This window comes from Halomonas sp. DN3 (genome assembly GCF_024137905.1).
GTDB lineage: Bacteria > Pseudomonadota > Gammaproteobacteria > Pseudomonadales > Halomonadaceae > Halomonas > Halomonas litopenaei.
Genome location: NZ_CP099965.1, coordinates 1,093,117 through 1,323,802, shown reverse-complemented (window position 1 = coordinate 1,323,802; position 230,686 = coordinate 1,093,117). Strand labels below are relative to the sequence as shown.

The 230,686-nt window shown below is 64.1% G+C and carries 186 protein-coding genes (2 of these 186 running past the window's edge); 84 read left to right on the top strand and 102 right to left on the bottom strand.

From position 1 onward, the window contains the following. Positions 1-965: the 3' portion of a PLP-dependent aminotransferase family protein gene (locus NKF27_RS05835; RefSeq protein ID WP_253555673.1), read on the top strand. Its footprint begins 529 nt before the window's first position; the window shows 965 of its 1,494 coding nt (coding positions 530-1,494); its start codon lies beyond the left edge, outside the window; it ends in the stop codon at positions 963-965. Between the two features lie 17 nt (positions 966-982). Here the strand turns inward: NKF27_RS05835 and NKF27_RS05830 are convergent, their stop codons facing one another. The 3 genes from NKF27_RS05830 to NKF27_RS05820 are packed head-to-tail and all read right to left on the bottom strand — an operon-like array spanning position 983 to position 5,086. Beyond that, positions 983-1,963: a GTP-binding protein gene (locus NKF27_RS05830; protein WP_253555672.1), complete on the bottom strand. Its 981-nt coding sequence runs from the start codon at positions 1,961-1,963 to the stop codon at positions 983-985. Next, positions 1,953-3,572 (bottom strand): amidohydrolase, encoded by a 1,620-nt coding sequence (locus tag NKF27_RS05825; RefSeq protein WP_253555671.1) that lies wholly within the window; start codon positions 3,570-3,572, stop codon positions 1,953-1,955. The genes NKF27_RS05830 and NKF27_RS05825 overlap by 11 nt, the downstream gene beginning before the upstream one ends. Beyond that, entirely contained in the window at positions 3,572-5,086 is a 1,515-nt protein-coding gene (locus NKF27_RS05820; RefSeq protein WP_253555670.1) for a sodium/glutamate symporter, read from the bottom strand. Before NKF27_RS05820 ends, NKF27_RS05825 begins: the two co-directional genes overlap by 1 nt. Positions 5,087-5,203: 117 nt before the next feature. Between NKF27_RS05820 and NKF27_RS05815 the strand changes: the two genes are divergently transcribed. Next, positions 5,204-6,106: a LysR substrate-binding domain-containing protein gene (locus NKF27_RS05815; RefSeq protein WP_253555669.1), complete on the top strand. Its 903-nt coding sequence runs from the start codon at positions 5,204-5,206 to the stop codon at positions 6,104-6,106. 90 nt (positions 6,107-6,196) lie between these two features. On the opposite strand, the gene NKF27_RS05810 is transcribed toward NKF27_RS05815, so the two are convergent. The 3 genes from NKF27_RS05810 to thiO all read right to left on the bottom strand — a co-directional run bounded on the left by NKF27_RS05810 (position 6,197) and on the right by thiO (position 9,393). Continuing rightward, on the bottom strand, positions 6,197-7,645 hold the full coding sequence (locus tag NKF27_RS05810; protein WP_253555668.1) for an FAD-binding oxidoreductase: 1,449 nt from the start codon (positions 7,643-7,645) through the stop codon (positions 6,197-6,199). Between the two features lie 33 nt (positions 7,646-7,678). Further along, the gene (locus NKF27_RS05805) at positions 7,679-8,071 is read right to left on the bottom strand and encodes a nuclear transport factor 2 family protein (protein WP_045991941.1); all 393 of its coding nucleotides are present in this window, start codon (positions 8,069-8,071) and stop codon (positions 7,679-7,681) included. 119 nt (positions 8,072-8,190) lie between these two features. Next, the gene (thiO, locus tag NKF27_RS05800; protein ID WP_253555667.1) at positions 8,191-9,393 is read right to left on the bottom strand and encodes a glycine oxidase ThiO; all 1,203 of its coding nucleotides are present in this window, start codon (positions 9,391-9,393) and stop codon (positions 8,191-8,193) included. Between the two features lie 213 nt (positions 9,394-9,606). Between thiO and NKF27_RS05795 the strand changes: the two genes are divergently transcribed. Both NKF27_RS05795 and NKF27_RS05790 read left to right on the top strand, forming a co-directional pair. After that, entirely contained in the window at positions 9,607-10,656 is a 1,050-nt protein-coding gene (locus NKF27_RS05795) for a MoxR family ATPase (RefSeq protein ID WP_253555665.1), read from the top strand. Continuing rightward, entirely contained in the window at positions 10,653-12,398 is a 1,746-nt protein-coding gene (locus NKF27_RS05790) for a cobalamin biosynthesis protein CobT (RefSeq protein WP_253555663.1), read from the top strand. The genes NKF27_RS05795 and NKF27_RS05790 overlap by 4 nt, the downstream gene beginning before the upstream one ends. Positions 12,399-12,591: 193 nt before the next feature. Here NKF27_RS05790 and NKF27_RS05785 read toward each other — a convergent pair whose 3' ends face one another. Together NKF27_RS05785 and NKF27_RS05780 are read right to left on the bottom strand one after the other, a co-directional pair. Next, positions 12,592-13,845, bottom strand: a complete 1,254-nt coding sequence (locus NKF27_RS05785) for an FAD-binding oxidoreductase (RefSeq protein WP_045991938.1) — start codon at positions 13,843-13,845, stop codon at positions 12,592-12,594. A gap of 189 nt (positions 13,846-14,034) precedes the next feature. Next, the gene (locus NKF27_RS05780) at positions 14,035-15,447 is read right to left on the bottom strand and encodes a sodium:solute symporter (protein ID WP_045991937.1); all 1,413 of its coding nucleotides are present in this window, start codon (positions 15,445-15,447) and stop codon (positions 14,035-14,037) included. 142 nt (positions 15,448-15,589) lie between these two features. Here NKF27_RS05780 and NKF27_RS05775 point away from each other — a divergent pair, with 142 nt between their 5' ends. After that, on the top strand, positions 15,590-16,522 hold the full coding sequence (locus NKF27_RS05775; protein ID WP_052704284.1) for a LysR family transcriptional regulator: 933 nt from the start codon (positions 15,590-15,592) through the stop codon (positions 16,520-16,522). Here the strand turns inward: NKF27_RS05775 and NKF27_RS05770 are convergent. The 4 genes from NKF27_RS05770 to xsc all read right to left on the bottom strand — a co-directional run bounded on the left by NKF27_RS05770 (position 16,512) and on the right by xsc (position 21,106). After that, complete coding sequence (locus tag NKF27_RS05770) at positions 16,512-17,240, bottom strand: aspartate/glutamate racemase family protein (protein ID WP_124802470.1); 729 nt, start codon at positions 17,238-17,240, stop codon at positions 16,512-16,514. The two genes, NKF27_RS05775 and NKF27_RS05770, sit on opposite strands and share 11 nt — an antisense overlap. A gap of 38 nt (positions 17,241-17,278) precedes the next feature. Next, positions 17,279-18,067, bottom strand: coding sequence for a TSUP family transporter (locus NKF27_RS05765; protein ID WP_205254722.1), 789 nt, complete (start codon positions 18,065-18,067; stop codon positions 17,279-17,281). A 27-nt stretch (positions 18,068-18,094) separates the two neighbouring features. After that, the gene (gene pta, locus NKF27_RS05760; protein ID WP_253555662.1) at positions 18,095-19,102 is read right to left on the bottom strand and encodes a phosphate acetyltransferase; all 1,008 of its coding nucleotides are present in this window, start codon (positions 19,100-19,102) and stop codon (positions 18,095-18,097) included. Positions 19,103-19,285: 183 nt separating this feature from the next. Then, a complete protein-coding gene (gene xsc / locus NKF27_RS05755) occupies positions 19,286-21,106 on the bottom strand; it encodes a sulfoacetaldehyde acetyltransferase (RefSeq protein WP_045991934.1) in 1,821 nt (606 codons plus the stop codon). 613 nt (positions 21,107-21,719) lie between these two features. On the opposite strand from xsc, the gene NKF27_RS05750 reads away from it, so the two are divergent. The 8 genes from NKF27_RS05750 to NKF27_RS05715 all read left to right on the top strand — a co-directional run bounded on the left by NKF27_RS05750 (position 21,720) and on the right by NKF27_RS05715 (position 30,505). Beyond that, positions 21,720-23,270: a tripartite tricarboxylate transporter permease gene (locus tag NKF27_RS05750; protein ID WP_045991933.1), complete on the top strand. Its 1,551-nt coding sequence runs from the start codon at positions 21,720-21,722 to the stop codon at positions 23,268-23,270. After that, positions 23,257-23,703 (top strand): tripartite tricarboxylate transporter TctB family protein, encoded by a 447-nt coding sequence (locus tag NKF27_RS05745; RefSeq protein WP_045991932.1) that lies wholly within the window; start codon positions 23,257-23,259, stop codon positions 23,701-23,703. The genes NKF27_RS05750 and NKF27_RS05745 overlap by 14 nt, the downstream gene beginning before the upstream one ends. 13 nt (positions 23,704-23,716) lie before the next feature. Then, positions 23,717-24,694, top strand: coding sequence for a tripartite tricarboxylate transporter substrate binding protein (locus tag NKF27_RS05740; RefSeq protein ID WP_108131554.1), 978 nt, complete (start codon positions 23,717-23,719; stop codon positions 24,692-24,694). Positions 24,695-24,837: 143 nt separating this feature from the next. Further along, positions 24,838-26,280: an aldehyde dehydrogenase family protein gene (locus NKF27_RS05735; protein WP_253555661.1), complete on the top strand. Its 1,443-nt coding sequence runs from the start codon at positions 24,838-24,840 to the stop codon at positions 26,278-26,280. Between the two features lie 11 nt (positions 26,281-26,291). Then, positions 26,292-27,830, top strand: coding sequence for an AMP-binding protein (locus NKF27_RS05730; protein WP_253555660.1), 1,539 nt, complete (start codon positions 26,292-26,294; stop codon positions 27,828-27,830). A gap of 161 nt (positions 27,831-27,991) precedes the next feature. After that, positions 27,992-28,474, top strand: coding sequence for a universal stress protein (locus NKF27_RS05725; RefSeq protein WP_045991929.1), 483 nt, complete (start codon positions 27,992-27,994; stop codon positions 28,472-28,474). 202 nt (positions 28,475-28,676) lie between these two features. After that, positions 28,677-29,456 carry a GntR family transcriptional regulator gene (locus NKF27_RS05720; protein WP_162197827.1) on the top strand — a complete coding sequence of 260 codons (780 nt, stop codon included), beginning with the start codon at positions 28,677-28,679 and terminating at the stop codon, positions 29,454-29,456. Positions 29,457-29,683: 227 nt separating this feature from the next. Beyond that, positions 29,684-30,505, top strand: a complete 822-nt coding sequence (locus tag NKF27_RS05715; protein WP_045991928.1) for an IclR family transcriptional regulator — start codon at positions 29,684-29,686, stop codon at positions 30,503-30,505. 192 nt (positions 30,506-30,697) lie between these two features. On the opposite strand, the gene NKF27_RS05710 is transcribed toward NKF27_RS05715, so the two are convergent. Further along, positions 30,698-31,648 carry a hypothetical protein gene (locus tag NKF27_RS05710; RefSeq protein WP_213230310.1) on the bottom strand — a complete coding sequence of 317 codons (951 nt, stop codon included), beginning with the start codon at positions 31,646-31,648 and terminating at the stop codon, positions 30,698-30,700. Between the two features lie 463 nt (positions 31,649-32,111). Here NKF27_RS05710 and NKF27_RS05705 point away from each other — a divergent pair, with 463 nt between their 5' ends. Further along, positions 32,112-33,239, top strand: coding sequence for an aminotransferase class V-fold PLP-dependent enzyme (locus tag NKF27_RS05705; protein WP_045991926.1), 1,128 nt, complete (start codon positions 32,112-32,114; stop codon positions 33,237-33,239). A 228-nt stretch (positions 33,240-33,467) separates the two neighbouring features. On the opposite strand, the gene NKF27_RS05700 is transcribed toward NKF27_RS05705, so the two are convergent. The 7 genes from NKF27_RS05700 to NKF27_RS05670 form a co-directional block, all read right to left on the bottom strand. After that, on the bottom strand, positions 33,468-34,073 hold the full coding sequence (locus NKF27_RS05700) for a Yip1 family protein (protein WP_083970270.1): 606 nt from the start codon (positions 34,071-34,073) through the stop codon (positions 33,468-33,470). Between the two features lie 242 nt (positions 34,074-34,315). Then, entirely contained in the window at positions 34,316-35,218 is a 903-nt protein-coding gene (gene cyoE / locus NKF27_RS05695) for a heme o synthase (RefSeq protein WP_239452517.1), read from the bottom strand. Between the two features lie 11 nt (positions 35,219-35,229). Then, positions 35,230-35,556 carry a cytochrome o ubiquinol oxidase subunit IV gene (gene cyoD / locus NKF27_RS05690; protein ID WP_045991965.1) on the bottom strand — a complete coding sequence of 109 codons (327 nt, stop codon included), beginning with the start codon at positions 35,554-35,556 and terminating at the stop codon, positions 35,230-35,232. A gap of 1 nt (position 35,557) precedes the next feature. Then, the gene (locus NKF27_RS05685) at positions 35,558-36,187 is read right to left on the bottom strand and encodes a cytochrome o ubiquinol oxidase subunit III (protein ID WP_045991924.1); all 630 of its coding nucleotides are present in this window, start codon (positions 36,185-36,187) and stop codon (positions 35,558-35,560) included. Positions 36,188-36,189: 2 nt separating this feature from the next. Then, positions 36,190-38,172, bottom strand: a complete 1,983-nt coding sequence (cyoB, locus tag NKF27_RS05680; RefSeq protein WP_045991923.1) for a cytochrome o ubiquinol oxidase subunit I — start codon at positions 38,170-38,172, stop codon at positions 36,190-36,192. Between the two features lie 3 nt (positions 38,173-38,175). Beyond that, entirely contained in the window at positions 38,176-39,153 is a 978-nt protein-coding gene (gene cyoA / locus NKF27_RS05675; RefSeq protein ID WP_253555659.1) for a ubiquinol oxidase subunit II, read from the bottom strand. 882 nt (positions 39,154-40,035) lie between these two features. After that, the gene (locus NKF27_RS05670) at positions 40,036-40,800 is read right to left on the bottom strand and encodes a DeoR/GlpR family DNA-binding transcription regulator (RefSeq protein ID WP_108131548.1); all 765 of its coding nucleotides are present in this window, start codon (positions 40,798-40,800) and stop codon (positions 40,036-40,038) included. Positions 40,801-41,192: 392 nt separating this feature from the next. Between NKF27_RS05670 and NKF27_RS05665 the strand changes: the two genes are divergently transcribed. The 6 genes from NKF27_RS05665 (at position 41,193) to cdd (ending at position 47,104) form a co-directional block, all read left to right on the top strand. Continuing rightward, on the top strand, positions 41,193-42,458 hold the full coding sequence (locus NKF27_RS05665; RefSeq protein ID WP_045991920.1) for a NupC/NupG family nucleoside CNT transporter: 1,266 nt from the start codon (positions 41,193-41,195) through the stop codon (positions 42,456-42,458). Positions 42,459-42,538: 80 nt separating this feature from the next. Beyond that, positions 42,539-43,327: a deoxyribose-phosphate aldolase gene (gene deoC, locus NKF27_RS05660; protein WP_108131547.1), complete on the top strand. Its 789-nt coding sequence runs from the start codon at positions 42,539-42,541 to the stop codon at positions 43,325-43,327. Continuing rightward, a complete protein-coding gene (deoA, locus tag NKF27_RS05655; protein WP_253555658.1) occupies positions 43,327-44,667 on the top strand; it encodes a thymidine phosphorylase in 1,341 nt (446 codons plus the stop codon). Before deoC ends, deoA begins: the two co-directional genes overlap by 1 nt. Continuing rightward, the gene (locus tag NKF27_RS05650; protein ID WP_253555657.1) at positions 44,664-45,920 is read left to right on the top strand and encodes a phosphopentomutase; all 1,257 of its coding nucleotides are present in this window, start codon (positions 44,664-44,666) and stop codon (positions 45,918-45,920) included. The genes deoA and NKF27_RS05650 overlap by 4 nt, the downstream gene beginning before the upstream one ends. Further along, entirely contained in the window at positions 45,921-46,667 is a 747-nt protein-coding gene (deoD, locus tag NKF27_RS05645; protein ID WP_045991916.1) for a purine-nucleoside phosphorylase, read from the top strand. Next, on the top strand, positions 46,664-47,104 hold the full coding sequence (gene cdd / locus NKF27_RS05640) for a cytidine deaminase (RefSeq protein ID WP_222569199.1): 441 nt from the start codon (positions 46,664-46,666) through the stop codon (positions 47,102-47,104). The genes deoD and cdd overlap by 4 nt, the downstream gene beginning before the upstream one ends. Before the next feature lie 110 nt (positions 47,105-47,214). Here the strand turns inward: cdd and NKF27_RS05635 are convergent, their stop codons facing one another. The 3 genes from NKF27_RS05635 to NKF27_RS05625 form a co-directional block, all read right to left on the bottom strand. Beyond that, on the bottom strand, positions 47,215-47,688 hold the full coding sequence (locus tag NKF27_RS05635) for an RES family NAD+ phosphorylase (protein WP_108131542.1): 474 nt from the start codon (positions 47,686-47,688) through the stop codon (positions 47,215-47,217). Further along, positions 47,688-48,134 carry an antitoxin Xre/MbcA/ParS toxin-binding domain-containing protein gene (locus tag NKF27_RS05630; protein ID WP_045991913.1) on the bottom strand — a complete coding sequence of 149 codons (447 nt, stop codon included), beginning with the start codon at positions 48,132-48,134 and terminating at the stop codon, positions 47,688-47,690. The genes NKF27_RS05635 and NKF27_RS05630 overlap by 1 nt, the downstream gene beginning before the upstream one ends. Before the next feature lie 501 nt (positions 48,135-48,635). Then, positions 48,636-50,969: a hypothetical protein gene (locus NKF27_RS05625; RefSeq protein WP_253555656.1), complete on the bottom strand. Its 2,334-nt coding sequence runs from the start codon at positions 50,967-50,969 to the stop codon at positions 48,636-48,638. An 812-nt stretch (positions 50,970-51,781) separates the two neighbouring features. Here NKF27_RS05625 and NKF27_RS05620 point away from each other — a divergent pair. Continuing rightward, positions 51,782-52,162: a VOC family protein gene (locus tag NKF27_RS05620; RefSeq protein WP_253555655.1), complete on the top strand. Its 381-nt coding sequence runs from the start codon at positions 51,782-51,784 to the stop codon at positions 52,160-52,162. Positions 52,163-52,445: 283 nt separating this feature from the next. Here NKF27_RS05620 and NKF27_RS05615 read toward each other — a convergent pair whose 3' ends face one another. Together NKF27_RS05615 and NKF27_RS05610 are read right to left on the bottom strand one after the other, a co-directional pair. Then, on the bottom strand, positions 52,446-52,721 hold the full coding sequence (locus tag NKF27_RS05615) for a glutaredoxin domain-containing protein (RefSeq protein WP_253555653.1): 276 nt from the start codon (positions 52,719-52,721) through the stop codon (positions 52,446-52,448). A 259-nt stretch (positions 52,722-52,980) separates the two neighbouring features. Beyond that, positions 52,981-55,326: a mechanosensitive ion channel family protein gene (locus tag NKF27_RS05610; RefSeq protein WP_253555652.1), complete on the bottom strand. Its 2,346-nt coding sequence runs from the start codon at positions 55,324-55,326 to the stop codon at positions 52,981-52,983. A 105-nt stretch (positions 55,327-55,431) separates the two neighbouring features. Between NKF27_RS05610 and NKF27_RS05605 the strand changes: the two genes are divergently transcribed. Then, a complete protein-coding gene (locus NKF27_RS05605) occupies positions 55,432-56,427 on the top strand; it encodes an amidoligase family protein (RefSeq protein ID WP_253555651.1) in 996 nt (331 codons plus the stop codon). Beyond that, a complete protein-coding gene (locus NKF27_RS05600; RefSeq protein ID WP_045991909.1) occupies positions 56,420-57,148 on the top strand; it encodes a gamma-glutamyl-gamma-aminobutyrate hydrolase family protein in 729 nt (242 codons plus the stop codon). The genes NKF27_RS05605 and NKF27_RS05600 overlap by 8 nt, the downstream gene beginning before the upstream one ends. A gap of 112 nt (positions 57,149-57,260) precedes the next feature. Here NKF27_RS05600 and NKF27_RS05595 read toward each other — a convergent pair whose 3' ends face one another. Further along, complete coding sequence (locus NKF27_RS05595) at positions 57,261-57,689, bottom strand: OsmC family protein (protein WP_045991908.1); 429 nt, start codon at positions 57,687-57,689, stop codon at positions 57,261-57,263. 249 nt (positions 57,690-57,938) lie between these two features. Between NKF27_RS05595 and NKF27_RS05590 the strand changes: the two genes are divergently transcribed. Further along, entirely contained in the window at positions 57,939-58,814 is an 876-nt protein-coding gene (locus NKF27_RS05590) for an aldo/keto reductase (protein ID WP_253555650.1), read from the top strand. A 40-nt stretch (positions 58,815-58,854) separates the two neighbouring features. On the opposite strand, the gene NKF27_RS05585 is transcribed toward NKF27_RS05590, so the two are convergent. Both NKF27_RS05585 and nfi read right to left on the bottom strand, forming a co-directional pair. After that, positions 58,855-59,415, bottom strand: coding sequence for a DUF1415 domain-containing protein (locus NKF27_RS05585; protein ID WP_253555649.1), 561 nt, complete (start codon positions 59,413-59,415; stop codon positions 58,855-58,857). A 33-nt stretch (positions 59,416-59,448) separates the two neighbouring features. Continuing rightward, the gene (gene nfi, locus NKF27_RS05580) at positions 59,449-60,129 is read right to left on the bottom strand and encodes a deoxyribonuclease V (RefSeq protein ID WP_045991905.1); all 681 of its coding nucleotides are present in this window, start codon (positions 60,127-60,129) and stop codon (positions 59,449-59,451) included. 124 nt (positions 60,130-60,253) lie between these two features. On the opposite strand from nfi, the gene NKF27_RS05575 reads away from it, so the two are divergent. From NKF27_RS05575 to NKF27_RS05560, 4 genes are all read left to right on the top strand, one after another. Next, entirely contained in the window at positions 60,254-61,579 is a 1,326-nt protein-coding gene (locus NKF27_RS05575) for an exonuclease SbcCD subunit D C-terminal domain-containing protein (protein WP_253555648.1), read from the top strand. Next, positions 61,576-64,890, top strand: coding sequence for an AAA family ATPase (locus NKF27_RS05570; protein ID WP_253555647.1), 3,315 nt, complete (start codon positions 61,576-61,578; stop codon positions 64,888-64,890). The genes NKF27_RS05575 and NKF27_RS05570 overlap by 4 nt, the downstream gene beginning before the upstream one ends. A 171-nt stretch (positions 64,891-65,061) precedes the next feature. Then, positions 65,062-66,228 (top strand): acetylornithine deacetylase, encoded by a 1,167-nt coding sequence (argE, locus tag NKF27_RS05565; protein ID WP_253555646.1) that lies wholly within the window; start codon positions 65,062-65,064, stop codon positions 66,226-66,228. A 47-nt stretch (positions 66,229-66,275) separates the two neighbouring features. Then, positions 66,276-67,043 (top strand): glutamine amidotransferase, encoded by a 768-nt coding sequence (locus tag NKF27_RS05560; protein WP_253555645.1) that lies wholly within the window; start codon positions 66,276-66,278, stop codon positions 67,041-67,043. On the opposite strand, the gene NKF27_RS05555 is transcribed toward NKF27_RS05560, so the two are convergent. The 4 genes from NKF27_RS05555 to NKF27_RS05540 form a co-directional block, all read right to left on the bottom strand. Beyond that, positions 67,040-69,538, bottom strand: coding sequence for a fimbria/pilus outer membrane usher protein (locus NKF27_RS05555; RefSeq protein ID WP_253555644.1), 2,499 nt, complete (start codon positions 69,536-69,538; stop codon positions 67,040-67,042). The genes NKF27_RS05560 and NKF27_RS05555 overlap by 4 nt on opposite strands. A gap of 62 nt (positions 69,539-69,600) precedes the next feature. Next, positions 69,601-70,335, bottom strand: coding sequence for a molecular chaperone (locus tag NKF27_RS05550; protein ID WP_253555643.1), 735 nt, complete (start codon positions 70,333-70,335; stop codon positions 69,601-69,603). An 88-nt stretch (positions 70,336-70,423) separates the two neighbouring features. Beyond that, entirely contained in the window at positions 70,424-70,960 is a 537-nt protein-coding gene (locus NKF27_RS05545; protein ID WP_052704279.1) for a fimbrial protein, read from the bottom strand. Between the two features lie 378 nt (positions 70,961-71,338). Beyond that, positions 71,339-73,075, bottom strand: coding sequence for a DEAD/DEAH box helicase (locus NKF27_RS05540; protein ID WP_108449702.1), 1,737 nt, complete (start codon positions 73,073-73,075; stop codon positions 71,339-71,341). A gap of 433 nt (positions 73,076-73,508) precedes the next feature. On the opposite strand from NKF27_RS05540, the gene NKF27_RS05535 reads away from it, so the two are divergent. After that, the gene (locus tag NKF27_RS05535) at positions 73,509-73,961 is read left to right on the top strand and encodes a YaiI/YqxD family protein (RefSeq protein WP_045991898.1); all 453 of its coding nucleotides are present in this window, start codon (positions 73,509-73,511) and stop codon (positions 73,959-73,961) included. Positions 73,962-74,043: 82 nt separating this feature from the next. Here NKF27_RS05535 and NKF27_RS05530 read toward each other — a convergent pair whose 3' ends face one another. Continuing rightward, a complete protein-coding gene (locus tag NKF27_RS05530; RefSeq protein ID WP_253555642.1) occupies positions 74,044-75,045 on the bottom strand; it encodes a glutathione S-transferase family protein in 1,002 nt (333 codons plus the stop codon). A 124-nt stretch (positions 75,046-75,169) separates the two neighbouring features. Further along, a complete protein-coding gene (locus NKF27_RS05525) occupies positions 75,170-76,060 on the bottom strand; it encodes a LysR family transcriptional regulator (RefSeq protein WP_045991896.1) in 891 nt (296 codons plus the stop codon). Positions 76,061-76,500: 440 nt separating this feature from the next. On the opposite strand from NKF27_RS05525, the gene NKF27_RS05520 reads away from it, so the two are divergent. Beyond that, positions 76,501-78,270, top strand: a complete 1,770-nt coding sequence (locus NKF27_RS05520) for a peptidoglycan DD-metalloendopeptidase family protein (RefSeq protein ID WP_045991895.1) — start codon at positions 76,501-76,503, stop codon at positions 78,268-78,270. Between the two features lie 196 nt (positions 78,271-78,466). Here the strand turns inward: NKF27_RS05520 and NKF27_RS05515 are convergent, their stop codons facing one another. From NKF27_RS05515 to NKF27_RS05505, 3 genes are all read right to left on the bottom strand, one after another. Beyond that, entirely contained in the window at positions 78,467-79,129 is a 663-nt protein-coding gene (locus tag NKF27_RS05515; RefSeq protein ID WP_253555641.1) for an MOSC domain-containing protein, read from the bottom strand. Between the two features lie 139 nt (positions 79,130-79,268). Then, positions 79,269-79,715 carry a VOC family protein gene (locus tag NKF27_RS05510; RefSeq protein ID WP_253555640.1) on the bottom strand — a complete coding sequence of 149 codons (447 nt, stop codon included), beginning with the start codon at positions 79,713-79,715 and terminating at the stop codon, positions 79,269-79,271. A 71-nt stretch (positions 79,716-79,786) separates the two neighbouring features. Then, positions 79,787-80,509 carry a GntR family transcriptional regulator gene (locus tag NKF27_RS05505; RefSeq protein WP_253555639.1) on the bottom strand — a complete coding sequence of 241 codons (723 nt, stop codon included), beginning with the start codon at positions 80,507-80,509 and terminating at the stop codon, positions 79,787-79,789. A 454-nt stretch (positions 80,510-80,963) separates the two neighbouring features. On the opposite strand from NKF27_RS05505, the gene NKF27_RS05500 reads away from it, so the two are divergent. The 6 genes from NKF27_RS05500 (at position 80,964) to NKF27_RS05475 (ending at position 89,613) form a co-directional block, all read left to right on the top strand. Then, positions 80,964-82,256 carry an FAD-binding oxidoreductase gene (locus NKF27_RS05500; protein WP_253555638.1) on the top strand — a complete coding sequence of 431 codons (1,293 nt, stop codon included), beginning with the start codon at positions 80,964-80,966 and terminating at the stop codon, positions 82,254-82,256. A 190-nt stretch (positions 82,257-82,446) separates the two neighbouring features. Further along, entirely contained in the window at positions 82,447-83,823 is a 1,377-nt protein-coding gene (locus NKF27_RS05495; RefSeq protein ID WP_045991891.1) for a Na+/H+ antiporter NhaC family protein, read from the top strand. Further along, entirely contained in the window at positions 83,823-85,322 is a 1,500-nt protein-coding gene (locus NKF27_RS05490; RefSeq protein WP_253555637.1) for an FAD-binding oxidoreductase, read from the top strand. The genes NKF27_RS05495 and NKF27_RS05490 overlap by 1 nt, the downstream gene beginning before the upstream one ends. 69 nt (positions 85,323-85,391) lie before the next feature. Beyond that, a complete protein-coding gene (locus NKF27_RS05485; protein ID WP_253555635.1) occupies positions 85,392-86,423 on the top strand; it encodes a histone deacetylase family protein in 1,032 nt (343 codons plus the stop codon). 275 nt (positions 86,424-86,698) lie between these two features. Then, on the top strand, positions 86,699-88,063 hold the full coding sequence (locus tag NKF27_RS05480) for an APC family permease (RefSeq protein WP_045991889.1): 1,365 nt from the start codon (positions 86,699-86,701) through the stop codon (positions 88,061-88,063). 287 nt (positions 88,064-88,350) lie between these two features. After that, positions 88,351-89,613: a lactonase family protein gene (locus NKF27_RS05475; protein ID WP_253555634.1), complete on the top strand. Its 1,263-nt coding sequence runs from the start codon at positions 88,351-88,353 to the stop codon at positions 89,611-89,613. 229 nt (positions 89,614-89,842) lie between these two features. Here NKF27_RS05475 and NKF27_RS05470 read toward each other — a convergent pair whose 3' ends face one another. The 7 genes from NKF27_RS05470 to NKF27_RS05440 all read right to left on the bottom strand — a co-directional run bounded on the left by NKF27_RS05470 (position 89,843) and on the right by NKF27_RS05440 (position 97,101). Next, positions 89,843-90,460 (bottom strand): hypothetical protein, encoded by a 618-nt coding sequence (locus NKF27_RS05470; protein ID WP_222515446.1) that lies wholly within the window; start codon positions 90,458-90,460, stop codon positions 89,843-89,845. A 233-nt stretch (positions 90,461-90,693) separates the two neighbouring features. Next, positions 90,694-93,045, bottom strand: coding sequence for a glucose/quinate/shikimate family membrane-bound PQQ-dependent dehydrogenase (locus NKF27_RS05465; RefSeq protein ID WP_253555633.1), 2,352 nt, complete (start codon positions 93,043-93,045; stop codon positions 90,694-90,696). Positions 93,046-93,225: 180 nt separating this feature from the next. Then, on the bottom strand, positions 93,226-93,579 hold the full coding sequence (locus NKF27_RS05460; RefSeq protein WP_253555632.1) for a metalloregulator ArsR/SmtB family transcription factor: 354 nt from the start codon (positions 93,577-93,579) through the stop codon (positions 93,226-93,228). Positions 93,580-93,606: 27 nt separating this feature from the next. Continuing rightward, positions 93,607-94,938 (bottom strand): organoarsenical effux MFS transporter ArsJ, encoded by a 1,332-nt coding sequence (arsJ, locus tag NKF27_RS05455; protein WP_253555631.1) that lies wholly within the window; start codon positions 94,936-94,938, stop codon positions 93,607-93,609. Beyond that, complete coding sequence (locus tag NKF27_RS05450; RefSeq protein WP_108450213.1) at positions 94,931-95,947, bottom strand: ArsJ-associated glyceraldehyde-3-phosphate dehydrogenase; 1,017 nt, start codon at positions 95,945-95,947, stop codon at positions 94,931-94,933. The genes arsJ and NKF27_RS05450 overlap by 8 nt, the downstream gene beginning before the upstream one ends. 72 nt (positions 95,948-96,019) lie before the next feature. After that, entirely contained in the window at positions 96,020-96,475 is a 456-nt protein-coding gene (locus NKF27_RS05445; protein WP_308812402.1) for an arsenate reductase ArsC, read from the bottom strand. A gap of 104 nt (positions 96,476-96,579) precedes the next feature. Then, positions 96,580-97,101 (bottom strand): YgjV family protein, encoded by a 522-nt coding sequence (locus NKF27_RS05440; RefSeq protein WP_253555630.1) that lies wholly within the window; start codon positions 97,099-97,101, stop codon positions 96,580-96,582. 172 nt (positions 97,102-97,273) lie between these two features. Between NKF27_RS05440 and NKF27_RS05435 the strand changes: the two genes are divergently transcribed. The 5 genes from NKF27_RS05435 to NKF27_RS05415 all read left to right on the top strand — a co-directional run bounded on the left by NKF27_RS05435 (position 97,274) and on the right by NKF27_RS05415 (position 103,015). Beyond that, positions 97,274-98,068 carry an arylamine N-acetyltransferase gene (locus tag NKF27_RS05435; RefSeq protein ID WP_253555629.1) on the top strand — a complete coding sequence of 265 codons (795 nt, stop codon included), beginning with the start codon at positions 97,274-97,276 and terminating at the stop codon, positions 98,066-98,068. A 390-nt stretch (positions 98,069-98,458) separates the two neighbouring features. Next, positions 98,459-98,983: an invasion associated locus B family protein gene (locus NKF27_RS05430; protein ID WP_045992593.1), complete on the top strand. Its 525-nt coding sequence runs from the start codon at positions 98,459-98,461 to the stop codon at positions 98,981-98,983. Positions 98,984-99,475: 492 nt separating this feature from the next. Continuing rightward, positions 99,476-99,940 carry a (2Fe-2S)-binding protein gene (locus tag NKF27_RS05425; protein WP_301271182.1) on the top strand — a complete coding sequence of 155 codons (465 nt, stop codon included), beginning with the start codon at positions 99,476-99,478 and terminating at the stop codon, positions 99,938-99,940. After that, positions 99,937-102,276 (top strand): molybdopterin cofactor-binding domain-containing protein, encoded by a 2,340-nt coding sequence (locus tag NKF27_RS05420; protein ID WP_253555628.1) that lies wholly within the window; start codon positions 99,937-99,939, stop codon positions 102,274-102,276. Before NKF27_RS05425 ends, NKF27_RS05420 begins: the two co-directional genes overlap by 4 nt. Positions 102,277-102,400: 124 nt before the next feature. Next, complete coding sequence (locus NKF27_RS05415) at positions 102,401-103,015, top strand: LysE family translocator (protein ID WP_253555627.1); 615 nt, start codon at positions 102,401-102,403, stop codon at positions 103,013-103,015. 206 nt (positions 103,016-103,221) lie between these two features. Here the strand turns inward: NKF27_RS05415 and NKF27_RS05410 are convergent, their stop codons facing one another. From NKF27_RS05410 to NKF27_RS05395, 4 genes are all read right to left on the bottom strand, one after another. Beyond that, positions 103,222-104,280, bottom strand: a complete 1,059-nt coding sequence (locus NKF27_RS05410) for a spermidine/putrescine ABC transporter substrate-binding protein (protein ID WP_253555626.1) — start codon at positions 104,278-104,280, stop codon at positions 103,222-103,224. Positions 104,281-104,706: 426 nt separating this feature from the next. After that, entirely contained in the window at positions 104,707-105,804 is a 1,098-nt protein-coding gene (locus NKF27_RS05405) for a hypothetical protein (RefSeq protein WP_253555624.1), read from the bottom strand. 43 nt (positions 105,805-105,847) lie between these two features. Further along, complete coding sequence (locus NKF27_RS05400; RefSeq protein ID WP_253555622.1) at positions 105,848-106,873, bottom strand: toll/interleukin-1 receptor domain-containing protein; 1,026 nt, start codon at positions 106,871-106,873, stop codon at positions 105,848-105,850. A 357-nt stretch (positions 106,874-107,230) separates the two neighbouring features. After that, positions 107,231-108,937 (bottom strand): murein L,D-transpeptidase, encoded by a 1,707-nt coding sequence (locus tag NKF27_RS05395; RefSeq protein WP_253555620.1) that lies wholly within the window; start codon positions 108,935-108,937, stop codon positions 107,231-107,233. Positions 108,938-109,248: 311 nt separating this feature from the next. On the opposite strand from NKF27_RS05395, the gene NKF27_RS05390 reads away from it, so the two are divergent. Next, positions 109,249-109,908, top strand: a complete 660-nt coding sequence (locus NKF27_RS05390) for a murein L,D-transpeptidase catalytic domain family protein (RefSeq protein WP_342586432.1) — start codon at positions 109,249-109,251, stop codon at positions 109,906-109,908. On the opposite strand, the gene NKF27_RS05385 is transcribed toward NKF27_RS05390, so the two are convergent. Continuing rightward, a complete protein-coding gene (locus tag NKF27_RS05385) occupies positions 109,898-110,251 on the bottom strand; it encodes a hypothetical protein (protein WP_253555618.1) in 354 nt (117 codons plus the stop codon). The genes NKF27_RS05390 and NKF27_RS05385 overlap by 11 nt on opposite strands. Before the next feature lie 214 nt (positions 110,252-110,465). Between NKF27_RS05385 and NKF27_RS05380 the strand changes: the two genes are divergently transcribed. The 4 genes from NKF27_RS05380 (at position 110,466) to NKF27_RS05365 (ending at position 114,033) form a co-directional block, all read left to right on the top strand. Further along, on the top strand, positions 110,466-111,815 hold the full coding sequence (locus NKF27_RS05380) for an MFS transporter (RefSeq protein WP_045992599.1): 1,350 nt from the start codon (positions 110,466-110,468) through the stop codon (positions 111,813-111,815). A 278-nt stretch (positions 111,816-112,093) separates the two neighbouring features. After that, positions 112,094-112,783: an SDR family oxidoreductase gene (locus NKF27_RS05375; RefSeq protein WP_045992600.1), complete on the top strand. Its 690-nt coding sequence runs from the start codon at positions 112,094-112,096 to the stop codon at positions 112,781-112,783. Between the two features lie 63 nt (positions 112,784-112,846). Beyond that, positions 112,847-113,326 carry a peroxiredoxin gene (locus tag NKF27_RS05370; protein ID WP_108450219.1) on the top strand — a complete coding sequence of 160 codons (480 nt, stop codon included), beginning with the start codon at positions 112,847-112,849 and terminating at the stop codon, positions 113,324-113,326. 269 nt (positions 113,327-113,595) lie between these two features. Next, a complete protein-coding gene (locus tag NKF27_RS05365) occupies positions 113,596-114,033 on the top strand; it encodes a GFA family protein (protein ID WP_253555616.1) in 438 nt (145 codons plus the stop codon). 179 nt (positions 114,034-114,212) lie between these two features. Here the strand turns inward: NKF27_RS05365 and NKF27_RS05360 are convergent, their stop codons facing one another. Next, positions 114,213-115,769: a phospholipase D family protein gene (locus NKF27_RS05360; RefSeq protein WP_253555614.1), complete on the bottom strand. Its 1,557-nt coding sequence runs from the start codon at positions 115,767-115,769 to the stop codon at positions 114,213-114,215. Positions 115,770-116,097: 328 nt separating this feature from the next. On the opposite strand from NKF27_RS05360, the gene NKF27_RS05355 reads away from it, so the two are divergent. The 4 genes from NKF27_RS05355 to NKF27_RS05340 are packed head-to-tail and all read left to right on the top strand — an operon-like array spanning position 116,098 to position 121,364. After that, positions 116,098-116,640 (top strand): fimbrial protein, encoded by a 543-nt coding sequence (locus tag NKF27_RS05355; RefSeq protein ID WP_253555613.1) that lies wholly within the window; start codon positions 116,098-116,100, stop codon positions 116,638-116,640. Next, entirely contained in the window at positions 116,637-117,428 is a 792-nt protein-coding gene (locus NKF27_RS05350; RefSeq protein ID WP_253555612.1) for a molecular chaperone, read from the top strand. The genes NKF27_RS05355 and NKF27_RS05350 overlap by 4 nt, the downstream gene beginning before the upstream one ends. Before the next feature lie 9 nt (positions 117,429-117,437). Next, positions 117,438-120,047 carry a fimbria/pilus outer membrane usher protein gene (locus NKF27_RS05345; protein WP_253555611.1) on the top strand — a complete coding sequence of 870 codons (2,610 nt, stop codon included), beginning with the start codon at positions 117,438-117,440 and terminating at the stop codon, positions 120,045-120,047. After that, complete coding sequence (locus NKF27_RS05340) at positions 120,048-121,364, top strand: fimbrial protein (protein WP_253555610.1); 1,317 nt, start codon at positions 120,048-120,050, stop codon at positions 121,362-121,364. It abuts the gene before it with no gap. 18 nt (positions 121,365-121,382) lie between these two features. Here the strand turns inward: NKF27_RS05340 and cobA are convergent, their stop codons facing one another. Continuing rightward, positions 121,383-122,348 (bottom strand): uroporphyrinogen-III C-methyltransferase, encoded by a 966-nt coding sequence (gene cobA / locus NKF27_RS05335; RefSeq protein WP_253555609.1) that lies wholly within the window; start codon positions 122,346-122,348, stop codon positions 121,383-121,385. Then, positions 122,311-125,142: a nitrate reductase gene (locus NKF27_RS05330; RefSeq protein ID WP_253555608.1), complete on the bottom strand. Its 2,832-nt coding sequence runs from the start codon at positions 125,140-125,142 to the stop codon at positions 122,311-122,313. The genes cobA and NKF27_RS05330 overlap by 38 nt, the downstream gene beginning before the upstream one ends. A 747-nt stretch (positions 125,143-125,889) precedes the next feature. On the opposite strand from NKF27_RS05330, the gene NKF27_RS05325 reads away from it, so the two are divergent. The 6 genes from NKF27_RS05325 to NKF27_RS05300 all read left to right on the top strand — a co-directional run bounded on the left by NKF27_RS05325 (position 125,890) and on the right by NKF27_RS05300 (position 134,119). After that, positions 125,890-126,489, top strand: a complete 600-nt coding sequence (locus NKF27_RS05325; protein WP_253555607.1) for an ANTAR domain-containing response regulator — start codon at positions 125,890-125,892, stop codon at positions 126,487-126,489. Continuing rightward, positions 126,486-127,601: a CmpA/NrtA family ABC transporter substrate-binding protein gene (locus NKF27_RS05320; protein WP_253555606.1), complete on the top strand. Its 1,116-nt coding sequence runs from the start codon at positions 126,486-126,488 to the stop codon at positions 127,599-127,601. The genes NKF27_RS05325 and NKF27_RS05320 overlap by 4 nt, the downstream gene beginning before the upstream one ends. 324 nt (positions 127,602-127,925) lie before the next feature. After that, complete coding sequence (locus NKF27_RS05315; RefSeq protein WP_253555604.1) at positions 127,926-129,239, top strand: NAD(P)/FAD-dependent oxidoreductase; 1,314 nt, start codon at positions 127,926-127,928, stop codon at positions 129,237-129,239. Further along, the gene (nirB, locus tag NKF27_RS05310) at positions 129,239-131,806 is read left to right on the top strand and encodes a nitrite reductase large subunit NirB (protein ID WP_301271181.1); all 2,568 of its coding nucleotides are present in this window, start codon (positions 129,239-129,241) and stop codon (positions 131,804-131,806) included. Before NKF27_RS05315 ends, nirB begins: the two co-directional genes overlap by 1 nt. 77 nt (positions 131,807-131,883) lie before the next feature. Further along, positions 131,884-132,249, top strand: coding sequence for a nitrite reductase small subunit NirD (gene nirD, locus NKF27_RS05305; protein WP_253555603.1), 366 nt, complete (start codon positions 131,884-131,886; stop codon positions 132,247-132,249). 466 nt (positions 132,250-132,715) lie between these two features. Further along, complete coding sequence (locus tag NKF27_RS05300; RefSeq protein ID WP_124802560.1) at positions 132,716-134,119, top strand: PhoH family protein; 1,404 nt, start codon at positions 132,716-132,718, stop codon at positions 134,117-134,119. Positions 134,120-134,457: 338 nt separating this feature from the next. Here the strand turns inward: NKF27_RS05300 and NKF27_RS05295 are convergent, their stop codons facing one another. The 4 genes from NKF27_RS05295 to NKF27_RS05280 all read right to left on the bottom strand — a co-directional run bounded on the left by NKF27_RS05295 (position 134,458) and on the right by NKF27_RS05280 (position 139,404). Next, a complete protein-coding gene (locus NKF27_RS05295) occupies positions 134,458-136,023 on the bottom strand; it encodes a sensor domain-containing diguanylate cyclase (RefSeq protein ID WP_253555602.1) in 1,566 nt (521 codons plus the stop codon). A gap of 186 nt (positions 136,024-136,209) precedes the next feature. Continuing rightward, positions 136,210-136,872, bottom strand: coding sequence for an alpha/beta hydrolase (locus NKF27_RS05290; protein ID WP_108131499.1), 663 nt, complete (start codon positions 136,870-136,872; stop codon positions 136,210-136,212). A 273-nt stretch (positions 136,873-137,145) separates the two neighbouring features. Continuing rightward, the gene (locus NKF27_RS05285; protein ID WP_222569209.1) at positions 137,146-138,915 is read right to left on the bottom strand and encodes an SLC13 family permease; all 1,770 of its coding nucleotides are present in this window, start codon (positions 138,913-138,915) and stop codon (positions 137,146-137,148) included. Between the two features lie 282 nt (positions 138,916-139,197). Continuing rightward, on the bottom strand, positions 139,198-139,404 hold the full coding sequence (locus NKF27_RS05280; RefSeq protein WP_045994373.1) for a cold-shock protein: 207 nt from the start codon (positions 139,402-139,404) through the stop codon (positions 139,198-139,200). 401 nt (positions 139,405-139,805) lie between these two features. On the opposite strand from NKF27_RS05280, the gene NKF27_RS05275 reads away from it, so the two are divergent. Further along, positions 139,806-141,455 carry an FMN-binding glutamate synthase family protein gene (locus NKF27_RS05275; RefSeq protein WP_253555601.1) on the top strand — a complete coding sequence of 550 codons (1,650 nt, stop codon included), beginning with the start codon at positions 139,806-139,808 and terminating at the stop codon, positions 141,453-141,455. A gap of 101 nt (positions 141,456-141,556) precedes the next feature. On the opposite strand, the gene NKF27_RS05270 is transcribed toward NKF27_RS05275, so the two are convergent. Then, complete coding sequence (locus tag NKF27_RS05270) at positions 141,557-142,552, bottom strand: cation diffusion facilitator family transporter (RefSeq protein WP_253555600.1); 996 nt, start codon at positions 142,550-142,552, stop codon at positions 141,557-141,559. A gap of 260 nt (positions 142,553-142,812) precedes the next feature. Here NKF27_RS05270 and NKF27_RS05265 point away from each other — a divergent pair, with 260 nt between their 5' ends. Beyond that, positions 142,813-144,747 carry an alkaline phosphatase D family protein gene (locus tag NKF27_RS05265; RefSeq protein ID WP_108131497.1) on the top strand — a complete coding sequence of 645 codons (1,935 nt, stop codon included), beginning with the start codon at positions 142,813-142,815 and terminating at the stop codon, positions 144,745-144,747. A gap of 62 nt (positions 144,748-144,809) precedes the next feature. Here the strand turns inward: NKF27_RS05265 and NKF27_RS05260 are convergent, their stop codons facing one another. Next, a complete protein-coding gene (locus NKF27_RS05260) occupies positions 144,810-145,943 on the bottom strand; it encodes an AI-2E family transporter (RefSeq protein WP_045994370.1) in 1,134 nt (377 codons plus the stop codon). 321 nt (positions 145,944-146,264) lie between these two features. Between NKF27_RS05260 and NKF27_RS05255 the strand changes: the two genes are divergently transcribed. Then, positions 146,265-147,137 carry an SIMPL domain-containing protein gene (locus NKF27_RS05255; RefSeq protein ID WP_253555599.1) on the top strand — a complete coding sequence of 291 codons (873 nt, stop codon included), beginning with the start codon at positions 146,265-146,267 and terminating at the stop codon, positions 147,135-147,137. Between the two features lie 287 nt (positions 147,138-147,424). On the opposite strand, the gene serS is transcribed toward NKF27_RS05255, so the two are convergent. Then, positions 147,425-148,702, bottom strand: coding sequence for a serine--tRNA ligase (serS, locus tag NKF27_RS05250; protein WP_253555598.1), 1,278 nt, complete (start codon positions 148,700-148,702; stop codon positions 147,425-147,427). Positions 148,703-149,043: 341 nt separating this feature from the next. Between serS and NKF27_RS05245 the strand changes: the two genes are divergently transcribed. Together NKF27_RS05245 and NKF27_RS05240 are read left to right on the top strand one after the other, a co-directional pair. Beyond that, positions 149,044-152,190, top strand: coding sequence for an FAD-binding and (Fe-S)-binding domain-containing protein (locus tag NKF27_RS05245; protein ID WP_253555597.1), 3,147 nt, complete (start codon positions 149,044-149,046; stop codon positions 152,188-152,190). A 97-nt stretch (positions 152,191-152,287) separates the two neighbouring features. Continuing rightward, complete coding sequence (locus NKF27_RS05240) at positions 152,288-154,231, top strand: sodium:proton antiporter (protein WP_253555596.1); 1,944 nt, start codon at positions 152,288-152,290, stop codon at positions 154,229-154,231. A gap of 56 nt (positions 154,232-154,287) precedes the next feature. On the opposite strand, the gene trpC is transcribed toward NKF27_RS05240, so the two are convergent. The 5 genes from trpC to NKF27_RS05215 form a co-directional block, all read right to left on the bottom strand. Beyond that, positions 154,288-155,088, bottom strand: coding sequence for an indole-3-glycerol phosphate synthase TrpC (gene trpC / locus NKF27_RS05235; protein WP_108131493.1), 801 nt, complete (start codon positions 155,086-155,088; stop codon positions 154,288-154,290). A gap of 45 nt (positions 155,089-155,133) precedes the next feature. After that, a complete protein-coding gene (gene trpD, locus NKF27_RS05230) occupies positions 155,134-156,153 on the bottom strand; it encodes an anthranilate phosphoribosyltransferase (RefSeq protein WP_045994365.1) in 1,020 nt (339 codons plus the stop codon). A 19-nt stretch (positions 156,154-156,172) separates the two neighbouring features. Next, a complete protein-coding gene (locus NKF27_RS05225; protein WP_045994387.1) occupies positions 156,173-156,754 on the bottom strand; it encodes an aminodeoxychorismate/anthranilate synthase component II in 582 nt (193 codons plus the stop codon). A gap of 266 nt (positions 156,755-157,020) precedes the next feature. Beyond that, positions 157,021-158,502 (bottom strand): anthranilate synthase component I, encoded by a 1,482-nt coding sequence (trpE, locus tag NKF27_RS05220; RefSeq protein ID WP_045993597.1) that lies wholly within the window; start codon positions 158,500-158,502, stop codon positions 157,021-157,023. A 323-nt stretch (positions 158,503-158,825) separates the two neighbouring features. After that, entirely contained in the window at positions 158,826-159,491 is a 666-nt protein-coding gene (locus NKF27_RS05215) for a phosphoglycolate phosphatase (RefSeq protein ID WP_253555594.1), read from the bottom strand. A gap of 127 nt (positions 159,492-159,618) precedes the next feature. On the opposite strand from NKF27_RS05215, the gene NKF27_RS05210 reads away from it, so the two are divergent. After that, positions 159,619-160,917 (top strand): NAD(P)/FAD-dependent oxidoreductase, encoded by a 1,299-nt coding sequence (locus NKF27_RS05210; protein WP_108131491.1) that lies wholly within the window; start codon positions 159,619-159,621, stop codon positions 160,915-160,917. 267 nt (positions 160,918-161,184) lie between these two features. On the opposite strand, the gene NKF27_RS05205 is transcribed toward NKF27_RS05210, so the two are convergent. Genes NKF27_RS05205 through rpe form a run of 3 tightly spaced genes read right to left on the bottom strand, consistent with a single transcriptional unit; the run spans position 161,185 to position 163,190 of the window. Further along, a complete protein-coding gene (locus NKF27_RS05205; protein ID WP_253555593.1) occupies positions 161,185-162,042 on the bottom strand; it encodes a mechanosensitive ion channel family protein in 858 nt (285 codons plus the stop codon). Next, the gene (locus NKF27_RS05200; protein WP_367399251.1) at positions 162,043-162,447 is read right to left on the bottom strand and encodes a GIY-YIG nuclease family protein; all 405 of its coding nucleotides are present in this window, start codon (positions 162,445-162,447) and stop codon (positions 162,043-162,045) included. 53 nt (positions 162,448-162,500) lie between these two features. Further along, complete coding sequence (gene rpe / locus NKF27_RS05195; protein ID WP_083970258.1) at positions 162,501-163,190, bottom strand: ribulose-phosphate 3-epimerase; 690 nt, start codon at positions 163,188-163,190, stop codon at positions 162,501-162,503. Positions 163,191-163,458: 268 nt separating this feature from the next. Between rpe and cysP the strand changes: the two genes are divergently transcribed. The 5 genes from cysP to NKF27_RS05170 all read left to right on the top strand — a co-directional run bounded on the left by cysP (position 163,459) and on the right by NKF27_RS05170 (position 168,160). Next, entirely contained in the window at positions 163,459-164,481 is a 1,023-nt protein-coding gene (cysP, locus tag NKF27_RS05190; protein WP_301271180.1) for a thiosulfate ABC transporter substrate-binding protein CysP, read from the top strand. Positions 164,482-164,505: 24 nt separating this feature from the next. Next, entirely contained in the window at positions 164,506-165,369 is an 864-nt protein-coding gene (gene cysT / locus NKF27_RS05185; protein ID WP_253555592.1) for a sulfate ABC transporter permease subunit CysT, read from the top strand. Then, complete coding sequence (gene cysW, locus NKF27_RS05180) at positions 165,369-166,196, top strand: sulfate ABC transporter permease subunit CysW (protein WP_108449783.1); 828 nt, start codon at positions 165,369-165,371, stop codon at positions 166,194-166,196. Before cysT ends, cysW begins: the two co-directional genes overlap by 1 nt. Beyond that, entirely contained in the window at positions 166,193-167,335 is a 1,143-nt protein-coding gene (locus NKF27_RS05175; protein ID WP_253555591.1) for a sulfate/molybdate ABC transporter ATP-binding protein, read from the top strand. The genes cysW and NKF27_RS05175 overlap by 4 nt, the downstream gene beginning before the upstream one ends. A 237-nt stretch (positions 167,336-167,572) precedes the next feature. Further along, complete coding sequence (locus NKF27_RS05170) at positions 167,573-168,160, top strand: YajG family lipoprotein (protein WP_045991784.1); 588 nt, start codon at positions 167,573-167,575, stop codon at positions 168,158-168,160. A gap of 88 nt (positions 168,161-168,248) precedes the next feature. On the opposite strand, the gene NKF27_RS05165 is transcribed toward NKF27_RS05170, so the two are convergent. Both NKF27_RS05165 and NKF27_RS05160 read right to left on the bottom strand, forming a co-directional pair. Further along, a complete protein-coding gene (locus NKF27_RS05165; RefSeq protein WP_045991785.1) occupies positions 168,249-168,884 on the bottom strand; it encodes a thiopurine S-methyltransferase in 636 nt (211 codons plus the stop codon). Between the two features lie 20 nt (positions 168,885-168,904). Next, the gene (locus NKF27_RS05160; protein WP_108131485.1) at positions 168,905-169,531 is read right to left on the bottom strand and encodes a TIGR04211 family SH3 domain-containing protein; all 627 of its coding nucleotides are present in this window, start codon (positions 169,529-169,531) and stop codon (positions 168,905-168,907) included. Positions 169,532-169,999: 468 nt separating this feature from the next. Between NKF27_RS05160 and miaB the strand changes: the two genes are divergently transcribed. The 5 genes from miaB (at position 170,000) to lnt (ending at position 175,493) form a co-directional block, all read left to right on the top strand. Beyond that, positions 170,000-171,343, top strand: a complete 1,344-nt coding sequence (miaB, locus tag NKF27_RS05155) for a tRNA (N6-isopentenyl adenosine(37)-C2)-methylthiotransferase MiaB (protein WP_045991787.1) — start codon at positions 170,000-170,002, stop codon at positions 171,341-171,343. 141 nt (positions 171,344-171,484) lie between these two features. After that, positions 171,485-172,576 (top strand): PhoH family protein, encoded by a 1,092-nt coding sequence (locus NKF27_RS05150; RefSeq protein WP_045991788.1) that lies wholly within the window; start codon positions 171,485-171,487, stop codon positions 172,574-172,576. Next, complete coding sequence (ybeY, locus tag NKF27_RS05145; RefSeq protein WP_108131484.1) at positions 172,573-173,079, top strand: rRNA maturation RNase YbeY; 507 nt, start codon at positions 172,573-172,575, stop codon at positions 173,077-173,079. Before NKF27_RS05150 ends, ybeY begins: the two co-directional genes overlap by 4 nt. Beyond that, positions 173,076-173,942 carry an HlyC/CorC family transporter gene (locus tag NKF27_RS05140; protein WP_253555590.1) on the top strand — a complete coding sequence of 289 codons (867 nt, stop codon included), beginning with the start codon at positions 173,076-173,078 and terminating at the stop codon, positions 173,940-173,942. Before ybeY ends, NKF27_RS05140 begins: the two co-directional genes overlap by 4 nt. Before the next feature lie 60 nt (positions 173,943-174,002). Beyond that, complete coding sequence (gene lnt / locus NKF27_RS05135; protein ID WP_253555589.1) at positions 174,003-175,493, top strand: apolipoprotein N-acyltransferase; 1,491 nt, start codon at positions 174,003-174,005, stop codon at positions 175,491-175,493. A 216-nt stretch (positions 175,494-175,709) separates the two neighbouring features. Here the strand turns inward: lnt and phaC are convergent, their stop codons facing one another. The 5 genes from phaC to prmB form a co-directional block, all read right to left on the bottom strand. Continuing rightward, a complete protein-coding gene (gene phaC, locus NKF27_RS05130; protein ID WP_253555588.1) occupies positions 175,710-177,548 on the bottom strand; it encodes a class I poly(R)-hydroxyalkanoic acid synthase in 1,839 nt (612 codons plus the stop codon). A 236-nt stretch (positions 177,549-177,784) separates the two neighbouring features. After that, positions 177,785-178,327, bottom strand: a complete 543-nt coding sequence (locus NKF27_RS05125) for a phasin family protein (protein WP_045991793.1) — start codon at positions 178,325-178,327, stop codon at positions 177,785-177,787. Positions 178,328-178,612: 285 nt separating this feature from the next. Next, complete coding sequence (locus NKF27_RS05120; RefSeq protein WP_045991794.1) at positions 178,613-178,993, bottom strand: hypothetical protein; 381 nt, start codon at positions 178,991-178,993, stop codon at positions 178,613-178,615. A gap of 131 nt (positions 178,994-179,124) precedes the next feature. Continuing rightward, complete coding sequence (aroC, locus tag NKF27_RS05115; protein ID WP_253555587.1) at positions 179,125-180,210, bottom strand: chorismate synthase; 1,086 nt, start codon at positions 180,208-180,210, stop codon at positions 179,125-179,127. Positions 180,211-180,220: 10 nt separating this feature from the next. Then, a complete protein-coding gene (gene prmB, locus NKF27_RS05110) occupies positions 180,221-181,192 on the bottom strand; it encodes a 50S ribosomal protein L3 N(5)-glutamine methyltransferase (RefSeq protein WP_253555586.1) in 972 nt (323 codons plus the stop codon). Between the two features lie 264 nt (positions 181,193-181,456). Here prmB and NKF27_RS05105 point away from each other — a divergent pair, with 264 nt between their 5' ends. Further along, positions 181,457-182,044 carry a Smr/MutS family protein gene (locus NKF27_RS05105; RefSeq protein WP_045991797.1) on the top strand — a complete coding sequence of 196 codons (588 nt, stop codon included), beginning with the start codon at positions 181,457-181,459 and terminating at the stop codon, positions 182,042-182,044. 65 nt (positions 182,045-182,109) lie between these two features. Here the strand turns inward: NKF27_RS05105 and NKF27_RS05100 are convergent, their stop codons facing one another. The 3 genes from NKF27_RS05100 to NKF27_RS05090 all read right to left on the bottom strand — a co-directional run bounded on the left by NKF27_RS05100 (position 182,110) and on the right by NKF27_RS05090 (position 184,991). Then, complete coding sequence (locus tag NKF27_RS05100) at positions 182,110-183,138, bottom strand: patatin-like phospholipase family protein (RefSeq protein ID WP_253555584.1); 1,029 nt, start codon at positions 183,136-183,138, stop codon at positions 182,110-182,112. 177 nt (positions 183,139-183,315) lie between these two features. Then, complete coding sequence (locus tag NKF27_RS05095; RefSeq protein WP_253555583.1) at positions 183,316-184,188, bottom strand: alpha/beta fold hydrolase; 873 nt, start codon at positions 184,186-184,188, stop codon at positions 183,316-183,318. Next, positions 184,185-184,991, bottom strand: coding sequence for an alpha/beta fold hydrolase (locus tag NKF27_RS05090; RefSeq protein WP_253555582.1), 807 nt, complete (start codon positions 184,989-184,991; stop codon positions 184,185-184,187). The genes NKF27_RS05095 and NKF27_RS05090 overlap by 4 nt, the downstream gene beginning before the upstream one ends. A gap of 502 nt (positions 184,992-185,493) precedes the next feature. On the opposite strand from NKF27_RS05090, the gene NKF27_RS05085 reads away from it, so the two are divergent. Beyond that, on the top strand, positions 185,494-186,465 hold the full coding sequence (locus NKF27_RS05085; protein ID WP_301271179.1) for an AEC family transporter: 972 nt from the start codon (positions 185,494-185,496) through the stop codon (positions 186,463-186,465). A 66-nt stretch (positions 186,466-186,531) separates the two neighbouring features. On the opposite strand, the gene NKF27_RS05080 is transcribed toward NKF27_RS05085, so the two are convergent. The 8 genes from NKF27_RS05080 to kdgD form a co-directional block, all read right to left on the bottom strand. Beyond that, entirely contained in the window at positions 186,532-186,867 is a 336-nt protein-coding gene (locus NKF27_RS05080) for a type II toxin-antitoxin system HicB family antitoxin (RefSeq protein WP_253555581.1), read from the bottom strand. Between the two features lie 316 nt (positions 186,868-187,183). Then, positions 187,184-188,761, bottom strand: a complete 1,578-nt coding sequence (locus NKF27_RS05075) for an aldehyde dehydrogenase (NADP(+)) (RefSeq protein WP_253555580.1) — start codon at positions 188,759-188,761, stop codon at positions 187,184-187,186. A 102-nt stretch (positions 188,762-188,863) separates the two neighbouring features. After that, positions 188,864-190,189: a glucarate dehydratase family protein gene (locus NKF27_RS05070; RefSeq protein WP_222515519.1), complete on the bottom strand. Its 1,326-nt coding sequence runs from the start codon at positions 190,187-190,189 to the stop codon at positions 188,864-188,866. A 43-nt stretch (positions 190,190-190,232) separates the two neighbouring features. Then, positions 190,233-191,822 carry a galactarate dehydratase gene (gene garD / locus NKF27_RS05065; protein WP_253555579.1) on the bottom strand — a complete coding sequence of 530 codons (1,590 nt, stop codon included), beginning with the start codon at positions 191,820-191,822 and terminating at the stop codon, positions 190,233-190,235. Continuing rightward, positions 191,812-193,377, bottom strand: coding sequence for a tripartite tricarboxylate transporter permease (locus NKF27_RS05060; protein WP_253555578.1), 1,566 nt, complete (start codon positions 193,375-193,377; stop codon positions 191,812-191,814). Before NKF27_RS05060 ends, garD begins: the two co-directional genes overlap by 11 nt. 14 nt (positions 193,378-193,391) lie before the next feature. After that, a complete protein-coding gene (locus NKF27_RS05055; RefSeq protein ID WP_213231548.1) occupies positions 193,392-193,826 on the bottom strand; it encodes a tripartite tricarboxylate transporter TctB family protein in 435 nt (144 codons plus the stop codon). Positions 193,827-193,922: 96 nt separating this feature from the next. Further along, the gene (locus NKF27_RS05050; protein ID WP_213231550.1) at positions 193,923-194,981 is read right to left on the bottom strand and encodes an ABC transporter substrate-binding protein; all 1,059 of its coding nucleotides are present in this window, start codon (positions 194,979-194,981) and stop codon (positions 193,923-193,925) included. A gap of 123 nt (positions 194,982-195,104) precedes the next feature. Continuing rightward, a complete protein-coding gene (kdgD, locus tag NKF27_RS05045; protein WP_253555577.1) occupies positions 195,105-196,022 on the bottom strand; it encodes a 5-dehydro-4-deoxyglucarate dehydratase in 918 nt (305 codons plus the stop codon). A gap of 205 nt (positions 196,023-196,227) precedes the next feature. On the opposite strand from kdgD, the gene NKF27_RS05040 reads away from it, so the two are divergent. Beyond that, a complete protein-coding gene (locus tag NKF27_RS05040; RefSeq protein ID WP_222515523.1) occupies positions 196,228-197,190 on the top strand; it encodes an AEC family transporter in 963 nt (320 codons plus the stop codon). Positions 197,191-197,213: 23 nt separating this feature from the next. Here NKF27_RS05040 and NKF27_RS05035 read toward each other — a convergent pair whose 3' ends face one another. The 5 genes from NKF27_RS05035 to NKF27_RS05015 all read right to left on the bottom strand — a co-directional run bounded on the left by NKF27_RS05035 (position 197,214) and on the right by NKF27_RS05015 (position 202,477). After that, positions 197,214-197,528: an antibiotic biosynthesis monooxygenase gene (locus NKF27_RS05035; RefSeq protein ID WP_045991811.1), complete on the bottom strand. Its 315-nt coding sequence runs from the start codon at positions 197,526-197,528 to the stop codon at positions 197,214-197,216. Between the two features lie 103 nt (positions 197,529-197,631). Next, the gene (gene sixA, locus NKF27_RS05030; protein WP_045991812.1) at positions 197,632-198,120 is read right to left on the bottom strand and encodes a phosphohistidine phosphatase SixA; all 489 of its coding nucleotides are present in this window, start codon (positions 198,118-198,120) and stop codon (positions 197,632-197,634) included. Beyond that, a complete protein-coding gene (locus NKF27_RS05025; protein ID WP_045991813.1) occupies positions 198,110-199,180 on the bottom strand; it encodes an NAD(P)H-dependent glycerol-3-phosphate dehydrogenase in 1,071 nt (356 codons plus the stop codon). The genes sixA and NKF27_RS05025 overlap by 11 nt, the downstream gene beginning before the upstream one ends. A 266-nt stretch (positions 199,181-199,446) precedes the next feature. Further along, positions 199,447-200,889, bottom strand: a complete 1,443-nt coding sequence (locus NKF27_RS05020) for an NAD(P)(+) transhydrogenase (Re/Si-specific) subunit beta (RefSeq protein ID WP_045991814.1) — start codon at positions 200,887-200,889, stop codon at positions 199,447-199,449. Positions 200,890-200,905: 16 nt separating this feature from the next. After that, positions 200,906-202,477, bottom strand: coding sequence for a Re/Si-specific NAD(P)(+) transhydrogenase subunit alpha (locus NKF27_RS05015; RefSeq protein WP_108131474.1), 1,572 nt, complete (start codon positions 202,475-202,477; stop codon positions 200,906-200,908). Between the two features lie 789 nt (positions 202,478-203,266). Between NKF27_RS05015 and NKF27_RS05010 the strand changes: the two genes are divergently transcribed. The 5 genes from NKF27_RS05010 (at position 203,267) to NKF27_RS04990 (ending at position 212,367) form a co-directional block, all read left to right on the top strand. Beyond that, on the top strand, positions 203,267-205,873 hold the full coding sequence (locus NKF27_RS05010) for a type VI secretion system Vgr family protein (RefSeq protein WP_253555576.1): 2,607 nt from the start codon (positions 203,267-203,269) through the stop codon (positions 205,871-205,873). Then, on the top strand, positions 205,873-206,802 hold the full coding sequence (locus NKF27_RS05005; RefSeq protein ID WP_253555575.1) for a DUF4123 domain-containing protein: 930 nt from the start codon (positions 205,873-205,875) through the stop codon (positions 206,800-206,802). The genes NKF27_RS05010 and NKF27_RS05005 overlap by 1 nt, the downstream gene beginning before the upstream one ends. Further along, the gene (locus NKF27_RS05000; RefSeq protein WP_253555573.1) at positions 206,771-210,391 is read left to right on the top strand and encodes a T6SS effector BTH_I2691 family protein; all 3,621 of its coding nucleotides are present in this window, start codon (positions 206,771-206,773) and stop codon (positions 210,389-210,391) included. Before NKF27_RS05005 ends, NKF27_RS05000 begins: the two co-directional genes overlap by 32 nt. A 14-nt stretch (positions 210,392-210,405) precedes the next feature. After that, positions 210,406-211,335 (top strand): tetratricopeptide repeat protein, encoded by a 930-nt coding sequence (locus NKF27_RS04995; protein ID WP_253555572.1) that lies wholly within the window; start codon positions 210,406-210,408, stop codon positions 211,333-211,335. 597 nt (positions 211,336-211,932) lie between these two features. After that, positions 211,933-212,367, top strand: coding sequence for a hypothetical protein (locus NKF27_RS04990; RefSeq protein ID WP_253555571.1), 435 nt, complete (start codon positions 211,933-211,935; stop codon positions 212,365-212,367). Positions 212,368-212,474: 107 nt separating this feature from the next. Here the strand turns inward: NKF27_RS04990 and NKF27_RS04985 are convergent, their stop codons facing one another. The 11 genes from NKF27_RS04985 to NKF27_RS04935 all read right to left on the bottom strand — a co-directional run bounded on the left by NKF27_RS04985 (position 212,475) and on the right by NKF27_RS04935 (position 226,020). Next, positions 212,475-213,770, bottom strand: coding sequence for an adenylosuccinate synthase (locus tag NKF27_RS04985; RefSeq protein WP_045993100.1), 1,296 nt, complete (start codon positions 213,768-213,770; stop codon positions 212,475-212,477). 110 nt (positions 213,771-213,880) lie between these two features. Continuing rightward, positions 213,881-215,062, bottom strand: coding sequence for an ATP phosphoribosyltransferase regulatory subunit (locus NKF27_RS04980; protein WP_045993099.1), 1,182 nt, complete (start codon positions 215,060-215,062; stop codon positions 213,881-213,883). A 273-nt stretch (positions 215,063-215,335) separates the two neighbouring features. Next, positions 215,336-216,238: a protease modulator HflC gene (gene hflC / locus NKF27_RS04975; protein WP_045993098.1), complete on the bottom strand. Its 903-nt coding sequence runs from the start codon at positions 216,236-216,238 to the stop codon at positions 215,336-215,338. Next, a complete protein-coding gene (gene hflK / locus NKF27_RS04970; RefSeq protein WP_108131457.1) occupies positions 216,239-217,483 on the bottom strand; it encodes an FtsH protease activity modulator HflK in 1,245 nt (414 codons plus the stop codon). 253 nt (positions 217,484-217,736) lie between these two features. Then, positions 217,737-219,053 (bottom strand): ribosome rescue GTPase HflX, encoded by a 1,317-nt coding sequence (gene hflX, locus NKF27_RS04965; protein WP_045993096.1) that lies wholly within the window; start codon positions 219,051-219,053, stop codon positions 217,737-217,739. 18 nt (positions 219,054-219,071) lie between these two features. Continuing rightward, positions 219,072-219,317, bottom strand: coding sequence for an RNA chaperone Hfq (hfq, locus tag NKF27_RS04960; RefSeq protein ID WP_045993095.1), 246 nt, complete (start codon positions 219,315-219,317; stop codon positions 219,072-219,074). A gap of 132 nt (positions 219,318-219,449) precedes the next feature. Next, positions 219,450-220,427 (bottom strand): tRNA (adenosine(37)-N6)-dimethylallyltransferase MiaA, encoded by a 978-nt coding sequence (gene miaA / locus NKF27_RS04955; protein WP_253555570.1) that lies wholly within the window; start codon positions 220,425-220,427, stop codon positions 219,450-219,452. Beyond that, a complete protein-coding gene (mutL, locus tag NKF27_RS04950) occupies positions 220,427-222,529 on the bottom strand; it encodes a DNA mismatch repair endonuclease MutL (protein ID WP_253555569.1) in 2,103 nt (700 codons plus the stop codon). The genes miaA and mutL overlap by 1 nt, the downstream gene beginning before the upstream one ends. Next, the gene (locus NKF27_RS04945) at positions 222,526-223,986 is read right to left on the bottom strand and encodes an N-acetylmuramoyl-L-alanine amidase (RefSeq protein ID WP_253555568.1); all 1,461 of its coding nucleotides are present in this window, start codon (positions 223,984-223,986) and stop codon (positions 222,526-222,528) included. The genes mutL and NKF27_RS04945 overlap by 4 nt, the downstream gene beginning before the upstream one ends. Further along, complete coding sequence (gene tsaE, locus NKF27_RS04940; protein WP_253555567.1) at positions 223,983-224,489, bottom strand: tRNA (adenosine(37)-N6)-threonylcarbamoyltransferase complex ATPase subunit type 1 TsaE; 507 nt, start codon at positions 224,487-224,489, stop codon at positions 223,983-223,985. The genes NKF27_RS04945 and tsaE overlap by 4 nt, the downstream gene beginning before the upstream one ends. After that, complete coding sequence (locus NKF27_RS04935) at positions 224,470-226,020, bottom strand: NAD(P)H-hydrate dehydratase (RefSeq protein ID WP_253555565.1); 1,551 nt, start codon at positions 226,018-226,020, stop codon at positions 224,470-224,472. The genes tsaE and NKF27_RS04935 overlap by 20 nt, the downstream gene beginning before the upstream one ends. A 130-nt stretch (positions 226,021-226,150) precedes the next feature. Between NKF27_RS04935 and queG the strand changes: the two genes are divergently transcribed. Beyond that, positions 226,151-227,251: a tRNA epoxyqueuosine(34) reductase QueG gene (gene queG / locus NKF27_RS04930; protein WP_045993091.1), complete on the top strand. Its 1,101-nt coding sequence runs from the start codon at positions 226,151-226,153 to the stop codon at positions 227,249-227,251. Positions 227,252-227,330: 79 nt separating this feature from the next. Here the strand turns inward: queG and orn are convergent, their stop codons facing one another. Then, on the bottom strand, positions 227,331-227,942 hold the full coding sequence (gene orn, locus NKF27_RS04925) for an oligoribonuclease (RefSeq protein WP_301271178.1): 612 nt from the start codon (positions 227,940-227,942) through the stop codon (positions 227,331-227,333). Between the two features lie 92 nt (positions 227,943-228,034). On the opposite strand from orn, the gene rsgA reads away from it, so the two are divergent. From rsgA to asd, 3 genes are all read left to right on the top strand, one after another. Next, the gene (gene rsgA, locus NKF27_RS04920; protein WP_045993090.1) at positions 228,035-229,066 is read left to right on the top strand and encodes a small ribosomal subunit biogenesis GTPase RsgA; all 1,032 of its coding nucleotides are present in this window, start codon (positions 228,035-228,037) and stop codon (positions 229,064-229,066) included. Between the two features lie 90 nt (positions 229,067-229,156). Next, on the top strand, positions 229,157-229,987 hold the full coding sequence (locus tag NKF27_RS04915; protein WP_253555563.1) for a sulfurtransferase: 831 nt from the start codon (positions 229,157-229,159) through the stop codon (positions 229,985-229,987). A gap of 241 nt (positions 229,988-230,228) precedes the next feature. Further along, positions 230,229-230,686 carry the 5' portion of an archaetidylserine decarboxylase gene (gene asd / locus NKF27_RS04910; RefSeq protein WP_253555561.1) on the top strand. 442 nt of this gene lie beyond the right edge of the window, so the window shows 458 of its 900 coding nt (coding positions 1-458); it begins with the start codon at positions 230,229-230,231; its stop codon lies off the right edge, out of view.

The window sequence follows — 230,686 nt, the reverse complement described above, 5'->3', positions numbered from 1 at the left end:
ACGACCCGCTGCTGATCGAACAGATCCACCAGCGACTGCTGCCCCGCCGTGGCGTCTGGGCCCGACCGGAGGAGATCCTGATCACCGTGGGCGCCCAGCAGGCGCTATGGATCACCGCCATGCTGATCCTGGGGGCGGGACGACGCTTCGCCATGGAGAACCCTGGCTACGTCGACATGGTCAATATCGCCCGCACCTTCACCGACGATATCGTCGCGGTGGACGTGGACGACCAGGGCCTGGTGATCGACCAGCGCCTGGCCGATTGCCACCTGGCCTACGTCACCCCGAGCCACCAGTCGCCCACCGGCGTGACTCTGCCGCTGCAGCGCCGCCGCGACTTGCTCGACAGCGCCAGCGCCAACAACTATCTGGTCATCGAAGACGACTACGAGAGCGAGACCAACTTCGTCGACAACCCGACGCCGGCACTCAAGAGCCTGGATAGCGATGGCCGGGTGATCTACGTGGGCAGCCTGTCCAAGACCCTGGCGCCGGGCCTTCGGCTCGGCTACATGGTGGCGCCCCCCGCCTTTATCGCCGAGGCGCGCGCCCTGCGCCGGCTGATGCTGCGCCACCCCGCCACCAACAACCAGCGCAGCGTGGCGCTGTTTCTCGACCGCGGCTACCACGACGCCCTGCTGCGCCAGATTCGCCAGACCTACCAGCGCCGCTGGCTGTTGATGCGTGACGCCCTCGCATCCCACCTGCCCGAGCTGCGTATCCGTTCGACCTTCGGCGGCTCCTGCTTCTGGCTGGAGGCCCCCGCCGACACCGATGTGTCACTGCTGAAGCGGCTGGCCGAGGAGCACAGCATCCTGATCGAGAACGGCGAGGTGCACTTCCTGGCCCCGGCGCCTCGCCCCACCCTGAGGCTCGGCTTCTCGGCCATCGACGAGACCCGCATCGAGCGCGGTATCGAACGCCTGGCGGCCCTGCTGCCCCAGGCACGTCGCACCAACTGAATCCGGGAGGCGCTGGACTAGCGCCCGATCGGTGCCATCGGCGCCGTATCAGTCTCGCTGTCGAGCTGCGCAAGCTCCTCCATCAACCGGGTAAAGCGTTCGCCCCGACGACCGATGCACACCAGCACGGCGCCGGTGGCGGGCGGCCCGTGGCTCTGCCAGGCGAGGCGCTGTCCGCTCAACTGCAGACTTCGCCATTCTTCCCCGTCCGCCAGCCGACAGCGGACAAAACCCTTGGCGCGAAACAGGCAGTCGCGGTAAAGCTCGAGCAGCGCTTGCAGCTCCTCGGCCACCAGGGGGTGGCGAAGATGCAGGGTGGCATCGGTCAGCCCCGAGTGTCGGGCACGCTCGGCGAACGGCTCCGCCGATGCCTTGGCGCCATTCGTTTGCCAAAAGGCCGGGCCAGAGGACGTCGTCCTGGACGACGCGGGAGCCACCTGGACCGGCTCTGTCACCACCGCTGCACCAGGGGAGAGCTGGCCCAGCCACCCCAGCAGCTGGTCGCGATCGCTATCCTCATGGGGCAGGCGATTGACCAGTAGACGATGGGCGGCGTGCACCTGGGCACGCCACAGCTCCCCTACCTGGGCGTCCAGCGCCAGACGGCCAGCCTGGCTTGCGTCCACCAGTACCACGATGTCGGCAAGCTCAAGCCCCGGCGCCAGCCTGGCGATATCGGCGATCCGTTGAGGATTGGCCACGCCGCTGGCCTCGATCAGAATTTCCGTTGGCCTGGCCTTGAGTCGCAGCGCCTGGGACAGCTGCTCGGCCAGGGTGCCCCCCAGGGTGCAGCAGACACAGCCGTTGGACAGCGACAGCACGCGATCGTCGCGGTAGTCGATCGCCGCCACGTCGACGTTCACCTCACCGACGTCATTGACCAGTATCAGGGCATCCTCGATATCCCCCGACGCCAGCCGGCGGTTGAGATAGCTGGTCTTGCCAGCGCCCAGAAAGCCTGCGATCACCGTCACCGGTACCCTGTCATCACACCTCATGCACCTGCCCTCCCGACACCGTGGCGTGTACCCGGATGTGTCGCAGATCCTGTGCTGAAACTTGCAACGGATCCTCATCCAGTACCGCCATGTCGGCAAACTTGCCGACGTCCAGGCTACCCACACGGTCATCCATGCCCAGCGTGATGGCAGCGCCCAGGGTGATCATTTCCAGTGCATCTTCCACGCTCACCGCCTCATGGTGACCCAGCGTCTGGCCACTGGCGCTCTGCCGGTTGACCGCACACCAGGCGGTGAACAGCGGCCCCAGCGGGGTCACCGGCGCATCGCTGTGGATAGCGGTGACGATGCCCAGTCGGCGGGCCGAGGCCAGCGGCTCCAGGCGCTGGCAGCGCGTCGGCCCCAGGGTGCGTTCCAGGTGCACATCGCCCCAGTAGTAGAGATGATTGGCGAACATGTTCAGGCACAGTCCGAGACGCGCGGCGCGACGTAGCTGAGCATGGTCGATGATCTGGCAGTGCTGCAGGGTATGGCGGTGATCGAAGCGCGGCCACAGGGTCAGCGCCTCCTCCAGGGCATCCAGCATCAGTTCCACGGCCTCGTCGCCGTTGGTATGAATGTGCAATTGAAGCCCCGCCTGGTGGTAGGCGTGCACCAGCGCCACCAGTCCCTCTGGCTCGGCGTTCCACAACCCGTTGGGATGACCATCATGGTAGTGGGGCCACTTCAGCCGCGCGGTGTAGCCCTGAATCGAGCCGTCGGTCATCAGCTTGGCCGGGCCGAATACCAGCCGCTCATGGCTGTGGGCCATCGCCGCCTGGAGCCGCGCGATGCCCTCCTCGGCCGACCACGCCAGCACCCCCATGGCCGGCACCAGTCGCACCGGAAAATCCGTCTCACGGGTCACCTCGACCATCGAGGCGATGGCCTCATCGCTCAAGGGGTTGTACAGATCGGTGATGGTAGTGACGCCCTTGGCCGCGGCAATGGCAGCGTAGCGCCGTAGCACCTCGGGCGAGGCCACCGCCTCGAACAGGTTTCTGCCGAGGGCATCGAACACCACGAACATGGCGGCCATTTCCTGAAGCTCGCCATTGGGCTGGCCGTCCTCGTCGAGCATGATGCCCTCGACCCGCGGCCCCTCGCTGATGCCGGACAGTGCCAGCATGGCCGAATTGACGGTCATCACGTGCAGGCTTGCGTGCAGCACCACCAGCGGTCGATCTCCGACCGCCTCGTCGAGCTGGTGGCGACTTAAGCGCTGGCCGGGAAAGTAGACCGGATCAAAGCCCCAGGCGACCAGCGGCTCGCCCGGCGGCAGGCTATCTGCATGCTGGCGCAGCCGTGCCTGCATCTCGGCGACGCTCTTCAGCCCCGGCCACTCCTTGCCCTCGGCATCGACCCGACTGAAATACCCGAGATAGAGGTAGTCCCACATGGCGCCTTCCAGAGCGTGGCTATGGCCTTCGACGAAGCCCGGCAGGATCACCTTGTCGGCGAAGCGATCATCGATGCGGGCGTCGATTGGCATCGCTTGCGCATCCCCCACCGCCAGGATGCGATCTCCCTGCACCGCGACATGGGTCGCCTCGGGCTGGGACGGATTCATGGTCAGGATGCGTCGAGCGGGATAGACGGTGATGCTCATCAGGAGGCAGCTCCCTTGCTGATGGTGGGCGAGGACGCGGAGGCTGAGTCTGACTGGGCGGCGGCATGGCCTTGGGTGGGAACACCCTCGGCCCAGCCCGACGAGGGCGATGAGGCTCTGCCGTGCCGCCCCCACATCAGCATCAGCGGGATGCAGGCGACCAGGGCGATGGCGGTGCCGCCGAACACCAGCAGATAGATCGCCGGCGTCAGCGACGGCACGATAGGAGCGAAGATCATCAGGATGTGCAGGTTGACCACCACGATGGCCAGATTGAAGAAGGCCAGCTCCTTGGGCACCGAGGTGGAAAAGTCGGCGTCCATCATGCGCAACAGCAAGAGCCCGGTACCGGTGGAGCCACAGCAGCAGCCAAAGGAGGTCACGGTACGCTCTGGTCCCAGATTGCCGCTCAACCGCCCGATCAACAGACAGCCCACCAGGGTGGCGATCGTCACCGTCACGGTCACCAGCAGGATCGGCGCCAGCAGCGCATAGAGCACCGCGAACTGGATGCTCATGAGGGTTCCCACCACCATGAAGTCCACCGCGCTGCCGGTGATCCGCTTGAGCGTCTCGTCATCGACACGGTGGGAAAGCCCGAGCCGATCGATCACCATGCGCATCAGCACGCAGACACCCAGCCCGTGCAGAAAGAACAGGTTGTGGCTGAACAGCACCCCGACGTTGATCCCGAACGGCGAGGCATTGCCGATGATGCCCTGCACGAAGGTCAGCCACAGGTGGGTGATCACGTAGGCGATGGCAAGCAGGCCCAGATGGTAGGCCAGCGAATCCAGATTGCCCGGGTGCGACACCATTCGCCCCATCCCGGGGGCCTGCTGGTTGCCCTCGTCATCGCCCGCCCGGGTAAAGAAGCCCAGACGGAAGTTGTCATCCAGACGCGAGGCGCGATTGGCGTTCAACCCCTTGGTCAGGTAGCGCCGGGCAAGGGGCACGCCCAGGGCAAACGCCATCAAGAATCCCAGTGAGGCATAGATCAGCCCCACCTGGGCGGCATTGGCGATGCCGTACTCGGTCTCCCAGATGGTGCCGTAGGTCAGCGCCTGGCCCGGCCCCTGGGTAAAGCCGTGGGTCACGATGGCCCCCAGAAACCCGCTGACGTCGCTGCCGGTCACGGCGTCGTAACCGGTCACCACCAGAAAGCCGATGGCACCTTGCATGCCCAGGCTGATGCTCCAGGCAAGCGTCAGCCAGAGCCCGCCGCGCACGATACTGCCGCCACCACCGGGCGCGTCCTGGCGACCACCTCCGGTCAGGCACAGCGACATGAAGCTCAGGGTGAAGAAATGAAAGGTCAGAGCGGTGAAGTCGGCGGGTGAGTAGCCCGGCAGCAGATCCAGAGAAAGCGCCAGAAAGCCGATCAGGCCACCGACGATGCTGGCCGGCACCAGCGAGGCCCTAAGCCAGCTCAGCCGGCTGCGCAACTGGCTGCCGACCCACAGCATGAGGGCAAGCAGCGCGAAGGCGATCACCCCGTGGAAGGAGTCTTGCATGATGGAGTCACCTCGACGTTGTCGTTGTTGGAAGTGAAGCGAACACTTCCAGCCTAGGCACGCCATCGTTGCGCGTATAATATCATTTAACGTTCACTTGATACCCATGAGGCATCAATGCGCATTGAGCTTCGCCACCTTTACGCCTTTGTCGCCGTGGCCGACAGTCTGCACTTTCGCCGTGCGGCCGAGCGCCTCAACGTCGCCCAGCCGGCGCTAAGCCGCACCATCGCTCAGCTCGAGGACGCCATCGGTGAAGCGCTGTTCGTGCGCAACAATCGCCAGGTCCGCCTCACCGATCCGGGACGCATCATGCTCGAGGAGAGCCGCCAGATTCTGCGCCAGATCGATGATGCAGTGCTCAAGACCCAGCGCGCGGGCCGTGGAGAACTGGGCCGGCTGGCAATCGGCTATACCGACTTCGCCATCACCGGTGAGTTGCCGGCATTGCTGGACGACTTTCGCCGCCAGAATCCGGACATCCACTTCGACCTGAGCTTCGGCTCCACCGCCCAGCAGCTCGACGAGTTGACCGAGGGACGCCTGGACTTCGGCTTCGTCACCGGCCCGGTGCTGACCCCGGGGCTACGCTCCCGTCCCATCCAGCGAGATCGCTTTATCGCCGCGGTCGGCGACAACCACCCGTTGGCCGGGCGCAAGAGCATCCGGCTGGAGGAGTTGGCCCGAGAACCGTTCATTCTTGGCGCCCGCAGCATGTGGCTGCACTTTCGCCAGATGCTCGAGCAGATCTGTCGGCAGGCGGGCTTCGAACCCCATGTCGCCCAGGAGACCTTCAACAGCGAGACCATGTTTGCCTTTGTCGCCTGCGACTTTGGCGTCACCGTGCACCTGGAGTGCGCCACCAACTATGTGCGCAAGGGGGTCACCCTGCTGCCGCTGGAGGGGGTAAAGGAGTGCCTGGTCACCGAGGTGGCCTGGCGGGAAGACAGCGTGACAGCCGTTCAGCAAGCCTTTCTCGACCGCCTCGACAAGATGCTGCCACCGGAGGAAGTGAAGTAGCCGCAGCACCATAGACATTGAAAAGCCGCGACCCCAAGGTCGCGGCATCGTCGTGAGGGTTACCCATATCCAGAACGGGACCGATCAGGTTCAGAGCACCTCATCCTTGAAGTGGTAGTAGCGATAGAGGAAGCGCTGGCCGAATCGGCGGAAGGGGGCGAAGGCCTCCGACTCGATACGCTCGCGCAGGTTGGGAAAGGGCAGCTTCGAGGTGAAGATCGGCAGATCCAGGGACCTGCCCTCACCGGCGATCCACTGGGCCAGGCGCTTGCCGGCCTGGGCCGAGTACATCACCCCGTTGCCGCCGTAGCCCAGGGCGTAGTAGACGCTCTCCTTCGGGTCCGGCTGATGGATGCGCGGCATCATGTCGTGGCTGACGTCCACCCAGCCCCACCAGGAGTAGTCGATCTCGATGCCGGCGAGCGCCGGGAACTTGCGCTCCAGATCGCCCCTGAGTACCGCCGCGTAGCGCTCCCTGGGGGCATCGCGGCCGCTGATGGCGCTGCGACTGCCGATCTGCACGCGGTTGTCCGGCAGCAGCCGATAGTAGTGGCGCAGGATTCGGGTGTCGGTCAGCACCTGTCGGGTGCGGAAACCGGTGGCCTCGATCTCGGCCTCGGTCAGCGGCCGAGTGACCATGGAGTTCGACAGAATCGGCAGCAGCCGGTTCTTGAGGTGGGGGCTCAGCTGGCCGGTGACGTAGCCGCCGGTGGCCATGCCCACCGCCCGCGCCTTGACCACGCCGCCTGGCGTGCGCAGATGGTGCACGTCGCCATGGGTCTCCCAGCCCAGCACCGGGCTCGCCGGGTGGATCTTCACCCCCAGAGCGCGCGCCTTGCGATGGTAGCCGAAGGCCAGCTTGGCGGCGTGGATACCGATGCCCTCGGGCTCGTGCATGGCGCCGGCCGCCTCGCTGTCGCCCACCCACTCGCGCTTGACGGTGTCGCCGTCGATGATGCGAGCGTCGTAGTCGAAGGTTTCGCGCAGAAGCCGCGCCTCCTTCTCCAGGCTCGGCATCACCCTATCCTTGTGGGCGATATACAGGTGCCCGCCGGGCTGCGGGTCGCAGTCGATATCGGCGATCAGCGACTTGAAGGTCTGCATGCCCTCGACACACTCGCGGTGCAACTTGAGCGCCGTATCAAGGCCATAGCGCTGGATCCACTGAGATCGCTTGAGCCGCCCCGAGGCGCATTGGGCCTGGCCGCCATTGCGGGTGCTGCATCCCCAGCTGACGCGGTTGGCCTCGAGCACCGTGGCCTTGATGCCGTAGCGCTCGGCCAGAAAGATCGCCGCCGTAAGGCCAGTGAACCCGGAGCCGATGATCACCACGTCGGCGTCGGTGTCCGCCACGATCGGGCCATCGTCGGCCGGGGGCTCGCCGGCGGTGGCGATCCAGTAGGTCGGCGCATAGTCACAGCCGGTACCGACCTGCCTGGCGGTCAACGGGTCATAGGCGGGATCATAGGGGGCCTGGGCCGGAGTGGCCCGGGCGGCATCGTCCGACGAAGCGGCCAGCGGGGTCTGTAGATCCAGCATGTCGAAGCTCCCGAGTCAGGTATCCGAGGTCGCTCAGCCGTTGTTGACCGGCGTGGCGGGGCGCTGCTTGCGGTAGGCGTTCTTCACCGCGATCTTGCCGTCACGGAAGGTGAAGGCGTCGATCATCCGCGCCTCGGAGCGCATGCCATCGGCGGTGGTGCCGCTATAGGTGCTTTCGCTGTAGCCGCGATCTCCCACGACCTGATGCACGCCGTCGAGCCATTGGGCGTCCGGCGCGTTTTCCCAGGCGGCACGCAAGCCGGCGCGAACCTCCTGCTGACCACGAAAGGTCTTGCCGAGCAGGTCGGGACCTGCGACGGCATGAAATTCGCAGTCGTCGGTCATCATCGACATCACTGCATCGATATCGTGACGGTTGAGGGCGTCGGCGAAGTCGGCGAGAAACTGGGCGTCGGGCTGGCTCATGGTGAGACTCCTTGTTATTGGCAGCGCGGGGGTATCGCCCACGCTGTGTCAGCAAAGTGGTGGCGAGGCGCAGCGCGCCTCGACTCACCTTGAGCCTATAGGGGCCGGTCGTCTGCCACTTAGCACCAGTTGCCCGCCGTCGATTGGGCCAGCCCCGGCTCGGACGTCGAGCCAGGGGTCGACACAGGGGTAGAGAGCAGGCCAGCCGACCCTTCGCGCTGGATGCGATAGGGGGTCGGATCCACGCAAGGGGAGCGCCCCAGCATCAGCTCGACGCCCAGCCGCGCCGCCGCCGGCGCCAGTACCAGGCCATTGCGAAAGTGCCCGGCATTGACGTGCAGTCCACGACATCCCGGCACCTCGCCGATAAAGGGGATTCCCCCGGGGGAGCCGGGACGCAGGCCCGCCCAGTGGTGCTCGATCGACGCCCGGGCGAGCGCCGGCAGCAGACGCACGGCACTGCGATACAGCGACACCCGGGCCTCGCTGGTGGTGCGCTTGTCGAAGCCTTGATGCTCAAGGGTGGACCCGACCAGGATGCGGCCGTCGCGCCGTGGAATCAGGTAGCGCCCATCGGCCAGCACCACCCGCGACAGCGGCCGCGGCACGCCGGGTGCCGGCCGCAGCACCATCATCTGGCCCTTGACCGGAGCCACCGCCATGCCGACCCCGAGGTGCTTGAGCAGGGCACCGCTCCAGGCGCCGCCGCATACCAGCACCCGTGACGCGGTGAGCACACCGGCGGCGGTGACGACCCCCTGGATCTGCCCGGACACGACCTTGAAGCCAGTCACCTCACAGCCCTCGCGCAGCTCGACCCCCGGATGCCGTTCGAGCCGCGCACGCAAGGCACGGCCCAGGCGCGGATTGCGCAGACTACCCAGGGTCGGCATCCATAGCCCGCCCTGGCCCTGGCGGACCCAATGGGTGTCGGCCAACGCCGGCTCCATCCGGCGGATGGCGTCGGCGTCGATGTCCTCGAGCGGCTTGGCCTGGCGCCTGGCCCAGCGACGCGCTGCGTCGGCGTCTTCCACCGCCAGGTACAAAAGCCCGTGTCGGCTGAACTGAGGGTCGACGCCGGTGGTCTCTCTGAGTTCATCGCAGAGCCCCGGATAGACCTCTTCCGATAGTGCCGACAACGCCGACACCGGGGCGCTGTAGCGCCAGGGGTAGAGTGGCGAGACGATACCGCCACCGGCCCAGGAGGCTTCCCGGGCACAGCGCCCGCGCTCCACCAGGGTCACCGAAAGCCCCGCCTCGGCCAACTGCCAGGCGCTTATCAGGCCGATGACCCCGCCGCCTACCACCACTACATCGCTCATGCTCGCCTCCTCGCTCGTCTGCCCATGTCCATTCAGCGCCGCTGTCGCGACCGCTGCCACCGCCGTTATCACCGCTGTTATCACCGCCAAAGGCCAATCGTCGCAGCGACACAAGATCAATCAAATCTCATTTTTCGATACAATTTGCGTTATTTTTTAAAACAGGTCTATAGTGACGACACACCTTTCCACCGCGTTTCAGGATTGACGACCATGGCCGACGCCTCACCCCTGCTCGACGACGCCCTCCCCGCCCAGCGTTGGCACAGCGCCCGGGAAATCTTCGGCATCGACTCCGACCTTCAGGTCCCGGTGTTCGAGACGCGCGACGACCATGTGCCGGCCATCGATGACGCCTATCGCTTCAATCCCGACGTGACCCTGGCGATCCTGGCCGGCTTCACCCGCAACCGCCGGGTGATGGTTCAGGGCCTGCATGGCACCGGCAAGTCGACCCATATCGAGCAGGTAGCCGCCCGCCTCAACTGGCCCTGCGTCAGGGTCAACCTGGACGGCCATATCAGCCGCCTCGACCTGGTCGGCAAGGACGCCATCGTCATTCGCGACGGGGTCCAGGTCACCGAGTTTCAGGAAGGCATCGTGCCCTGGTCGCTGCAGCGCCCGGTGGCGCTGATCTTCGATGAGTACGACGCCGGGCGTCCCGACGTGATGTTCGTGATCCAGCGCATTCTGGAGCGCGACGGCCAGTTCACCCTGGTCGACCAGAACCGGGTCATCAGCCCGCATCCAATGTTTCGCCTGTTCGCCACCGCCAATACCGTGGGGCTGGGCAACCAGGACGGTCTCTACCAGGGCACCCAACTGCTCAACCATGCCCAGGTGGACCGCTGGAACATCGTCGCCAAGCTCGACTACCTGCCCCGCGACGAGGAAGTGAAGATCGTGCTCGCCCGGGTGCCGAGCAAGGACAACGAACGTGGCCGACGCCACATCGACGCCATGGTGGCGGTGGCCGAACTGACCCGTAAGGGCTTCGCCAACGGCGACCTGTCGACGCTGATGTCGCCGCGTACCGTCATCACCTGGGCCGAGAACTGCGAGATCTTCCGCGACCCGGCGCTGGCCTTCCGGCTATCGTTTCTCAACAAGTGCGACGAGCACGAACGGCCATTGGTCGCCGAGTTTTACCAGCGCTGCTTCGATGCCGAACTCAGCGAATCCGTGGCCAGCGCGTCGTCAGACGGCGATTCACAGGCCAGCGATTCACTGGACAAGAAAAAAGACGCCGGGGAGGCGCCATGAGCGCAGCGGGCGAGGCGGCGCTTGCGCTCGCCCGCCAGCGCCACCAGCAGTACCTGGAGGAGTTGGAGGCCGCCGTGCTGCGCGCCCACACCGGCGAGCACGACTGGTTCTACGCCGGTCGCAGGCTCTACCGTGGGGCGTCCCGGGTGGCCCTGCGCGCGCCTCACCTCAAACTCGCCGAGGACTGCCTGTCACTCGCCGACTATCGCGCCGTCAGCGACGCCCTGGCATTGCGCCAGCGCTTCAGTGACGACCGGCTGCACCAGCGCCTGCGCCCCGAGGAACCCGAGCCGCGGCTGATCTACGACTGGCTCGAGCAGTGTCGGGTCGAGGCCCTGCTGGACGGCCCGGCCCCAGGCATGGCGCGCAACCTGAAGGCTCGCTTCGAGCGCTGGTCGCTGGACTATCACCACGCCCAGCTCACCGAGAGCGCGCTGGGCCTGTTGCTGTTCTGCGTGATCCAGATCAGCCGGTCACGGTTGATGGCGGCGCCCATGCTCGAGGAATTCGAGGACTTGCTGGAAGCGACCCGCGCCAATATCGTACCGGCGCTGGGCCACGCCCTGGCGGGACTGCGGCGTGAGCGCCACGACCAGCAAGGATTCCAGCGTCATGCCCGCGACATCGCCGACTGGATCGGTGTCCAGCTCGAAGGCTACGAGCCCCAGGGCGAGCGCGAGGACGAAGCCAAGGACCCACGCCGGGCGCTGGCACTGCTGCTCGACAGCGAGGACGAACTCGACGACGAGGTACCCCTGGCCGCCACCGGCCAGAGCCGCACCCTGGCCGACGGCGCCCATCGTTATCGCGCCTTCACCACCGCCTATGACAGCGAGCGCGAGGCCGACAGCCTGGTGCGACAGGCCCAGTTGGAAGAGTATCGGGCGCGCCTGGACGAGCGCCTGCACGCCCAGAAGGTCAATGTGCGTCGTCTGGCCCGTCAGTTTCGTCGCCACCTGTCGGTGGCCGATCGCGATGGCTGGCAGGACGGCGAGGAAAGCGGCGTCATCGACGGCCGACGGCTGTCCCAGATCGTTTCTTCGCCCCAGGAACGGCGCGTCTTTCGACGCGAGCGCTACCGTCCGGTCAGCGATGCCCAGGTCACCCTGCTGATCGACTGCTCCGGCTCGATGAAGGCCCACGGCGAGTCCATCGCCATGCTGGTCGAGCTCTTGACCCGGGCGCTGGACATGGCCGGCGTCGACAGCGAAGTGCTGGGCTTCACCACCGCCGCCTGGAACGGTGGCCGAGCCCAGCGCGACTGGCTCAAGGCCGGGCGCCCCGCCGCACCGGGACGGCTCAACGAGGCCCGTCACCTGATCTTCAAGGACGCCCAGCAGCCGTGGCGACGCGCGCGAAAGCGCTTCGCCGCCCTGCTCAAGGCCGACCTGTACAAGGAAGGGATAGACGGTGAAGCGGTCGAGTGGGCCTGCCAGCGCCTGATGGCGGCAGACGTCAATCGCCGCCTGCTGGTGGTGATCTCCGACGGCAGCCCCTCGGACAGCGCCACCAACCTGGCCAACGACCGCCACTACCTCGACAACCACCTGCGCTCGGTGGTCGCGACCTTCGGCGGTGGCAACGGCCGTCGCCCCGGCCCCATCGATATCATCGGCCTCGGCGTCGGCCTGGACCTGAGTCCCTACTACGCACGCCACCGGGTCATCGCCCTGGACCAGACCCTCGACAACGCCCTGCTCGACGAAGTGGTGGAGCTAATGTTGTCGAGGCGTCGTTACTAGGGCTTGTCTGAAAAGTGTCTACGCTCGGTAATACGGCGTTAAAAATCGGATCAACATGCTCATTTACACCCCTTAAACTGCGCTGTCTCACCGATTTTTGCCTTGTCTAACCTTCGCTCGCCGACTTTTCGGACTAAGCCTAGCGCTCGTCTATCAGTGCTGATCTCAAAGTGCTCGTCTAGAATCGCCCTTCCTAAAACCGTGCAGGGGACAAGCTGGCGACGTAGTCAGGCAGGGCTTCGCCGTGGATCATGGCCGCGATCAATTCGCCGGTGTGGGCGGACTGGGTCAGCCCCAGGTGGCCGTGGCCGTAGGCCACGAAGAGCCCTTTTCTGCCCGTTACCTGCCCTACCACCGGCAGGCCGTCCGGTGTCGAGTGGCGCACGCCCATCCAGCGCTCCGCCAGGCTCAGGGGCCGTCCGAACAGCGCTTCCCCCCAGCCCTTGAGCCTTTCCCAGCGGCGCTCGTCGGCGGCGCGGTCAGGAGCGGTAAACTCGGTGGTGCCCGCCAGGCGAACGCCGCCATGCATGGGGGTGGCATAGAAGTGGCGGGCCAGCCAGCCCACCGGGCGCGACAGCGAAAGCGGCGTTTCAAGCCGCACGTGGTAGCCGCGCTCGCTCACCACCGGCAGCGACACGCCGAGCGACTTGAGCAGGGCATCATTGGCGATGCCCGCGCACAGCACGACCTGGTCGGCCTGGTACTCACGGGACTCGCCGTTCTCGCCCTTCTCACCGATCAGGCGCCAGCCCCCCGCGGCCAGCGGCACCAACCCCCTGATGCGGGCACCATGCTGCACCACGCCCTCGCCTGCCAGGCGCTGCCACAGGGCTCGGCTCACCGCCAGGGAATCCTTGAGGTGGCGCGTCTCGGGGAAGTACAGGCCGCCGACGAGATCCGCGGGATGGATCGTGGGTTCCAGATCGCGCACCTCCTGCGCCGTAAGCGCCTCACAGGCCACCCCATCGGCCCGCTTGGCACGGGCCGACGCCTCCAGGGTCGCGGCCAGCGGGTCGCCTTGGCGGGCGAGTTGCAGACAGCCGGTGTCGGCGTACAGATCCGGCGCCTCGAGCGACTCCAGCAACGCGTGCTGAGCCTTGACCGCATCCTGAATCAGCGCCACCAGATCCGACTTGTGGCGGGCGAAACGCGACGGCGTCGCCGCCTTGAGAAAGCGCGGACCAAAGCCCGCCAGGCGGGCCAGATAGCGAGGGTCAACAGACAGCGAGGCGTCACGCCGACACAGCTCTCCAGGCAGTTGCCTCAAGGTATCGATACTGGCCATGGGCGAGGTGGCGTAGTTGGCGATCAGGCCGGCGTTGCCGAAGGAGGTGCCCTCCCCCGGCGGGCCCGGGTCAAAAAGCTGTACCCGGTGGCCACGTCCCGCCAGCGAACGCGCCACGGCCAGCCCGACGATGCCGGCACCCACGACGGCGATGGTATTCATGCACAGTCTCCTGTTGGACGAGGGCGGCCGGCCCGTGCTTGGGGCCAGCCGCGTCTTGTGGGCGATATCGTGGGGTTCAGTTGTCGCGGTAGAAGCGCCAGGAGGCGATACCCACCCCCACCGCGGTGAGGATGCTGACGGCACTGACGGTATACAGAGCAAGAGCGTACAAGGTCATGGGAATCTCCTTCACTGAGCCTTGGCGGTGACAGGGGCGTCGGGGACCGAGCGGAACAGTCGGTAGACCAGTACAAACACCAGCACATTGGCGATGACGCCGGCGATCAGCGCGGTCAGACCAGTCGCCGCCTGCAGGTCGAAGGGCCCCCACTTCCACAGGATGGTCACCAGGGCGCCGGCGAGCATGGCGGCGACCGCCGAGCGGGTGCAGCGCAGATCGAACAGCACCGCGAACACGAAGGGCAGCAGAATGGTCGGCGCCCACAGCGCGTAGCTGAGCAGCAGCGCATCGATGATCGAGGTGGCGTAGAGGGCGAAGACCACCGCGCCGAGGCCAATCAGCAGGTTGACCAGTCGCTCGATCCACAGCCGCTTCTTCTCGCTGACGTCAGGCTCGATAAAGGGTTTGTAGATGTCACCGACGAAGATCACCGCCGCCGAGTTGAGGTAGGAGTCGGCGGTGGACATCACCACGGCCAGGAGCGAGGCCAGCACCAGTCCGGTGATGCCCACCGGCAGGGCGTCGCGGATCAGGGTCGGCATCGCCTGGTCGGGCGAGATGGTCGGATAGAGCACCAGCGCGACCAGCCCGATGGTGGCGCTGACCAGATAGAACAGGAAGCCGAAGCCGCCGGCCACCGAATAGCCGATACGAGCGTGGCGCGAGTCAGGGGCCGACAGGGCGCGCTGGGTGTAGGGCGGCACCAGGGTCTCGCCGAGCAGAAAGGCGATGAAGATAGACAGGAACATGCCCACCGAATAGTCGCCCATCAGGCTGAAGTGGCCCTCGGGCAACCGCTCCACCAGCGCCTGGGGGCCGCCCAGATCATGGATGCCGATCAGCATAGTCACCGGCAGGAACACCGCCAGCATCAGAAACTGCACCACGTCGGTCTGGATCACCGCCCACATGCCACCCACGGTGGAATACAACAGCACCACCGCCATGCCGATCAGGATGCCGGTGGAGACCTCGATACCGAGGATGGCGTGGAACACGGTGCCCACCGCCAGGGCCTGGGCGCCGAGGATGCCGATGCAGAACACCAGCGAAAAGATGCCGGTGAACAGTCGCGCGCTGGCACCGAAGTGCTGCGCCATGATGTCGCCTACGGTCTGGGCGTTGACGTAGCGCTTGAGCCGGGGGGCGATGAACAGACCCGCCAGTACCGTGGCCAGGGGGAAGGCCGAGGCGGCGACCATGAAGGCGTAGCCTTCGTCGAAGGACTTGCCGGCACGCCCCATGGAGGCGCCGCCGCCGAGGAAGGAAGCCGCCAGGGTGGCGAACAGCACCGGCCAGATGATCTTGTTGCCGGCCACCGCAAAGTCCGCGCTGCCGGAGACCTTCTTGGCGCTGCGATAGCCGATGTAGATCAGTATCGCGAAATACAGAAGCAGACCGCCGAGGTCGATGGGATTCATGAAACTACCCTCGTTATGGTTGTTGGGGGTGGTTTCAGCATCGACCGCCATTGCCATAAAGACAACTTTGAGATAACTATGAAACCATAAATATAATTTAGAGGCGCTCGCTCACTTCCCGAGGGCGCCCGGAGGGACGCCCATGAAGGTTCGTCACCAGCTTCGCCAGCTCCAGATATTTCGTGAGGTTGTGCACACCGGCAGCCTGTCGAAGGCCGCCCGTCGTCTGGAACTCAGCCAGCCGGCGGTCAGTTCGGCCATCGCCAATCTCGAGCAGGAGGTGGGGTTCTTGCTGTTTCGCCGCAACAACTACGGCACCGAGCTGACCCCCGAGGCCCGCTATCTGATGGAGGGGGTCGACAAGGTACTGGCGTCGGTATCACATCTGGACGAACTCGCCGATGGCCTGCGCCAGGGCCGCGCGGGCAAGCTGATCCTGGGCTGCATGCCGGGGCTCTCGCCCACCGCCATGCCCGGGATCATGGCCGAGTACCTGGCCGACTATCCCGATACCCGGCTGTCGTTGCAGACCTTCAGCTCGCGCAAGATCCGGGACTGGGTGGCCGAGGGCCAGTTCGATGTCGGCGTGATCGAACGCCAGGATGACCTTAACGACCTCGATGCCCGCCACCTGTCCCTGCGCATGCACCTGGCGGTACCGCGCCACAGCCCGCTGGCGGGCCTTGCTCAGGTAGAGGCGGCGGATCTTGACGGCAAGGCCCTGGTGACCCTGGACGAGCACCACCAGAGCACACTCAAGTTGAAGCAGGCGCTCAGACAGGCCGGCGCCGACTGGCAGATCGCCGCCGAAACCCACCTGTTCCCTTCCGCCATCAGCCTGGTCAATGCCGGCATCGGCCATGCCCTGGTGGACCCGGTCTCGGCCTGGAGCTTTCTGATGCGTCGCGACTGCGCCGTGGCGATCCTGCCCTTCGTTCCCGCCATCGACCTCGATATCGCCGTGATCACTTCGCGCTTTCACACCAGTTCGCGCCAGTGCCAGCGGTTTCTGCCCTATCTGGAAAAGGGACTCGACACCTGGCACCGGCGCGCGCTGTCGCCGCTCAGCCCGTGACGAGCGGGTCCGGCGCCGATTGCTGCCTGCCGGCAGCGGAGCGAAGGATCAGCTCGAGTGCCGGCACAATATCGTAGACCGGGCAGCCCGCCTCCCGTCGCACCACCTCCACGAAAGCGCTCAGGTCGGTACACTCCAGCACTACCGCGTCCAGCGGCGCTTGCGCTTTCAGTCTTCGGGTTGCCTGTGCCAGCTCCTGCGCCATGGCGGCGAGATCCAGGTCATCGCGTCGACCTTCCAGGATCACCTGACGAAACTCATCACCGTCTTCGAGCCCCTGCACCACCGGCAGAGGCCCTTGCCAGCCAGCGCCGACGAAGTGGGCGCGCTTGAGCGCCCCCGCGTCTGCGGTCAGCACGCCGATCCGTCCTGTGCCACCGTGCACGCTGGCGAGCCACGGCAGCAGGGTCAGGCTGGACAATACCACCGGCACCGTCACCGCGGCCGCGACCCGTTCCTGATAGCGCGCCATGAAGCCACAGCTCCCGGCGATGGCACACACCCCCTCACGCTCCAGACGCCTGGCGCGGTCCACCAGCAGCGCGCCCAGCTCATCCCCGGGTGCATGCAGCAGGCGGGGAATATCGATGCCCTGCAGCACCTCGTAGCGTATCGGGTGGCGAAAGGTGTCGGGGTTGCGCAGATGACCAAGCGGCTTGGTAAAGGAAGAATCCAGACACAGCACCCCAAGCGGTGCCTCTTCCATGGCGACTCTCACGGGCAAACTCCTGTTCCGTTGTAGTATCTGTGCGAACCTCACGCCCTGGTCCACAGCGCCAGGCTGCCGTCGAGCATCAGCCCCACGCCTATCACCATCAGCGTCAGCATGGCCACTCGTCTCAATAGCACGGCGCTGCAGGGCGGCGGATAGCGGCGTCCGGCCCAGGTGGCCAGCGCCACCGCCGGCAGGGTCCACAACGCCAGCAGCCAGACCTGGGCATCGAGCCCGCCGGCGGCGCCGACATACAGGGTGCGCACCCCCGAGGTCATGGCGAAGCAGGCGATCAGCAATAGCCGGATGGTCTCGGTGGGCAGCGGCTGGCGATAGCAGTGGTAGATGACCGGCGGCCCCGGCATGCCGAACATTCCGGCCAGCAGCCCAGTCATGACGCCGTTCGCGGCGAAGCCTGCCGAGGACGATACGGCCGCGCGTGGGCGCGGCCGCAGGCCCACGCTGAGCCCGCCGTAGAACACCAGCGCCCCCAGCATCAGCATCAACAGCGCCTCGGCGCTGACGCTCAGCCAGTTCAGCGCCCACACCCCGAGGCCGATGGACGGCACGATGCCGAGCCCCAGTGCCAGCAGGTGGCGCCGGTCGAGATGATGCAGCTTGCCGGGCAGGGCCACGGCGCTGTTGACCAGGGTCACCAGACTGACCACCGCCACCAGGGTGGCGACGCTGACCAGCTCGAAGCCACTGGCCACGCCGATGATGATCATGCCGATACCGAACCCGGACACCGTGTGCAGGTAGCCTGCCAGAACGGTGATCAGTATCACCGCCAAAAGGCCAGACAGCTCCATTCCCTCGGGTACCAGTGTCATCTTCCCTCCCGGCCGGCCAGATGAATGTTACGCCACCGACAGGCGCTGGGCCTGGACCGTGGTGACGGCGATCACGTTGACGATATCCTCTTCGCTGCAGCCCCGCGAGAGGTCATTGGCAGGCCGCGCCAGGCCCTGCAGCAGCGGACCGATAGCCTCGGCGCCGCCGATCCGCTCGGCCAGCTTGTAGCCGATATTGCCAGCCTCAAGGTCCGGGAAGATCAGCACATTGGCGTTGCCCTTGACCCTGGAGTCCGGCAGCTTGCGCTCGGCGATCTCGGCGACGATGGCGGCGTCGAGCTGCACGTCCTCGTCGATGGCCAGGCCCGGGCGCGCGTTCTTGACCTTGCGCGCCGCCTCCACGACCTTGTCCACCGAGGCGTGATGAGCGCTGCCGCTGGTGGAGAACGACAGCATCGCCACCCGTGCCGGTTCGTCGAGCAGCGCCTCGGCGCTGTCGGCGGCGGCCATGGCGATCTGCGACAGCGCCTCGGCATCGGGGTCCACCACCAGCCCGCAGTCAGAGAAGATCATGCCTCCCTTCAGGCTATGGAACTCCTTGCACAACATCATCAGAAAGAAGCTCGACACCAGGCTCGCCCCTGGCGCCTTGCCGATCAACTGGATGGCGGCGCGGACGACGTCGGCGGTGGTGTGCACCGCCCCGGCCACACAGCCATCGGCCAGGCCGTCGCGGACCATCAGGTTGGCAAAGATCAGCGGCTCACGTACCCGCTGGGCGGCGTCCTCGGCCGTCATGCCCTTGGGCCCGCGCAGTTCCAGCAGGAGCATTGCCAGGCGATCGGTGTGCTCGGAGTCGGCGGGATCGATCAGCTCGATCGCCCCAATCTCGAGCCCTTCGGCCTCGGCCCGGGCGTCGATCGCCTGACGATCCCCCACCAGCAAGATTCGGGCATAGCCGGCCTGGCTTGCCGCCAGTCCTGCCTTGAGCACCCGCGCATCGTCGCCCTCGCACAGCACGATACGTCTGGGGTCCTGGCGGGCCATGTCGCGTATATGATTGAGCGCTTTCATCGGAACAGCTCTCCCGGGGTCATTGTTATCGGAGACTCCGCCCATCCCTTCACTCGGCCGGGGCTCTTTACCACCCTCTGGCGAATGTAAAAAAGCCCTGGCACCAGGCCAGGGCAATGTCGTCATACCGGACGAGAGAGTCTTGCGTGGCGAGTCAGACAGGGGAGTCCTTCGCCGCCGGTATCAGACGTAGTCCTGGTACTTCTCCAAGAGACGCACCGGCTTCTTCAGGGCGTCACGGCGGAAGGGGTCGCCCAGTTCGCGGGTACACATGATCTCGATGATGCAGGTCTTGCCCTCGTTCATCTGCATGTCCACCGCCTTCTTCAGCGCCGGGCCCACGTCTTCCAGACGGTCCACGGTGATGCCCTCGGCACCCATGGCGCGGCCGATCTCGGCGAAGCTCTCGTTGTCGAGCTCGCCGGCCACGAAGCGACGATTGTAGAAGTCGACCTGGTTCTTCTTCTCGGCGCCCCACTGGCGGTTGTGGAACACCACCGCGGTGACCGGGATGCCATGACGCACGGCGGTCATGGTCTCCATCAGGCTCATGCCCCAGGCACCGTCACCGGCGTAGGCGATGGCCGGACGATGCGGCGCGGCGGTCTTGGCACCGATGATGGTCGGCAAGGCGTAACCACAGTTGCCGAAGCTCATCGGGGCGAAGAAGCTGCGCGGCTTCTCGAAGCGCAGGTAGCTGTGGGCCACCGAGTTGATGTTGCCGATATCGGTGGAGACCATCACGTCTTCCGGCATGGCCTTCTCGAGCTCGCGCAGCACCTGACGCGGGTGCAGGTACTCGCCGCCGGAGAACGGCTTTTCGTCCTTGGCTTCCTCGATGGCGTCGAGGCTGAACGGATCACGCTCGTGGGTCCACTCGTCGAGTTCCTTCTCCCAGGCGTCCTTCTCGGCCTTGATCTTGGCAAGACGCTCGTCCTTGGAGGCGTCGCAGGCCAGGTCGCGGCCCTCGAGGCGTTGGCTCAGCTCGACCGCGGCGGCCTTGGCGTCGCCGCAGATGCCGACAGAGATCTTCTTCACCAGACCGAGCATCTTGTGGTCGGCGTCCACCTGGATGATCTTGGCGTCCTTCGGCCAGTAGTCCATGCCGTGCTGCGGCAGGGTACCGAAGGGCCCGAGACGGGTGCCGAGCGCCAGCACCACGTCGGCCTGGGAGATCAGCTTCATGCCGGCCTTGGAGCCCTGGTAGCCCAGCGGACCACACCACTGCGGATGGCTGGCGGGGAAGGAGTCATTGTGCTGGTAGCTGTTGACCACCGGCGCGCCGAGGCGCTCGGCCAGGGCCTTGCACTCTTCCACCGCGTCGGCCATGACCACGCCACCACCGGACACGATCACCGGGAACTTGGCCTCGGCCAGCAGGGCTGCCGCCTCGTCCAGTGACTGAGCGCCACCGGGGCCGCGATCGATGCGACGCGGCTCGGGAATCTCGGCCTCGATCTCGCCGTAGAAGTAGTCACGCGGAATGTTCAACTGGGTCGGACCGATCTCCGACATGGCCCGCTCGAAGCAGCGACCGGTGTACTCGGCCATGCGCGCCGGGTGGGTGACGTGGCCCTGATACTTGGTGAACTCCTGGAACATCGGCAGCTGGTTGCACTCCTGGAAGCCGCCCAGGCCGATACCGGTGGTGCCGGTTTCCGGGGTGATCATGACCACCGGGCTGTGGGCCCAGTAGGCCGCCGCGATGCCGGTCACGCAGTTGGAGATGCCGGGGCCGTTCTGGCCGATGACCACACCGTGGCGGCCGGAAACGCGGGCATAGCCGTCGGCCATGTGGGCCGCGCCCTGCTCGTGCACCACCGGAATCAGACGAATGCCGGCGGGGGCAAAGATGTCCATGGCGTCCATGAAGGCCGAGCCCATGATGCCGAACATGTCGGTGACGTCATTGGCGACGAGGGTTTCGACGAAGGCCTCGGAGGGCGTCATCTTCTGCTTACCCTTCACGACCTGGCGCTTGTTGGTGTTGTCGTTGTGACTCATGGGGCTCCTCCAGGGAACAAAAGCGGATGCTGGCGGCGTCGGCCATCAGGGCCTCGGGCCTTGTCTTGGCTTGAGCCGCTCCGGATCGGTCGCCTCAAGCTTTTCGATACCATAAGTTCCGATTTGCGAAACTTGACCCAAAGGTAGCGGCCGATTCGTGCCCGGTCAAGACGAATTTCATTATTTGATACGTTACGGTTCGTTTTTTATAAAAACAGACCGTCGTCGTGCCACCCTGTTTGCTCCGCCAAGCCCCTGCAGCGCCTCCCGCCGCTCGCCCGCCCCTCCATCCGCGCCCCTTGCACCCTTGCCTGCAGGATTGATCACGCTCCTTTTGCCGAACACCCGCATCCCGCTGAAAGGCCCGCCATTGCTGCATTGCAGCGGCATTTCGGAGGGAAAAATACGTTGACAGTCCCGCGGGAGACTTCTAGACATACAACTCATATACATCTGTTAAATGACTTGATCCAGACCCTCTACACACTCACCAACCTTGATGCGACCGCCATCAAGCCCGTGAGAGAAAGCACGCCAAAGGCAAACGCGCTTATCCCAACTGAATGACAACGACAACAGACGCCCGCCCCTGTGGCGTCACGGGAGGCTCAAGGTGGAACTACTGCATTACCTTCCGCAGGTTCTCAGCGGCTGGAACCTGCTTATCCTGATCGGCGGCACGATCGTCGGATTGATTCTGGGGGCGACGCCGGGGCTCAGTCCGACGATGGCGGTGGCGCTACTGATCCCCTTCACCTTCAAGATGGACGCTACCTCGGGGCTGATCCTGCTCGGCGTTCTGTATACCTCGACGGTCGCCGGCGGCGCGGTCAGCGCCATCCTGATCAACATCCCCGGGGCGCCCGCCAACATTGCAACGATGCTGGATGGCCACCCCATGGCCAAGGCCGGCAAGGCGACCCAGGCGCTGTACTACTGCTTTATCAGCTCCGCCGTCGGGGGCGTGCTGGGGGTCCTGGTGCTGATCTTCCTGACCCCTTACCTGGTCAATGTGGCGCTGAAGTTTGGCCCCCCGGAGCTGTTCTGGACGGCCATCCTCGGCATCACCGTCATCGGCTCTCTGGGCAGCGCCTCGGTACTCAAGGGCTTGCTCGGCGGCGCGATCGGCGTCTGGATCTCGCTGATCGGCTTCAACCCGGTGACCGGCACCGAACGCTTCGTCTTCAGCGAGCACCTGCAGGGCGGCATCACCATCATCCCGGCCCTGATCGGCCTGTTTGCGATACCCCAGGTGCTGCAGATGGTAGAGGGCGCCAAGGGTGCCAACGGCGGCGAACGCTTCGACATGGCACCCACCTCCGTGATCAAGGCGATCATCTTCAACCTGAAGAAGGTCAAGGCGCTGGTGATCGGCAGCCTGTCCGGCATCATCGTCGGCATCATTCCCGGCGCCGGTGGCCAGATTGCCGGGCTGATTGCCTACGACCAGTGCAAGAAATTCAGTCACAACAAGGACAATTTCGGCAAGGGCGAGCCGGAGGGCATCATCGCTGCAGAAAGTGCCAACAACGCCATGGTCGGGGCGTCACTGGTGCCCATGCTGTCGCTTGGCATACCGGGCAGCCCCACCGCCGCGGTGCTGCTAGGCGGCCTGTTGATTCAAGGCCTCTTTCCCGGACCAGACCTGTTCACCCAGCATGCCTCGGTCGCCTGGACCTTCATGGGAGCACTGCTGATCAGCCAGATTCTGCTGGTGGTGTGTGGGCTGTGGATCAGCGGGATCGGCAAGTACGTCATTCGGATTCCTCGCCACATCATGGCGGCGGCGGTGACCACGCTGGCCATCTTCGGCACCTACAGCGTCCAAAACAGCTTCTCCGACGTCATCATCATGATGTCCATGGGCTCCCTGATGTACTTCGGCATGCAGTACGGCTTCACCCCCGGGCCCATCGTACTCGGCATCATTCTCGGCCCTATTGCCGAAACCAACTTCCTTCAGAGTCAGATGCTGGCCCAGGCCGGCGACGGCATGCTGCGTTACATGTTCGGTGGCTGGCTCAATATCCTGTTGGTCTCGCTGTGCCTGCTGTCGGTGGCCTACAGCCTCTACGCCAGTTGGCAGGCCCGCAAGACCCGCCAGCGTGCGACGCCCGATCATCGAGTCCAGGTACATCCGGAGGCCAACCATGATGCTCACTAAACCGCGTCAGGTGGCCCTCGGCGCACTGATCATTGCACTTGGCCTGGTAGCCGCCTCCTGGGCAGGCGGGGCATACGGCTACAGCTTTCCCCGAGTGGTGTCACTGATCGTACTGACTCTGGCAGTCGTGCTGCTCGCGGTGGAAATCCTGGCCCCAGGCCAGGCCGAGGAAGGCGCGATCTCCATCCCCTGGGGCAGCATCATCCCGGCGCTTGCCATCTTTTTCCTGCTGCTGCTCGCACTACGAATTCTCGGCTTCTACGTCACCACCCTGGTGGGGTTCGTCGTCATCAGTAGCGTCTATATGCCCGGGCTTTCCTCGAGCCGAAAGATCCTTCTCAACATCGTCATCGGTACCGGCTTTCTGGCGGTGCTCTTCGGCGTATTCACTGCCCTGTTAAAGGTGCAGTTTCCCAAAGGCCTACTTCTGTAGAAGGCATAAAACAATGACTATTCACGCCACCTCAGTAAAGCGTCAAACAGCGTCAACCCTCGCGGTCTGTCTGTTGCTTGCTCCCCTCCCCAGCCTGGCGGACTTCCCGGAAAAGCCCTTGAATCTGACGGTCGCCTATTCGGCTGGTGGTGCGACAGACTTCCAGGCCAGGATCGTCACCTCGAAGGGCGATGAGTACCTCGGGCAGCCGGTCACGGTGATCAACCGCCCGGGTGCAGGCGGACAGATCGGCTGGAATCAGTTTGTCAGTACCGGCGCCACCGATGGCTACGATATTGCGGCCTATAACGTGCCGCACTTCATCGCTCAGTCGATCATGTACGACACCGATTACAGCATCGAGAACCTGCAGCCCATTGCAAACTGGGGCGCAGACCCTGCCGTACTCATCGTCGGCAAGGACAGTGAGTTCGATTCCATCGATGACGTGGTGGAGTACGCCAGAGCCAATCCTGGAAAGTTGACGGTCTCGGGCGCCGGGCTCTACGTCGGACACCATATTGCTGCCCTTCAGCTTCAGCAAAGCGCCGAGGTGACCCTGAAGTACCTTCCTACCTCAGGAGGAGTGGACGCCCTCAGGTTTGTTGTCGGTGGTCAGGTGATGGCGGGATTCAACAACTTGTCCGACGCCTTCCGCAACCAGGACCGCATCAAGATCCTCGGCATTGCCGATCTCGAAAGAAGCGAAGATTTCCTGCCGGATGTACCCACCTTTATCGAAGCGGGATACGACGTCGACGACACCAGCCTCAACCTCAGGGGGATCATGGTTCCCAGAGGGGTCGACGCGGAAACGGTCGACTACCTCTCTTCCAACTTCATCGACATGTTCCAGGACGAGGGAATCGCCGAGCAGATGAAAGAAGGCGGATCGACCCTTCGCGTCATGGAAGCGTCCGACCTCGAGGCGCTGTGGAAACAACAGCAAGCGTACCTGACTGAACTCTTCGCTCAGCTCGAGACACCGTGACCTCCGCGGATTTCAGGCCAACGGCAACGAAAGCAAGGGTAGCGACGCGTGGAACACAGGCCTCATTCCCCTGCACCTCAGGGAGCCGCCATCCATACCCTTAGCCGCCCTTGCTTACCCCATCGACACGTCGAGGTAGCAACATGGATACCAACCACAAGCATTCTTCTGACGACAATAGCGCCTACCGGCTGGTAGCCCCCATTGTCGAACGAGCCCGAGAAGCCCAGCGCCGGTTCGAGCAATACGACCAGCAGCAAGTCGATGAAGTCGTGCTGGCCGCCGCCTGGGCATTGATGGAGCCCACGCGAAACGAGGAGCTGTCACAACTCGCGGTGGCCACCACCGGGCTTGGCAAGGTTTCCGACAAGATCGCCAAGAACCACCGCAAGACCCTTGGATTGCTGGCCAACCTCGAGGGCAAGCGCACCGTGGGTATCGTCTCCGAAGACCCGAGCACAGGTATCGTCGAGATATCCCGCCCGATCGGCGTGGTCGGCGCCGTGGTGCCTTCCACCAACCCCGCGGCCACGCCCACCAACAAGACGATCAACGCACTCAAGGGTCGCAACGCCATCGTGCTGGCTCCCTCGCCCAAGGGCTACGCCGTGTGCGAACGGCTGGTGAACTACATGCAGGACGAGCTCGCCCGTATCGGAGCCCCCCGGGATCTGGTGCAACTGCTACCGGACCCGGTGACCAAGGCGAGCACCCATGCCTTGATGCAACTGGTCGACCTGATCGTCGTCACCGGCTCCCAGAACAATGTGCGCTCCGCCTATTCCAGTGGCACCCCGGCCATCGGCGTCGGGGCAGGCAATGTCCCGGTCATCATCGATGAAAGCGCCAATATCGCAGATGCCGCGCGCAAGATTCTTGCCTCCAAGACCTTCGACAATGCGACCAGCTGCAGCTCGGAGAACAGCCTGGTCATCCTCGACAGCGTTTACGACAGCATGGTCTCGGCACTGCGAGATCACGCGGCGGTACTACTGACCGAACAGGAAAAGCGGATTCTCGAAGGTCGCATGTGGACGGATGGCAACCTCAGTCGTGACGTGATCGCCCGGGATGCCGGCAGTATCGCCAGCACCGTGGGGCTCGATCGTCCGGCGTGTCTCGACGCCTCGATCCTGCTGGTGGAAGAAAGCGGCATCGGGGCGGACTACCCCTTTTCGGGCGAAAAGCTGTCACCGGTGCTGACCCTCTACCGGGCCAGAGACTTCGAGGATGCCTTTGCGATCACCAGGGAACTGCTCGAATACCAGGGCAAGGGGCACTCCTGCGGTATCCACAGCACCACCGATGAGCACATCGAGAAGCTGGGACTGGAGATGCCGGTCTGCCGGGTGATCGTCAATCAGGCCCACGCCTTCGGCAATGGTGGCAACTTCGACAACGCCCTTCCGTTTTCCTTGTCGATGGGCTGCGGTAGCTGGGGCAAGAACAGCATTTCCGACAACATGAACTACCGCCACTACCTCAACACGACCCGCATCGTGCGCACCATCGAGGCCTCTCCCCCTCTGCCCCAGGATCTGTTTTCCGGTTTTTTCGACAAGCACGGCATCGCCAATCCCTTCTAGAGGCCGGACAGATGATGACCATTCAAGACACCATCAAGCATCAGTGTGAACGCCAACCCGCCACCTATTTCCTGATCTGTCCCGACACTGGCGAGACGGTCTCGATGTCCCGACTCCAGGAGCGCGTCGAGTGGGTGCATGGCCTTCTTCAGGCGCGCGGCTGCCAGCCCGGCGACCATGTGGCCATGCTGATGGACAACGGACTGTGGACCGCCTCACTGCTGCTGGCGATCATGGCCAGCGGTCGTGTCGCGGTCTCCTTGAACGCCATCGCAGGGGATGCCCAGTTGCGCTACGTGCTGGAGCACTGTGATGCCACCACTGTCATCGTATCGCCCCACTACGAGCAGCGCCTTGATGGCCTGCTCGACGGGAGCGAGAAGGAAATTCTGGTCGCCTGTCCTCGCAACGGGCCACGGCAGCAAGAGCGTATCGCGTCTTCGCCCTTGCCCGTGATAGCGCCCGACGACAAGGCATTGTTGATGTATACCTCGGGCACAACAGGCAAGCCCAAGGGCGTCGTGCTGACCCACGCCAACCTGATCGCGGGGGGAAGGTGCACCATCGAGGCCCACTCGCTGTGCCAGAAGGATCGCGCCCTCTGCGTTCTGCCGCTTTACCATATCAACGCCCAGGTGGTCACCATCATGGCGCCACTGATCAGTGGCGGCAGTGTGGTGCTGCCGGAGAAGCTGAGTGTCTCGGCATTCTGGGACTGGCTGCTCGACAACCAGTGCACCTGGTTCAGTATCGTGCCGACGATTGTCGCCTACCTGCTGGAGCATGCCGAGAAGCCGGAGTCGAAGGACCTGCGCGAGGATCCGCGCATGCGTCAGGTGCGTTTCGGGCGATCTGCCTCTTCGGCACTGCCGGCGGAGAGCCACCGCCGTTTCGAGACCACCTTCGGTGTCAGCCTGGTGGAAACCATGGGACTGACCGAAACCGCGGCCCAGATCCTGTCCAACCCCTTGCCCCCTTTCGAATCTCGCTACGGATCCCCCGGTATCGCCTACCGCAACGAGGTCAGTGTCTTCGACTCGACAGGACAGGTACTGCCCTGCCACCAGACCGGTGAAATCGTGGTCCGCGGCGACAACGTCATGAAGGAGTACTACAAGAATCCCGAGGCCACAGCAGACACCATCGATAACGAGGGTTGGCTGCACACCGGCGACCTTGGCTATCGCGATGAGGAAGGCTTCTTCTTCATCACGGGCCGCATCAAGGAGCTGATCATCAAGGGTGGCGAGAACATCGCCCCGCGCGAGATCGATGACGCCCTGCTGGCCCATGAGGCGGTGCTGGAGGCAGCCGCCTATCCCATGGAAAACCGGCACTACGGGCAGGTCGTAGAGGCCGTCGTGGTGCTCAAGGAAGGCCATCGGGCGACCCAGCAAGAACTTCTCGACTACTGTCGCGAGGAGGTCGGTGACTACAAGGCGCCTGAACATGTTCACATCGTGAAATGGCTGCCCAGAGGGCCCTCCGGCAAGGTCCAGCGCCTCAAGATTGCAGAGATGATCGACCATCTGCATCAAGCACCGGCCTAGCCTGGCGCCCGATGCCCTGGCCTGCGCTCGCGGTACCCAGGGTCCTGCCTGATCGATGTTTCGGGCGGGCCTGGCGCCGGCGAGCCCGGCCTTGGCGTCGAAGGTGCCTCGGCCACGTCGGTTCACCGCCTGCGCCATCCAACCTTTGTGAGGATGAAGCCATGAGCTTCCAGATATCCCGGCTGCTGTATGCCACTGACCTCAGCGCCCACAGCCCCGACGTCTTCCGCAAGGCCATCGGTATCGCCGAACGCTTCGGCGCCGCGGTCCACCTGCTGCACGTCATCGAAGATCCGGCACTGTTGAAAGACAGCCTGGCCAGCCGCTATACCGCCGTTTCCCCGCTGGACAACTATCGCGAACGAGCGACCCGGCAGGCCATCGACGAAATCAAGCGCCGCCTTGAAGACTTCGGCCACTCGACGCTGGCCTCGGAAGACAGCTACCACGCCTCCCTGAAGGAGATTCACGTCCGCATTGGCAAGCCATCCCGAATCATCCTGCAGGAGGCCGACAGAATCGATGCCGATTGCATCGTCATGGGAACACAGCGCCAGTCCGGGCTGGGTCATATGGTGCTTGGCTCGGTGGCGCGCAAGATCAGTCGTCGCACCCGCCGCCCGCTGTTTCTCTTTCCGGTCTGAGGCCAGGGGTCACACGGCCGGAAAGGTGTCTGCACAGGAGCCCCGTGATAGATTGATGAAATACCACTTAAGAATGAAACGGATGAATCAAGGTGTGAAAGGGGCGAGCGCCGTCACGCTGCTGCAGGGCAGCGGCGAGTCAGACAAGCGCCTGACCCGAGCAGCCTCCCCTTCCGACCTTGCCAGCAGCGGGATCTTGCGAATGACCAGTGAAAACGAATCTGATCGCCTTGGCCTCTTCTCCCCCGAGGTGATGGTGGCACAGCCGGGGAAACCGCTGTACCGACTGCTGCAGGACCATATTCGCGGCCTGATCGAACGGGGGGACCTGGCCCCGGGCGACCTCATTCCACCCGAATGGCAGCTCGCCGACCGGCTGCAGATCAGTCAGGGAACGGTCAAGAAGGCCATCTCCAATCTGGTCTGGGAAAAACTGCTGTTCCGCCATCAGGGCAAGGGCACCTATGTCTCGCGGACCGACTTCGAGGAAACCCTGTTTCGCTTTGTCAGCTACGGGGACGCCGACGGCAAGGACGTGCGTATCCACAAGACCACCACCGATCGCGCCATCCGCCAGGCTCCCGATGACGTCTATACCCGCCTCGGCCTGAGCCAGACCAGCCCAGTCACCTATATCGAACGCCTGGGAGTGGTCGATGACGCCCCGACCCTGGTGGAGTACAGCTGGTGGCCAAGCGTACTGGTGCCGGGGCTGGAAGATTCCGAGCTTTATATTCCCGACTACTTCTATGCCTTGATCCTCGACCGATTCGGCATCCCCGTCGTCCGGGCCGACGAAACCCTGACCGCAGAAGCCGCCGATACCCACACCGCCGCCCTGCTGGACATCGCTCCCGGCACCCCGGTGGTGGTGCTCAAGCGGATGACCTACACCAGCCACGACCGTATCGTGGAAGTCCGTACCACCAAGGGTAGGGCCGACCGCTTCAGCTACCGTGCCGAAATCCGCTCGGACTTTTGACTCGGTGCAAGCTCAGACAGGGCAGCCTATGCCGGATACCCCGACAACCGGTTGGCCATGGCCGAGTCCTGGCTCATGGGTGCCTGTCCACTCACGTCCGCCGCCCGGTTCCCGACGCCGACGTGCTTCAGTCAGAGACGACAGTGATCTCGGCGAATTCCGTTTTCCGATACACATTGATTAATTTTTAGATACGTATAGGCTTGTAGTATCGAGGAGACCCCGCCATGAGCACAGCAAGCTTTGACACCCGGATCATCGAGGGCGACACCCCGGCCCAGCGCCTGCTGGCGCTGCTCGAGGTGATCGCGGAGAAGGACCAGTACTTCACCCTGCAGAGCCTGGTGGACGAGACCGGCCTGCCCAAGCCGACGCTGCACCGGATGCTGCAGCAGCTCGAGAACTCCGGCATGCTGCAGCGCGAAGCGGACAACCGCCACTACAGCAAGGGCAGCCGCCTGCGCCGGCTGGCCGAGACCCTGCTGCTCAACGACACCGTTCAGGGCGCACGTCACGGCGTGTTGGCTGAGCTGGTCCGCGAGGTCGGGGAAAGCTGCAATATCACTGCCCTGTCCGGCAGCGAGGTGCTCTATCTGGACCGCGTCGAGACGTCGGCTCCGCTGCGCTTCTATCTACACCCCGGCTCCCGGGTGCCTGCCCATTGCTCCGCCAGCGGCAAGCTCTTTCTGGCGCAGATGAGCGCCTCCCAGCGCCGTCGGCTGCTCGCCGATGCCACCCTGGAGGCCTTCACCCGAAACACGCTTACCGACATCGACGCTCTGGAAGCGGAGATCGAGCAGGTCAAGCGCGACGGCTACGCCTTCGACGACGAGGAATTCCTACCGGGGCTTCTGTGCATCGCGGTGCTGGCCCCCAACCCCACCGGGGTCTCCAACGTCGGCCTGGCGATCCAGGCACCGGTGATGCGCATGGATAAACAGCGCGCACTGGACTGCCTGCCGGCGCTGGAGCGCGCCGCCGCCGCCATCGCGCGGATCAACCAGGGCGCCCTGCCCGAGCCCATCGCAGAGTCCGAAACCTCTGCCTGACGCCCTAGCCGCAGCAACCCCGCATGGCCGGAACCCTCACCAAACCAGACGCCAAACAGCAAGGCGCCACCACCGCGACAACGGTGATGGCGCCGAGATGGTTCGACGAGTCGCTCCCTTGATCGCCGACCCTGTTGCCCTGCCCCCCCTCCTGCAACAAAAGCTGCGAGCGCTGCGCAGATGACACAGGCCTCAGTTGTAGAAGAAGCTGACGCAGCGCACGAAGCTGCTGCCTCCCGCGGTCACACAGCGATGTCGTATCCAGCGGTCTCGCTTGGATAGCCCCTCATACCGGGTCCACTGCCAGTAGCCTGAAGGCAGGTGAAAGGTATGTAGATGCTTCCAGTTGCCAAAGACATTCTTGTAGTAGTGCAGGGTGGCCGCCGGCCCATGGCAGGCAGTGGTGACACCAAGAGAGTTGCGACGCTTGTGGTCAGAGGTCCAGCGATCCCGAAAGGAATAGTGGGCCTCCGGGTCACACCACCACCAGGTGTTGCTCGGGAAGGAGACGGTCTCGCAGTTGTGGTTACGAAACAGATGATAACCATCGCCCGGGACACAGTATTGCTGGCCTGGTCCGCCTCCTGCCGAGGACCCTGCCCTGGCAGTGTCCGGCGTTATGCCCAACTCGTCCAGATCCACCTCGATGGGTTCTTCCACCCGCTCCACGGTGCGATTCTTGAACGCCTTGCGGTCGATGTCGGGATTCAGCTCGAGCAGCATCTTCGGGATGGGCACCTCCTGCGGGGCGAGCATAAGGTAGTGATCCAGCGCGGACTTGCCAACTTCGCTTGCAAAGGTTCGCGAGGTCGCACGATCGCTCACGCCCAACTCCCGCATACCTACCTGGGCCTCCTTGTCGTCGCCTCTAAGCCCGACGAATTCGACGCGGTTGCCGTTGCTGAGATCGAAACGGGCCAGCGGCATGGGCTCCGCAGGACCGCTGACCAACGGCGCCCCGTCCGGCCCCAGTCCCACCGCGGCCAGGTCATCTGGCCTGTCCAGCTCTGCCGGTTCGGCCAGTGTTTGCTGATATCGTGCCGACAGTTCCTGTGCCAATTGCGGGTTTCGCGCCAGCAGCACGTCGAGCTGCTCAGGCGTCAGTCCAGCGGCCTGACACGTACATGATGATGGTTCGTTCATGATCGACGTCCTCCACCTGGGAAGATCGTGCTCCGCCGGCCGGACCTCCCGGCGTCACCGACGGCGTTAGACGAAACACGCTGCGACGCCTTATTGGCAGCGGTCTTCTCAGCATGGTCAAAGTTTGCTTTGCCAGCCATCGGTCATGCCGCGCTGCTTCAGCTACTGAGATGACATCTACGCGAAATGGCTGATAAGTCTCATGAAAATCCTTATTGGCGGGTTAGTCCGTTTTTTACTCGAATCAGTACAAAAACACATATCACGACGGACTCGGATGTAACGACAGTCACACAAGGAAAATGACCGCGCCACGCGCGAGCCGCCGTCCTCTGGCCGCCACCGCCCTTTGACCTTATGCTGTAGAGAATAATGAGCGCCGAGCCCTAGCCGCTCGGCGCCGTCGTCGCTGACGCAGTCCGCGTCTTCGGCTTGTTCAACGCCCACTGTAAGGATGCGCCTCATGCCTGGCTTGCTCCCGGACGTCGATCCCGATGGCCTGCTGGAATACTCCGTGGTCTATACCGACCGCGCCCTGAACCATATGTCGCAGAGCTTTCAAGGCGTAATGCGCGACATCTCCACCACCTTGAAGCAGGTGTACAACGCCCACAGCGCGGTCATCGTGCCCGGGAGCGGCACCTTCGGCATGGAGGCGGTAGCCCGCCAGTTCGCCCAGAACCGCAGCGCCCTGGTCATCCGCAATGGCTGGTTCAGCTACCGCTGGCACCAGATCCTCGAGATGGGCAAGATCCCGGCCGAACTGTGCGTGGAGAAGGCCCGACGTCAGCAGGACAGCGATCCGACCTCAGCGTTCGCCCCGCCCCCCATCGAGGAAGTCGAGCAGGCCATCGAGCGACTGCAGCCGGACATCGTCTTCGCCCCCCACGTAGAAACCTCGTCCGGCATGATCCTGCCGGACGACTACATCCGTCGCGTATCCGATGCGGTGCACGCCCACGGCGGCCTGATGGTGCTGGACTGCATCGCCTCGGGCACCGTCTGGGTGGACATGCAGGACACTGGCGTCGACCTGCTGATCAGCGCCCCCCAGAAGGGCTGGAGCGGCTCACCCTGCTGCGCCATGGTGATGCTCTCGGCCCAGGCGCGAGAGATCATCAAGGAAACCACCAGCACCAGCTTCGCCGCCGATCTCAAGAAGTGGCTCGAGATCATGGAGGCCTACGAGAATGGCGGCCACGCTTACCACGCGACCATGCCCACCGACAGCCTGCGCGAGCTACGCGAGATCATGCGCGAGACCGACGCCTACGGCTTCGACAAGGTGAAACAGGAACAGTGGGCCCTGGGCCAGGGAGTGCGCAGCCTGCTGGCCGAGTACGGCTTCAAGAGCGTCGCCGCCGAGGGTTACGAGGCGCCCGGTGTGGTGGTCTGCTACCACAACGACCCGGGGCTGGTCGGCAAGTTCGCCGCAGCCGGCGTCCAGGTCGCCGCCGGGGTCCCACTGATGTGCGATGAAGGCGACGATTTCCAGACCTTCCGCATTGGCCTGTTCGGCCTGGACAAGCTGCATCAGCCCGAGCGCAGCATCGACCACCTGCGCAAGGCGCTGGACAGTATCAAGGGGTAAACGGGCTGACACCCACCAGATCGGGCCGCACAGAAAGGCCCAGATAGAAAAAGGGGCGACGCATCAGCGTCGCCCCTCTTGTCTTACCCGTGTTGTCGGACTGAACGGCCAAGTCCTGCACGCCTCGAGTTTCAGTGCTCTCGGGTCATCCCCGTCGACTTGTCACTCTTTAGCCGACCTTTAATCGACCTTTAGTCGACCTCTTGTCACCCTCCAGTCACCCTCTAGTCACCCCAGCAGCGACAGAATGATGCGCTCTCCGTAGCCCCACAGCAGGACGGTCATGCCGAGCAGGCCTTCGAGCACCAGTACCCCCACCGCAAGGGTGGTGCTGGAGACGACGAAGCCTTCCTTTTCGCTGATATCGAGAAAGGAGGGAATGCCCAGATACAGCAGGTAGGCGGTGTAACAGAGGCCGATAACGCCGGCCAGCAGGCACAGCCAGATGATCGGGTAGATCGCCACGATGCCGCTCAGGAACATCGGGGTCGCCACATAGCCGGCAAAGATGATGCACTGGCTCTGGCTGGGTGTCTTGGGAAAGCGTTTAGCCGAGTAACGGATGGTCTTGCCGACGATGTAGACCGCCGCCAGGATCACCAGATAGAAGGCGATCCCCGCCCCCAGGGCGTCTAGATAACTGAGCTTGATGGTCGTGCCGCCGCCGAGACTCCAGCCGACCTGGGTGGTACCGATGTACGAGCAGATCACCGGTATGGCGGCCAGCAACAACACGTGATGCGCGTACAGGTGCGTTATCGTCTCCCTTTCCTGCTTGATCTGCTTCCATTCGCGATTCGGGTGGGCCATCAATCCCCAGACGTGTGTCAGCATACTGACTCCCTCCTGCTACCGCTGAAGTAAGTCCCGAGACCGGCACTCGGCGCCCGCGACTCCGTTGTCCTTAACTTGCAGTATAGAAGCGATTTTTCGCTTCGCTACCAACGTTACCGTACATACTATACAAGTCCTGTACAACACTTGATCTCCAGTCACGCTTCACCCATACGACTGATAAACACAAAAAAAACCCCGCATCGGTGAAGATGCGGGGTTTCGGTTTCAGCGCCACCCGATCAGGACATCGAGGTCCACATCGGCGTGCTTGGCATCAGCGTCGCGTCCAGTGACATCATCAGGCTCAGCGCCGTGATGGTGAGGATCGAGATGCCGAATACCTGTCGCGCCCAACGCACGTTGTCGTCGGTACGGTAGCCCTTGGCCGCGATATACAGCCAGTAGACGCCCAGCACCAGGGCAACGATGAAGTAACCGGGTCCAGCGTAGCCGGCCAGACTCAGCGACAGCGTCGCACCGATAAAGGCCAGGATATAGCCCAGGATATGGTGCTTGGCCGTACCGATACCGCGAACCACCGGCAGCACCGGAATGTTGGCGGCGCGGTAATCTTCCATGCGAAAGATCGCGATCGCGTAGGAGTGCGGCATCTGCCACAGGCTGAAGATCACCAGCAGGGTCAAGGCCCCGGTATCGAAGCTGCCGGTCACCGCGCAATAGCCCACCACCGGCGGCACCGCCCCGGAGAGGCTGCCGACCAGAGTGCCGAACTCGGAATTGCGCTTCATGTAGAGGCTGTAGGCCCCCACATAGATGACGAAGCCGAAGGCCGCCAGACCCACCGTCAACGCATTGGTCCCCAGCGCCAGCAGACCGAAGCCGGCGATGCCCAGCAGGGTGGCAAACCGAAGTGTCGCCGCTTCGCTGACCCGCCCCTGCACCAGCGGGCGGTTGCGGGTGCGCTCCATCAGGGCATCGATGTCCTTGTCGATGACGTTGTTGTAGGCGCAGCCCGAGGCGATTACCAGGGCCAGACCCAACAGCGCCGACAGGAACACCACGGCATCGAACTGGCCCTGGGCGGCCAGGAAGTAGCCGCCCAGAACAGAGATCACGTTGCCGCCGATGATGCCCGGCTTGGTGATGGTGAGGTAGTCCCTGAGAGTGTCCCTGAACATCATGCGAGTCGGCGTCAGCCGATCATCATGTTGCGATGCAGGTGGTACATGATCCATAGGGAACCTCCGATGACCAGAACCAGGATCGCCACGGTGAAGACGAAGGACATGAAGTTCCAGCCTTCATCGGCCTTGGTGTTCATGTGCATGAACAGCACGAGCTGCACCAGCACCTGAGCCACCGCGGTACCGACGATCACGATCAACGTCGCGAAGGTGTCGAAGGCGCCGGTCATCACCGCCCCGAAGGGAATGACGGTCAGCACGATGGACAGGATCAGGCCGATCACATAGGACTTGACGCTGCCATGGCTGTGATGGTCGTTGGCGTGTCCGCTCATATCACAGGGCTCCCATCAGGTAGACGAAGGAGAAGACGCAGATCCAGACGATGTCCAGGAAGTGCCAGAACAGGCTCAGACACATGATGCGCGGACGCACCATATCGTCGAGACCACGCTGCTTCACCTGGATCATCATCACCAGGATCCAGATCAGACCGGCGGTCACGTGCAGACCGTGGGTACCGACCAGCAGGAAGAAGGCCGACAGGAAGCCTGAACGATCCGGACCAAAGCCCTCATGGATCAGGTGACGGAACTCATAGAGTTCCAGCGCCACGAAGGCCGCGCCCAGCAGGAAGGTGATCCCGAGCCACTTCATCACCTTGGATGCCTGATTGGCGTTCATGGCGAGCACCGCCATGCCGTAGGTGAAACTCGAGAACAGCAGCAGGAAGGTCCCGACCAGGATGAACGGGAGCTGGAAGATCTCGCCCGGGGTCGGACCATCGGCCGTGCCCCGAAGGAGCACGGCGTAGGTGGCGAACAGTGACCCGAAGATCACCAGGTCGCTCATCAGATAGACCCAGAAACCGAAGACCTTGGTGCCCGCGGCATCATGATGGTCGTGGTCGTGATCATGGTCATGCCCGTGGGCATGACCTTGCTGGTTGAGGGTGTCGGTTGCCATGGTTATGCCTGCATCTCCACACGGTTCTGGTGTTCGCGCTCGATACGCTCGACTTCCGCGGCCGGCACGTAGTAGTCGACGTCATCGTTGAAGATACGCGCGATGAAGGTGGCAAACATGCCCAGTGCGGTCACGATGGCAAGCCACCAGATATGCCACACCAGGGCGAAGCCGAAGACCGCGGAGATCAGACCGATCACCGGACCTTCCCAGGTGTACTTGGGCATGTGAATGTCCTTGTACGGTCCCTTGGACACGCCGGCCTTGCCGCCGTTGGCCTGCTTCTGGTTCCAGAAGTCGTCGATGTCCTTGATCTCGGGCAGATGCGCGAAGTTGTAGAACGGTGCGGGAGACGAGGTCGCCCACTCCAGGGTACGCGCATCCCAGGGATCGCCGGTGACGTCCTGGTTCTTCTTGCGATCACGGATACTGACGTAGAACTGGATCACGGTGCAGGCGATACCACACAGAATCAGCACGGCGCCGATCCAGGCGATGATCATCCACGGCTGCCAGGCGCCGTTGTCATAGGACTGCATGCGACGCACGGCACCGAAGAAGCTGAGAACGTACAGCGGCATGAAGGCCACGTAGAAGCCGGTCAGCCAGAACCAGAAGGAGCGCTTGCCCCACTTCTCGTCGAGGGTGAAGCCGAAGGCCTTCGGGAACCAGTAGGTCAGACCCGCCAGCATGCCGAACACCACGCCGCCGATGATGACGTTGTGGAAGTGGGCGATGACGAACAGGCTGTTGTGCAGCACGAAGTTGGCCGCCGGTACCGCCAGCATCACACCGGTCATGCCACCCAGGGTAAAGGTGATGATGAAGCCGATGGTCCACAGCACCGGAGAGGTGAACTCCAGACGACCGCGGTACATGGTGAACAGCCAGTTGAATACCTTCACCCCGGTGGGGATGGCGATGATCATCGTCATGATGCCGAAGAAGGCATTGACGTTGGCCCCGGCCCCCATGGTGAAGAAGTGGTGCAGCCAGACGATGAACGACAGGAAGGTGATGGCGATGGTCGCCCACACCATGGTGCCGTAGCCGAACAGCCGCTTGCGAGCGAAGGTCGCGATGACCTCGGAGAACACCCCGAATGCCGGCAGGATAAGGATGTACACCTCAGGATGGCCCCAGGCCCAGATGAGGTTGACGTACATCATCATGTTGCCGCCAAAATCGTTGGTGAAGAAGTGAGTCCCCAGGTAACGATCCAGCGTCAGCATCGCGATGGTCGCGGTCAGAATCGGGAAGGACGCGATGATCAGCACGTTGGCGCACAGCGACGTCCAGGTGAAGATGGGCATACGGAACAGGGTCATGCCCTTGGTGCGCATCTTCAGGATGGTGACGAAGAAGTTGATACCGGTCAGGGTCGTACCGATGCCAGATATCTGCAACGCCCATATCCAGTAATCCACCCCGACGCCGGGACTGTACTCTATCCCCGATAGTGGCGCGTAGGCCAGCCAGCCGGTCGCGGCGAACTCACCGACCACCAGCGAGACGTTGACCAGGATGACACCGGCAACGAACAGCCAGAAGCTCAAGTTGTTAAGGAAGGGGAAAGCCACGTCGCGCGCGCCGATCTGCAGCGGCACCACCAGGTTCATCAGACCGATGACCATGGGCATGGCGACAAAGAAGATCATGATCACACCGTGGGCGGTGAAGATCTGATCATAGTGGTCAGGCGGTAGATAGCCCTCGGCTCCGGCCGAGGCCATGGCCTGCTGGGTACGCATCATGATGGCGTCGGCGAAGCCACGGATCAGCATCACCAGCGCGACCAGGAAGTACATGATACCGAGCTTCTTGTGGTCGACGGAGGTGATCCACTCGCGCCACAGATAGCCCCACTTCTTGAAGTAGGTCAGGCCGCCGACCACGGCGATCCCGCCCAGGGCGATACCGATCGCCACCACCATGATGATGGGCTCCTGGATCGGAATCGAGTCTAACGTCAGTTTTCCAAACATGATTTACTCCGCTGCCTCTGCGCTCATGGACTCGCCGTGAGACTCGCTCTCGTCGCCATGGCCGCCTGCGCCGTGCCCGTTGACCACGCCGCCGTAGGTCTCGACGAACTCGGCATGCTTGCCGCCGGCCAGGAAGCTCTTGATGATGCGCTCATAGAGCGCCGGGGTGATCTCGGAGAAGTACTGGACCTCGTTGTCCTCGCTTGGCGTGGCGAGATCGTAGTACTCCTCGGGGAAGGTCAGCGTATCGGACGAGGAACGCACCATCTCCACCCACTCTTCGAAGTCCTCGACGGAACCCACGTGGGCGTCGAAGGTCATCTCGGAGAAGCCTGCACCGCTGTAGTTGGTGGAGCGGCCCGGATAGACGCCCTGCTCTTCGGCGATCAGGTGAACGTCGTTATCCATGCCGGCCATGGCGTAGATCTGGCTACCCAGGCGCGGAATGAAGAAAGAGTTCATCACCGAACCGGAGCTCACCCGGAAGCGCACCGGAGTGTCCTCGGGGAAGGCCAGTTCGTTGACCGTGGCGATGCCCTGCTCCGGGTAGATGAACAGCCACTTCCAGTCCAGCGATACGGCCTGGATTTCCATGGGCTCGTTCTGTCCTTCCTTGGCCTCGAGACTGCGGTGCGGGTCGAGACTGTGGGAGGTGTACCAGGTCAACAGCGCCAGGAAGACGATGATGACGCAGGGAATGAACCAGACGATGGCCTCGATCTTGGTCGAATGGGCCCAGTCGGGTGAATAGGTGGCATCGGTGTTGCCACGGCGATAGCGCCAGGCAAACCACAGGGTGAGCACGATGACCGGCACCACCACGATCTGCATCAGACCGAAGGCGGTGAGGATCAAGGTACGCTGCTCACGGCCGATCTCCCCCTTGGGGTCGAGCAGCGCCGATTCGCAGCCCGCCAGCAACAGGGGCAGCGCCAGCATCAGCACAACGCTGAGCACGCGCAGGTACGACTTTCTTCTCATGTAGCAACCTCGTCAGGGCTTGGAGGCGGAATACCAGAGATTACGAGCTCAGGCTCGCGCGATGTGCAGGGGCCGCTGAGGTGGAACATTGCATGCACCTTTGGCAAAAGTTGCATGAAATGTGCCGAACCACGGACTAGACCCGCAAAATTTCGCATCCCCTACCCTGCCTCGGTACCACGACAAGACGTCGTCACCTGAACAAAAGAAGTAGATGGAATGCGACCGGGGCGTATTGTCGACAGAGCGACCAGACTTGAGAAGCGACGATTTGCCGCAGGGGTGTCGCACCTTTCCTTGATCTGTCGCACCCAGACGTCGCAACAGTGCACAAATGGCCAATTGCCTGGGCTAGCAGAACCTGCCCTGCGACCCAACACCACACCCAGCAAGCACCACCAGGAACCGTATCAGCGAGGCCGGACCCCACCCCCATGGGAAAGGCGATCTGATGGAAAAGAACGATATCCGTCGCCACGCTATCGTCTGACGTTATTTCCCCCGACGCCATCGCCCCAACGCCCCAACGCCAGGACGAAAGCGATGACGATGCCGAGAGGGCCAAACCGTGAAGTGTCAGATAAGGAAGGGACAGATAAGGGAGGATCGATAAGGAAGGGCCGGCTCACCAAGGGCCTGGTCATGAAAGAGCGAATCGGCGACGAGGGCCAGATCAGCAAGGAGGCCAAGGGAAGGCTCGAGCAGAAGGGACAGACCACAACGAGAGGCGCAACCGTGCGCCCAGGGGACCACTATCGAGAAAGGCCGTCAGAGACTGAAAGGCCAATGATCCGCAAGACAAGAAGTCACAAGACAAGGATCCACAAGCCAAGAATCCGAAAGACAAGGATCCACGCTGGGCAAGAAACCGAAACCGGGGAATCAGGGATGAACCAGCCGAGACGCCACTTCCGGCGTGCGTGACAGGCCTGCGGCACCCTCGCCGTGGGTGATGATGACATCGGCGTCGATCAGGGCGCCAAAGAAGGCGGGGCGCAGCACGCCCCACTTGCTGTCGTCGAATACCAGGATCCGCTGGGCGGCGGTTTCGATGGCGGCCTGCTTGGGCGCCACTTCATGAAAGTGAAAGCAGCTCAGGCCCCGTGCGGCATGCACCCCGGCGGCGGAGAGAAAGGCGCGATTGATGCCGAGTCCCCGGACCTGGCGGGCAATATCTTCGCCGTCGAAGGACTGGGAGACGCCCTGATAGACGCCGCCCAGCAGGATCAGTCGGATGCCATCGAAATGGCTGACCGCATTGGCCACGTTCAGGGCGTAGGTCACCACCGTCAGGTCTCGTCGGCTGGCAAGTTCTGCGATCATCGGCACCAGGGTGGTGCCGCAATCGATAAACAGGGTATCGCCGTCTTCCACGTAGCCACTGGCGCGGCGACACAGACGCGCCTTGATATCGGCGCCGCGATCCTGTTGAGTTTCCAGGTCGTAGACTGGCGTGAAGTGGGGGTCGTCGCGGCGAACCAGATGCCCGCCCATCAGCATCAGAGGGCTGTCCTTGGTGGACACGTCGCGCCTCAGGGTCATCTCTGACACACCGCAGAGGATGGCGGCGTCCGCCAGCCTCAGGCTGCCGCCTCCGGCGAGCGCCTGCAAAAGGCGCTCCTGTCGCTGAATACTGCGCTGATTCATGGATTCTCCCCCGCGCCTCGACGGTCATGGCTTGCTGCCGTCGTTTTTCAATAAGCATGCCCTGAACTACCGGGTTCAGCCAGTGCCCGGGCAGGTAAGAAAACGCCACTGCACAAATGTTATTTTTCTCACATCAGGTGTTACTATACACTCATTGACGGATGGGCCCAGCCCGTGCCGGCCAATTCCGCTCGACAACAATCACTCGACACGAGCCGCCGCCATGCCCCATCACCTCTATAATTCCTGTTCTGATACCCCATTCGGCATAAGAGATTTCCGCCCCGTTCGAGGCAATTGCCCGCTATCAACGCGATGCGGGACGCCAGACCAGGCCCGAAGTGCGATGATCTATTCTTCAACGTTCATATTTTGATGAGGCGAAGGAACCTATGACACTCCTGATGAGCCTGGTCGGCATGGCCACCCTGATCGCCATCGCCGTCGCGTTCTCCTACAACCGCCGTGCCATTCGCCTGAGAACCGTGGGGGGCGCCTTCCTGATCCAGGCTGGTCTCGGGGCCTTCGTCCTTTACGTGCCCTTTGGCCAGAAGGTCCTGAAGACCGTATCGGACGCCGTCAGCCAGGTGGTGCTGTACGCCAACGACGGCATCGATTTCCTGTTCGGCGGCCTGGCCAACGCCGACAGCGTCGGCTTCGTGTTCGCGGTCAAGGTGCTGCCGGTCATCATCTTCTTCTCGTCGCTGACGGCGGTGCTCTACTACCTGGGCATCATGCAATGGGTCGTGCGGCTGCTCGGCGGCGCGCTGCAGAAGCTGCTCGGCACCTCACGCACCGAGTCGCTGTCCGCCACCGCCAATATCTTTGTCGGCCAGACCGAGGCGCCGCTGGTCGTGCGGCCCTTTATCGCCCGCATGACCGCCTCCCAGCTATTTGCGGTGATGTGCGGTGGCCTTGCCTCGGTGGCGGGCTCGGTGCTTGCCGGCTACGCCGCACTCGGCATCCCCATGGAATACCTGGTGGCCGCCTCCTTCATGGCGGCCCCCGGCGGCCTGCTGTTCGCCAAGCTGATCATGCCGGAGACCGATCCCGAGGCGGACAAGGCCGACCGCGTCTCCGAGGTCATCGAGGACGAGGACAAGCCGGCCAACGTGCTTGACGCCGCCGCCGGTGGCGCCTCGTCTGGCCTCAAGCTGGCGGCCAACGTGGGCGCCATGCTGCTGGCCTTCATCGGCTTGATCGCCCTGCTCAACGGTATCCTCGGTGGCGTCGGTGGTTGGGTCGGATTCGAGGATCTCAGCCTCGAGCTGATCCTGGGCTGGGTGTTCTCGCCGCTGGCCTTCCTGCTCGGCATTCCCTGGGAAGAGGCGACCCTGGCGGGGTCCTTCATCGGCCAGAAGCTGGTGGTCAACGAGTTCGTCGCCTTCATCAACCTGGCCCCCTATATCGACGGCGAGCAGCTCGTGGCCGCCACCGGCGAGGTGATGAGCGACCATACCGCCGCGGTGCTGTCCTTCGCGCTGTGCGGCTTCGCCAACCTGTCCTCCATCGCCATCCTGCTGGGCGGGCTCGGCAGCATTGCCCCGAGCCGTCGTCACGACATCGCCCGCTATGGCCTCAAGGCGGTACTGGCCGGCACCCTGTCCAACCTGATGTCGGCCTGCATCGCCGGCTTCTTCATGACCCTGGGCGCCTGATCCCACGTCGCGGATCCAGCGCCCGCCCTCATATCTTCGGCCGCCCGAGGCGGCGGCCTGTCCCACTCCAGGAGCCTCCCATGTCCCCCCAGTCGACCAACCCCTCCGTGATCGCTCGCCAGGCACTGTCCTTGATGGATCTGACCAGCCTCAACGATGACGATACCGACCATGTCGTCGAGGCCCTGTGCCAGCGGGCCAAGACGCCGCTGGGCCACACTGCTGCGGTGTGCATCTATCCGCAGTTCGTGGTGCCGGCGCGGCGCGCCCTCACCGCCCACAACCTCAGCGGCCAGGTCAAGATCGCCACCGTGACCAACTTCCCCCACGGCGAAGACGATGTCATGGCAGCCGCCCGCGCTACCCGCGAAGCGGTGGCTTCCGGTGCCGACGAAGTGGACGTGGTCTTCCCCTACCGCGCCTTCATGAATGGCGATGATCAGATCGGCCAGGAGCTGGTCGAGATGTGCAAGGCCGCCGCCAGCGGCCGCACCCTCAAGGTGATCCTGGAAACCGGCGAGTTGAAGGACGCCGAGTTGATCCGCCGAGCCAGCGAGCAGGCCATCGCCGGTGGTGCCGACTTCCTCAAGACGTCCACCGGCAAGGTCGCCGTCAACGCGACGCCCGAGGCCGCCCGAGTGATGCTGGAAGTCATCCGCGACGCGGACCGCCCGGTCGGCTTCAAGGCCGCCGGGGGCGTTCGCAGCGTCGAGGACGCCGCCGTCTATCTGGAGCTTGCCGCCGAGATCATGGGGGCCAACTGGGCCCGTCCCGAGACCTTCCGTTTCGGCGCCTCGGGCCTGCTCGACAACCTGCTGATGACCGCCGGTGTCGGTGTCGACGGCGGGGGCCAGTCCGGAGGCTACTGATGCTGTTGCAGGATATTCTTGCCGCCAAGCGTGACAGCCAGGCGCTGTCCAGCGAGGCCATCCGCCAATTCGTGATGGCCATCGCCGATGACAGCGCCGGTCAGGAGCAGATCGGCGCCTTCGCCATGGCCACCTATCTCAACGGCATGACGCTGGATGAGACGGTGGCGCTGACCGAGGCGACCCGGGACTCCGGCAGCGTGCTGGACTACCGACAGCTGGACCTGCCGGGGCCTATCCTCGACAAGCATTCCACCGGCGGCGTGGGCGACCCGGTATCGCTGATCCTCGGCCCCTGGCTCGCCGCCTGCGGAGCCCACGTGCCGATGATCTCCGGTCGTGGTCTGGGCCACACCGGCGGCACCCTGGACAAGCTCGAGGCCATCGCTGGCTATGACGTCACTCCTCGGCGCACCACCTTCGAGCGCCTGCTCAAGGACGTCGGTGTGGCCATCGTCGGCCAGAGCGGCGATCTGGCGCCGGCGGACAAGCGCCTCTACGCGGTGCGCGACGTCACCGCCACCGTTGCCTCGTTGCCGCTGATCGTTGCCTCGATCCTCGGCAAGAAGCTCGCCGAAAACCTCGATGCCCTGGTCATGGACGTCAAGATCGGCAACGGCGCCTTCATGGCGAACGACGACGAGACCCGAACCCTGGCAGCCACCATCGCCGACGTCGCCCGACGTGCCGGCACCCCGACCACGGCGGTGCTCAGCGACATGAACCAGACCCTGGCCGAAAGCGCCGGCAACGCCATCGAGGTACGCGAGTGCCTGGCGATAATGCGCGGTGAGCGGCGCGATTCGCGGCTGCTGACGCTGACCCGTCGGCTGGCGGTGGAAGCACTGCTGGCCGGCCGACTGGCGGCGACCAGGGAAGACGCCGAAAGCCTGCTCGAGGCACGCCTGGCCAGCGGCGACGTGGCCGAGCGCTTTGAGCGCATGGTGGCAGGTCTTGGCGGACCGACCGACCTGCTGGAAAACGCTGGCGCCCTACCCGCCCCGGCCCCGGTGATCCAGGACGTCCTGGCCGAGCATCCGGGACGGGTGGCACGCCAGGACGTCAAGGCGCTGGGCATGGCGGTGGTCGAGCTGGGCGGCGGGCGCCGCCGTGCCGGCGACGCCATCGACCATCGTGTCGGCCTGGACGCCATCGCCGCCATCGGCCAGACGGTCGACCGTCACACCCCGCTGGCGCGCATTCACGCCGCCAGCCAGGCGGACGCCGACAGACTCGCGGCGCGGGTACGTGAGGCCTTCACCCTCGGCGACGACGGCACGCCCCCGCCACTGGTGCACGAGACCTTGTGCGATCCTTCGATAACGGGAGAGACACCATGAGCCGCGCGATCGTGCTGGTGATGGATTCCTTCGGCATCGGTGCTGCCCCCGACGCCGAGCGCTTCGGCGACGCCGGCGCCGATACCCTGGGCCATATCGCCGAGGCCTGTGCCCGCGGGCAGGCCGACGACCGTGGCCGCCGCGGCCCGCTGCAACTTCCCAACCTGGACCGCCTGGGGCTCTATCACGCCCACCGCGACGCCACCGGCGCCAGCGCCGCAGGCATCCAGCTAGGCGAGGTCGACGGCGCCTACGCACACGCAATGGAGGTGTCCTCGGGCAAGGACACCCCGTCCGGGCACTGGGAAATCGCCGGGGTCCCGGTGCGCTTCGACTGGGGGTACTTCGAGGACAGGGAGCAGAGCTTTCCGCCGCTACTGCTCAGGGCATTGATCGAGGAGGCGGCGCTACCCGGTGTGCTGGGCAACTGCCACGCCTCAGGCACCGAGATCATCGCCCGTCTGGGTGAAGAACACTGCGCCAGCGGCAAGCCCATCGTCTACACCTCCGCCGACAGCGTCTTCCAGATCGCCGCCCATGAGGACAGCTTCGGCCTTGAGCGCCTGCTGTCATTGTGCGAGACCGCCCGGCGGCTGCTCGAGCCCTACAATATCGGTCGGGTGATCGCGCGCCCCTTCGTCGGTGACGACGCCGCGAGCTTCCAGCGCACCGGCAATCGTCGCGACTATAGCGTCGAGCCGCCCTCGCCCACGGTGCTGTCGAAGCTTCACGACGCCGGCGGCGAGGTCGTGGCGATCGGCAAGATCGCCGACATCTATGCCCACTGCGGCATCAGTCGTCTGATCAAGGCGTCGGGCCATGATGCTTTGATGGCGGCGACCCTGGCGGCCATGGATGAACCGGTAGCGAGCGACACCCAGCGCCTGATCATGACCAACTTCGTCGACTTCGACATGGTCTACGGCCATCGCCGCGACGTCTCCGGCTATGCGGCGGCGCTGGAAGCCTTCGACCGACAGTTGCCGGCGCTGCTCGAACGGCTGACCGACGACGATCTGCTGGTGATCACCGCCGACCACGGCTGCGACCCCACCTGGCAAGGCAGCGACCACACCCGCGAGTTCATCCCGGTACTGGCCAGTGGCGCCGGGCTTGCGGCCGGATCGCTGGGGCGTAGGCAGAGCTTCGCCGACATCGGCCAGAGCCTGGCGAGCTATTTCGGTCTTGCCCCCATGGCCGACGGTGAAAGCTTTATCGAGCGCAAACGAGCATTGGATAGACGAGGAGCTTAGATGGCTACCCCCCACATCAAGGCCGAACGTGGTGATTTCGCCGACACCGTGCTGATGCCCGGCGATCCCCTGCGCGCCAGATACATCGCCGAGACCTTTCTCGAGGATGCGCGACTGGTCAACGAGGTGCGCAACATGTACGGCTACACCGGCCGCTACAAGGGACGCGAGATCTCTGTCATGGGCCACGGCATGGGCATCCCCTCGGTATCGATCTACGCCAAGGAACTGATCACCGAATTCGGCGCCAGACGGCTGATCCGCGTGGGTTCCTGCGGCGCCGTGCGCGACGACGTCAAGGTACGTGACCTGATCATCGGCCTCGGCGGCAGCACCGACTCCGGCGTCAACCGCTCGCGCTTTCGCGGCCTCGACTTCGCCGCCATCGCCGATTTCGACCTGACCCGTGCCGCCGTGGACGCCGCCGGCGCCCAGGGCACCCCGGTCAAGGTCGGCAACATCTTCTCTGCCGACCTGTTCTATCACCCGGACCCGGCGCTGATCGACTGCCTGCGCAAGTTCGACATCGTCGGCGTCGAGATGGAGGCCGCCGGGCTCTACGGCGTCGCCGCCGAATTCGGCGCCCGCGCCCTGACCATCTGCACGGTATCGGACCATATCGTCAACGGCGACAGCCTCTCCAGCGACGAGCGCGCCACCAGCTTCGACGAGATGATGACCATCGCCCTCGAGGCCGTGCTCGAGGACGACCGCCAGCAAACCAGCCGCCAGGAGACTACCCGATGAGCGATCCAAGGACGCCAGAGACCGTCGACGCCGATATCGTCAAGGCGCTGATCGAGGTACGCGGTCGCGCCTACGTGCCCTACTCCAGCCATCCTGTAGGCGCCCTGCTGATCAGCGACTCGGGAACCCGCTACGTCGGCGCCAACGTCGAGGTCGCCCACTACAAGGGGCTGTGCGCCGAGGCCTCGGCCATCGCCGCCATGGTCACCAGCGGCGAGACCCGGCTGAAGGAGGTCTACGTCATCGGTCCCGGCGAGCACCTGTGCACCCCCTGCGGTGACTGCCGTCAGCGCCTGCGCGAGTTCTCCTCCCCCGACACCCTGATCCGGGTGGTGGACGCGGACGGCCAACTGCTCAAGCGCTACACCATGGACGAGTTGCTGCCGGACTCCTTCGGGCCGGAAAACCTGGGCAAGGACTCCGCCTTCGCCAGCTAGGCGAGCGAATTCACTTCCTCGGAGTTGTCCGCTCTGGCATTGCCGAATCGGCTCGATTTGCCTGGCAGACCTGCCGGAGCGCCAAACGAACTGACTCGGCAACCGGAGCCCTACTGGATGCCCTGAAACAATCTCGGATTGTAGATCCGTGCCCGGATGTCGATGAGCGAGACTTTATCCATGTCCGGGTGCAGCGGATTCACCACCGCCACCTGATCAATACCCGCAGCAGCGGTACTTGGCACCAGCAGTATCAAGTTGCGGGCCGCCGACAGGAACGCGGTACCGAGTCGCCGCGTGTGTTCAGGAGGGGGAAACAGGTCCCAGCCATCAGGCAATTCATCGACTCCGACCTTCTCGACGGCGCTGCTTTGTACGTCATAGATGCCCAGGCGAAAATCCTTCGGGACCAATCGCGGGTCTGGAATATAGTTACCCATTTCCAGCATGGCGACGGAGGCGCTGGTACCGAAATACAGCACCGGATGGCCGGGGTCATTCCAGCGCGCTCCATCGTGATAGCTGGCACCGCGCCCGGACAGGTTGGCCAGAAAACGCTCAGGAGCGATACGGTACAGCCTCATCAACTGAAGTCGCCGTGACTGATCTTGCGCAGCACCTGTCGTACCAGTTCACGGCCAGCAAAGGTATCCAGGAGTTCGATCGGGCGCGAGCCGGCGAGTGCGGGTACCTCGGCGTGCAGCCATTGATGACCGACCGCTTCGTCAGCGAACACCTCACCTACCTCGACAAACAACTTCAGCGTGTCGAGCACTTCTTCGCTTTGCGCACGCCCCAGCGCCTTGCGCTTGTAGAAGCGATGCAGATTGCCGGAGTCCGTCTCCAGCAGTCGTACAAAGAGATCGCGGTCGGCCGACAGTGCATCAATCGCCTGTTTGAGCACGCTTCCCGGCAGCCCTTGCCTGACGGTTCTGATAAAAGCGGCTGAATCGGTGTACACCTCGCGGGGCAGGTCGATCTGCGCCATCACCCCGCCACCCGCTGCACGGTCCTTTTCGAGAAGCTCCATCGCGGTCTCCCGGCGCTCACTCGCTGGCACGGCGCCAGCAACGTTCCCACCTGTACGCTTCAGCATACCTCAGATCGAAGTTTTACCAACATCAATATGACCTAAGCCCAGCAAGGGTGCCCCCTCGCCGACTCGCCACCGCACAGCTGAACGCGTCACCGCCAGCGGGCAGCACCGGCCCGAGGGATTCAACTCGTTCTGGATCACCAGCCCCTGCAATATCATCCACCTGGTGTCACCCGCCGATGACTCGCCCCCCTACGATATGACAAAGGAAAACTGAGCCAACCGCATGCGGCTGCCACAGCCCACCGGACGCAAAAAAGGCCACCACGGGTGGCCCACAAGGCTTGCTGGACTAGCCTGAGATCGGATCTATCAGATGTGCGGTGGAGTCTTTCGCGTGGCGAGACTGGCAGCGACATCACGCACTTCGGCTTGCGCTCTCTATCACTTGATTGCGTCTTCGCTCACTGGTGTCAGCACCGTCTACCCATCCCGCTACTTTCTCCTACGACGAAGGCGTTCCGACAACCCATTCGAAATCTCTTGCACCTTTCCACGCAACTCGTGCTCCTCTGCCATGCCCTTGGCAGACTGCCATGCTCCTTCGGCAAGGCCTCGGCTTGCATTAGCGACCTCAACAAGTTGCTGCTTGCTCAACCACTCCATCATGCCAGGGCGCACCTTGAGCCTGTCATTTACGGCGTGGAGTTCGGTCTGATAGATCGCCGGGTGTACACCGCACATGGCTATTACTCGCAAAGTGTCGGCTAACCTTTGCTCTGGATACAGCCTACCCGAGCCAGCAAGAAGACTCAGTCGCTGGAGGCACTCACCGCAAAAGGCGTGGTCATCCTCAAGGCGCCAAGCCAAGTAGCCTCCCTCCCGGCTATCAGGCAGACAACCAAGCTTCTGGTTCAACTGAGTTTGTTTATCAGCCAATGCTTTCACGACGCGCTGCTGAAGGGCATCCAGGTCCCGGTGAGCTTGCAACTCCCACTCACGGTGGGCCTTCGCCTTGATCCGCCGCAGTTGCTCGGTCAACTGGGGGGCCGTCATCTGTGCCAGCGCGGGCGACCCTGATCCAAACACCAAAGCGCCGGCAGGGCCGAACAGCAGCATACCCAGGGAAGCACCTGCCACGCTTCCACCAGCGGCTAGTCCCGTACGTACCATACCGTCGAACAGCACCTGCTCCACGGCCTGCTTTCCGGTAAGCTGACCGCGCCGGTAAGCGATGAGGCCCCTTGCGACGCTGATTGTGCCGGCGAGACTGATTACACTGGGGTTGAGCAGTTCCACACCGGCGCCCAAGGAGTCGCGGGTGACCTGATTAACCACCTCGTTGCTCAAGCCTTCGATGAAAAAGACGTTGTCTGCCCACTCCTCGGGTATCTGGGAGGCCAGTTCAGCATTTGCGATAACAGGATAGTCATACCGTTCGAAGTGTTCTCTCAAGCCATCCAAGGTGGCATGAAACTTGACTTGAAATGGCTGACCATCGACCAAGATATCCCAGCCCGGCTGATTGGCGGTCTCCGGTAGGCTGACGGTATGACCTGCGGCCGTCAACTGGGCAGCGACAGCCCGCTCTGCCACGTAGCCCTTGAGCTGGCTGACACCACCCAATACTTCCCTCTCACCGCCAGAAAGCAGTTGAACAGCCATCTCAGCGAAGCTGAGGCTTCCATCAATATCCTCACTGCGCACAAAGTTGGCCGCCTCGAGCACAGTGGGATCAACGGCTGCTACCGAATAGAGCACATCACCCACCGTGAGCGTTGCCATCGCGGCTACTGTCGAGCGCTCGCTTACCTGGTGCGTTTCCCCGCTAATCCGAGGGTCAATGGCGATATCATCATCAGAGATAAACGATGGCAATGGCTGGGCCATGGCCTCAAGTACGTCATCGGGCGGTAATGCGACAGAGTGAGTGGCTACGACAGCTAGGCGCTGCCACTCATCGCGATAGCGCTGGAACTCCTCATCACGGATTCCTACAACGCTGGACAGATGCGGCGCCAGAGCAAAGCAACTCCTGGCGGAGTCGAGGCCGGATGGGCCTTGCAGCTTACCCTGCAGCGTGAGCATAGCGACCACTCTTGCCGCCACCGCAGCCCTGATCTTGTCGCGTGCAGAGCGCAGGAACAACCACCCGCCCCCACCCGCAACGGTCAGAATGGTGATCGGGTTGGACAGCACAGAAACGATCGAGACCAGGAGAGGCCCACTGGCCAGAGGAATAAAGGCTGAGGCCTGAGCGGCCAAGATGTAGGCCGAAAAGCCCGCCGCACTAACGCCGGCACCAAAAGTGCCAAGAGAGCCTCCAAGCAGCAGCGCCTTGCGGAGCGCAGCATCGTTATGACGATTTGCCTGTGTCTCGTCCAAAAGCCGCTGGTGACTTTGTTCATCCAGCGCATCGAGCGAAGCGACAGCGCGTCTAAGCAGTTCACGACGCTGCTCAGCGGTGGGCGGAGCTTCCTCATCCGTAAGCGTCTGCTCAAGCAGTTCGTCCAAGACCGGAAAAACCACATCATCCAGGGTGATGGCGTGCTGCCCCTTCGCCAACCAGCCCCGCTGTTGGAGCCAACGACGCCCCGAGTCAACCAACTTGGGTGGGTCCAACACATGAATCAATCGCGCCGTCAGATCATCCGCCAGGAAACCGCAGCCTCGGAAAGTAGTGGTCAGCCGCGCGGGCAGACCCAACGCATTTCGCAAGCGAACCCATAGCAGCAGCCTAAGCAAATGATCATTGTGCTCGGATTCTAGCCAGTAGCGCTGACGTTCGCTGAGCTCTCTGGCCCCTTCCACTGCCTCAGGCGCGCTCAAGCGTGGCAGCACGTCTTGGGACTGGCTTCCGCGCCTCCGCTTAACCCACTGGCCAAGCTGCCGGCCGATAGCTCCCGCGCGTTCGCTATTCTGTTCAGCGCGCTTAGCCAGACGGCGTTGCCAATGACTGTCATCGAACAATGCTAAGCAGGTAGCGAGAAGCTCACGGTTTGCACTTCCCAGCCCAGACAGAGTGTCTGTAGGCGAGAAAGAAATCTCTGAGGGCAGTTCGCGTCTATCTGCCATAGGCCTCACTCCTGAGTTGAAGCTCGAACGGGCAGCCGTTTCCGTCAGCTTTCATGAAGTTTAGCGTCATCCAACATCCGCTGGAGCTCGTCCACGGACTTTTCCGCCTTCCACCTCATAGTCGTTGACCAAGGCATTGCAGTTACTTGCACGACGACCTGCCCAGCCTGACAGTGCTCGCCGGGCTCGGTCATGCCGGGGAATCACCGACAAAGTCTAGGCTTACAATCGATGCACCAGCGAAGATGAAATTGCGTCCATCGCTACCTTTGCCTACTAGGTAGCGGAAATTATGGGCCAGATTCTCTGCAGCCTCCTTTCCTTTCAAGAACGCTTCTCCGCAAAGACGCCCCGCCGAGTCTCGATGGCCCGACAGGGCTATACTCACCAATGTCCTTGCCTACCGCCTGCAGCAGCTTCATCTGCCCCGACCATCCTGTGGCGATGGGGCGCCGCCGGGCGATCTCTGAAGCACTGCTACCTGGGAGTTCCCCATCGCCACCCGGGTAGGGGCCAGCCGTGTTCAGATCTCACCCACGCCCGCTGCTGGCATCGAGGTCTCACAGATGAATGCCAACTTCTCTCCCGGCGAAAATATCGCCATGAAGATTCCGGCCCACGAGTACGAGGCGACCGTTGCCTTCTACCGCGAGATCCTGAAGTTCGAGGAATTGACGCCCCCCGGTGACCGGGAGACGCCACGCTTTGCCTTCGGCGACAAGATACTGTGGCTGGATCGCGAGCCGCACTTGAGCCAGGCGGAGATCTGGCTTCAGATCTTGGCCAGCGACATCCAGGCCGCCTCGAGCTACCTCGAACAGCGTGGCTGTCAGCGCTGCGACGAGATCGAGCAGCTGCCGAAAGAATTCAACTCGTTCTGGATCACCAGCCCCTGCAATATCATCCACCTGGTGTCACCCGCCGATGACTCGCCCCCGACGATATGACAAAGGAAAACTGAGCCAACGGTATTGCGACTGCCACCGCGCGCCAGACGCAAAAAAGGCCACCACTGGTGGCCCACAAGGCTTGCTGGACTTGCCTGAGATCGGTTCCATCAGATGTGCGGTAGCGTCTTTCACGTGGCGAGACTGGCGGTGACACCACGCGATTCGAAGGCTCGTTTGTCACAAGGGGTGGCCGCGCTGGTTTCAGGGTTCGCTGGCTTCAGGCCACCCTTGCTTCAGGCCGCTTATGGTTCATGAGCCCCACGACGTCAGACGCTTTGCTTCAGGCTACCTTTCCCTCGCTGAAGCGCTTCTTCAGGTAGGCGACGATGTCCATGGATTCGTACATCCAGGTCTCGCTGCCGTCTTCATGGGTGATCAGCAGGCACGGCACCTGAATCTTGCCGCCGCCTTCCTTCAGTGCCTTGCGGTGCGCCGGATTGGCGCCCGCGTCGCGGATATCCACCTCGACGCCGAGCTTGTCGAGTTCACGGCGCACAAAGGCGCAGAACGGGCAGTGGGCGAAATGGTAAAGCGCGAGATCCTTGGCAACGGTCATGGTGACGACTCCCTCGTGGGTGATACCGCTCAATAGCGATGTGGTCGGTGACGCCACTCCATTGGAGAGCCGACGACACCAGAAACAGTTGGTGCAGGCGACGGCACGTTCCAGAGGTTCAACCTTGGCGCTGAGCCTTGGTACCAGACCTTGCCGCCGCCCGACTTGCTAGCTTGGTGTCGACACCTGCGAGTTCCTGACAGCCTTTCCCGACTTTTTTCACCTCAGTACGGTTTATGCGGGGTACAGCACAACGCCATCAGGTTCCCGGGTCGGGCGAGGCGCCGGTAGCACTGGTTTGATGGTGGGGGTCTGCCACCCCGGCCTGACCCCGGCCACGACCACTGGCATCGCGACCCTGATGGTCGGCCTCGCCCTCGCTGGTGGTGCCGTCGAGACGCCCGCCGCCACGACCTTCCATGTTGACGCTGAGGCGCGGCGCGCCCAGTTCGACGCCCATCTCCTCCATGCGCTGCTTGAGCAGCATGTTGAAGGCACGGGCCACGTCCCACTGCATTTCCGGCGAGGTGCGAAAGCGCATCCGCAGGATCGCGCAGCCGTCCTCGAAACGATCGATCCCCTGCATCTCCAGCGGTGACCAGATGTGGTGGCGCATGATCGGGTCCTGACGAAGATCCCGGGCGGTCTCCTGCATCAGGGTGGTGGCGTCGTCGATCTTCATGTCGAAGGGAATACGGATCTTCATCAGCGCCACACCGAACTGCCGCGACATGTTGTGGATGGAGTCGATACGCGAGAAGGTCAGGATATGTACGATGCCGTCCAGGTCGCGCAGGCGTACGGTCCTGAGCGTCAGCCCCTCCACCGTGCCCATGTGACCGTTGATCTGGACGAAGTCGTCCACCGCCAGGGAGTCCTCGATCAGGATAAAGATGCCGGTGATCAGGTCCTGCACCAGGGTCTGGGCACCGAAGCCGATGGCCAGACCGATCACCCCGGCACCGGCCAGCAGCGGCGTCACGTTGACCCCCAGATTGGCCAGGCCGACGATGGAGGCGATGATCACGATGGCTGCGAAGATCACGTTGCGAATCATCGGGGTGATGGTCTGGGCCCGTGCCTGGTTGACCCGGCGCCCCCGCGAGCGCGCCGAGGAGGTCAGCGCCCGCTGGATGGCGGTATCGGCGAAGATCCACACCAGCCAGGCCAGCAACACGGTAAAGGCGATCGCCAGGATCGCCTGGCCGATGCGCACGCTGGCCACCCCTTCGCGGCCGATGCCCACCAGCGAGCCGCCCCACACCTGCAGAGACAGCTCGGCGAACACCAGCCAGGCAAGCACATGCCCCAGGGTATAGGCGAAACGTTCGAGCCGGCGGCGATACTCGCTGTGGTGGCGATGGCGCCCCCGGCTGTGGTCATGACGTTCGTTCTGGCGGCGCAGCAGCGCGGTGACCACCAGCGTCAGCACCAGCAGGGCGGCGTTGATGATCGAACGGGCCAGTGCGGTACCGACATCGCCTCCGGTGACGAAGATCGCCACCAGCGAGGCCCCCACCAGCAGCAGCGCGGGAATATGCCACAGCCGACCGATCACCCGGGTGACCTCGGTGGGACTCGAGCAATCGCTGCGGATGGCATAGGTGCGGTTGCGAATCAGATGCTTGATCGGCCGCTTGAAGCGAACGATGAAGCGGAAGGTCAGCACCGCGGCCAGGATATTGGCCAGCACCGAGGCTAGCGAGGACAGGTCGAAGCCCAGCAGGTCCACCAGACGTTCGGTCTTGAAGGCGTCGCCGAGGGCGATCAGTGCGCCGATGACGAACAGCGGACGCAGGGCCCGCTGCTGCAGCAGCTTGACCGCGGTATAGCGATGCCCGCGGGTGAACACCGAGATGACGATCTCGACCACCACCGACAGGATGCGCCCGCACAGCGCGGCGTAGGCGATCACCGATACGACGGTGCGCCCGGCGCTGCCGGGCACCAGCTGTGACACCCCCAGCACCGCCAGAAAGGCCAGCGCCCAGGGCAGCATGCGGCGCAGAAAGTGAGCCGCCAGCAGCCACGCCTTGGGCTCTCTCGGCAGGTCCATCGGCCAGCCTCGGCGGGACCCGATCAGACGCCCCAGCGCCACCAGGATGATCACCATGCCACCCCAGATCGTCAGCAGGATGCTGAACTCCACGGCGAACTGGGCCAGCTCGCTATGGCTGGTGTCGGCGATCAGGCCATTGATATCGCGCCAGCCCTCCGCCAGCTTGGCGCGCCACTGGGCCATGGGCGAACCGGCGCCTTCGGCCTGCTCGCCAAGCTCGGTGAAGGTGTCGGCAAGCGCCCCCAGCAGTCCCTGGGAGCTGGTGCCGGTTTCCGCTGCGGCCTGGCCCGCGTCGCGCAGTGACCTGAGGCTATCGAGCAACTCCTGACGGCTCTGGTCGCTTTCCAGCGTCTGGATCAGGGTATCCAGGGAGCGCTGCAGCTCTTCGGAGGAGGCTTCCTGGGGGGCCTGTTCACCGCCTGCGGCCAGGGCCTCCAGCGCCAGGCCCTGGGCCGACGCTTGAACGGGCAAAACACATACCCCAATTAGAAAGAGAAGCACAAACCATTGAAATATGTGAAAGATTTTACTTCTATGCAGCAACATTCGTGCTCCCTGCCGGTGAGGACTCGGCGCCGCCGCCGATGAAAAGTGACCGCCTATGGTAGTCTGCGAAGTAACGTCCCACTAATGCCTTATCAGGATGCCGCCATGAAAGCTCAAGCGCCACCCGAGCCCACCACCGCCGACGGAGACATCCGCAAGGTGGGAGTGGAAATCGAGTTCGCCGGCCTGGACCCCATGGCCACCGCAGAGATGGTCCAGTCCCTGTTCGACGGTCGTATCGAGGTCCAGAGCGCCCACCGGATGAAGGTCAGCGACACCCAGTGGGGCGACTTCAAGATCGAACTGGACTCCCACTACGTCCACCCCGAATCCCCCGAGGAGGCGGCCAAGGCACCCGGCGACGACTGGGACCGCATGCGCCGCGACCTCGACCGTCGCTCTCGCGAGCTGCTTGGCGACATGGTCACCGGCCTGGTGCCGACGGAGGTCGTCTGCCCCCCGGTCCCCTGGGATGAGCTCGACAAGCTGGACGCGTTGTTCGACGGACTGCGCGAGCACGGCGCCAAGGGTACCGAGGCCAGCCTGCTGTACGGTTTCGGTCTGCACCTGAATCCGGAGCTCCCGAGCCTCGAGGCCGAGGACATCCTGCGCTATCTGCGCGCCTACCTGCTGTCCGCCGACTGGCTGCGCGAACAGATCCGGGTCGATATCACCCGGGAGGTGCTGCCCCACGCCAACCCCTTCCACAAACGCTACTGCCTCAAGCTGTTCGACGAGGACTATGCGCCCGATATCGACCAGTTGATCGATGACTATCTGGCCGACAACGACACTCGCAACCGCGATCTGGACATGCTGCCGTTGTTCGCCCACCTGAGGCCCGACCATCCCCACGAGCTGTTTCGCAAGGAACTTGTCCAGCCGCGACCCACCTTTCACTACCGTCTGCCCAACGCACAGCTTTCCGAAGCCGACTGGGGCGCGGTGACCGAATGGAACCGCTGGCTCGAGGTAGAACGCCTGGCCTGCGCGCCCGAGACCTTGCATGAGCGTATGGCGGAGTATCGAGCCCGTCACCTCGACAGCTCGCTGTGGCAAAAGATAAAGCACAAGCTCAAGGGAGACTCCAAGGATGGCTGAACGCCCGGTGATCGGTATTTCCACCTCCGACCACAAGAGCCTGCTGGCCTGGTGCTTCGACTGGTTCGCGGTGTGGCGCCATGGAGGCAAACCGCTCAGGCTATCGCCGTCGCGGCCACGACCGGACCGGCTCGATGGCCTGATCGTCGGCGGAGGTGATGACATCCAGGCGCATCTGTACGGCGGCGAGATGCAGCTCGACGTGCGCGTCGATCCAGAACGTGACGAACTGGAACTCGAGCTGCTGGCCCGCGAGATCCCGCGCAATACACCGGTACTCGGTATCTGCCGCGGCTCGCAACTGATCAACGTCCACCTGGGTGGCACCCTGGACAGCGACATCTACACCACCCACGAGGGGCTCAAGCGCCGGCGCACCGTGCTGCCACGCAAGACCGTGGACATCGTCGAGGGTAGCCGACTACATCAGCTGCTGCGGGTCAGCTGGTGTCGCATCAACAGCCTTCATCACCAGGCGGTGGAACACACCGGTCGCGGTGTCGATATCGTGGCACGTGACCGGGACGGCCTGGTTCAGGGGATCGAGTCCCGTGAGCACGACTTCCTGCTGGGGGTTCAGTGGCACCCGGAATTCCTGATCTTCAATCGCCCCCAGCAACGACTCATCCGCGCTCTGGTCGACGCGGCGAGAAAGCCCCACGCCGAGCGCCAGGTGCCACCGGAACCCCGCGCCGAACGTCCCACGCAAAGCGCCTCCTGAGCACGAGCCTTCGAGGGTCAATGCAGCTGCGCGAAAAAGCCCGCCAATCGGCGGGCTTTTCCATGTGGCAACAACATCGTGGCAACGACGTCGCTGACGCGACCCGGCCGGATCAGGCCAGCTTGGCGTCCAGGCTGATCTCGGCGTTCAACAGCTTGGAGATCGGGCAGCCGGCCTTGGCCTTCTCGGCGGCCTCCTGGAACACCGACTCGTCGGCGCCGGGGATGCTGGCGCGAGTGGTCAGATGCACCTTGGTCACGGCGAAGCCACCGTCGACCTCATCGAGGGTCACCTCGGCGCTGGTGTCGATGCTGTCGGCTTCAAGGTCGGACTCGCCCAGAATCATCGACAGTGCCATGGAATAGCAGCTGGCGTGGGCCGCACCGATCAGCTCTTCCGGATTGGTCCCGGCCTGGCCTTCGAAGCGCTGCTTGAAGTCATAGGGAACATCGCTGAGCGCGTCGCTGTTGGTGGACACAACGCCCTTGCCCTGCTTGAGACTGCCCTTCCACTGCGCGGATGCGGTGTTGGTGATACTCATGACGACTCCTTCCAGTTGAGATACACGGGCTGGTAAACACACTACGGTGGCGCCTCTTCCTGAGGCGCTCGCCCCGCCACCTCCCATCGATGGGCGGTACCTGCGGGGCCAATCATCCCTGGCGGGACAACTGATGACTTCACCATGCATCTTGTACCGAGGTCTGTCCAGCCTCGTCTTGCGCGCCGACGGTCATGGCTGCGATAGTCAATCGCATCTCTGGAAAACTATTCCGCAAAGGTGTGCGACATGACGACTGCCAAGGTTCTGCTGGAAACCGGAAGCACCGCCGAGGCCCTGCCTGCCCTGGGCCAGGGCACCTGGTACATGGGTGAAGGGCGTGCGCCCCGGCGACAGGAAATCGCCGCCCTGCAACGTGGGCTGGAGCGAGGTCTGCGGCTGATCGACAGCGCCGAAATGTACGGCGACGGTGCCGCCGAACGCCTGGTCGGCGAGGCCATCCAGGGTCGCCGCGACCAGGCGTTTGTGGTCTCCAAGGTCTACCCCTGGAACGCCGGTCGCGACAGCGCCATCGCCGCCTGCGAAGCGAGCCTTGAGCGCCTGGGCACCGATTACCTGGATCTGTACCTGCTGCACTGGCCGGGGAGCATCCCACTGGACGAAACGCTGGAGGCCTTCGATCGCCTGGTCGCTGCCGGCAAGATTCGTCGCTTCGGTGTGTCGAACTTCGACGTGGACGATATGCAGACGCTGGCTCGCCTGCCCGGTGGCGGCGACTGCGCGGTCAACCAGGTCCTCTACCATCTGGCGTCGCGGGGAATCGAGGTCGCCCTGAGGCCATGGCAACGCCGGCAACGGATGCCGCTGATGGCTTACTGTCCGCTGGCCCAGGCCGGCGCCGTCGGCGCAGATCCCCTGGCCGACCCGCAACTTGGTGAGCTCGCCGCGGACCTCGGCCTGACCCCGGCGCAACTGCTGCTGGCCTGGGCCATCCGACCGGTCGAGGGCCAGCACGAGGTCATCGCGATTCCCAAGGCCGCCTCCCCCGAGCACGTCGACGACAACGCCAGGGCGCTGGAGGTAACCCTGGACGAGGCAACACTTGCGCGACTCGACGCCCTGTATCCGGCGCCACAGCGTAAGGTGCCGCTGGATATCGTCTAGGTGGGTCCAACCTGATGAGAGAGCTGAGTGCGCCTTCGGCTCAGCGAAAGCGCGCTTTCAATTCCGCCAGCCGCTCGGCCAGACTGTCGCTGCCGATCTCCCTCAACCTTTCGATATTGCGCTCGGGGATAGCCTCGGGGTCGGGATAGTGGGCCAGCGCCCTTTCCAGACCCTCTTCACGCAGCAGATGCCAGACCGGCCAGGGAGAACGATTGGTGAAGTTGGCCGGATCATCATCATCCACGCCGTCGAAGACATAGTCAGGGTGGAAGCTCGCCAGCTGGAAGACGCCCTCGTAGCCACGGTCGGCGAGCAATGCCTCGGCCATGGCCAGGGCGTCGAGATAGTCGTCGAAGTCAGCAAGCCCTCGGGTGAACACCAGCAGACTGGTCTCCACCTCGGGTGTCGTCTCGAGATGGTGGCAGGCCTCCATCAGCGCCACCAGTGCGTCCTCGAGCCTGCGCCCATCGACCTCGATATAGCGAATCGACCCTCGTGTGACCTCACGCCCGGCGAAGGGGCAGACGTTGAGGCGAACCACGAATTCCTCGACCCAGGCTGCGGTGGCGGCAACGCCGGGGGATACCTCTGTGTCGGACATGGCGAGTTCTCGGATGCTTGAGTGAAGGCCGGCTCAGCGCCGTGATGCCAGCCTGTCGGCCAGCCTTGTGGGTTCGGGCAACTTGTAGCGGCCGAGGCAGGCCACCGCCCAGGCCCTGGCCGAATCCACCGACAGCCGGTGGCCCGGCGACACGAACACCGGCTTGACGCCGGCGCGCGAGCGTAGCACGACCCCGATGCGCTCGTCGCCGTCCATCAGGTCGGTACTTTCGGCACGCCCCTCGGGGACCTCGCCATGGCGTCCGGTCAGGCGTTTCTTGGCCACGCCCAGGGTGGGCAGATCCAGCCACAGTCCAAGGTGCGCCGCCACCCCGAGACGTCGGGGATGGGCGATGCCGTGGCCGTCCACCATGACCAGGTCCACACGGCTGTCGAGTCGTTCGAAGGCCGCCAGGGCCGCCGGTATCTCACGAAAGGACAGAAGCCCCGGCACGTAGGGCATGCGTGTCGGCTGACGCGCCACCACCTGCTCGATCGGCGCAAGCCCCGGCCAGGACAGCACCACCACCGCGGCGCGGGTGGTGTCGCCTCCATCTTCGAAGCCGATATCCACTCCGGCAATGTGTTCCACTTCACCGAGGGCATCCTCGCGTATCAGGCGTCCTGCCAGGGTACGCTGCAAGGCGATGGCCTCCTTCGGCGCCAGGTCCCAGTCGTGCAGCGCAGTCTCTCGTGTCCTGGGGTGCTGGGTCATGTCACCTCCCTGTTGACGACCAGGGGTGGCTGAAGACGCCACCCGCTCGCGGTAGACTATGCGCCAGTCACGGGGATCAACAAGCCGCCGGCCGCAAGGCCTGGCGCTCCATCAGGGAGGACGGATGAGGATCATCCACACCGCAGACTGGCATCTGGGCCAGAGCTTTCACGGCCAGGAACGTCACGAGGAACATCGCGCCTTCCTCGACTGGCTGGTCGACATCCTCGCCGAACGCCAGGTGGACGCGCTGCTGGTCGCCGGCGACGTCTTCGATGTGGTCAATCCGTCGCTGCGCGCCCAGGAGCTGCTCTATGACTTTATCGTCAGGGTCCACCAGCGCTGCCCTGACCTGACCATTGCACTGATCGCCGGCAATCACGACAGCGGCAGCCGCATCGAGCTGCCCGCCCCGCTGATGCAGCACCTGCGCACCCATGCCCTTGGCCGGGTGCGCTTCGTCGATGACGGCGCGCTGGACAGCGATCGCCTGCTGGTGCCCTTGCGCGATGCCCAGGGTGAGGTCCGCGCCTGGTGCCTGGCGCTGCCCTTCCTGCGTCCGGCGGAGATCACCGGTCGTGGCCGGCAGAGCAGACAAGCGGCGGAAGCAGCAGGAGAAGAGACGAACGCCGGCGACGACTATGTGGCGAGCGTCGAGCGGGTCCATCGCGAACTGATCGCGGCGGCCCGGGAAAAGCGCGAGCCTGGCCAGGCGCTGATCGCCATGAGCCACGCCCACCTGCGTGGCGCCGCCGTCTCCGAGGCCAGCGAACGCCCTATCGTCATCGGCGGCGAGGAATCGCTGTCGGCCTCGCTGTTTCCCGAGGACATCGACTACGTCGCCCTGGGGCACCTGCACCGCGCCCAGCGGGTCGGCGACGAACGCATACGCTACAGCGGCAGCCCGCTGCCGCTGGACTTCAGCGAAGTCGACTACCCCCACCAGGTGCTGATGGCGGACTTCGCCGATGGCGCCCTTGCCCATGTCGAGCCGATCAGCGTGCCGCGGGCGGTGGCCATGCGTCGCCTCGGCCCTGCCCCGCTAGAAGAGATCCTGGGCGCGATCGAGGCGCTGCCGGCCCGCGACGGGGCAGGCCCGGTCGAGCGCTGGGACTGGCTCGAGATCAACGTGCGTCTGGACGCCCCGATGCCGGAGTTGCGCTCGCGTATCGAGCAGGCGCTGGGCGACCGGGCGGTGCGCCTGCTGCGGCTGAAACGCGAACTGCCGGTCACTGAGTCACAGGCACCCGGACGTGGCGAGCGCCTCGAGGACATCGGACCCCGTGAGCTGTTTTCGCGCACCTGGAAAGAGCGCTGGGGCGAGGCACCGGACGACAGCGTGATCGCCGACTTCGACTGGTTGTGCCAGCGCGTCCAGGACGCGGATGCCGAAGACCAGAGCGCGGATGCGCAAGTCCAGCACACCACCGAAGGGGGCACTCAGCCATGAAGATTCTCGCCCTGCGCCTGTCCCAACTGGCCTCCCTGCCCGGTCCGGTCGAGCTGGACTTTACCGCGGCGCCACTGGCCGATGCCGGCCTGTTCGCCATCACCGGCCCCACCGGCGCCGGCAAGAGCACCCTGCTCGACGCCCTGTGCCTGGCGCTGTTCGGCAATACGCCCAGGCTTCGCCACGCCCCGGGGCGCGACTCCCATCTGGACGACCTGGACGGCTCTCGGATCGCCACCGCCGACCCCCGCAGCCTGCTGCGGCGCGGCGCCGCCAGCGGCTACGCCGAGGTCGACTTCATCGGCCGCGACGCTCGCCGTTACCGCGCACGATGGGCCGTGCGGCGCGCCCGGGACAAGGCCGACGGCAAGCTGCAGGCGGTGGAGCAATCGTTGACCGACCTGGACGACGAACGCCTGCTGACCGCCCAGAAGCGCGAATTCGCCGAGCTGATCCCCGAGTGCCTGGGGCTATCGTTCGAGCAGTTCACCCGCGCCGTGCTGCTGGCCCAGAGCGAGTTCGCGGCCTTTCTCAAGGCCGACGACAACGCCCGCTCGGACCTGCTCGAGAAGCTCACCAACACCCAGGAATACTCGCGCATCTCGGTCGAAAGCTACGCCCGGGCCAAGGAGGCCCGCGACGCAGTGGCCCGCCAGCAGGCGCTGCTCGCCGAGGACGCCCCCAGCGACGACACCGCACGCCAGGCCATGGAGCAGGAACTGGCCGAGGCCGAAGGCGAGCTGGACACCTGCCAGCGGCAGATGAAGGCGCTGGACGAAGAGGCCCAGTGGCTCGCCCAGGACGCCCAGTGGCGCCAGCGCTGCGAACAAGCCGACGCCAGCCTGGTCGAGGCAGAGGCCCAGTGGGAGGCACTGAGCGAGCAGCGCCGTGAGTGCGAGATGCTCGAGCGCGTCGCACCCTGGCGCCCCCAGTTGCTGCGCCAGCGTAGCCTTTCTCGACAGTTGCCGGACCAGCGCCACCAGCTCGAACAAGCCAAGTCAGCCCTGGCCCAGGCACGCACCGCCCTGGAACAACAGCACCAGCAAACCAGCCGTCGCCGCCAGACCCTGGAGGACAGCGAGCAGGCGCTCGAGCAGGCCCGGCCCGCCATCGCCCAGGCCCGTGAAATTGCCAGCGAACTCAAGGGCCGCGAGCAACAGCATCGACAGCTGGAGGACGAACACCAGAAGCGCAAGCGCCAGCGCGAGGATCTCGACGGGCAGCAGCGAGCCCTGGCAGAGCGCCATCGCCGCCATCTGGAGCAGCGCGACGCCGCCACCCGCACCCTGTCACGCCATCTTGGCCAGCATCAGCAGGTCGCAACGGCCAGGGCCGAGGCCCAGCAGCACCTCGAGGACGCCGGCCATCGTCTGCTGGCGCTGTCCGAACTGGAGCAGCGCTGGCGTCTACTGCACCAGCTCGATGAGCAGCAGCGCCGGCTCGACGCCGAGCGCCGCCGCGACAGCGCACAGCGCGACGAACTGCTGGACCAAGGCAAGCAGGCGCGGGCGCGCCTGGACCACGCCTCGGCGGAGCATGAGCAGCTCACGCGCTTTATCCAGCGCGCCCGCGCCACCCGAAGCGACAGCGTCGCCGACATGCGCGCCACCCTGGAACCGGACACCGCCTGTCCGGTGTGTGGCAGTCACGAGCACCCCTGGCGCGACTCGCCCCCCGCCACCCCGGAGGCCACCCAGCTCGCCGCCCAGATCGCACTGGAGGATGAACAGCTCGCCGTGTCCGAAAGCCGACTCGGCGAGCTGCGCGAGCAGCGTGACGCCCTGTTCGGGCGCTTTCAGGCGCTGAAGGCCAGCGTCGAACAGGCGGAAGCGAGCCTCCTCGCGCTTGAACCTCGAAGGAACGAGGCTCAGGCCGGTCTCGAAGAAGCCCAAGCCAGGCTCGACGACCCGGCGCTCGCCGAGCAGTGGCGCGCCCTCGACGCTGAGGCCCGCCAAGCCTGGCTCACCGAGCACAGCGACAAGGCCCGCCAGCGCCAGCAACAGGCTCGCGAGCGCCTCCAGGCACTGGACGACGCCGAGCGCCAACTGGCCCCGCTGGCAGAGGCCATCGAAGACGACGAGCGAGAGCGTCAGGCGCTTGCCTTGCGCGCTGCCAACTTCGACGAGGAACTCAAGCGGCTCGACGATCAGCGTCCCGAACTGACCCGCAGCATCGACGAGCACAGACGACGTCTGGCCGAGGCGCTCGGCGATGACCGCTCGGCGGATGCCTGGCTCGAGCGTCTCGAAGCCCAGGTCCGCCAGGCACGTCAGGACCATGAGCAGGCCCGCCAGGCCCATGACCAGGCCCAGCGTCAGGTGCTGAGCCTGACCCAGAGGATCGAGCACGAGGGCAAGGCGCTCTCGGTGCTGGAGGACGAAAAGACCCGCCTGGACGCGGAGCTGGAACGCTGGCGCAGCGAGCACCCGGACATCACCGATGGCGACCTGGAGCGGCTGCTCGACCAGGCCGATGATGCGCTCAAGGCCCTGCGCGCCCGACTGGACGGCGCCCGCGAGGCCTGCCAGACCGCCCGCACCAGTCGCGACGAGCGTCGCCAGGGCTGGCGCGCCTGGCGGGCCCGCCACCTGCCGGAGCAGGACCCGCAGACACTGCTCGACGAGGCCACCCAACGCCAGCTGGATGCACGCCAGGCCGACCTCGACGCCAGACGTGAGGCCAACCGGCCGCGGCTGGAGGCCGCCCAGCAACGCCGCGATGGCGCCCTGCACGCCGTGCGCGACGATGATCGACGCCGGCAGCGCCAACGTGACGGCCTCGAGGCCCTGGAAAGGGCCAGGGCCGAGCATCATCGCTGGGGCCGCATCGCCGAGCTGATCGGCGCCGCCGACGGCAAGACCTTCCGGCGCATCGCCCAGGCCTGGAACCTGGAGCGCCTGATCGACGAGGCAAACGTCCACCTGGCGGGCCTCAGCCGGCGCTACCGTCTGGTGAGAGGAGGCAGCCCGCTGGGGCTCCTGGTGATCGATCAGGACGTCGCCGACGAGCGTCGCTCGGTGCACTCGCTATCCGGCGGCGAGACCTTTCTGGTGTCGCTGGCCATGGCGCTCGGGCTCGCCTCGCTGGCCTCGGGGGAGCTGGCCATCGAGTCGCTGTTCATCGACGAAGGCTTCGGCAGCCTCGACCCCCAGTCGCTGGCGCTGGCCATGGACGCCCTCGACGGTCTCCAGGCCCAGGGCCGACGGGTCGGGGTCATCTCCCACGTCCAGGAGATGCATGAGCGCATTCCGGTGCAGATCCAGGTGCATCCCGCCGGCAATGGCGAGAGTCGGGTCGCGCTGTCCGACTGAGTCCCATCCGCCCCGCACGTCGCTGTCGGGCGGACCTGGTCTTGGGTGACCCAGGCTTGGGCGATCCGGGAGAGCGGCGTGCTCGGGCGGTACCCCGGGGCGATACGCTGGGGCGCGTCGCCTGGCCATGGTACATTGACGCTCCTTGTGACCTCAGTCGACGGAGCCTTCATGACCGCACACGACCTGCTCAAGACTCTGGTGGGCTTTGCCACCGTGTCTCGGGATTCCAACCTGGAATTGATCGCCTTCGTCGAAGAGTGGCTCGACCGCTACGGCGTCGATCACTGGCGGGTCGAGAGCGACGACGGTTCCAGGGCCAACCTGCTGGCGCGCATCGGCCCGGCGGTCGAGGGTGGTGTGGTGCTCTCGGGCCATACCGACGTGGTGCCGGTGGTGGGCCAGCCCTGGACCAGCGATCCCTTCACCCTGACCGCCAGCGAGGGCGACAATGCCGGGCGCCTGTACGGTCGCGGCACCTGTGACATGAAAGGCTTCATCGCCTGCGCCCTGGCCGAGGTACCGCGCTGGAGCGAACTGGAGCTTGAGGTGCCGATCTGGCTGGCGCTGTCCTACGACGAGGAAATCGGCTGCGTCGGCGCCCCGCGCATGATCGAGACGCTGATGGCCGAACACCCCCGCCCTGCCGCCGTGGTGGTCGGCGAGCCGACCCTGATGGAGCCGGTGGTGGCCCACAAGGGGGCCAGCAACTTCCGCACCACGGTGATCGGACGCGAAGCCCACTCGAGCCAGGTGTATCAAGGAGTCTCGGCGATCCACGTCGCCGCTCGCCTGGTCACCCGCATCGAGGACGTGATGGCGGAGCTCAAGGAAGAGGGTCGGGTCGACGAGGCCTTCAGCGTGATCCACTCGAGCCTGCACGTGGGCAAGATCGAGGGTGGCACCGCCATCAACATCATGGCCAGGCGCTGCAGCTTCGAATGGGAAATTCGCCACCTGCCCACCGATGACGCCAAGGAGCTGCTGGCCCGGGTCGAGGCCACCGCCCGCGAACTCGAAGCCCGCATGCGCCAGCGCGCCCCCGAGGCCTCGATCACCACCGAGGCGCTCAACACCACCGTGCCGGCCCTGGCCGATCGTGACAACAGCGAGGCGCTGGGCCTGTGCCGCGAACTGCTCGGAGACAGCCCCGACGGTGCCGCTGTGGCCTACGCCACCGAGGCCGGTCAGTTCCAGCTCGCCGGCCTGCCCACGGTGATCTGCGGCCCCGGCAGCATCAGCCAGGCCCACCAGCCCGACGAATACATCGAGCGCGAACAGCTCGACGCCGGCAGCCGCTTCATGGTCGCCCTCGGTGATCGCCTCAAGCGCGGCTGAATCTACACCTGCAAGCGCCCCTGGATTCCCCTTTTCGAGCCAAGACCGTGACCCACACTGCTTCAAGCCCGGCGAGGCCCGTTGAGCCGCCTCGCCTTGCCATCTTCAAGACCGGCGACAGCTTCGCCGACGTCGTCGCCGAGCACGGCGACTTCGAGGACCTGTTCAGCGCACGTCTCGACGGCTTTCGTCGTCGTGGCGGCGTCATCGAGGTGATCGACGTTCGCCGCCAACCGCTGCCGGCAGTCTCTGATCAGGACGGGGTGATGGTGACCGGGTCCCACGCCATGGTGTCCGACCGGGAAGCCTGGAGCGAAGCGCTGAAACCCTGGCTGAGGGAGGCACTCGACCACGGCCTGCCGATGTTTGGCGTGTGCTATGGCCACCAGCTGATGGCCGAAGCCTTCGGCGGCAGCGCCGGCTACCATCCCCGAGGGCGAGAATGCGGCACGCGTACCCTCACGCTGACCGAGGCCGGTCGCGGGGACCCGCTGTTCGGTGCGCTGCCCGATGCTTTCGCCGCCCAGCTGACCCACGCCCAGAGCGCCCTGTCACGCCCCGAGACCGCCACTGTCCTGGCGGCCAACGACCATGACCCCAACCAGGCCCTGCGCTATGGCCCAGCCCAGTACAGCGTGCAGTTCCACCCGGAATTCACCGTCCAGGTGACCGCGGCCTACCTGGCGCACCAGCGCGATATTCTTGTCGCTCAGGACGAGGACCTCGAGGCACTCGAGCGGTCTGTGGTCGAGACCCCCGAGGCCAGCAGCCTGCTGGACGCCTTCGCCCTGACCCTGTTCGATCGTCGAACCTAGCCAGACGTGACATCTCCAGGCAAGCAGGTCGCCTGGCGCTGGGCGATACGCGGCGCTGCACCCTGGTGCGGCGTCGCCTCGCGTTGCGGCTCCAGTGTCAGGCGGCAGCGCTCCCGCGGGCTCGGCCCCCAGCGAAGCTGATAGCCCCGGTGTGCATCGATTCCCCTGACCACTGCCATGCGCCCCTGACCCAGCACCGCCAGCACGTCTCCATCGGCGTCGATCAACTGCGCGCCGAAAGGTGCCGGCGTGGTCACCCGCACCAGGGTCGGCGCCCCCACCAGGGTGTCGTAGGTCAGCCTGACGATAGCGCCTCGGCGAGGCGCTACCCGCCTGGCATTGCCCTTGAGCTCGACGCCATCGGTCATGCCGGAGGGATCCAGCGCCACCCGGTTGTAGCGGTAAGGTGTCAGTCCGCTGATCGCCCCCTTGCCCCGCCCGTCCAGCAACACCTGGTCATGTTGAGAAATCGCCGCGCCCTTGGCGCCCGGCGCCTCGATGACCGCCATGGTCTCGCCTTGATCCCGCGTCAGCACCAGGCCACCCGCATAGGCAATGGCGGTGCCATCGGCGCTGGCGCTGTAGCTGCGGTAGTCATCTCCGGCGCTGAGGTTGAGGCCAAGACGAACCCGGGAGGTGTCCATCCCCAGGTTGCCGCCATAGCTTGAATCGTGCGACCGGTCATCACGGCTGTGGTTGACGTAGACACCATAGTTCAGCGCGCCGCTGTCGCCGCTGAGGTTCAACTGGCCCGAGCGATGATCGCCCCGATGGGCCAGATTGGAGGTCAGTTGCAGGTGGCCTCCCAGCGGAACGCTGAGATTGAGGTAGAACTCGTTGGTGTAGTCGCCTTCGGTCTCGCTACGGCCTGCGGTGGCGCTCAGGGTGCCCCAGGAGAAGCCACGACTGACACCGACCTGATAGGTGGTCGCGTCCTCGCGATCCCAGTAATCGGCGCTGATGCCAGAGGCAAACAGCCTGGTGCCGCCGGCCAGGGTCTGGGTCAGATTGACCTCGAGACGTTGGCGTTCACGGTCCCGTGGTGAGGATGTCGTTGCATCATCGCGCAGCAGCGCAACGTCCGAAAGGCTCAGATAATGCTGACTGGAAAAACGGTAGTTGACCACCGACAGTTCGGTGTCGGTGGGATCAAAACGGGTGTTGTAGCTCACACGAAAGCTCTCGCCACGCGGGCTCTCCGGCTCACCGCTCAGCGCCTCCAGGTGATTCGCCCGGGTCATGGTGGCATCCAGCGCGAAGGCGCCCAACAGGGTCGACACGGCGCCACCGGCAAGCCCCGCCATATAGTCCTCGGCCAGGATGGCGCCGGAGTAGAGCGTCAGCCGATTGCTGACCCCGCGTCGGTATTCGGCCTGAACGAACCGGGGCAGGTCGACGAGGCCGTCACCCCGATACTCTCCCAGGGTCAGGTGGAAGCGATGGGCGCCGGGTCGCAGCAACTGTGCCACCGAGGTATAGGGCAGCACGAAGGCGCGCTCGCTGCCGTCGGCCTCGGTAATGGTGACCTCAAGGTCATCGGCCACGTTGGTGGCGTAAAGGTCGTCGATGGCAAAGGGGCCGGGCGTCACGCTGGTCTCGTAGATGACGTCCTCCCCCTGACGGATAGTCACCCTGGCGTTGGTGCGAGCGGTGCCTCGCACTACCGGGGCGTAGCCCCGCCGGGAAGGAGGCAGCATGGCATCGTCGCTGGCGAGCTGGACGCCGGTGAAGGGTATCGACTCGAACCCCATCCCGGAGGTCTGATACTCGCCGATGACCAGGTCGGCCTGCCAGGGCGTCACGTCACGGCGCAGATAGGTGTTGGTGACGTGATAGTGGGCGGTCTCGCCACTGGCGTCATCGAGACTGGCATTGTGACGAAGCTGCCAACCGCCAAGGTTCACCCCGGCGTTGATCCCGAGTCGATAGTCCTCACGGGACTCCTGCCCGTCGCGCTCGCCACGGAAGGCATTGCTGTTGTAGCGAACAAAGGCGCCATTGATGCCGTCCTGCCACGCCTCGGCCGGCACCTTTCCCCTGACGCGATGTCGCTGATAGGCCTGGGGCACGCTTAATTCAAGTCGCATGTTCGCCGAGTCGATCGAGCTATCGACATAGGGATAGCGAGCGGCCAGATCGACGCACTCGCGGCCTGAGTCGCCTTCCCCTGCCGCGGGCTTCAGCAGCAGGCGCTTTATCGCATCAAGCGACAGACACAGACGCGTCCCTTCCGGGGCCTCGCCGATCGTCACCGTCTCGCGACCGAACGCCTGGCCATTGACCAGAACGTCGAGTTCATAGCGACCAGGGGGGACCGTCATGCCCTGCTCGAAGCGGGTCAGGTCCATGCCCTGGAGTGATCCTTTCAGCAGCTTGGCGTTGAAGGCGTACTCGACCCGGCGCTCGGACGCATCACCGGTCACCCTGCTACCCTCGTCGGCCCGGGCGGACAGACCGGCGTCGGTGACGAGTGACAGCCCCAGCGCAATGAGCACAGACAGGCCTTCGTGCCGCCGCAACCCCCGAACCTTGCCGGCTGCTGTGCCAGACAGACGTTTCACAGCTCGAATCGGCGCCGCTGCGTCACCCCGTAGTCATTGATCCAATCGAAGAAACCCTGGGAGGTTGCCAGCGGTTCGATGCTGAAACGGCGGGAGCTCAGGGCCGGGATCAGGCTGCCACGAGCCGTGACCTGGTGCTCTTCGTTGCCCAGCCCGACCCGACGAAGCGACACACTGTAGGGGCTCTCATTGCGGGCCACCAGCGTCCAGCGGCCGGGCCCCCGCTCAAGCTCCCAGTGAAGCTGCTCGGCGGCCTGCTCGGGGGAAGCGGCAAGCCCGTCGGGTCGATAGAACAGCTTGATGCGGGTGCGGTAGGCCAGCTGCAGCACGTTGCGCTCCGGCGCCGCCTGGGTGGCGGGCACCTCCAGCACGTTCAGCCAGTAGACGGACTCACGATCGACAGGCGCCACCTCGCCCAGATAGGCGATCCGAATCGCCTGTCCTCCATGGGCATTGATGCGTGTCACCGGCGGTGTCGTCAAAAACGGCACCTCGACACTCTCCGGCGTGGAGTCCGGGTCGCCACGATCGATCCACACCTGCACCAGCGAGGGCGTATCGCCCGCATTGGTCAGCGCGACGCTCACATCCCTGGCATCGGCGGGGTAGATCACCCGGGTGCCCGAGACCACCACACTGGCATCGACACGACTGACAAGGCTGCAAAGCGCCACCAGCGCCACCAGCGCCAACAGCGCCACTCCCCTTCCCCACGACTCCCGTACACGCATGATCCCTATGCCTTTCTGTAGCCTTTATGAAGCCTTGCCAGACGCACTACCTCCGCGCACTTCTGCCAGTGCGGGCGGACTGCGAGATCTATTGGTAGTTCAGGGTATACACCGCTGAGGTACTGACGGTCCCCGCGACGGCGTCCGCGCCACTGGCGTAATAGCGCGCGGTGTAGCGAAGTTGAGTCGCCGTGGTGTCGTCGGCCAGATCCATCGCGGTGGCATCATTGGCGATCAGATTGATCACCTTGTTGGTATGGTCGAGCAGTTGTATCTCGACGTTCTTGGCGCCGCCGGTGCCTGCGGTATTCACCAGATAGCCGGTGGCGGCATCGACATTGGTAGGCTCGAAGTACGGCTTCACATTGTCCACGGCAGCGGAGCAGTTCATGTCGATGGTGAAGGAGGTGTCACCCGCCGTCTCACCGCTCTTCAAGTCGCTGACACTGACCGTGGGAAGCACCACCGTGCCATCCCCGGTTCCCGCATTGTTGACCTTTACCGTACAGGTCGTGGCAAGCACCTTCCCGGATATCGTGATGGTGCCGGTGGCTGCGTATCCATTACCGGCCAGGGTAAAAAGCATGACGCCAAGCAGCCATCCCTTGCCTGTTTTCCGTTCCATGTCCCGTCGCTCTCCATTGTAATCATGCCTTCAGCCCGGCCGGGACAAGAGAGACCCTGTCACCGCACCTGGAAGTTACACTCTGCAACATTATGCAACGCACCGACCATCAGGAGCGGCAGCATCGCGCCAGAGGTTGACGTAGATCAGAGAGGGAAAAAGTCGACATTGAGGGGAATGAGGATCGCATCGGGCCCGATGCCAGGGAGCCAACGCCCAGGAAGCCAACGCCCAGGAAGCCAGCGAAACATGCACACGCAAACGGGCCGGTGGATATCCACCGGCCCGTTCACGAAACTTGCCTTGTCGTGATCCGATACGTCATCGGATCAACAGGGGCCTTGTACCAGCTGTCGGCTCAGACCCCTGGCACCTCGATCAGGCGCGCGACTGGCGACGCACAGGCGCCTCGTCATCGCGACGACGACGGGGAGCACGCTCGCCGCTGCGCTCGCCACCACGCTCAGCGCGATCACCGCCACGGTCTTCGCTGATTTCCAGCGGACGACCGGCCACACGGGCACGTGCCATCTTGGCCAGGATGCTGGCCGGCAGACCATTGGGCAGCTCCACGGTGGAGAAGCCGTTACGGATGTCGATGCGGCCGATACGGGCGCCTTCGATACCACCTTCGTTGGCCAGGGCGCCGACCAGCTGGCCAGGCTTGACGCCATCCTTGTGGCCGACGGAGACGCGGTAGCGGGTCATGCCTTCGCTGGGTCCACGGCTCTCGCGGCGACGCTGCGGCTTGCCGTCACGCGGGGCGCGGTCATTGCGTTCCTTGCGCGGCGCCTGCAGGCGACCGATGGGTGCCTCGTCGGCGCGCGCCATGGCGGAGAAGGCACAGGCCAGCTCGATGGGATCGTAGCCTTCCTCGACCAGACGCTCGACCAGAGCACGCTGCTCTTCGGCACCCTTGGTGACGGCGGCGATCACGCGCTGATGGAAGACGTTGTCGCGGTGGGCACGAATGGCGGCCTCGTCGGGCAGCTCCATGACCGCCATCTTCTGGCCGGTGGCCTGCTCGAGCCAACCTACCTTGCGGCCTTCACGGAAGCCGGCGAAGGTAATCGCCACGCCGTTGCGGCCGGCACGGCCGGTACGGCCGATGCGGTGGGTGTAAGCCTCGGCATCCTGGGGCAGGTCATAGTTGATGACGTGGGTGATGCGCGGCACGTCGAGACCACGAGCGGCCACGTCGGTGGCGATCAGCACATCGACCTTGGCGCGCTTGAGGCGAGTGATGGTGCGCTCGCGCAGGCTCTGGTCCAGATCACCGGACAGGCTGGCGACGTTGACGCCACGCGCAGACAGCTGCTCCATCAGCGTGGTACAGGCGGCACGGGTGCGCACGAACACGATGGCGGCGTCCACCGGCTCGACTTCAAGGATGCGCGACAGCGCTTCCAGCTTGGCGCCACCATCGACGCGCACCAGGCGCTGTTCGATGCTCTCGGCGGTGGTGGTACGCGCCTCGATGGCGACCTTGACCGGATCCACCAGGTAGCGATTGACGATGCGCTCGATCTCGGTGGGCAGGGTCGCCGAGAAGAACACACGCTGGGCGTTCTCGGGTGTATCGGCGACAACACGCTTGACGTCGTCGATGAAGCCCATGCGCAGCATCTCGTCGGCTTCGTCCAGCACCAGAGCGTTGAGGCCGGAAAGCTTGAGGCTGCCACGATCCAGGTGATCGATGACGCGGCCGGGGGTACCGACCACTACCTGGGCGCCACGACGCAGCGCGCTGAGCTGCTCACGGTATTCCTGGCCGCCGCACAGGGTGGCGACTTCCAGACCCTTGAGGTTCTGGCCGTACTTGCTGAAGGAGACGGCTACCTGCTGAGCCAGCTCGCGGGTCGGCGCCAGCACCAGCACCTGGGGCTCACGCCGATCGAGTTCAATACGAGACAAGATGGGGAGCGCGAAGGCAGCGGTCTTGCCGGTGCCGGTCTGGGCCTGGCCCAGCATGTCGCGGCCTTCCAGCAGGGCTGGAATGGTCTGCGCCTGAATGGGCGAGGGAGTCTCGTAGCCCAGGGTCTCGATGGCGGAGAGAACGGCAGGCAGCAGGGCCAGATCACCAAAAGACGGTGAAGCGACAGTCGTCGAGGTCATGAATCACACCTTGGTAGGCCGGGGTTACCGGCAAAATAACGTGGTTGGCGTCCCTGACGCGCCCGTATTCGGGGCGAACAGAAATACGTCGCTCTACTCGAGGTAGAGCAAGGTCAACAAGTCTGTTGTCAACATTCGGAGTCGGGGACGCCGGTCGCACCTGGCATCGGCTCACGCAACTGCGTGGAGCCATCGTGGCGACCGTTTGCACCGCGGGCGTCGGGATCGACGTCGGGTGCTCCATCTTCACAATTCGAACGCGTCTTGCGCGTTGCAGCATCTGTTTGAACTCTCGAGGCCGCTTGGGCGTCGGAGGTCGCTGCGTCATGATGGTGGGGTCAACACATGCGAGGAGGGCGCATGCTACCATCGACTCATGGCTCTGACCAGCCCTTTTATGATCACCCCCCCTTTTTCTGCTCCGGAGACACCAATGCCCCAACTATGGGTCGACGCCGACGCCTGCCCCAGAGTCGCTCGCGACATCATCGTCCGCGCCGCCGAACGCACCACCACCCAGACCTGGTTCGTCGCCAACCACCAGATCCCGTTGCCCAGTTCGAAGTGGGTCAAGGCCATGGCGGTGAGCCATGGCTTCGACGCCGCCGACAACGAGATCGTCAGCCGCATCGCACCCGGTGACCTGCTGGTCACCGCCGATCTACCGCTGGCACTGGAGGCGCTGGACAAGGGGGCCATGGTAATGACCAACAGAGGCGAGACCCTGGATCGCAACAACATCAAGGCACGCGTGCAGATGCGCGACTTCATGGAGACGCTGCGTGCCAGCGGCGAGCACACCGGCGGCCCCAAGGGCTACTCGGACAGTGATCGACGGGAGTTTGCCAACGCCCTCGATCGCTGGCTGGCCAGGCACGCACGCTGATCGAGCCGCCCGGACCGGCTCACGAGCCGGTCCCCTCCCCCACCCACGGCTCACCAGCGGATCCTCTCCGCCAGCGTCTGACTCAGCCCTGGTAGACGCCTTCTGAGGCCAGACGCTCTCTGTCGTGGTCCCGATCCAGTCTCAGCACAGGCCCCAACGGCACGATGGCGTTGGGATTGATGGTGTCGTGGCTCATATAGTAGTGGCGCTGGATATGATCCAGGTCCACGGTCTCGGCGACACCCGGCCACTGGTAGAGCTCGCGCAGGTAGTGCGACAGATTGGGATAGTCCTCGATGCGATAGAGGTTGCACTTGAAGTGGCCATGGTAGACGGCATCGAAACGCACCAGGGTGGTGAACAGACGAATATCGGCCTCGGTCAGCCAGGCTCCGGCCAGATAGCGATGATTGGCAAGCCTCGCCTCGAGCCTGTCGAGACAGGCGAACAGCGCCGAGACGTGACGTTCGTAAACCGCCTGATCGGAGGCAAAGCCCGCCTTGTAGACACCATTGTTGATGTTGTCGTAGACGTCGGCGTTGATCTCGTCGATGGTCTGGCGCAGGAACTCGGGATAGAAGTCGAGACGATTGCCGGTCAGCTCGTCGAAGGCCGAGTTGAACATTCTGACCAGTTCGGCCGACTCGTTGTTGACGATGCGCTTGCGCTGCTTGTCCCACAGCGCCGGGACGGTCACCCGACCGGTGTAGTGAAGGTCGGTCAGGGTGTAGAGCTCATGATGAAAGCTCACGCCGTTGATCGAGTCACCACTGGAGCCTTCGGCCTCGTTGTAGCTCCAGCCCTTGTCGCCCATCAGCGGACTGGTGTGGGAGACGCCGATCAGCGCGTCAAGCCCCTTGAGTCGCCGCATGATCAAGGTGCGATGGGCCCAGGGACAGGCCAGACACACGTACAGGTGAAAACGTCCCGCCTCGGCCTTGATGCCAGGCTGGCCATCGGGGCCCGGCGCGCCATCGGCGCTGACCCAGTCTCGCAACTGGGCGGACTCTCGCACGAACTCGCCGCCGGTACTCTCGGTGTCGTACCACTGGTCGTGCCAGACCCCATCGATTAACAGTCCCATACGGTCTCTCCCGTGAAGCGCCTTGGAGATCCCAGCATACGGTGGAAAGAATCGACTACAAGCGCACATTTTGCCGCCAACCTTTCGATTCTTTCGAACCCAATACCTCCGATGTGCCCAGACCTCAGCAACTGCAGTCCCGGACAGCCTGGCGCAGATGCTCCGCCATGGCCCTGGTGGCGGGTCCCGCCCGGTCGGCGTCGCGATGATACAGCTGGATGGGCACCTCACGCGTACCGCCGGCCTGCAGCGGCAATGGCTTGAGCCGGCCACTGGCCAGTTGGTCGCGAATGCGGGTCTTGGGCAACCAGGCAAACCCCAGCCCGTGCTCGAGCATCTCTACCGAGGTGGCGATATGGCTGACGGTCCAGCGCTGCTCGGCCTTGAGCCAGCCCGAATCGCGCGACGCTCTTTGCGACGAGTCCCTCACCACGACCTGGCGATGGTGCTCCAGATCCCTGAGGTCCAGCGGCCTGCTCATAGCATGTAGAGGGTGGTCCGGGTGAGCGACCGCGATAAAAGGCACGCTGACCAGGGGTTCGCCCAGGTAGCCCGACGTGGTCACCCCTGACACCACCAGGTCGGCTCGGCCATCCTCGAGCATTTCCACACCACCATTGAGTACCGACTCGTGCAATTGCAGCCTGACTTGCGGAAGAGCGCTGGAAAAGGCTTCCATCGCCTTGGCCAGTACGTTCGAGGGAAAGATCTGGTCGATGCTCAGCACCACCTCGGCCTCCAGGCCTTCCCGCAGTCGAGCGGCGATATCCACGAGCGCGTCGGAGCTCTCCAGCAGCTGGCGGGCACGGCGCAGCAGCAAGGCCCCTTCCTCGGTAAGCCGAACCTGGCGCCCCACCGGTTCCAGCACCTTGACCCCCAACTGCTCCTCCAGCTTGTGCACTGCATGGTTGAGGGTCGAAGGGCTCTTGTGAACGGCTTCGGCGGCCCTGGCAAAGCCACCGTGATCGACCACGGCGGCCAGCATCTGCCACTGTGCGAGCGTGACACGCGACATGCTTGAATCCTTTTGACGGTATCCAATGAGCATGCCAGCCGACGGCGCCAATGGCACGACTTGGCATCGATGAAAGTCGCATCGATGAAAGTCACGATACGCCCTTACCCCGCAGGGCCTTGTACGGTGCCTGGCCAGTCATTGGACTTATATCAACAAAATGAGACTTATCGTCCTTCGGGGGGAGTAGAAAGCACTACGACTTACCGGGGGGTTGCATTTGTTCAACGCTAAGGGTCCAATGAAGAACAGTTAATAAACAGCGTTCGAACAAGGTTTTGTCACAGCTTCATCCATTCCTGGCGCCCCCGGTCACATAAACCACCGGGCGATGCGCCATTCGCTGTATGGCCATACAGTCTAGGCATACCATACTTCATGGGGTATGGTGCAATAGCCTATATATTTACCTTCATCAATTTTTCTATGGCCCTTTTACCATGATGCGAATCCTCCATTCGCTGCCCCGCACGCACAAGCTGCTGCTGTTACCCGTTGCCACCATGGTCACCGTGCTGGGCGCCCACAAGATTGTCACCACCTACGAAGACGTTCAGCGAGGCAATGAATCGCTGGAGTCAGTTCTCGTTCCGCTAGGAGAGTCTGCCTCGCCGGAACTGCCATCGCTGAACTTCGAGCGAACCCAGGTCGCCGAAGCCATCGACCTGGCGCTGGATGCCACCAGCCAGCACATCCCGATTTCCCAGCTCAAGGCCAGCGAAATCGTCGACATCGACTTCGTCGACGAGGCCCACGCCGACGTCAAGTTCGAGAACGCCATGCGTTCATCGTCGGGACTACCTCCTCTTACCTTACAATCCTCTCGCACGCTTCCTGGCGCCGCTGATTCATCCACCGCGGCGCCAGTTGCGTTGGACGGCAATCCGCAGCCGCCCGCCTTCAAGCTCGACGAAGGCTCCCTGCATATCGCCGTGGTGCTCGGCACCGTGGCCAGTGGGCTGCTGGAGCAGCAGTCGCTGGACGTCGCCAGCGACGCTACTTCCTATGAGGATGTCAGCGAAGACGAGCTCGAACTGTTCGATGAAGGCCCGATCGTGCTCGAGGAAGAGATTGCGGCCAACGAGCCGTTCGTCCCGACCTGGCAGACCTATCGCGTCCAGCAGGGCGACACCTTCGCCGAAATGGCCGAAAAGACCCTGGGGCTGGGCTACAGCGAGGTCATGGCGCTGCTCGAGGACCTGCCCGACCAGAACGTGCTGACCCGCTGGCGCGTCGGTAACACCTTCGAGTATCAGCTTGGCGAGGACGGTCGACTGCTGGCGCTGCGCATCATGAAGAACGTGCGCGACGGCTACCTGATCGAACGCCAGGATTCAGGCTTTGACGTGGCGACCATCGAGCGTGCCGGCGAAGCCTCACAGCGCCTTTACGCCGGCACCGTGAGCGGCAGCTTCGCTCGCTCCGCCGAGGCCGCAGGCCTGAGCCGTGCCGAAGTCTCGGAGATGGCACGGGTGCTCGAGAAGAAGCTCGACTTTCGCCGCGACACCCGTCGCGGAGACAGCTTCCGGGTACTGGTCGAGTCCGACATCATCGACGGCCAGCGCCTGGACCCCCGCGTGCTGGCGGTGTCCTACGACGGCGAGCGCATGGACCTGACGCTGGTGCGCAATCCCGAGGACAACAACTTCTACACCCCCGAAGGCCAGAGCCTCGACCCGGCCTTCAACCGCTACCCGTTCTCCGGCAGCTACCGCATCAGCTCCAACTTCAACCTCAACCGCCGCCATCCGATCACCGGCCGCGTCAGCCCGCACAAGGGCACAGACTTCGCCATGCCGATCGGCACCGGCATCGAGACCCCGGCCAATGGTCGCGTGGAAAAGGTCGGCAACCACCCGGCGGCGGGTCGCTATATCGTGATTCGTCACGACAATGGCTACAAGACACGCTACCTGCACCTGTCGCGCCCGCTGGTCAGCACCGGACAGCGCGTGACCATGGGCGAACGGATCGCCCTGTCGGGCAACACCGGTCGCAGCACCGGACCTCACCTGCACTACGAGGTCATGGTCAACAACAATCAGGTCAATGCGATGCGCGTGGCCCTTCCGGAAAACCAGAGCCTGTCCGGTCAGGCGCTGGCCTCCTTCCAGCAGGAAACCGGCCCCACCCTGGCCGCGCTTCAGACCGCCAAGCCCGGCTCCGAAGTGGCGCTGGCCAACGACCTGGCCGCCGACAGCGACATCTGATGCTCCGCTGCGGTTGATCACGACAAGGCCCTGCGACAAGCCCCTGCAACAAGGCCCTGCTGCGACACAGCAGGGCCTTGTCGTTTCAGTCCAAGAGACAGGGGCACACAATAGACAGGTGTAGAGAAGACAGGCTCAGTTCGGCGCCAGGCGCAGCAGCACCCTACAGCGCGTGGTATTCACCCGCCTGCCGTCCTCAGGCGCGCCCGCGCCAATAGTCCATGCGCCGGACCAGCTGGTCCTTCCAGTGTTGCGCCAGGGCTTCGACACCGTGCAATTCGGCCATGGTATCCAGGGGCGCCCTGCGGTCTTCCAGCACCCGCCAGCAGGCCTCCACGCTCCACCTTTCATCACCGCGCTCGACCACCTCGATGACAGGCCCCGGCGCAATCCATCCTTCCTCCAGCACGCGGTAGAGCCAGCCCATCCGGGCCTCCTGCATAAAGGCCCGCGCCAGTCCCGGCTGGCCGGTACGGGCATCGACCTTGGCGCAGGGTTGCCTGGGCTGGGTCACCTGCACCAGCGCTTCGCCGATGCGATAGACGTCACCGATACGCACCTCACGCTCATCGGCGCCTTGGCTCGCAATATTCTCACCCAGCACGCCGGCCTCCAGCACCACACCGGCGTCGGGATAGCGCTCGTTCCAGCGGGGATAGTGATCGGCGCAGTAGTGACACAGGGCGCGGTCCACCCCGCCGTGGTCGACCTGATTGGCCTGGCTGTCATTGGAAAGCCCCAGTCGGGACAGCCATTGAGGCTCAGCGGCAGCGACCTTGTAGATACCACTCTTCTCACCGAAGCCCGGCAGCATCTGGGGCTCGCTGATAAAGGGCCCCCTGACATTTGAAAATTCCATCCTTGCCCCCATCCTCCTTCTCTTGTCGCTATTCGCCGCCCATGCTTGAGCGCTTGTCGTGCTCCTTGCCCCCACTTGCGAATACCGCCTGGGAATCCTCCGGCTCCGCTGGACGCCCTGCATCAAGACGCACCGTTATTCAGCCGCCACGTGCGCCTTCATACATGACCATCCAGGCGACGCCGAAGCGATCCTTCACCAGGGCAAAGCGCTCGGCCCAGAAGGTTTCCGACAGGGGCAACATGATCTCTCCACCTTCAGCAAGCCCGGAACAAAGCCGTTCGGCTTCTTCGCGTGAGTCCACTGAAAGCGCCAGAGAAAAGCCCTGAGGCGCCTCCCCAGAGGCGTCCGACCCCATCAGCACATGACCCGCCACCTCGATCTGCATATGCATGATGTGCTCTGGCGACGGTGTGCCCTCTTCCCCGCATCCAGCATCGGGTGTATCGGCGGGCATGTCCCTGTAGCGATGAAGCTCGCTCACTCGGCCGTTCATCAGCTCGGCATAGAACGCCAGGGCCTCTTCACACTGGCCGTCGAAAAACAGGTAAGGGTAGATTTGCATGAGCTTTTCCTGATGACTCAACGACGTTCTTTCGATGCTCGGGTCGGCGGTCCGAAGGACTGGCGCCGGACGTCATCAAGATAGCCCAGAAATCACATCGACGAGGCGTAGTAGTCGTCCAGCAGCCGCATCCCCTGCTCGATGTCGGCGGTCACCGCGCGACAGAAGGCGTCCCTGTCCCCCCGGCGCAGCGCCTGGGTAATCTCACGATGGTGATCGTCGGCGATGGCGGAGCCGCCCCAACGCGTGCAGATAAAGCCCATGCTGGGACCGTATTGCTGCCATAGCTGCTCGACCAGCGGCAGCAATACCGTCGAGCCGCTCAGCCGGTAGATCAGAAAGTGAAAGGCGTGGTTGCCACGCATATAGCTCTTGAGATCAGCGGCTTCGATGGCACGATTGATGCCATCGTCCAACGCCTCCAGGGCGTCGATGTGCTGGTGCTCGATCGCGGTAAAGGCTTGCCGGGCCAACTCGGTTTCCAGCCGCCTGCGGGCGAACAGCACCTCGGTGAAGCGCTCCCGGCTCAAGTGCGGCACGATGATCTTGCGGCTGTCGACAAACTGCAGAGCCCCCTCGCTCACCAGCCAGCGCAGCGCCTCCCGAGCAGGCATGGCGCTGGTGTCATAGCAGGCGGCGATGCCACGGATCGAAAGCACCTCGCCCGGACTGAAGGCCCCTTCGCACAGACGACGCCTCAGGTCCTGGTGAATTCGGGTCGAGGCGGTATCCGGCAGGTAGGGCGGAGGCGATGGTTCCATGCCGATCGGCGCGACCATGGCGTCATCGCTATTGTCAGTATGAACGTCGGTCATTGCGCTTCCTTGTCACTCCTCTGTCCATTCCTCTCTGCCATTCCACTCTCCATTCCCCTCGCCATTCCGCTCTCCATTCATCTCTGCCATTCCGCTCTCTATTCCCCTCGCCATTCCCCTCGCCATTCCTTTCTCCACTTCACTCCTCACGCCAACCCACTATAACTTTTCTATCACTCCCCTTTTGCTTCTTTTGCAGGCCGCCCGTCGACCGCTCGTCTGTCGCCATCGGCGAAAAATCCGACAGGCCGCTGGCCTGCCACCATCACGGCGATATCTACCTGCGTCTGGCGTCAAGACTAGCCCATCGCGATGACGATAGCCCACGCCGAGACGCCGCAGCCTGGGCCGCCCAGGGTCGAATTCGCATCTTGTGCGCATCTGCAAGCCCTGCTAGTGTGATCACAACATGTGATCACACCAATAACAAGCTGTCATCGTTTCGGGAGTCGTCATGAGCGAACCGCGCTGCGCGTCCTACTACGCCGCGACCATCCACGAAGAAGCCGAATATCCCAGGCTCGAGGGCGAGCATCGGGTAGACGTTGCGGTGATCGGAGGCGGCTTCACCGGCGTCAACACTGCGCTGGAACTCGCCGAACGTGGCTACCGGGTAGCCCTGGTCGAGGCCAACCGGATCGGCTGGGGGGCCAGCGGTCGCAATGGCGGTCAGGTCACCGGCAGCCTGTCGGGGCAGGACGCCATGCTCAAGCAGCTCTCCGGCCCGCTAGGGCGAGAGGCAGCCGAGAACTTCGTCTGGGATCTTCGCTGGCGAGGCCACCGCATTCTGCGTCAGCGTGTCGACAAGTACGCCATCGCCTGTGACCTGAAGTTCGGCCACCTGCACGCCGCCTACCGACCGAGCCACATGGCCGAGCTTAAGCGCGACGTCGAGGCGGCCCAGGGCCACGAGATCGCCCAGCACCTGAGTCTGCTGGACGCCGATCAGACGCGCGAACTGGTGGGCACCGAGCTCTACCATGGCGCGGTGCACAACGACTACAACATGCACCTGCACCCGCTGAACCTGTGTCTTGGCGAGGCCCGCGCCCTTGAGGACGTGGGCGGCTTGCTGTTCGAGGACACCCGGGTCACCGAGATCCGCCACGGCGCTACCCCTTGTGTCGTCACCGAGCGTGGCCAGATCCACGCCGACAGCGTGGTGCTGGCCGGCAACGCCTATCACCGGCTGGAGCGCAAGGCGCTCAAGGGCAAGCTGTTCCCCGCCTCTCTCGGCATCGTCACCACCGCCCCGCTGAGCCGGGAGCAGCAGGCCGCGATCAATCCCCAGGACCTGGCGGTCTACGACACCCGCTTCGTGCTCGACTACTACCGCCTGACCGCCGACGGTCGCCTGCTGTTCGGTGGCGGCGCCAACTATTCCGGCCAGGACTCAGCGGATATCGGCGCCGAACTGCGCCCCCGGCTCGAACACACCTTCCCGCAGCTCAAGGGAATCGCTCTCGACTACCAGTGGCAGGGCAAGGCGGGCATCGTGATCAACCGCATCCCTCAGCTCGGCAAGCTGTCACCCAACGTCTTCTACGCCCAGGGCTACTCGGGCCACGGCATCGCCACCTCGCATATCGTTGGCAACATCATGGCCAGGGCGGTCAGCGGTCAGCTGGAGGAGTTCGACCTGTTCGCCGACATGCGCCACTGGCGCATCCCGGTCAGCGAGCGCCTCGGCAACGGCCTGTTGGCCGCGGGCATGTGGTACTACCAGTTGCGCGAAAAACTGCGCTGAGCGTCCGCCGCCGACTCGCCGTCGGCAGCTCGATATCGACCGGACCTTTCACCATCAACGACGCCAACGACAACATCAACGACAACATCAACGACAACCAATAGCTGTCACGCCACGCTCCTGATCGACGCGACCCACGGCCATCGCCAGGTCGCTTCACCAACAACAATGATCGTCCAGGAGGACATCCATGGAAGCGTTTTTCCCCGCAGGCGGCTGGCTGGTGCTGCTGCCCACCGCCGTTGTACTGCTGCTGGCACTGTGGAGCCGTCGCGCGCTCGAGCCGCTGGTGGCCGGCGCCTTCGTCGGCACCCTGTTGATCGAGCCGACCAGCGCCCTGTCCACCCTTTCCGAGAGCCTGCTCAACGTCCTGACCGACGAGGACGTGGCCTGGGTGATCGCGGTATGCGGGCTGATGGGCTCGATCATTGCGCTGCTGCTGAAATCCGGCGCCTCGCGTTCCTTCGCCGAAAGCCTGTTGCGCTACATCACCAGCAAGCCCCGGGCGCTGCTCGGCTGCTGGTTCATGGGCATCGTGCTGTTCGTCGACGACTACCTCAACTCCCTGGCGGTCGGCACCTCGATGCGTCAGGTGACGGACCGCTTCAAGACGTCGCGAGAGATGCTGGCCTACGTCATCGACTCCACCGCCGCACCGATCAGCGTACTGATCCCGATCTCGACCTGGGCGGTGTTCTTCGGCGCGCTGATCGAAAAGAACGGCCTGGCCGCCGACGGCCAGGGAGTCTGGACCTATATCCAGGCCATCCCCTTCATGTTCTATCCGTGGATCGCGGTGGCCATGGTGCCGCTGGTCGCCTACGGCAAGATTCCGCTGTTCGGCCCGATGAAGCGCGCCGAGCAGCGCGCCCAGCTCGAGGGTCGCTGCGTGCCGCCCGGCGCCGAGCACATCGATGAAGAGATCGCCCACCTGGCGGCCAAGGACCAGACACGCAGCAGCGTCTGGATGTTCCTGCTGCCGATGATGTCGCTGGCCTTCTTCACCTGGTACTTCGATCTCGATTTCCTGATGGGCATCTTCGTGACCCTGGCCGGCATGATCGTGGCCTTCATCGGCCTGAAGAAGCTGACCCCCGGCGAGACCTTCGACAACATTCTGGAGGGCTTCAAGTCGATGCTGGATGCCCTGGCGGTGCTGGTGGCGGCCTTCATGTTCAATGACGTCAACACCACCCTGGGACTCAACGAGTACATCATCACCACGGTCGAACCGCTGATCAACGCCCAGATCCTGCCCTTCATCATCTTTGCGCTGATGGGCTTCGTCTCCTTCGCCACCGGTTCCAACTGGGGCGTGTTCGTGATCATCCTGCCCATCGTCACCACCCTGGGCCACAATCTGGGCGCCGACATGACGCTGGTGATCGGTGCCACCCTCTCGGCCAGCACCTTCGGCAGCCACGCCTGCTTCTATTCGGACGCAACGGTGCTGACGGCCCAGGCCAGCGGCTGCACGCCCTTCCAGCACGCCTTTACCCAACTGCCCTACGCGGCCCTGGCCGGCTTGCTGGCCGCCGCCCTCTATCTGGTACTGGGATTCATGTGATGACGAAAGCACCGTCCAACGACGCCATCTTCTGGTCACACCGAGACAACGGGCGAGTCCCACTCGCCCCCCTCTCCATTGCTGAACAGGCCATCGATGAACGGACCACCGATGAACAGGCCATCGGTGAACAGACCGGGGATAAACAGGCTATCGATGAACAGACCGGGGATGAACAGGCAGACGTAGTCATTGTCGGCGGTGGCTTCACCGGCCTGTGGACCGCCTATCACCTCAAGCGTCTGGCCCCGGAGAAGGACATCCGGGTCCTCGAGGCCAGGCGTTTCGGCCACGGCGCCTCCGGGCGAAACGGGGGCTGGGTGGTGGGCAACCTGGCGGGCCTCGAGCGGCACCTGAAGGGCCTGACCCTGGCCCGGCGCCAGGCGCTGTGCGAGCTTTTGTCCGCCAATGTCGACGAGATCGGCACGACCCTCTCGCAGGAAGCCATCGACGCCGACTTCCACAAGGGTGGGGCGCTCTACGCGGCGGCCCGCTACCCGGCTCAGGAGGCGCTCCAGCGGGACTACCTCGCACACCTGCTGGAACTCGGCCATCGCCAGCATGACTGCCTCTGGCTGTCCGCCGACGAACTCAGCGACCGGGCCCGCTTCCGCCGCCCCTTCGGTGGCATCTTTCATCGTCAGGTCGCCACGCTGCACCCCGGCAAGCTGATCGATGGGCTGGTCGAGCGACTCGCGGCCATGCAGGTCAGGCTTTACGAACAAAGCCCGGCGACGAGCATCGACGACGGCAAGGTGACCACGCCCCAGGGCAGCATCCGCGCACCGATGATCGTGATGGCCACCGAAGGCTACAACACCCTGCCCCAGCTGCGTCCCCACCTGGTCCCGGTTTCCAGCCTGGTGATCGCCACCGAGCCCTTGAGTCAGAGCCAGTGGGACGCCATTGGCCTGGCACAGCGACCGACCTTCGCCGACGCCAGCCGGTTGATCAACTACGGCCATCGCAGCCGCGATGGTCGCCTGATCTTCGGCGCCAGAGGACGCTACCGCTTCAACGCCCGTCCGCGTCACCAGGCATCCATCACCCAGGGCGACATCCAGATGCGCAAGGCGCTGCTCCAGGACCTGTTTCCCGACCTCGGCGAGGTCGATATCAGCCACGGCTGGGGCGGCACCCTGGGCCTCTCGCGCAGCTTTCGCCCCCACGCCCTCGTCGATCGGCGATCCGGCATCGCCACCGCCGGCGGCTATGCCGGCGAAGGCGTCGCCGCCAGCCACCTGATGGCGCGCACCCTGGCAGAGATGATCTGTGGACAGGACACTCCGCTGACACGGGCCCCCTGGGCCTTCGATGGCTGTGCACTGGACCAGGTGGTTCGTCGCTGGGAGCCCGAACCCCTGCGCTGGCTGGGCGCCCAGACCATCACCCTGAGCTACGCCACCGAGGAAGCCCTGGCGTCGCGTGAGCGCCACCTGCCGCTGATCGGCCCGGCGCTGAGCCGACTCAACGACCGTTTTGCCGCCGTGATCGAGTAGACAGCGACAGCCGCGATGCAGGCCGCACACTCGTCACCTTGCCCCGGAACTGCCAAAGGAGACACCGCCATGTTGATCGTTCATAGCGACGCCACCCGCGACCGTCGCACTCTCACCGAGCTGTTTGCCGGCCAACTGGTCGCGCCCTTCGAGTGTCCCGAGCGGGTGGACTACATCATCGAACGCGCCAGGACCGAGTCCATTGGCGAGATCCGCGGCCCCGACGAGCATGGACTAGAGCCGGTGCTGGCCATCCATGACGCGGACTACATCGACTTTCTGCGGGTTGCCTGGCGCGACTGGCAGGCGGCCGGTTACGAAGGCGAAGCGATTCCCAATATCTGGCCGACACGGCGGATGCCCGGCGGCCCCATACCCCGCCATATCGAGGGCCGCCTTGGCTACTACGCCCTGGCCGGAGAAACTTCGCTGAACGCCGACACCTTCGAGGCGGCCCTGCTCAGCAAGGACATCGCCCTGACCGCCCTGGACCAGGTGCTCGACAGCGGCGCGCCGGCCTTCGCCCTGTGCCGACCGCCCGGCCATCACGCCGCACGGGACCAGTACGGCGGCTACTGCTTCATCAACAACGTGGCGGTATCCGCCCAGCGGGCACTGGACCGGGGCCACCAGCGGGTCGCCATCCTCGACATCGACTTCCACCACGGCAACGGCACCCAGGACATCTTCTACGAGCGCAGCGACGTGCTCACTCTCTCGCTGCACGGCGACCCCATGGACGAGTTTCCCTACTTTCTCGGCTTCGCCAACGAGACCGGACGAGGTGACGGCGAGGGCTACAACGTCAACTACCCCCTGCCCAGCGGCACCGACTACGCCCGTTGGGCGCAGGCGCTGGATGACGCCATCGCGCGCGTCAGGGACTTCGCCCCGGACATGCTGATCATCGCCCTCGGGGTCGACACCTTCGAGAACGATCCGATCAGCTCCTTCACCCTGCAAAGCGCCGACTATCTGGACATCGGCGCCCGCCTCAAGCGCATCGGACTGCCCACACTATTCGTGATGGAAGGCGGCTACGCGGTGGAAGAGATCGGGGTCAATGCGATCAACGTGCTCAAGGGCTTCGACAACGCCTGAGCCCCGGCACGCGGCACGACCGATTCGACGAAAACGCTCGACGCCCCGTACGACATCAGTAGGTCGCTTGTCCCGGACGGGCGTCGGCGCCACGCGAGCACCGCCGGTTTCCCATACTGATTTGCCACGGGGACCGTGCACGGTTCGGCGAAACGTCTCCCCCGACGCAGCCGCCAGACCGCATCGACGACGGCAACCTGGAACGGGCGGTAGACCACGCCCTGAGCAGCGCTCAGAACAACAACAGCAACAACAGCAACAACAGGAACCGACCCATGACACAACAACGACGTTCCAGCCTCCCCGAGGCCCCCGACGGCCAGGACAGCGGCCTCAAGCGCATCCTGGGCCTGCCCGCCCTGGTGTTCTTCGGCCTCGCCTACATGGTGCCGCTGACCGTATTCACCACCTACGGCGTGGTCACCGAAACCACCGGCGGCCATGTGCCCATGGCCTACGTGATCACCCTGGCGGCGATGTTCTTCACCGCCTACAGCTACGGCAAGATGGTCGAGCACTACCCTACCGCCGGCTCCGCCTACACCTACACACGCCGCGCCTTCGGTGGCCGTGTGGGCTTCATGGTGGGCTGGGCGCTGCTGCTCGACTACATCTTCCTGCCGATGATCAACTACCTGGTGATCGGGATCTACATGAAGGAGGTCTTCCCCGCCATCGATCAGGGCGTCTGGGTGGTAGGAGCCATCGTCGCCGTGACCGCACTGAACATCCTGGGCATCAAGCTGGTGGCCAAGATGAATCTGATCATCATCGGCTTTCAGTTCGTCTTTCTGGCCACTTTCATCGCCATCTCGCTGAAGGTCATCGCCGGTGGCGAAGCCCCCTCGCTGCTGGCGCCCTTCCACAGCGAAGGGCTCCAGTGGACCACCATCGTCGGTGGTGCCGCCATCCTGTGCCTGTCGTTTCTTGGCTTTGACGCCGTCTCGACCCTGTGCGAGGAAACTCGCGAGCCCAAGCGTGACATCCCCCGCGCCATCATGCTGTGCACCCTGATCGGCGGCGGCCTGTTCATTCTGGCCTCCTGGGTCGGGCATCTGGTGTTCCCCGACTATCACAACTTCGGCAGCGCCGACTCGGCCGCGGTGGACGTGATGCGCCGCGCCGGCGGGGGCTTTTTGGTCGCCTTCTTCACCGCTGCATATGTAGCAGGCTGCTTCGCCTCGGCCATGGCCGCCCAGGCCAGCGTCTCCCGCATCCTGTTCGCCATGGGCCGCGACCAGGTCCTGCCCAAGGTTTTCGGCAAGCTCAGCCAGCGCTACGGCACCCCGCTGGGGTCGACGTTGATCGTCGGCGCCATCTCGCTGATGGCACTGGTCATCAGCCTGGAGCTGGCCGCCACCATGATCAGCTTCGGAGCTCTGGTCGCCTTCTCCTTCGTCAATCTCTCGGTGATCAAGCACTACCTGGTGGATGAGCACCTGATGCAGCCCAAGAACCTGCTGCGCTACGGCGTCATGCCAAGCGTCGGCTTCCTGTTGACCATCTGGCTGTGGTCGAGTCTGTCGCTCAACACCTTCCAGGTGGGCCTCACCTGGGTCGCCGTCGGCTTTGCCTACCTGCTCTATCTGACCCGCCTGTTCAAGGTCGAAGTACCGGACCTGGAGCTCAAGGAAAACTGAGCGCTGACCGCGGCGCCTCCGATCATAGTGTCGCGGTTTAGAGCATCCGCCTACAGCCCCTGCCCACAGCCCCTACCTACAGACCCTGCCCACAGCGCCGACATCCCGGGATGTCGGCGCTCTTCTTTGGCGCACCACAAACCTTGCAAGATCGCGCATCGAGGCATCGCATCGACCTTTTTTCCGGCCGTGTTGTGGCAAGGCACAGCCATGAAGAGCACCGCTGCAGGACTGCCCTAAGGTAAGAGACAGCTATCGAGAGTCCCTTCCCATGGAGAGCCCCGCCCATGACGCTACGCCTGCCCACCCTGATGCTGCTGACACTTGCCCCGCTGTCCACCTGCCTGGCGGCAGAAACGATCTACGTGGTCACCAACAAGACCGAAGGCAACTCGGTCGCCGCCTTCCATGCCGACGATGACGGCACGCTTTCCCTAGCCTCCGAGTATCCCACCGGGGGCCTTGGTACCGGTGATCTGGAGATACCGGCTCTGGAGAAGAACCCTGACCACCCGCTGGCCAACGGCGACGACCCCCTGATCTCCGCCAACGCCATCGCGGCCTCCGCAGACGGCGGCTGGATGGTGGCGGTCAACCCGGGCGACGGTACCCTCAGCCTGATGAACCGCGCCCCCGACGGCAGCCTTCAGGCCGTCAACAGCGTGACGGCCTCGGACCGTTTCCCGATTTCTGTCGCCATCCACGGCCACCTGGTCGCCACCGCCAGCGTGGGTGACAGCAATCAGGCCGGCTCCATCGCGCTGTATCGCCACACCCCCGAAGGACTGATCGCGATCCAGGGTAGCCGGCGCGACCTGGGCGCCCGCCCCTCGACCATCGCCTTCTCGCGTTCCGGAGCCTTCGTCATCGTCAACGAGCTGGTGACCGGCAAGATTCACAGCTTTGCGGTCAGTGACGAGGGTCTGTCCGCCGATCCGATCGCCAGCGTGGACAGCCCGCGTGCGCCGGCCGAACGCTTCCACGCCATACCGGTGGGCTTCGCCATCGGCCAGGGGGACGAGGGCGAGACCCTGTTGATGTCGGAGGCACGCTTCCTGACGCCGGAGTTCGGCCTGCGTGAAGAGACCGACAAGGTACCCCAGAGCCCGCTCTACAGCTGGCAGACCAGCTCGGTCTCGAGCTATGTGCTGGATGATCAGGGCGGACTCACCCTGAAGACCGCCGACGCCCTGACCGGCGCCGCCATGGAAGGAGGCGAGATCGCCAACTGCTGGGTCGCGCTGAACACCGACGGCGATACCCTCTACACCGCCAACGCTCTGTCGAGTTCCATCAGCCGCTACAGCGTCAAACCGGACGGCAGCATCGCCCTCGAGGATGCCACCGCCTACAAGGACGACGGCGAATTGCTGTTCTTCTCGGACATGGCGCTGAGCCCCGACGGCGACACCCTCTATCAGCTGGTCGGCAACACCGGTCAGGTGATGGCCTTCGATGTCGCCGAGGATGGTGGTCTATCCCTGCGCACCAGTGCAGGCGGACTGCCGGAGCTCGGCAGCTACGGCCTGGTGGTGCTGGAAGACGGCTAGCGCGTCATGGCGAAAGACGGCAGTTGCGGCGACACCCCAAGGCTCTGCCCAAAGAGTCGACTGGCGCAGGCTCTTGCAAGCGAGCCCTAGGCGCTGTCCGAAAAGTCGACGAGCGAAGGTTAGACAAGGCAAAAATCGGTGAGACAGCGCAGTTTACGGGGTGTAAATGAGCATTTTGATCCGATTTTTAACGCCGTATTACCGAGCGCAGGCACTTTTCAGACAAGCCCTAGCGAAAGTGCGGATTCAGCCTACCGATTTCGTAGAGATCGTGAAGGTAGACGTCCAGCTTGTAGACCAGGTGGGTGGCGACGATCAACAGCGCGATCAACGAAAGCAGGACGGCGGGATCGTTGGCCCAGGCGAACGCCGGTGAGCCCAGTTCATAGCCGATGGTATAGACGCTGAGCCCACCCAGCCCCAGCACCGACAGGCACAGCGCGATGATCACGATGATCAGGGTGCCACGCAGGTCCCGGCTCGGCGGGCGGGTCGTCCAGCTCGCCAGATGGCGGACCATGATGCGCCCATTGGTGACGATCTGGCGACGGCGGCGTAGCAGCATGGCGGCATTGACCGGCTCGTCGTCCCGGGAAAAGGCCGCCAGCGCTACCCTGGGGTCGACGCGGCCATCGAAGCGCTCGTTCACCGCCCGGGCAAAGGCCTCGCGATCACCGGTATTCCTGGCCTGCTCGGCCAGCCGAGACAGCTCCTCCAGCGCCTCGGCGTCCATTCCGGGACGCTTTTCGAAGTCGGCAAAGTGCTGCTCGTAGTAGATGTAGTAGACCTGATAGATCGACAGCAGCACGGCCGCGTAGATCATCACGTAGAGGGCGATATCTGACATGCGTTTCTCCCTGTCCCTGGCGGTAGGCCGCCGGGACACTCGATCCCGAAGCGGCACAAAGATCCCCATTATCTGAATCTTTTATTATGGCCGGTAGCGGGTGTTTTGCCGCACCCTTGTCGGCCACCTTGTGACACAAGCAAGAGCCCCCGACGGGCATCCGACGGGGGCTCTTGCTGCAACGGCGTTGTTTCAGGGCAGGAGCCGAATGTTCGGCTCCCCTCCCTGCTCGCCTATTGTGACGCCTGATCCGGCAGCTTGTAGGCCATCACGTAGTCACCGATGGTGGTGCCGATCGAGCCATGCCCCCCGGCCACCAGCACGACCATCTGCTCGCCCTGGCTGTTGAGGTAGGTCATCGGCGTGGCCTGGCCGCCGGCTGGCAGCCGCGACTCCCACAGCTGCTCGCCGGTGGTCAGGTCGTAGGCACGGAAGTAGTCGTCCACGGACGCCGCCAGGAAGGCTACTCCTCCGTCGGTGATGATCGGGCCGCCGATACCCGGCACCCCCATCTCGAAGGGCAGCGGCAGCGCTGTCATGTCTTCGATGGTGCCGTTCTTGTGCTGCCAGGCGACCTCACCGGTACGCAGGTCGGTGCCGGCCACGTAGCCCCAGGGCGGCTGCTGGCAGGGAATGCCCAGCGGCGACAGGAACGGCTTCATCTCCACCGCGTAGTCGGCACCGGCGTTCTCGTTGAGCCCCTGCTCCCCCTGGTTGGTCTCGCCGAGTTCGGCGCCGTCCTTGGGCACCAGGGTACTGGTGAAGGCCAGGTACAGCGGCATGCCGAACATCACCTGGCGCTTGGGGTCCACCGCCAGGCTGCCCCAGTTAAAGACGCCGAAGTTGCCGGGGAAGACGATGGTGCCCTGCTCGGACGGCGGGGTGTACTGACCCTCGTAGCGCAGCGAGCGGAACTGGATACGGCAGACCATCTGGTCGATCAGGCTGCCTCCCCACATGTCGGCCTCGCGCAGCTTCGGCGGACGGAAGCTCAGGGCAGACCTGGGCTGGGTCGGTGCCGCGTAGTCGCCTTCGATGGTGCCCTGCGGTGCCGGCTCCTCGGTGATCGGGAAGATCGGCTCGCCGGTGGCGCGGTTGAGGACGTAGACATCCCCCTGCTTGGTCGGCACCACCAGCGCGGGCTGCATGCCCTCGTCGGTCTCCAGGTCGACCAGACTCGGCTGGGCCGGGGTGTCCATGTCCCACAGGTCGTGGTGGACGAACTGCTGGACCCACTCCACCTGGCCGCTGTCCAGACGCAGCGCCACCACCGAGGTGGCGAACTTCTCTTCGGCCTCACTGCGGAAGTGGCCGAGCTGGTCCGGGGTCCGGTTGCCCATCGGGAAGTAGATCAGCCCCAGCTCTTCGTCGGCGCTGGCCACCGCCCAGCTGTTGGGGGAACTGGTGGCGTAGGTCTCGTCCTCACCGATCGGCGCGGTCTCGTCCGGGTTGCCGGAATCCCAGTTCCAGCGCAGCTCGCCGGTCCTGGCGTCGTAGGCGCGGATCACGCCGGAGGGTGAATCGACGGCGTAGTTGTCATTGACCGCCCCGGCCACCACCACCAGGCCATTGGCCACCACGGGGGGCGAGGTCGAGTAGTAGAAGCCGGACTGGGTGAACGGCATGTTGTGCATCAGGTCCAGCTCGCCGTTGTCGGCGAAGTTGGCGCAGCGGGCACCGGTGGCCGGATCGACGGCCAGCAGGCGCGCATCGGAGGTCGGCATGAACAGTTGGGCGTCGCACTGGATCGGCTCCAGCGCCTCGGCCGGCTGGCTCGCCGCCGCGACGTCGAGGCTATCGCCATCGCCGGATGCCGGCGGCAGGTAGGAGACGCCACGACAGGTCTGGTGCTGGCGTGAGCTTTCCGCCGGCACCTTGGCGTCATACTGCCAAAGCTTCTCGCCGCTATCGGCGTCCAGCGTCACCAGCCAGTTGTGCGGCGTACACAGAAACAGCGCATTGCCCACCTTCAGCGGCGTGGCCTCGTAGGTGGTCTCCCCGACGTCGTCAGGGCCCTTCCTGTCACCGGTCTGATACTGCCAGGCCAGTTCCAGTTCGCCGACGTTGTCCGGGGTGATCTGGTCCAGCGGCGAATAGCGCTGCCCCAGGTTGCTGCGGCCGTAGGCATGCCAGCTCGCCTCCGGCGAATCGCCAAGCTTGGGTGACTGGACGATCTCGTCCTCGTTGAGTCGCCCCTCGATGCGATGGGCGTCCACCGCCAGACTACCCAGCAGGCCTACACCCAGCACCGCCCAGACCGGCAGCAGCACCGCCGTACCCAGACGCTTGCCGGCACGCGGCGGCCACAGCAGCGGAATCGCAAGCAGCATCAACAGGCCCATGCGGGTGGCCAGCGGCCACCAGTCATAGCCGGATTCCCAGAGGGCCCAGGCGGCCGTGGCGACAAGCAGCCCGGCGTAAAGCAGCTGCGCCGGCACGCGACGGGAGCGCGCCATGGCGCCCACCGCGATCAGCACCAGACCGGCCAGGGCGTAGTACCAGCTTCCACCCAGGGTGGCCAGCCAGGCGCCGCCCCCCAATAGCGAAAGCCCCACCAACAACAAGATGAGGGAGTAGATGATCATGATCCAAGGTCCTTGCGCTGAATCGTTTAAGTGGCCGGCATGTTAATTGATTAGCATGAGAATTAACATGCCGGTGCACAGCTTCAGTGTAGGCCCTCTTCTTGTAATACAGGCAAATTGCCTGCGTCTTTTCAGGGCACGGCCAAGGCGATCAGGGTGACCATGGAAGGCGACAGCGCCTCAGCAAAGGCTCTCGCAGCGCTGCGGACGATCCCCCATCCTGGCCAGTCTTTCGTGCAATGCCTCGAGCTCGGCCCGTCGCCCCCGGGCGCCGGCTTCGAGACAGTCGAGCGCCCAGCCGGGCAGCTCGGCGCTCAGCCGGTAGTGGACCCACTGGCCATCGCGACGATCCTGGAGCAAACCACAGCGACGCAGCTCTGCCAGGTGGCGTGACACCTTGGGTTGCGACACCTCGAGCACCGCGGTCATTTCGCAGACGCAGAGCTCTCCTTCCTGCAGCAGCAACAGCATGATCGACAGGCGCGTCTCTTCCGACAGGCACTTGTAGAGGCGTAACGGGTCCAGCGACATCATCGGCGTTTCCTGTTCATCTTTGCCTGTTCATCTTTTTTCCCTGGGCAGCGGCTTTCTTCGTTCAGCGCCACGGGGTTCCTCCGCGGGCCGACTATCCTGGGCGGGCGTTGCATCGTCGTCAGCGGCTGAGGGCTCAGGCTGACCATCGCCGGGCAAGGCCAGTGCCATCAGGGCGCTGGCCAGCACCAGCGCCGCCGACACCCACAGGCAGGCCGACAGCCCCTCGCTTTGATACAGCCAGCCCGACAGCAAGGTGCCGAGCAGGCGCCCCATGGCGTTGGCCATGTAATAGAAGCCCACGTCCATGGAGGCACCCTCGGCGCGGGCGTAGTGCACGATCAGGTAGCTGTGCCAGCTCGAATTGATGGCGAACAGCACCCCGAACAGCAACAGACCCACCACCAGCCAGCCCACCTGAGCCAGCGGCAGCACCGCCAGCAGGGCTGGCAGCCCCGCCAGGGCCAACGCCCAGAATACCGTCGTGCGTCGCTGGCTTCCTGCCAGCAGCGAGGTCAGCCGGGGCGCCTGGGTCTGGACACCCCCGTAGCCGATCACCCAGATCGCCAGCAGCCCGCCCACCGTCCAGTGGCTCCAGCCATGCTGGTCATAGAGAAACACCGGCAAGGCCACCACGAACCAGACGTCCCGGGAGGCAAACAGACACAGGCGCGCGGCCGACAGGACATTGATCGCGCGGGACTTGGAAAATATCTCGGAGAACTTGGGCTTGCGCTTCGCGCGCCCCAGATCGGCCTTGAGGCGAAGCAGCGAGAGGACCAGCACCGCCAGCAGCATCACCGCCATGACGATGACCGCACCACGAAAGCCGATCAGCGTCAGCAGCAGGCCGCCGAGGAAGAAACCGGCTCCCTTCAGCGCGTTCTTGGAGCCGGTCAGGATCGCCACCCAGCGATACAGGGTGGAGTTTGCCGAGGCACTCTCGGCGGGCACCAGTACCTTGACCGCGCTCTTGGCGCTCATCTTGTTGAGGTCCTTGGCGATGCCCGACAAAGCCTGGGCCGCCATGACCCAGGCCACGCTCAGCACCGAGGACGGCACCATCAGCATGGCCAGTGCCACGATCTGCAGAGCGAGTCCCAGATTCATGGTGCGATTGAGCCCCAGCCGTGCTCCGAGCCAGCCCCCCACCAGGTTGGTGATCACCCCGAAGGCTTCGTAGAACAAGAACAGCATCGCCACTTCGAGGGGCGAATAGCCCAACTGATGGAAGTGCAGCACCACCAGCATGCGCAGGGCGCCATCGGTGACGGTAAAGGCCCAGTAGTTGCCGGTGATCAGCAGGTACTGGCGGATTTCGAAGGGCAGCGCCTTCACCCGCGCCATCAACGATTCAGCCACGACCCACCTTCAGCGCCAGCTCTGCGGTGCGGTTGGCGTAGCCCCACTCGTTGTCGTACCAGGCGTAGAGCTTGAGCTGGGTGGCGTTGACCACCATGGTCGACAGCGCATCGATGATCGAGCTGCGCGGGTCGGTGCGGTAATCGATGGACACCAGCGGGCGCTCCTCGTAGCCGAGAATACCGGCAAGCTCCCCTTCGGCGGCCTCGCGCAGGGCGGCGTTGACCTCATCCACCGTCACCTCGCGCTCAAGTTCGAAGACCATGTCGGTGAGCGAGGCATTGGCCAGCGGCACGCGGATGGCGTGGCCATTGAGCTTGCCCTCGAGCTCGGGAAAGATCGCGGTAATCGCCTTGGCCGACCCGGTCGTGGTCGGGATCAGGCTCATGCCACAGGCCCGCGCCCGACGCAGGTCCTTGTGAGGCGCGTCGAGGATGGTCTGGGTGTTGGTGATGTCATGCACCGTGGTCATGGAGCCATGACGGATTCCGAAACGCTGCTGAATCACCTTGACCACCGGGGCCAGACAGTTGGTGGTGCAACTGGCGGCGGTGACGATGCGGTGACGCTCGGGCTCGTAGAGATCATCGTTGACCCCCATGACCACGTTGAGCACGCCCTCCTCCTTGACCGGCGCGCTGACCACGACGCGCCGCACGCCCTGGTCGAGATAGGCCTGAAGCCTGTCCAGGGTCTTGTGCTTGCCGGAGCATTCGATCACCACGTCGCAGCCGGACCAGTCCGCGTCGGCCGGCACGCTTGCTCCGCTGAAGGCCACCGCGCGACCGTCGAGGTTCAGCTGCTCGCCCTCGCCATTGATCCCGCCCTCGGGCGAAAAATGGCCGTGCACCGAATCGAATTCCAGCAGGTGGGCGAAGGTGGCGGCGTCACCACCGGGATCGTTGACGCGAACCAGGTCGACCTCCCCGGCGGCGATACGCGGCCACAGACTGCGAACCACCAGGCGGCCGATCCGCCCGAAACCATTGATACCGATACGTAGTGTCATGAAAGTCTCGCTTTAGAAAGTGAATCTCGCGCCCCGGCACCCGCCAGGCTCTGCCGACAGAGGGTTGCGCCATCAATCGTCGGCCAGGTGGCGGGCGCGATCACGATCCTTGATCTGCAGCCACAGCATCAGGCGCACGCGGATTTCCTGGAGCGCCTGGGCGTAGGCGTTGTCACGCTCGATACCACGGGGATCGCGGATATCCCAATAGAGATGCTCGTCGCGACTGCCCTCCCAGTCGCGACAGGTTTCCTGGGCCTTGTCGCACAGCACGATGACGGCATCGAAGTGCTGTCCCTCGAAGCTGTCGAGGGACTGACTGGCGAGCCCCTCGGTGCTGATGGACTGCTCCTTGAGCGCGGCCAGCGTCTTCTGATGCGGCTCGTCCGGCTCGGTACCGGCGCTGAAGGCATCGAAGCGATCACCGGCCAGGTGGCGCAGCAGCGCCTCGCCCATCAGCGAGCGAGCGGAATTGGCGTGACACAGAAACAGCACGCGTTGCTTGCGGGACTCTTGTGACATCGTCATCGGGGGCGCCTCAGGATATATGGAATTTCATATATACGAGACAAGGATGTCAATTCCGTGACCGTTTCGCGTCCACCACAAGGAATCGACGACAGCCGCCAGGATCAGTGGGCGGCGGCCGAGGCCTGTCGCCTCAGGCGCACGATGGTGATGATGTTGGTGGCGAAGATCAGCGTCTCGGCCAGAGTGCCACCCAGCGAACCTGCCAGCAGGTTGCTGATGATCCAGCAGAAGGCGGCGCCGGCCAGTACCAGACGCATCGCCACCCCTCTGAGCATGAACATGGCAAAGGTGCCAAGCAGCCCTGCCGCCAGGGCAGGAATATCACGCGCATCACTCCAGGTCAGCGCCGCTACCAGCAAGGTGGCGAGCAACATGCCGAGCATGATCGCCAGATTGCCGGAAAAGCGTCGCGCCAGAGCGATGCGCAGGATGATCAGAGCCGAGATCGACGCGGCTACCCAGCTCCCCAGCAGGGCAAACTGGGTCGCGAAGGCCAGGTTGGCTCCCAGCAGCAATACCAGGAGCTTGTCGTCATGCCGGCTGGCGAAGCCGATCACACAGAGCGTGAGCGCCACCAGGCTGACGGCCTGCCCGGCGAGCCATCGCAGCCCCATCTCCTCCATGCCAAGTCCCCAAGCGATCGAAAAAGGATCGGTCATCCTAGCACGGCTGTTGCGCTGTGCCGGGCAGGCAAGCGACCGCGCCTGTCCGCATGCGTGGTGACGACGCGCGAAGGCTGGCAAGGCCGCTGCCCTCGCACTAGGCTAAACCGAACTTTGCTACGCGTATCCGCCCATGCCCCTCTCGGACTTTCCCTGCGACCAATACCTTGAGCGTATCGGCCTTGTGCAACCCGTCGAGGTGTCTGCCGAGTGCTTGCGCGCGCTGCATCGCGCCCAGCTCACCTCGCTGCCCTTCGAGAACTTCGATATCTGCCTGGGCCGCGGCGTGGATGTCAGTGCTCAGGGCATTCTGGCCAAGCTCATCGGTCAACGCCGGGGCGGCTACTGCTTCGAGCTCAACGGCCTGTTGCTGATGGCACTTGAGGCCTTCGGATTCGAGGCCAGGGCCCTGTTGGGACGTGTGCATCTGTCGGGAACCCCCACCGGGCGCAGTCATCAGGTATCGCTGGTGACGCTGGACAAACGCCAATGGCTGGTCGACGCCGGCTTCGGCACCAATACGCCCCGTGCACCGATCCCGCTGACCCCGGACACCCCGCTCCACATCGGAGACCAGACACTACGACTGGTGGAGAACGCTCGCTACGGGATCATGCTGCAATCATTGATGGGAGCCCAGTGGGTCAACCTCTATAGCGTCGATTTCACCACGGTGTGCGAAGGTGATATTCAGATGGCCAATCACTTCACCTCCACCTGGCCAGGCCTGCACTTCACCACCTCGCGCATGGCCGCGCTGGCCACCCCCGAGGGCCAGATCAGCCTTTCCGACTTCACCCTGAAGATCCGACGCGGGGACACGACAAGCGAACAGCTCCTGCCCCCGGGAGCGGCCTACCTGGCGGCGCTTGAAGAGCACTTCGGGATAGTGCTGGAGGCGAGCTACGAGGATCTCGCCCCACTCTAGGGCTTGTCTGAAAAGTGCCTGCGCTCGGTAATACGGCGTTAAAAATCGTCTGGTGCGCCAGCCCGGTCAAAATGCTCATTTACACCCCGTAAACTGCGCTTTCTCACCGATTTTTGCCTTGTCTAACCTTCGCTCGTCGACTTTTCGGACAGCGCCTAGTCGATCCCGCTGTCGATCTCTCGATCGATCCCGCAGTCGCTCCTGCTTCCACGCTATCCGAGGTCGACCGCGTCTTGTGTAGGGTTGGGCTGGGCAAGAAGAGAAAATCCGACATGGCGCCGTGGTCAGTGCCCTTAACCCCTCGCGACAGTCGCCAACAGGCCCCATTCCGTGTTGAACTATGCCCCGAGCCTTTGTCTGCCAATGGATTTGGAAAGGAGCCTGCCGTTTATGTTCAATCGTCTTGCGTCCGGCCTGCGTGCCGCCGGTGTGCTGAGCCTGCTGGCGCTGTCGCCGCTGACCTTCGCCCAGAGCACCGGTAATGCCGGACCCGCCGTCAACACCGAAACCTTCCAGTCCTGGGAGGTCAACTGCCCGGTCAACCCGTCCGACGGCTCCTGCTCCATGACCCAGCTGGTCAATGGTGCCGATGGCGAGCCGGTCCTTCGGGTCGTGGTCGGCAACCCTGCTCAGCTGGACGGTTCTGCCATGACCTTCCTGGTTCCGCTGGGCGTACGTCTGGCCCCAGGCCTGCAGCTCAAGGTCGATACCAACGAGCCGGTGGGCATGCCCTACCAGGTGTGTGTGCCCCAGGGCTGCCGTGCCGACATCCCGCTGCAGCCGCAACTGCTCAACCAGTTGAAGGCCGGCAGCACCGCCACCGTCAGCATCGTCAACCCGCGCGGCCAGCGTCAGGACCTCAACGTGTCGCTGATGGGCTTCAGCGCCGCCAAGGATCGCGTCGACCAGAACTGATCGATCCTTCACGCCACCCGCCTTCGGGTGGCGTGTCCCTAATCTCTTCCCCCTCCTGTCTCTTCTCCCCACCTGTCGATTTTCTGCCAGTCGCATTGTTACCGATCTTGCGCTCGCGCATTCCTTTGGCCCCCTCTCCCCGCTGGCGTTTTCGGTCGGCAGAGCCGAGGCCGTGCTACGGCACTCGTGCACCTAAGTACGCTTAGCCAAGGGCGCCGACTTCGGCCCAAAGTGGAACAATAAGTTGCAGGTAAATTGCCTATGATCAGCTGCAGGGGCAAAGCCTCGACCGTGACACGCCAAGGCAACGGCAAGCATGGCGACAACGACCAGTGCGGCGCCAGTGAAGAGCGCAGCGATATCGCAAGCGCATCGACACTAAAGAGCACAGCGCCAACAAAGAGCACAGCGCCAACAAAGAGCACAACGCCAACAAAGAGCACAGCGCCAACAAAGAGCGCATCGACAACAACAAGCACCAGGAGGTGAACGGTGATAACCCTGACGATCAACGACCAGCAGCATGAACTGGACGTGCCCGAGCAGATGCCGCTGCTGTGGGCGCTGCGCGATGTGGTGAATCTGACCGGCACCAAGTTTGGCTGCGGCATGGGGCTGTGTGGCGCCTGTACCGTTCACCTGGACGGCGCCGCCGTGCGCTCCTGCGTCACGCCGGTAGCGGCGGCAGCGGGCAAGCGCGTGACCACCATCGAGGCCATGGCCACCGACGCTGTCGGCAGCAAGGTGCAGGAGGCATGGCTGGATGTCGGCGTGGCCCAGTGCGGCTACTGCCAGGCCGGCCAGATCATGAGCGCGACCGCCTTCCTCAAGGACAACGCCACCCCCAGCGACGATGACATCGCCAGCGCCATGGGGGGCAACATCTGCCGCTGCGGCACCTACAACCGGATCCGTACCGCGATCCATCGTGCAGCCGGACAGGAGGAGCAGGCATGAACCGTACCGTCGATACGCTGCTGCTGGCCAACGTCAGCCGCAGACGCTTTCTCCAGGGGCTGGCCGCCGGCAGCGCGCTGGTAGTGGCCGCCCGCTGGGACCTGGCCGCCGCCGCCGAGGACAAGCAGTACGGCGCCGCCGGCATGGCCTACGGCTGGGTCGACAATCCCAACGTGTTCATCCAGATCGACGAGGACGGCAGCGTCACCGTGACCAACCATCGCGCCGAGATGGGCCAGGGCATCCGTACCAGCCTGGTGATGGTGGCCGCCGATGAGCTGGGTGCCGACTGGAGCAAGGTCAAGGCTACCCAGGCACCGGGGGATTCCGAAACGTATGGCAATCAGGACACCGACGGCTCGCGCAGCATGCGCCACTGGTTCGATCCCATGCGGCGGGCCGCCGCGTCGGCCCGTCGGATGCTGGAACAGGCCGCCGCCCAGCGCTGGGACGTACCTGTAGACGAATGCCAGGCCGGCGTCCACGTCATCGTCCACACGCCTAGCGGGCGCGAACTCGGCTTCGGCGAGCTGGCGGCAGCGGCCAGGGAGCTCGATATCCCCTCCCGAGACTCGCTGACACTCAAGCCCGAAAGCGAATGGCGACTGATCGGCAGGTCCCTCGGCCCCAGCCACGACAGTGATACCGGCAACCTCGAGCGCGCCCCCGCGGTGGATGGCGAGGACATCGTCAGCGGCAAGGCCATCTACGGCGGCGACATGCGCCTGCCGGACATGGCCTACGCGGTGATCGCGCGCCCCAATGTGCTGGGTGCAAGCGTCGCCAGCGTCGATGACAGCGAGACACTCAAGATTCCCGGGGTGATCAAGACCGTCAGGCTCGAGGGCACCTCCCAGCCGTCGTCGTTCCACCCGCTCGGCGGCGTGGGGGTGATCGCCGACAACACCTGGGCGGCCATCGAAGGACGCAAGGCGCTCAAGATCCAGTGGAATACCGAAGGGCTCGACGCCAACGCCGGCTACGACACCAAAAGCTACCGCGAGATGCTCGAGCAGCGCGCCGATTCCCCCGGCAAGGTGCTCAGAGCCAGCGGCGATATCGAGGCGGCGCTGGCCGACGCCGAGTCCCGCCACAGCGCCACCTACTACATGCCTCACCTGGCCCATGCCACCATGGAACCACCGGTGGCCATCGCCCGGGTAAGCGCAGACGGTGCCGAGACCTGGGCGCCGGTACAGGACCCGCAGAGCGCCCGCGACCAGATCGCCGAGCAGCTCGGCATCGACGGCGCCAGCGTCAAGGTCAACCAGACGCTGCTGGGCGGCGGCTTCGGGCGCAAGGCCAAGCCGGACTTCGTGGTAGAGGCGGCGCACCTGAGTCGCGCCCTCGACGGCCGCCCGGTGCAGCTTCAGTGGACCCGCGAGGACGACCTTCACCACACCTACTTCCACGCGCTGTCGGTGGACCGCCTGGAAGCCGGTCTTGGCAGCGACGGCAAGGTCCAGGGCTGGCGTCATCGCACCCTGGCGCCGACCATCATGTCTATCTTCCAGGACGACCCCAAATACAAGGCGACCTATGAACTCGGCATGGGCCTGACGCCCCTGCCCTTCGACATTCCCGCGCTATCGCTGGAAAACGGCGAGGCCCCGGCGCACAAGCGCATCGGCTGGTTCCGCTCGGTGGTCAACCTGCCCCACGCCTTTGCCATCCAGAGCTTCGTTGCCGAACTCGCCGCAGCCGCCGGACGCGATCATCGCGACTACCTGCTGGAACTTCTGGGGCCGGCGCGCGAGATCGACCCGCTGGCCGTCGGCGCCACCTGGAACTACGGCGAGGACCCGGAGCGCTATACCATCGATGTCGGTCGCCTGCGTGGCGTCGTCGAGCGAGTGACCGAGGAAGCCGACTGGGGCAAGTCGTTGCCAGAAGGCCGCGGCCAGGGCCTGGCGGTGCATCACAGCTTCTGCTCCTACACCGCCATCGTGCTGGATGTGGAGGTCAACGATCAGGGCAGTGTGATCGTCCACCAGGCGGACGTGGCCTTCGACTGCGGCCCCAGGGTCAACCCCGAGCGCATCCGTGCCCAGATGGAGGGCTCGGTGGTGATGGGCATCGGCATCGGCCTGCTGAACGAGATCAGCGCAAGCGGCGGGCGCATCGAACAGGACAACTTCCACCAGTACCTGCTGCCACGCCAGGCCAACGCCCCGCGTGAGGTGCGTGTCCATCTGGTCGACAATCCCGATGCGCCGATGGGCGGCGTGGGTGAGCCAGGGCTTCCCCCGGTGGCGCCGGCCCTGACCAACGCCATCTTCGCCGCCACCGGCAAGCGCATCCGGGAGCTGCCGGTGGGCAACCAGCTGAAGGGCTGACGTCCACCGAGGTGAGCCCCCTTGCGCGGTGACGTCCACGCAAAAGCGAGCGGCCAGGCTACCCTGAAAGGGTCGCCTGGCCGCTTTTTTACCGCCAGCATCAACCGGATCAAGGAGCGTCACAATGTCGATAGAGTTCCTGCTGACCAGTCTCATCGTGGTACTTGCCCCCGGCACCGGGGTCATCTATACCCTGGCGACAGGACTCGGGCGTGGTGCCAAGGCTAGCCTGGCCGCGTCGCTTGGCTGCACACTTGGCATCGTGCCTTCGCTGATTGCCGCCAGCACCGGCGTCGCCGCCATCCTGCATACCAGCGCCCTGGCCTTTTCCGTGCTCAAGATACTCGGCGTCATCTATCTGCTCTACATGGCCCTTGGCCTGCTGAAGCAGGGTGGAGCCCTGGACCTCCCTGGCCGGCCGGCCCGTCAGGGTTCGCTTGTCAGGATCGGCGTCATCGGTGCCCTGATCAACGTCCTCAATCCCAAGCTGTCGGTCTTCTTCCTGGCCTTTCTGCCGCAGTTCATCACCGCGTCGGGAGCGAGCGCACTCGAACAGATGCTGGGCCTCGGCGGCATCTTCATGCTGATGACCCTGGTGATCTTTTCAGCCTATGGGCTGGGAGCTGCCTGGATCAGGGGCCACGTCGCGGGACGCCCCGGCATCATGACCGCCTTTCGGCGGCTGTTCGCCGGGACCTTCATTGCCTTGGGTGCCAAGCTGGCGCTCGCTGAGAGATAGCGGAGAGATAGGAGAGATAGAGGAAGAACAGCCCCTTGCCGATTTCGTGGCCCAAGCCTCATGCCCTTCGAGACACCAAGGGTATCAAGGTCAAGCGATCGCAAGGTGGGCGTAAAGGGCGCGGCGCACTAGGCACCAACGCCCTCGAGGTCACGTCCGAAAGGTGGACGGGTACGGACACTTTTCAAACAACACCCATGCGCGCTTCAACGTGAGCGCACCTCGGTCCATAGCTGCTGCAGCATGGTCAGCGATTCCCCCTCGATCAGCGGCGTGGTCACCAGGTGACCGCTGGTCTCGGGATCGAGCCTGGAGGCCTCTCGCAGTGCCTCGTCGACCATCGGCAGGGCAGCCTCGTTGGGGGTTCTGTAGTAGGCATAGTTCGCCGCCTTGGCGGCATTTTCCGGACGCATCATAAAGCTGATGAAGTCCTGGGCCAATTGGGGATGGGGGGCTCTCGCCGGCACCACGAAGGTGTCCATGCCGAGCTGGGCGCCTTCCTCCGGGGCGAAGAAAGCCAGATCACCATAGATCTCGGGAGAATCGGCCTTGCGGTAGTCCACGTCGCCGCTGTAGGTCACCGCCACTGCACTGACGCCTCGTGCCACCTGCTCCACCGCCGCGGTACTGTCGACGAAACCGGTGAAGTTGCCCCGTTCCAGGGTCTGGCTGACCAGCTTGGCGGCGTTGATCCAGGCCTCCTGACCGACGCAGTCGAACCCAGCTCCCTGGTAGGCACAGGCCATGCCGAGTGATACCTGGGGATCGCCACCCAGCAGCGCGAAGGGCTGGTCGGGATTGATCTCGGGGTCGAACAGCACGCTCCAGGAGTGCGGCAGCTCGGCGAAGGTGTTGGTGTCGTAGACGATACCGGTAACGCCCCACAGGTAGGGCACGCTGTAGCGCTCTTCGGGGTCATAGGGCGGCTGACGGAAGGCTTCCATCAGATCCTCTCGCCCCTGCTGGATGCGCGGGTCGTCGAGCTCCCTCACCAGGCCGGCGTCGATCAGCCGGGTGACGTAGTAGTCGGTGGGCACCACCACGTCGTATTGAGCGTCGCCACCGGCGGCCAGCTTGGAGAACATCTCGGCGTTTGAGGTGAAGTAGTTCTGCACCACCTCCACCCCGAACTCCTGCTCGAAGGCCTCGACCAGCGCCGGGTCCATGTACTCGGTCCAGTTGAACAGAAACAGCTTGTCGTCATCCTGCGCCCAGACACCGGTACTGACCATGCCCAGTGCTGCCACCGCCATCCATCGTTGCATGACTTCGCCTCATTGTTGTTGGTTCGCAGGCAAATAATGCGCCAGCCGTTCATCGTTGTATACCGTGAAGGCACTTTGCGTCCAAGTCGATTTTCGGGCAGGACATTCCAGCTTGTCCTGTCACTGTCTTCCTGACGATCCGTATAGTTGCCACCACTACTCGATCGAGTCCACGGTGAAAGGCATCGAAAGTGCGGGACTTCATTGGGCGGGCCTTGCGTCGCATCCAGCGGCCTCTAACGTCCCAGCCTTGATCATCCAACGGCGGCTAGATCATGCTACTCACCGCACCCCATCATCACCCTGGGCTGCTGCAAGAACCACGTACCCGGCAGCGGCAAACCCGCATTCGCCATCATCAAGGCGTCCAGCGGGATGCTGGGTATCGAACGACATACCGGGTAACAGTCTTCTCCACGGGGGAGGTCAGCCCCGACCATCAGCGGATCTGAAGGTACCGCCTGCGCTCGGACCGGTGGCTTCTTCGGCCAGCCTGTTCAATTCGTTGACCAGTCGATCGGCGGCGACCTCATCATCCGTGCGGCTGTTTTCCAGAGACAGCTGAGACTCTCTCCCCAGGCTGGGGCTGAACTTCACTGGAACCGTCAACTCGGCGCCGTTGTTCTGCACGATGGTGATGGATGTGCGGGATTCAAAATAGGGCCAGTCTTCCTCCAGCTGCTCTTCATTCATCTTCTTGATGCGTTCAATGACATCATTTTCGTGTCCAAACTCCTCCGCTTTCTGCGCCACCTCATCGGCTGTCAAAGGCTTGCGTCGCCTCTCGCTCCTGGACACAATGCTGGAAATCGACGAGTAAGGGATTCTCTGAATATCCTCCGAACTCTCTTCGGTGATACTGTCGAACTGGAGATCACAGACGACCATCTGCTTGGAGGTCAACAACATCACCACCAGTCTAAATGGAGTAAAAAACATTTCACGATGCGAACCATCAATACGGGTGATTTTCTTTATCGATATTTTTGAAATATTTCCCAAAGAGATGGCCCGGACCGACTTGTTGACAAGATATCCAAGTTTTTCTTCCAGTGTTTCTTCATCAAAAAAGTCACGCTCCCCACCAAAACTGTACTTCTGCTCCAGTGTAACCAGCTCTTCTCTTTCCAACTCGGAATGTTCGAACCCACGGAAGAACATGATCAAGATGTCTCGCGCCACTATGTCACGACTGATTGTGGCAAGCCTTCCGAGCTCCTTGCGATGTGCCGCCAGCTCTTTTTTACGCCTTTCAAGGTCACTCGTCCTTAATAGATAGTCAATCAACAGTGCAGGTGCTAGAGCGATTGCCAGCCCGATTGCCGCCCCCACTGTCAACTCCTCAAGGTTATTCATATTATCAAAGAAGTAAAACACCCAAGCCGCCGCTCCCAGCAGGCTCAGAACGAAAACCAACTTTACGTTGATGGGAATCTTCTTGGGTGTCGAAAAGTTGTACTGATAATTAAAGAATGCCCTGACAGCCCGGCGCCCCTGAAGATCAGTCGTTTTCGGCATAACCATGGCACCTTCCTCCAGTCTGGTCGAAAAATCACTATTGTCGGCCCTATCGTCCCTTGGCTCGCAGCACCAGAAACTCCTTGATTGGGCGTTCGAGGCTGCCTAGCCGACACATTGACGCCGACATCGCCCACAGAAAACGTGCAAATTCTTCTGCAGCCTCCGGCAATTGGACGCACTGCTGTAGCTGTTTCACACTACTGTCAATTCGAGGTCGACCGTCATTAGCACAGCCTAGTCGTACAAGAAGATGAAGCAGCACCACCAGAGGGTGGTCTGGCGCTTTTTCCAGACAACACTCAGTGCTCTCGATGACCTGGCGGGCAAGAACTGGTGGAAGACGATGAAGTGCTCGCGTTCGGGCCATGTGCAAAGCCAGAAAATACCAGCCAGTAAAGCACCGCCGATGTCGAGCAAAGTCCTGAAGCCGAGACAGGCCTTCTTCCCAACGTCCAAGCTGACACAGCATCAAGCCCAGATTCAGGCGCATCAGGCTATCGCTGGCGTAGGTGTCGACGGCCATCTCTGCCACTTTCAAGGCCTGCTCGAAGGAGGGATCGTTCCGATTTTCATAGATAGAGAGAGAGAATCCGGGGTAGATATCACGACACAGTCGCAGCTTGGTCTCTGCAACCGTAAGCCCGTTTGTTCTATCCTCGACAGGCAATGCCTGTGTGCACAAGAGGCGGTGAACGGCCTGTTCCAGCGACTCCAAGGACGAATACAGAATAAAATGCCTGGGATCGACACGGGGCTCCGCTTCCTTCTTGCAGGATTCCAGCACGACCGCCCTCACCACCTTGTGATAGCGGTCAGCCGTGTCCAACTCCTCCTTCACATATGGACTTTGGAGCGCGCTCGGGCAAATCAGTGCCACCACTTCGTCGGCATGGAGAATGCCTCGCTCGATCTCCTCACGCCAATCGTCACCCTCGCAGATGGCATCTCGGTCGAACCACACCGTATTCGCGTAACGCGCAATTTCAGTACGGAGCCTGGCAGCAAAGGGCTGCTCTCTACGCGAATAGGAGAGAAAAACTCTAGGCCGCACATCCTGTCCAATAGCCAACATGGCTGTCACCGAGCCAGGTTCAAGAACGCCTCAATTACGAGAAAACTATAGTAAAACCAAGCCGGACTTTCGAAAGGAAATCCTTCACTCTACCAATACCAAAAAAATGACGATTACGTTTAATGACGTAACCCTGCTCTGGATTCTCCTGTGCCCATGCCGCATCAACTGCCGACTTTATGCCTGGATCCACGCGTCCACCAGGTACCGCGAGGGGGGTAACATCAAGACACCGACTCAGCCATCAGGTAGCAAGGATCGTCACAACAGTCGCTGAAGATCCGTCAGGCATCGCTCCGCTGGCCTGATACATGCCTTGGAGGGATGCCCAGACGACGCCTGCTCACGCCAAGGCAGTCACAGGATGACGGGGGCATCCAGCGCCGTTACCACCGCCTGGTCGCGGTCGTAGATATCGGGACGAAAGGCCAGGTGGCCGTCGGTCTCGGGTTGCACCGTCCAGTAGTTGAGCACCACCGGTATGCGCCGATCCAGACGCACGTTGCGGGTCTTGCCGTCGTTGATCAGGCGGCCGACGTTGGCGGAGGTGCCCGAGTCGTCGAACAACAGCTGGGCCAGCTCCGCCACCCCTTCCACGCGGATACAGCCTGAGCTCAGCGCACGCTGAGTACGGTTGAACAGCCCTCGCGACGGGGTGTCGTGCAGGTAGACCAGGTGGTCATTGGGAAAACGGATCACGACCCTCCCCAAGGGGTTGCGAGGCCCGGCCCCCTGGCGCAGCATCACCCCGCCGGGGCTCGACCAGTTGACCGAATAGGGATCAACGCGCTTCCCGGAGGGTGATAACGCCACCATGTCACGGCTGGCCAGATACCCCGGATCGCGCTTCACTCGAGGCAGAATGTCCTCACGATAGATCGTGGGCGGCACCGTCCAGGTGGGGTTGAGGGTCACGTGGGTAATCTCCGAACGCAATGTCGGCGTGCGCCGGTAGGGTTGGCCGACGACGATACGTGAGCGCCAGACGTCGCCGTCGGGGCGGAAGTAGCTGAGCCGATAACCGGCGATATCGACCAGCACGAAAGACTCCGGCAGGCCATGCAGCAGCCAGCGGGCACGCTCCAGGTTGGCGCGGATCTGATCGATGCGAAAGCCCACAGGAAGATTGAGGGCGGTCTGGGTATTGGGTCCGACCACCCCATCGTCGGCGAGCAGGTGGCGGCGCTGAAAACGGCGTACCGCCTCGGCCAGGGTGCTGTCGTACACCTCAGCTTCGGGGGCCTCGAGCTCAACGTGCGGGTAGTGGCCGGTGTCGGCGGACATCACTTCCAGTTCACCGATCATCGCCAGGCGCTGGCGCAACAGCGCGACGTCGGTGTCCTGATCGCCGGGACGCAGCGGCGTCTCGCGACTCGGCAGCAGTGGCCAGCCCCCCAGACGTTCGATGTTGCGATAGCGTGCCAGGGCGGCCCTTAGCTGACGATACGGCTCGAAAGGAGGCCGTGCCAGCGCCAGCGCAGCCTCGACATCGCCGTCGTCCAGGGCACGCGACAACGCCACCAGGTCGAACGTCGGTGGCGCAATATCGACCTCCCAGTCACTGTCGATGCGGTGTGGATCCACCTTGCCACGTTGCAGATGGGCCATGGCGGTCAGCAGCGTTTCGGTGGCCTCGAGCTCGAAGCCTCCGGGGGTCTCGAGATTGGCCCCTCTGGCCTGGCCAAGCAGCGCGTCGGGCGCATAGTCCGAGGGTGAGAGCCCATCGTCCTCGAGCGTCCTGAGTCCGTCGGCAAGGGCCTCCACGCGGCCCATGTCGGTCCACACCGGACGCTGGCCACGCAGACTGTAGAATCGCTGCGCCATCTCGGAGGCGCCGACCAACTCGTTGGCCAGGGGACCCGGCACGACCCCGTCGAGATCCTGAAGGTTCTGCTCGACGCTGGCATCGCTGGTAAGCCTCTGGTCGTTGGCGACCTCGCCACTGACGTCGCCTCCGTCGCTTGCCGTTGCCCCCCAGACCGGGGCAACCAGCAGACCATAACAAAGCGCTACAGCGACGCCCCTCCTTGGCATGAGTCGCAATAGAACATTTGGGCTAAACATGGCATCTACTCCCTGCAACATGACGTCAATACTGGCCATCCTGGGCGGTATTGTCATAATAGAGTCGTCGGTATCGGGTTCCGCCGAGCCGACCTGATTTTTCTAGCGTGCGCGAAGATCATGTTTCTCCGCTCTGTGTATTAGCGTATCGCGTTATTTGATCTTGCGTAACGCCTGTTCGCGTATCCGCGACATCACCGACAGGAAGCCTAGAGATGTCACGAAGCTCCTCTCATGACAATGCATCACCTCGTCTCTCGATTTTTCGTTACCTCTTATTATTGACCCTAAGTGCCTTTTTTGCGGCGCCTGTGCTCGCTCAGGACTTTCTCAGGACATCCGTCAGGGCGAATGCGCCGTCAGCCACATCGCTCGAACAGACCCTGGCCCGCCTCGCCCCCAAGGCCAACCCGGGGGTACTGCGCCTGGCCGCACGGGCGCTCAACTGCGCCGACCCCGGCGCCGAGCGCCTGGCGGTCATCGACTTTTCCCTGCCTTCAACCGAACGCCGCCTGTGGGTCTTCGACCTGCGCCAGCCCAGGCTGATGTTTCGCGAATGGGTGAGCCACGGCAAGAACTCCGGCGACGCCATGGCCACGCTGTTCTCCAACGTGCCCGAGAGCTACCAGTCGAGCATCGGACTGTTTCGCACCAAGAACAGCTATGTAGGCAGCAACGGCTATTCCCTGCGACTCGAGGGTCTTGAGCCGGGGGTCAACGACAACGCCTTCGATCGCGCCATCGTGATGCACGGTGCGGACTACGTCAGCCAGGAGTTCATCGACCGTACCGGACGCATCGGCCGCAGCCACGGCTGTCCGGCGGTACGTACCGAGGTGGCGGTACCCTTGATCAACAGCATTCGCGACAATCAGTACCTGTTCACCTATTACCCGGACCAGCGTTGGCTCAACAACTCCGCCTTTCTGCGCTGTCCGAACAGTAGTGAGCGCCTGGCCCTCAACGACTGAGTCCATCGCTTGAGGTTCCAGCATCGGCGTCACCCGCCAGCGGCGGGTGACGCCTCCTCCTTGTTCTCTTTTTGTTCGCATCTCTGTTCGCAGTTCTGTTCGCACATCTTCTTGAGTCGTTCTCCTTTCTCTTTCTCTCCCTTCTCTCTCCCTTCTCTCTCCCTCTCCCTTCTCTCTCCCTGTTCCTTCTCTCTTCCTGCTCCTTCTCTCTTCCTGCTCCTTCTCTCTTCCTGCTCCTTCTCTCTTCCTGCTCCTTCTCTCTTCGCTGCGCTCCTCTACCTTCTCCCTTTGGCACCAAGTCGGCGCACTGGGGCGGTGTCGAGTGCACAATGATGCAGCGCAATGATGCGATCCTGCTGAAGTGCCATTCCGCATAAAAACCACAAGGTGTTGATATGTCGAGGTTTCAATAAAAACAGGCATCCCGCTTGCTTGGTAGTGGTTAGCGAGAGCCAGACGTAGACCAGGCCCCAGCGGTACGAGTGCGTCGGACCCGACCTTCAATGGCGAAGGCCACACAAGTTCGAGTGTTCGTCCACCCAGCGAGGGCTGTGTTCATGAATCTGCGCAACAAGGCCAACAGGATTCGCCTGTTTTCCTTCTCGACTCCCCAGATGCGAGCCTTTCACTTCTCCTGGTTCGCCTTCCACCTGTGCTTCTTCGGCTGGTTCGGCATCGCGCCATTGATGGCCGTGGTCAGAGATGACCTCGGACTGACCAAGACCCAGATCGGCAACACCATCATCGCCTCGGTGGCCATCACGGTAATCGTGCGCCTGGCCATCGGCGTCCTGTGTGACCGTATCGGGCCGCGCCTGGCCTACACCTGGCTGCTGTGCCTGGGCGCCATCCCAGTGATGAGCATCGGTTTCGCCGACAGCTTCGAGTCCTTTCTGATGGCCCGCCTGGCCATCGGCGCGATCGGCGCCTCCTTCGTCATCACCCAGTACCACACCTCGGTGATGTTCGCGCCCAATGTGGTGGGTACAGCCAACGCCACCTCCGCCGGCTGGGGCAACCTGGGCGGTGGCACTACCCAGATCCTGATGCCGTTGATCTTTTCCGGCCTGTTGATGCTGGGCGTCAGCGAGACCCTGGGCTGGCGCCTGGCCATGGTGGTCCCAGGTGTGGTGATGTTCATTGCCGGTCTGTGCTACTACCGCTTCACCCAGGACGCGCCCGACGGCAACTTCAAGGACCTGCGCGCACGCGGCGAGCTGCCGGAAGCCTCCGGCGAAGGCTCCATGTCCAGCACCTTCGGCGCCGCCGCCCGGGATATCCGCGTGTGGGCGCTGTTCGTGGTCTATGCCGCCTGTTTCGGCGTCGAACTCACCATCAACAACATCGCCGCCATCTACTTCTTCGACAACTTCGACCTGACCCTGGCCACCGCCGGCATGATCGCCGGACTGTTCGGCCTGATGAACCTGTTCGCTCGCACCATGGGCGGGGTCTTCTCTGACCTGTTCGCCCGCAACGCCGGGCTCAAGGGTCGCGTGCGCTGGCTGTTCATCGCCATGCTGTGTGAGGGCGTGGCGCTGATGTTCTTCTCCCAGATGCACGTACTGGCGCTGGCCATCGGCCTGATGCTGGTGTTCAGTCTGTTCGTGCAGATGGCCGAAGGCGCCACCTTCGGCGTGGTGCCCTTCATCAACCGTCGCGCCCTCGGCGCGGTGGCGGGTATCGTCGGCGCCGGCGGCAACGCCGGTGCGGTGGCGGCGGGATTCCTGTTCCGTTCCGAATCGATCAGCTACCAGCAGGGGCTGTTCTACCTGGGCGCGGCGGTGATCCTGGCCTCGCTGTGCGCGCTGCTGGTGCGCTTCAGCCCCGAGGTCGAAGCCGAAGAAGCCGCCGCCTACGAACAGGCTGCCTCAGGCGAGACAAGGGGCGCGCTGTCGCTGCGCTGAGTCCGCTGTTGCGACCCCTGGCAAGACGACCTGGGCCCGGCATCCTGCCGGGCCTTCTCGTATCGGGCCCAGCCTGACAAGCACCTCCAGTGCAGGTCCGTCCGCCGATATCCGACAGGACTCATCCGTTTATGCTGCCGGATATCCAGGAAAAGATGCCCCTTGAAAGTCGCAGACGCCGCCCGAAGGATTGCAACAAAGGCAATGGACGAGCATGCTGAATCAATCATACAGAGATAGCCCGTCAAGCCCCGTCACCGAGAGACCAGGAGGAAGCGATGCGAGAACGAGTGTTGCTGATCACCGGAGCGTCAAGCGGCATCGGGGCCGCCACGGCCAGGGCGGCCGCTCGAGAGGGCTATCACCTCGTCCTGGCGGCCCGTTCGAAGGACGGACTCGAGGCCCTGGCTCAGGAGCTGGGGCCGGAGAACGTGCTGACGGTCGGCGTTGACGTGACCGACATCGAGGCCCAGAAGACCATGGTGGACGAGACGCTCGAGCGCTTTGGTCGTCTCGACGCGGTGTTCGCCAACGCCGGACGTGGTGGCTCTCCCGGCGGCTTCAGCGAGGCCGACCCGGAAAGCTGGAAGTCGATGCTGATGACCAACGTGTACGGGTTGGGGCTGACCATCCAGGCCTGCCTGCCCGAGCTCAGGCGTAGCCACGGACACATCCTGCTGACCGGCTCGGCAGCGGGGCGTACCACCATCCCCGGCTCCATGTACGGTGCCACCAAGTGGGCGGTCTCCGGCATCGGCTACAACCTGCGCGAGGAACTGCGCGGCAGCGGGATCCGTGTCACGCTCATCGAGCCCGGCATGGTCAACACCCCCTTCTTCGATGAACCACCGGAACATGCTCTGGAAGATCGCGACGTCGCCAACGCCGTGATGTACGCCATCTCCCAGCCTCACCATGTCGACGTCAACGAGATCCTGGTGCGTCCCACGCCACCGCTGGAAGAGTGAGCGTCTCACTCTTCGGACACCACCATCACCGACGCGATTTCACCACACCCTGATGGAGACCTCATGACCATTGCTACCGGCGAACGCCTGCCCGACGTGACCCTCTTTACCAACGGCGACAAGGGTCCAGAGTCACTGACCACCGACGCCTTCTTTTCGGGACGCAAGGTGGTGCTGTTCGCTGTCCCCGGCGCCTTCACTCCGGGCTGTTCCAACACCCATATGCCCGGCTTCGTGGTCAACGCCGACAAGCTGCTGGAAAAGGCCGATGCGGTCGCCTGCCTGGCGGTCAACGACGCCTTCGTCATGGGCGCCTGGCAGAAGGACCAGAACGCCGAAGCGATCACCATGCTGGCCGACGGTAACGCCGATTTCACCCGAGCCATCGGCATGGACAAGGACGCCAGTGCCGCAGGCATGGGCGTGCGCAGCCTGCGCTACGCGATGATCGTCAACGACGGCGTGGTCGAGTATCTGGGCGTCGACACCGAACGCGGCGTGATCGAGGCGTCAAGTGCCGAGACGGTGCTGGCCAGGCTCTAAGGCTTGTACGAAAAGTGCCTGCGCTCGGTAATACGGCGTTAAAAACCGGCTGGTGCGCCAGCCCGGTCAACATGCTCACTTACACCTCGTAAACTGCGCTTTCTCAACGATTATTGCCTTGTTTAACCATCGCTCGCCGGCTTTTCGTATAAAGCCTGGCGCTGCAAACGGGGGCTGACGCCCCCGCCTTCCCCCCCTTCGTCAAGGCGGTCATCCAGCACAGTTCTGCTAGTCTTGGGGAGTAGCCCCCACTGACGAGAGCACGGTCCATGAACGCGACAGCAGACCAGGCCATGCGCCTGAGCGGTACCTGCCTGTGCGGTGCGGTGACACTCAAGGTAGCACTTGAACAGCAGAGCGTCGGCGCCTGCCACTGCCAGATGTGTCGAACCTGGGGCGGCGGCCCGCTGTTGGCACTGGAGTCGGTCAGTCAGCTGACGCTCGAAGGCGAAGAGGCTGTCACCTTCTATTCATCGTCCGACTGGGCCGAGCGTGCCTTCTGTCGCCACTGCGGCACCCACCTGTTCTACCGATTGAAGAACGGCGAGCACACTTCGGTGCCCGTTGGCCTGATCGACAGCGGAGAAGCCTGGCGGTTCGACCTCCAGATCTTCATCGACGAGAAGCCCCACTGGTACCACTTCGGCAACGACACCCGCAATCTGACAGGCCAGGAACTGTTCGAGGAGTTTTCAAAAGACACCTGAGATTGGCTCCTGCCAGGCCCTTGGCCAGCGTTGGTGACTTTCGCCACTTGCGTCAGAGCCCGTCCTGTTCCCCCAGATAACACCAGGACGGCCAGCGCAATGCTGGCCGTCCTGTCTTTGTATCGAGCCGTGTCGAGCCGAGTCTTGTCCGGGCATCTCGGCACTTGCCGCTCGGGACGCTAAAGCATCCACTCCACCGGCAGCACCGAGATCAAGGTTACCGCCGCCCGGCGGAAGATGCCCACGTTGGGCTCGCCGTCGTACTGCACTACCCCTTGCGGCGTGCGCTCCAGCCAGATCATGCTGCCGTCTTCGTCCAGCTTGACCTCATAGGCGTTGTCGAGCACGTCGGTATTGAACACCCGCTGCATTTCCTGAGCGAGCTCCGGACTCTCGATGATAAAGCCGAGTTCGGTATTCAGTCGCGCCGAGCGTGGGTCGAAATTGAACGAGCCGACGAACAGCCGATCGCCGTCCACGGCAAAGGTCTTGGCGTGCAGGCTGGCACCCGAGCTGCCGAAGGGGCCGGCAGACTCGCTGCGCCCCGGCGCGTCTGGCGCGCGCTTGAGCTCGAACAACCGGACGCCAGCCTCCAACAGCTCGCGTCGCCGCTTGGCGTAGCCGGCGTGCACCGCGGCCACATCGGTCGCCTCCAGTGCGTTGGTCAGAATGGTCACCTCCACGCCGCGCGCCTCTAGATCGGCGAACATGCGCGTGCCCTTCTCTACCGGCACAAAATACGGCGACACCAGATGCACGCTGTCGCGGGGCGGCCCCAGCAGGCCACGTATGCGTCCGGTCAGCAGATCTTCATCGGCGGCCAGCCCCAGGCCCTTGGCCGGATCGTCACTGACCATTCTGGTGTTGGCCCAGACCAGCTCAAGGCTACCGTCCTGGATCGACTCGATGAACTGACTTTCGTCCAGCGCCTGCCGGTACTCCAGCGATTCAGGGGTACGGACGATTTCCGCCGAGGCCTGCTCGAAGCGTGCCAGCCCCTGGCGCCCCGCGGAGTCGAGCACCCGACTGGCCGGGTAGGAGGACTGGCTGGCCCAGTACAGATCGAAGTCTTCAGAGACCTGCTCGACCACCGGCCCCACGGCGACGACATCGAGATCGGCGAACATCACGTTGTCGCCGGCGCCGAAATACTCGTCGCCGATATTGCGCCCGCCGATGATGGTGGCCTGGTTGTCCACCGTCAGTGACTTGTTGTGCATGCGCCGATTGGCCCGGGAGAAGTCGGTCAGGTAGCCGATAAACCGCGGTGAGCGCACCACGAAGGGATTGAACAGGCGTATCTCGATATTGGGGTGGGCATCCAGCGCTGCCAGCTTGTCATCGAGCCCTGCAGTGTTGGTGTCATCGAGCAGCATGCGGACGCGCACGCCACGATTGGCGGCGTCCAGCATGGCCTGATACAGCATCGAGCCGGTGATGTCGTCGTGCCAGATGTAATACTGGACATCGAGGGTCCGCTCTGCCGCTTCCGCCAGCAACAGTCGCGCGGCAAAGGCGTCGTGGGGATTGCGCAGTGTATGGATACCACTCTTGCCGGGATGGGCATCCACATAGGGTGCCAGCATCTCGCCGAGCGCCGTGGCGCGGGCCTGCTCCAGCGTCAGATGCTGTGTCTGGCTACGCCCTTCCAGGGAGGGCAGGCCGCTGCATCCAGTTAACAACACGGCCACCGATAGCCACAGGGCAAGCATCAGCGGTTTTCCGATAACGGGCATTCGAGAGTTCCATTCGTCGCAGGGTTGGCCGTTACAGCATAGCGAAGTTGCAGAAGAACCACCGCAAGGCTTTTTCTCATCGTCAGCCCCCTCGGCCGCCCCCTCTATCAACCTCTCGAATGCCCTCTCGCCCCCCCCCCCCACGCGGCCACCGTTGCCACCCGAACGCCATATTGACCACAACGAGCGCTTGCAGCCTTCGTTCGTCGCTGCACTGATTTACGTCAAATCTAATTTTACTTTTTCTAATAGCCTTTCCCCGATCCCCTCACGCAAGCCTTCTCCGCCGCCGTGAAAAGCCGACTGCCCCGAACAAGAGGAAACCACGATGCCCGTCCGTCACTTCTCCATCGCCCGGCTGAGCCTTGTCGCTCTATTGCTTGCCGGTACCTCGGCCCAGGCCGCCGACGGCACCATCAGCTTCACCGGCGAAATCGTCGCGGCCAACTGCACCATACCGACGGCCGCCACTACCGTGACGCTACCCAAGGTGTCCACCAGCGCCTTCGGCGCCTCCGGCACCCGAGCAGGCCAGAAGGCCTTCCAGCTCGTGCTGAAATGCGCAGCGGGCGCCTCCGGCCGCAACAAGGTCTCGGTGCGCTTTACCGGAGATGACACCCAGGTGGATCCGGTCACCGGGTTGTTCCTGCTCTCCAGCGACAGCACCGCCAAGGACGTGGGGATCGCCGTCTACGACGCCAACGACGATTGGGTCAAGGCGGCCGACAACGACAGCACCCCGCCGGTGGACATCGTGGCAGGCGATGACACGACGGTCATTTCCCTGAGCGCCTGGTACCAGTCCACCGCCGCCACGGTAACCGCCGGCACCGTCAAGGCCAGCGGCAATATCGAGATTGTCTACCAATGACCGCGATAGAAGGCCCCGGCGCTTCGCCCTTTGCCATGCGGGCGTGGCAGCGACTGGTGATACACGCCCTCGGCCTGGGTCTGAGTCTGTGTCTGGCGCTCATGATCGCGGCGTTACCAGGCAACAAGGCCGAGGCCAGCATCACCATCAATGGCACCCGCGTCATCTATCAGGAGGCCCAGCGGGAGCAGACGCTCCGGCTGGAAAACCAGGATAGTGTCCCGGTACTGGTCCAGGCCTGGGCCGACCGCCACGCCGGAGGGCGCCCGGCGCGGGACGCCGAGTCGCCATTCCTGGTGACGCCATCGGTATTTCGTCTCGACCCCGGGGAGAGCCAGACCCTGCGCATCCTGCGCATTCGCGACGTGCAAAGGTCCGACCAGGAGTCGCTCTACTGGCTCAACATCAAGGAGGTGCCACCGCTACCCCAGGGGACCGCCAACCGACTGCAGTTAGGCATTCTGACACGCCTGAAACTGTTCTATCGTCCGACGGGCCTCGTCGGTGAACCCGGCGACGCCATCGCCAATCTTCAGTGGCATCTGGCGCCTGGCCCCGACCTGCGCCTGGTGTGCGACAACCCCTCAAACTACCACGTGTCGTTGATTGGCGGTGCCTGGCGGCAGTTCAGCGACCACGATGATCTTTCCCTCGACATGCTGGATCCGCACAGCGAGGCAAGCTGGTCACTGCAGGCAAGGCCTGCGCCAGGGTCATCACTGTGGTACCGGGCGATCAATGACTACGGCGCCGTCGTGGTGCGCGAGGCCATCCCGGACACCGAATGAACCGACGACATGGCACTACCGTCTACCGAGTCGACGCCGCTGGCTACAGCCAGACATCCTCCCCCCTGCCGGTGGTGCTTCACCGCCGGGCGCTACCGGTGGCGAGCGGCATTGGTGGTCGCGGCGGCAGTGGTGGCGACGGTAACAGGGCCACGGCCGGTCCAGGCCGACGAGGTGACCTTCGACCCAGCCTTCCTCGAAGACGCCAGTCTCGACATGCGTCGCTTCTCCCGCCCGGACTACGTGGTACCAGGCGACTATCTGGTCGATCTGACCCTCAACCAGACGCCGCTGGGACGCTATCCGCTACGTGTCGAGGACACCCCGGACGGAACACAGCGACTTACCCTGCCCCTCGACGCCTGGTTGGCCGCACGCCTTGAGCCGGCCCTCGAACAGGAAGTGCGAGACAGCTGCCGGCTGGACGCCAGCTGCTTTCTGGGGGTAGACACTGCCCTGCCCGGCGCCAGCCTGGATCTCGCCATCGGTGACCTGCGCGCCCACCTCAGCGTGCCCCAGGCGTTGCTTCATCGGCTGCCTCGTGGCCAGGTCGACAGCGCGCGCTGGGAGCCCGGCACCACCGCCCTGCTGGCCAACTATCAAGTGAACGGTTATCGCTCGAGCACCGACGAAGGGCACTATCAAAGTGCCTTTCTCGGCACGACGCTCGGCGCCAACCTTGGCCTGTGGCAGTTTCGCAGCAGCCTCAACGTTTCCCGCAGCGATGACGGCGACGTCGACTGGGACAGCCTTCATCACTACGTTCAGCGGCCCCTGCCGGACCAGGGCTTGCTGCTGCGGGCCGGCGAGATCAACACCCGAGGGGACTTCTTCGATTCGCTGGCGCTGCGCGGGGTCACGCTACGCACAGAGACCCGCATGCTGCCCGACAGTCGACGTGGCTACGCTCCCGTGGTCCGCGGCAGCGCCAGAACCCAGGCGCATGTGACCATCTCCCAGCAGGGGCGGCGTCTGCTCGAGACCAGCGTGCCTCCCGGCCCCTTCGAGATCGACGACCTCTATCCCACCGGCTACGGGGGTGATCTTGAGGTGAAAGTCACCGAGGCCGATGGACGCGTCGAGCGTTACAGCGTGCCCTACGCTGCCGTCCCGGGCCTGCTGAGACCGGGGCAATCGCGCCTCTCGCTGGCCGCCGGTCAGTACCATGCCAAAGGCCTCGATGACCCTCCCTCACTGCTGGAGGCCGGCTATCGACGGGGGCTCGGCAACGCCATCACCGCCTACGGCGGCGCCCAGCTCAGCGAACACTACTGGTCTCCACTGATCGGCGCCGCCTTCAATACCCCCGCGGGGGCCATTGCTCTCGATGCCCAGTACGCCCACGCCGACCTTCCCCAGGGAGAGCGCAATGGCTGGAGTCTCGAGGCCTCCTACAGCCGCCACCTGCGATCCACCGATACCGACATCAATCTGGCGGCGTATCGCTACTCGACCACGGGGTTCGTGTCGCTGGCCGACGCCGCCTGGATTGCCGACGCCGACGACGACGGCGCTCAGGCAGACGAAGGATACGTAGACGACAGCACGACCATCGATCAACGCAGTCGTCTGCAGCTCAATCTGAGCCAGCCCCTCGGGCCACGTACACGCATCTCCGCAACCGGCAGCCTGGCGGACTACTGGCATCGCGGCGGCACCGAGTCGTCCTACCAGCTGAGTCTGAGTCACCGCATCGGGCGCGTCAGCCTGGCCCTCAACCTGTCGCGCACCGACAACCGCGAAGGAGAGGCCGAGCACCGGGCGCTGGTATCGCTGACGCTGCCACTGTCCAGCGCGTCCTTCGCCCCACGTCTGGGTGTCTCCGCCAGTCGTGACAGCCGCCATCATGACGATGCCCACCTCGACCTCACCGGCACTCTGGGCGACGAACGCGAGCTGTCCTACGGGCTGTTCGCCAATCAGACCCGCGGCCCGAAGGAGCGCTACCGCTCCTACGGGCTCAACCTGTCGAGCGGCACCTCCGTCGGCCGCTTCACCGCGGCAGGCTCGAAAAGCGACGACTACCGACAACTTTCCATCGGCGCCAGCGGCGCCGTGCTGGTACACCGCCACGGCGTGACCTTCGGCCAGAGCACCGGCGATACCGTAGGCCTGGTCAGCGCCCCGGGGGGCGCCGGCGCCCGCGTCACCAACGCCGCCAACCTGACCCTCGACGATGACGGCGAGGCATTGGTCCCCTATTTGACGGCCTACCACGACAACGCGGTCCAGCTGGACCCGCGCGGCGCCGCCACCTCGGTGGAATTTCAGCGAACTTCGATCGATGTCGCGCCCTATGCCGGCGCGGTGGTGCCACTGCGCTTCGCCACTCGAACCGGGCTGCCGGTGGTGATCGTGCTGGAGCAGAACGGCCGGGGCGTACCGCTGGGCGCCGAAGTCAGCGCCACCGACGGACGCAAGCTGGGGGTGGTCGGCGCCGGCGGCATGCTGCTGCTGCGCGATCTGGCGCCCGGTACCTCGCTCCAGGTGACGCTGGGGGGCGAACGACGCTGCTGGGCACGTCCTGTCTGGACGCCTCCAACGGACAGCGACGAGATACCGATCGTCACCAGCCCCTGCCAGCCGACGCCACTGAAAGACCTGCTGGAGACAACGTGAATGCCCATCATCGGCTTGAAGACCCCCAGCGCGAGCGCTCCGCTGCGTTTCGCCATCAGACTGCTCGGCTTGCTGCTGTCGATCGCCGCGCTGCTGTCGGCGACCGCGGTGGAGGCCAACTGCCGAAGCATCAGAGACCCATGGAATGACAAGTCTCTGACGGTAAATTTTGGCGCCGAGATCGTGCTCGACGAAAACGTGGCCGTCGGCACGCCCATCGCTACGGCGGTCATCCCCGGAAGCCAACTCTATGCGATCAAAGGAGGTTGGGTCGCCACCTGCAACAATCAGGACGACGCGATCAAGTACTGGTGGCTCGAGCAGCACTACTCCCAGTCCAGCGGCTCCCACCCGGTTCCCGGCATCAGCGTGGACAGCGCCGACGGGCGCGTCTACATCATGCAGGACAGCGGTAGCCGCAATCCCTACGGCGGCGGGGGCAGCGGCAGCGTCGGCTATACCACGGAATTGCTGGCCAACGGCAGCGCCCATGCGTTCGCCTGGGTCTCCGCTTCCCCCAACAAGAACATTCCCCCGATCGGCGAGGAGATCCACGGTATCCCCTGCCGCGACGCCCTGCTGGGAACGGGTGAGGCCGAGGGTTATCCCCCCCTGATAAACGTCAACTGCCCCATCGGTGACTACGCCGTCAACTGGCGCCAGCTTCCCCCCTTCCAGATCAAGGTCACGCTCTACCGCATGGCCGGTTCCCCCGGCACCAGCGGTGTACAGCTTCAGAACAACAACAACGCCGGCTTCAGCCTGTTCTCGCTGATGAACCGCCAGAGCACGCCACCTTCAAATAATGGAGAGCTGTTCAATCTGGTCAGGCTGCAGTTGGCCCAGCGCACTCGGGTCCGAATGAATCCCTGCCATGGCATCAACAATGTCTCGGTCTCACTGGGAGAGGTGGGCAGCCATCGCTTCACCACCCTGGGCCAGCCCGCCACGGGCGTCGCCGACACACCGGTACACGTCACCGCCTGGTGTCACTCCGACGGCGACATCAAGTGGGCCGTACTGGGCAAGTCGGCGGCCTACGATCCCGGCGGGAATCAGGGCATTCTGGCCCTGGACAGTGCGGAGCAAAGCGCCAGCGGCGTGGGTATCCAGCTGATCCACACGGGTAGCCTGGCGCCACTGCCGATCACCCCCGAAGGCAGCGCCTTCGATGCCTACCGCTGGATCGACACCAACCTTCATGCGCAGGGCGGCAACATCTTGATGCTCGACTTTCTGGCCCGCTACGTGAAGACCGGCACCGTCACGCCAGGCACCGCCAATGGCCATGCCACTCTGGTGCTGTCGCCTAAATGAGTTTCCACCGTCTTCGCTCTACGACAGGCAGGCAGCCGGTTCAGCAACGCTCGCCCGGCTGCCGGCGACCCGCGACACCACGCCGCCGACGATGATCAGGCAGGGGGATGGCAGGGGGTTCTGCGCCAGGCGCCGATCGATATCGCCAAGGGTGCCCACCAACGCGGCCATCTCGGGAAGACTGGCGTTGGCCACCAGCATCACCGGCCAGTCCTGTGGCAGGCCTGCACCACGCAGGCCGCGAGTAATCGCGCCAAGCTTGTTGAGCCCCATGTAGAACACCAGGGTCTCGTCGCGTCGGGCCAGCGATGCCCAGTCCGGCTCGCCCCCCTCGCGACACTGTTGGGCGGTGATCAGACGAAGACTCTGGGCGTGGCCGCGATCGGTCAGCGGAATCCCCATGGCGGCGCAGGCGCTGGCCGCCGCTGAGATGCCGGGCACGATCTCACGCGCAATGCCGGCCTCGTCGAGGGCGTCGAGTTCTTCCCCGAGGCGCCCGAAGATGCCTGGATCGCCGCCCTTGAGGCGCACCACCGCCTTGCCCTGGCGCGCCAGCGCCACCAGCAGGGTGCCGATCTGCGCCTGATCGACGCTGTGGTGGCCCCTGGCCTTGCCGACATAGTGGCGCTCGACGCCGGCCGGAATCATCGCCAGCACCTCGGGCCCCACCAGGCGGTCGTAGACCACCGCGTCGGCGTGTTCGATCCGATCCAGCGCCTTGAGCGTCAGCAACTCCCCCGCACCGCTGCCCGCCCCCACCAGCGCGACCCGGCCAACGGCGCCGCCTGACCGATGGCCAGCGCCGCTGGCAGCGGACCGGGACGCCAGCCGATCGGCCCAATGCTGGCTTTGCCATGCCAGTCGCCCCAGCAGCATCGACAGCCCTTCCAGACGACGTGCCAGCCAAGGCGTCGTCCCCGCTTCAGCAAGGTGACCCAGCCGGTCTCTAGGCCGACTGGGGTTGTGCGCGCTCGATGCGACCACGGCTCTTCTCCTCTTCCACCAGACTCTTCAATTCGGGAATACAACTGCCGCACTGGGTCCCGCAGGCCAATCGCGCGCCGAGCGCCTCGACACTGTCGTCGCCGGCACGAATCGCCCGCTGGATCGGGGTACGCCCCACCTGATGGCAGCTACACACGATCGGCCCCTGGTCGGCGGCGCCGTCATGACAGGCCGCCAGCACTCGCCGCCGATGCTGCTGACCCATGGCCTCGCCACGTGCGGCCTCGTCGAAGCGCTCGCACAGCCAGCCAAGCCCCGGCAGTTCGCTGACCGGACCAACCATCAGCCACCAGCACAGGCGTCCTTGCTCGAACCCCGCCAGGCGCCAGCGACCGCTGGCCGGGTCCTGGGCCACCGGGCCCAGCTCCCCCGGCAACTGGCGTGCGGCCCAATCGAGCCAGTCGCGTTCGATACCCGATTTCTCGACGCTCCCTTTCTCAACATCCCCTGGCTCGATCGGCTCACCGGCCAGTTGCCATCGCTCCGCCGAGGCAAGCGGGACCCGCGTCCAGTAATTCGTCCCCTCGACCACTCGCGCGGCCAGGCCCGAACCCTCGGGTGGTCCCTGCTGGGCCAGTGCCCGGGAAACCACCAGGGTCGCCTCCCAGGCGTGCTGCAGCGGCGTGACCGCCACCGCGCCATGCTTGGTCTCCGGCTGGCCAGAAAGCGGATCGACGTCCGGGGCGAACAGGCTCCCCGCCAGTGGTGAGTGACTGAAGCGCGGTGTCCAGTGGATGGGCACGAACACTTCCCCACGGCGCTGGGCGGCGGAGACCCTGACGCGGGCGCGCATCTCGCCGCTGCGCGAGCGGATCCTGGCGAGCCCCTGGTCACACAGCCCCAGGGCCTCGGCGTCATCCCGATGGACCTCGACGAAGGGCTCGGAGCGGTGATTCATCAGTCGGCTGGCCCTGGCGGTACGGGTCATGGTGTGCCACTGATCGCGCACCCGCCCCGAATTCAGCCGCAGCGGATAGTCGGCGTCAGGCGCCTGGCGCGGCGCCCGCGCGCTCACCGGCCACAACCGCGCCCGGCCGCTCTCGGTGTAGAAGCGGCCGTTCTCGAACAGCCGCGCGGTGCCTCGTGGTGCGCTTGCCGTCACCGGCCACTGGATCGGTTCGAGATCGTCGTACTCGACCCGGGACAGCCCCGCCAGCCCGGAAATATCGAAGGCCCGCCGTCCCTGGTTGTCGAGGCCCGACAGGCGCGCATGCTCGTCGAAGATCTCGCAGGGGTGGTCATAGGCGAAGGCCTCGCCGAAGCCCAGGCGCTCGGCCACGCGGCACAGGATCCACCAGTCGTGGCGGGCCTCGCCAGGCGGCGGCAGGAGCCCACGCTGGCGCGAGATACGCCGTTCGGAGTTGGTGACGGTACCGTCCTTTTCCGACCAGCCGCTGGCCGGCAGCACGATATCGGCGAGCTCCACCAGGTCGGTGTCGGCCATGCACTCCGACACGATCACCAGCGGACAGCGCTCGATGGCGCGGCGCACCCGGTCGGCATCCGGCAGGCTCACCAGAGGGTTGGTGGCCATGATCCACAGCGCCTGGATGTCGCCGCGCTCGACGGCCTGAAACAGTTCGACGGCCTTGTGGCCGGGCTCCCGGGGCAGCGTCGGCACCAGCGCCTCGGTCGACCAGAAGCGCGTCAGCCGTTCGATGGCGCCCGGGGTGTGGTAGTCCATATGGGCGGCCAGCTGATTGGCCAGTCCGCCGACCTCGCGCCCGCCCATGGCGTTGGGCTGGCCGGTGATGGAAAAGGGGCCGGCGCCGGGCAGGCCAATCTTGCCGCCGGCCAGGTGGCAGTTGAGGATGGCCTGGCACTTGTCGGTGCCGCTGGTCGACTGGTTGACCCCCTGGGAGTAAAGCGTGACCACGTGCAGCTGGGTGGCAAACCAGTAGTAGAAGGTCTCGAGGCGCTCGGCGTCGAGATCGCAGGCCGCCGCCACCGCCTCGATGTCCGAGGCCTCGTCCAGGGCGGCGGCAATCGTCTCTTCGGCGCCGTCCACATGGCGCTTCAGATAGACCTCATCGAGCCGTTGGCGACGGGCCATCCAGGCCAGCAGGCCATTGAACAGCAAAGCGTCGCTGCCGGGACGCAGCCCCAGGTACAGATCGGCGATCTCGCAGCTGTCGGTGACCCGAGGATCGATGACCACGACCCGCATCAGCGGATTGCGGGTCTTGGCCAGACGCAGCCGCTGATACAGCACCGGATGGTTCCAGGCCAGATTGGACCCCACCAGCACCACCAGTTCGGCCTCTTCCAGGTCCTCGTAGTTGCAGGGGACTGCGTCGGCGCCCAGGGTGCGCTTGTAGGCCGCCACCGCCGACGCCATGCACAGCCGCGAGTTGGTATCCAGGTGCGGTGTCCCGAGAAACCCCTTGAACAGCTTGTTGGCGACGTAGTAGTCCTCGGTCAATAGCTGCCCGGACAGGTAGCCGGCAATGGCCTCTGGACCGCTGCCCTCGGCAATCGCTCCCATACGCTCGGCGACGGCGTCCAGCGCGCTGTCCCAGTCGGTTTCGCGACCGTCCACCCTGGGCCGCGTCAAGCGCCCCTGGCCGCCCAGGGTCTCCGCCAGGGCCGAACCCTTGACGCACAGGCGCCCGAAGTTGGCCGGGTGATCCTGGTCGCCCTGGAGGGTGACCGACTCGCCATCGCGACGAAGCTCGACGCCGCAGCCGACCCCGCAGTAGGGACAGGTGGTGCCTGTGGCCTCGCCGCTCACACCGCTGTCGTTCTCCGTGCTGTCGCTATCCGTCCGGGTCATCGCGCTCTCCTGTCGGCCATCTTGCTGCCTTGGCATATCGTCGGCATCTCATCGGCAGATCATCGCTCCGCTATCGGCCGGGCCTTGATCGGTCGGGTCTTGCTGAGGCCCAAACGCACGACGCCCATCCCGTCGAGCGAGGCTCGAGGAGATGGGCGTCGTTGCCGGATGAAATCCCGCGCTGGATTTCGTGTCTGCTAGCGCCCGTCGCGAACGTTCTGTCGGCTCGGCCCACGCCGCCATCAGCGTCGGGTCCCGTCCTGGCTCGGCCTAGTGATCTGGCTCGGCTTAATCATCTGGCTCGGCCTTGCGATCTGGCTCGGCTTAGTGATGCCCATGGCACCAACAACGGCACTAGCTTTGCCAGTAACCAAAGCAAACCCTGTGCCAGAACACCGCAATCGCCCCTTGTCGCGCGAAAAGCCGGTGCCAGCCAATTGAAGCCACGAAGTTTTTTTATGCCGGTTATCCAGGCGATGGTGGCTGGAAGACTTGCGACAGCCCACGAGTTCGCACCACAACGAACGATGATGGATACCGCCTACGCACCCTTTCGGTGCGTGAGCGCCATCCCGGTGTAACGGCAGGCGCTCGGCAGGCACGTTTCATTTGGCTATCTCCATGACAGAAAACGACAAGACGGAAAGTGGAACGCCTTTTGCGCTGGCAGGTACAGAGCACCCAAGGTGCACCCTTCATCACGTCGACTCGAGCCCTATCGAGCGACCGCATCATCGAGCCACGCCCATGCCCGAACACGACACCTTGAAGGTCCTGCTGGTCGACGACGAGATAGTGCGCGCCGCCATGGTCGAAGAGGCGCTTGCGCTGGACGGACACCAGGTGGTCTGCCGGCTGTCCAGCCCAGCCAGCCTCAACGACATGGTGCAGCAGCATCAACCCGACGTGGTCATCATCGACATGGAATCGCCTGACCGGGACACCCTGGAGAGCATGGCGCTGCTGCAGCGGGAGAACCCTCGACCGGTGGTGTTCTTCGCCGACCAGCACGACCCCGAATCGCTCAAGGCGGCGGTGAAGGCCGGCGTCAGCGCCTATGTGGTGGACGGTCTGGCGGCCAACCGCGTCAAGGCGGTCATCGATGTCGCCATCGCCCGCTTCGAAGCCTTTCAGGGAATGCGCCGCGACCTCGACAAGGCACGCAATCAGCTCGCCGACCGCAAGCGCATCGAACAGGCCAAGGGCCTGTTGATGAAGCATCAGAGCTGCGATGAGGAACAGGCCTACCGCATGCTGCGCAAGCTGGCCATGGACCGCGGCCAGCGCATCGCCCTGGTCGCCCAGAACGTCATCGACATCCTCAAGCCACTGGAGAAGGGATCATGAGTCCATCGCTGTCTTCTGACGCGGCCAGCACGTCCAGAACTGGCGCGCCGCATCCACCCGAGCTCGCCAGCCTGACCCTGGGATTCGTGCCACTGCTGGATGCTGCCCTGTTGATCATCGCCCGGGAAGGCGGCTTCTTCGCCGCCCAGGGAGTCGAGGTCAGCCTGTCACGCGAGAACGCCTGGTCCACCCTGCGCGACAAGGTCGCCGCCGGCCTGCTTGACGGCGCCCAGATGCTGGCGCCGATGCCGCTGGCCATGAGCCTGGGGTTGTCCCGCGCGCCTTGTGACACCCTGGCCGCCGCGGTGCTGAGCCGCCAGGGCAATACGCTGGTGCTGTCTCGCCGCCTGGCCGATGCGGTTGGCGCTTCGGTCGACAACGGGGAGGCAGGTGCCTTCGGCGTAGCCAGCGAGCTGGCCCGAGGCTTGAAGGCCTCGCTGAAACAAGGCGAAAGGCCACGCCTTGCCATGGTCTACCCCTACTCCTGCCAGCATCTATTGCTGCGTGACTGGCTCGCCCGCGGCGACATCGATGCCGACCGCGAGGTCGAACTGGTCGCGCTGCCGCCCCCGCGCATGGTAGATGCCCTGCGCGAAGGCGAGATCGATGGCTTCTGCGTCGGCGAACCCTGGGGCAGCCTGGCCCAGCATCGCCAGGTGGGTCGAGTGGTGGCCAGCGGCGCGGAACTGATGCCGGCGCATCCCGAGAAGGTGCTGGGGGTGACGGCCTCCTGGGCGCGGCGCTACCCGAATACCCTGGCCGCCCTGCTGCGCGCCCTCCAGGCCGCCGCCCTGTGGCTGGACAAGGCGCCCGAGGCCAGGCGCCAGACCCTGGCCTGGCTGGCGCTGCCCCCCTACCTCGATGAAGCCGTCGGCCATCTCGATGAGCTGCCACTGGAAGCCGCCCCAGGCTACCCCTGCATCGGTGAGCGACTGCGCCCACTGACGGCAGACTTCGAGGGGTTGATCCAGCGGTTGTCGCCACTGCTCGAGGCTCGCGGGCGGCAGCTCGACGCGGCCACCCTGGAGGAGTGCTACAGCGCTGTGCATTACGACGCCGCCACGCACCAGTACGGTGCCGACGCAGCCGGAACCCTGCCTGGCCGGCGCTGACGCCAGCCCCGAAGACCTCCTCCAACAGTCTGTTTTATCAGCGCAAAACGTAAAACAGGCATGGAACTTGGATAGCATGTAACAAGTGCCGGCGAATGCCGGCGGCGATCAACGGCGATCGCACCGACCCTGGACAAAGACGTCTCTTCACCCTCCGACGCCGGAGGTGTGAGAGACGTCTTTGGCGTTTTTGGAGTCCATGCCATGCCCCGTTCCAACAGGCCCCGTTCCAACAGGTCCCGTTCCATCAGGTCCCGTTCCACTGGACCTTCTGACTCAAGACCACGTTCCGCCAGCCTCTCGGACTTGAAGTCGTGTTCCGAAATGACCAATGCCGCCTCGTCTTCGCCGGCGACCCCTGACGATGCGCGTCTTCCCCATCTGGTGATCGTCGGCAACGGCATGGCCGCGCATCGATTGATCGAGACCCTGGCGGCCCAGGGTGGTGCCCCGCGACACATCACCGTGATCGGCGCCGAACCGCACGCCGCCTACAACCGCATTCTGCTGTCGAGCTGGTTGGCCGGCGATGTCGAGCAGGATGGGTTGACGCTGACACCGCCGCATGACGCGGCCGTCACGGTCGACCGGCGCCTGGGCGCCCGGGTGGAGCGGATCGATCGTACCCGGCGCCTGGTGGAATGCGACGACGGCGAGGTGATCCCCTACGACCACCTGGTCCTGGCGCTGGGTTCGCGCAGCGCCATGCCGCAGATCCCCGGCATCACGCTGACGGGCGTATCAGGCTTTCGCGATCTGGACGATGCGGCGCGCCTGGCCGAAGCAGCAAAGGCTGGCGGCGCGGCGGTGGTGGTCGGTGGTGGCCTGCTGGGCCTGGAGGCCGCCGCCGGCCTCGCCGCCAGAGGCATGCAGGTGTGCGTGCTGCAGCGCTCGCCCCGCCTGATGAACCGGCAGCTGGACGCCACCGCCAGCGCCATGTTGGCAAGCGAAATCGAAGGTCGCGGCATCCATCTGAAGACCGGTGCGAGGCTGACCGAGATCGTTGGCGATGAGCACGGCAAGGTGATCGGCGTGCGCCTGGAAGACGACGAGCACCTGCTGCCGGCGAACTGCGTGGTGATCGCCGCCGGCATCACCCCCAACGCCGAGCTGGGCAGGGCTGCGGGTCTCGATTGCGATCGCGCCATCGTCGTCGATGACACCCTGGCCACCTCGGACCCTGACATTTCCGCCCTCGGCGAATGCTGCCAGTTCGAGGACACCACCTACGGCCTGGTGGAGCCGATCTGGCATCAGATCGAGGTACTGGCCAGTCGCCTGTGCGGCGAGCCGACGGCGCCGTACCACGAACGCGCCTGCGCCACCAAGCTCAAGGTATCCGGCGTCTCGCTGTATGCCTTCGGCCCCACCGAGGCCGAGGACGGCCATGAGGTGCTCAGCTACCGCGATCAGGGGGAATACCGCCGGCTGCTGCTTCGCGACGGCCGGCTCGAGGGCGCCGTACTGTACGGCGACACCCGCATGGGCCCCTGGCTGTTCCGACTCGCCGAGCAACGCCTGCGACTGGACCGAGTGCGCCACTCGCTGTTGCTGGGCCAGGCCGATACCGAGGCCCTGCTGGCGGACGACGCCACCACCGACACCGACCCATCGACCACCGAACAGGATGCCGCCTGATGTCCAGTACAAAGCACAATCTCGCCGCACACAATGCTCCCGACAGCGACGCCACGGATACCCGCCCCACCCTGGTCGTGGTAGGCAACGGCATGGTCGGTCACCACCTGGTCGAGCAGCTGGTCGAACGTGATCAGCACCGCCGCTACCGCATTGTGGTGTTCGGCGAGGAACGTCATCTGGCCTACGACCGAGTGCACCTGTCGGAGTACTTCAGTGGCCGCGACGCCCAGTCCCTGGCGCTCTCCACCGCCGACTACTACGCCGAGCACGGCATCGAGCTCAAGTTGCACCAGGCGGTCACCGCCATCGATCGCGATGCACGGCGCGTTCACACCGACGCTGGCTACCTCGACTTCGACCGTCTGGTGCTGGCCACCGGTTCCTTCCCCTTCGTCCCGCCGATTCCCGGCAATGATCGCGAGGGCTGCCTGGTCTACCGCACCCTGGACGATCTCGACGCCATTCGCGCCGCTGCCGCCACCGCCAATACCGGCGTGGTGGTGGGGGGCGGACTGCTCGGGCTGGAGGCCGCCAACGCCCTGCGCGGCCTCGACCTGGACGCCGCGGTGGTCGAATTTGCCCCGCGCCTGATGCCGATGCAGGTGGACGAGCAAGGCGGTGAACTGCTCAAGGAAAAGATCGAGGGCCTGGGCGTCCAGGTGCTGACCGAAAGAGCGACCCGCGAGATCGTCCCCGGTGAAGCCAGCCGTCTGCGCATGGTATTTCAGGACGACAAGGTGCTGGAGACCGATCTGATCGTGTTCTCCGCCGGTATACGCCCCCGGGACGAGCTGGCCCGCGAGTGCGGGCTCGAGATCGGCGAACGTGGCGGCGTGGTGATCGATGACCACTGCCTGACCAGCGATCCGGCGATCCTCGCGGTGGGCGAGGTCGCGCTGTACAACAACAGCATCTTCGGCCTGGTCGCCCCCGGTTATCAGATGGCCAAGGCCGCGGCCGACACCCTGTGCGGTGGCGATTCGACCTTCACCGGGGCCGACATGAGCACCAAGCTCAAGCTGATGGGGGTCGACGTGGGGGCCATCGGCGACGCCCACGCCAACCGCCATCCCGGCGCCAAGCAGTACCGATACTTCGACCAGATCCAGCAGGTCTATCGCAAGCTGGTGGTCTCCGGTGACGGCAAGCGCCTGCTCGGCGCCATGCTGGTGGGCGACAACTCCGCCTACGACAGCCTGATGCAGTACTACGCCAATGGCCTGGATCTGCCGGCGGACCCCGCCTCGTTGATCGTGCCCTCCAGCGAACCGGCGCCGGCGCTGGGCCCGGACGCCCTGCCGGACAGTGCCACCATCTGCTCGTGCCACAACGTCACCAAGGGCGCCATCAGCGCCGCCATCGACGCCGGCTGCGAGGACCTCGGCGCGGTCAAGGGGACGACCAAGGCCAGTACCGGCTGCGGCGGCTGTGCGGCGCTGCTCAAGAACGTCTTCGACCATGAACTGGCGGCCCGCGGCATGGAGGTCGACACCTCCCTGTGCGAGCACTTCGCCCACACCCGTCAGCAGCTCTTCGATATCGTCCGGGTCGAGGGCATCAAGACCTTCAGCGAATTGATGACCCGACACGGCACCATCCTGGACGACGGGGCGCCGAGTCTCGGCTGTGACGTCTGCAAGCCGGCGGTGGCCTCGATCCTGGCCTCCTGCTTCAACGAGCCGATCACCGACGCGGCGCATATCCCGCTGCAGGATACCAATGACACCTTCATGGCCAACATGCAGAAGAACGGCACCTTTTCCGTGGTGCCGCGTATCGCCGGCGGTGAGATCACCCCGGACAAGCTGATCGTGCTGGGCCAGGTGGGCAAGAAGTACGGCCTCTACACCAAGATCACCGGCGGCCAGCGCATCGACCTGTTCGGCGCGCGGCTGGAAGACCTGCCGGCCATCTGGGAGGAACTGATCGACGCTGGCTTCGAGACCGGACACGCCTACGGCAAGTCGCTGCGCACGGTGAAATCCTGCGTCGGCAGCAGCTGGTGCCGCTACGGCGTCCAGGACAGCGTCGGCATGGCGCTGCGACTCGAGCATCGCTACAAGGGGCTGCGCTCGCCCCACAAGCTCAAGTTTGCGGTGTCCGGCTGCACCCGCGAGTGCGCCGAGGCCCAGAGCAAGGACATCGGCGTCATCGCCACCGAGCATGGCTGGAACCTGTACGTCTGTGGCAACGGCGGCATGCGTCCACGTCATGCAGAGCTGTTCGCCACCGACCTGGATGACCAGGCGCTGATCCAGGCCATCGACCGTCTGCTGATGTTCTACGTGCGCACCGCCGATCGCCTGCAGCGGACTTCTGTATGGCGCGAAAACCTCGAGGGAGGTCTCGACTATCTCAAGGCGGTGGTGCTCGACGACAGTCTGGGCATCGGCGAGGAACTCGAACGCCAGATGCAGCACGTCATCGATACCTACGAGTGCGAGTGGGCAGGCGCCCTGGCCGATCCGGACAAGCTCAAGCGCTTTCGCAGTTACGTCAATGACAGCCGCCCCGACCCGGACATCATCGTCACCGAGGAACGCGGCCAGCTCCGCCCCGCCTGAGCAAGCCCTCGTTTCCGCCCTCGTGACCGATAGCGCGTCACGAGACGGGGCATCGACAACGACACAAGGAGTCTCCCATGACCGCATCTTCCATCAGCCGTTCGCTGGATTGGATACCACTGTGCCAGCGCAGTGACCTGGTGCCCTTTTCCGGAGTCGCCGCCTGGATCGACAGCGCCGAGGGCCCCGCCCAGGTGGCGCTGTTCTACCTGCCCGGGCATAGCCCGGAGCTCTTCGCCATCGACCACCACGACCCCATCGCCAAGGCCAATGTCCTGGCCCGAGGCATCGTCGGCGATATCCAGGGAGAGCCGGTGGTGGCCTCCCCCCTGTACAAGCAGCACTTTCGCCTGAAAGACGGCAGTTGCGTGGAAGACGCTAGCGTCTCGCTGCGTACCTGGGCGGTGGCATTCGATCAGGACAGCGTGATGATCGCGCCCTGAGCGCTGCAGCATTCCGGCACGGGGCTTTCCACCGTAAAAGCTGGCAGGAACCGCCATTTCCGGCGCGCTGGCCTTCGCCGCCGACTCCCTGCTGACCGGCCTCGTGGTGACGGGAAAGTTGATCGAAGAGTTGACCTGATAGCGCAGCGTTGACACTTCGCCCTTGCAGCATTTTTGTCATCGTCCATGCTTGACCCAAGGGCACCGCTGGACCGAATCAGGGTCCAATGGAAAGAAGCGCCGTTCAGCGGCACGTCGTGCGCCACAGCGGGACGTGCTGCGTGGAACGACCAGCAAGCCCAAGGGTTTGAGAATCGGTTGAGAACCGTTTCATGGCCACAGGAGGAGCCTATCGTGTGCAATCCGACACCTTGGCGGCTGTCACATTCCTGACATCGCGCGCTGAGAGTGTCGACATCAAGGCGTCATGTTGACGCCCAAGGTGACAATCAGGAGAGCTGTGCCGATGGTACGCATCGACAAGAAGGCCACCCGACTGTACGTGCTGGACACCAACGTACTGATCCATGATCCCAGCGCCCTCTACCAGTTCGAAGAGCACGAAGTGGTTATCCCCATGACCGTGCTCGAGGAGCTCGACAAGCACAAGAATGGCATCCGCGAAATCGCCCGCACCGCCCGGCAAGTCAGCCGGACCCTCTCTGACCTGACCGCCAACGTCGACATCGACCAGATCCGCCAAGGAATTCCCATCACCCGCGTCAGCGGGCCAGATGGCCGACTACGACTGCTCTGCTACTCCGACCTCACCCTCCCCGACAACCTCGAAGACAGCCCCGACAATCGCCTGCTCGGCGAGACCTGCCGACTGCGTCAGGAACGCCCGGACGCCTCGGTGATCCTGGTCACCAAGGACATCAACCTGCGGGTCAAGGCCGCTGCCCTCGGCGTGCCGGTCGAGGACTACCTGACCGACCGCGCCTTCGATGACTCCGACGCCATGACCGACGGTGTCGCCGTGTATGAGGACGCCGGCCGAGGCCTATGGGACGCCATGGCGCTGGACGTCAAGGTCGAGCGCGACCATGACCGTGTCATCTATCGCCTGAGTGGCGAGATTCCTCAGCACTGGCACCTGGGCATGCTGGTGTCCGACGCCGACAGCGAGGCCAGCTTCGAAGCCATCGTGCGCGAACTCGCCCCCCACCAGGCCACCCTGGAGCTTCTGACCAACTATCGCCACGGCGCCAGCGTCTGGGGGGTACACGCCCACGACAGCCGTCAGAACTTCACCTTGAACCTGCTGATGGATGACGCCGTGGACCTGGTCACGGTGGCCGGCAGCGCCGGCACCGGCAAGACCTTCATGACCCTGGCCGCGGCCTTCCAGCAGACCCTCGATACCAAGCGTTTCGAACGAGTGGTGTTCACCCGAGCGCCGATCTCGATGAGCGAGGACATCGGCTTTCTGCCCGGCACCGAAGAGGAAAAGATGTCGCCCTGGATGGGCGCCTTCCACGACAACATGGATAACCTGCTGCGCGACGAACATGACGGAAGTTCGACGTGGAACCAGGACGCCACGCGCCAGTTGCTCGGCTCACGCGTGCAGATCCGGGCACCGGGCTTTATGCGCGGGCGAACCCTCAACGATACCTTCCTGATCATCGACGAGGCCCAGAACTTTACGCCCAAGCAGCTGAAGAGCTTGATCACCCGAGCAGGACGCAATACCAAGATCGTCTGTCTGGGCAACGTTGGCCAGATCGACACTCCCTACCTCACCGCCAATACCTGCGGCATGGCAGCGGTGGTTCAGAACTTCAAGAATTGGCCGCATGCAGGCCACGTGACCTTGAAGAGCGTCGAGCGCTCACGCCTGGCCCTGGCCGGCGAAGAGCTGTTGTAGCGCCCCCCCCAATAAAACGAAAGCGCCCCTGCCCGAAAAGGCGGGGGCGCTGGCGTCTAGAGAGCCGACATGGCATGCCGACGGTGGCGCGCTCACTACAACAACGTCACTACAACAACGTCACTACAGCACCGTTAAAAAGCTGGCCACATGCCGGCCAGCTCTTCATAAGACACGTTGAAGAGCGTCGAGCGCTCGCGCCTGGCCCTGGCCGGCGAAGAGCTGTTGTAGCGCCCCCCAACGAAACGAAAGTGCCCCCAACGAATCGAAAGCTCCCCCGCCCGAAAAGGCGGAGGCGCTGGCGTTCGGCCCGGAGCTGACACGTTCACTTGTCCCGGTCACTTGTCCCGGTTCATGGCCTTCTCGATCAGTTCCTCGGACTCGCTCTTGGGTGTCTTCTCGATCATCTCCTCCGCTTCGGCGTAAAGGCAGACGTAGGTCTGGCAGGAAGCGCAGTGCACCTTTTCATCGGGATTCTTGGTGCTGGGGACTCGCATGTTGTAGCTGCCGCAGTTCGGGCAGGGCTTGGGGATCCGCAGATCTTCGCTCAACGCCATCTCGATCTCCTTGTAGATGGTGGATGATGCCAGGGCCTTGCCCAACGCGAGGTTATCGCGTTCATACTCAGGAAGGAGGCCCTTCAATTGGTTGCGACCGGCACGCTTGGCATCGTAGAGCGCTCCGTCCACACGCCGCATGGCCATGTCGAGACTTTCGTCCTGCCCGACACAGATGGCTCCCATGCTCACCGTTACCTTGAGGGCACGACGGTCGACCTTCAAGGTCGATGCTTCCACGTTGCTTCGAAGACGCTCCAGTATGTCCCAGGCGTCTTCGGCATGAACGTCACCGAGCAGTACCAGAAATTCTTCGCCCCCGATACGCGCCAGCAGGTCATAGGGGCGCAGGCTCAGACGACAGGTATCGGCGAAAGCCTTCAGCACCATGTCCCCGGCGGCGTGGCCGTAGGCATCGTTCAGTGACTTGAAATGGTCAAGATCCAGCATCGCCAGCACCGCTGGCTCGCCACGGCGCCGCAATCGGGCGAGTACCCGCGCTCCTGCCTCGAGGAAGGCACGGCGATTCATCACGCCGGTGAGGACATCGGTGCTGACCAGCTTGGCGACACGCGACTCCGCCTGCTTGCGCTGGGTCACATCCAGCAGCAGGCCATCCCAGACCACGGTGCCGTCATCGAATCGCTGGGGCGTGCCCCTGGCCTCGAACCAGCGCTGACCTTCCGCGACGGTCTCCTGAGCATCACCCAGGGTGATGTCCAGGTGCCAGGGTGTAAGGCTGACCAGGGACTGGGCAAGCGCCAGCATAAACTGCTCACGCGCATCTTCGTCCAGCCTGGAAAGCACGACCTCGACGTCTTCCAGGGCGCTTTGAGGAGAAAGCCCCGTCTGGGATTCGAAGCCAGGTCCCAGGTAGTCAAACGACAAGCCTCCCCCGGGCGACTGGCGCAGCCGGAACACCACTCCCGGGAGCCTCGCCATGCGGCTTTCAATGGTGCGGCTCAGTCGCTGAGCTGACGCCGCCTGCAGTTGCAGCCGGCTGACGTCGTGCTTCATCAGCATCCAGCGGGCAGCGCACCACGACACCGGGTGGATGCTGGTACCAAGGTGACGTAGACAACCAACCCCGTCACAGGCCACCACGCCTTCCCAGCTCCCGCCCCCCTCGCGACAACGCGCAAGGGCCAGCTCCAGTGTCTCAGCTGCCGTACTGCAATGAACATCGGTCAGGCGCAGCCCCCTGATGTCAGCCAGAGACTTGCCCAGTTCACTGCACTGACGAGCGTTCGCCCAGACGATGGTTCCTTCATGGTCCAGCAACAAGGCGGCCCCCGGCGCGGCGCCCAGCAGGGCCTCGGCCCCCGACTCCCCATCACTGACCGTCATGGTCTGTGGGGGTGTGCCACTCTCAGCCTTTGTCTTGTCGCGACGGAAAAACCTCCATACAGACATCACCCTGCATCCCGTAAGCTTTTTCTTAATTTTTTGTACGAAAAAAGCTTAGAAGAACCAGACTTCCTTCGCAGGATGAAAAGTCTCATGTTCGCAGGCTGAGCAAAGCAGCCTAAGGACTCACTGTCCCAGCAGCTCACTCATCCACTCGCCGATATCCCCGATCTGCTGCGGGCAGACCGCGTGAGCCATGGGATACTGACGATAGACGGTGTGATAGCCAAGCTCCTCCAGACGAGCGAAGGCGGCTCGGCCCAGGGATTCGGGTACCACCGGATCCATGCTGCCGTGATGGATTTCCACCCTCAGGTCGCGATTGGCCTCGTTCAGCTCGATCGAGTTCGCGGTGGCGAAGTAGGTGGACATCGCCAGCAGACCGCCCAGCGGCTTGTCAAAGCTGAAGGCGGCCTCGTAGGCAACGGCCCCACCCTGGGAAAACCCGGCCAGCAGGATACGTCGGCTGTCGATGCCGGCATCGATCTGGGACTGTATGACGCCCTTGATCCGCTCGGCCGACAGCCGCAGCTGCATCTCGTCCACCCGACGGTCCAGGCTCATCTCGAGAATGTCGTACCAGGCGGGCATGACCATGCCACCATTGATGGTGACCGGCAGGCGCGGTGCATGGGGCAGGATAAATCGGATCTGAGCGTAACCGGGCCTTGGCAGCATGGGCACCACCGGCTCGAAGTCACGTCCATCCGCTCCCAGGCCGTGAAGAATGATCATGCAGGCGTCCGCTTCGCCTCGGGGCTCGATGACCAGCTGGTCGTTGTCGCTCATGGGCAGATCTCAGTCTATGTTGCAAAGCACAACCTCCTAGCCTACCGCAATGCGCCAGAGGGGACGAGCCAAACAAGTAAAGCGACCCGGCTACCGAGAAGCACACAAGGGGTCTCAGGCTTAATCTGAAAAATCGACGAGCGAAGGTTAGACAAGGCAAAAATCGGTGAGACAGCGCAGTTTACGGGGTGTAAATGAGTATGTTGACCGGGCTGGCGCACCAGCCGATTTTTAACGCCGTATTACCGAGTGCAGGCACTTTTCAGACAAGCCTCAGAACGGCCAGAAAAAGGGTGTCAGCACCAGCACCACCACCGCGGTCAGTAGATTCAGGGGGCCGCCGAGCTTGAGGTAATCCTGAACCCGGTAGCCACCGGGGCCCATGACCATCAGATTGGTCTGATAGCCAATCGGGGTGAGAAAACTGGCCGATGCGGCAAACATCACCACGACCACGTAGGGCAAGGGATTGACGCCGAGACTCTCGGCCCCAGCCATGGCGATGGGGAAGGTAATGACCGCTGCGGCATTGTTGGTCACCAGCGAGGTCAGCAGCGCTACCACACAGTAGGTGCCCACCAGCAGCGCCCAGGGACTGTCGCCGACGACACTCAGCAGCCCACGGGCCACCACATCTGCTGCCCCGGACGTCTGCAGTGCGGCGCCCAGGCCAAAGGATGCGGCGATGGTCAGTAACACCTGGGTGTCCATGCCGCGACGGGCACTGCGGACGCTGACACAGCCGCTCAACAGGGCTGCCGTGGCGCCCAGCATGGCGGCGTTCATCATGCTCATCAGTCCGGTGGAGGCCAGCACCACCACCGTCGCCAGGATCGCCCAGGCGCGTAGCGCTCGATCGAAGGCTGGCCTGGCCTGACCATTGACCTGGCTGATCAACAGGAAGTCCTGAGACTGTCGATGACGTTCGATAAAGGCCGGGCGCGCCTCGAGCAACAGCACATCGGAGGGTTGCAGACGAATCTGTCCGAGGCTACCCGCCACCCTGCGCCCGCCACGACAGACCGCCAGCACAGCGGCGCCATAGAGCGTGCGAAAATGGCCGTCGCGAATCTTCTGCCCGATGAACTGGCACTGGTCGGAGACTACCGCTTCCACCAGGCGGCGCTCGCGAAACTCCTTCTCAAGATGCGACTCCCCCGGACGGGATGGCCTCAGACCGCGCATCTGCTGCAATTCCACGGCCCCCTCAGTGGTGCCGGCAAAGACCAGGTGATCCCCGCCCTTGAGACGTTCACCCGGCCCCACCACGCTGACCACATTGCCACCGCGTTCGATTTCCACCAGGAAGAGCCCGGAAAGATGCCGCAGCCCGGCCTCTTCGACGGTGCGGTCGACCAGCGGCCCCTGCGGATCCACTTCCATTTCGATGGTGAACTCGCGCAGGTTGGCGAAGGCCTCCTCGCTGCCGGGGCGCCTGGACAGCAGACGAGGCGTTACTACCAGCAGGTAGACGACCCCAACCAGCGCCATGGGCACGCCCACCCAGGCGATTTCGAACAGCCCCAGGTGGAGGTCCGGGAAGCGCTCCTGCATCAGCGAATGCACCACCAGATTGGTGCTGGTACCCATCAGGGTGACGGTGCCGCCGAGGATCGAAGCGAAGCTCAGCGGCATCAGCAACAACTGCGGGGCAATCGAGAAGCGACGCCCCCAGCTGATCACCGCAGGGATGAAGGTGGCCACCACCGGCGTGTTGTTGAGCAGCCCGCTGACGGCGGTGACGGGCCACACCAGGCGTGACAAGGCGTGACGTTCGCCGGAGGGGCGTCCCAGCACGTGACGAATGATCAGATCGATACCACCGGTATCACGCAGACTGGCGACCAGGATGTAGAGGAAGGCGACCGTGAACAGGCCACTGTTGGAAAAACCGCCCAACGCCTGCTCGGCGTCGATGACCCCAAGGCTCAGAAGCACCACAAGAGCCCCCATCAGCACCATGTCGGGGCCGAGACGGGTCAGCGCCATCAACGGGAAGACGGCACAGGCAACGGAAAGGGCGATCCAGGCATCCAGCGACATGAGGTGGCCTTGCTGAAGAGAATCAGCCTATTGTGCCTCCCTCACCTTATTCTAAATAGTTACAATGTATTATTTTTTTATCTCTTTCAGGCATATAAGGCCTTCACCCTATGCCACAGCGCCTTTGCGAGAGATTCACCCCGTTTGCGGGTGTCCTTTACCGGCCCCCACCCGGGGCGCAGAACGACACATCAGAAATGCAAAAAGGCCCGCCGTAGCGAGCCTTTTCCATGCATCAAGTGCGATGCATCATGCCGCCTGAGCGGCCATCAAGCGATCGACTTAGTCGATGACCTTGATGTTGGAAGCCTGGAGGCCTTTCTTGCCCTGAGTCACCTCGAAGGAGACCTTCTGGCCATCCTGCAGGGACTTGAAGCCGTCGGCTTGAATCTCGGAGAAGTGAGCGAACAGGTCGTCACCGTTGTCGTCCGGAGAGATGAAGCCGTAGCCCTTAGTGTCGTTGAACCACTTGACGGTACCAGTTGCCATGATCGAATCCTCGACTAGCGTATATACATTACCGGGAGATACCCGAGTTGCAGTGGGTAAAACAAGAAACCTTCCCCCGGAACATCGTCGCCAGGATGCTTCGATGACCTCTGAGACGTTCAACTTGCTAACCAACTGCGAGCAGCATGCGCCGTCTTGGCGCTCAGGTCAAACACTATTTGCACTTGGTTACGAGACGATGACGCTTTGCAGTCACCTGCTGCTGCACCTCACGACTGGCCGGCGGCCGCCTTGAGCACGGCCTCCCGCCTGAGCCATGCCTCCGCCTTTTGCTCCACTGTGCCTGGTCGTCACCCGGTGCCGCGTGCCCTATGCCGGTGACAGGTAATGTGCTTGCATGAGTAAAGAACACAAGAAAACCGTGACTCAGGGAGAACGACATGGCCTCGTACCTTTCACGCCACGCCTCGACCCGCTTCGGCGCCTACTACATCGCCGTCGCCGGCCTGATCGTCAGCCTGCTCGGGATGCTGGCGTCACTATGGTGGCTGACGGGGGTGCTGGTGTTTGGCGCCCTGACCGCGCTGGGCACCTATGACATCGTCCAGCGTCGCCGCACGGTCAGTCGCAACTACCCGATCCTGGCGCATATACGCTACTTCCTGGAATCCATCGGGCCCGAGTTCCGCCAGTACTTCATCGAGGCGGACACCTTCGAGTCGCCCTTCTCCCGCGAGCAGCGCTCGCTGGTCTATCGACGGGCCAAGAGCACCATCGACAAGAAGCCCTTCGGCTCGCTCAGGGACATGAACGCCCCCGGCTACGAGTGGATGGGGCCATCACTGTCACCGGTGGAGATCACCGATCATGACTTCCGTGTGGTCGTCGGCGAGCATCGCGCCAAGCCCTACAAGGCCAGCGTGCTCAATATTTCCGCCATGAGCTTCGGTGCCCTGTCGCCCAATGCCATCAGCGCCCTCAACGAAGGTGCCAAGCTCGGGGGCTTCTACCACACCACCGGGGAAGGGGCGATATCGCCCTACCACCTGCGCGGCGGCGACCTGGTGTGGCAGATCGGTTCCGGCTACTTCGGCTGTCGTCGCGACGACGGTGGATTCGATCGCGACAAGTTCAAGGAGAATGCCCGTCGTGAAGAAGTGAAGATGATCGAGATCAAGCTGTCCCAGGGCGCCAAGCCTGGCCATGGCGGCATCCTGCCCGGGGCCAAGGTGACCGCCGAGATAGCCTCGACTCGCGGCGTGCCCGAAGGCCAGGACGTACTTTCGCCGTCCAAGCACTCCGCCTTCTCCACCCCCTGCGAGATGATCCACTTCATCCAGGAGCTGCGCACCCTCTCCGGCGACAAGCCGGTGGGCATCAAGCTGGCCCTGGGCCATCCCTGGGAATGGTTCGCCATGGTCAAGGCCATGCTGGAATGCGGCGACCGCCCCGACTATATCGTGGTCGACGGTGGCCAGGGCGGCACCGGCGCCGCTCCGCTGGAATTCATCAACCGCCTCGGCATGCCGCTCAACGACGCCCTGATCCTGGTCCACAACACCCTGGTCGGCGCCGGACTGCGCGACGAGATTCGCATCGGCGCCAGCGGCAAGATCATCAGCGCCTTCGACATCGCCCGTACGCTGGCGCTGGGCGCCGACTGGGTCAACATGGCCCGTGGCTTCATGTTCTCGCTGGGCTGCATCCAGGCCCAGAGCTGCCACAACGACCAGTGTCCCAGCGGGGTCGCCACCCAGGACAAGGCCCGCGGCAACCGCCTGGACGTCGAGGACAAGTCGGTGCGGGTGAAGAACTTCCACGCCAATACCAAGTTCGCCCTGTGCGAGATGCTGGAGGCTGCTGGGCTGCATCACCCCAGCGAACTTGGCCCCGAACACATCATCAGGCGCCTCTCCAATGGCAAGGCGCTACCCTACATCAGCCTGATCGACAGCCTGGCACCCAAGGAGTTGCTGGAGGGCGGTGCCAAGAACCATCCGCTGTATCGTGAGTTCTGGGATCTGGCGGATGCTCACAGCTTCGATGCCCCCTGCGCCCTGCACAGTCTGCGACAGACCAAGCTTCTCTAGTCGCCGACCATCCTCGCCCTCCCTGCCTCCAAGGGGGGCGCCCAGCCGCTCTTCCCTATCGGCTTGCCTTGCGCCTGCCTGACTTCATGCAGTGGTGTTGCTCAGCGATGGTCGACGCAGTCTCCCACCTCTTCCAGTTGCATCGTGACATGCTCGATATCGAACCCTTGGGTCAGCACCTCCCGCACTGCCACCAGAGTTGTCTGGTGGTCTTCTCCCGAGCGCACGCCGACGTGCATCGACACCAGATGCCGTCCGGGTGTCAGCGACCAGGCGTGAACATGATGAACGTCGCATACCGCCGGTACCGTCTCGACGACGGCCCGCTTCATGGCATCGATGTCCAGGGATTCCGGAACGCCTTCCAGCAGGATGTGCCCGCTCTGGCGCGTCAGTGTCCAGGCATTCCTGAGGATCAGCAGCGCCACCAGCACCGACAGCAGCGGGTCGATCGGCGTCCATCCGGTCGCCATGATCACCAGCGAGGCAACGATCGCCGCAACGGAACCGAGCAGATCGCCCAGCACGTGCAGCGCAGCACCGCGAATATTCAGATTGTCGCGATCGCCGCCGTGAAGAATCACGAAGACCACGATATTGACCAGCAGTCCCGCCACCGCCACCGTCAACATGACAGGCCCCAGCACCTCGACCGGACTCAGCAGGCGGCGGACCGCTTCGATCGAGATCCAGACCACGATGGCGATCAGGGTCAAGCCGTTGACGAAGGCGGCGAGGATCTGCACCCGGTCATAGCCAAAACTGCGGGCGTCGTCGGCAGGTCGCTTGCTGAGGCGGGCGGCAAACCAGGCCAGCACCAGGGCAGCGCTGTCGGTGAGCATATGGCCGGCGTCGGCCAGCAGCGCCAGCGATCCGGAGACAACACCTCCGACCACCTCGGCCACCATGAAGGACGCGGTCAGCAGGATGCCCCAAGCCAGCCGACGCTGGCTGTCGGTGTGCACATGGCCAATGCCATGGCCATGGCTGTGCGCGTCATGGCCGTGGGGATCGTGCCGATGCTTGTCCCGCTCAGCGTGCTGGTGAGCAGGGCCGTCCGCTCTGGCGCTTTCGGTCGTTCGATGTTCATGAACCATGGGAGTCTCCCGGGAAGACGCGTTCCTCATCCTTGATGCTAGCATTTGCCAGGTGCTGACCCGGACCACTCGCGCAGCCAGGTCAAGACAAGCGCTACCAGACCAGTCAGCTCAACGGCCACCTCGGGAACAGTCTGCAAGGCATACACCGGCGCTCTGGCCTCCTTGCCGCTTACCGTTGATACTCTTGATGTATTCGCCATGCGCGAGGTCTCCCCCCGGAAAGGGGCTTACCGACAGCGAACCGACACAGGACCGCCATGACCGACACCGGAACGTCTCCCGACGACCTTCCCGCTATCCTCGCCGGCCCCATCCTGCGACGCTTGAGTCCCGAACGTCTGCGCATCTGGCTGGTGGCGAGCCGTCCGCTCAGCTTGACCCTCGAGCTGTCACCCAGCGGCGAGTCGCCTCGCCGACAGCCGCTTGGTGAGGACGATTACCGGCTGGTGCCACTGGGCCGCCATGCCCTGCTCTACCTGATCGATGCACCGCTGGATGAGCCTCTGCCCCAGGACACCCGGATCGACTACGACCTCAAGGTGACGGACGAGCGCGAAACCTCACTCGGCGAGCTGGCGCCCCATCTGTGCCATGAAGGGCACGAGACGCCGGCATTCGTGCTGGCATCGAGCCACCGACGCCTGCTGCACGGCTCCTGCCGTCGTCCTCACTACGATGGCCCGGACGGCCTGGCCCATCTGGACAGCTGGCTCGCCCAGCGTCTCGACTGTCCCGAACAGTGGCCGGCCTGGCTGTTGATGACCGGCGACCAGATCTACGCCGATGACGTCGCCGGCCCCTTGCTGGTGGCGATACACGCGCTGATCGAGCGCCTGGGGCTGTTCGACGAGACCCTCGAGGGCTCGACCATCGACGACAGCCAATCGCTCTACGCAAGCCCCTTCAGCTACTATCGACGCGAAGAGTTGCTGCCCGACGTCAAGAGCTCGGCTGCCCTCAAGGATCGCTTCTTCGGGGGCGTTCGCAAGCCGGTGTTCACGTCGGCCAGCGCCGCCAATCACCTGATGACCTTCGCCGAGATGGTGGCCATGTACCTGCTGGTCTGGTCGCCGACGCCGTGGCGCCTCATCGAGTGCCAGCCTCCTGCGCTTGAAGAAGAGCGACGAGAGACCTACGACGACCAGGCCCGGATCATCGACGACTTCGTCGCTACCCTGCCTGCCGCCGCCCGCGTCATGGCCCAGTTGCCGAGCCTGATGATCTTCGATGACCACGACGTCACCGACGACTGGAACCTTACCGCGCAGTGGGAAAGCACGGCTTACGGCCACCCCTTCTCCAAGCGCATCATCGGCAATGCCTTGCTGGCCTATCTGCTGTGTCAGGGCTGGGGCAACGCCCCCGAGCGGTTGAAGACACCGCTGGACGAAGCCCAGGCGCTGTTGAGCGACGCCAACGATAACCAAGGCTGGCTCGACAAGGATCAGCAGGATGCCTGTCTCGAGCGCCTCTTTCGCTTCGAGGGCTGGGAATTTCAGGTCGAGGGCAGTCCACGCCTGGTGGTGCTGGATACCCGCACCCGACGCTGGCGCAACGGGCGCAAGCCCGAACGGCCTTCCGGCCTGATGGACTGGGAGGCGTTATCGGAATTTCAGCAGGAGTTGATCGACGCGCCGTCGGCGGTCATCGTCTCTCCGGCGCCGATGTTCGGGGTCAAGCTGATCGAGACCATCCAGAAATTGTTCACCCTGGCGGGCAAACCGCTGCTGGTGGATGCCGAGAACTGGATGGCCCATCGTGGCGCCGCCAGCGTGATGCTCAACATCTTCCGCCACTCGCGGACCCCGGGGCACTACGTCATCCTGTCTGGCGACGTGCACTACTCCTTCGTCTACGACGTGCGTATCCGTCACCGGCACCAGGGCCCGATGATCTGGCAGATCACCTCCAGCGGCCTCAAGAACTGCTTTCCCGACACTCTGCTGGATACCTTCGATCGTCTCAATCGCTGGCTTTACTCGCCACGCTCGCCGCTCAACTGGTTTACCCAGCGCCGGCCCATGGCGGTGGAGCCCAGGGACCCGGACCGAGCCAAGGCCGGAGAACGCCTGTGGAACGGGCCCGGCATCGGTCTGGTCACCCTGGCCGAGGACGGTAGCCCCGAGGACATCCGTCAGCTCGACGCCCGTGGCATGGAGGTGGTGTTCCCACCGCCCGAGAAGGCGCCATAACCCCGTCCTTGGCTCGCTTGCGTTCAGGTGGTCCATATCGCTGGCTTATGCGCCCGGTCGGTTTACTTGCGCTGGACCGATTCAACCTTGCGTTTCAGCTTGCTCATGCGAGCACGCTCGGCCAGTGGCCGGCTGGCGTCCTCCACCGGGCCACCCTTGGCCGGTCCCAGCAGGTGGGCCATCCAGCGGGTCTGGGGGTGGCTGTCGAGGGCGATCTTCAACGTCATCGTCAGCACCACCGACAGCAACATGCCGGTGACCCCGAAGATCCAGCCCCACACCACCAGCGACAGAAAGGCGACGAAGGTGGACAATCCCAGCGCCCGCCCCATGACCCGCGGTTCGACCAGATTGCCCATGACGAAGTTGATCGACAGATAGGCAAGGCTCAGCAGCAACGCATCGCCCATGCCCCCGTCCGGAGACACCAGCACCAGCAGCACCGCCGGCACCGCGGCGATGGCCGAACCGATGTTGGGGATATAGTTGAGCGCAAAGGCCAGCACCGCCCACAGCAGCGGGAAGTCGACCCCCACCAGCAGACAGGCCACCCACACCAGGGCCCCGGTGACCAGGCTGATCACGGTCTTGACCGCCAGGTAACGCTTGAGGGTGTGGCTGAACTCGTTGAAGCGCTCGAGGCTCGGGGCGGGGTTGGCCAGCGCCCGGGATATCTTGTCGCGGAAGTTCAGGGTCTCGAACAGCATGAACATCACCAGCAGCGCCACCACGACACTCTGCATCATCAGATTGCCGAGCTGGCTGAGCAGTGCCGGAAGCCATTCGCCAAGCTTCTGGGTGTCGAGAAACCCGGCCAGCCGCTGGGTGTCGATGGCAAGCCCCATGCTGGCCAGTCCATCGAGCAGGCGCAGGTAGTATTCGTAGAGCTTTTCCTCGATCCCGGGCAAGGCCTCGGCAAAGGTACCGACACTATTGGCCAGCAACAGCGCCAACAGGATCAGCATGCCGCCGATCACCACCAGCGTGACCCATACCGATAGTCTCAAGCCCAGCCCCCGCTCGTGCAGCCACTGCACCGGGGCGGTACACACCACCGCGATGAACAGCGACAGCAGCACCGGCACCAGCAGGTCTGCACCCGCACGCATGCCGGCGACGATGACCACCAGTGCAGCCAGGGCCAGCGTCAGGTTCAAGGGGAGCCTGCGCTCCTGCGCCTCGACTTCATCTTCCATGGACGGTAGCTCCTCTCGTTAACCAGCCGTCGGCTCGACGGCGTTATCGGCGCCATCATGCCCCGCCAATCGTTTCAGCACAAAGAATCATGACACATGGCGCAACATTGCCAATGTTCCGTGTATCACTCCGGCGACATTGGCCGGCCCAGCCTCAACCATGCAAGGATCGTGGAGACGCTTGAGATCCGGGAACGTCTCGCCGAGGACACCGTCCCAGTCAGTAGGCCCTGGCCGGTGCGGGTACCTGTCAGACTTGTCTGCGACGCGCCCCCTGTTGTTCGCCCTGTCGTTCATCCCCCACGTTACAAGGAGAATCCGATGTCACTCGTCACTCCCTCCGCCCGGTCACGGGCGATGCCGAGCCTTCGCCTGCGCCACCTCAACCGGCTGGCGACGGTGGGGCTCGGCCTGGCGCTGGCTTCTCTGGCCGCCACGCCCTCCCTGGCCGCCGAGTCACCCACGCCACGCTATCTGGATATCCAGGCCCAGTCCGAGCTCAAGGTCGCTCCGGACGAGGCGACCTTGAACGCCCGACTGTGGGAGCTGACACCGGCCATCGCCCAGGAAAAGGACAGTGGTGACCACGGTCAGGCTCTGGCTGAAGCCCGCCAACGCCTGGAGGATCGTGCCGCCGAGCTGATCTCGGCGCTGGAAGACGCGGGTCTTTCCCGCGAGGCGATCAACGCCGGATCGCTGCGGGTACAGCAGGAGATGCTGCATCAAACACGCCAGGGCAACGACAACCCCATCCCCATGGTACGTACTCGCCTTGAACGTCCGGTAACCCTGGCGATCAGCGATCTCGATAGCCTTCCGACCCTGCTCGACGCCCTGACCGAAGCCGGCGTCAATGCACTGGACGGCGTCAGCTACGATCTTGCCGACCGCGACGCGGCCAGCGACCGCGCTCTGACCCAGGCGCTCGAGCGCGCCAGGGCCAAGGCCGAACTGATGGCGGACGCCCTGGGAGTGGAGCTCGGTGAGGTGATCCATGTCAGCGAGACCAACGCCCCGGTGTTTCAGCCACGCATGATGGCGATGCGCGCCGACATGGCCGAAAGCGGCGGCAACGCCGACTACAGCCCCGGCAGCCTCACCATCGACGCCGGCGTCCAGGTCCGCTGGGGGCTGGCCGAGGCAACCGCGGATATCGATCAGGATCGCCAGCAGGTCCCGGCTGCGCCGCAATGACGATAGCGGCGACGTCAGCCCGACGGCCATGGCATCGGTGGCCAACGAGTCGCACCCGCCCAACGGAAAGCGGCCGGGGTCCGGTGCCATGTCGCCTAAGCCCGTTACGCCCAAGCTCGTTACGCGAAAGCCCGTCACGTAAAACCCCGTGACGTAAAAAGCCCGTGACGTAAAAAGCCCGTGACGCAAAAGCCCCGGTGGTCTTGACCACCGGGGCTTTTGCTTTTGCTTGTGCTTAAGCAAGGGCTTGAGCAAGGGCAAGCGCGCCTGCCCCTCTCAAGGACGGATCAAGCGTTGATGCGCTCGACCCCGCCCATATAGGGACGCAGCACCTCGGGAACGGTGATGGAGCCATCCTCGTTCTGGTGGTTTTCCATCACCGCGATCAGGCAGCGCCCCACCGCCAGACCGGAGCCGTTGAGGGTGTGCAGAAGCTGCGGCTTCTTTTCACCCTTGGCGCGGAAGCGCGCCTGCAGGCGGCGTGCCTGGAAGTCCTCGCAGTTGGACACCGAGGAGATCTCACGGTAAGTGTCCTGGCTCGGCAGCCAGACCTCGAGATCGTAGGTCTTGGCGGCGGAGAAGCCCATGTCACCGGTGCACAGGGTCACCACCCGATAAGGCAGCTCGAGCGCCTGAAGGATCGCCTCGGCGTGGCCGCGCATTTCCTCCAGCGCCTCGTAGCTCTTGGCCGGATCGACCAGCTGGACCATCTCGACCTTGTCGAACTGGTGCTGGCGGATCATCCCGCGGGTATCGCGACCGTGGGAACCTGCCTCGCTGCGAAAGCAGGGAGTATGGGCGGTCAGCTTCAACGGCAAGGCGCCAGCGTCGACGATCTCGCCACGCAGCAGGTTGGTCAGCGGCACCTCGGCGGTGGGGATCAGGTGGAACTCGCGCTCGTCGTCGAGCTTGAACAGGTCCTCGCCGAACTTGGGCAACTGGCCGGTGCCGTAGAGCGAGTCCCGGTTGACCATGTAGGGCACGTAGCACTCTTCGTAGCCGTGCTCCAGGGTCTGCTTGTCGAGCATGAACTGGGTCAGGGCGCGGTGCAGGCGAGCGATCGGCCCGCGCATCACGGCGAAGCGAGCGCCGGTCAGCTTGGCGGCAACCTCGAAGTCCAGATCGCCCTTCTTGGCTCCCAGGTCGACGTGATCCCTGACCTCGAAGGCGTACTCGCCGGGGTTGCCCCAGCGCGACACCTCGACGTTGTCGTCTTCGCTTGCGCCTTCGGGCACGCTGGCGTGGGGCAGGTTGGGAATCCCCGCAGCGATGTCTTCCCACTGGCCCTGCACCTCGGCCAGCGCCACCTTGGCGGCGTCCAAGCGCTCGCCCAGGTCACTGACCTCGTCGAGCAGCGGCTGGATGTCCTCGCCGGCGGCCTTGGCCTTGCCGATCGCCTTGGAGCGAGTGTTGCGCTCGTTCTGCAAACGCTCGGTCTCGGTCTGCAGCTCGCGACGGCGGGATTCCAGCGAGCCAAGCGCCTCGCTGTCGAGAGAGTAACCGCGGGTGGCCAGTCGTTGGGCGAGCGTATCGAGGTCGCCGCGCAGCAGTTTCGGATCGAGCATGGAGTCTGGTCCGTCGCCTGAGTGAAAAGAACATGTCGGATGCGGAAGGCGTCACCTGGGGCCGTGCGTCACCATCGCCAGCGTCGGACGCTGCTCTCGGGCCCCACCGTGAGGACTGCCGAAAAGCGCCCCGCTGGTGTGCCCTGGGACCACCCTCCGCGCAGGCGACACATTGTAGGCAAAAGCGAGAGGCGGCGCCATCGACCGGGGGCGAGCGCCCGCTTCTCTCGCGATCGGGATGCACCCACCCCCCGAGACGCGGTAAAGTGGACGCCCTCCCATTCTCCTGCCCTGTCGATAGCGCCAGCCGCGCCGCCGCGGGGCCTGTATCGACCGAGACCATGATCGCACCACTGCCCCTAGCTGATGCCGCGACCCCACTGGACCAGCACTATGTCGACTTTCTCAAGGCCCTGAAGGCGGAAGGTTTCGAGGGCGAAATCGCCCCGGACTACGCCAGCCGCACGGTACTGGCCACCGACAACTCGCTCTACCAGCGCCTGCCCCAGGCGGCGGTGTTTCCGCGTCACGCAGCTGACCTCGAGCTGCTCGGCCGGCTCGCCGGGCGGGAAACCTTCCGCAAGGTGGCCCTGACACCACGTGGTGGCGGCACCGGCACCAACGGCCAGTCGCTGAGCGACGGCCTGGTGGTGGACGTCTCCCGGCACATGAACCAGATCCTCGAGATCGACGTCGACAACCGCCGGGTACGGGTCCAGGCCGGGGTGGTCAAGGACCAGCTCAACGCCGCCTTGAGGCCCCATGGGCTGTTCTTCGCACCGGAATTGTCCACCTCCAACCGGGCGACCATCGGCGGCATGATCGCCACCGACGCCAGCGGCCAGGGCAGCTGCGAATACGGCAAGACCCGCCACCATGTGCTCGAGCTCGACAGCGTACTGATCGGCGGCGAGCGCCTGATCAGCGCCGCGGTCGACGAGGACGAACTCGAGACCCTGTGCGCCGAGGACTCGGCCCGAGGCCGCGCCTATCGCGCCGCCCGCAAGATCATCGAGCAGGAGCGCGAGCGCATCGAGGAAATCTTCCCGCCGCTCAACCGCTGCCTGACCGGCTACGATCTGGCCCACCTTCGCGACGACGACGGCCGCTTCAACCTCAACAGCGTGCTGTGCGGCGCCGAGGGCTCGCTGGCGCTGACCAACGAGGCGGTACTCAACGTGCTGCCGATCCCGCGCCACTCGATCCTGGTCAATGTGCGCTACCCGAGCTTCATGGCGGCCCTCGCCGACGCCAAGGCGCTGATGGCCGGCGGCTCGTCACCTGAAAAGCCGCAGGCGCTTCGCCCCACCTCCATCGAGACCGTGGACGACAAGGTGTTGAAGCTCGCCATGGAGGACTTCGTGTGGGACTCGGTGGCCGAGTTCTTCCCGGTGGATGACGGCCCGGCCATCGAGGGCATCAACCTGGTGGAGTTCAACGACGACGACCCCGAGCGCCTCGAGGTCCGGGTCGACGCCTTCTGCCGGGGACTCGAAAGCGACACCAGCGTCACCCGCCTGGGCTTCACCCAGGCCGTCGGCCGTGACGCCATCGGTCGGGTCTACGCCATGCGCAAGCGCTCGGTGGGCCTGCTCGGCAACGTCAAGGGCGAGAAGCGCCCGCTGCCCTTCGTCGAGGATACCGCGGTCCCCCCCGAGCACCTGGCCGACTACATCGCCGAGTTCCGCGCCCTGCTCGATGCCCGCGGGCTCGAGTACGGCATGTTCGGCCACGTCGACGCCGGGGTCTTGCATGTGCGCCCGGCGCTGGACATGAAGGACCCGCGCCAGCAGGCGATGATCCGCGAAATCTCCGATGAGGTGGCGGCGCTGACCCAGCGCTACCACGGCCTGTTGTGGGGAGAGCACGGCAAGGGTGTGCGCTCGGAGTACGCGCCAGCTTTCTTCGGGGAGCTCTACCCCAGCCTGCGACGCCTCAAGGGTGCCTTCGACCCGCACAACCAGCTCAATCCCGGCAAGATCGCCACGCCGCTGGTGGAGACCGACGAAGCGGCCAACAGTCAGCCCGAGCCCGGCGCCAGCCTCAGCGACCCAGGCCTGCTGGCCATCGACGCGGTGCCCATGCGCGGCGACTTCGACCGTCAGATCGACGAGCGGGTATGGCAGGCCCACGCCGACGCCGTCTACTGCAACGGCAACGGCGCCTGCTACAACTATGATCCCGACGACGCCATGTGCCCGTCGTGGAAGGCCACCCGGGATCGTGTGCACTCGCCCAAGGGCCGCGCCAGCCTGATGCGCGAATGGCTGCGCCTGCAGGGGAAGGCCGGCATCGACGTGGTCGAGGAGTCACAGCGCAAGAAGGATGAGACCGCGCTCGGCTGGCTCGCCCACCTGCCCCGCCGCGCGCTCAACAGCCTGCGCGGCAAGGACGACTTTTCCCACGAGGTCTACGACGCCATGGCCGGCTGCCTGGCGTGCAAGTCCTGCGCCGGCCAGTGCCCGATCAAGGTCAATGTCCCGGCCTTCCGCTCTCAGTTCCTCGAGGTCTACCACGGACGCTACCTGCGACCGCTGCGCGACTACCTGATCGGCGGGCTCGAATTCCTGCTGCCGGCGCTGGCGCCACTGGCCCCGGCCTACAACGCGGCACTCGACAACCGCCTGGTGGACCGGCTGATGGCCCGCGGCCTCGGCATGGTCGACAGCCCCCGGCTGTCACGCGCCCGGCTCAAGAAGCAGCTCAAGGCCTGGGGCGTGGCCGAGGCCACCCCGCTGACGCTGGGACGCCTCAGCGAGCGCCAGAAGGCGCGCAGCGTGATCCTGGTGCAGGACGCCTTCACCAGCCACTTCGAAGCCAGACTGGTCGCCGACGTGGTGGAGCTGCTGTCGCGCCTCGATATCCGCGTCTTCGTCGCGCCCTACAAGCCCAACGGCAAGCCGCTCAACGTCCAGGGCTTTCTCGGCGCCTTCGAGCGCACCGCCCGCAAGCGTGCCCGAGAGCTCTCCACCCTGGCCGCCAGCGGCGTGCCGCTGGTGGGCATCGACCCGGCGATGACCCTGACCTATCGCCAGGAGTACGTGAAGGCACTGGGTGAGCAGGCGGTGCCTGAGGTGCTGATGCTGCAGGAGTGGCTTTCGAGTCTGGGCGCCTCGCTGGTGCCCTCGGGACTCGACCTGAGCGAGGAAGCCCCCTTCCAGCTGCTGTCCCACTGCACCGAGAAGACCCAGGCGCCGGGCAGCCCCAAGGCCTGGCAGCAATTGTTCGAACGCTTCGGGCTGCGCCTGGCGCCGCTGCCCTCCGGCTGCTGCGGCATGTCCGGCACCTACGGCCACGAGGCACGCAACCTTGCGACCTCGCGTACCATCTACGCCCAGTCCTGGGAACCGGTGGTGCAGGAGCACGGCGGCAGCGGTCGCCTGCTGGCCACCGGCTACTCCTGTCGCAGCCAGGCCCGACGCTTCTCCGACAGCCAGCTGCCGCATCCGCTGCAGGCGCTGCTCGGCGCACTTCGTCGGGCGAGCTGAGTCAGACCATCGTTGACGCCTATGATGGCGATGGTTTGCATGATCGACGCCGCGTCAGTACGCTGCGCGGCTTTTCCCGTTTCGGAGTCGACCGACCATGGAGCATGCCGGACTCACCCTGGCGGCCGTTGGCCTGCTGGCGCTGGGCTCACAGTGGCTGGCCTGGCGCCTCAAGGTCCCCGCCATCCTGACGCTGTTGATCGCCGGCATTGCCGCAGGCCCGGTGACTGGCCTGCTCGACCCCGACGCCCTGTTCGGCGAGCTTCTGTTCCCGCTGGTGTCACTGGCGGTGGCGGTGATCCTGTTCGAGGGCAGCCTCACCCTGAACTTTCGCGAGCTGGGTGGCCATGGCCGCACGGTGCGTCGGCTGGTTACCTGGGGCGCCCTGATCACCGCCCTGTGCGGAGCGCTGGCTGCCCGCTGGCTGCTGGGCCTGAGCTGGGAGATGGCGAGCCTGCTGGGGGCGCTGCTGGTGGTCACCGGCCCGACGGTGATCCTGCCGCTGCTGCAGACCCTGCGCGCCCGCGAGCACCTGACCCAGATCCTGCGCTGGGAGGGCATCCTGATCGACCCGGTGGGCGCCATCGGCGCGGTGCTGGTCTACGAATTTGTCGCTCTGGGCTCCGGCACCCAGGCGCTTCCGCATACCCTGATGCTGTTCGCCCAGACCGCGTTGATCGGCTTCGGCTTCGGCGTCGCCGGCGGCTATCTATGGGGCCAGGTGCTGCGCCAGCACCTGCTGCCTCAACGACTGCACAGCTTCGGCACCCTGATGACCATGCTCGGTCTGTTCACCCTGTCCAACACCCTGTTTCACGAGTCGGGCCTGTTGACGGTGACGGTAATGGGCGCCTGGCTCGCCAATATGCGTGGCGTGCCCACCCGGCCGATCATCGAGTTCAAGGAGACCCTGTCGATCCTTCTGATCTCGGGTCTGTTCATCCTGCTGGCGGCACGCCTGACGGTCGAGCAGCTGGCGCTGCTGGGCTGGCCGGCCTGGGCCTTTCTGGCGGTGCTGCTGTTGCTGGTGCGTCCGTTGGCGGTGTGGCTGTGCACCCTGGGCAGCGGCCTGGACTGGCGCGAGAAGAGCCTGCTGGCGTTCATCTCGCCCCGCGGCATCGTCGCCGCCGCGGTGGCCTCGCTGTTCGCGTTGCGGCTGGAAGAGATCGGTGTGCCCGGCGCTGACCGGCTGGTGCCGGTGACCTTTCTGGTGATCATCGCCACGGTGGTGTCCCAGAGTCTGTTGGCTCGCCCGCTGGGCGACTGGCTGAAGGTGCGCCGTCCCTCGGCCCACGGCGTGCTGATCATCGGCGCCAACCCGGTGGCCCGGCAGATGGCCCACTGTCTGCGCCAGGCCCGACTCGGCGTGCTGCTGACCGACTCGAGCTGGGACGCGGTGCAGGCCGCCCGCGCCGAGGGGCTCTCGGCCTACTACGGTGACCCGCTGTCTGAACACGCTGCCCAGCATATGGAGCTGAGCGGTATCGGCTACCTGATGCCGCTGTCACCCTACCGAGAGCTCAATGATCTGGCCGCGCTGCACTTCGAGCATCTGCTGGGCCAGGGCCAGGTGTTCCGCCTGGCGGTCAACCTGGGGCGCCAGGCCCGGCGCCAGCACGCCACCGCCATCGAGCATGTTCCCTATCTGTTCGGCCGCGAGATGACCTTTGCCCAGCTCTCGAGCCTGGTCGAGCGTGGGGCTCGCTTCGAGGTCGAACGGCTCGACGAAGCACCCCGCTCACGGGCGCTGCTGCGCGCGAGCGGCGACAAGCGTGCAAGTGGAGAAAGGGGAGAAAGGGGAGAAAGACGCCCAGGTCACGCCCACAGCACAGACACCCGGCAAGCGCCCCTCCAGGCCAGGGACGTCGCCAGCGCGAGACGTCAGGGGGCTTTCCCCGGCGATACCGACTCGGCGCCGCTGATCTGTGTCGGCACTTCCGGGCGGCCGCGCATCGCCACCGCCGACGCGCCGCTGACACCACGCAAGGGCGATCATGTGATCCGCCTGGTCATGCCAGACCGGCAAAGTAGTCGGAAATAAAAACACCTCGGGCCGGTCGATGACCGGCCCGAGGTGTCTTCAGGCGAGTACAGGACTCAGAAGAACAGTCGCCGCAGGGCCTCGCCCGGGTCCTCTTCGCGCATGAAGGCCTCGCCCACCAGGAAGCCGTGGACGTCGTTCTCGCGCATGCGCAGCACATCGTCGCGGCTGTGGATGCCGGACTCGGTGATCACCGTGACCTCGGGCGGAATCCGCGGCAGCAGTTCCAGGGTGGTCTCGAGTCGGGTATTGAAGGTATGCAGGTCGCGGTTGTTGATCCCGACCAGATCCAGATCGAGCGCCAGCGCCCGCTCCAGTTCCTGGGCGTCGTGGACCTCCACCAGCACGTCCATGCCAAGCTCGCCGGCCTGCTGGTGCAGGTCGCGCATCTGGGCGTCCTCCAGGGCGGCGACGATCAGCAGGATGCAGTCGGCGCCGATGGCCCGCGCCTCGCTGACCTGGTAGCCGTGGACGATGAAGTCCTTGCGGATCACCGGCAGACTGCACGCCTCGCGGGCGGCAATCAGGTAGTCCTCATGGCCCTGGAAGAAGTCAGCGTCGGTCAGCACCGAGAGGCAGGCCGCCCCACCCCGGGCGTACTGAGCGGCGATCTCGGCCGGGCGAAAATCCTCACGGATCAGCCCCTTCGAGGGTGACGCCTTCTTGACCTCGGCGATCACCGCGGCGTCGCCGTCGCGGATCCGCTCGGCCAGCGAGATGACGAAACCGCGCGGTGCATCCTGCTCTCGCGCACGCGCGAGCAGCGCCTGCTCGCTGACCTGGCGGCGTCGGCTGGCGACCTCCTCGTCCTTGCGCTCGAGGATTCGCTCGAGGATCGTCGGGGTGGCATTGGCCATGTTGTGATTCTCCTTGCGGCCCGTCGGGCTCTTTTCAGAAAGGTCCTACTGAGCGAACACCCGGGTAAAGTGGGCCAGTTCCTTCATCTTTTCCAGCGCCAGCCTGGTTCCCTGGGCGTCCTGGGCCATCAGCACGCCTTCCTTGAGGGAATCGGCCACGTCGGCGGCGTAGAGGGCGGCGCCGGCGTTGAGGGCGACGATATCCGCCGCAGGCCCCTCACCCGAAAGCGCCTTCTCGACCAGACGCAGGCTGTCTTCGGCGGTCTTGACCTTGAGCGGAGCGAGCGACTGACGCTCGATACCGACATCCTCGGGGGTCAGGGTATAGCGGTGGATCTCGCCATCCTTGAGTTCGGCGATGCGGGTCGGCGCCGCCAGCGAGATTTCGTCCAGGCCGTCTTCGGCGTGGGCCACCAGCACATGCCGACTGCCGAGCTGACGCAGCACTTCCACCATCAACTCCAGCAGGTCGGCGTGGTAGACGCCGAGCAGCTGATTGGGCGCACTGGCAGGGTTGGTCAGCGGCCCTAGAATATTGAACAGGGTGCGCACGCCCATCTCGCGGCGCGGACCGATGGCGTGACGCATGGCCGGGTGGTGGTTGGGCGCGAACATGAAGCCGACGCCGACCTCCTCGATGCAGCGGCCCACCTGTTCGGCGTCCAGATCCAGGCCGATGCCGGCCACCTGGAACAGATCGGCACTGCCCGAGGACGACGACACCCCTCGGTTGCCGTGCTTGGCCACATGGGCGCCGGCGGCGGCGGCGACAAAGCTCGAGGCGGTGGATACATTGAACAGGTTGGCGCCGTCCCCACCGGTGCCGACGATATCCACGACGTTGTCGCAGGACAGCGTTACCGGCGTCATCAGGTCGCGCATCACCTGGGCGCAGCCGCTGATTTCCTCGGCGGTCTCGCCCTTCATCGCCATCCCCATCAGAAAGGCAGCGACCTGGGCGTCGCTGGCCTCGCCGGTCATGATGGTGCGCATCACCGCATAGGCCTGCTCTCGGCCCAGGTTCTCCCGGCGCATCACCGCCGCGATGGCATTGGTCATCTGCATGCAAGTCTCCTGATGGTAGTCAGTGGCGCTCGAGGAAGTTGGCCAGCATCTCGTGTCCCTGTCGCGACAGGATCGATTCCGGGTGGAACTGCACCCCTTCGATGGGTAGCTCCTTGTGGCGCAGGCCCATGATCAGGCCGGGGGTGACGTCGTCGTCATCGGTCCAGGCGGTGATCTCGAGACACTCCGGCAGACTCTCGCGCTCCACCACCAGCGAATGGTAGCGGGTCACCGAGAGCGGATCATCGAGGCCCTTGAACACGCCCTGTCCGGCATGGCGAATGTCGGAGGTCTTGCCGTGCATGACCTGGGGCGCACGGACCACCTTGCCGCCGAACACCTGGCCGATGGCCTGGTGGCCGAGGCACACACCGAGCAGCGGCAGCTTGCCGGCGAAGTGGCGAATCAGCTCCAGCGAGATGCCGGCCTCGTTGGGCGTGCAGGGCCCCGGCGACACCACGATGTGGCTGGGCGCCATGGCCTCGATCTCGTCGAGGCTGATGGTGTCGTTGCGTCGGGTTACCACCTCGGCGCCCAGTTCGCCTAGGTACTGGACGATGTTGTAGGTGAAGCTGTCGTAGTTATCGAGCATCAAGATCATGGTGGCTCCAGGATTCAATATTGGGCTTCACCCAGCGAGACGACCCACACACAAAAATGCCGCCTCGCGGGCGGCACTTTCGCTGTCCTGACCGTCGTTGTCCAGACCGTGGTCCGCGACACCCCGGCGCTCAGGGTTCCTCCGCCCGCTTCAGTCGAAGGGGCGCCACCACTGCTGGCGATCACGGGACGGTGCGGAGGTCATATTCATCATGGGCTTATAGTGTGTGTCGTGGTCATGGCTGTCAAGCGGATGTCAGGCCGAACTCAGCGCAGTCCCTGCTCGGCCATGGCCACGGCACGAAACAGCGCACGCCCCTTGTTCAGGGTCTCGTCCCACTCGGACTGGGGCACCGAGTCCGCCACCACGCCGGCGCCACACTGGACGTGCAGTTGACCGTCCTTGATCACCGCGGTGCGGATGGCGATGGCGGTGTCCATGTTGCCATGCCAGGACAGGTAGCCGACGGCCCCGGAGTAGACGCCGCGCTTGACCGGTTCGACCTCGTCGATGATCTCCATCGCGCGGATCTTGGGCGCTCCGGACAGGGTGCCCGCCGGGAAGGTGGCGCGCAGCACGTCCATGGCGCTGTAGCCCGGCTTCAGCTTGCCGGTGACGTTGGAGACGATGTGCATGACGTGGGAGTAGCGCTCGATGGCCATCTGATCGGTCACCTCGACGCTGCCGGTCTCGGAGATGCGGCCGACGTCATTGCGGCCCAGGTCGATCAGCATCAGGTGCTCGGCGACTTCCTTGGGGTCGGCCAGCAGGTCCTCCTCCAGCGCCTTGTCCTCCGCCTCGGTCTTGCCGCGCACCCGGGTGCCGGCGATCGGACGCACCGTCACCATGCCATCCTCCAGGCGGGTCAGGATCTCCGGCGAGGCACCCACCACATGGTGGTCGTCAAGGTTGAAGAAGAACATGTAAGGCGACGGATTGAGGCTGCGAAGAGCCCGATACAGGTCCAGCGGCTCGGCCTGGAACTCGATCGACATGCGCTGGGACGGCACGCACTGCATCACGTCGCCGGCCAGCACGTACTCCTTGATCCTTTCCACCGCCGATTTGAAGCCCTCTTCGGTGAAGCCGGAGGTGAAGTGCCCCTCCTCCACCGCCGGGCGTGCGTCACCGGGCACTCGCGAGGCCACCGACAGCGGGCTGCGCAGGGCGTCTTCCAGGGCGCTCAGCCGGGCCTGGGCGGCGCTGAAGGCCGAGGGCGTGGAAGGATCGGCGTGGGTCCACAGGGTCAGACGCCCATAAAGGTTGTCGAACACCACCAGCTCATCGCACACCATCAACAGGATGTCCGGCACCCCGATGGGGTCGTCCTTCTCCACACCGGCCAGGCGCGGCTCGATATAGCGGATGGTGTCGTAGCCGAAGTATCCCACCAGTCCGCCGTCGAAGATCGGCTGGTTGTCGAGCACCGGCACCTTGAAGCGACGCTGAAACTCCTCGATCCAGGCCAGCGGATCTTCCACTTCGGTGGCGCCGGTCACGTCACCATCGACAATATGCTGAACCTGATAGCCCCGCACCTCGATGCGTTCGCGACAGGGCAGACCGATGATCGAGTAACGCCCCCACTTCTCGCCGCCGGTCACCGACTCGAGCAGAAAGGTCCAGGGCTGATCGGCCAGTTTCAGATAGGTGGACAGCGGCGTGTCCAGGTCGGCCATCATCTCGCGGGTGATGGGAATACGGTTGTAGCCGGCCTGGGCCAGCTCGTCGAAACGCTCGGGGGTCATCATGCCCAGATCCTCAATTCAAGAGACGAAAGTGACAACGACAAGAACGGAGTAACGGTCACCATCGCCAACCGCAGGACGTCGTAGGCAGCGACGCAGACAGATGCGGACAGGACATCGAGGAGAAGCAAGGCTGGGCCATGGGCAGTCCACCAGCGAAACGAATGAATGAAGCCAACGAGTGACAGACCGCTACCGCGAGACCCGTGCGCCGCGCTCGCGGATTCCACACGACGGGATTCCCTGTGACGGGCGCCTGGCAAGACCTGCAATAGCGAGGATTTATCGGCATGACGCTAGCGATAGTGTCATGCCAAAAAACCCTAAACGAGTTGTTCCAGCGATTCAACCACCAGATCCGGCTCGCTCAGACTGATCGGCTCGCCGTGATTGTAGCCGTAAGGCACCGCCACGGTACGGAAACCGGCGGCCTTGCCCGCCGCGACATCGTGACGGGAGTCGCCCACCATAAGACAGTACGAGGGACAGACGTCGAACTGCTGGGACAGGTGTCGAAGCGGCATGGGGTCAGGCTTGCGACGAGGCAGGGTGTCGCCACCGAGGCAGGCGGAAAAGAAGCCATCGATACCCAGATGCTCGAGGATCGGGTGGATGAAGGCCTCGGGCTTGTTGGTGACCAGACACAGGATCAGACCCCGCCCGAACAGCCGCTTCAAGGTCTCCGTCACCCCCGGATAGAGCCTCGTCCTGTCGCAGGGACGGCGATGGTAGTGCTCGAGGAAGCGCTCGTGGGCGGTCTTCAACAGCACCTCGCTGGGGGCCTCGCCCAGTGCATCGGTCAGGGCACGTTCCAGCAGCACCAAGGCACCATTGCCGACCCAGTCGCGCACCCTGGCTTCGCCTGCCGGCGCCAGTTCGACGTCGATCAAGGCGGCATCCACCGCCGCTGCCAGGTCCGGGACCGAATCGATCAGGGTGCCATCCAGATCGAAGGCCACCAACAGCACCCCCTCCAGGGCGTCACCCATAGGCCGTCTCCTCGACTATGCCGAAATTGGAATATCTATGCGCGGCGCACATTCTGGCGCAAGCGCCGTGGTCAGCCAAGCACTTATCTGTCTATGATGGCGCTCCACCTTTTTTCTGGAGCTCATCATGAGCAAACCCACCATCGTGGTTGTCGGCGGCGGCGCCGGCGGCCTTGAGCTGGTCACGCGCCTGGGACGACGGCTCGGCAAGAAGGACAAGGCCGACATCGTGCTGGTCGATCGCAATTCGACCCACATCTGGAAACCGCTGTTGCATGAGGTCGCCACTGGCGTCCTCGACTCGGGCCTCGACGAGATTTCCTATCAGGCCCACTCGGCGGCCAACGGCTACCGCTTCCAGCGCGGCACCCTGTGCGATCTGGATCGCGAGTCCCGCCAACTGACCCTGGCCCCCATCGTCGATGACGAGGGCAACGAGATCCTGCCGGCGCGGCGTCTCGACTACGATCACCTGGTACTGGCGGTCGGCAGCGTCAGCAACGACTTCGGCACGAAAGGCGTGGCGGACCACTGCCACTTCCTCGACAGTCCCGCCCAGGCCGAAGGCTTTCGCCAGGCACTGCTCAATACCTTCATGCGCTACAGCACCCGGCTCGAGGATCAGGATCCCTGCATTACCGTGGGCATCATCGGGGCCGGGGCCACCGGCGTCGAACTGGCCGCCGAGTTGCACGACGCCTCGCGCATGCTCAAGAGCTACGGCTTTACCGCGCTGGGCCGCGAGCACCTGCGGGTCCACCTGATCGAGGCCGCACCCAAGGTGCTGCCGGCGCTGCCGGACCGCATCAGCGGCGCGGTGCACAAGGAACTCGAGAACCTGGGGGTCAAGGTCCATGTGGACACCCGGGTGACCATGGTCGACGAGCGCGCCATCCACACCACCGACGATGACGCCATCGAGATCGACCTGGGGGTGTGGGCCGCCGGCATCAAGGCTCCGGCCTTCCTGGCAGAACTGGGGCTGGAGGTGGAGCGCAACAACAGGGTCAAGGTGGCCGCCACCATGCAGAGCATCGATGACCCGCGCATCTTCGCCTTCGGCGACTGCGCAAGCTGCCCCCAGGAAGACGGCACGGTGGTGCCACCCAGGGCCCAGGCCGCCCACCAACAGGCCGGCGTGCTCTACCGCAACCTGTGTGCCGTGGTCGACGGCAAGCCGCTCAAGGAATTTGTCTTCCGCGACCGAGGCTCGCTGATTTCGCTGGCCCACTTCGACGCCATCGGCAGCCTGATGCGCGCCGCCTCGGCCCGTAGTCTGTTCATCGAGGGTAACCTGGCGCGCTTCTTCTACGCCTCGCTCTACCGCATGCACCAGCGCGCCATCCACGGCACGGTCAAGACCGCGATGATGGTGGTGGTGGATGGGCTTAACCGCTTCCTCAAGCCCAGGCTAAAGCTGCACTAGGGCTTGTCTGAAAAGTGCCTGCGCTCGGTAATACGGCGTTAAAAATCGGATCAAAATGCTCATTTACACCCCGTAAACTGCGCTTTCTCACCGATTTTTTGCCTTGTCTAACCTTCGCTCGTCGACTTTTCGTACAGCGCCTAGGGCTCGTCTGAAACGTGCCTGCCCGCACACCCCTGAAAGACTTCGCACTGTGCGTTTACAGCAAGAGAGGCTGCCCCAGGGCAGCCTCTCTTGCTTGTCGTCATCGACAGCACCACATCCTGCTCAGGCGTTGGCCTGGGACTCGTCCTTGGCGTGGTGATAGAGGTGCACGTCACGCTGGGGAAAGGGAATGCTGATGCCTTCGCGATCGAAGCGACGCTTGATCTCCTCGGTCATCTCCCAGTAGACGTCCCAGTAGTCGGATGCCTGCACCCAGGGCCGCACGATCCAGGTGATGGCGGAGTCGCCCATGGCATTCATGCGGATATTCGGCGCCGGTTCGCTGAGCACGCGAGGGTCGTCGGCGACCACGCTCTCCAGCACCCGACGCACGGTATCGATGTCGTCGTCATAGCCGACCCCCACCGTCAGATCGACCCGACGAGTGGCGTGGGCAGAATAGTTGACCACGGCACCGCTCATCATCTGGCCGTTGGGCACGATGATCTTGCGATTGTCCGGTGTGCTCAGCTCGGTGCTGATGATCTGCACATCCTCGACGGTGCCGCTGACCCCACCGGCCTCCACGTAGTCGCCGATCCGGTAGGGGCGGAAGATGATGACCATGACCCCGGCGGCGAAGTTGGCAAGCGACCCCTGCAGGGCCAGACCCACCGCCAGACCGGCGGCACCGATCACCGCGATCAACGAGGCGGTCTGGATACCGATCCGGCTGATGGCGGCCAGGATCACGAAGGTCAGCAGCAAGGCATACAGGATGTTGCCGAGGAACTTGACCAGCAGGGGTTCGACGTCGGCACGCTGCATGCCCTTGACCACCACCCGGTGTACCGCCTTGGCCACCCAGCGCCCGATGATGAAGATCGCCGCCGCGGCGACCAGATTGATCAGAAACTGCAGCCCGGTGGTCGAGGCAAACTCGATCAGGGCCTCCACGTCCAGCTTTTGCAGGAACTCCATCTACCTCTCCTTGTATGTCGTTTTCGTTATCGAAGTACGATCCTGCTCAACCACCGCCCTCGCTTCGTCAGTGCTGATGCGCGCCGCCAGCCACTGGCGCTTGCGACGCACCGACATGCGCTTGACGGCGATTTCCAGCCGGCTGGCGTCACCTCGCGTGCCGACCGGCTCCTGATGGCGAAGCGTCAGCGGGCCCTTGCCACGCAGCGCCTTGGCGCCCTTGCCGCTGCGGTGTTGCTCGACACGCCTGGCGACATCGGTGGTAATGCCGGTATAAAGCGCCCCGACCGCCGTCTCGACGATATACAGGTACCACGTCGTCGTTGCCGCCGCCGGCAGCTCGGGTACTGGCTCGCCTGAGACAGGCTCATCTGAGACAGGCTCGACTAAGCCCGGCTCATCCAAGCCCGGCTCGCCTAAGCCCGGCTTGCCTGAGCCAGCATAGTCCGAATCGCCAATCACCGCGTAGAGGCCAGGCGCGAGCGAAAGTCGGCGATGATGCTGTCGTAGCCGTGGGGGTCCTCGTCGCGACGCGCGCCGAACACCGCGGAGCCCGCGACGAAGGTGTCCGCCCCGGCGCGCGCGATCTCGGCGATATTGTCTACCTTCACGCCACCATCCACCTGCAGACGAATATCCCGTCCGCTGGCGTCGATGCGCGCACGCGCCTGGCGCAGCTTGTCGAGCGTCGCCGGGATGAACGACTGCCCGCCGAAGCCCGGATTGACGCTCATCAGCAGCACCATGTCGACCTTGTCCATCACGTAGTCCAGGTAGGACAGTGGCGTCGCCGGGTTGAACACCAGTCCCGCCTTGCAGCCGCCGTCACGAATCAGCTGCAGCGAGCGATCGATATGTTCGGAGGCCTCGGGGTGGAAGGTGATGTAGCTGGCACCGGCATCGATGAAGTCACCGATCAGTCGATCCACGGGCTTGACCATCAGGTGGGCATCGATGGGCGCGGTGACGCCATGCTTGCGCAGCGCCTCACAGACCATCGGCCCGATGGTCAGGTTAGGCACGTAGTGATTGTCCATCACGTCGAAGTGGACGATATCGGCACCCGATGCCAGCACGTTGTCGACCTCTTCTCCCAGGCGGGCGAAGTCAGCGGACAGGATCGAAGGCGCGATCAGGAAGTCGTTCATGGAGTCATCCGAGGAGAGAGTCATGGTGGAGGCCACAAGGGCTCGACGAAAAGCGGCATTCTAGCAGTTGGTCCCGCCCGCATCAGCGATCTTCCTCCACGTCTTCTGCCGATTCGTCCGGTTGCAGTCGTCTATAGTATGCGCGTTGCGACATCTCATATTCCAAAAAGTTTTAACAAACAGGATTGTAATTCCTTAAAATTAGCCTTAGCCTTCGTTGCGATCCGCCGATTTCCCCGGCCCACCCCCGACGTCAAGGAACCCCGACATGAAGCTGCCCCCGATCCTGCGCCGTACCGCCCTGTCCCTGTCCCTGGCCGCCGGCCTCGGCGGTGCCATGGCCTCGCCGGTAATGGCCGAGGACAAGGAGCTGCTCAACTCGTCCTATGACATCGCCCGCGAGCTGTTCGCCGCCATCAACCCGGCGTTTCAGCAGCACTGGCAGGCAGAGAATGACGGTGAGCTGACCATCAAGCAGTCCCACGGCGGCTCTTCCGCCCAGGCCCGCGCCATCCTGCAGGGCCTGAAGGCCGACGTGGTGACCTACAACCAGGTCACCGACGTCCAGGTACTGGCCGATGCCGGCCTGGTCGCGGAAGACTGGCAGAGTCAGTTGCCCAACAATGCCTCGCCTTACTACTCCACCACCGCCTTCCTGGTGCGCAAGGGCAACCCCCAGGGTATCGAGAGCTGGGAAGACCTGGCCGCCGAGGGCGTCGAACTGGTGTTCCCCAACCCCAAGACGTCCGGTAACGGCCGCTATACCTACCTGGCCGCCTGGGGTGCCGCCGAGCGCAACTTCGACGGCGACGAGGACCAGGTGCGCGAGTTCATGAGCGACTTCCTCGGCAATGTGAAGGTGTTTGACACCGGCGGTCGCGGCGCCACCACCAGCTTCATCGAACGTGGCATCGGCGACGTGCTGATCAGCTTCGAGTCCGAGGTCAACAATATCCGTGACGAGTACGGCAGCGACGAATACGACGTCATCGTGCCGCCGGTCAGCATCCTCGCCGAGTTCCCGGTGGCGGTGGTCGAGGAGAACGCCGAGCGCAACGGCAACCTCGAGCTCGCCCGTGCCTACCTCGACTACCTCTACACCGAGGAGGCCCAGCGCCAGCTGGCAGGCTTCAACTACCGCGTCCACAACGAAGCGGTGAAGGAAGAGTTCGCCGATCGCTTCCCCGAGACCGAGCTGTTCGAGGTTCAGGACGTGTTCGGTGGCTGGGACAGCGCCATGGACACCCACTTCAAGAGCGGCGGCGAGCTGGACCAGCTGCAGCGTCGCTGATCGTCAAGGCAAGCGACCCATCCCATGCACAAGGCCATCTCCCTGCCCTTTGCCCGATCCGCCCGACGCCGCGTGCTGCCGGGCTTCGGCCTGTCTCTGGGCATCAGCCTCACCTTCGTCTCGCTGGTACTGCTGCTGCCGCTGACCGGCCTGGTCGGCCAGCTCAAGGGGCTGTCGATGTCCGAGTACTGGTTCATTATCAGTGAACCCCGCGTGGTGGCAAGCTACGTCACCACCATCGGTGGCGCCCTGGTGGCGGCGCTGGTCAACGCCGTGTTCGGGCTGTTGATGGCCTGGGTGCTGGTGCGCTACGACTTCCCCGGCAAGCGCCTGCTCGATGCCCTGATGGACCTGCCCTTCGCGCTGCCCACGGCGGTCGCCGGCATCACCCTGGCAACGCTCTACTCGTCCAAGGGCTGGATGGGACAGCTGCTGGAGCCGTTGGGCTGGCAGGTGTCCTACACCTGGGTCGGCATCGCCCTGGCCATGGCCTTCACCAGCATCCCCTTCGTCGTGCGCACGGTGCAGCCGGTGCTCGAGGACCTGCCCGCGGAAATCGACGAAGCCGCCATGAGTCTGGGCGCCCGCGACGGCGTGGCCTTTCGTCGGGTCATCCTGCCCCACCTGTGGCCGGCCCTGGTCACCGGCACCGGGCTCGCCTTCGTGCGCTCCCTGGGCGAATTCGGTGCGGTGATCTTCATCGCCGGCAACATGCCCTACGAGACCGAGATCACCTCGCTGATGATCTTCGTCAAGCTGCAGGAGTACGACTACGTGGGGGCCTCGGCCATCGCGTCGGTGGTGCTGGCGACCTCGCTGGCGCTGCTTTTGGCGATCAACCTGTGGCAGGGACGCTTTATCCGCCGACTGCACGGAGGACGCGGCTGATGCAACGAATCGGTGACGCCCCCTGGCTCAGGCGCAGCCTGATCGCACTGGCGGTAACGCTCTCGGCACTGTTTCTGCTGCTGCCGCTGCTGGCCATCTTCGCCCAGGCCCTGGCCGAGGGTGTCGGGCCCTTCATCGCCAATGTCACGGATCACTTCACCCTGGCGGCGATCGGCCTGACCCTGTTCATCACCCTGCTGACGATCCCGGTCAACCTTGTCTTCGGAGTCATGCTGGCCTGGCTGGTGACCCGCTTCGCCTTCCCCGGACGGCGCCTGCTGCAGACACTGATCGACATCCCCTTCGCCATCTCGCCGGTGGTGGCGGGCCTGGTCTACCTGCTGCTCTACGGCCGCAACGGCTGGATCGGCGGCTGGCTGGATGCCCACGACATCCAGCTGATGTTCGCCTGGCCCGGCATCCTGATGGTGACCATCTTCGTCACCTGCCCCTTCGTCGCCAGGGAGCTGATCCCGCTGATGCAGGCCCAGGGCTCGCGCGAGGAAGAAGCGGCGGTAACCCTCGGCGCACGCGGCTTTACGCTGTTTCGCCGGGTGACCCTGCCCAATATCCGCTGGGCCCTGCTCTACGGCGTGATCCTGACCAACGCCCGGGCGGTGGGTGAATTCGGCGCGGTCTCGGTGGTCTCCGGGGCCATCCGCGGCGAGACCAACACCCTGCCGCTGCACGTGGAGCTTCTGTATCAGGACTACAACACCGTCGGCGCCTTCGCCAGCGCCGCCCTGCTGGCGCTGATCGCCCTGCTTACCCTGGCCGCCAAGGCCACGCTCGAATGGCGCGCCACGCGCCGGGAGGCCCTGACATGAGCATTCGTCTCGACCATATCCAGAAGCACTTCGGACGCTCCCAGGCGCTGTCTCCCATCGACCTGGACATCAACAGCGGCGAGCTGATCGGCCTGCTGGGCCCGTCCGGTTCCGGCAAGACCACCCTGTTGCGGATCATCGCCGGGCTCGAGACACCGGACGACCACCCCGACTGCCGCATTCTGTTCGGCGAACGCGACGTGACCCATGTCCACGTACGTGACCGGCGTATCGGCTTCGTGTTCCAGCACTACGCGCTGTTCCGCCATATGAGCGTGTTCGACAATGTCGCCTTCGGCCTGACCGTGCTGCCCCGCCGCGAGCGTCCCTCAAGCGGCGAGATCCGCTCCCGGGTCATGCAACTGCTGGAGATGGTGCAGCTGTCTCACCTGGCCGAACGCTATCCGGCGCAGCTCTCCGGCGGGCAGCAGCAGCGTGTCTCGCTGGCACGCGCCCTGGCCCTCAAGCCAGAGGTGCTGCTGCTCGATGAACCCTTCGGGGCGCTCGATGCCAAGGTCCGCCAGGAGCTGCGCCGCTGGCTCAGGCACCTGCACGACGAGCTGGGCTTCACCAGCGTGTTCGTGACCCACGACCAGGAGGAAGCGCTGGAGCTGTCTGACCGTGTGGTGGTGATGAGCAACGGCCGCATCGAGCAGATCGACACTCCGGAGACGCTGTACCGTCAACCGCGCAATCGCTTCGTGTTTGAATTCCTCGGCGACGTCAATCATCTGGAAGGCGAGGTTCGCGGCGGCGTGCTGACCTGCGGTGAGGCGCGCCTGACACTGGACCTGGACGACGGCCCTCAGGAGATCCTGCTGCGCCCCCACGAGGTACAGGTGGCCGCCGCCCCCAGTGCCGACGCTCACCTGCCCGCGGTGGTCACCGCGGTGGTCCCGGTGGGCGCCGAAGTGCGCATCGAGCTGAACGCCGACTGGATGGACGAGCCCTGGATGGCGACCCTGAGCCATGGCGACGCCGAACGCCTGGCGCTGGGTCGTGGTTCCCGGGTCTACGCCCTGCCCCGCCGCTGGCACCACTATCCAGACAGTCGGCCCGATAGCCAGCAACCGGACAGGCCTGGTGACCACGCCGCCAAGGATAGCGCCAAGCGTCACGAGTCCGGCGCCACTGTCTAAGCGCCGCCAAGGGTGGCGCCACTGTCCAAGCGCCGCGATTTCGGCGCCACTGTCCAAGCGCCGCGAATCCGGCGCAGACGCCCACCTGGCGGGCCTTGTCCGCTTCGATCAGCCCAGGAACTTTTGCTGCACGCCCCCCTCTGATAGACGTACTATCGCCCGTCCAGGCAAAGCCTCGTCCGACGAGTGCGCACTACGGTGCGATTTCTACCGATAACACGACAAGGAGTTCCCCCTATGCTTCGTCGCCTTCTGTTGGGCGCCGCTGGTGTGACCGCGCTGCTCGCGCTCAGCGCCTGCTCGAGCCCCCACCATCTGCAGCCCGACCCCAAGCGCAGCGTGGCCGTGCCGGCCTCCGGCTCTGGCCAGGCGGTCACCGTCATCGCCGCCGATGACCGCCCCTCGGACGTGCTCGGTACCCGCAGCGGCAGCGCAAGCTCCACCGCCACCATCAGCGTCAGCCCCCACGAGATCGTGCCGAGGCTTCAGGCCGAGGTGGAGCGGGCGGTGCGCGAGATGGGCTTCAGCCCCACCGCCGAACCGGCTCCGGGCCGCCCCAGCCTGACGCTGACGCTGAAGAAGCTGAGCTATGAACGCGGCCAGAGTCAGCCGCTGGTGGACGAGGCCAGACTGGAAAGCGTCATCGAGGCCGAAGCCAGCAATGACGGCCAGACCTACACCGGCACCTACACTTCGCGCCGCGTGCAGAGTTATGCGGTGAAGCCGGACAAGGCAACCAATCAGCGCATGGTCACCGACCTGCTCACCGACGGTCTGAACCGGGCCTTCGCCGACCCGGAGCTGGGCCAATTGCTGGCCCGCTGACGCTCGCCCGCCCCGCGGGGCGGGCCAGGCAGGCACACGACAGCGCGCCGCCCCTTGTGGGTGGCGCGCTTTGGTTTGATGCACTCAATCACTCGTCGGTGGTGGGACCACGCCGTACCAGCGCCCAGACCGACTCACGAAAGCCATTGGCTTCGGGCTCGCCGTCTTCCAGGTGGGTGACGATGAAGTTGGGGTCGAACAACCGCCTCACTTCGGCGCCGTCCACATGGAACGGCGGACCGTCGTCGCCGCTCCGACTCAGACTGACCAGCAGCCCCCGCGCGCCAGGCGGTATCAGCTGGGCCAGGTGAAAGGCGTAGCGCTGGCGGGTGGCCTCGGGCAAGGCGATCAGGGCGGCGCGATCATAGAAGGCGCCGATCTCCGAGGCCTGGGCGATATGGAAGTGAAAGAAGTCACCGCACCATAGCTCGATACTGCCCTGACGCAGAATCGCGAAACCGTCCTGCTGGTAGCGCGACACCTCCCCTCGGCCATCTTCCACAAACTGTTCGAGCGCGCGCTCCGACAGCTCGATGCCGAGCACCGGATGTTGATGCTCGGCCAGCCAGCGCATGTCCAGGCTCTTGCCGCACAGCGGCACCAGCACCTTGGTCCCGGGAACCGCCCCCAGCATCGGCCAGTGGCGGATCAGTGCGGGATGAACGCTATCGCGATGAAAGCCGATGCGCCCCTCTTCCCAGCGTTTCAACCAGTGTTCGTGCATCGAATTCTCTGTCCCGGGTGCTAGAACCAGCGGTCGCGCTTGCGCCGACGCCGCGGCAGGTGCGGCACGATCAGGCCGACGATCAGGCCCGCCCCGGCGACGCCCCCGCCGTACATGAAGTAGCGCATCAGCAGGTCTTCCTTGCGGGTCTCCAGGCGAGCCTCGAGGTCCTTGTTGGTCTCGCTGATATCGCTGAAGGCGCTCTCCAGCTCATGATTGCGTGCTTCCAGTTCGGCGATGCGGCTCTCGCGCACCTCGAGGGTCTCGGTCATGGTCCGAGTGCGCTCTTCCCAGCTTTCGTTGATGCCGTCGAGCTCCTCGGTGAGTTCTTCCACCCTTGCCTCGAGCTTGGGCAGCTGGTCGCTGGCGCTGGGGGTCTGTTGCAGTTCGCTGCTGGGGACCCAGACCACGTCTCCGCTGTCGCTTCGGACCTGGGAATAGTCGCCGGAGGTGTCCAGCAGGGTCACCGGCTGGCCGGCGGTCAAGGTGCCGACGATGCGGTAGCCGTCGGTGGGGCCACTGCGCACATAGGTGGTGAGTTCGTCCGACACCCACCGTGAGGTGCCGTCGTCCTGAGCCATCGCCGGCAGGGCGGCGCCGGTCAGGGCGAGGCCCAGGGTCACTGTCTTGAGAAATTGCGTTTTCATGCCGTCTTTCCTGGCTAATCTGGGCTCGGTTGCGACTCGAGTGACGCTGCGCCGGCTTCCTGCCAAGCCGCAACGTGCGATGAGACCAAGGAGGGTGACAAACGTTCCACAGCTCCTGTGGACAAGTGTCGGGAAAACCGCTGGACATCGCTGTCCTGCGGGCGAGACACCTGGGGTTGGCACAAAATGGTCATAAAATAGCCAGCCCGCGTTCCCATCCGCCCGCAAGACTATCACATTGGCTCACCGGGATACCCCGGCCGGTGGACCAAGATCCACCGGGATCTCCGCGCGCCCTGCCCTGGTCCCTGGCCGGTACATCGGCAAACTGGCCCCACCCGGGCCGGGTGCGTATAATGCGCCACCATGCGCCACGGTCGTTCGACCGCCAGTCTCGCGCCCATTCACCACCACTCACGTGACCAGGCACCCCTGGTGCCCATCGGGCCGGGAGCCCGACATATTGCTATGACGAAGAAACTCTTCATCAAGACCCACGGCTGCCAGATGAACGAGTACGACTCTGCCCGCATGGCGGATCTGCTCGGCGACTCCCATCAGATGGAACTGACCGACAACGAACAGGACGCGGACGTGATCCTGCTCAACACCTGTTCGATTCGGGAAAAGGCCCAGGAGAAGGTTTTCCACCAGCTCGGTCGCTGGAAGAAGCTCAAGCAGTCCAACCCCGATCTGGTGATCGGCGTCGGTGGCTGCGTGGCCAGCCAGGAAGGCGAGGCCATTCGCAAGCGCGCCCCCCACGTCGACATGGTGTTCGGTCCCCAGACCCTGCACCGGGTGCCGAGCATGCTCGACGCCAGCCGTGACAACCAGATCTCGGTGGTGGACGTCACCTTCCCCGAGATCGAGAAGTTCGATCACCTGCCCAAGCCCAGCTCCGACGGCGCCAGCGCCTTCGTCTCGGTGATGGAAGGCTGCTCCAAGTACTGCACCTTCTGCGTGGTGCCCTACACCCGTGGCGAGGAAGTCTCGCGGCCGTTCGAGGCGGTCATGGACGAGGTCTTCCACCTGGCCGACCAGGGCGTTCGCGAGATCAACCTGCTGGGCCAGAACGTCAACGCCTACCGCGGGCTCAACGACGACGGCGACGAAATCGATCTGGCCGAACTGATCGCCTGCGTGGCGGCGGTCGACGGCATCGACCGTATCCGCTTCACCACCTCGCACCCGGTGGAATTCAGCGACAGCCTGATCGAGGCCTACGCCGAGATTCCGGAGCTGGTCAGCCACCTTCACCTGCCGGTGCAGGCCGGTTCCGACCGCATCCTGGCGGCGATGAAGCGCGGTCACACGGTCGAAGAGTACGTCGACAAGATGGAGCGCATCCGCGCCCTGCGCCCGGACATCAGCTTCTCCTCGGACTTCATCATCGGCTTCCCGGGCGAGACCGAGGAGGACTTCGAGGCGACCATGGACCTGATCCATCGCATCGGCTTCGACGTGTCTTTCAGTTTCGTCTACTCCGCTCGTCCGGGCACCCCGGCGGCGGCGCTTGACGACGAGACCCCGGAAGAGATCAAGAAGCAGCGTCTGGCGATCCTGCAGGAGCGCATCAACCAGCAGGCGATGCAGATCAGTCGGCGCATGGTGGGCACTACCCAGCGCGTGCTGGTCAGCGGCTTCTCGCCCCGCGACCCGGGCCAGTTGTCCGGACGCACCGAGAACAACCGGGTGGTCAACTTCCGCGCGGCCAACCCCACCGAGCTGATCGGCTACTTCGTCGACGTCGAGATCACCGAGGCCCTGCCCAACTCGCTGCGTGGCGAACTGGCTTCCGGCGAGCGCTACTGAGGCTCGCCCTGCTCCGGGACGGGCGGCTTGGCCGTTTCACCATGACGATCGCCAACGCACAGGACCCGGAGCATTGCCCTGGCCCACGCCGGGGCAGTAAGCTGAACCTTTAAAGCCACCCAAACACGGATTCTTCACGCCTTGAGCCAGCCATCGACCCAGGCCAACCGCATCATCACGCTCAACCTCGAACCCAACGAGCCCCGCCGTCTTGCCAACCTGTGTGGCCAGCGCGACGAGCATCTGAAGCTGATCGAAAGCCGGCTCGGCGTCACCCTGCGCAACCGCGGCAACATGTTCCAGCTGGCCGGCCCCGGCGCTCGCGTCAAGGCGGCCGCGAACCTGGTGGAACACCTCTATCGTGAGGCCGAGGCCACCGAGCTGACCCCGGACACCGTGCACCTGTTCCTGCAGGAAGCCGGCATCGAGGCCCTCGACGAGGACGCCGAAGAAGACGCCGGCGAGGGCGAGGTGCTGATTCGTACCCCGCGCACCCTGATCAAGCCGCGCGGCCTCAATCAGCAGGGCTACGTCACCAGCATCCGCAACCACGACATCAACTTCGGCATCGGCCCCGCCGGTACCGGCAAGACCTACCTGGCGGTGGCGGCTGCGGTGGAAGCGCTCAACCAGCAGCAGGTGCGACGCATCCTGCTGGTGCGCCCGGCGGTGGAAGCCGGCGAGAAGCTCGGTTTCCTGCCCGGTGACCTTGCCCAGAAGATCGATCCCTACCTGCGCCCACTGTATGACGCCCTGTACGAGATGATCGGCTTCGAGCAAGTCGCCAAGCTGATCGAGCGCCAGGTGATCGAGATCGCGCCGCTGGCCTACATGCGCGGGCGCACCCTGAACAATGCCTTCATCATTCTCGACGAGAGCCAGAACACCACTCGCGAGCAGATGAAGATGTTCCTGACCCGCATCGGCTTCGGCTCCACCGCGGTGATCACCGGCGACGTGACCCAGGTCGACCTGCCCAAGGGCCAGAGCTCCGGCCTGATCCAGGTGCTCGATGTGCTCAAGGACACCGCCGGTATCGGGGTGACCCACTTCGCCGCCAAGGACGTGGTTCGCCACCCGCTGGTGCAGCGTATCATCGAGGCCTACGACCTGTTCGAGGCCAACCAGGAAGCCGAGGAGCGCGCCCGCCGCGAGGCGCGTGCCGAAGAGCGTCGGCTGGAGCGTGCCGAGCGTCTACAGTCCATGAACGGTGACGGAGACGCCCACCGATGAGCGCCTGCGTGGACCGTCAGGTGGCCAGCGAGGCCAGCGACCTGCCAGAGGCCGATGACCTCGAGCGCTGGGTCGACGCCGTGCTGGCCCGCTTCCCCGAACGGGCGGAGTCGGAACTCACGATTCGCCTGGTCGACGCCGACGAGAGCCAGACCCTCAACCGTGACTACCGTGGCAAGGATGCCCCGACCAATGTCCTGTCATTCCCCTTCGAGGCCCCGCCAGGCCTCGAGCTTCCGCTGCTTGGCGATCTGGTGATCTGCCATCCGGTGGTCGTGCGCGAAGCACGCGAGCAGGACAAGTCGCTGATCGATCACTACGCTCATATGGTCGTGCACGGCACCTTGCATTTGCTGGGCCATGACCATATCGAGGATGAGGAGGCCGACCTCATGGAAGGCCTCGAGCGCAGTATCCTTGCCGGCCTGGGCATTGACGACCCTTACGCCCCGCCGGCCCCATCTCCGGATCCCGGTAGCGAGGACGAGAGAGCCGACGCATGAGCGAAGACCGATCGAGTAGCCAGGCCCCCAACAAATCCTGGTTCGACAAACTCTTCAGTGCCCTGTCCAGCGACAGTGACGAACCCAGCTCGCGAGAAGAGTTGCGCGAATTCCTGCGCCAGGCGGGCAGCCGCCTGAAGCTTGAGCAGGATGCCATGACCATCATCGAAGGCGCCCTGAACATCAGCGACCAGCAGGTCAGGGAGGTGCTGATTCCGCGCTCCCAGGTCACCGCCCTGGAGCTCGATCAGCCACTGGAAGACTACCTGCCGATCATTCTCGAGACCGGTCACTCGCGCTACCCGGTGATCGGCGAGAACCTCGACGAGGTCAAGGGCATCCTGCTGGTGAAGGACCTGCTGCCGTTGCTGCAGGGGTCCAGCGACGACCGCCCCTTCCAGCTTGAAGAAGTCCTGCGCCCTGCCATGTTCGTGCCGGAGTCCAAGCGCCTCAACAGCCTGTTGAAGGAGTTCCGTGACACCCACAGCCATATGGCGGTGGTGGTGGACGAGTACGGCGGCACCGCCGGGATCGTCACCATCGAGGACATCCTCGAGGAAATCGTCGGCGACATCGAGGACGAGCACGATACCGACGAAGAAGAGGACATCCGCCAGCTGGGCGATGATCGCTACGCGGTGCGTGCCCTGACCCCCATCGAGGACTTCAACGAGCGCTTCGGCACGCGCTTCTCCGACGACGAGTTCGATACCCTGGGAGGCCTGGTGATGCAGCGTTTCGGCCATCTGCCGGCGCGCGGCGAGCATACCCTGATCGGGGGCTGGCGCTTCACCGTGCTCAACGCCGACAATCGGCGTATCCGGCTGCTCGAGGTCGAACCCGAGAACCGTACCGACGACTGAACCCGTGCGCCCCCATCCGGGGGCGCCTTGCCTTTCTCGCCCACACCAAGGATGGACCCCATGCTCGAGCGAGTGCTCGGCGGCAGGGCCGGCTACCTTGCCGCCCTGATCGCCGGAGGGCTGACGACCCTCGCCGCCGCCCCCTTTTCCTGGTGGTGGCTGGCCCCGCTGGCCGCCACCCTGGTCTACGCCGGTCTCTATCGTCGGGGCGCACGCCAGGCGCTGCTGCGCGGCTGGTGCTACGGCCTTGGACTGTTCGGAAGCGGCGCCTCCTGGGTCTACGTATCGATCCACGACTACGGCTACACCAGCGCACCTCTGGCGTTTTTCCTGACCGCCCTGTTCGTTGCCAGCATGGCACTGTTCGTCGCCTTGCCGATGGGCCTGTTCCGGCGCCTGATGCCGGCCAGCCCCACCCCGCTGGCGGGCGGGCTCGGCTTCGTCGGTTTCTGGGTTCTGATGGAGTGGATCAGGACCTGGCTGTTCACCGGCTTTCCCTGGCTGCTGCTCGGCAGCACCCAGGTCGATTCGCCGCTGTCGGCGCTGGCGCCCCTGGGCGGCGTCTACCTGCTGTCGCTGGTGGTGGCGGCCAGCGGTGTCTTGCTGGCGGAAATCGCGCGGCCTCGTCCGCTGGCCGCCGTGCCGCTGGTGGCTCTGTGGGGCCTGCCCTGGCTGCTGCCGAACCAGTGGACCTCGCCCACCGGTGATCCGCTGAACGTGGCCCTGTTGCAGGGCAACCTGCCCCAGGAGATCAAGTGGCTGCCAGAAGGCCAGCGCCAGGCGGTCAATACCTATCTGGGCATGACCGGTGACCTGGAGGCGACCGCCCCGGTGGAGCCGGACATCGTCATCTGGCCCGAGGCCGCCCTGCCGATGTTCGAGGACCAGGCCCAGCCGATCATGGCCCGCGCCCAGGCGGCGCTGGCCCCCGAGACGGCGCTGCTGACCGGTATCCTCCAGCGCGACGCCGACGGGCGCTTCTTCAACGCCGTGAGCGCCTATGGCAACGCCAGTGGCGCCTATCGCAAGGCCCACCTGGTGCCCTTCGGCGAGTACCTGCCACTGGAAAGCCTGCTCAGGGGCGCCATCGCCTTCTTCGACCTGCCGATGCCGGCCATGACGCCGGGACCGGATACGCAGCCGCCGATGACCGCCGCCGGTCACACCCTCGGCAACGCCATCTGCTACGAGATCATCTACGCCGACCTGGTGGCCGAGCGTGCCCGTGATTCGGAACTGCTGCTCACCGTCTCCAACGACAGCTGGTTTGGCGATTCGATCGGCCCCCACCAGCACCTGGAAATGGCCCGGCTGCGCGCCCTGGAAAACGGCCGCTACGTGATGCGTGCCACCAGCAATGGCATCACCGCCATCATCGACGATCAGGGCCACCTGCTCGACCAGCTGCCCCAGTTCGAGACGGCGCGCCTGGACGGTCAGGTGCAGCCGATGCAGGGGCTGACGCCTTTCACCCGCACCGGTAGCTGGCCCACCTGGCTCGTCGCCGGGCTGATGCTGCTGGCGGGCGCACTGTGGCGCCGGCGGGGCTAAGCCAACGCAAGCCGACGCAAGCCAACGACCGTCGACGCCGCTCTGGCCGCGAACGACATTCACCACAAACGACAACGCCGCGAGGGCCTGAGCCCTCGCGGCGTTGTTGTGTTGCAACCGTGTTGCAACAGTGGTGATTAGTGTACGAGCGTCAGGCGGGTATCAAAGGCCAGATGCGTTCCTCGGATACCCTCCTGCCTGTCACGCTGACGAACGTTACTCGGCGGCCTCGTCGTCCTCCGCCTCGCCCAGCACTTCAGGGATGCTGGTCTTGACGAAACGCCCCGGCGCGGGCTCCAGCAGCGGCAGCTCACCGCCACCAGGCTCGCGGGCATCGACCATCTTGTCGGCGTCCACGTAGCCACCCTTGACCATCCACTCCTGCCAGTGGGGCCACCAGGAGCCTTCATTGGCCTTGGCCCCGGCCAGCCACTCTTCGTGGTTGTCGGGTAGCTCGTCGTTGGTCCAGTAGCCGTACTTGTTCTTGTGCGGCGGATTGACCACACCGGCGATATGGCCAGAGCCCCCCAGCACGAAGGTCACCGGGCCCTTGGGCAACAGCGCGCCGTAGTAGCTGCTGTTCCACTTGGCGATATGGTCTTCCTTGGTGGCGATGAAGTAGCTCGGCGTCGACACCTTGCGCAGGTCGATCTTGACGCCGTCGAGCTCGACACCGCCTGGCTCGACCAGCTGGTTCTCCTGATACAGATGGCGCAGATACCAGCCGTGGGTGCCCGCCGGCAGGTTGGTGCCGTCGGTATTCCAGTACAGCAGGTCGAAGGCCGCAGGATCCTCGCCCTTCAGGTAGTTGTTGACGTAGAACGACCAGAACAGGTCGTTCTCCCGCAGCAGGTTGAACGAGTAGGCCATGACGCGGCCATCCAGGTAACCGTCCTGCTCGAGCTTGGCTTCGATGCCCTGGAGCACCGGTTCGCTCAGGAAGACGCCGATCTCGCCGGGGTCACGGAAGTCCTGCAGGGTCGCCATGTAGGTCACCGACTTGGCCTTGCGCCCGCGCCGGGTGCTGGTCAGGTAGGCCATGGTCGAGGCCGTCAGGGTGCCGCCGATGCAGTAGGACAGGAAGTTGGCCGACTTCTCGCCGGTGGCCTGCTCGATACCGTCCAGCGCCGCGATCGGGCCAAGCTGCATGTAGTCCGCCCAGGTCAGATCGCGCTGCTCCGGTCCAGGGTTGCGCCAGGAGATCAGGAACACGGTGTGGCCCTGGTCCACCAGCCACTTCACCAGCGAGTTTTCCGGGCGCAGGTCGAGCACGTAAAACTTGTTGATCCAGGGTGGCACGATCAACAGCGGCGTCTTGAACACCTCCTCGGTGGTGGGCGCGTACTGGATCAGCTGGATCAGCTCGTTTTCCATCACCACCGCGCCTTGTGACACCGCGATGTTTTCACCGACCTCGAAGGCGCTGCGATCGGTCATGGTGACGTTAAGACCCTCGGCCGAGTTGGCCAGGTCTTGGCGCAGACGCGACAGACCGTCGACCAGGTTCTGGCCCCGGGTCTCGAGGGTCTTGCGCATGACTTCGGGATTGGTGGAGACGAAGTTGGTCGGCGACATGGCGTTGACCATCTGACGCGCGTAGAAGGACAGATTACGCTTCTCGCCGGGGCTCAGATCGTCGAGCTTGTCCACCAGAGTCTCGACGGTGTTCGAGAACAGCAGATACTGCTGCATGATGGCGTTGTAGCCAGGATCGCTGGTCCAGGCCTCGTCCTTGAAGCGGCGATCGCCGCGGGACGGCGTCACCAAGGGCTCGAAGGCACCGCCGCTGGCCGCCGCCATGGCCTGTTGCCACAGCGCCATCTGGTCCTGCATCAGCTTGGCCTGGGTCTCCCATAGCAGGGTGGGATTGCGCATCAGCGATTCGGCACCGGCCTGGAAGCTGTTGCGAATGTCCTCCATCACCGAATCCGCTGCGTCATTGGGCACCATGCGCGAAAGGAAATCTTCCATCAACGCCTGGTACTCGGCACCCAGCACCGATAGCTGGTTGCCCCATTCCTCCGGGTTGTCCGCCGCCTGATCACCTGCCGCCATTGCGTTCTCCTCTGGCCTGCCCTGCAAAAAAGGGTGGACCACCGTCGGCCTCGCGGCGTCGCAGCTATCCACCCTCGTTTCGTCATCGTTGTTGGGGGGCGAGTCGGCCGCCGCTGTCTATACCGTCGTGCGGCAGGCGCTTCACGCCAATGCCTGCACTCGCCTGCGGCCGCTCACTCGTTGGCACGTCCAACAGTACTCTTGTCTCAGGTGCGCCTGCCTCAGACCCGCTTGGCTCAGGTGCGCTTGCGGCTGGAGGTCGCCTTGGCGGTTCCGCCGGTCGACTTGCTGGCGCTGCTGGTCTGAGACGAGGCCTGGGAGGCAGCCTGTGAAGTCGCCTGGCTGGCCTGCTGGGTGGCCTTTTCGGCTGCCTCGGTGACCTGCTGGGTAGCCTTCTCGACCGCCTCGGTCGCCTGGTCGCGGGCCTGGGTCGCCTGATCGGCAAGCTGCTGGCCGGACTCGGCAAACAGCGACTCCAGTTCGCTCTTGAACTCGAGGCTCATTTCGCTCATGGCGCGGGCATCTTCGAGCATCTGCGCCGACAGTTCGTTGAGCATCTCGGCCTGACGGGTAGAGAAGTCGCGCAGCCCCTCGGCGTCGTTGATCGCGGTGGCTTCACGCATGCGCTCGGTACCCATCTGGCTGTAGCGCTTCATCGACTCCATCTGGTACTGGGACATCTTCTGCATGTTGTCCAGCATCAGGGAGTTGAGTTTGCGCATCGGCTCGAAGAACTGACGAGTCTGCTCGTTGAAGTTGTCGAACATCTTGTCTTGCATGACCGAACCTCCTGGAATCGTGTCGATGGTGTCTGTCCACTCGGCAATCCGCTGCCACTGTCCGCCATGGCGCCTCCGTCCAGGAAGCATGCTGAGGACAGCGTTGTTGCAGCGCAACAAACTCAGTCTGGCACACCCTCGGTGACAACGCCATGACAGGCGTCGCCTCCTGCGCGATTGTGCATCAAGACGCCCCGCACCCTCGCCATCGGCGAATCTGCCCTCCCCGTCATACCCGTGGCCGCTTTCCTGCGGGCCCCTGGCGGGCACTTGACGAGCACCTGGCTAGCTCTTGCCGCCCTTGGCGCTGCGCGAGCTGGCCTTGGCCGCCCCACTGGACCGCGGCGCCGTGGAGCTTGACGCCTCCTCGGCCTTGTCATCCTTGGCAGAAGAACCCTTGGCGCTCTGGGCGGCCTGGGTCAGCATATCCATCATCATCTTCTGATAGTTGCCGAAACTGGCAAGCCCCTGGGACAGTCCCTGCTGCAGCGCCGGCTGTTGCAGGAACGGCTGCATCAGGCTCATCGGATCGTAGCCTTCGACACCGGACTCCATCTGCCGATGAATGCGATCGAGCAGGTCCTGCTGGAAGGCCTCGATATTGGGAAGCCCCAATGCCTGGCGTAACTCTTCCGGGGTCAGATCGAATTCGACGTTGATCTTCATGCTGGCCTCGTGATCCTTGTATGGCGGTGTGTGGCGCCGGTAGCCCGCGCTATCGGGCGCAAAGATGCCTGCATCCTGCACCTTCCCTGCCACAGTTACTTGAGTGTAGCAGTCCTGTCATGCTCTGCGATTCAGCGTAGCCGCGGTGTGCTGACTCGCACATCACTGTTCTGTGCGCGATGACGCAGCAGGTGGTCCATCAGGGTCAGCGCCATCATCGCTTCGGCGATGGGCGTGGCACGAATCCCCACGCAGGGATCGTGGCGTCCCTTGGTCACCACCTCCACCGGGTTGCCGTACACGTCGATGGAGCGCCCAGGAATGGTGATGCTGGAGGTCGGCTTGAGCGCCAGGTGAGCGATCAGCGTCTGGCCGCTGGAGATGCCTCCCAGTACGCCACCGGCATGATTCGACAGAAAACCCTCCGGGGTCATCTCGTCACGGTGCTGGCTGCCACGCTGGGCCACGCTGGCAAAGCCGTCACCGATCTCGACGCCCTTGACCGCGTTGATGCTCATCAGGCCGTGGGCCAGTTCGGCATCGAGGCGGTCGAACACCGGCTCGCCAAGCCCGGGCGGCAGCCCTTCGGCGGTGACGGTGATCTTCGCCCCCACCGAGTCCTGGTCACGGCGAAGCTGGTCCATGTAGGCCTCGAGTTCCGGCACCCGTTCGGGGTCGGGACAGAAGAAGGGGTTGTCGTTGACCGCTTCCCAGTCACGAAACTCGATGGCCAGCTCGCCCAGCTGACTCATGTAGCCACGCACCACGATGCCCTGGCTCGCCAGGTACTTCTTGGCGATGGCCCCGGCGGCCACCCGCATGGCGGTCTCGCGGGCACTGGAACGTCCGCCACCGCGATAGTCGCGCTCGCCGTACTTGTGGTGATAGGTGTAGTCGGCGTGGGCCGGCCGGAACTGGTCCTTGATCTTCGAATAGTCCTTGGAGCGCTGGTCGGTGTTCTCGATCAACAGGCCAATCGAGGTACCGGTGGTGCGCCCCTCGAACACGCCCGACAGGATCTTCACCTGATCAGGCTCACGACGCTGGGTGGTATGGCGCGACGTGCCTGGACGGCGACGATCCAGGTCGGCCTGCAGATCGGCCTCGCTGAGCTCGATGCCAGGCGGGCAGCCATCGACGATGGCGCCGAGCGCAAGCCCGTGACTCTCGCCGAAGGTGGCGACGGTAAACAGCTTGCCGAAGGTATTGCCGGACATGGGCGCTCCTCTATTGTTGTGCAAAGGACGCCGCATGGGCGTCGAGTTCTTCGGCGGTGAGGGCGAACACGCCCTGACCGCCGCGCTCGAATTCGAGCCACAGGAAGGGAACCTCGGGGAAGGCCGCTTCCAGATGATGATCGGAGTTACCGACCTCGACGATCAGCACGCCGTGGTCGCTGAGGTGCGCTCTTGCCTCGCGCAGGATACGTCTGACGATATCCAGACCATCGCTGCCCGCCCCCAGCGCCAGCGCCGGCTCATGACGGAACTCCTCCGGCATGGTGGTCAGGTCACGGATATCGACGTAGGGCGGGTTGGACACGATCAAGTCGTAGCGCTGCCCTTCCAGGCCATCGAAGACGTCGCTGTGCACCGCGCGCACGCGCCGGCCTACGTCGTGGCGATTGATGTTCTCACGGGCCACCGCCAGGGCGTCCTGGCTGATATCGGACAGGTCCACCTCGACGGTAGGCAGATACTCAGCACAGGCGATGCCGATACAGCCCGAGCCGGTGCACAGGTCGAGGATGCGCCGAGGCGGCTCCTCGGGGAACCAGGCCTGAAAGCCCGACTCGATCAACTCGGCAATCGGCGAGCGCGGAATCAACACCCGCTCGTCCACACTGAACACAAGCCCGGCGAAGAAGGCCTCGCCGAGCAGGTAGGGCAAGGGCCGCCTGTCGCTGATCCTGTCGCGCACCAGGCCGACGATGCGCTCGCGTTCCATCGGCAGCAGCCGCGCATCCAGCACGCCGGGGTCCACGTTCCAGGGCAGATGCAAGGCGCCAAGCACCAGGGCCACCGCCTCATCCCAGGCGCTGTCTGTGCCGTGGCTATAGGTCAGCCCCGCCAGGTGAAACTCGCTGGTTGCCCAACGCAGACAGTCGCGCAGGGTGAACAGGCCGTCGGCCAATTCAGCGTCGGGGAGCGCCAGCGTCGAAGACCTGGAAGTGGACGGAGAGGAGGAAGAGTCGGCCAAGAGGGCATCCTGTCGATCGGGTTCAAGAAGAGGCGTGCGCCAGGATCGCATGGACCATCACCGCCTTCGACGACCTTCACGCGAAGGTCCCTTCCGTTCCAGGGGCGAAGGCAGATGCAAGATCCTGGATAGCGATATAGATAGAGATCGAGATAGCGATATAGATGGCTATCTGACTCGCAAGGCATTGTATCCGTGCCGGCGGTTCACTGCCACGGCCACCACGGTATACTGGGCCTCCCTTTTACCGGACCCGAGGACCCCATGAGCCAGCGCCAGCCACCGCCCGACGACGAGATCAGCGCGTTTCGCCAGGCCCTGGAGCAGGCAGGTGTCCGTCGTATCCGCCACAACCGCGCCGACACCGGCAAGCCGCGCCCGACCACCCGTGCCCAGCGAGATCAGGCCGCCGCCGCGCGCCGCGCTGCCGCCGTCAGCGCGGGTGATGACGTGGCCACCGGGCGCACCTCGGATGGCCGAGTCGAGCCGGTACGCCCATCGGAGTATCTGGACTTTGCCCTTCCCGACCTGCCCTATCGCACCCGTAGCCAGTTGAAGCGCGGGATGATCGGCTGGGAAGGCGGTCTGGACTTGCACGGCTACAGCCTCGAGGAGGCTCGCTCTGAACTCGAGAGCTTTCTGCGTGACTCGGTGGCCAGTGGTCATCGCTGCGTGATCGTGGTCCACGGCAAGGCCTGGGGCGCCACCGCCGACTATCCGGTGATCAAGAGTCACGTCAATGCGTGGTTGAGAGAATGGCCAAGCGTACTGGCCTTCTGTTCGGCCACCGACGCCGAAGGCGGCACCGGTGCGGTTTACGTGCTGCTGAGACGGCGCGGCCAGACGCCCTGAGCCCCTATCACAAGGTGCATTGTGCCACCGAGGTATTGTAGAGATGGCGCGGCCGATGCCCTGGGTCAGCCTGCTGGCTTTTCAGTCTGCTCGACGATACCGCAGGTCTCGATGCGATCCAGCGCCTGGCAGGTCAGGTGACGCCCCAGACGGATCAGATCCCTGGCACGGTGGAATTCGAAGGAACCGCAGACGGTCTTGGGTATCTCCACCAGGATGTCCGGCGGATAGCCCGCCTCCTTGTAGCGCGCCAACGCCGCCTGGGTGATATCGAAGGAGGTCAGGATGGTGGCCAGCCGCCCCCAGTCCTTGCGCCCCAGCGCGGCATTACCGCGCTCGGCACGGTCGGCTTCGGCCTCCGATTCGGCGCTTTCCTGAAAACGCCGCGCCATCAGCGCACCGCGTCGATCGCCCCTGCGGCGTTCTCCGTTGGAACCTTTACCGCCTCGAGCCTCATCGCAGCTCGGGCACTCCACCGGCAGCAACTCCTCGAGAGAGACAAGGTTGGGGCTGTTGGCGGTGACGTTGACCGCCATCACCAGGTCCGCGTGGACCGAGACGTTGGAGATGATCGGCAGCGGATTGAGCAGACCGCCATCGACCAGCAGCCGAGGCCCATCCTCGACCGGCGTGAAGACCCCGGGTATGGCGATGGAGGCACGGATAGCCTTGAGCAGGGACCCCCGCTGAAACCACACTTCTCGCTGGCGCATCAGGTCGGTCGCCACCGCGGTGAAGGGAATGGGCAGGTCCTCGATGGCGACGTCACCGATAAAGGACTCGATCTTGCTCATCACCTTCCTGCCCTGCATGGCACCCATGGAGGTGAACGACATGTCGAGCAGGCGAAGTACGCCGAAGGAGCCCAGCTCCTCGACCCACTGACGGTAGGGCTCGAGCTTCCCCGCAGCAAAGATGCCCCCGACCAGGGCGCCCATGGAGCACCCCGAGATAGCCACCACTTCATAGTCGCGGGCGACCAATTCCTGCAGCACACCGATGTGGGCATAGCCTCGGGCACCACCACTACCCAATGTCAGCGCAATGCGCTTGCCGCTCGATCCCGGGGGACAATCGTGGCGATAGACGGTCATGGCAATGCCCTCCTGCTGCGGATTGGCCGCGCGGGCAGCGCTTGAACAGCGCATGCCTCGCACTCGCAGGCCTGTCTATAAGCTTAGACTAACCCACCGTGGAAAAGCTTACGCGGCCTGTCACGGCGCAGCGGCCAAGACTCATCCACCGACTGGCTGCCAAGATCGTCTTTTCGATCAAGGTGTTGCGGACAACGCCTCGACGATGGCATCGGCCACCGCGGGGGCGTGCTGCGGCGAGGCATGAAGATGGTGTCCGCCCTCCAGCACGCAACGGGTCAGGCGGCGAACGCGTGCTCGCGAAGCCACCCCTCGTGGACGTTCCCCGAGAATACCGTCACGCCCTTCGACCAGCAGTACCTCGCAGGCAATAGCCTCGAGCAGATTCGCGACCTGGTCATCGGTCAGCCGCACGGGGGAGGGGCGCAGCAGGCGCGGGTCGGTGCGCAGCCGCAGGCCGCCCTCGTCGCAGGGGGTCAGGTTCCTGGCCACGATGTCGCGCACCGTCTCGGCATCCACCGGGGTGGCGCCACCGGCGACCCGCGCCGCCACCGCGGTATCCAGATCGGCATAATGAGGAATCCGCGAGCGACGGCGACGCTGGGCCCGCAACGAACGCCCCAACTGGCCAGCGGTATCTTCAGGTGGGGTGGTCAAGGCCCCCAGACCGTCGATCAGCACCAGGCGCTCGATGCGTTCGGGCCAGGCCGCGGCGACCAGGCAGGCCACCCCGGCGCCGAGGGAGTGAGCCAGCACCGGGGCACTATCCAGTCCGAGATCATCCAGTGCATCGAGCAGGTCGTGGCAGTAGTCCCAGATGGCGTAGTCGTAGTCACCGGGCAGCCGCTCGGAGTGACCATGGCCGGCCATGTCGATGGCCACCAGGCGTATATCGAGCCGTTCGGCCAGCACCGGCGCTAAACGCGCAAAGCTTGCGGCGTTGTCGAGCCAGCCGTGCAGCGCCAGCCACACCGGCGCCTCCGTGCTTCCCCAGGCCAGTGCGGCCAGGCGCCCCTGTGCCAGGCGAAGCGCTTCTCCCGCTGGCTTCATTGCGTAGCCCCTTCGCCCAGCAGACGGTCGATCATGGCAAGCAAGGCGCGTCGCGTTGCCTCGGGCTGCTCCATCGGAAACATATGACTGCCGGGCACCCTGTCCAGGGCGATACCGCGCCGGCTGAGACGTCGGCAACGTGCCTCGGTCAGCAAGTCAGACGTCTCCCCTGCCAGCACACCCAGAGGTACTCGTACCTCCGTGGGCAGACGATCCAGATGGTGGGGCAGATGACGGAAGATCTCGACCTCGATATCCGGGTCATAGCTCAACACCACCGCGCCGTCCTCCAGGGTCGTGGTGCCGGCATCGATGTAGTCGTCCAGCGCCTCCTCGGTGAAGCTGCGAAACAGACCCTTGCGCCGAAGTTGAGCGCGCATCGCATCACGGCTTTCCCAACGGGTACGGCGCCCCTTGCTCTTGCCTGCCGGCGTCACTCGATCCACCATGCCGAGCCACTTGCTGACGCGCATGGCCAAGGCGTCGATGCCCAGCATCAGCGGCGGGTCGAGCATCACCACCGCCTGGAACCGCTCCGGCTCCTGGCGCGCCGCCATGGCGGTGATCACCCCGCCCATGGAGTGGCCGACGCCGACAAGAGGACCGCTGAGATGACGGGTGCTCTCGAGGTATTCATCACGCAATGCCAACCAGTTGTGGCCCACGGGAAAATCGGGATGGTGGCCCAGGCGATCGAGCGGCTGGACGTCGAAGCGCTCTGCGAGTGGTGCCAGCAGGCTTCTGTAACTGCCGCCGGGAAAGCCATTGGCGTGGGCGAACAGCAAGGTTGGGGTATCTGGCATGATTCTGTCTCATCCGATGAGAGGCGGCGACCCGCCGCTGTAGCCTTGGCAGGCTAACGGCATTACCCTAGGCCGCCAAGTGAACCAAAGCCTAGATTCCCCGGAATTCCCCCTGACTCCCCGCTACCAAGGAGCAACGCGTGTCCCGTAAACCCGCCCGCGATACCCGCCTGCGCAACCGTCTGTTCTTCACCACCGTGGCCGTGGCGGTGGTCATCGGACTCTGGCTGGCGCGCTGAACTCTCTTGACAAGGGCGCACCAGAAGCCCCGACGTGCGCCCTCTTCAGTCGTTCTCTTCACCTCATCTCCACGTCCTCTTCACCTCCTCTTCTTCGACCGGCCCTCTCTCTGGTCGAACCGCACCTCGATTGGCCCTCAGATTCCTGAATCCAGCCACCATCGAAGTCCCGCGCTCCCGGTCATACCAGGAACCTCACCCGACGCCGTCCACCCAAAGGCTTCCCAATTATAAATCATACATAGTATATTAAGTCCTTTAGCGTGCTATCCGAGCAGGAGGGTCTCCCCATCGATATCAGCATCCTTGCCAGCACCCTCGGCGTCAGCCTGCCCGTTTTCGCCATGGTCTTCATCGGCGCCGTTCTGAAGCGTCTGGGCTGGATCGATCAAGCCTTCGTCGACACCGCCTCGAGCCTGGTGTTTCGCCTGACCATGCCAACGCTGTTGTTCCTGAGCCTGCTGCGCGCCGATCCCGGCCAGGACCTGAAGCTCGGACTGGTCGGTTTCTATCTGGTCGTCTCGGTGGCCATCTTTCTTGTCATCTGGGGCTGGGCCCTGTGGCGCTGCCCGCGAGTGGATCGCGGCGTCTTTGTGCAAGGCGCCTTTCGCGGCAACTGCGGTATCGTCGGGCTGGCCCTGTCGGCCAACATGTACGGCGACTTTGGCCTGTCGCTCGGCAGTGTCATGGCCGGCGGCATCATCATCGTCAACCTGGTAATGTCGGCCATTGTACTGTCGGTCTACAGTCCGGTGGTCAGCTCACGTCCCATGGCGATCCTCAAGGACGTCGCCACCAACCCATTGATCATCGGTATCGTCGCCGCCCTGCCGCTGACCTACCTTCACCTCGACTTGCCGCCCTGGCTGATGACATCCGGCGACTACCTGGCCTCGCTGTCGCTACCGCTGGCGCTGATCTGCATAGGTGGCAGCCTGAGCCTGCAGGCCGCCCGTGAGAGCGGAACCCTGGCGCTGTCGGCCAGCCTGTGGAAAGTTGCCGTCATGCCGGCCATCGGTGTTGCACTGGCACTGGCGGTGGGCTTTCGGGGCGCCGAACTCGGCATGCTGTTCCTGTTTCTCGGTAGCCCCACCGCCGCCGTAGCCTACGTCATGGCCAGGGGGGCCGGCGCCAATCAACGCCTCGCCGCCAGCATCATCATGCTCAGCACCTTGCTTAGCCTGGTCTCCATCAGTGTGGGGATCATGGTGTTGACGGCTGCCGAACTGGTGTAAGAAAAGGGTCCAGCACACCCCATGCGTCCAGCAATCTCGGTACGTTTTGACCTCAATTCATCGACGTCACGTCGATAGCTCGTTCTCTAGCGCAGTCGTCATCAACTGATTCAGGCTGATGCCGCGGGCCTTGGCTGCATCAACCGCCTGCTTGTGCATCGATTCGGGAACGCGGACCTGGAACTTTCCAGAGTACGCCCTGACAGGATCGATCCCCATCTCGCGGCAAGTATCCAAGAAGACACGCAGCGATATCTCCCCTTCCTTGCGCAAGGCACAGACACTATCGGCATAGAAATCGGCGCCCCCATTGAGTCCCGTGAATTCTCCGCGAAACATCTCGAATTCGGGGTCATACTGAATAATGGCGCGATAACCATTGATCATCATGACATTGTTCATGGCATCAATCCGTTTGCTTCCAGCCATTTACGAAGGCTTGCGACGGCCCCCTTATCCGTATCCGGTGTCGGGTGTCGGGTGTCGGGTGTGGACGATGCAACACGCGCACTTCTCAAAACTTGCATGTTTTCGTTTCACGCACCGACAGTACCAAAGCTTAGTACCACCTCGAGTCAAATGAACGCTCCAGCGCAACCTGAAAAGTGCGAGCGTCAATGCAATACCAGCAAGGCCCGGTGATCGACTCACCGGGCCTTGCTGTTTTCACGTCAGCGGTGTCACCACCGAGCGCGTCTGGCGCTGTCCATCAGTCCCTTCACCTGTCCCGTTTGCCATCCACCAGGCGGCTGACGTTCAGCGGGTTGCCGTCCTTGAGCGCTTGCGGCAGCAGGGCATCCGGCAGGTTCTGATAGCACACCGGGCGCAGGAAGCGGTAGATGGCGGCACTGCCGACCGAGGTGGTGCGCGAGTCAGAGGTGGCCGGATAGGGGCCACCGTGGACCATGGCGTGGCACACCTCGACCCCGGTGGGCCAGCCGTTGGCCATCACCCGTCCGGCACGCCGCTCGAGGATCGGCAGCAGGCCACGGGCCGCGTCGATGTCGCCGTCGTCCATCTGCAGGGTCGCGGTCAGCTGGCCCTCGAGCCCCTCGGCCAGTGCCTTGACCTCGTCCAGGTCGGCACACTCGACCACCAGCGAGGTCGAACCGAATACCTCGGCCTTGAGCGCCCCATCATTGAGGAAGTCGTTGGCCTTGGCCACGAACAGGCCGGCCTGGCACTGATTGGGTCCGTCGCCCTGGGGGCCACGCGCCACTTCACGGGCCTTGTCGCTGCCTGCCAGGGTGTTGACGCCCTGGGTGTAGGCGTCGTGGATACCCGGAGTCAGCATGGTCTGTGCGCCTGCGCCCTTGACCGCTTCGGCGGCGGCTTCGACGAAGCCGTCGAGCGCCTCGCCCTTGACCGCGATCACCAGCCCCGGGTTGGTGCAGAACTGACCGGCCCCCATGGTCAGCGAGCCGACGAAGGCCTCGCCCAGCTCCTTGCCACGGGCCTTGAGCGCCTCGGGCAGCAGGAACACCGGATTGATCGAGCTCATCTCTGCGTACACCGGGATCGGCTCGGGACGCGCCTGGGCGGTCTTCATCAGGGCGGTGCCACCGCTGCGCGAGCCGGTGAAGCCCACCGCCTTGATCCGCGCGTCGCTGACCAGGCCCTGGCCGACCTCGCGACCGGAGCCGAACAGCAGCGAGAACACGCCTTCCGGCAGTTCACAGCGGGCCACCGCCTTCTGCAGCGCGTGGCCGACCAGCTCGGAGGTGCCGGGGTGGGCCGAGTGGGCCTTGACCACCACCGGACAGCCGGCGGCCAAGGCGGAGGCGGTATCGCCACCGGCCACCGAGAACGCCAGCGGGAAGTTGGAGGCGCCGAACACCGCCACCGGACCCAGCGCGATATGGCGCTGGCGCAGGTCGACCCGGGGCATCGGTTCGCGGTCCGGCAGGGCCGGATCGTGCCGCACGTCGAGCCATTCGCCGGCGCGTACCACCGAGGCGAACAGGCGCAGCTGGCCGCAGGTACGGCCACGCTCGCCCTCAAGACGTGCCTGGGGCAGGCCGGACTCCTGCATGGCGCGCTCGATCAGGGCGTCACCGAGCGCCTCGATCTCCTCGGCGATGGTCTCGAGAAAGGTCGCACGGGCTTCGAGGCCGGTCTTGCGGTAGCTATCGAAGGCGGCCCAGGCCAGTTCGCAGGCGCGCTCGACCTCGGCCTTCGCGCCTGCCTTGTAGCCAGGCTTAAGGGTCTCGCCGGTGGCCGGATTGACGGCGTGGATGGGCTCGCCCTTGGCCTCGACGGCCTGGCTGCCGATCAGCTGCTTTCCTTCCAGTTTCATGAATCTTCTCCTGTCGTGTGACGTTCGACGGGGTGAGCGTCGGTAAAGGCCGTCGGCTTTCGTCCTCACCGGGGCTTTCGCACCTGAGCCATCGAGTCGAGGCTAACGCACCAGGGCAGGACGCTTGGGATCGAACTCCCAGCCGTCGATCAGGTACTGCATGGCCATGGCGTCGTTGCGGCTGGTGACATCGAGGCCCTGGTACTTCCGATGGGCCTCCATCAGCTTGTCGTCGTCGAGCTCGACGCCAAGGCCTGGCGTGGTCGGCACCTTCAGCTTGCCACCTTCGATCTTGAACGGTTCCTTGGTGATGCGCTGACCGTCCTGCCAGATCCAGTGGGTATCGATGGCGGTGATTTCGCCAGGGCAGGCAGCGGCGACGTGGGTCATCATTGCCAGAGAGATGTCGAAGTGGTTGTTGCTGTGCGAGCCCCAGGTCATGCCCCATTCGTTGCACAGCTCGCCCACCGCCACGGCCCCCTGCATGGTCCAGAAATGGCAGTCCGCCAAGGGGATGTCCACGGAGTTAAGCTGGACCGCAAGTTTCAGCTGACGATAGTCGGTGGCGATCATGTTGGTGGCGGTGGCAAGGCCGGTACGACGCTTGAATTCGGCCATGGTCTCGCGACCGGAGTAGCCGCCTTCCTGGCCGCAGGGATCCTCGGCATAGCTCAACAGGTCCTTGATCGGCTCGAGCACTCGCACCGCCTCATCCAGCGACCAGGCGCCGTTGGGATCCAGCGTCAGACGTGCCTCGGGGAAGGCCTCGTGCAGGGCGCGGATGCAGTCGGCCTCCTCTTCGCCGCGCAGCACGCCCCCCTTGAGCTTGAAGTCCTTGAAGCCGTAGCGCGCGTAGGCGGCCTTGGCCAGGTTGGCCACCGCCTCCGGAGTCATCGCTTTCTGATAACGCACCTCGTCCCAGGCGTCTATCGGGTCGCTGACCTTGGGATAGGGAAGGTCAGTCTTGTCCGGATCACCGAGCAAGAACAGGTAGCCCAGTGCCTCTACCTCGTCACGCTGACGTCCGTACTGGCCGAGCAGGTCGGCCACTGGCATGCCCAGCGCCTGGCCGAACAGGTCATAAAGTGCCGACTCGATGGCGGTGACCACGTGTACCGCCACGCGCAGATCAAAGGTCTGCCGACCGCGCTCCTCCGGGCCGTTTCGCGACAGCGCCTGGCGAGCCTGGCTCAGCACCTGCTTGACCTCGTTGACCCGTGCGCCCTCGACCAGCGAACGACACTGCTCAAGCCCCTTGAGGATGCCGTCACTGGAGGGAATCTCGCCGACGCCGCGATTGCCGGACTCGTCTTCCAGCACCAGCACACAGCGGATGAACCAGGGGGCATGGCCACCGCTCAGGTTGAGCAGAAAACCGTCTTCGCCGGCCACCGGCACGATGTTCATCTTGGTGATCTTGGGGAACATGGAGTCTTGCCTCTTGGTAGTTCGGTTAAAGATGATGAAGCGCTCAGGTGACCGGCGCCGGGTTGAACAGCACCAGGTCGTTGTAGAGACCCAGGCGGTCGGCGGCGACCTGGTGACGGCCGCTTGCCACCTCGAGAATCATCTCGAACAGCTCCCAGCCGATGTCCTCGATGCTGGTCTCGCCGGTGGCGATGCGCCCCGCGTCCAGATCGATCAGATCGTGCCAGCGACGTCCCAGGGTCGAGTTGGTGGAAACTTTGATCACCGGCGTCATCGCCAGGTTGTAGGGGGTACCGCGCCCGGTGGTGAAGACCTGCAGGTTCATGCCCGCCGCCGCCTGCAGGGTGCCGCAGATAAAGTCGCTGGCCGGGGTGGCGGCAAAGGTCAGCCCGCGCTTGCGCAGGCGCTCGCCGGGTCCTATGACGTCGACGATCGGTGAATTGCCGGACTTGATCACCGAGCCGAGTGCCTTCTCGACAATATTGCTGAGCCCGCCCTTCTTGTTGCCCGGCGACGGATTGGCGCTGCGATCGGCCTGGCCCTGGGCCAGATAGTCGTCGTACCAGGCCATCTGCTCGATCAGCGCCCGGGCGACCTCCTCGTCTACCGCTCGAGGCGTCAGCAGATGGATGGCGTCGCGCACCTCGGTGACTTCGGAAAACATCACGCTGCCGCCGGCACGCACGATCAGGTCGGTGGCAAATCCCACCGCCGGATTGGCGGTTACCCCAGAAAAGGCGTCGCTGCCGCCGCACTGCATGCCCACCGTCAGCTCCGACACCGGACAGGTCTCCCGGCGGCGACGATTCAGCCGCTCAAGGTGGCGCTCGGCCATGGCCATGATGCCGTCGACCATCTCGCCGAAACCTTCGAAGGACTCGTGCTGCAGGCTCAATACGTTGGCGTCGTCGTTGGCGGAACCTGTGCCGGCATCCTCGCTGCGCTCAAAAATCTTGACCGGGCGGTCCTCGATAAGAGTCGAGGGCTGCAGCTTCTCGCAGCCAAGGCCGATGACCATGACCTCGCCACCGAAGTTGGGGTTCAGCGCCAGATTCCTGAGCGTGCGGATGGGCACGATCGCCGCCGGCGCGCCGATCGCCACCCCGCAGCCGTAGCTGTGGTTGAGCCCGACCACGTCATCGACGTTGGGGAAGCGCGGCAATAGCTCTCGCTTGATCTTCGCCACCACATGATCGACGGTACCGGCCACGCACTGCACGCTGGTGGTGATGCCGAGCACATTCCTGGTGCCGACGCTGCCGTCAGGGTTGCGAAAGCCCTCGAAGGTGTAGCCCTCGAGTGGCTCGACCACCGGCGCCTTGCGGGTCGCCAGAGGCAGCTCGTCGAGCTTCGGTGGTATCGGCAGCCTGACGTTGTTCTCGTTGACGTGGCCACCGCGCGGGATGGCCGACAGCGCCGTGCCGATCACCTCGTTGTAGCGCAGGATGCGCTCACCTTCGGCGATATCCGCCAGGGCCACCTTGTGGCCCTGGGGAATGTCGCTCACCAGCGCCACACCATCTTCCAGGCGCGTGCCCCGGGGCAGTCCGCCCTGGCCCACCACGATGGCGACATTGTCGCCGGGATGGACGCGGATCACTCGGCTCTCGTTGGTCCTGGGTTCAGCCGTCATGACGCTCTCCCGATCCAGAAGTGGTGCCACCGGAAGTGCTGCCGGACACCTGACTCAATTCCATCTTCTGACGCGCACGGGTCTTGATGCCCAGCACGACGGAGAAGGCGATGGACGCGGCGATCAGCCCCCACAGCACCAGCGCGATGGGGCTCTTGGTAAAGAAGATCGAGAAGGTGCCGAAGGATTCCAGGCTCTTGACGAAGTACACCTCGGCGGAGCTGCCCAGAATGAAGCCGATGATCAAAGGCGCGACCTCGAGCCCGATCTTCTCGATCAGGTAACCGAAGATGCCGAAGATCAGCAGTGTCCAGACGTCGAACATGATGCCGTAGTTGATGGCATAGGCGCCGACCACGCACATCATCACGATGATCGGATAGAGCACGTACTTGGGCACCAGCACCACCCGGGCGATGTACTTGATGGCGTAGAACATCAGGAAGAACATCACGATGTTGGCGAACACCAGAGCGATCATCATCACCGTCCAGGTGTCCTGGTTTTCCGGGATGAACAAAGGCCCCACCTGGATGCCCTGAAGGGTGAAGGCACCGATCAACACCGCCGTGGTGGAGTCCCCGGGGATCCCCAGCGACAACAGCGGGATCAGGGCGCCACCGGTCAAGGCGTTGTTGGCCGACTCGGAAGCAATCAGCCCCTGGGGCGCACCCTTGCCCATCTGGCTGGAATCCCGCGACAGGTTCTTTTCCTGGGTGTAGGCAAGCACCGAGGCGGCGCTGCCGCCGACCCCCGGCAGCATCCCGACGAAGGTGCCGATGAAAGACGAGCGCATCAGGTTGGTCAGGCGGCCCTTGAACAGGCCGAAGGTGAAACCACCGCCCTTGCCCATCTCGATCTTGGCGCCGGACAGACCGCTCTTCACACCCTTCTCTGCCTCCAGCAGGATGGTCGAGATGCCGAAGATCCCGATCAACACCGGCAGCAGTGCAAAGCCGTCCACCAGATAGGGCTGCATGAAGTCGAACATCAGCCGCGTCTTGCCGTTGCCGCCGTCGGACAGGCTGTAGGTGCCGATCAGACTCAGCCAGATGCCCAGTACACCGCTGAAGATACCGATCAACATGTTGCTGGACATGGAGGCGATGACCGTCAGCGCCAGCAAGATGATCAGAAACTTCTCCACATAGGAGAACTTGATCGAAAACTCAGCCAGCAAGGGAGCGAAGAAGAACAGCACCAAGGCGCTGACAAGCCCACCCACCAGCGACGCCACGACGCACACGCGCAGGGCCTTCTCGCCCTGGCCCTTCTGCGCCATGGGGTAGCCGTCGAAGGTGGTGGTGATCGACGAGGGCGTGCCGGGAATATTGAGCAGCACCGCCGGCACCATACCGCCGGAGATGCCGCCGACGTAGAGGCCAAGCAGCAGTGCCAGGCCATGCTCGAGGCCGAGGGCGTAGGTCAGCGGCAGACACACGGCCACCGCCATGGTGGCGGTCATGCCGGGAATAGCGCCGAAGATGATGCCGATCAGGGCACCGATCGCGGCCAGCAGGAAAAAGGTGATATCGAGGTAGGACAGAAGTTCCATGGGTCAACTCTCCCCTACGGCAAGGTGATGTAAAAAAGCTTGGCGAATATCAGCCAGGCCAGTGAGGGTGCCACCACGGCATTGATCGCGGCGGTGATCACCTTGCGGCGGGTGCGGGTGTGCATGTACATCATCGACATCAAGAACAGAAAGACGATGGACACGAACAGAAAGCCGTAGCCGGTATAGGGGAACAGGTTCCCCACCACCGACATGAGCACGAAATAGGCGGTGATCAGCACCAGGGTGCCGAAGAAACGAAATCCGTCCATGGACTCGCCGATGATCGGCAACGTTTTCTCGCCGCGTTTGACCGCAGCAAAGAAAGGAACAAGGCGAAACACCACGATCAGGGCGAACAGCAACGCCAGTACCCAGTGAATGATCGTGGGGAAGAACAGGTGAGAGCTGTCGAAGTCGATCGACACACTCAACGGTGAGGTTTCCATAGCGGCTCCGGGGCAGGCCTGACGGGAGAGCCTTGCGAGTTGTGTGGACGGACAAGAACAGGGATGCCGGCGGGCCAAGCCGCCGGCAGCGGTCCCTTACTTGATGCTGTCGATGATGTCGGCGTAGCGGTCGGCCTTCTCGCGCAGGTGGGCCTGGGCTTCGTCGGAGGGCATGAAGTCAGGAATAAAGAAAGACGTCTTCTGGGTCTCCTGGATCTCGCCTTCGGCGTAGATCTCTTCCAGGGTGGCGTCGATCTGCTCGACGATCTCTGGATTCATGTCCTTGTTGTAGAGGAAGAAGAATTCCTTATCGAAGGCGAAGTTCTCGCCCTCTCCCATGGTCACCTCGACGTTGGGCTCGACGAACTGCAGCAGCGTCTCGCGGTCGGTCTGACCCAGACCTTCCTCGTTGGCCTGCTGCAGGGTATCATGGCGTGCGGTCAGCCAGACGAAGCGCATGGCCTTCTGGTCATCCTCAGGCAGACGGGTGTACTGCTCGTTGGCCTGCACCGAGCCGTTGATCAAGTCCGCCTGGTCATCGAACAGCAGCTGGTTCTTGTCGGCCTGGGAGCCGGTATTGACCGCCACCAGGTTGTCTTCCGTACCGGGGTGCTCGATGCGAATGGCGTTCTTGAGTGCGGTGTAGCCAATCTCGGAGACGCCACCAGGCTGGATCGCCACGCGCACGGTCTCACCACTGCCGACCGCTTCGATGATGTCGTCCAGGGTCTGGTAGGGCGAGTCCTTGGGCACCAGGTAGGCATTGCCCGGATTGATCGCAATGGTCGGACCGATGATGTAATTCTCGAACGGGTCCTTGTAGCCCTCGACCCCGTACTGATTCCCCAGGTAGGCCTGGTCATGGAAGATCATCAGAGTGTTGCCGCGAGGATCACGATCCAGGGCGCGATAGGCAGCGCTGACGCCCACCGCGTCGACCTTCATGTTCAGGTCCAGCGCCTCGGACAGCTGGTCCACCACGATGGCCGAGTTCTGGTAGGTGTCGCCACCGGTGGAACTGGAGCCGATGACCACACGGATGTTACCGCGCAGGGGCCCGTCGGCGGCCAGCGCCGCAGCGCTACCCAGGGCCAGTGAGGTCGCCAGGGCGGTAGCGGTCAGGGTCAGGGGCAGAGAGAGTCTTGGCATGCTCATGAAGTCACCTCATTGAAATGGTTGTTGGTGGCTGGACGAGTGGTGCCCTTCGATACGGGAGGATCGTGACGAAGGGCCAGATCGAGGGGCGGTCTACACCGTAGCGCTAGCGACCGTCCTCGGTCAGAAGGATCGGGCGCGCTCGATCAGCTGCTCGAGCTGCTTGCGCTCTTCATCGCTTGGCATTTCCAGCGGGGCACGCACCGCGCCGGACGGACGGCCGATCAGGTCGGTGCCGGCCTTGATCAGGCTGACGGCGTAGCCTGCCTTGTGGTCACGCAGGGCGACAAAGGGCAGGAAGAACTCGCGGGAGATCTTGCGCACGGTGTCGCTGTCGCCGGCACGCAGGGCCTTGTAGAAGGTCACCGCCATGTCCGGCACGAAGTTGAACACCGCGCTGGAGTAGGTGTTTACGCCCACCGCCAGGTAGGCCTCGGCGATGATCTCGGCGGTGGGCACGCCACCGACGTAAGCCAGTCGATCGCCGACGGTCTTGATCACGCGGTTGAGCGCCTGCATGTCGCCCTTGCCGTCCTTGAGCCCCACCAGGTTGGGGTTGGCGTCGGCCAGCCGCTTGGCGGACTGAGCGTTGAGTACGCCGTTGCCACGGTTGTAGTAGATCACGCTGATACTGGTGGACTGGCAGATCCGGCTGGCGTATTCCACCAGGCCGTCCTGGGGACACTCGGTCAGGTAAGGCGGCATCAGCAGGATACCGTCGGCGCCCTCTTCCTCGGCGATGCGGGCGAACTCGGAACCGGTGGCCACGCTCAGACCGGCGCTGGCGATCACCGGCAGCTTGCCATCGACGACTTCCACGGCCAGACGGACGATCGCACGGAATTCTTCCAGCGACAGGCTGAAGAACTCGCCGGTGCCACCGGCGACGAACACCGCCGAAATCTCGTGACTGATGAACCACTCGAGACGCGCGCGATAACTCTCGGCGTCGAAACGTCCTTCGGCGTCGAAGTCCGTGACCGGAAAGGACAGCAGACCATCGCTGATCGCCTGCTTGACCTGTGCATGGGAAAATTTCACCGAAACGTCCTCCTGTCTTCGTCGTGAACGGACATGAGGGTTTCGACTCCCCGTCATGTCATACATCATACAAAGTACAAGTTAGCGACTTGTTTCAGGACTGACAAGGGACGCTATGGTAAATTGAGACCAAAGTTCAAGGCGCACCTCTCTGATCCCTTGTGGACGACCCGGCGCCACCATCAAGAGGCTTCACAGCGCGCCCATGTCATTGATCGATGTCTTCCTGTCGACGCTCAACATCAGCCTGCCGGTGTTTGCCATGGTGTTTATCGGCATTGCGCTCAAGCGACTCGGCTGGATCGATCAGGCCTTCGTCAATACGGCGTCGCGACTGGTGTTTCGCGCCACCCTGCCGGCCATGCTCTTTCTCAGCCTGATCCGCGCCGATCTGGAACGCACCCTGAACCCCTGGATGCTGGCCTTCTTCGCACTGGCCACCATTGCAAGCTTCGTGCTCGCCTGGGGCTACGCTGCGCTTCGGGTGAAGCGTCACCAGCGCGGGGTCTATGTACAGGGCGCCTTTCGCGGCAACTGCGGGGTGGTCGGCCTGGCACTCGCCCACGGCATGTACGGCGAGGTGGGGCTGTCGCTGGGGAGTCTGCTGCTGGGGGTGGTAATCCTCTGCTACAACGTGCTGTCGGTGGTGGTGCTGGCGGCGTACCAACTGGACGAGGACGGCCGGCGCAAGGCCATCGACTGGAACAGCATCTTCCGCCATATCCTGACCAATCCGCTGATCCTGGCGGTGGTGGTCGCCACGCCCCTGGCGGCGCTGCAGGTCAGTCTGCCCGAGTGGATCGAGACCACCGGTGACTACTTTGCCTCCTTGACCCTGCCGCTGGCGCTGATCTGCATCGGCGCCACCATCTCCACCCGGGCGCTCAAGACCAGCTATCGCACCGCCGTCAGCGCAAGCCTCGCCAAGATGGTGGTGATCCCGCTGGTGGCCACCCTGGCGGCGCTGGGGCTTGGCTTTCGTGGTGCCGAGCTGGGCGTGCTGTTTCTGTTCTTCGCAAGCCCCACCGCGGCGGCGGCCTTTGTGATGGCCAAGGCCATGGGCGGCGATGAAATTCTGACGGCCAATATCATCGCCCTCACCACCCTGGTGGCCAGCATCAGCGTGACGGTGGGGGTCTTCGCCCTGCGGCTCAACGGGCTGATCTAGGGCTTGTCTGAAAAGTGCCTAGTTCAGCCCTTGGCTTCAGTCCCCTCGACCACCTCAAACTGCTCGATACCGCCGCCCTCGCGGGTGGCCTCTGCCGGCAGCGGGTTGGCGTGGGCACGCTTGAAGTCGTCGCTGCCGACCCAGGCACGAAACGCCGCCTGGCTCTCCCACTGGGTCTCCACCACGTAGGGCGCCTGGTTGCCCAGTGGCCTCAGCACACGCATGGCGACAAAGCCCGGCTGCTTATCGATCTCTCCGGCGCGACGGCGAAAGCGCTCTTCGAACTCGTCCTCGAAGCCCGGATTGACGAAGATGCGGTTGTTGACGAAAAAGCTCATGGGCGTCCCTTCAGGTGAAAGCCCGCCAGTGACGGGCCCGTTCTATCGAGTGCGAAATATGGCAGACACGTCGCTTGCACCACGCCAACCACTGCGGTCAGGGTCAGCGAAGTGACGATGGCGTGGTCATGCCCACCAGCCGCGCACAACCAGCAGCTCTGACATCGGCTTCCAGTTCGGCGATTGCCGCGGTGACAAAGCCCACCCCGGCCCCTGCCCTGCCCTCCGCCAGCAGCCCGGTCAGGGCCGCGACCAACGGCATATGGCTGACCAGCAGCAGCGGGCCCTCGTCGCTTTCCAGCGTCAGCCAGTCCACCACGGCCTCGGGGGAATCGTCGGGGGTGATGATGTCCAGGGTATCGAGACTCACCTCGTCCGGCAGTGCTTCCAGCACCAGGGCGGCGGTCTGCTGAGCACGCACGTAGGGACTGGCCAGCACCTTGAGCCGGCCCCAGTCGATGTCGTCACGACTCGCCAGCCAGCGGCCCATGGCGCGAGCTTCGTCCTCGCCGCGGGTGGTCAGCCTGCGCGCCTCGTCGGGAAAGCCCGGAGTGGCCTCGCCGTGACGCATGATCCAGAGTCTATCCGCCATTCTTGGCCTCCGTCTGTCGCCGGTCCTGCTTGACGTCCTCGCGGGGGAGCACGAACTCGACGTCGCTGCTCTGCTCGCCGCGCATCAGCAGCTTGGCCATGTCACGGGCCGGCACGCCGCGAAACAACACCTGATAGAGCCCTTCCGCCAACGGCATGTAGACGCCTTCGGCGTCGGCCTTGTCGCGCACCAGCTTGACGGTATTGACCCCTTCGGCCACCTGGCCGAGAGACGCCACCGCCTCGTCCAGGCTCTGGCCCTTTCCCATCGCGAAGCCGACGCGATAGTTGCGCGACAGTTCCGACGAGCAGGTCACGATCAGGTCGCCGACGCCGGCCAGCCCCAGGAAGGTCATCGGATTGGCGCCCTGGGATACGGCGAATCGGCTCATCTCGGCCAGTGCACGGGTCATCAGCATGCTGCGGGTGTTCTCGCCCATGCCCAGCGCCGCTGCCATGCCGGCGGCGATGGCGTAGATGTTCTTGAGCGCACCGCCAAGCTCGACCCCGTAGCGGTCATTGCTGGCGTAGACGCGGAAATAGTCACAGCCCAGCGCCGCCTGCACGCGGGATCGCGTCTCGGCGTCGTGGCTGGCGATCACCGTGGCGGTGAGCTGCTTCTGGGCCACCTCGGAGGCCAGGTTGGGCCCGGACAGCACGCCCACGTGGGCAAACCCCGTCTCGTCCTCGAGGATCTGGCTCATCAGCTTGAAGCCATCCTCCTGGATACCCTTGGTGGTGCTGACCAGAATCTGCTCGGGCTTGAGCCAGGGACGTGCCTGGCGCACCACCTCGGCGAAGGCCTTGGAGGGAATCGCCACCAGCACCAGGATGGCCTCCTCGAGCACCCACTCAAGTTCGGTGGACGCCTCGACCCTGGGGTTGATGGCGTAGTCGGGCAGGTAGCGCGGATTGCGATGATCACGATTGATGCTTTCCACCAGCGCGCCGTCCCTGAGCCATTGGCGCACGTGGAAGCCGTTATCGGCGGCGATGCTGGCCAGCGCGGTGCCGAAGCTCCCGCCCCCCAGCACCGCCACCCTGGTGTCCATGTCGGTCATGCTTGCTCCGCAGTCGATGAGTCTTGGTGGATTGTACCGAATCTGACGTCACGACGAGGGATCTCGTCGCCACTTTGACTGACCTGGTGCCACAACGAGCAACGCCCCTCGAAAGGGGCGTCGTCGGGCCCCTGTGAAGAGGGGCGTCTATTCGCCCCCTTGAAGAGGGGCGTCTTCGGGCCCCTACAAGGAGGGACGTCTTCGGGCCTCTTTAAACAGGGGCGTCTTCGGGCCCCTCCAAAGAGGAGCCCTGTACTACACGCAGCTCAGTCGATCAGCGGAATCAGCGAATCGATACTGGCCCGGGCATCGCCGTAGAACATCCGGGTGTTCTCCTTGAAGAACAGCGGGTTCTCGATGCCCGAGTAGCCGGTTCCCTGACCACGCTTGCACACGAACACCTGCTTGGACTCCCACACCTTGAGCACCGGCATGCCGGCGATGGGGCTATTGGGGTCTTCCTGGGCGGCCGGGTTCACGATGTCGTTGGAGCCGATGATGATGACCACGTCGGTGGAAGCGAAGTCATCATTGATCTCGTCCATCTCCAGCACGATATCGTAGGGTACCTTGGCCTCGGCCAGAAGCACGTTCATGTGGCCCGGCAGACGACCCGCCACCGGGTGGATGCCGAAGCGCACCTCCTTGCCGGCGGAGCGCAGCTTGCGCACCAGTTCGCTGACCGCGTTCTGGGCCTGGGCCACCGCCATGCCATAACCCGGAACGATAATCACGCTGTCGGCGTCGTTGAGGGCGCTGCTGACGCCACCGGCGTCGATCGACACCTGCTCGCCCTCGATCTCCTGGGCCGGCCCCTGGGTACCGCCGAAGCCACCGAGGATGACGCTGACGAAGTTGCGGTTCATCGCCTTGCACATGATGTACGACAGGATGGCACCGGAGGAGCCCACCAGCGCACCGGTGACGATCAGCAGGTCATTGGACAGGGTGAAGCCGATAGCGGCCGCGGCCCAGCCCGAGTAGCTGTTGAGCATCGACACCACCACCGGCATGTCGGCGCCGCCGATGCCGAGGATCAGGTGCCAGCCGATGAAGAAGGCGAGCAGAGCGATCAGCAACAGTGTCCAGAAGCCGGCACCGTTGAGGTAGGCGATGGCCAGCACCAGCGAGAGAATCGCCGCACCGGCGTTCAGGGCATGACCGCCGGGGTACTTCTTCGGCTTGCCGTCGATCTTGCCGGCCAGCTTGCCGAAGGCGATCACCGAGCCGGTGAAGGTCACCGCACCGATGAACACGCCCAGCACCACCTCGACCTGCAGGAAGGTCAGCTCGGCAGGTGTCTTGTAGGCCAGAGTAGCGGCGAACGCCGACAGGCCGTCGAGGGACTCACCGGCCGCCTTCAGCGCCAGCACCCGGGCACGTTCCATCTCGGCGTTCCAGCCGACGAACACCGCCGCCAGACCGACGAAGGAGTGCAGCGCCGCCACCAGCTGCGGCATCTGGGTCATCTCGACCCGCTTAGCCACCATGGTGCCGACCACGGCACCGACGATCATCAAGGGGATCATCAGCCAGTAGTTGCCGATGTTCGGGCCGAGCATGACGGAGAACACCGCCAGGCCCATACCGACGATGCCGTACCACACCGCGCGCTTGGCCTTTTCCTGATTGCTCAGTCCCCCCAGCGAGAGGATGAACAGCACACTCGCCGCGATCGCCGCGGCGGTTACGAATTGTTGTCCTAGCATTTCGTCTCTCCGCGGTTCAGGACTTCTGGAACATGGCCAGCATCCGGCGTGTCACCAGGAAGCCACCCACGACGTTGATGGAAGCGATCAGCACCGAGATGCCCGCCAGCAAGGCGACCAACCAGCTACCCGAGCCCACCTGGAGCACGGCACCGAGGATGATGATCCCGGAAATCGCATTGGTCACCGCCATCAGCGGCGTGTGCAGAGAGTGACTGACGTTCCAGATGACCTGAAAACCGACGAAGCAGGCCAGCGCGAAGACGATAAGGTGCTGCATGAAGGACGCCGGCGCCACCAGACCGAGCAGCCCCATGACGATGCCGCCGACCGCCAGCATGGTGACCTGGCTCTTGGTCTGCTTCATGAAGGCAGCGTGTTCGGCAGCCTTGCGCTCCTCCGGTGTCGGCTCCTTCTCCTTGGGCTTCGGCTTGGCCGCGGCGATGGCCTTGACCTTGGGCGGAGGCGGCGGAAAGGTGACCTCACCCTGGTGGGTGACGGTCGCGCCACGGATCACATCATCTTCCATGTCGTGAACGATCTTGCCGTCCTTCTCCGGCGTCAGATCGGTCAGCATGTGACGGATATTGGTCGAGTACAGCAGCGACGACTGGGTAGCCATGCGCGACGGGAAGTCGGTATAGCCGACCACGATGACGCCGTTGTCGGTGACCACGCGCTCATCAGGCTTGGTCAGGTCGCAGTTGCCGCCCTTCTCGGCGGCCAGGTCGACCACCACAGAGCCAGGCTTCATCGCCTTGACCATGTCCTCGAGCCACAGCTTGGGAGCCGGGCGTCCGGGGATCAGGGCGGTGGTGATGACGATATCCACCTCGGGGGCCTGCTGACGGAACAGCTCGAGCTGCTTTTCGCGGAACTCGGGGCTGGAGGGCGCCGCATAGCCACCGCTTTCGGAGCCGTCCTGGGAGTCCTCGAAATCGAGGAACAGGAACTCGGCGCCCATGGACTCGATCTGCTCGGAGACCTCGGGGCGCACGTCGAAGGCACGCACCACCGCACCAAGGCTGGTGGCGGTACCGATGGCGGCAAGACCGGCAACGCCGGCACCGATGATCAGCACCTTGGCCGGCGGCACCTTGCCCGCGGCGGTGACCTGACCGGTGAAGAAGCGCCCGAACTGGTTGCCTGCCTCGATCACCGCGCGATAGCCGGCGATGTTGGCGGTGGAGGACAGCGCATCCATCTTCTGGGCGCGGGAAATCCGCGGCACCATGTCCATGGCGACGACGCTGGCACCCTTGTCCTTGCAGGTCTCGAGCATCTCCTCGTTCTGGGCCGGCCAGAAGAAGCTGATCAGGGTCTGGCCCTGGCGCAGCAGGTCGGACTCTTCCTTCTGTGGCTCGCGCACCTTGACGACCACGTCGGCCTGCTCGAATACCGCCTCCATGCTGTCGACGATAGTGACACCGGCCTCTTCATAGGCGGCGTCGGTAAAGCCGGCAAGCTCACCTGCGCCCGTCTCGATCAGGCACTCGTGACCCAGCTTCTGAATGTGTCCGGCGCTCTCGGGCGTCAGCGCGACACGCGCCTCGCCCTTATGCCGCTCCCTTGGTGCTCCTATCTTCACGATGGATCTCCCATGTGGCCAACGTTATTACGATTGCTTGTTATGGTTTCTTGTTGTCATTCCTACCAGTGTTACCTCTTGTGGCTAGTCTGCACAAGAGGGGATCGCCAGTAATTTGTGCACTGCAATGTGAAAGCAACCACCTGAATCCATTAAGAGAACCGACACGAAGCGGGGTGTAACCTTATGCCCTTCCGAGCCTCCCAGGCCCGGCGTGCCCGGCCTGGCGGCGTGATCACACCCTGAAGGCAACCTCTGAAGAGAAACAACGCGGATTAGTGACTGCCACCAACCTCTCTTTCGAGCCTGAACAAGCGCTCACTCAGCTATCCATTCGCTCAGACAGTCGCCTGTCGGCTGCGCCAGCTTGCCAGTTCCTCGAAGGCGGCCGGCCCCTCGGCCAGAGACATCTTCTCCATCCAGGACAGCTTCCCCAGCGCACCGGCACGGAGCCTATCAGCATAGATGACATATGAAATGGTTCTGGCTCTTTAGAATGTTGCCGCCTTGAGCCGCCACGTCCCCGCCAGAGATACCGCGCGAGCCACTTCGTCACTCCCGGTTAGTTTGTACTGATCTTCTTACAAATCCACCGCTTCCATTCATCCATCCATATCACCGATTCCCCCAGGCAACCGATGATGCCTAATGTAGCCGTAACCATTAGATAACGGTTCGCCGTCGCTCGCCCCGTACAAGTCCGACCCGAAGTTCGACACACCTGAAGAGCGTTCCCGGACACGTTCTGGCGGAAGCGTGGGCATGGACACGCACAGGGAGCGCAAAGCAATGGAGAATGGCTCGGGCCGCTGGCTGGGATCACTGTTCGATACGGAACTCACGCAGGACGAACGACTGCTGAAACTCAGCGTCGGCAAGCATCCACTGATTCCCCATCGACTGGTGGGCAATGAGCGAATGTCCCACCCCTTCCGCTACACCCTCGACTGCATTTGCCAACACGGAGATATTGAGCTCAAGCACCTGCTGGCAATGCCGGCCGAGCTCGACATTCGCCAGGCAGACGGCAGCTATCAACGACGATCAGGCTTCGTCGATACGGCAGCGCTACTGGGAGAGGATGGCGGAGTCTTCTACTACCAGCTCGGGATAGTGCCCTGGCTGTCGCTCCTGCAACTCGGTCAGGACAGCCGCATTTTCCAGGACATGAACGTGCTGGATATTCTGGAAACGGTATTCTCGGCTTACGACATGGCCAACGGACGCTGGCTCATCCGCAGCGAGCGCCCGTATGCGGCCCGCAGCTATTGCGTTCAGTACCGCGAAAGTGACTTCCACTTCATCAGCCGGCTGATGCAGCAGGAAGGCCTCTACTACTTCTTCGAACACAGCGCCGATCAGGACCGCTATCCAGGGCATCGCATGGTGATCACCGACGACCTCACCGTCTGTCCGGCGGTCTCCCCCAGGGCGATTCGCTATCACCGTCAAGCCGCCACGGAGCACCAGGACAGCATCACTCAGTGGGGAGGTAACCGTCGCCAGCAACCGACCCGCATGACCATCGGCACCTGCGACTACCGGCAACCATCACGGCCTCGCCAATACGCACTGGATACCCTGCCCGACCAGGGAAATCTCAGTCCCCAGGAGTTCTACGACTATCCCGGGGCCTACTACTACGATACCTTCGATCGCGGCCGTACCCTGGTGGACAACCGCCTGCAGGCGGTGGAATCCCTGGCCAAGCGTTTCCGAGGCGCCGGCGGCACACGACAGTTGCAGGCTGGCCATATCTTCTCGCTGGAACAACACGAACGTCACCTGCACGGCGATGCCAGCGAGCGTGAATTCGTCGTGCTCGACCTCAATATCCAGGCCGAGAACGCCCTGCCGGTATCCGCCCACCTCAGCACCCTGCCGGGCAGCCTGCAGCAAGCCCTGGATCAGGCAAGAAGCGCCCACGGTCTGCAGGACGAGAGCCCTCACCAAGACGACTACCAGCGTGCCGGCACCGGCCACTACCTGGTTGACTTCGAGGCGCAGCGCACCGTCGTTCCCTTTCGATCCACACTGGATCATCCGCGCCCCGTTGTCGGTGGCCCCCACACTGCCATCGTCGTCGGCCCCGAAGGCGAAGAGATCCATACCGACCGCCTCAACCGCGTCAAGGTGCAGTTCCATTGGGATCGTAACGGACAGCACGACGATCGTTCCAGTTGCTGGTTACGGGTGTCCGAAGCCAATGCCTGCGCCAGCTGGGGTTCCGTGTTCGTGCCACGTATCGGCCAGGAGGTCATCGTCGACTTCCTCGAGGGCGATCCGGACCGACCCCTCGTTACCGGCCGGGTCTACAACGGTGATGCACAACCCGAGTGGCATTCCAACGGTCTGCTTTCGGGCATCAAGTCGAAGACCTACCGAGGCAGCAACTACAACGAACTGGTGTTTGACGACGCCACCGACCAGGAGCGTATCCGCCTCAACTCGGAGCACGCCAAGAGCCAGCTCAATCTGGGCTACCTGATACATCAGCACGGCAACACCCGCGGTGACTTTCGTGGCACCGGCTTCGAACTGCGTAGCGATGCCTATGGCGCAATCCGCGCGAATCAGGGGCTGCTGCTGACCAGTTGGGGGCAGCTGGGGGCTGCAGGCGACCAGCTTGCGACAGGGCCCATCCATCAGGAACTGTCCAGTGCCTGGCACCTGTCCGATCGCCTGAGCAAGAGCGCCATGGAACACGGCGCCGATGTGCTGGAGACTCGCCTCGACCTCAAGCAGGCTGCCGAGGACACCCGGCAGATCTACGGCGAACCAAGCAGTCGAGCAGCCGATGACGACGAGCAGTCCACCGCCGAGGCCGGCAGCCAGGCAGGCACCGGACAGGCATCCGGTCTCAAGCAACCCTGGCTGCATCTTGCCTCACCGGCCGGCATCGTCTTGAGTACTCCCGCATCGACACACCTCGCCCAGCACGAGTCGTTCAGCGCCAGTTGTGGCGAAGACATCAACCTGGCCAGCGGACGCAGCCTGGTGGCGACAATTCGCGAGCGACTGTCGCTGTTCGTGCAGCGAGCCGGCATCAAGCTGTTCGCCGCGCAAGGCAAGGTAGAAGTACAGGCGCAGAGCGACCAGATGGTGCTAAGCGCGGAAAAGACCCTCTCCATCACCTCCACCGAGGGCAAGGTGCATATCGAGGCCGCCCAGGGCATCGAGTTCACCAGCGGCGGAGGCGTCCTGCGCATCAAGGACGGCGAAATCCAGATCCACGGCCCCGGCCTTGTCAGCCTCAAGGCCACCACGCACAGCTTGGCCGGGCCTTCGTCGCTGGATCCCGCGCTTCCCTACCTGCCGGACTTCGCGCCGAAAATCTGCCCACGCAGCAACGGCCAGGCCAGCAAGGACGGCGGCGGCATCGTGGAGGGCAACTGATGTCGAGCGAACCGGCAAGCTCAACTGACAACACACTCCAGCGCCTTCGTCTGCAGGCCAGCACCTCCAGGCTCTACGCGCTGATCGATCCTTCCCAGGACGAGCGCATGCAACTTTCCTGCGACGAACTGGAACTGGCGACCAGACAGTTCCGCATCATCGCCAACCCCTTTATCGACCTGCCTCCATGGCGGCGGCTATACCTCAAGCCGCTGGAGGTGCGGGACATCGACATCCCCGAGCTGGTAGCGCAGCAACGTAGCAGCCTACCAAGCAAGCGCACGGAGCCAAGCGGGTTTTGCGCCTTGGTCACCTCGTCGGTCCTGACGATCTCCCTGAGTCGGTGGATCGAACGCCAACTGACGGTGACCAGTCCCGAAGGCAAGACATGCCTTCTGCGTTTTTTCGATCCAAGGGTGATGGAGTTGCTGGCCTTCCTGCTGGAACCCGGTCAGAAAACCCTGCTATTGCACCCCTTCACCGGCTGGTTCTATTTCGACCACCAGCAGGTCCTGCGTGAAATGGAGATTCCCCGGGAGCCGCCTCCAGCGCCCTTCACCTTGTCACCGGAACAATGGGCCTCGCTCAAACGCAGCGGCACCATCAATCACCTGATCGACAAGTGGCGCTCACTTGAGCCTGACAGTGCAGCGGAGGCATCACCAGAGCGTATCAACGCGCTGATGCGTACTGCTGAACGGCATGGACTCCACTCACCAGCCGACCAGCAAAGGTTTGCCCTGCATGGCCTCCACGTGGGGGATGACTTTCACCGACACCCCTTCATGCAGCGCCTATTGGAAAGCATCGGCCCGAGCCAGCGCTACGGCGATCTGACCGCCGCCCTGCCGGTTGCCGAATGGAACGAGATCTCAACCTGGACGAGGAATACGGCTCATGGTCAATCCAGACCTGCTCAAGCGGATTGATGACGCCTGCATCGATCTACCTGGAGTGCAATCAGGACAGTGCCCTCTGTGCGAGAGAGTGGGTCTCCCCATCCTGCCGGTGCGCTTGACTGTGTGTGAGCGCACCTCAATAACCTCCGGCTTCACCGAGTTACCGGCGGACAGAATAACGGAGTTCACCGATATCCGGCTCAACCAGGCCGTGACCGACCAGGGGACGTCACCACGCACTCTGGGAGAACCCGTACGCAGCTATCTGGGCGACACCACCGACAGCCAGGTCAGCAAATATATCCTGCGCCAGCTCAGACCCGGCTACTTCTATGTGCTTGACGACGAGAACACTCGCAATACCAGCGACGGCGAGACGACGGGAGATCGCGTCAACCACAATTGGTATGCCTATGTGGTCACCACCGACGGCATGTTCTACCAGTTTTCCGTCAGTGAGGCACCCCCCTCCCCGGAACAACCCGAATTTGCCTGCGGGCTGAACGACGAGGAACGGCGCTTCAAGACGGTCAGCGCTTCGACCATCGCCCTGGACAGCGTCGACACCGCCAACAACATCTACTATCTGTACAGCGAGCACGCGCTTCCCATCACCTTTCTCAACCACCTGCGCACCGCCACCCACAGTGACGGTCGGCGCATGCGCGACGTAGCCATGCAGCGCTTCGACGTCGCCGCCTGGCGCGACAACAAGACCCAGCAACCCTTTGCCTTCAGCGCCGAGGATCTCTCGCTGGTCGCCGAATACAGCGACAATGCCGCCGGCATGGAGGCCTTTTTCTGGCCCGATCAGAGCAACCGCCAGCTATTCACCCGCGAGGAACTGCGCCAAGCCATGGGACAGCGTCTTCGCGCCGCCTCGCAGCAACTAAAGGACAAGAGTCTGGTACTGGCGGTGCATGATGAAGTCGGTCTGATCAACGAACTCAACAAATACCGCCAGCGACCATTGGAGCTGCTCGAGGAGTTTCTTCAACAGTATGACCCCCAGGGATACCTGAATCGGCGCAACCTGCTGTGCTACAAGGCCATCGAGATCTTCGAGGAAAATTACCGAATTCAGCGGCAGATTGCCCAGGCCCCCATGAACCAGCGGATTGAAGAGGCCAGCCAAACGACCATCGACTCCAAGCAGCAACGAATAGATCAGATCGATCGGCAGATCGAAGCGATACGCTCCGACGGTGACCCCAACTGGCTAGATAGACAGCGGATCGAAACACTACGTATTGAAAGGCGCGACCTGCAGCGTCAGATCGATGCAGAGAGAAGGAGCATCGAACTGCTGACCCAGGAACCCGAGCAACTTATCTCCGCCTACAACAAGGAGCTAGCGGACTACTATACCTTGCCAGACGCTCCCGTAGACCCCGACACAGGGAAACCCACCAACCCCGAGCTTGAAGACTTCAAGGCGAAGTACAAAGCGCTGGTGGAGCGGATCAATCAACTGGTAAGAGCCTTTGATGAGGACTACTCCCTGTGGGTCGAAGCACACCTTGATCGCGTCACAGTTCGCTACTCCGACGATATCTATGCACCAGGACTGGGACTGAGCGGAGTACTGTCCAACGCACTGCTGGGCGGCATTCTGAGTGATGCCAGCAAATGGTTGTGGGACGGGCTAGCCAGCGCCATCGACTCAGCTGATTCATTGCTGATGAAGGCCATGTTCTCCAACCAGCGTCGCTTGATCGACGACGCCCTTACCGTTCGCAAGGCGCTACCGGCCAAAGCCTACGTCCCGCCCAGGGTCTTGCTCAGATGGCGGGAGCAGTATCGTGAGCAGCTGAAAGACGAGCGCGAGTTTCGCTACGACACCATCATGGCCGCCGTCACTACGACCTTGGGCGACAGCCTCTATGGCCTGGCGATGCAGGAAGCCTCCCGAGCCATCACCACCCAGGCATCGGACTCAAACTCCAACGCTGACACGCATGCCAGCGACAGTGAGGGCCCGACAGATGGCAACAACGACGACAACACAATCGAACTGGCGGACCTTCCTTCTGGTGACGCACTGGAGAGCTTCAATCGTTATCAGCAATTGATCATTACCGGCAGTTACGATGTGCAGCAGATCCAGGCGTCACAGGACCCCAATGACACCACCCAGTACAGCCACCTACCGGTATTGGCAAGCGTCACCGTCGGCCGCAAGGACTTTCATGACTGGTTAGATACACTCACGCGTCAACTCTATCCAAGAGCCAATACCAACTCCCCTTCACCCGACGCCATGCAGTTCCACGAAGACAACGGCGTGGGAGGCAACTTCTCCGTCACCCATATCGAAAACAACCACCAGATCATCGTCGTCATCCCCATCGATACCACAGCCCCGGACTTTCTGGAGCGCTACAACGCTACCACCGATGACTTCGACGAAGGCGATGCGGAAAAAAGTAATTGGGGTGATAGACAAAACGCACGCAGCATTGCCGCCAGCATCTCCGATGGTATCAGGTTAAGCAATCACCCCTCTGTGAGTGGACTCAGGAACAAGAGCTTTGCCCTGTCCAAGGGTCTTGTGGCCTACAACAACGCCTCCGTTCTTGTCAGGGAGGCGACGTCGGACGATCCCGATGCCATTCAGGTCGCCACCGCCCTGGGCAAGCTAAGCCTGGTCGCCATTGACAGCCTGGACTTCGCTTCCACCTTCATGGCAAGCAACAATGCCGCCCTAAGCTCCCTGAATCGTTTCCTTCAGGTCACCAAAGGGCCTATTGATGCGGCCCTTGCCATCCTCAGCATCGCAGACGGTATCAATAAACAATCCAGCGCCAAAAGAGCCGCCAAGTTGGGGCTACCAGAAAGCGTACAGGACAAGTATCGGCATAGTGGATCCATCGATATCGCCGACGGCGTTGTTTCACTGGTCCTCGTCGGGGCAGCACTGGTTTTCACCGGAGGTACCGCCGCCTTCGTCATCGGCGCAGGGGCTATCGCATCAGGTGTGTCGTTCTCCATATTCAAGATCATCATGAGCTCAAGCCTCACCGTCTTTGTTGCCCGAGCCGTCGCCATCTGGGTGACTCGCTGCCGATATGGCGTTCGCGATGAGCAAGGCCAGGTACTGCCCTACGACTCCATGGAAGAGGAACAGAATGGCCTGGAACTGGTGTTCAAGGGCGTGACGGTGGAGATGCTAATTAGAAATCCCGCTAAAGACCTAGTTGAGCAGTATGGTGGTGGAATACCCAACGAGCGAATGTGGGAAATAGTTAGCGAAAGCGTTCGTAGAGGAACCTTCAGAGAAGTGTCCATCTTGGTCAAAGTTCCAGACCTGGACAGTATGGAGGTAGGGTTGAGATTGGAACTTGGAGAGGGAGATAAAAAGAACACCATTTTGAAAAAAAATTTTATAAAGCAGATGGATACCGGCATGTTTATAGAAAGAAAAATTGGTCCAGAATCCGGTATAACAACAGAAGACAGGAACACGGAAATTTCAAAGAGCGGCAACATATATTCCATATCATCAAAACAAGAGATTGATGCGCGCCGTCCTGGGGAGTTGATATCTCTTATCGTGAGCTTTTTAGATACAACCAAAAACAGCGGGCCAAAAACTGACATTTTCAAAGTGAGAGCTTAATTTTGATTTCAACCATGAAACCAGCCTCATTCATAGCACTAACAATAGTCACGATGCTTTTATCAGGATGTGACAAGACACGAGAAATCATCAAAATAGATCTCCATGAAAACACCGTATTGACAATGGAGCATGAAGCAAAAATAATAAACAATAGCCCGGACATCGATGCATTAAGCGAAAGCTTCGATACGACGATAGAACAGATCACCGAGAAATCTGAACAGAACGATGCAGAATCCATTTACTTACTTGGGCTTATAAATTTCGGTCATATTACCGGGTTCGAGCGAGAGCCGAATCCGGCCAGAGCTATCGAACTTCTTCGTAAAGCGTGGCGGCTGGGTATTGTAGAAGCTGGCTATTCACTATTCACGGTCTACTACAATGGCGTTGTTGCGCCCGCCAACAAGCCGCTTGCCTTGGCCTATCTCGAGGCATCGGCGGAGAAGGGCTATATTCTCTCCCAGAGAAGGCTGGGCCACGCTTACCGAGGCTCCAATCCTCGGGGCCTAGTGGAGGAAAATATCCAGCAGGCGCGAATCTGGTTTACCAAAGCCGCCGAACAGGGTGATGCCGAGTCCGCCACTCAGTTAGCTGGGATCTACCGAGAAGGTCTTGGTGTTCCTAAGAATGAACAAGCGGCCTTCGATTGGTTAAAACGCGCGGAAACCATGCCATTTGAGGGACGTATAAGCCATAGCGGCCTTGCCATGTACTACGAACAAGGCATCGGCACCGAGGTAAATCTGGCTCTGGCGTATAAGTACTACGATCTTCAGGGGACCGCTGGCGTACCCGACAAACTCCGACTGGAGGCCCAGATGACGCCGGAACAAGTGCAGCAGGCCATTACCCTATCCCGGGCCTGGCAGGAAGAGAATCGCACGTTTTTCCCGAGCTACTATGGCCTGGAGCACCAGCCGGATGGTAGTTACAAGTAGAAATATCGCTACAATTCATCAGGATTTTAATGGTTTCCCAGAGCCGGCGCTATCACATATCCAGTTTTCGGTGACGCTACGTCACTTCAGGAGCGATCTGTATTGACTAACTGACCTTCGCGAATTTCTATTTGAGAAAACAAGCAGCCTGGAAAAACAACCCTACTCCACTTAAGAAAGTATACTACACGAGGGAGTGTGTCATGACTAAACGTCCTATATCCGTATCCATCATATGCTGGATCTCTATAATATTATGCACTGTTCAAGTAGCGTTCAATATCTATGGCTATGGAAACCATGAAGTCACCAGAATCATGAAGTTGAATAGTATTTCTGTAGGACTACAGTACTTCTTTATCTTTGCCACTTCCTTTGTGATTATCTGTTCATCGATAATGATGCTCGCGCAGAAGAAATCTGGACGAACGGTGTTCATATTCTGCTACGGCTTTATGGCCATATTTTCACTAATCATAAATTTCGAAAAATCTTTAAGCTATCCGGCTTTGTTATTTGCTGCACTATTCGCCTTTTTACTTTATCGACCAAAAGCTAATTTATACTTCAACAGGCTGGAGAAATGAGTCTACGGTCATGAGAAAATTATTCGGTGTAGGCTTCTTGATCATTTGTGGATTTTTCGTATATACAGTGGGCCTTTTATCTTTCTTCGAAGTCCCTGATACTGGGAATGTAAAGTTTGAGGTAATGGGGGGATTTTGCATACCATTGGCAGTATTTTTGTTACTTGGCCTGATGGTATACCCTGGGTCAAACTGGATGACATTGTCAGGCATCACGCTACTATCAGGGCAGGCAGTCAATGTCTTTATTACTTTTCTATTGATATCGTTCAAGCGATCAGAAGAGCTTTCTAACGTTATGGACACAAACGCTTTCGATTATTTCAGCGACTATCTCTCCGGCTTCTCGATAATGATCGGCGTCGCTTTGCTTGGCGTCATTCTGCTTGCTTTGGGGCGCGTATACAGAAAATCACACGAGGCTCTCGATGGAGTGCCGCCGTAAATTCACCAGCAAAGGGAATCGGTGAGGGTTATCGATAGAGGCAAAAGGCCGGCATCACTGCCGGCCTTTTCTGTTGCGCCCGTCGCTTGGGTCAGGCGACCTGACGATCAGTCACCGAAGGGGTTGCGCAGGACGATGGTCTCGTTGCGGTCCGGGCCGGTGGAGATGATGTCGATGGAGGTGCCGACCTGCTCCTCGAGGAAGCTGATGTAGGCGCGGGCGGCGTTGGGCAGGTCCTCGACGCGCTTGACGCCCAGAGTCGACTCGCTCCAGCCCGGCAGGTCCTGGTAGACCGGCTCGATGGCCTCGTAGCCTTCGGAGTCCACCGGGTTGTCGAGCACTTCGCCGTCCTTGCTGCGATAGCCCACGCAGACACGGATATTCTCGAGGCCATCCAGTACGTCGAGCTTGGTCAGGCAGATGCCGGATACCGAGTTGATCTGCACCGCGTGACGCAGCGCCACGGCATCGAACCAGCCGCAACGACGGGCGCGACCGGTGGTGGCACCGAACTCGTGGCCCTTCTCTGCCAGGTGACGGCCGTGCTCGTCGAACAGCTCGGTGGGGAACGGACCAGAGCCGACACGGGTGGTGTAGGCCTTGGTGATACCCAGCACGTAGTCCAGATACAGCGGGCCGACGCCTGAACCGGTAGCGGTGCCGCCGGCGGTGGTGTTGGAGCTGGTGACGTAGGGGTAGGTACCGTGGTCGATGTCCAGCAGCGAGCCCTGGGCGCCTTCGAACAGGATGTTCTCGCCACCCTTGCGCAGGTCGTGGACCAGGCTCACGGTGTCGGTGACCATCGGACGCAGCTCTTCCGCCATCTCCATGGCGCTTTCCAGGGTCGCCTGGAAGTCCACCGGCTCTTCGCCGTGGTACTTGGTCAGCACGAAGTTGTGGTAGTCCAGCACCTCGCCCAGCTTGGAGGCGAAGCGCTCACGATGGAGCATATCGCCCAGACGCAGGCCACGGCGGGCGACCTTGTCTTCGTAGGCCGGACCGATGCCGCGACCGGTGGTGCCGATCTTGGCGATGCCACGAGCCTTCTCGCGAGCCTGATCCAGGCGCACGTGGTAGTCGAGGATCAGCGGACAGGCGGGCGACAGACGCAGGCGCTGGCGCACCGGTACGCCCTTGCTCTCGAGCTCGCGGATTTCCTTGATCAGCGCCTCCGGCGACAGCACCACGCCGTTGCCGATGACGCAGGTCTTGTCCTCGCGCAGCACGCCGGACGGAATCAGGTGCAGGACGGTCTTTTCACCGTCGATGACCAGGGTGTGGCCGGCATTGTGACCGCCCTGAAAACGCACCACGGCGGAGGCGGACTCGGTCAGCAGGTCGACGACCTTGCCCTTGCCCTCATCGCCCCATTGGGTACCCAGTACGACTACGTTCTTGCCCATTGCAGTTCTCGTCTCTTCTTGGTTGCGCCTTGGCGCCACAGTCGATTAAAGCGCCACGCCCCGGCGCCCCGGTATTGCTTGCCAGGCAGTGCCAGGCACTGCCGGCAGGATCATGTCGCCAGCGGTTCGAGCACCCAGCGCTGGTCTCGGGCCACCAGCTGCTCGCTGCAGCCGTGTCCCGCAGCGCGCTGGCCGGGCAGCCCCTGGATCACCCGGCGCCCCTGGCGCCTCAAGGCCTGAACCGCCTCGTCGAGGCCCTCGGCGTCACCTTCTGCCGGCGCCCAGACGCTGTCGCTGGCGGCCTCGCTGGAGGCCAGCGTCGCCAACAGCTTCAGGTCCATCGAGAAGCCGGTAGCAGGCCTGGCGCGACCGAAGGCACGGCCGGTGTCGTCGTAGCGCCCGCCCTTGGCCAGGGCTTGACCGTACCCCGGCACGTAGGCGGCGAACATCATGCCAGTGTGGTACTGATAGCCGCGCAGCTCGGCCAGGTCAAAGTAGCAGGCCACCTCGGGGTGCTCGCGATGCACGCCCTGATACAGCTCGCACAGCTTGTCGAGGGCGTCGTTGACCGCCTGGGGCGCCTCGGCAAAGGCTTCGCGGGCCTGGTCGAGCACCTCGGGGCCGCCGTGCAGCTCGCCCAGGGTGCGGAACATGGCCGCCAGAGCGGGATCGCTCACTGCCCTGGACACCTCTGCCTCTAGCTGCCCCGGCGACTTCAGCGCCAGCGCCGCGGAGATGGCGTATTCGGCCTCGGCGTCGAGCTCGGCGACCTCGACCAGGTTGCGGTAGATGCCGACGTGGCCAAGCGCCAGGTGCACCTCGCCGGCGCCGGAGGCCGAGAGGCTCTCCAGCGCCAGGCGCAGGATCTCGAGATCCGCCGCCAGGCTGGCGCTGCCGAACAGCTCGACACCGACCTGGACCGGGCTGCGCCCGCCCTGATGCTTGTCGGCCTTGGCTCGCAGCACATTGGTGCAGTAGCACAGACGCACCGGGCCTTCACGCTTGAGCGAGTGGGCATCGATGCGCGCCACCTGCGGCGTGACGTCGGCGGTCACCCCCATCATGCGCCCGGTGAGCTGGTCGGTGAGCTTGAAGGTCTGAAGGTCGAGATCGGTGCCGGTGCCGGTCAGCAGGGAGTCGAGAAACTCCACCGGGGGCGGCATCACCTGGTCGTAACCCCAGAGATGGAAGAGGTCGAGCAGCGCCCGGCGCAGCTCCTCCATACGACTGGCCTGAGGTGGCAGCACCTCGTCCATGCCGTCGGGCAGGAGCCAGCGGTCAGCGATGGTCATGTCGATATCCTGCTTGGTCGATATCTTGCTTAGACGGTGGGCCTGGTCCGCGCGCACGCAAAACCTCGCGCACTGGTGAAATCCGGGAACTCATCTCGGAGCGGTCTCGGAACTTCTGGCGTGCTGGCGAATGCGTCGGACGGAACGATGTCGGGAATGACGGCCACAAAAAAACCGGGCCACGCCCGGTTTACCGATTCTATCACGTTTGGCCGCCAGTTGAACCCCGCAAGGGCGGCATTCGCCCTTGCGGTCGGCGGCCAGGGGCCACCGCTAGCCCTGGGGCTGGCTGCCAGCTCCCTGGGGATCGGCGCTCTTGAGGTAACGGAAGAAGTCGCTGGAGGGATCCAGCACCATCATGTTGCCCTCGCCGGCACCGAAGGAGTCGCGATAGGCGTTGAGGCTACGCCAGAAGCGATAGAACTCGGTATCGCCCTCGTAGGCGTCGGAGTAGATACCGGCGGCCTCGGCGTCACCCTCACCACGCAGGGTCTCGGCACGCTCGTTGGCCTGGGCCAGCAGTACCTGACGGCGGCGATCGGCGTTGGCGCGAATCCGCTCGGACTCCTCCTGGCCCTGGGCACGCCACTCGCGGGCCTCACGCTCACGCTCGGAGCGCATGCGATCGTACACCGCCGAGGACACGTCCTCGGGCAGATCGATACGCTTGACCCGCACGTCGAGGATGGCCACCCCGATCTCTTCGCGCATCAGCTTGTCGAGCTCCTCGGTGGGGCCGGACATCAGCTCGTCACGCTTCTCGGAGATGATCTGCTGCAGGTTCAACTGGCCGAACTCGTTACGCAGGCTCTCGTCGACCCGCGGCTGGATCAGGCGAACCGCCATCAGTTCGTCACCGGCCGTGGCCTCGTAGTAGCGAGTGGGGTTGACCACCTGCCACTTGACGTAGGAGTCCACGATCACCGCCTTCTGCTCCTGGGTCAGGTAGCGGCTGGCGTCGGTATCCAGTGTCAGCACCCGGGTGTCGAACTTGCGAATGGTCTGGGTGATCGGCACCTTGACGTGCAGGCCCGGCTGGATATTTTCCTCGATGATCTCACCGAAGCGCAGCTTGACCGCACGCTCGGTCTCGTCGACCACGTAGAGGCTGTTGCTGGCCAGCCAGGCGGCGGCGGCCAGGCCGCCGACGATGAGCAGGGATCGATTATTGATCATTTAGCGACCCTCCCGCTGAATACCGGTGTCACGACCGTTGCGGTTCGAGCTTGAATTGGAGGCCGCGTTGGCGGACTCGGCACGGATGCGCTCCAGCACCTGCGGATCGAGCTGATTCTCGGCGTCGGCAGCGGTGGACGTGCCCAGACCACGGCCGATACGGTCCATCGGCAGCACCATCAAGGGGCCATCCTGATCGACGTCCACCAGTACCTTGTTGGTCTGGCCGAGCACCTCGGAGATGGCGTCGAGGTAGAGACGCTCGCGCATCACCTCGGGGGCATTGCGATACTGGGTCAGCAGTGCGGTGAAGCGGTTGGCCTGACCACGCGCCTCGGCGACCACTGATTCGCGGTAACCCTGGCCCTGCTCGACGATACGCTGCGCCTGACCCTGAGCCGCCGGGATGATGGCGTTGGCGTAGGCCATGGCCTGGTTGATCGTGCGCTGACGATCCTCGCGGGCACGGATGACGTCATCGAAGGCGTCCTGCACCGCATCGGGCGGCGAGGTCGACTCGACGTTCAGGGTCACCAGACGGATACCGGTACCGTAGTTGTCCAGGTAGGTCTGCAGACGGCTGGTCACGGCACTGCCGAGGATCTCACGACCCGAGGTCAGGATGTCGATCATGTCGGTGCCACCGACCACGTGACGCAGCGCCGAGTCGAGGGCGTTTTCCAGCGACAGCTCGGGATCACGCACGTTGAGCACGTAGTCACGCGGCGCTGCCACCTGGTACTGGGCCGAGATCTCGACCGAGACGATGTTCTCGTCCTGGGTCAGCATCGACTGGGTCTGGCTGACCGAGCGCACGCGGGTAACGTTGACCATGCGCACGTCGTCGATCAGCGGCGGATTCCACTGCAGACCCGGGGTGACGACTTCCTGGAACTTGCCGAAGCGCAGCACGACGCCCCGCTCCGACTGGTCGACCAGATAGAAACCGCTGGCCGCCCATACGGCGAGACCGATGATGATCAACAGTCCCGGCAAGGCGAAGGTATTGCGCGGGCGATTGCCGCCGCCCTTGCCGCCACCCTTGCCACCGCCGCGCTTGCCGCCGCGGCCGCCGAGCATGCCATTGAGCTTGTCCTGAAACTTCTTCAGGGCCTCATCGAGGTCGGGGGGCCCCTGATTGTCGCCACCGCGGTTGCCACCGCCCCCATTACCGCCACGGCGCCCCCCGCCACTCCAGGGGTCGTGCTGGTTGCCGTTGCCGCCACCAGGCTCATTCCAGGCCATACGTCGTCTCCACTCTGTGCCCCCGCCTAGACGAGGCGCATCGATTGCGATCCTTGGAAAACACTGCATACATTGCTGCGCTCGGCATCTCGGCCGCCGGCGGTGCTCAAGGTTCTCATTTAACCCTGTGTCAACTCCGACCTTTCCGCTCCGGCGGCGACCGACCTGTCGTCGCTCGCGACATTTCTTCAGTGCTTTCCTTGTGGCGTCACCATCCGGGCGACGCTCTTGCCGACCCGTCAGGCGGGTCGGTTCAGGCTTCCCAGACGTCGCGTTCCTGCAGCGCGACGGGAAGGTAATCGGCGGCACGCTCGCCAAGGCGTGCCATCAACTGATTGAAGTCACGACGCGGCAGACGCACATCCAGCTGCGTCTGGCCGTCCTCGTCGAAGGACTCGTCGCGCACGGCATTCAGCTCATGCAGCGCCGCGCGCAGCTTGCCCTGCTCCGGCGTCAGGGTCAGCGAGAAGTCGATGATGTCTTCCGCCAGCCGCTCGGTCAGGGCCTGGGTCAGCAGGTCCAGCCCCAGCCCCTTCTGCGCCGACAGCCACACCGTCTGCGGTACCCCGTGCTCGTCGCGCTCGATGCGTGGCGAACTGTCGAACAGGTCGATCTTGTTCATCACCTTGAGCGTCGGCACGTCCAGCGCGCCGATCTCGTCGAGCACCGCCTCCACCTGGGTGACGTTGAGCTCGCGATCAGGATCCGCCGAGTCGATCACATGCACCAGCAGGCTGGCCTCGGCGGCCTCCTGCAGGGTGGCACGGAACGCCTCGACCAGCTTGTGCGGCAGGTGGCGGATAAAGCCCACCGTGTCCGCCAGCACCACCGGCCCCACGTCCTCGACCTCAAGACGCCGCAGCGTAGGGTCGAGAGTAGCGAAGAGCTGGTCCGCCGCATAGACCTCAGACGCCGTCAAGCTGTTGAAAAGCGTTGACTTGCCGGCGTTGGTGTAGCCCACCAGCGAGACGCTGGGGATCTCGGCACGCGAGCGGGCGCGGCGATTCTGACTGCGCTGACTACGCACCTTGTCCAGGCGCTTGTGGATCGACTTGATGCGCGCACGCAGCAGGCGGCGGTCGGTCTCGAGCTGGGTTTCACCCGGACCGCGCAGGCCGATACCGCCCTTCTGGCGTTCCAGGTGGGTCCAGCCTCGCACCAGGCGCGTGGACATGTACTCGAGCTGGGCCAGCTCTACCTGCAGCTTGCCCTCGTGAGTCCGCGCCCGCTGGGCGAAGATATCCAGAATCAGGCCCGTACGATCGAGCACACGACACTTCAGCGTCTGCTCGACGTTGCGTTCCTGGGAAGGACTGAGCGCGTGGTTGAAGATCACCAGCTCGGCCTTGTGTACCGCCAGGGCCTCGCCGATTTCCTCGAGCTTGCCCGACCCCACGAAACTCCTGGGGTCGGGTCGTTGCCGCGAGCCGGTCACGAGGGTTGCGGGTTCGGCACCCGCCGACCTCACCAGCTCGTGGAACTCACCGGGATCTTCGCGCTCCTTCTCGTCCTGAAAGTCGATATGGACGAGTACCGCCGTTTCACCGGCGTCGGGACGTTCAAAAAACAATCAATACCTCACGAAATATCAGCTCTCCGGCTGCGCAGCGGGATCCTGGGCCGGCAGACGCACATTGCGTGACGGCACCACCGTGGAGATGGCGTGCTTATAGACCATCTGGCTGACGGTGTTGCGCAGCAGGATGACAAATTGGTCAAAGGATTCGATCTGGCCCTGCAGCTTGATGCCGTTGACCAGGAAAATCGATACCGGAATGCGCTCCTTGCGCAGAATGTTCAGGTACGGGTCTTGAAGGGACTGCCCTTTGGACATGTTGCTCTCCCTGAAGTGTCTTAGGGTTTTAGGTTATGGTGCCGCCCGCCGAGGTCTTCAAGATGGCGGGCGACAGGTATTCGGTTGTTCGGCGGGACCCTGCAAGTGGTCACACGAACTCGTTATCTTACGCTAAGTCCCCGCTTCGCGCACGAGTTTCACGAGGCGCTCGGCGGGGTCGGCCGCCAACGGGTCCACCCAGGTCAGCGCAGGCCAGCTACGCATCCAGGTCAGCTGCCGCTTGGCCAGTTGACGCGTCGCCACCACGCCACGATGAATGAACGTCTCACGATCAAACTCGCCATCCAGGTACTGCCATGCCTGACGATAGCCCACGCTCTTCATCGATGGCAGCGACAGCGTCAAATCGCCACGCGCCTTGAGCGCCGCTACTTCATCGAGAAATCCGCCGTCCAGCATGGCGTTGAAGCGCCTGGCGATTCTCTCGTGCAGCACGGAGCGCTCGGCGGGAGCGAGCCCTATGGACAGCAGACGAAAGGGAAAGGTTTCACGACGCTGCTCATTCCACAGCTCGCTCATCGGCCGCCCGGACAGCTCGAACACTTCCAGCGCCCGCATCAGGCGCTGAGGATCATTGGGGTGAATGCGCGCGGCCGACTCGGGATCGACCTCGGCCAGGCGGCGATGCAGCGCCTCGAGGCCGTCCTGCTCGGCCTGCCGGGACAGGCGTTCACGCACGGCGCTGTCCGCCGAGGGCAGGTTGGCGACCCCCTCGACCAGGCGCTTGTAGTACATCATGGTGCCACCGACCAGCAGCGGCAGCCGGCCACTGGCGGCGATATCGTGCATCTCGGCCAGGGCATCGTCGCGAAACTCCGCCGCCGAGTAGGCCTGGGCCGGATCACGGATATCGATCAGTCGATGGGGCGCCCGGGCGAGTTCCTCGGCCGAGGGCTTGGCCGAGCCGATGTCCATGCCGCGATAGATCATCGCCGAATCGACGCTGATGATCTCGCCACCCAGGCGCTCGCGGATCTCGATGGCAAGATCGGTCTTGCCCGCCGCCGTGGGGCCCATCAGCAGCAGCGCCAGCGGTCGGTCGTCCTGCGCGGGCGGCGTGGCCGCGGCCGGAGCGTCTGTCGGCGCCATCATTGCCCTCGCAGAAACAGCCGGTCCAGATCCTTGAGGCTCATCTGGGTCCAGGTGGGGCGGCCGTGGTTGCATTGACCGCTGCGCTCGGTGCGCTCCATGTCACGCAGCAGCGCGTTCATCTCGGCAATGGTCAACTGGCGATTGGCGCGTACGCTGCCGTGGCAGGCCATGGTCGACAGCAGCTCGTTGATGTAGGCCTCGATGCGATCGGAGCGACCGTAGCGCTCCAGGTCCGAGAGCATCTCGCGCACCAACGGTTCCACGTCGGCATCGGCCAGCAGCGCCGGCACCTGGCGCACCAGCAGGGTCTCTGGACCGGCGGCATCGAGTTCGACACCAAGCCGGGTGAAGGCATCGCGCTCGCGCTCGGCGGTCTCGACCTCGGCGGCGCTGACCGCCAGCGACACCGGTACCAGCAGCGGCTGGGCATCCAGCGCGCCACCGTGGACCTGGGTCTTCATGCGCTCGTAGACGATCCGTTCGTGGGCCGCGTGCATGTCCACCAGCACCAGTCCCTGGGCGCTCTGGGCCAGAATGTAGATGCCGTGCAACTGGGCGATGGCGTAGCCCAGCGGCGGCGCCTGGGTGGCGTCGTCTTCCGGCATCACCTCTGGCGTCGATGAGGTGAGCGATGCACCGCCGGCCCCAGCAGGGGGCTCGCTAGCCGCGCCAGCGGCGCCGGGCCAGGTTCTCGGCGTGGGGCTATGGCGCTCGGCCTGGGCCGTGCCGGCGGCCAGACCGCCGGCGCCTGGGCCTCCTGGCTGCGGCGTCAGCAGGCTGTCTTCGTGATCCGGGTGCAGCTTGCGGTAACCGTCCATGAAGGCGCGCACCCGGTCCGGGGTGACACCGCCCTCGCCCTCGTCGCGGCGCGGGTGCAGCGCCATCGGCTGCTGCTGCCAGGAAGGCTGTTGTCGGGACGGGTGTTGGCCGGGATTCCCGCCCTGGGGGGCCGGCTCGCGGATCTCGCCGGTCTCGGGGTCGACGTCGAGGCCATCACTCTGGATGCTCGCCTGCTGCTGCGAAGACTGACCATCCTGATGCCCTGCGCGGGCCTCGCCCAGCGCCCGGTGCAGGCTCGAGAACAGGAAGTCGTGGACCATGCGCCCGTCGCGAAAGCGCACCTCGTGCTTGGTCGGGTGGACATTGACGTCCACCACGGTGGGGTCCACGTCCAGATAGAGCACGAATACCGGGTGGCGACCATTGAACAGCACATCGCGGTAGGCCTGGCGGATGGCGTGGGCCACCAGCCGGTCGCGCACCACCCTGCCATTGACGAAGAAGTACTGCTGGTCGGCCTGGGCGCGGGAGTGGGTCGGTAGTCCCACCCAGCCCCACAGGCGCAGGCTGCCGGTGGCGATGTCCAGGGTCAGGGCATTGTCCAGGAAGTTCTTGCCCAGCAGCGAAGCGAGACGTCGCTCCACCGCGTGGTCATCCCGTGCCACCGGCAACTGGTGGATGGTCTTCTGGTTGTGGCGAAGGGTCCAGCCGATGTCGAAGCGCGACAGCGCCTGGCGCCGAAAGGCCTCCTCGACATGGTTGAACTCGGTCTTTTCGGTACGCAGGAACTTGCGCCGGGCCGGAGTGTTGAAAAACAGATCACGCACCGCCACCGAGGTACCACGCGGATGGGGTGCCGGCGTGACGCGGGGCTCCATGCGCCGCCCTTCGGCCACCACCCGCCAGCCGCCCTGAGGGTCCTGCTCGACGTTGGAGGTCAGTTCCAGTCGCGACACCGAGCTGATCGAGGCCAGCGCCTCGCCGCGAAAGCCGAGGCTGGCGACGCCCTCGAGCTCCTCCAGCGACAGGATCTTGCTGGTGGCGTGTCGTGACAGCGCCAGCGGCAGGTCCTCCTCGCCAATACCGGAGCCATCGTCACGGATCCGGATCAACCGGGCACCGCCGGACTCGATGTCCACCTCGATGCGGGTGCTGCCGGCGTCGATGGCGTTCTCGATCAGCTCCTTGACCACCGAGGCCGGGCGCTCCACCACCTCGCCGGCGGCGATCTGGTTGGCCAGCCGGGGGTCGAGAATCTTGATCGAGCGGCGCTGTGACACCTGAACGCCAGGCTCGCTCTGACACGGGATATCACTCATGAACTGGGAATCCTCAACACCTGGCCGACGCGAATGACGTCCCCGGACAGCTCGTTGACCTGCTTGAGCGCGCTGAGCGCCACGCCGTGACGCGAGGCGATGGCGGACAGGGTGTCGCCTGGCTGGATGCGATACTCGTTGGTAGCGGTGGACCGCCCCTGATCGCGCTGCCAGGCCAGCAGGCTTGCCGGTGGCGGGTTGCGCTCGAAGTGCGAGCGGATGCCGCCGAACACGGCGCTCATCATCCGCTGCTGGTAGCCGCCGTCCTTGAGTCGTCGCTCTTCCTCGGGGTTGGAGATAAAGCCCGTCTCCACCAGCAGGGATGGAATGTCCGGGGACTTCAACACCACGAAGCCGGCCTGCTCGACCCTGGGCTTGTGCAGGTCGTTGATGCGCCCGATGCGACTGAGCACCTCGTCGCCGATGGTCAGGGAGTCATTGAGGGTCGCGGTCATGGTCAGGTCCAGCAGCACGCCCCTGAGCACCTGATCCTTGTCATCCAGCGACAGGTTGCCGTCGACCCCGCCGATCAGGTCCGAGCGGTTCTCGCTGGCCGCCAGCCACTTGGCGGTCTCCGAGGTGGCTCCGCTCTGGGACAGCGCGAACACCGAGCTGCCGTGGGGACGCGGACTGTTGAAGGCGTCGGCGTGAATGGAGACGAAGAAGTCGGCCTTCTGCTCGCGGGCGATCAGGGTGCGCTGACGCAGCCCGACGTAGTAGTCGCCGTCGCGGATCAGCACCGCCTTGAAGCCGGGGGAGTCGTTGATCATGCGCGCCAGGCGATCGGCCATCTGCAGCACCACGTCCTTCTCGCGGGTACCGCTCGGGCCCAGCGCGCCGGGGTCCTCGCCACCGTGCCCGGCATCCACGGCGATGATGATGTCGCGCTTGGGATGGGGCTGAGCGGTGTCGATCACCGGTGCTGCCTCCACCGGGTCACGGCCCTCGGCCACCGCCACGGTCTTGGCCCGCTCGGCGGCGATCTCCTGCTCACGGATCATCGACTCGATGGGATCGATGGGGTCTTCCACCGCGCTCTCGCCGGGGTACTCCAGATCCACCACCAGACGATCGCCGTACTGGTCGTTGGGCGCCAACGAGAAGTGACGCGGCTCGATGGCGCGGCTGAGCTCGAGCACCACGCGCAGATCGCCGCCATCGCGCACGCCTGTGCGCACCGAGCTGATGGCGCTGTTGGACAGGTCCATGCTGGCAGGATCGGCGGCCAGGCTGGTGCCACTGAGATCGATGACCAACCGGCGCGGGTTGTCGAGCTCGAACACGTTGGCGGTGGCCGGCGCCGACAGGTCGAACACCAGCCGCGAGTGATCCGGCGCGGCCCACAGGCGCATGTTGTCCACGCTGGCGGCCTGGGCAAGGCTCGAAAGCGTAAGGCCCAGTGTGGCCACCAAAGCCAATAGACCAGCACCCATACGGGCCGGAAGGCGACGCCTCATGCCTTGCCTCCCGCCAGTCGTTGATCGCGGGAGACTTCGTCTTTCAGGCGCGTCAGCAGTGCTTCACCCAGGGTCGTGGCGGCGCTGATGTGCGCCTCGCGCCCTTCTGTCTCGGCGTGGCTTAGCGCCAACTCGAGATCCGGCGGCGTCAGCCAGCCCTCGCCGCGCTCGGCCCACTCCACCAGGCACAGATGCCCCTCGGCGAGCAGATCGCGCCCACCGATGAACTCGAGCTCCTCGGGATCGCCCAGGCGGTAGAGGTCAAAGTGGTGCAGCGTGACCGGCTCCCCGTCCAGCGAAAGCTCGTAGGGCTCCACCAGGGTATAGGTAGGACTCTTCACCGCACCTTGATGGCCGTAGGCGCGCAACACACCGCGAGCCAGGGTGGTCTTGCCGGCCCCCAGCTCTCCCGACAGGTGGACGCGTCCTCGTCCTTGCAAGGCCCGTCCCAGGCACTCCCCCAGTGCGACCTGGCGGTCTTCATCATCGAGTCGCAGCTGCATCTTCCTCGCCCATCGTCGGATTGACCAATTTTCGTGCACAGGATGCCAGATCGCTGGCCAACAGACCACGCTCACCGCCCTCTCTCGCCGCCATGTCACCGGCCAGGGCATGCACCAGCACGCCCAGCCGCGCGGTGCGTTCCAGTGACCAGCCCGGGGCCTGGCCCTGGGCCATCAAGCCCGCCAGCACACCGGTCAGGGTATCGCCCATGCCGCCGCTGGCCATGCCCGGGTTGCCGAAAGGACACAGCGCCAGGCCCTCTGGACCCGCGATCAACGTTCCGGCCCCCTTGAGCACGACCACCCCGCCCCAGCGTTGCTGCAGGGCGCGCGCGGCACCGGGGCGGTCCGCCTCGACCTCGGCCACGCTGGTCTCGAGCAGGCGTGCCGCTTCTCCCGGATGGGGGGTCAGGATCCAGTCGTCACGCCGCTGATCGGCAAAGCGGCTGACCAACAGGTTGAGGGCATCGGCGTCCAGCACCAGCGGAATCGAGCGCTTCAGCGCGGTCTGCAGCACCGATTGGCCCCAGCTCCCCTGGCCAAGCCCTGGCCCCACGGCGAGCACACTCAGGCGATCGAGCAGCTCATCGAGTTCGCTGGCATGGGTCACCCCACGCGCCATGACCTCGGGGCAGCGCACCAGACTGGCGCCGACGTGTTCCGGCGCGGTGGCCAGCAGCACTCGGCCAGCACCCACCCTGGCGCAGGCCTCTGCCGCCAGCAGCGCCGCCCCGCCGAATCCGGGTGCGCCACCGAAGATGCCGGCGAATCCGGCGGCGCCCTTGTGCATGTCGCGCTCACGCGGAGGCAACGCCAGGTTCACCAGGCTCGACTGCAGGCGCCAGGCGGTGGGCGTGATATCGTCATGGGCCAGGGCGTCCACCCCCAGTGATTCCACCACCACCTCGCCGGCCAGGGCGGCACCACGCCCGGTGTGCAGTCCCAGCTTGTCGGCGATAAAGGTCACCGTCATCACCGCCCTGACCGCCATGCTGGGCTCGGCGCCGCCGTCGGCGGTGATGCCCGAGGGAATATCCACCGCCAGCACCGGACACCGGCTTTCATTGATGGCGGCGATGGCCGCGGCGTAGGTCGGACGCAGGTCGCCGGCAAAGCCGGTACCGAGCATGGCATCGACCACCACGTCCCCTTCCACGCGCAATCCTTCTCGCCATTCGATAAAGCCGACACCGGCGTCGTCGGCCATCTCGGCCGCGCGCAAGGCGTCACCCTTCAGGCGTTCACGCGGGGTCAGGGAAATCCGCTGCACCTGGCGCCCTTCGGTCGCGGCCAGCGCTGCCAGCACATGGCCGTCGCCGCCGTTGTTGCCGCCACCGCAGAACACCGTCAGCGACTTGGTCGCCGGCCAGCGCGCCTTCAGCCAGCGCCAGGCGACGCCGGAGGCCCGGTGCATCAGGGCGAAGCCGTCGCTCTCGCCGGCGATCGCCCGTCGGTCCAGCTCGCGCACCTGCTCGGCGGTGTACAACGGAGTCTGTCCTGGCTCAATCACGCCGCCGTCCAAGATGTCCATGCGGTTCTCCCTTCGATCGTGATGGTCTACCATGGCGGTCACTTCCTTCCCTATGAAGTCTAAGCCCTTCTCCTCTCGCGCCAAGCGCAGAGCCGGGCTGTCTTGCCATTTGCCGGGTATGTCCTCATTTATGTCTGCATCGTCCCCGTCCACCGACGTCGACTTCAACGACCTGGCGGCGCGCATCCGCACCTGGGGGCGGGAGCTCGGCTTCCAGCAGGTCGGCATCACTGACGTCGACTTGAGCGACGATGAGGCCCATCTCGAGCGCTGGCTGGAGGCAGGTTTCCACGGCGAGATGGGCTTCATGGCCAAGCACGGCACCAAACGCACCCGTCCGGCCGAGCTCGAACCCGGCACCATCAGGGTCATCAGTGTGCGCCTGGACTATCTGCCGCCGGAGGTGGAGACCACCAAGGTGCTGGGACAGCCCAGCCGCGCCTATGTGTCACGCTATGCCACCGGGCGTGACTACCACAAGCTGATGCGCAAGCGGCTACAGCGCCTGGCAAAGACCATCGAGGCGGAAGTCGGGGACTTCGGCTACCGCGCCTTCGTCGACTCGGCCCCGGTGATGGAGCGCGGCCTGGCGCGCAAGGCCGGTATCGGCTGGTTCGGCAAGAACGCCATGCTGCTCAACCCCAGAGCCGGCTCGATGTTCTTTCTCGGTGAGCTTTACACCGACCTGCCGCTGCCGGTGGACGAGCCATTCGAGCAGGAACACTGTGGCAGCTGCAGCGCCTGCCGCACCGCCTGCCCCACCGGCGCCATCGTCGAGGACAAGGTGGTCGACGCCCGCGCCTGCATTTCCTACCTGACCATCGAGCTGTTCGGCGCCATTCCCGAGCGCTATCGCGAGGCCATGGGCAATCGGGTGTTCGGCTGCGACGATTGCCAGTTGGTGTGCCCCTTCACCCGCTTCACACGGGCAAGCAGCGAACCTGACTTCGCGCCGCGCCACGATCTCGACCGGGTAGAGCTGCTGACCCTGTTCGGCTGGAGCGAGGAGGAGTTTCTCGAGCGCACCGCCGGCAGCCCGATTCGGCGTATCGGCTACGAACGCTGGCTGCGCAACCTGGCGGTGGGGCTCGGTAACGCCCCCTGGAGCGCCGCCATCGAACGCGCCCTGCTCACCCGCCTGGCCTATCCCTCCGAGTTGGTGCGTGAGCACGTACGCTGGGCGCTCGCCCGCCAGCGCCAGCGGCGCGCCGAGCTGATCACCTCTGCTTGAGCGTGTCGAGCCGAGCGCCTCAAGCTGAGCGCCTCGAGCTGAACGCGCCCCTCGCCTCGAACCCGGCGTCAACTGCTGACTATTCCCCAGCCTTGAGGAACGTCTTGCGATAGTGCGCGAGTTCGGCGATGGATTCCTTGATGTCGTCCATGGCCAGGTGCACGTTGCGCTTGGAAAAGCCCTCCAGCGCCTGGGGGTTCCAGCGCTTGGCCAGCTCCTTCAAGGTCGAGACGTCGAGATTGCGGTAGTGGAAAAATGCCCACAGCTCGGGCATCTCGCGCTCCAGAAAGCGCCGGTCCTGGTGGATCGAGTTGCCGCACATCGGCGACGTTCCCGGGGCCACGTGGGCTGAGAGAAACTCGAGCGTCCTGCGCTCGGCCTCGCGGGTATCGATCTGGCTCTTGCGCACCCGCTCGACCAGCCCGGAATTGCCGTGGGTACGGGTATTCCACTCATCCATGCCGGACAACAGTGCGTCGCTCTGGTGAACCGCGATCACCGGCCCCTCGGCGATGACATTGAGCTCGCCGTCGGTGACCAGGGTGGCCACCTCGATGATGCGTTCACGCTCCGGGTCGAGCCCGGTCATCTCCAGGTCGATCCAGATCAGGGCGTCGTTTCGCGGGCCGGTCTTGGCATCGTCAGGACGCGGGTTGAGGGTATCGTCGGGGCTGGCGCAGGCATCGGACATCGTCGCTTCCTTGATCAGGCGGTGGCCCTTGTCGGGACAGGGGCCGTGCGTGTAGGTACAATGCCGACCATTGTACCGACCATCGGGTGCTCATGAGCAAACGCAAGTTGAGCCGCCAGCAGCGCTGGCGCATCGAGAAGATCCAGGCCGAACGCGCCGAGCGCGCCGCCAGAAAGGCCGGCCAGGACGACGAGAAGCTTGCCGCCGGCGAATACGGCGCCGAGCGCGACGGCCGAGTGATCGCTCACTTCGGACGGACCCTGGACGTCGCCAGCCGTGCCGGCGAGACGCCCACCCGCTGCCATCTGCGCGCCAACCTCGAGGGCCTGGTCACCGGAGACCGCGTCATCTGGCGGGCCGGCGAGGACGGCAGCGGCGTGGTGGTGGCCCGAGGCGAGCGCGACAATGTGCTCGAACGCCCGGATATGCGTGGGCTACTCAAGCCCGTGGCGGCCAACATCGACCAGATCCTGATTGTCTTCGCGGTGGAGCCGGAGCCCCACGCTGGCCTGATCGATCGCTACCTGGTGGCGGCCGAGGCCACCGGCATCACCCCGGTGCTGGTGCTCAACAAGACCGACCTGCTGCCCGACGAGGGCGGCGAACTGCGCGGGCTGCTCGATCGCTACCGCGGCATCGGCTACCAGGTGGTGGCCACCTCCACCGAGGTCGACGGCGGACTCGACGCCCTCTACGCCCAGCTCGCCGACCGCACCTCGGTATTCGTCGGCCAGAGCGGGGTCGGCAAGTCCTCACTGATCGACCGCCTGCTGCCCGACGAACAGTTGCGCATCGGCGCGCTGTCGGAGGACTCGCGCAAGGGTCGCCACACCACCACCACCGCCCAGCTCTACCACCTGCCCGCACCGGACGAGAGCCTGGCCTCGGGCGAGCTGATCGACTCCCCCGGCATCCGCGAGTTTGGCCTTACTCACCTGACAGAGCGCGAGGTCACCGAGGGCTTTATCGAATTCGCCCCTTACCTCGGCCTGTGTCGCTTCCGCGACTGCCGCCACCGGCAGGAGCCGGGCTGCGCCATTCGCGACGCCATCGACGAGGGGGCGATTCACCCCGAACGCTTTGCCAGTTATCGTCGTATCGTCGATAGTCTGGATAGCCAATAGGGAAACGCCAGTAGCGTCCCCTCGCGAAGTGCCAGGCGCCAGACACAGCGCCCGCCCCTTTCATCCGTGTGGATCCGCCAGGAGAGAACCATGAGCTCAGAAGACAATCTGTTGCCCTTGATCGCCGAGCCCGAGGAACTCGCCGGCGTGCTGGATCACGAGGACATCCTGGTGATCGACGTGCCGCTGAAGGCGGAAAGCTACGCCGAGGGCCATGTGCCCGGCGCGATCTTTCTCGACCATCGTCGTCTGCTGAAAGGTTCCGGCGACGTCCCCAACGACGTCCCCGATGAAGAGGCCCTGTCACAACTGTTCTCGTCGCTGGGCCTGACCCGGGACACCCACGTGGTCGCCTACGATGATGAAGGCGGCGGCTGGGCCGGGCGCCTGCTGTGGACGCTGGAGCTGATTGGCCACAAGCGCTATTCCTACCTGAATGGCGGCATTCACGCCTGGCGTGACGAGGGTCTGCCCCAGTCCACCGAAGACCATGCGCCGGAGCCGTCGGACTACCAGGCCGAGGTCCTCAATCCCGAGGTCGCGATCGACCGACTCGAGCTTGAAGAGCGCCTGGGCAGCGACAACTTCGCCATCTGGGATGCCCGCTCCGTCGACGAGTTCGATGGCAACAAGGGCCAGAACCGGCACCTCGGCCACCTGCCCGGAGCGGTCAACATGGAGTGGACCGACGCCATGGACCGTGAACGCTCACTTCGCCTGCGCGATTACGCCGAGCTGATCACCGAGCTGGGCGCCATGGGTATCACCCCGGATATGGAAGTGGTCACTCACTGCCAGACCCATCATCGCAGCGGCTTCACCTGGCTGGTAGGCAAGGCACTGGGGTTCGAACGCATGCGTGCCTACCCGGGCTCGTGGAAGGAGTGGGGCAATCGCGACGATACCCCCATCGAACACTGACGCCCTTGTTCCTCTGCCCATCTAGGGCTTGTCTGAAAAGTGTCTGCGCTCGGTAATGCGGCGTTAAAAATCGGATCAAAATGCTCATTTACACCACGTAAACTGCGCTTTCTCACCGATTTTTGCCTTGTCTAACCTTCGCTCGTCGACTTTTCGGACTGAGCCTAGGGCACTTGATTGCACCAGCGGCGCGGCCGTGAGGCCGCGTGCGCGTCATTGACCACCCGGAGATCGTCCCTTCGTGACCCTCGCCAAGCTGTTTTCCCTGATCCAGTACCCCATCCCCCACCACCTGCTGTCGCGCCTGGTCGGCCTGCTTGCCGACTGCCGTATCGGCTGGCTCAAGAACCTGTTGATCCGCGCCTTCATCAAGCGCTTCAAGGTCGACATGAGCCAAGCGGTGGAATCGGACCCCAGGGTCTACCCGAGCTTCAACGCCTTCTTCACCCGGGCGCTGGCGGCCGGCGCCCGCCCGCTGGAAGACGGCCTGTTGTGCCCTGCCGACGGCACCCTGTCCCAATGGGGCGCCATCGACCATGGCCGGCTGGTCCAGGCCAAGGGCCATCGCTTCAGCATGACCGAGCTGCTCGGTGGCGACCCCAGGGCGGCCACCCGCTACCAGAGCGGCAGCTTCGCCACCGTCTACCTGTCGCCCAAGGACTACCACCGGGTGCATATGCCGCTTGCCGGCACCCTGAC

What these genes read in the sequence shown, in the direction of transcription:
- NKF27_RS05830 (WP_253555672.1), bottom strand. Translation starts at nt 1,963, where the DNA reads ATGAGGTGTGATGACAGGGTACCGGTGACGGTGATCGCAGGCTTTCTG.
- NKF27_RS05825 (WP_253555671.1), bottom strand. Translation starts at nt 3,572, where the DNA reads ATGAGCATCACCGTCTATCCCGCTCGACGCATCCTGACCATGAATCCG.
- NKF27_RS05820 (WP_253555670.1), bottom strand. Translation starts at nt 5,086, where the DNA reads ATGCAAGACTCCTTCCACGGGGTGATCGCCTTCGCGCTGCTTGCCCTC.
- NKF27_RS05815 (WP_253555669.1), top strand. Translation starts at nt 5,204, where the DNA reads ATGCGCATTGAGCTTCGCCACCTTTACGCCTTTGTCGCCGTGGCCGAC.
- NKF27_RS05810 (WP_253555668.1), bottom strand. Translation starts at nt 7,645, where the DNA reads ATGCTGGATCTACAGACCCCGCTGGCCGCTTCGTCGGACGATGCCGCC.
- NKF27_RS05805 (WP_045991941.1), bottom strand. Translation starts at nt 8,071, where the DNA reads ATGAGCCAGCCCGACGCCCAGTTTCTCGCCGACTTCGCCGACGCCCTC.
- thiO (WP_253555667.1), bottom strand. Translation starts at nt 9,393, where the DNA reads ATGAGCGATGTAGTGGTGGTAGGCGGCGGGGTCATCGGCCTGATAAGC.
- NKF27_RS05795 (WP_253555665.1), top strand. Translation starts at nt 9,607, where the DNA reads ATGGCCGACGCCTCACCCCTGCTCGACGACGCCCTCCCCGCCCAGCGT.
- NKF27_RS05790 (WP_253555663.1), top strand. Translation starts at nt 10,653, where the DNA reads ATGAGCGCAGCGGGCGAGGCGGCGCTTGCGCTCGCCCGCCAGCGCCAC.
- NKF27_RS05785 (WP_045991938.1), bottom strand. Translation starts at nt 13,845, where the DNA reads ATGAATACCATCGCCGTCGTGGGTGCCGGCATCGTCGGGCTGGCCGTG.
- NKF27_RS05780 (WP_045991937.1), bottom strand. Translation starts at nt 15,447, where the DNA reads ATGAATCCCATCGACCTCGGCGGTCTGCTTCTGTATTTCGCGATACTG.
- NKF27_RS05775 (WP_052704284.1), top strand. Translation starts at nt 15,590, where the DNA reads ATGAAGGTTCGTCACCAGCTTCGCCAGCTCCAGATATTTCGTGAGGTT.
- NKF27_RS05765 (WP_205254722.1), bottom strand. Translation starts at nt 18,067, where the DNA reads ATGACACTGGTACCCGAGGGAATGGAGCTGTCTGGCCTTTTGGCGGTG.
- pta (WP_253555662.1), bottom strand. Translation starts at nt 19,102, where the DNA reads ATGAAAGCGCTCAATCATATACGCGACATGGCCCGCCAGGACCCCAGA.
- xsc (WP_045991934.1), bottom strand. Translation starts at nt 21,106, where the DNA reads ATGAGTCACAACGACAACACCAACAAGCGCCAGGTCGTGAAGGGTAAG.
- NKF27_RS05745 (WP_045991932.1), top strand. Translation starts at nt 23,257, where the DNA reads ATGATGCTCACTAAACCGCGTCAGGTGGCCCTCGGCGCACTGATCATT.
- NKF27_RS05740 (WP_108131554.1), top strand. Translation starts at nt 23,717, where the DNA reads ATGACTATTCACGCCACCTCAGTAAAGCGTCAAACAGCGTCAACCCTC.
- NKF27_RS05735 (WP_253555661.1), top strand. Translation starts at nt 24,838, where the DNA reads ATGGATACCAACCACAAGCATTCTTCTGACGACAATAGCGCCTACCGG.
- NKF27_RS05730 (WP_253555660.1), top strand. Translation starts at nt 26,292, where the DNA reads ATGATGACCATTCAAGACACCATCAAGCATCAGTGTGAACGCCAACCC.
- NKF27_RS05725 (WP_045991929.1), top strand. Translation starts at nt 27,992, where the DNA reads ATGAGCTTCCAGATATCCCGGCTGCTGTATGCCACTGACCTCAGCGCC.
- NKF27_RS05720 (WP_162197827.1), top strand. Translation starts at nt 28,677, where the DNA reads ATGACCAGTGAAAACGAATCTGATCGCCTTGGCCTCTTCTCCCCCGAG.
- NKF27_RS05715 (WP_045991928.1), top strand. Translation starts at nt 29,684, where the DNA reads ATGAGCACAGCAAGCTTTGACACCCGGATCATCGAGGGCGACACCCCG.
- NKF27_RS05710 (WP_213230310.1), bottom strand. Translation starts at nt 31,648, where the DNA reads ATGAACGAACCATCATCATGTACGTGTCAGGCCGCTGGACTGACGCCT.
- NKF27_RS05705 (WP_045991926.1), top strand. Translation starts at nt 32,112, where the DNA reads ATGCCTGGCTTGCTCCCGGACGTCGATCCCGATGGCCTGCTGGAATAC.
- NKF27_RS05700 (WP_083970270.1), bottom strand. Translation starts at nt 34,073, where the DNA reads ATGCTGACACACGTCTGGGGATTGATGGCCCACCCGAATCGCGAATGG.
- cyoE (WP_239452517.1), bottom strand. Translation starts at nt 35,218, where the DNA reads ATGATGTTCAGGGACACTCTCAGGGACTACCTCACCATCACCAAGCCG.
- cyoD (WP_045991965.1), bottom strand. Translation starts at nt 35,556, where the DNA reads ATGAGCGGACACGCCAACGACCATCACAGCCATGGCAGCGTCAAGTCC.
- NKF27_RS05685 (WP_045991924.1), bottom strand. Translation starts at nt 36,187, where the DNA reads ATGGCAACCGACACCCTCAACCAGCAAGGTCATGCCCACGGGCATGAC.
- cyoB (WP_045991923.1), bottom strand. Translation starts at nt 38,172, where the DNA reads ATGTTTGGAAAACTGACGTTAGACTCGATTCCGATCCAGGAGCCCATC.
- cyoA (WP_253555659.1), bottom strand. Translation starts at nt 39,153, where the DNA reads ATGAGAAGAAAGTCGTACCTGCGCGTGCTCAGCGTTGTGCTGATGCTG.
- NKF27_RS05670 (WP_108131548.1), bottom strand. Translation starts at nt 40,800, where the DNA reads ATGAATCAGCGCAGTATTCAGCGACAGGAGCGCCTTTTGCAGGCGCTC.
- NKF27_RS05665 (WP_045991920.1), top strand. Translation starts at nt 41,193, where the DNA reads ATGACACTCCTGATGAGCCTGGTCGGCATGGCCACCCTGATCGCCATC.
- deoC (WP_108131547.1), top strand. Translation starts at nt 42,539, where the DNA reads ATGTCCCCCCAGTCGACCAACCCCTCCGTGATCGCTCGCCAGGCACTG.
- deoA (WP_253555658.1), top strand. Translation starts at nt 43,327, where the DNA reads ATGCTGTTGCAGGATATTCTTGCCGCCAAGCGTGACAGCCAGGCGCTG.
- NKF27_RS05650 (WP_253555657.1), top strand. Translation starts at nt 44,664, where the DNA reads ATGAGCCGCGCGATCGTGCTGGTGATGGATTCCTTCGGCATCGGTGCT.
- deoD (WP_045991916.1), top strand. Translation starts at nt 45,921, where the DNA reads ATGGCTACCCCCCACATCAAGGCCGAACGTGGTGATTTCGCCGACACC.
- cdd (WP_222569199.1), top strand. Translation starts at nt 46,664, where the DNA reads ATGAGCGATCCAAGGACGCCAGAGACCGTCGACGCCGATATCGTCAAG.
- NKF27_RS05635 (WP_108131542.1), bottom strand. Translation starts at nt 47,688, where the DNA reads ATGAGGCTGTACCGTATCGCTCCTGAGCGTTTTCTGGCCAACCTGTCC.
- NKF27_RS05630 (WP_045991913.1), bottom strand. Translation starts at nt 48,134, where the DNA reads ATGGAGCTTCTCGAAAAGGACCGTGCAGCGGGTGGCGGGGTGATGGCG.
- NKF27_RS05620 (WP_253555655.1), top strand. Translation starts at nt 51,782, where the DNA reads ATGAATGCCAACTTCTCTCCCGGCGAAAATATCGCCATGAAGATTCCG.
- NKF27_RS05615 (WP_253555653.1), bottom strand. Translation starts at nt 52,721, where the DNA reads ATGACCGTTGCCAAGGATCTCGCGCTTTACCATTTCGCCCACTGCCCG.
- NKF27_RS05610 (WP_253555652.1), bottom strand. Translation starts at nt 55,326, where the DNA reads ATGTTGCTGCATAGAAGTAAAATCTTTCACATATTTCAATGGTTTGTG.
- NKF27_RS05605 (WP_253555651.1), top strand. Translation starts at nt 55,432, where the DNA reads ATGAAAGCTCAAGCGCCACCCGAGCCCACCACCGCCGACGGAGACATC.
- NKF27_RS05600 (WP_045991909.1), top strand. Translation starts at nt 56,420, where the DNA reads ATGGCTGAACGCCCGGTGATCGGTATTTCCACCTCCGACCACAAGAGC.
- NKF27_RS05595 (WP_045991908.1), bottom strand. Translation starts at nt 57,689, where the DNA reads ATGAGTATCACCAACACCGCATCCGCGCAGTGGAAGGGCAGTCTCAAG.
- NKF27_RS05590 (WP_253555650.1), top strand. Translation starts at nt 57,939, where the DNA reads ATGACGACTGCCAAGGTTCTGCTGGAAACCGGAAGCACCGCCGAGGCC.
- NKF27_RS05585 (WP_253555649.1), bottom strand. Translation starts at nt 59,415, where the DNA reads ATGTCCGACACAGAGGTATCCCCCGGCGTTGCCGCCACCGCAGCCTGG.
- nfi (WP_045991905.1), bottom strand. Translation starts at nt 60,129, where the DNA reads ATGACCCAGCACCCCAGGACACGAGAGACTGCGCTGCACGACTGGGAC.
- NKF27_RS05575 (WP_253555648.1), top strand. Translation starts at nt 60,254, where the DNA reads ATGAGGATCATCCACACCGCAGACTGGCATCTGGGCCAGAGCTTTCAC.
- NKF27_RS05570 (WP_253555647.1), top strand. Translation starts at nt 61,576, where the DNA reads ATGAAGATTCTCGCCCTGCGCCTGTCCCAACTGGCCTCCCTGCCCGGT.
- argE (WP_253555646.1), top strand. Translation starts at nt 65,062, where the DNA reads ATGACCGCACACGACCTGCTCAAGACTCTGGTGGGCTTTGCCACCGTG.
- NKF27_RS05550 (WP_253555643.1), bottom strand. Translation starts at nt 70,335, where the DNA reads ATGCGTGTACGGGAGTCGTGGGGAAGGGGAGTGGCGCTGTTGGCGCTG.
- NKF27_RS05545 (WP_052704279.1), bottom strand. Translation starts at nt 70,960, where the DNA reads ATGGAACGGAAAACAGGCAAGGGATGGCTGCTTGGCGTCATGCTTTTT.
- NKF27_RS05540 (WP_108449702.1), bottom strand. Translation starts at nt 73,075, where the DNA reads ATGACCTCGACGACTGTCGCTTCACCGTCTTTTGGTGATCTGGCCCTG.
- NKF27_RS05535 (WP_045991898.1), top strand. Translation starts at nt 73,509, where the DNA reads ATGCCCCAACTATGGGTCGACGCCGACGCCTGCCCCAGAGTCGCTCGC.
- NKF27_RS05530 (WP_253555642.1), bottom strand. Translation starts at nt 75,045, where the DNA reads ATGGGACTGTTAATCGATGGGGTCTGGCACGACCAGTGGTACGACACC.
- NKF27_RS05525 (WP_045991896.1), bottom strand. Translation starts at nt 76,060, where the DNA reads ATGTCGCGTGTCACGCTCGCACAGTGGCAGATGCTGGCCGCCGTGGTC.
- NKF27_RS05520 (WP_045991895.1), top strand. Translation starts at nt 76,501, where the DNA reads ATGATGCGAATCCTCCATTCGCTGCCCCGCACGCACAAGCTGCTGCTG.
- NKF27_RS05515 (WP_253555641.1), bottom strand. Translation starts at nt 79,129, where the DNA reads ATGGAATTTTCAAATGTCAGGGGGCCCTTTATCAGCGAGCCCCAGATG.
- NKF27_RS05505 (WP_253555639.1), bottom strand. Translation starts at nt 80,509, where the DNA reads ATGACCGACGTTCATACTGACAATAGCGATGACGCCATGGTCGCGCCG.
- NKF27_RS05500 (WP_253555638.1), top strand. Translation starts at nt 80,964, where the DNA reads ATGAGCGAACCGCGCTGCGCGTCCTACTACGCCGCGACCATCCACGAA.
- NKF27_RS05495 (WP_045991891.1), top strand. Translation starts at nt 82,447, where the DNA reads ATGGAAGCGTTTTTCCCCGCAGGCGGCTGGCTGGTGCTGCTGCCCACC.
- NKF27_RS05490 (WP_253555637.1), top strand. Translation starts at nt 83,823, where the DNA reads ATGACGAAAGCACCGTCCAACGACGCCATCTTCTGGTCACACCGAGAC.
- NKF27_RS05485 (WP_253555635.1), top strand. Translation starts at nt 85,392, where the DNA reads ATGTTGATCGTTCATAGCGACGCCACCCGCGACCGTCGCACTCTCACC.
- NKF27_RS05480 (WP_045991889.1), top strand. Translation starts at nt 86,699, where the DNA reads ATGACACAACAACGACGTTCCAGCCTCCCCGAGGCCCCCGACGGCCAG.
- NKF27_RS05475 (WP_253555634.1), top strand. Translation starts at nt 88,351, where the DNA reads ATGACGCTACGCCTGCCCACCCTGATGCTGCTGACACTTGCCCCGCTG.
- NKF27_RS05470 (WP_222515446.1), bottom strand. Translation starts at nt 90,460, where the DNA reads ATGTCAGATATCGCCCTCTACGTGATGATCTACGCGGCCGTGCTGCTG.
- NKF27_RS05465 (WP_253555633.1), bottom strand. Translation starts at nt 93,045, where the DNA reads ATGATCATCTACTCCCTCATCTTGTTGTTGGTGGGGCTTTCGCTATTG.
- NKF27_RS05460 (WP_253555632.1), bottom strand. Translation starts at nt 93,579, where the DNA reads ATGATGTCGCTGGACCCGTTACGCCTCTACAAGTGCCTGTCGGAAGAG.
- NKF27_RS05450 (WP_108450213.1), bottom strand. Translation starts at nt 95,947, where the DNA reads ATGACACTACGTATCGGTATCAATGGTTTCGGGCGGATCGGCCGCCTG.
- NKF27_RS05445 (WP_308812402.1), bottom strand. Translation starts at nt 96,475, where the DNA reads ATGACGATGTCACAAGAGTCCCGCAAGCAACGCGTGCTGTTTCTGTGT.
- NKF27_RS05440 (WP_253555630.1), bottom strand. Translation starts at nt 97,101, where the DNA reads ATGGAGGAGATGGGGCTGCGATGGCTCGCCGGGCAGGCCGTCAGCCTG.
- NKF27_RS05435 (WP_253555629.1), top strand. Translation starts at nt 97,274, where the DNA reads ATGCCCCTCTCGGACTTTCCCTGCGACCAATACCTTGAGCGTATCGGC.
- NKF27_RS05430 (WP_045992593.1), top strand. Translation starts at nt 98,459, where the DNA reads ATGTTCAATCGTCTTGCGTCCGGCCTGCGTGCCGCCGGTGTGCTGAGC.
- NKF27_RS05420 (WP_253555628.1), top strand. Translation starts at nt 99,937, where the DNA reads ATGAACCGTACCGTCGATACGCTGCTGCTGGCCAACGTCAGCCGCAGA.
- NKF27_RS05415 (WP_253555627.1), top strand. Translation starts at nt 102,401, where the DNA reads ATGTCGATAGAGTTCCTGCTGACCAGTCTCATCGTGGTACTTGCCCCC.
- NKF27_RS05410 (WP_253555626.1), bottom strand. Translation starts at nt 104,280, where the DNA reads ATGCAACGATGGATGGCGGTGGCAGCACTGGGCATGGTCAGTACCGGT.
- NKF27_RS05405 (WP_253555624.1), bottom strand. Translation starts at nt 105,804, where the DNA reads ATGGTTATGCCGAAAACGACTGATCTTCAGGGGCGCCGGGCTGTCAGG.
- NKF27_RS05400 (WP_253555622.1), bottom strand. Translation starts at nt 106,873, where the DNA reads ATGTTGGCTATTGGACAGGATGTGCGGCCTAGAGTTTTTCTCTCCTAT.
- NKF27_RS05395 (WP_253555620.1), bottom strand. Translation starts at nt 108,937, where the DNA reads ATGTTTAGCCCAAATGTTCTATTGCGACTCATGCCAAGGAGGGGCGTC.
- NKF27_RS05380 (WP_045992599.1), top strand. Translation starts at nt 110,466, where the DNA reads ATGAATCTGCGCAACAAGGCCAACAGGATTCGCCTGTTTTCCTTCTCG.
- NKF27_RS05375 (WP_045992600.1), top strand. Translation starts at nt 112,094, where the DNA reads ATGCGAGAACGAGTGTTGCTGATCACCGGAGCGTCAAGCGGCATCGGG.
- NKF27_RS05370 (WP_108450219.1), top strand. Translation starts at nt 112,847, where the DNA reads ATGACCATTGCTACCGGCGAACGCCTGCCCGACGTGACCCTCTTTACC.
- NKF27_RS05365 (WP_253555616.1), top strand. Translation starts at nt 113,596, where the DNA reads ATGAACGCGACAGCAGACCAGGCCATGCGCCTGAGCGGTACCTGCCTG.
- NKF27_RS05360 (WP_253555614.1), bottom strand. Translation starts at nt 115,769, where the DNA reads ATGCCCGTTATCGGAAAACCGCTGATGCTTGCCCTGTGGCTATCGGTG.
- NKF27_RS05355 (WP_253555613.1), top strand. Translation starts at nt 116,098, where the DNA reads ATGCCCGTCCGTCACTTCTCCATCGCCCGGCTGAGCCTTGTCGCTCTA.
- NKF27_RS05350 (WP_253555612.1), top strand. Translation starts at nt 116,637, where the DNA reads ATGACCGCGATAGAAGGCCCCGGCGCTTCGCCCTTTGCCATGCGGGCG.
- NKF27_RS05345 (WP_253555611.1), top strand. Translation starts at nt 117,438, where the DNA reads ATGGCACTACCGTCTACCGAGTCGACGCCGCTGGCTACAGCCAGACAT.
- NKF27_RS05340 (WP_253555610.1), top strand. Translation starts at nt 120,048, where the DNA reads ATGCCCATCATCGGCTTGAAGACCCCCAGCGCGAGCGCTCCGCTGCGT.
- NKF27_RS05330 (WP_253555608.1), bottom strand. Translation starts at nt 125,142, where the DNA reads ATGACCCGGACGGATAGCGACAGCACGGAGAACGACAGCGGTGTGAGC.
- NKF27_RS05325 (WP_253555607.1), top strand. Translation starts at nt 125,890, where the DNA reads ATGCCCGAACACGACACCTTGAAGGTCCTGCTGGTCGACGACGAGATA.
- NKF27_RS05320 (WP_253555606.1), top strand. Translation starts at nt 126,486, where the DNA reads ATGAGTCCATCGCTGTCTTCTGACGCGGCCAGCACGTCCAGAACTGGC.
- NKF27_RS05315 (WP_253555604.1), top strand. Translation starts at nt 127,926, where the DNA reads ATGACCAATGCCGCCTCGTCTTCGCCGGCGACCCCTGACGATGCGCGT.
- nirB (WP_301271181.1), top strand. Translation starts at nt 129,239, where the DNA reads ATGTCCAGTACAAAGCACAATCTCGCCGCACACAATGCTCCCGACAGC.
- nirD (WP_253555603.1), top strand. Translation starts at nt 131,884, where the DNA reads ATGACCGCATCTTCCATCAGCCGTTCGCTGGATTGGATACCACTGTGC.
- NKF27_RS05300 (WP_124802560.1), top strand. Translation starts at nt 132,716, where the DNA reads ATGGTACGCATCGACAAGAAGGCCACCCGACTGTACGTGCTGGACACC.
- NKF27_RS05295 (WP_253555602.1), bottom strand. Translation starts at nt 136,023, where the DNA reads ATGACGGTCAGTGATGGGGAGTCGGGGGCCGAGGCCCTGCTGGGCGCC.
- NKF27_RS05290 (WP_108131499.1), bottom strand. Translation starts at nt 136,872, where the DNA reads ATGAGCGACAACGACCAGCTGGTCATCGAGCCCCGAGGCGAAGCGGAC.
- NKF27_RS05285 (WP_222569209.1), bottom strand. Translation starts at nt 138,915, where the DNA reads ATGTCGCTGGATGCCTGGATCGCCCTTTCCGTTGCCTGTGCCGTCTTC.
- NKF27_RS05280 (WP_045994373.1), bottom strand. Translation starts at nt 139,404, where the DNA reads ATGGCAACTGGTACCGTCAAGTGGTTCAACGACACTAAGGGCTACGGC.
- NKF27_RS05275 (WP_253555601.1), top strand. Translation starts at nt 139,806, where the DNA reads ATGGCCTCGTACCTTTCACGCCACGCCTCGACCCGCTTCGGCGCCTAC.
- NKF27_RS05270 (WP_253555600.1), bottom strand. Translation starts at nt 142,552, where the DNA reads ATGGTTCATGAACATCGAACGACCGAAAGCGCCAGAGCGGACGGCCCT.
- NKF27_RS05265 (WP_108131497.1), top strand. Translation starts at nt 142,813, where the DNA reads ATGACCGACACCGGAACGTCTCCCGACGACCTTCCCGCTATCCTCGCC.
- NKF27_RS05260 (WP_045994370.1), bottom strand. Translation starts at nt 145,943, where the DNA reads ATGGAAGATGAAGTCGAGGCGCAGGAGCGCAGGCTCCCCTTGAACCTG.
- NKF27_RS05255 (WP_253555599.1), top strand. Translation starts at nt 146,265, where the DNA reads ATGTCACTCGTCACTCCCTCCGCCCGGTCACGGGCGATGCCGAGCCTT.
- serS (WP_253555598.1), bottom strand. Translation starts at nt 148,702, where the DNA reads ATGCTCGATCCGAAACTGCTGCGCGGCGACCTCGATACGCTCGCCCAA.
- NKF27_RS05245 (WP_253555597.1), top strand. Translation starts at nt 149,044, where the DNA reads ATGATCGCACCACTGCCCCTAGCTGATGCCGCGACCCCACTGGACCAG.
- NKF27_RS05240 (WP_253555596.1), top strand. Translation starts at nt 152,288, where the DNA reads ATGGAGCATGCCGGACTCACCCTGGCGGCCGTTGGCCTGCTGGCGCTG.
- trpC (WP_108131493.1), bottom strand. Translation starts at nt 155,088, where the DNA reads ATGGCCAATGCCACCCCGACGATCCTCGAGCGAATCCTCGAGCGCAAG.
- trpD (WP_045994365.1), bottom strand. Translation starts at nt 156,153, where the DNA reads ATGCAGATGACCAATGCCATCGCGGCGGTGATGCGCCGGGAGAACCTG.
- NKF27_RS05225 (WP_045994387.1), bottom strand. Translation starts at nt 156,754, where the DNA reads ATGATCTTGATGCTCGATAACTACGACAGCTTCACCTACAACATCGTC.
- trpE (WP_045993597.1), bottom strand. Translation starts at nt 158,502, where the DNA reads ATGACCCCCGAGCGTTTCGACGAGCTGGCCCAGGCCGGCTACAACCGT.
- NKF27_RS05215 (WP_253555594.1), bottom strand. Translation starts at nt 159,491, where the DNA reads ATGGGTGACGCCCTGGAGGGGGTGCTGTTGGTGGCCTTCGATCTGGAT.
- NKF27_RS05210 (WP_108131491.1), top strand. Translation starts at nt 159,619, where the DNA reads ATGAGCAAACCCACCATCGTGGTTGTCGGCGGCGGCGCCGGCGGCCTT.
- NKF27_RS05205 (WP_253555593.1), bottom strand. Translation starts at nt 162,042, where the DNA reads ATGGAGTTCCTGCAAAAGCTGGACGTGGAGGCCCTGATCGAGTTTGCC.
- rpe (WP_083970258.1), bottom strand. Translation starts at nt 163,190, where the DNA reads ATGAACGACTTCCTGATCGCGCCTTCGATCCTGTCCGCTGACTTCGCC.
- cysP (WP_301271180.1), top strand. Translation starts at nt 163,459, where the DNA reads ATGAAGCTGCCCCCGATCCTGCGCCGTACCGCCCTGTCCCTGTCCCTG.
- cysT (WP_253555592.1), top strand. Translation starts at nt 164,506, where the DNA reads ATGCACAAGGCCATCTCCCTGCCCTTTGCCCGATCCGCCCGACGCCGC.
- cysW (WP_108449783.1), top strand. Translation starts at nt 165,369, where the DNA reads ATGCAACGAATCGGTGACGCCCCCTGGCTCAGGCGCAGCCTGATCGCA.
- NKF27_RS05175 (WP_253555591.1), top strand. Translation starts at nt 166,193, where the DNA reads ATGAGCATTCGTCTCGACCATATCCAGAAGCACTTCGGACGCTCCCAG.
- NKF27_RS05170 (WP_045991784.1), top strand. Translation starts at nt 167,573, where the DNA reads ATGCTTCGTCGCCTTCTGTTGGGCGCCGCTGGTGTGACCGCGCTGCTC.
- NKF27_RS05165 (WP_045991785.1), bottom strand. Translation starts at nt 168,884, where the DNA reads ATGCACGAACACTGGTTGAAACGCTGGGAAGAGGGGCGCATCGGCTTT.
- NKF27_RS05160 (WP_108131485.1), bottom strand. Translation starts at nt 169,531, where the DNA reads ATGAAAACGCAATTTCTCAAGACAGTGACCCTGGGCCTCGCCCTGACC.
- miaB (WP_045991787.1), top strand. Translation starts at nt 170,000, where the DNA reads ATGACGAAGAAACTCTTCATCAAGACCCACGGCTGCCAGATGAACGAG.
- ybeY (WP_108131484.1), top strand. Translation starts at nt 172,573, where the DNA reads ATGAGCGCCTGCGTGGACCGTCAGGTGGCCAGCGAGGCCAGCGACCTG.
- NKF27_RS05140 (WP_253555590.1), top strand. Translation starts at nt 173,076, where the DNA reads ATGAGCGAAGACCGATCGAGTAGCCAGGCCCCCAACAAATCCTGGTTC.
- lnt (WP_253555589.1), top strand. Translation starts at nt 174,003, where the DNA reads ATGCTCGAGCGAGTGCTCGGCGGCAGGGCCGGCTACCTTGCCGCCCTG.
- phaC (WP_253555588.1), bottom strand. Translation starts at nt 177,548, where the DNA reads ATGGCGGCAGGTGATCAGGCGGCGGACAACCCGGAGGAATGGGGCAAC.
- NKF27_RS05125 (WP_045991793.1), bottom strand. Translation starts at nt 178,327, where the DNA reads ATGCAAGACAAGATGTTCGACAACTTCAACGAGCAGACTCGTCAGTTC.
- NKF27_RS05120 (WP_045991794.1), bottom strand. Translation starts at nt 178,993, where the DNA reads ATGAAGATCAACGTCGAATTCGATCTGACCCCGGAAGAGTTACGCCAG.
- aroC (WP_253555587.1), bottom strand. Translation starts at nt 180,210, where the DNA reads ATGTCCGGCAATACCTTCGGCAAGCTGTTTACCGTCGCCACCTTCGGC.
- NKF27_RS05105 (WP_045991797.1), top strand. Translation starts at nt 181,457, where the DNA reads ATGAGCCAGCGCCAGCCACCGCCCGACGACGAGATCAGCGCGTTTCGC.
- NKF27_RS05100 (WP_253555584.1), bottom strand. Translation starts at nt 183,138, where the DNA reads ATGACCGTCTATCGCCACGATTGTCCCCCGGGATCGAGCGGCAAGCGC.
- NKF27_RS05095 (WP_253555583.1), bottom strand. Translation starts at nt 184,188, where the DNA reads ATGAAGCCAGCGGGAGAAGCGCTTCGCCTGGCACAGGGGCGCCTGGCC.
- NKF27_RS05090 (WP_253555582.1), bottom strand. Translation starts at nt 184,991, where the DNA reads ATGCCAGATACCCCAACCTTGCTGTTCGCCCACGCCAATGGCTTTCCC.
- NKF27_RS05080 (WP_253555581.1), bottom strand. Translation starts at nt 186,867, where the DNA reads ATGAACAATGTCATGATGATCAATGGTTATCGCGCCATTATTCAGTAT.
- NKF27_RS05075 (WP_253555580.1), bottom strand. Translation starts at nt 188,761, where the DNA reads ATGAAACTGGAAGGAAAGCAGCTGATCGGCAGCCAGGCCGTCGAGGCC.
- NKF27_RS05070 (WP_222515519.1), bottom strand. Translation starts at nt 190,189, where the DNA reads ATGTTCCCCAAGATCACCAAGATGAACATCGTGCCGGTGGCCGGCGAA.
- garD (WP_253555579.1), bottom strand. Translation starts at nt 191,822, where the DNA reads ATGACGGCTGAACCCAGGACCAACGAGAGCCGAGTGATCCGCGTCCAT.
- NKF27_RS05060 (WP_253555578.1), bottom strand. Translation starts at nt 193,377, where the DNA reads ATGGAACTTCTGTCCTACCTCGATATCACCTTTTTCCTGCTGGCCGCG.
- NKF27_RS05055 (WP_213231548.1), bottom strand. Translation starts at nt 193,826, where the DNA reads ATGGAAACCTCACCGTTGAGTGTGTCGATCGACTTCGACAGCTCTCAC.
- NKF27_RS05050 (WP_213231550.1), bottom strand. Translation starts at nt 194,981, where the DNA reads ATGAGCATGCCAAGACTCTCTCTGCCCCTGACCCTGACCGCTACCGCC.
- NKF27_RS05040 (WP_222515523.1), top strand. Translation starts at nt 196,228, where the DNA reads ATGTCATTGATCGATGTCTTCCTGTCGACGCTCAACATCAGCCTGCCG.
- NKF27_RS05035 (WP_045991811.1), bottom strand. Translation starts at nt 197,528, where the DNA reads ATGAGCTTTTTCGTCAACAACCGCATCTTCGTCAATCCGGGCTTCGAG.
- sixA (WP_045991812.1), bottom strand. Translation starts at nt 198,120, where the DNA reads ATGGCGGATAGACTCTGGATCATGCGTCACGGCGAGGCCACTCCGGGC.
- NKF27_RS05025 (WP_045991813.1), bottom strand. Translation starts at nt 199,180, where the DNA reads ATGACCGACATGGACACCAGGGTGGCGGTGCTGGGGGGCGGGAGCTTC.
- NKF27_RS05020 (WP_045991814.1), bottom strand. Translation starts at nt 200,889, where the DNA reads ATGCTAGGACAACAATTCGTAACCGCCGCGGCGATCGCGGCGAGTGTG.
- NKF27_RS05010 (WP_253555576.1), top strand. Translation starts at nt 203,267, where the DNA reads ATGGAGAATGGCTCGGGCCGCTGGCTGGGATCACTGTTCGATACGGAA.
- NKF27_RS05005 (WP_253555575.1), top strand. Translation starts at nt 205,873, where the DNA reads ATGTCGAGCGAACCGGCAAGCTCAACTGACAACACACTCCAGCGCCTT.
- NKF27_RS05000 (WP_253555573.1), top strand. Translation starts at nt 206,771, where the DNA reads ATGGTCAATCCAGACCTGCTCAAGCGGATTGATGACGCCTGCATCGAT.
- NKF27_RS04995 (WP_253555572.1), top strand. Translation starts at nt 210,406, where the DNA reads ATGAAACCAGCCTCATTCATAGCACTAACAATAGTCACGATGCTTTTA.
- NKF27_RS04990 (WP_253555571.1), top strand. Translation starts at nt 211,933, where the DNA reads ATGAGAAAATTATTCGGTGTAGGCTTCTTGATCATTTGTGGATTTTTC.
- NKF27_RS04985 (WP_045993100.1), bottom strand. Translation starts at nt 213,770, where the DNA reads ATGGGCAAGAACGTAGTCGTACTGGGTACCCAATGGGGCGATGAGGGC.
- NKF27_RS04980 (WP_045993099.1), bottom strand. Translation starts at nt 215,062, where the DNA reads ATGACCATCGCTGACCGCTGGCTCCTGCCCGACGGCATGGACGAGGTG.
- hflC (WP_045993098.1), bottom strand. Translation starts at nt 216,238, where the DNA reads ATGATCAATAATCGATCCCTGCTCATCGTCGGCGGCCTGGCCGCCGCC.
- hflK (WP_108131457.1), bottom strand. Translation starts at nt 217,483, where the DNA reads ATGGCCTGGAATGAGCCTGGTGGCGGCAACGGCAACCAGCACGACCCC.
- hfq (WP_045993095.1), bottom strand. Translation starts at nt 219,317, where the DNA reads ATGTCCAAAGGGCAGTCCCTTCAAGACCCGTACCTGAACATTCTGCGC.
- miaA (WP_253555570.1), bottom strand. Translation starts at nt 220,427, where the DNA reads ATGGCGCCGACAGACGCTCCGGCCGCGGCCACGCCGCCCGCGCAGGAC.
- mutL (WP_253555569.1), bottom strand. Translation starts at nt 222,529, where the DNA reads ATGAGTGATATCCCGTGTCAGAGCGAGCCTGGCGTTCAGGTGTCACAG.
- NKF27_RS04945 (WP_253555568.1), bottom strand. Translation starts at nt 223,986, where the DNA reads ATGAGGCGTCGCCTTCCGGCCCGTATGGGTGCTGGTCTATTGGCTTTG.
- tsaE (WP_253555567.1), bottom strand. Translation starts at nt 224,489, where the DNA reads ATGCAGCTGCGACTCGATGATGAAGACCGCCAGGTCGCACTGGGGGAG.
- NKF27_RS04935 (WP_253555565.1), bottom strand. Translation starts at nt 226,020, where the DNA reads ATGGACATCTTGGACGGCGGCGTGATTGAGCCAGGACAGACTCCGTTG.
- queG (WP_045993091.1), top strand. Translation starts at nt 226,151, where the DNA reads ATGTCTGCATCGTCCCCGTCCACCGACGTCGACTTCAACGACCTGGCG.
- orn (WP_301271178.1), bottom strand. Translation starts at nt 227,942, where the DNA reads ATGTCCGATGCCTGCGCCAGCCCCGACGATACCCTCAACCCGCGTCCT.
- rsgA (WP_045993090.1), top strand. Translation starts at nt 228,035, where the DNA reads ATGAGCAAACGCAAGTTGAGCCGCCAGCAGCGCTGGCGCATCGAGAAG.
- NKF27_RS04915 (WP_253555563.1), top strand. Translation starts at nt 229,157, where the DNA reads ATGAGCTCAGAAGACAATCTGTTGCCCTTGATCGCCGAGCCCGAGGAA.